This is a genomic window from Litorimonas sp. WD9-15 (assembly GCF_050271975.1).
In the GTDB taxonomy this organism is placed as follows: domain Bacteria; phylum Pseudomonadota; class Alphaproteobacteria; order Caulobacterales; family Maricaulaceae; genus Litorimonas.
The window spans coordinates 1,714,695-1,944,444 of record NZ_CP189850.1 but is presented as its reverse complement, the minus strand read 5'-3'; the positions used below and the strand labels follow the sequence as shown (position 1 = coordinate 1,944,444).

228 protein-coding genes and 1 tRNA gene (1 of these 229 running past the window's edge) are annotated in these 229,750 nt (G+C 53.6%); 71 read left to right on the top strand and 158 right to left on the bottom strand.

The features are described 5' to 3' along the window. Nucleotides 1-783 carry the 3' portion of a phenylalanine 4-monooxygenase gene (gene phhA / locus ACP9M6_RS09125; RefSeq protein ID WP_427450428.1) on the top strand. The gene continues 57 nt to the left of window position 1, outside the view, so 783 of the gene's 840 nt are visible here — the last part of the coding sequence; its start codon lies off the left edge, out of view; the stop codon is at nt 781-783. A gap of 311 nt (nt 784-1,094) precedes the next feature. Here the strand turns inward: phhA and ACP9M6_RS09120 are convergent, their stop codons facing one another. The 8 genes from ACP9M6_RS09120 to coaD all read right to left on the bottom strand — a co-directional run bounded on the left by ACP9M6_RS09120 (nt 1,095) and on the right by coaD (nt 8,054). Beyond that, a complete protein-coding gene (locus tag ACP9M6_RS09120; RefSeq protein ID WP_427450427.1) occupies nt 1,095-2,453 on the bottom strand; it encodes an OmpA family protein in 1,359 nt (452 codons plus the stop codon). A gap of 294 nt (nt 2,454-2,747) precedes the next feature. Beyond that, nucleotides 2,748-2,824: transfer RNA gene (locus ACP9M6_RS09115), tRNA-Lys, on the bottom strand. Nucleotides 2,825-2,889: 65 nt separating this feature from the next. Next, nucleotides 2,890-4,023, bottom strand: a complete 1,134-nt coding sequence (tgt, locus tag ACP9M6_RS09110; RefSeq protein ID WP_427450425.1) for a tRNA guanosine(34) transglycosylase Tgt — start codon at nt 4,021-4,023, stop codon at nt 2,890-2,892. Further along, nucleotides 4,023-5,081 carry a tRNA preQ1(34) S-adenosylmethionine ribosyltransferase-isomerase QueA gene (queA, locus tag ACP9M6_RS09105; RefSeq protein ID WP_427450423.1) on the bottom strand — a complete coding sequence of 353 codons (1,059 nt, stop codon included), beginning with the start codon at nt 5,079-5,081 and terminating at the stop codon, nt 4,023-4,025. Before queA ends, tgt begins: the two co-directional genes overlap by 1 nt. A gap of 21 nt (nt 5,082-5,102) precedes the next feature. Continuing rightward, on the bottom strand, nt 5,103-5,561 hold the full coding sequence (locus tag ACP9M6_RS09100; protein WP_427450421.1) for a peptidylprolyl isomerase: 459 nt from the start codon (nt 5,559-5,561) through the stop codon (nt 5,103-5,105). A gap of 67 nt (nt 5,562-5,628) precedes the next feature. Further along, entirely contained in the window at nt 5,629-6,522 is an 894-nt protein-coding gene (locus tag ACP9M6_RS09095) for a peptidylprolyl isomerase (RefSeq protein WP_427450420.1), read from the bottom strand. A gap of 126 nt (nt 6,523-6,648) precedes the next feature. After that, nucleotides 6,649-7,566: a peptidylprolyl isomerase gene (locus tag ACP9M6_RS09090; protein WP_427450418.1), complete on the bottom strand. Its 918-nt coding sequence runs from the start codon at nt 7,564-7,566 to the stop codon at nt 6,649-6,651. Further along, nucleotides 7,563-8,054, bottom strand: a complete 492-nt coding sequence (gene coaD, locus ACP9M6_RS09085; protein WP_427450417.1) for a pantetheine-phosphate adenylyltransferase — start codon at nt 8,052-8,054, stop codon at nt 7,563-7,565. Before coaD ends, ACP9M6_RS09090 begins: the two co-directional genes overlap by 4 nt. Before the next feature lie 119 nt (nt 8,055-8,173). On the opposite strand from coaD, the gene ACP9M6_RS09080 reads away from it, so the two are divergent. Beyond that, nucleotides 8,174-8,458, top strand: a complete 285-nt coding sequence (locus ACP9M6_RS09080) for a hypothetical protein (RefSeq protein WP_427450415.1) — start codon at nt 8,174-8,176, stop codon at nt 8,456-8,458. Nucleotides 8,459-8,487: 29 nt separating this feature from the next. On the opposite strand, the gene ACP9M6_RS09075 is transcribed toward ACP9M6_RS09080, so the two are convergent. The 4 genes from ACP9M6_RS09075 to gyrA form a co-directional block, all read right to left on the bottom strand. Next, nucleotides 8,488-9,204 carry a hypothetical protein gene (locus ACP9M6_RS09075; RefSeq protein ID WP_427450414.1) on the bottom strand — a complete coding sequence of 239 codons (717 nt, stop codon included), beginning with the start codon at nt 9,202-9,204 and terminating at the stop codon, nt 8,488-8,490. Further along, nucleotides 9,204-11,432: a penicillin acylase family protein gene (locus tag ACP9M6_RS09070; protein ID WP_427450412.1), complete on the bottom strand. Its 2,229-nt coding sequence runs from the start codon at nt 11,430-11,432 to the stop codon at nt 9,204-9,206. The genes ACP9M6_RS09075 and ACP9M6_RS09070 overlap by 1 nt, the downstream gene beginning before the upstream one ends. A 96-nt stretch (nt 11,433-11,528) precedes the next feature. Then, complete coding sequence (locus ACP9M6_RS09065; protein ID WP_427450410.1) at nt 11,529-13,343, bottom strand: YadA-like family protein; 1,815 nt, start codon at nt 13,341-13,343, stop codon at nt 11,529-11,531. 225 nt (nt 13,344-13,568) lie between these two features. Further along, nucleotides 13,569-16,331 (bottom strand): DNA gyrase subunit A, encoded by a 2,763-nt coding sequence (gyrA, locus tag ACP9M6_RS09060; RefSeq protein ID WP_427450408.1) that lies wholly within the window; start codon nt 16,329-16,331, stop codon nt 13,569-13,571. Nucleotides 16,332-16,427: 96 nt separating this feature from the next. Between gyrA and ACP9M6_RS09055 the strand changes: the two genes are divergently transcribed. After that, nucleotides 16,428-16,964, top strand: a complete 537-nt coding sequence (locus ACP9M6_RS09055; RefSeq protein ID WP_427450407.1) for a superoxide dismutase family protein — start codon at nt 16,428-16,430, stop codon at nt 16,962-16,964. 101 nt (nt 16,965-17,065) lie between these two features. On the opposite strand, the gene ACP9M6_RS09050 is transcribed toward ACP9M6_RS09055, so the two are convergent. From ACP9M6_RS09050 to ssb, 4 genes are all read right to left on the bottom strand, one after another. Then, a complete protein-coding gene (locus ACP9M6_RS09050) occupies nt 17,066-18,439 on the bottom strand; it encodes a DUF2330 domain-containing protein (protein ID WP_427450405.1) in 1,374 nt (457 codons plus the stop codon). Next, the gene (locus ACP9M6_RS09045) at nt 18,414-19,265 is read right to left on the bottom strand and encodes an RnfABCDGE type electron transport complex subunit D (RefSeq protein ID WP_427450403.1); all 852 of its coding nucleotides are present in this window, start codon (nt 19,263-19,265) and stop codon (nt 18,414-18,416) included. The genes ACP9M6_RS09050 and ACP9M6_RS09045 overlap by 26 nt, the downstream gene beginning before the upstream one ends. A 104-nt stretch (nt 19,266-19,369) precedes the next feature. Then, complete coding sequence (locus ACP9M6_RS09040; protein ID WP_427450402.1) at nt 19,370-19,732, bottom strand: DUF1428 domain-containing protein; 363 nt, start codon at nt 19,730-19,732, stop codon at nt 19,370-19,372. A gap of 59 nt (nt 19,733-19,791) precedes the next feature. Continuing rightward, nucleotides 19,792-20,337, bottom strand: coding sequence for a single-stranded DNA-binding protein (gene ssb / locus ACP9M6_RS09035; protein WP_427454775.1), 546 nt, complete (start codon nt 20,335-20,337; stop codon nt 19,792-19,794). A 154-nt stretch (nt 20,338-20,491) separates the two neighbouring features. Here ssb and uvrA point away from each other — a divergent pair, with 154 nt between their 5' ends. Then, a complete protein-coding gene (uvrA, locus tag ACP9M6_RS09030; protein WP_427450401.1) occupies nt 20,492-23,344 on the top strand; it encodes an excinuclease ABC subunit UvrA in 2,853 nt (950 codons plus the stop codon). 884 nt (nt 23,345-24,228) lie between these two features. On the opposite strand, the gene ACP9M6_RS09025 is transcribed toward uvrA, so the two are convergent. The 4 genes from ACP9M6_RS09025 to ACP9M6_RS09010 all read right to left on the bottom strand — a co-directional run bounded on the left by ACP9M6_RS09025 (nt 24,229) and on the right by ACP9M6_RS09010 (nt 28,371). Next, nucleotides 24,229-24,741: a DUF1993 domain-containing protein gene (locus tag ACP9M6_RS09025; protein ID WP_427450399.1), complete on the bottom strand. Its 513-nt coding sequence runs from the start codon at nt 24,739-24,741 to the stop codon at nt 24,229-24,231. 31 nt (nt 24,742-24,772) lie between these two features. Beyond that, entirely contained in the window at nt 24,773-26,350 is a 1,578-nt protein-coding gene (locus ACP9M6_RS09020; protein ID WP_427450398.1) for a phytoene desaturase, read from the bottom strand. After that, nucleotides 26,351-27,553 carry a lycopene beta-cyclase CrtY gene (gene crtY, locus ACP9M6_RS09015; RefSeq protein WP_427450396.1) on the bottom strand — a complete coding sequence of 401 codons (1,203 nt, stop codon included), beginning with the start codon at nt 27,551-27,553 and terminating at the stop codon, nt 26,351-26,353. Between the two features lie 368 nt (nt 27,554-27,921). Continuing rightward, nucleotides 27,922-28,371 (bottom strand): cytochrome c maturation protein CcmE, encoded by a 450-nt coding sequence (locus tag ACP9M6_RS09010; protein ID WP_427450394.1) that lies wholly within the window; start codon nt 28,369-28,371, stop codon nt 27,922-27,924. A 54-nt stretch (nt 28,372-28,425) separates the two neighbouring features. On the opposite strand from ACP9M6_RS09010, the gene ccmA reads away from it, so the two are divergent. The 5 genes from ccmA to mazG are packed head-to-tail and all read left to right on the top strand — an operon-like array spanning nt 28,426 to nt 31,319. Further along, nucleotides 28,426-29,046 carry a heme ABC exporter ATP-binding protein CcmA gene (ccmA, locus tag ACP9M6_RS09005; protein ID WP_427450392.1) on the top strand — a complete coding sequence of 207 codons (621 nt, stop codon included), beginning with the start codon at nt 28,426-28,428 and terminating at the stop codon, nt 29,044-29,046. Then, nucleotides 29,043-29,711 carry a heme exporter protein CcmB gene (locus ACP9M6_RS09000; protein ID WP_427450390.1) on the top strand — a complete coding sequence of 223 codons (669 nt, stop codon included), beginning with the start codon at nt 29,043-29,045 and terminating at the stop codon, nt 29,709-29,711. Before ccmA ends, ACP9M6_RS09000 begins: the two co-directional genes overlap by 4 nt. Beyond that, the gene (ccmC, locus tag ACP9M6_RS08995) at nt 29,712-30,467 is read left to right on the top strand and encodes a heme ABC transporter permease CcmC (protein ID WP_427450388.1); all 756 of its coding nucleotides are present in this window, start codon (nt 29,712-29,714) and stop codon (nt 30,465-30,467) included. Further along, nucleotides 30,460-30,567: a heme exporter protein CcmD gene (gene ccmD / locus ACP9M6_RS08990; RefSeq protein WP_427450386.1), complete on the top strand. Its 108-nt coding sequence runs from the start codon at nt 30,460-30,462 to the stop codon at nt 30,565-30,567. Before ccmC ends, ccmD begins: the two co-directional genes overlap by 8 nt. Next, nucleotides 30,564-31,319: a nucleoside triphosphate pyrophosphohydrolase gene (gene mazG / locus ACP9M6_RS08985; protein ID WP_427450384.1), complete on the top strand. Its 756-nt coding sequence runs from the start codon at nt 30,564-30,566 to the stop codon at nt 31,317-31,319. Before ccmD ends, mazG begins: the two co-directional genes overlap by 4 nt. On the opposite strand, the gene hflX is transcribed toward mazG, so the two are convergent. From hflX to dusB, 9 genes are all read right to left on the bottom strand, one after another. Beyond that, nucleotides 31,316-32,632: a GTPase HflX gene (gene hflX, locus ACP9M6_RS08980; protein WP_427450382.1), complete on the bottom strand. Its 1,317-nt coding sequence runs from the start codon at nt 32,630-32,632 to the stop codon at nt 31,316-31,318. The genes mazG and hflX overlap by 4 nt on opposite strands. Before the next feature lie 14 nt (nt 32,633-32,646). Further along, the gene (hfq, locus tag ACP9M6_RS08975) at nt 32,647-32,892 is read right to left on the bottom strand and encodes an RNA chaperone Hfq (protein ID WP_427450380.1); all 246 of its coding nucleotides are present in this window, start codon (nt 32,890-32,892) and stop codon (nt 32,647-32,649) included. A gap of 149 nt (nt 32,893-33,041) precedes the next feature. After that, nucleotides 33,042-34,481: a TrkH family potassium uptake protein gene (locus ACP9M6_RS08970; RefSeq protein ID WP_427450378.1), complete on the bottom strand. Its 1,440-nt coding sequence runs from the start codon at nt 34,479-34,481 to the stop codon at nt 33,042-33,044. A 13-nt stretch (nt 34,482-34,494) separates the two neighbouring features. Beyond that, nucleotides 34,495-35,868 (bottom strand): Trk system potassium transporter TrkA, encoded by a 1,374-nt coding sequence (trkA, locus tag ACP9M6_RS08965; protein WP_427450376.1) that lies wholly within the window; start codon nt 35,866-35,868, stop codon nt 34,495-34,497. Nucleotides 35,869-35,891: 23 nt separating this feature from the next. Continuing rightward, nucleotides 35,892-37,277: a sigma-54-dependent transcriptional regulator gene (locus tag ACP9M6_RS08960; protein ID WP_427450374.1), complete on the bottom strand. Its 1,386-nt coding sequence runs from the start codon at nt 37,275-37,277 to the stop codon at nt 35,892-35,894. Further along, complete coding sequence (locus ACP9M6_RS08955) at nt 37,274-39,514, bottom strand: ATP-binding protein (protein ID WP_427450373.1); 2,241 nt, start codon at nt 39,512-39,514, stop codon at nt 37,274-37,276. The genes ACP9M6_RS08960 and ACP9M6_RS08955 overlap by 4 nt, the downstream gene beginning before the upstream one ends. Before the next feature lie 101 nt (nt 39,515-39,615). Then, on the bottom strand, nt 39,616-40,929 hold the full coding sequence (locus ACP9M6_RS08950; protein ID WP_427450371.1) for a sigma 54-interacting transcriptional regulator: 1,314 nt from the start codon (nt 40,927-40,929) through the stop codon (nt 39,616-39,618). Beyond that, nucleotides 40,926-41,978: a two-component system sensor histidine kinase NtrB gene (locus ACP9M6_RS08945; RefSeq protein ID WP_427450369.1), complete on the bottom strand. Its 1,053-nt coding sequence runs from the start codon at nt 41,976-41,978 to the stop codon at nt 40,926-40,928. Before ACP9M6_RS08945 ends, ACP9M6_RS08950 begins: the two co-directional genes overlap by 4 nt. Further along, entirely contained in the window at nt 41,975-43,045 is a 1,071-nt protein-coding gene (dusB, locus tag ACP9M6_RS08940) for a tRNA dihydrouridine synthase DusB (RefSeq protein ID WP_427450367.1), read from the bottom strand. Before dusB ends, ACP9M6_RS08945 begins: the two co-directional genes overlap by 4 nt. Here dusB and ACP9M6_RS08935 point away from each other — a divergent pair. Both ACP9M6_RS08935 and ACP9M6_RS08930 read left to right on the top strand, forming a co-directional pair. Further along, complete coding sequence (locus tag ACP9M6_RS08935) at nt 43,026-44,171, top strand: bifunctional 2-C-methyl-D-erythritol 4-phosphate cytidylyltransferase/2-C-methyl-D-erythritol 2,4-cyclodiphosphate synthase (RefSeq protein ID WP_427450365.1); 1,146 nt, start codon at nt 43,026-43,028, stop codon at nt 44,169-44,171. The two genes, dusB and ACP9M6_RS08935, sit on opposite strands and share 20 nt — an antisense overlap. After that, nucleotides 44,168-44,665: a CinA family protein gene (locus ACP9M6_RS08930; protein WP_427450363.1), complete on the top strand. Its 498-nt coding sequence runs from the start codon at nt 44,168-44,170 to the stop codon at nt 44,663-44,665. Before ACP9M6_RS08935 ends, ACP9M6_RS08930 begins: the two co-directional genes overlap by 4 nt. Here ACP9M6_RS08930 and ACP9M6_RS08925 read toward each other — a convergent pair. After that, nucleotides 44,657-45,172, bottom strand: coding sequence for a type II toxin-antitoxin system RatA family toxin (locus ACP9M6_RS08925; protein ID WP_427450361.1), 516 nt, complete (start codon nt 45,170-45,172; stop codon nt 44,657-44,659). The two genes, ACP9M6_RS08930 and ACP9M6_RS08925, sit on opposite strands and share 9 nt — an antisense overlap. Next, entirely contained in the window at nt 45,172-46,137 is a 966-nt protein-coding gene (gene lipA / locus ACP9M6_RS08920) for a lipoyl synthase (protein WP_427450360.1), read from the bottom strand. The genes ACP9M6_RS08925 and lipA overlap by 1 nt, the downstream gene beginning before the upstream one ends. Between lipA and ACP9M6_RS08915 the strand changes: the two genes are divergently transcribed. From ACP9M6_RS08915 to ACP9M6_RS08905, 3 genes are all read left to right on the top strand, one after another. Further along, nucleotides 46,136-46,945, top strand: coding sequence for a LuxR C-terminal-related transcriptional regulator (locus tag ACP9M6_RS08915; RefSeq protein WP_427450358.1), 810 nt, complete (start codon nt 46,136-46,138; stop codon nt 46,943-46,945). The genes lipA and ACP9M6_RS08915 overlap by 2 nt on opposite strands. Before the next feature lie 122 nt (nt 46,946-47,067). Continuing rightward, nucleotides 47,068-48,849 carry a sensor histidine kinase gene (locus ACP9M6_RS08910; protein ID WP_427450356.1) on the top strand — a complete coding sequence of 594 codons (1,782 nt, stop codon included), beginning with the start codon at nt 47,068-47,070 and terminating at the stop codon, nt 48,847-48,849. Between the two features lie 202 nt (nt 48,850-49,051). Further along, nucleotides 49,052-50,092: an acyltransferase family protein gene (locus ACP9M6_RS08905; protein WP_427450355.1), complete on the top strand. Its 1,041-nt coding sequence runs from the start codon at nt 49,052-49,054 to the stop codon at nt 50,090-50,092. 10 nt (nt 50,093-50,102) lie between these two features. On the opposite strand, the gene lpdA is transcribed toward ACP9M6_RS08905, so the two are convergent. The 15 genes from lpdA to ACP9M6_RS08830 form a co-directional block, all read right to left on the bottom strand. Beyond that, nucleotides 50,103-51,497, bottom strand: a complete 1,395-nt coding sequence (lpdA, locus tag ACP9M6_RS08900; protein ID WP_427450353.1) for a dihydrolipoyl dehydrogenase — start codon at nt 51,495-51,497, stop codon at nt 50,103-50,105. A 70-nt stretch (nt 51,498-51,567) separates the two neighbouring features. After that, nucleotides 51,568-52,500, bottom strand: coding sequence for a hypothetical protein (locus ACP9M6_RS08895; RefSeq protein WP_427450351.1), 933 nt, complete (start codon nt 52,498-52,500; stop codon nt 51,568-51,570). A gap of 78 nt (nt 52,501-52,578) precedes the next feature. Beyond that, nucleotides 52,579-53,928, bottom strand: coding sequence for a pyruvate dehydrogenase complex dihydrolipoamide acetyltransferase (locus ACP9M6_RS08890; RefSeq protein ID WP_427450350.1), 1,350 nt, complete (start codon nt 53,926-53,928; stop codon nt 52,579-52,581). 4 nt (nt 53,929-53,932) lie between these two features. Then, nucleotides 53,933-54,496 (bottom strand): hypothetical protein, encoded by a 564-nt coding sequence (locus tag ACP9M6_RS08885; RefSeq protein ID WP_427450348.1) that lies wholly within the window; start codon nt 54,494-54,496, stop codon nt 53,933-53,935. Then, nucleotides 54,486-55,901 carry a pyruvate dehydrogenase complex E1 component subunit beta gene (locus ACP9M6_RS08880; RefSeq protein WP_427450346.1) on the bottom strand — a complete coding sequence of 472 codons (1,416 nt, stop codon included), beginning with the start codon at nt 55,899-55,901 and terminating at the stop codon, nt 54,486-54,488. Before ACP9M6_RS08880 ends, ACP9M6_RS08885 begins: the two co-directional genes overlap by 11 nt. Further along, a complete protein-coding gene (locus tag ACP9M6_RS08875; RefSeq protein WP_427450344.1) occupies nt 55,901-56,302 on the bottom strand; it encodes an MAPEG family protein in 402 nt (133 codons plus the stop codon). Before ACP9M6_RS08875 ends, ACP9M6_RS08880 begins: the two co-directional genes overlap by 1 nt. After that, nucleotides 56,302-56,790 carry a DUF3291 domain-containing protein gene (locus tag ACP9M6_RS08870; protein WP_427450341.1) on the bottom strand — a complete coding sequence of 163 codons (489 nt, stop codon included), beginning with the start codon at nt 56,788-56,790 and terminating at the stop codon, nt 56,302-56,304. The genes ACP9M6_RS08875 and ACP9M6_RS08870 overlap by 1 nt, the downstream gene beginning before the upstream one ends. A gap of 6 nt (nt 56,791-56,796) precedes the next feature. Further along, nucleotides 56,797-57,804: a pyruvate dehydrogenase (acetyl-transferring) E1 component subunit alpha gene (gene pdhA, locus ACP9M6_RS08865; protein ID WP_427450339.1), complete on the bottom strand. Its 1,008-nt coding sequence runs from the start codon at nt 57,802-57,804 to the stop codon at nt 56,797-56,799. A 68-nt stretch (nt 57,805-57,872) separates the two neighbouring features. Continuing rightward, the gene (locus ACP9M6_RS08860; protein WP_427450338.1) at nt 57,873-58,181 is read right to left on the bottom strand and encodes an FtsB family cell division protein; all 309 of its coding nucleotides are present in this window, start codon (nt 58,179-58,181) and stop codon (nt 57,873-57,875) included. A gap of 44 nt (nt 58,182-58,225) precedes the next feature. Then, nucleotides 58,226-59,512, bottom strand: coding sequence for a phosphopyruvate hydratase (gene eno, locus ACP9M6_RS08855; RefSeq protein ID WP_427450336.1), 1,287 nt, complete (start codon nt 59,510-59,512; stop codon nt 58,226-58,228). 34 nt (nt 59,513-59,546) lie between these two features. Beyond that, the gene (gene rpmF / locus ACP9M6_RS08850) at nt 59,547-59,726 is read right to left on the bottom strand and encodes a 50S ribosomal protein L32 (protein WP_427450334.1); all 180 of its coding nucleotides are present in this window, start codon (nt 59,724-59,726) and stop codon (nt 59,547-59,549) included. Nucleotides 59,727-60,551: 825 nt separating this feature from the next. Next, complete coding sequence (gene arfB / locus ACP9M6_RS08845) at nt 60,552-60,977, bottom strand: alternative ribosome rescue aminoacyl-tRNA hydrolase ArfB (protein WP_427450332.1); 426 nt, start codon at nt 60,975-60,977, stop codon at nt 60,552-60,554. A gap of 5 nt (nt 60,978-60,982) precedes the next feature. After that, entirely contained in the window at nt 60,983-63,616 is a 2,634-nt protein-coding gene (alaS, locus tag ACP9M6_RS08840) for an alanine--tRNA ligase (protein WP_427450330.1), read from the bottom strand. Between the two features lie 206 nt (nt 63,617-63,822). Then, nucleotides 63,823-64,929, bottom strand: coding sequence for a recombinase RecA (gene recA, locus ACP9M6_RS08835; protein ID WP_427450328.1), 1,107 nt, complete (start codon nt 64,927-64,929; stop codon nt 63,823-63,825). Between the two features lie 163 nt (nt 64,930-65,092). Beyond that, nucleotides 65,093-67,624 (bottom strand): ATP-binding protein, encoded by a 2,532-nt coding sequence (locus tag ACP9M6_RS08830; RefSeq protein WP_427450326.1) that lies wholly within the window; start codon nt 67,622-67,624, stop codon nt 65,093-65,095. Between the two features lie 103 nt (nt 67,625-67,727). Between ACP9M6_RS08830 and ACP9M6_RS08825 the strand changes: the two genes are divergently transcribed. The 3 genes from ACP9M6_RS08825 to ACP9M6_RS08815 are packed head-to-tail and all read left to right on the top strand — an operon-like array spanning nt 67,728 to nt 72,081. Next, the gene (locus ACP9M6_RS08825; protein WP_427450324.1) at nt 67,728-69,578 is read left to right on the top strand and encodes a DUF885 domain-containing protein; all 1,851 of its coding nucleotides are present in this window, start codon (nt 67,728-67,730) and stop codon (nt 69,576-69,578) included. 17 nt (nt 69,579-69,595) lie between these two features. Next, on the top strand, nt 69,596-70,141 hold the full coding sequence (locus tag ACP9M6_RS08820; protein ID WP_427450322.1) for a hypothetical protein: 546 nt from the start codon (nt 69,596-69,598) through the stop codon (nt 70,139-70,141). A 44-nt stretch (nt 70,142-70,185) separates the two neighbouring features. Next, a complete protein-coding gene (locus ACP9M6_RS08815) occupies nt 70,186-72,081 on the top strand; it encodes a DUF885 domain-containing protein (protein ID WP_427450320.1) in 1,896 nt (631 codons plus the stop codon). Nucleotides 72,082-72,183: 102 nt separating this feature from the next. Here the strand turns inward: ACP9M6_RS08815 and dksA are convergent, their stop codons facing one another. Together dksA and ACP9M6_RS08805 are read right to left on the bottom strand one after the other, a co-directional pair. Continuing rightward, nucleotides 72,184-72,615, bottom strand: coding sequence for an RNA polymerase-binding protein DksA (dksA, locus tag ACP9M6_RS08810; protein WP_427450318.1), 432 nt, complete (start codon nt 72,613-72,615; stop codon nt 72,184-72,186). 2 nt (nt 72,616-72,617) lie between these two features. Next, nucleotides 72,618-72,752, bottom strand: coding sequence for a hypothetical protein (locus ACP9M6_RS08805; protein WP_427450316.1), 135 nt, complete (start codon nt 72,750-72,752; stop codon nt 72,618-72,620). Between the two features lie 66 nt (nt 72,753-72,818). Between ACP9M6_RS08805 and ACP9M6_RS08800 the strand changes: the two genes are divergently transcribed. Next, the gene (locus tag ACP9M6_RS08800; protein WP_427450315.1) at nt 72,819-73,664 is read left to right on the top strand and encodes an AAA family ATPase; all 846 of its coding nucleotides are present in this window, start codon (nt 72,819-72,821) and stop codon (nt 73,662-73,664) included. A gap of 164 nt (nt 73,665-73,828) precedes the next feature. On the opposite strand, the gene ACP9M6_RS08795 is transcribed toward ACP9M6_RS08800, so the two are convergent. From ACP9M6_RS08795 to ndhC, 23 genes are all read right to left on the bottom strand, one after another. Next, nucleotides 73,829-75,127: a flavohemoglobin expression-modulating QEGLA motif protein gene (locus tag ACP9M6_RS08795; RefSeq protein WP_427450313.1), complete on the bottom strand. Its 1,299-nt coding sequence runs from the start codon at nt 75,125-75,127 to the stop codon at nt 73,829-73,831. Between the two features lie 125 nt (nt 75,128-75,252). Continuing rightward, on the bottom strand, nt 75,253-75,693 hold the full coding sequence (gene mce / locus ACP9M6_RS08790; protein ID WP_427450312.1) for a methylmalonyl-CoA epimerase: 441 nt from the start codon (nt 75,691-75,693) through the stop codon (nt 75,253-75,255). Continuing rightward, entirely contained in the window at nt 75,694-77,382 is a 1,689-nt protein-coding gene (locus ACP9M6_RS08785) for a ribonuclease J (protein WP_427450310.1), read from the bottom strand. A gap of 60 nt (nt 77,383-77,442) precedes the next feature. Beyond that, nucleotides 77,443-78,213: a type III pantothenate kinase gene (locus ACP9M6_RS08780; protein WP_427450309.1), complete on the bottom strand. Its 771-nt coding sequence runs from the start codon at nt 78,211-78,213 to the stop codon at nt 77,443-77,445. Next, nucleotides 78,213-78,953, bottom strand: a complete 741-nt coding sequence (locus ACP9M6_RS08775) for a biotin--[acetyl-CoA-carboxylase] ligase (RefSeq protein WP_427450308.1) — start codon at nt 78,951-78,953, stop codon at nt 78,213-78,215. Before ACP9M6_RS08775 ends, ACP9M6_RS08780 begins: the two co-directional genes overlap by 1 nt. A 1-nt stretch (nt 78,954) precedes the next feature. Continuing rightward, nucleotides 78,955-80,394 carry an NADH-quinone oxidoreductase subunit NuoN gene (gene nuoN, locus ACP9M6_RS08770; protein WP_427450307.1) on the bottom strand — a complete coding sequence of 480 codons (1,440 nt, stop codon included), beginning with the start codon at nt 80,392-80,394 and terminating at the stop codon, nt 78,955-78,957. Further along, nucleotides 80,394-81,929, bottom strand: a complete 1,536-nt coding sequence (locus ACP9M6_RS08765; RefSeq protein WP_427450306.1) for an NADH-quinone oxidoreductase subunit M — start codon at nt 81,927-81,929, stop codon at nt 80,394-80,396. The genes nuoN and ACP9M6_RS08765 overlap by 1 nt, the downstream gene beginning before the upstream one ends. Nucleotides 81,930-81,933: 4 nt before the next feature. Next, a complete protein-coding gene (nuoL, locus tag ACP9M6_RS08760) occupies nt 81,934-84,006 on the bottom strand; it encodes an NADH-quinone oxidoreductase subunit L (RefSeq protein ID WP_427450304.1) in 2,073 nt (690 codons plus the stop codon). A 4-nt stretch (nt 84,007-84,010) separates the two neighbouring features. Next, nucleotides 84,011-84,337 carry an NADH-quinone oxidoreductase subunit NuoK gene (gene nuoK / locus ACP9M6_RS08755; protein ID WP_427450302.1) on the bottom strand — a complete coding sequence of 109 codons (327 nt, stop codon included), beginning with the start codon at nt 84,335-84,337 and terminating at the stop codon, nt 84,011-84,013. A gap of 9 nt (nt 84,338-84,346) precedes the next feature. Further along, on the bottom strand, nt 84,347-84,949 hold the full coding sequence (locus ACP9M6_RS08750) for an NADH-quinone oxidoreductase subunit J (RefSeq protein WP_427454774.1): 603 nt from the start codon (nt 84,947-84,949) through the stop codon (nt 84,347-84,349). 31 nt (nt 84,950-84,980) lie between these two features. Then, nucleotides 84,981-85,469, bottom strand: coding sequence for an NADH-quinone oxidoreductase subunit NuoI (gene nuoI, locus ACP9M6_RS08745; RefSeq protein WP_427450300.1), 489 nt, complete (start codon nt 85,467-85,469; stop codon nt 84,981-84,983). 11 nt (nt 85,470-85,480) lie between these two features. Further along, complete coding sequence (gene nuoH / locus ACP9M6_RS08740) at nt 85,481-86,572, bottom strand: NADH-quinone oxidoreductase subunit NuoH (protein WP_427450299.1); 1,092 nt, start codon at nt 86,570-86,572, stop codon at nt 85,481-85,483. Further along, complete coding sequence (nuoG, locus tag ACP9M6_RS08735; RefSeq protein WP_427450297.1) at nt 86,569-88,653, bottom strand: NADH-quinone oxidoreductase subunit NuoG; 2,085 nt, start codon at nt 88,651-88,653, stop codon at nt 86,569-86,571. Before nuoG ends, nuoH begins: the two co-directional genes overlap by 4 nt. Before the next feature lie 43 nt (nt 88,654-88,696). After that, nucleotides 88,697-89,152 carry a TM2 domain-containing protein gene (locus ACP9M6_RS08730; RefSeq protein ID WP_427450295.1) on the bottom strand — a complete coding sequence of 152 codons (456 nt, stop codon included), beginning with the start codon at nt 89,150-89,152 and terminating at the stop codon, nt 88,697-88,699. A 5-nt stretch (nt 89,153-89,157) separates the two neighbouring features. Beyond that, nucleotides 89,158-90,465: an NADH-quinone oxidoreductase subunit NuoF gene (gene nuoF / locus ACP9M6_RS08725; RefSeq protein WP_427450293.1), complete on the bottom strand. Its 1,308-nt coding sequence runs from the start codon at nt 90,463-90,465 to the stop codon at nt 89,158-89,160. Between the two features lie 3 nt (nt 90,466-90,468). After that, nucleotides 90,469-90,696, bottom strand: a complete 228-nt coding sequence (locus tag ACP9M6_RS08720; RefSeq protein WP_427450291.1) for a hypothetical protein — start codon at nt 90,694-90,696, stop codon at nt 90,469-90,471. Beyond that, a complete protein-coding gene (gene nuoE, locus ACP9M6_RS08715) occupies nt 90,696-91,817 on the bottom strand; it encodes an NADH-quinone oxidoreductase subunit NuoE (RefSeq protein ID WP_427450289.1) in 1,122 nt (373 codons plus the stop codon). The genes ACP9M6_RS08720 and nuoE overlap by 1 nt, the downstream gene beginning before the upstream one ends. Further along, nucleotides 91,814-92,029: a hypothetical protein gene (locus ACP9M6_RS08710; protein ID WP_427450288.1), complete on the bottom strand. Its 216-nt coding sequence runs from the start codon at nt 92,027-92,029 to the stop codon at nt 91,814-91,816. Before ACP9M6_RS08710 ends, nuoE begins: the two co-directional genes overlap by 4 nt. Next, on the bottom strand, nt 92,026-93,222 hold the full coding sequence (locus tag ACP9M6_RS08705) for an NADH-quinone oxidoreductase subunit D (protein WP_427450286.1): 1,197 nt from the start codon (nt 93,220-93,222) through the stop codon (nt 92,026-92,028). The genes ACP9M6_RS08710 and ACP9M6_RS08705 overlap by 4 nt, the downstream gene beginning before the upstream one ends. Further along, nucleotides 93,209-93,814, bottom strand: coding sequence for a hypothetical protein (locus ACP9M6_RS08700; RefSeq protein ID WP_427450284.1), 606 nt, complete (start codon nt 93,812-93,814; stop codon nt 93,209-93,211). The genes ACP9M6_RS08705 and ACP9M6_RS08700 overlap by 14 nt, the downstream gene beginning before the upstream one ends. Next, nucleotides 93,814-94,422: an NADH-quinone oxidoreductase subunit C gene (locus tag ACP9M6_RS08695; RefSeq protein WP_427454773.1), complete on the bottom strand. Its 609-nt coding sequence runs from the start codon at nt 94,420-94,422 to the stop codon at nt 93,814-93,816. Before ACP9M6_RS08695 ends, ACP9M6_RS08700 begins: the two co-directional genes overlap by 1 nt. A 2-nt stretch (nt 94,423-94,424) precedes the next feature. Continuing rightward, nucleotides 94,425-95,009, bottom strand: coding sequence for a NuoB/complex I 20 kDa subunit family protein (locus ACP9M6_RS08690; protein WP_427450282.1), 585 nt, complete (start codon nt 95,007-95,009; stop codon nt 94,425-94,427). A gap of 10 nt (nt 95,010-95,019) precedes the next feature. Then, the gene (gene ndhC, locus ACP9M6_RS08685) at nt 95,020-95,385 is read right to left on the bottom strand and encodes an NADH-quinone oxidoreductase subunit A (RefSeq protein WP_427454772.1); all 366 of its coding nucleotides are present in this window, start codon (nt 95,383-95,385) and stop codon (nt 95,020-95,022) included. A 1,213-nt stretch (nt 95,386-96,598) separates the two neighbouring features. Between ndhC and ACP9M6_RS08680 the strand changes: the two genes are divergently transcribed. Further along, complete coding sequence (locus tag ACP9M6_RS08680) at nt 96,599-98,188, top strand: peptide chain release factor 3 (protein WP_427450280.1); 1,590 nt, start codon at nt 96,599-96,601, stop codon at nt 98,186-98,188. Between the two features lie 3 nt (nt 98,189-98,191). Here ACP9M6_RS08680 and ACP9M6_RS08675 read toward each other — a convergent pair whose 3' ends face one another. After that, on the bottom strand, nt 98,192-99,295 hold the full coding sequence (locus ACP9M6_RS08675; RefSeq protein ID WP_427450278.1) for a hypothetical protein: 1,104 nt from the start codon (nt 99,293-99,295) through the stop codon (nt 98,192-98,194). Between the two features lie 172 nt (nt 99,296-99,467). On the opposite strand from ACP9M6_RS08675, the gene ACP9M6_RS08670 reads away from it, so the two are divergent. Beyond that, nucleotides 99,468-99,806, top strand: coding sequence for a hypothetical protein (locus ACP9M6_RS08670; RefSeq protein ID WP_427450276.1), 339 nt, complete (start codon nt 99,468-99,470; stop codon nt 99,804-99,806). Here ACP9M6_RS08670 and ACP9M6_RS08665 read toward each other — a convergent pair. Both ACP9M6_RS08665 and tpiA read right to left on the bottom strand, forming a co-directional pair. Continuing rightward, on the bottom strand, nt 99,803-100,780 hold the full coding sequence (locus ACP9M6_RS08665; protein ID WP_427450275.1) for a hypothetical protein: 978 nt from the start codon (nt 100,778-100,780) through the stop codon (nt 99,803-99,805). The two genes, ACP9M6_RS08670 and ACP9M6_RS08665, sit on opposite strands and share 4 nt — an antisense overlap. An 87-nt stretch (nt 100,781-100,867) precedes the next feature. After that, nucleotides 100,868-101,593, bottom strand: coding sequence for a triose-phosphate isomerase (gene tpiA / locus ACP9M6_RS08660; protein WP_427450274.1), 726 nt, complete (start codon nt 101,591-101,593; stop codon nt 100,868-100,870). A gap of 135 nt (nt 101,594-101,728) precedes the next feature. Between tpiA and ACP9M6_RS08655 the strand changes: the two genes are divergently transcribed. From ACP9M6_RS08655 to lexA, 7 genes are all read left to right on the top strand, one after another. Continuing rightward, on the top strand, nt 101,729-103,657 hold the full coding sequence (locus tag ACP9M6_RS08655; RefSeq protein ID WP_427450272.1) for a SurA N-terminal domain-containing protein: 1,929 nt from the start codon (nt 101,729-101,731) through the stop codon (nt 103,655-103,657). A 7-nt stretch (nt 103,658-103,664) separates the two neighbouring features. Continuing rightward, nucleotides 103,665-105,131, top strand: coding sequence for an anthranilate synthase component I (gene trpE / locus ACP9M6_RS08650; RefSeq protein WP_427450270.1), 1,467 nt, complete (start codon nt 103,665-103,667; stop codon nt 105,129-105,131). After that, on the top strand, nt 105,131-105,706 hold the full coding sequence (locus ACP9M6_RS08645) for an anthranilate synthase component II (RefSeq protein ID WP_427450268.1): 576 nt from the start codon (nt 105,131-105,133) through the stop codon (nt 105,704-105,706). The genes trpE and ACP9M6_RS08645 overlap by 1 nt, the downstream gene beginning before the upstream one ends. Then, the gene (gene trpD / locus ACP9M6_RS08640; RefSeq protein ID WP_427450266.1) at nt 105,703-106,722 is read left to right on the top strand and encodes an anthranilate phosphoribosyltransferase; all 1,020 of its coding nucleotides are present in this window, start codon (nt 105,703-105,705) and stop codon (nt 106,720-106,722) included. Before ACP9M6_RS08645 ends, trpD begins: the two co-directional genes overlap by 4 nt. Continuing rightward, nucleotides 106,719-107,522 carry an indole-3-glycerol phosphate synthase TrpC gene (gene trpC / locus ACP9M6_RS08635; protein WP_427450264.1) on the top strand — a complete coding sequence of 268 codons (804 nt, stop codon included), beginning with the start codon at nt 106,719-106,721 and terminating at the stop codon, nt 107,520-107,522. The genes trpD and trpC overlap by 4 nt, the downstream gene beginning before the upstream one ends. 17 nt (nt 107,523-107,539) lie before the next feature. Then, nucleotides 107,540-107,740 carry a DUF6980 family protein gene (locus ACP9M6_RS08630; protein WP_427450261.1) on the top strand — a complete coding sequence of 67 codons (201 nt, stop codon included), beginning with the start codon at nt 107,540-107,542 and terminating at the stop codon, nt 107,738-107,740. Between the two features lie 96 nt (nt 107,741-107,836). Then, nucleotides 107,837-108,478: a transcriptional repressor LexA gene (lexA, locus tag ACP9M6_RS08625; RefSeq protein WP_427450259.1), complete on the top strand. Its 642-nt coding sequence runs from the start codon at nt 107,837-107,839 to the stop codon at nt 108,476-108,478. Between the two features lie 9 nt (nt 108,479-108,487). Here lexA and ACP9M6_RS08620 read toward each other — a convergent pair whose 3' ends face one another. Continuing rightward, nucleotides 108,488-110,623, bottom strand: a complete 2,136-nt coding sequence (locus tag ACP9M6_RS08620; protein WP_427450257.1) for a ComEC/Rec2 family competence protein — start codon at nt 110,621-110,623, stop codon at nt 108,488-108,490. Between the two features lie 59 nt (nt 110,624-110,682). Here ACP9M6_RS08620 and gltX point away from each other — a divergent pair, with 59 nt between their 5' ends. Both gltX and ACP9M6_RS08610 read left to right on the top strand, forming a co-directional pair. Then, nucleotides 110,683-112,095 carry a glutamate--tRNA ligase gene (gene gltX, locus ACP9M6_RS08615; RefSeq protein ID WP_427450256.1) on the top strand — a complete coding sequence of 471 codons (1,413 nt, stop codon included), beginning with the start codon at nt 110,683-110,685 and terminating at the stop codon, nt 112,093-112,095. Between the two features lie 25 nt (nt 112,096-112,120). After that, nucleotides 112,121-113,422, top strand: a complete 1,302-nt coding sequence (locus tag ACP9M6_RS08610; RefSeq protein ID WP_427450254.1) for a citrate synthase — start codon at nt 112,121-112,123, stop codon at nt 113,420-113,422. Here the strand turns inward: ACP9M6_RS08610 and lpxB are convergent. The 17 genes from lpxB to dnaE all read right to left on the bottom strand — a co-directional run bounded on the left by lpxB (nt 113,419) and on the right by dnaE (nt 133,594). After that, a complete protein-coding gene (gene lpxB, locus ACP9M6_RS08605; protein WP_427450252.1) occupies nt 113,419-114,564 on the bottom strand; it encodes a lipid-A-disaccharide synthase in 1,146 nt (381 codons plus the stop codon). The genes ACP9M6_RS08610 and lpxB overlap by 4 nt on opposite strands. After that, entirely contained in the window at nt 114,561-115,391 is an 831-nt protein-coding gene (locus ACP9M6_RS08600) for an LpxI family protein (protein ID WP_427450251.1), read from the bottom strand. The genes lpxB and ACP9M6_RS08600 overlap by 4 nt, the downstream gene beginning before the upstream one ends. Nucleotide 115,392: 1 nt before the next feature. Continuing rightward, nucleotides 115,393-116,190, bottom strand: coding sequence for an acyl-ACP--UDP-N-acetylglucosamine O-acyltransferase (gene lpxA / locus ACP9M6_RS08595; protein WP_427450250.1), 798 nt, complete (start codon nt 116,188-116,190; stop codon nt 115,393-115,395). A 9-nt stretch (nt 116,191-116,199) separates the two neighbouring features. Then, nucleotides 116,200-116,643, bottom strand: a complete 444-nt coding sequence (gene fabZ / locus ACP9M6_RS08590) for a 3-hydroxyacyl-ACP dehydratase FabZ (RefSeq protein WP_427450248.1) — start codon at nt 116,641-116,643, stop codon at nt 116,200-116,202. Continuing rightward, on the bottom strand, nt 116,640-117,629 hold the full coding sequence (gene lpxD / locus ACP9M6_RS08585; protein ID WP_427450246.1) for a UDP-3-O-(3-hydroxymyristoyl)glucosamine N-acyltransferase: 990 nt from the start codon (nt 117,627-117,629) through the stop codon (nt 116,640-116,642). The genes fabZ and lpxD overlap by 4 nt, the downstream gene beginning before the upstream one ends. A 109-nt stretch (nt 117,630-117,738) precedes the next feature. Continuing rightward, complete coding sequence (locus ACP9M6_RS08580) at nt 117,739-118,314, bottom strand: OmpH family outer membrane protein (RefSeq protein WP_427450244.1); 576 nt, start codon at nt 118,312-118,314, stop codon at nt 117,739-117,741. A 2-nt stretch (nt 118,315-118,316) separates the two neighbouring features. Beyond that, nucleotides 118,317-120,809, bottom strand: a complete 2,493-nt coding sequence (gene bamA / locus ACP9M6_RS08575) for an outer membrane protein assembly factor BamA (protein ID WP_427450242.1) — start codon at nt 120,807-120,809, stop codon at nt 118,317-118,319. 12 nt (nt 120,810-120,821) lie between these two features. Further along, nucleotides 120,822-122,021, bottom strand: coding sequence for a M50 family metallopeptidase (locus ACP9M6_RS08570; RefSeq protein WP_427450240.1), 1,200 nt, complete (start codon nt 122,019-122,021; stop codon nt 120,822-120,824). Between the two features lie 64 nt (nt 122,022-122,085). Continuing rightward, the gene (gene dxr, locus ACP9M6_RS08565; RefSeq protein WP_427450239.1) at nt 122,086-123,255 is read right to left on the bottom strand and encodes a 1-deoxy-D-xylulose-5-phosphate reductoisomerase; all 1,170 of its coding nucleotides are present in this window, start codon (nt 123,253-123,255) and stop codon (nt 122,086-122,088) included. 4 nt (nt 123,256-123,259) lie between these two features. After that, the gene (locus ACP9M6_RS08560) at nt 123,260-124,123 is read right to left on the bottom strand and encodes a phosphatidate cytidylyltransferase (protein WP_427450237.1); all 864 of its coding nucleotides are present in this window, start codon (nt 124,121-124,123) and stop codon (nt 123,260-123,262) included. Continuing rightward, nucleotides 124,123-124,821, bottom strand: a complete 699-nt coding sequence (gene uppS / locus ACP9M6_RS08555; RefSeq protein ID WP_427450236.1) for a polyprenyl diphosphate synthase — start codon at nt 124,819-124,821, stop codon at nt 124,123-124,125. Before uppS ends, ACP9M6_RS08560 begins: the two co-directional genes overlap by 1 nt. A 29-nt stretch (nt 124,822-124,850) precedes the next feature. Further along, nucleotides 124,851-125,408 (bottom strand): ribosome recycling factor, encoded by a 558-nt coding sequence (frr, locus tag ACP9M6_RS08550; RefSeq protein WP_427450234.1) that lies wholly within the window; start codon nt 125,406-125,408, stop codon nt 124,851-124,853. A 49-nt stretch (nt 125,409-125,457) separates the two neighbouring features. After that, nucleotides 125,458-126,177, bottom strand: a complete 720-nt coding sequence (gene pyrH / locus ACP9M6_RS08545; protein WP_427450232.1) for a UMP kinase — start codon at nt 126,175-126,177, stop codon at nt 125,458-125,460. Nucleotides 126,178-126,337: 160 nt separating this feature from the next. Then, nucleotides 126,338-127,258 (bottom strand): translation elongation factor Ts, encoded by a 921-nt coding sequence (gene tsf / locus ACP9M6_RS08540; protein WP_427450231.1) that lies wholly within the window; start codon nt 127,256-127,258, stop codon nt 126,338-126,340. A gap of 75 nt (nt 127,259-127,333) precedes the next feature. Beyond that, nucleotides 127,334-128,437, bottom strand: coding sequence for a 30S ribosomal protein S2 (gene rpsB / locus ACP9M6_RS08535; RefSeq protein WP_427450230.1), 1,104 nt, complete (start codon nt 128,435-128,437; stop codon nt 127,334-127,336). Nucleotides 128,438-128,622: 185 nt separating this feature from the next. Then, a complete protein-coding gene (locus ACP9M6_RS08530; protein WP_427450228.1) occupies nt 128,623-129,996 on the bottom strand; it encodes a TadE/TadG family type IV pilus assembly protein in 1,374 nt (457 codons plus the stop codon). Between the two features lie 139 nt (nt 129,997-130,135). Beyond that, nucleotides 130,136-133,594 (bottom strand): DNA polymerase III subunit alpha, encoded by a 3,459-nt coding sequence (dnaE, locus tag ACP9M6_RS08525; protein WP_427450227.1) that lies wholly within the window; start codon nt 133,592-133,594, stop codon nt 130,136-130,138. Nucleotides 133,595-133,859: 265 nt separating this feature from the next. Here dnaE and ACP9M6_RS08520 point away from each other — a divergent pair, with 265 nt between their 5' ends. Beyond that, nucleotides 133,860-135,191, top strand: a complete 1,332-nt coding sequence (locus ACP9M6_RS08520; RefSeq protein WP_427450225.1) for an APC family permease — start codon at nt 133,860-133,862, stop codon at nt 135,189-135,191. On the opposite strand, the gene ACP9M6_RS08515 is transcribed toward ACP9M6_RS08520, so the two are convergent. From ACP9M6_RS08515 to ACP9M6_RS08490, 6 genes are all read right to left on the bottom strand, one after another. Then, nucleotides 135,144-135,854 carry an ABC transporter ATP-binding protein gene (locus ACP9M6_RS08515; protein WP_427450223.1) on the bottom strand — a complete coding sequence of 237 codons (711 nt, stop codon included), beginning with the start codon at nt 135,852-135,854 and terminating at the stop codon, nt 135,144-135,146. The two genes, ACP9M6_RS08520 and ACP9M6_RS08515, sit on opposite strands and share 48 nt — an antisense overlap. Next, nucleotides 135,854-137,155, bottom strand: coding sequence for an ABC transporter permease (locus ACP9M6_RS08510; RefSeq protein WP_427450222.1), 1,302 nt, complete (start codon nt 137,153-137,155; stop codon nt 135,854-135,856). The genes ACP9M6_RS08515 and ACP9M6_RS08510 overlap by 1 nt, the downstream gene beginning before the upstream one ends. Then, nucleotides 137,156-138,478: a proline--tRNA ligase gene (gene proS / locus ACP9M6_RS08505; protein ID WP_427450221.1), complete on the bottom strand. Its 1,323-nt coding sequence runs from the start codon at nt 138,476-138,478 to the stop codon at nt 137,156-137,158. A gap of 59 nt (nt 138,479-138,537) precedes the next feature. After that, a complete protein-coding gene (locus ACP9M6_RS08500) occupies nt 138,538-138,801 on the bottom strand; it encodes a DUF1467 family protein (RefSeq protein ID WP_427450219.1) in 264 nt (87 codons plus the stop codon). An 86-nt stretch (nt 138,802-138,887) separates the two neighbouring features. After that, nucleotides 138,888-139,886: a hypothetical protein gene (locus ACP9M6_RS08495; protein WP_427450217.1), complete on the bottom strand. Its 999-nt coding sequence runs from the start codon at nt 139,884-139,886 to the stop codon at nt 138,888-138,890. Between the two features lie 484 nt (nt 139,887-140,370). Continuing rightward, nucleotides 140,371-140,589, bottom strand: coding sequence for a hypothetical protein (locus ACP9M6_RS08490; RefSeq protein ID WP_427450215.1), 219 nt, complete (start codon nt 140,587-140,589; stop codon nt 140,371-140,373). 108 nt (nt 140,590-140,697) lie between these two features. Here ACP9M6_RS08490 and ACP9M6_RS08485 point away from each other — a divergent pair, with 108 nt between their 5' ends. Continuing rightward, nucleotides 140,698-141,450 (top strand): NUDIX hydrolase, encoded by a 753-nt coding sequence (locus ACP9M6_RS08485; RefSeq protein ID WP_427450213.1) that lies wholly within the window; start codon nt 140,698-140,700, stop codon nt 141,448-141,450. Between the two features lie 88 nt (nt 141,451-141,538). Next, nucleotides 141,539-141,706: a 50S ribosomal protein L33 gene (rpmG, locus tag ACP9M6_RS08480; RefSeq protein ID WP_427450211.1), complete on the top strand. Its 168-nt coding sequence runs from the start codon at nt 141,539-141,541 to the stop codon at nt 141,704-141,706. Between the two features lie 70 nt (nt 141,707-141,776). Here rpmG and ACP9M6_RS08475 read toward each other — a convergent pair whose 3' ends face one another. Further along, nucleotides 141,777-143,138, bottom strand: a complete 1,362-nt coding sequence (locus ACP9M6_RS08475; RefSeq protein ID WP_427450209.1) for a PleD family two-component system response regulator — start codon at nt 143,136-143,138, stop codon at nt 141,777-141,779. 4 nt (nt 143,139-143,142) lie between these two features. After that, the gene (locus ACP9M6_RS08470; protein WP_427450208.1) at nt 143,143-143,514 is read right to left on the bottom strand and encodes a response regulator; all 372 of its coding nucleotides are present in this window, start codon (nt 143,512-143,514) and stop codon (nt 143,143-143,145) included. A gap of 208 nt (nt 143,515-143,722) precedes the next feature. On the opposite strand from ACP9M6_RS08470, the gene ACP9M6_RS08465 reads away from it, so the two are divergent. Further along, nucleotides 143,723-145,066, top strand: coding sequence for a DNA polymerase IV (locus ACP9M6_RS08465; RefSeq protein ID WP_427450206.1), 1,344 nt, complete (start codon nt 143,723-143,725; stop codon nt 145,064-145,066). Here ACP9M6_RS08465 and ACP9M6_RS08460 read toward each other — a convergent pair. Further along, on the bottom strand, nt 145,063-145,746 hold the full coding sequence (locus ACP9M6_RS08460; RefSeq protein WP_427450204.1) for a metal-dependent hydrolase: 684 nt from the start codon (nt 145,744-145,746) through the stop codon (nt 145,063-145,065). The genes ACP9M6_RS08465 and ACP9M6_RS08460 overlap by 4 nt on opposite strands. Nucleotides 145,747-145,754: 8 nt before the next feature. After that, nucleotides 145,755-146,246, bottom strand: a complete 492-nt coding sequence (locus ACP9M6_RS08455) for a thioredoxin family protein (protein ID WP_427450202.1) — start codon at nt 146,244-146,246, stop codon at nt 145,755-145,757. A gap of 58 nt (nt 146,247-146,304) precedes the next feature. Between ACP9M6_RS08455 and ACP9M6_RS08450 the strand changes: the two genes are divergently transcribed. After that, nucleotides 146,305-146,970, top strand: a complete 666-nt coding sequence (locus ACP9M6_RS08450) for a S1 family peptidase (RefSeq protein WP_427450201.1) — start codon at nt 146,305-146,307, stop codon at nt 146,968-146,970. On the opposite strand, the gene ACP9M6_RS08445 is transcribed toward ACP9M6_RS08450, so the two are convergent. From ACP9M6_RS08445 to ACP9M6_RS08425, 5 genes are all read right to left on the bottom strand, one after another. Continuing rightward, entirely contained in the window at nt 146,948-147,238 is a 291-nt protein-coding gene (locus ACP9M6_RS08445) for a DUF1330 domain-containing protein (RefSeq protein ID WP_427450199.1), read from the bottom strand. The genes ACP9M6_RS08450 and ACP9M6_RS08445 overlap by 23 nt on opposite strands. A gap of 8 nt (nt 147,239-147,246) precedes the next feature. Then, nucleotides 147,247-147,663, bottom strand: a complete 417-nt coding sequence (locus tag ACP9M6_RS08440) for an MAPEG family protein (RefSeq protein WP_427450197.1) — start codon at nt 147,661-147,663, stop codon at nt 147,247-147,249. Between the two features lie 96 nt (nt 147,664-147,759). Further along, nucleotides 147,760-147,969, bottom strand: a complete 210-nt coding sequence (locus tag ACP9M6_RS08435; protein WP_427454771.1) for a cold-shock protein — start codon at nt 147,967-147,969, stop codon at nt 147,760-147,762. Between the two features lie 225 nt (nt 147,970-148,194). Then, the gene (locus ACP9M6_RS08430; RefSeq protein WP_427450195.1) at nt 148,195-148,962 is read right to left on the bottom strand and encodes a hypothetical protein; all 768 of its coding nucleotides are present in this window, start codon (nt 148,960-148,962) and stop codon (nt 148,195-148,197) included. A gap of 123 nt (nt 148,963-149,085) precedes the next feature. After that, nucleotides 149,086-150,399, bottom strand: a complete 1,314-nt coding sequence (locus ACP9M6_RS08425; RefSeq protein ID WP_427450194.1) for a PA0069 family radical SAM protein — start codon at nt 150,397-150,399, stop codon at nt 149,086-149,088. 58 nt (nt 150,400-150,457) lie between these two features. On the opposite strand from ACP9M6_RS08425, the gene ACP9M6_RS08420 reads away from it, so the two are divergent. Continuing rightward, nucleotides 150,458-150,748, top strand: coding sequence for a SemiSWEET family sugar transporter (locus ACP9M6_RS08420; RefSeq protein WP_427450192.1), 291 nt, complete (start codon nt 150,458-150,460; stop codon nt 150,746-150,748). 14 nt (nt 150,749-150,762) lie between these two features. Further along, nucleotides 150,763-151,041: a SemiSWEET transporter gene (locus ACP9M6_RS08415; protein ID WP_427450190.1), complete on the top strand. Its 279-nt coding sequence runs from the start codon at nt 150,763-150,765 to the stop codon at nt 151,039-151,041. Here the strand turns inward: ACP9M6_RS08415 and ACP9M6_RS08410 are convergent. Next, the gene (locus tag ACP9M6_RS08410; protein ID WP_427450188.1) at nt 151,038-151,469 is read right to left on the bottom strand and encodes a BLUF domain-containing protein; all 432 of its coding nucleotides are present in this window, start codon (nt 151,467-151,469) and stop codon (nt 151,038-151,040) included. The two genes, ACP9M6_RS08415 and ACP9M6_RS08410, sit on opposite strands and share 4 nt — an antisense overlap. A gap of 669 nt (nt 151,470-152,138) precedes the next feature. On the opposite strand from ACP9M6_RS08410, the gene ACP9M6_RS08405 reads away from it, so the two are divergent. Then, nucleotides 152,139-152,669 carry a hypothetical protein gene (locus ACP9M6_RS08405; protein WP_427450186.1) on the top strand — a complete coding sequence of 177 codons (531 nt, stop codon included), beginning with the start codon at nt 152,139-152,141 and terminating at the stop codon, nt 152,667-152,669. On the opposite strand, the gene ACP9M6_RS08400 is transcribed toward ACP9M6_RS08405, so the two are convergent. The 7 genes from ACP9M6_RS08400 to ACP9M6_RS08370 all read right to left on the bottom strand — a co-directional run bounded on the left by ACP9M6_RS08400 (nt 152,641) and on the right by ACP9M6_RS08370 (nt 158,268). After that, on the bottom strand, nt 152,641-153,093 hold the full coding sequence (locus tag ACP9M6_RS08400) for a DUF3995 domain-containing protein (protein ID WP_427450185.1): 453 nt from the start codon (nt 153,091-153,093) through the stop codon (nt 152,641-152,643). The two genes, ACP9M6_RS08405 and ACP9M6_RS08400, sit on opposite strands and share 29 nt — an antisense overlap. Nucleotides 153,094-153,108: 15 nt before the next feature. Next, entirely contained in the window at nt 153,109-153,489 is a 381-nt protein-coding gene (locus tag ACP9M6_RS08395; protein WP_427450183.1) for a VOC family protein, read from the bottom strand. Nucleotides 153,490-153,637: 148 nt separating this feature from the next. Further along, complete coding sequence (locus ACP9M6_RS08390) at nt 153,638-154,792, bottom strand: S41 family peptidase (protein WP_427450181.1); 1,155 nt, start codon at nt 154,790-154,792, stop codon at nt 153,638-153,640. A 71-nt stretch (nt 154,793-154,863) separates the two neighbouring features. Further along, the gene (gene thiC, locus ACP9M6_RS08385) at nt 154,864-156,759 is read right to left on the bottom strand and encodes a phosphomethylpyrimidine synthase ThiC (RefSeq protein ID WP_427450178.1); all 1,896 of its coding nucleotides are present in this window, start codon (nt 156,757-156,759) and stop codon (nt 154,864-154,866) included. Continuing rightward, the gene (locus tag ACP9M6_RS08380) at nt 156,756-157,358 is read right to left on the bottom strand and encodes a hypothetical protein (RefSeq protein WP_427450176.1); all 603 of its coding nucleotides are present in this window, start codon (nt 157,356-157,358) and stop codon (nt 156,756-156,758) included. Before ACP9M6_RS08380 ends, thiC begins: the two co-directional genes overlap by 4 nt. Further along, a complete protein-coding gene (locus ACP9M6_RS08375) occupies nt 157,355-157,864 on the bottom strand; it encodes a phosphoglycerate mutase family protein (protein ID WP_427450175.1) in 510 nt (169 codons plus the stop codon). Before ACP9M6_RS08375 ends, ACP9M6_RS08380 begins: the two co-directional genes overlap by 4 nt. 191 nt (nt 157,865-158,055) lie before the next feature. Beyond that, nucleotides 158,056-158,268, bottom strand: coding sequence for a hypothetical protein (locus ACP9M6_RS08370; RefSeq protein WP_427450173.1), 213 nt, complete (start codon nt 158,266-158,268; stop codon nt 158,056-158,058). A 152-nt stretch (nt 158,269-158,420) separates the two neighbouring features. Between ACP9M6_RS08370 and ACP9M6_RS08365 the strand changes: the two genes are divergently transcribed. Further along, the gene (locus ACP9M6_RS08365) at nt 158,421-158,840 is read left to right on the top strand and encodes a BLUF domain-containing protein (RefSeq protein ID WP_427450172.1); all 420 of its coding nucleotides are present in this window, start codon (nt 158,421-158,423) and stop codon (nt 158,838-158,840) included. Here the strand turns inward: ACP9M6_RS08365 and ACP9M6_RS08360 are convergent. From ACP9M6_RS08360 to ACP9M6_RS08340, 5 genes are all read right to left on the bottom strand, one after another. Further along, nucleotides 158,797-159,936 carry an acyltransferase family protein gene (locus ACP9M6_RS08360; protein ID WP_427450170.1) on the bottom strand — a complete coding sequence of 380 codons (1,140 nt, stop codon included), beginning with the start codon at nt 159,934-159,936 and terminating at the stop codon, nt 158,797-158,799. The two genes, ACP9M6_RS08365 and ACP9M6_RS08360, sit on opposite strands and share 44 nt — an antisense overlap. Before the next feature lie 81 nt (nt 159,937-160,017). Then, on the bottom strand, nt 160,018-160,644 hold the full coding sequence (locus tag ACP9M6_RS08355; protein ID WP_427450168.1) for an RDD family protein: 627 nt from the start codon (nt 160,642-160,644) through the stop codon (nt 160,018-160,020). Nucleotides 160,645-160,722: 78 nt separating this feature from the next. After that, a complete protein-coding gene (locus ACP9M6_RS08350) occupies nt 160,723-161,511 on the bottom strand; it encodes a PhzF family phenazine biosynthesis protein (RefSeq protein WP_427450166.1) in 789 nt (262 codons plus the stop codon). Then, on the bottom strand, nt 161,508-162,365 hold the full coding sequence (locus tag ACP9M6_RS08345; protein ID WP_427450165.1) for an alpha/beta hydrolase: 858 nt from the start codon (nt 162,363-162,365) through the stop codon (nt 161,508-161,510). The genes ACP9M6_RS08350 and ACP9M6_RS08345 overlap by 4 nt, the downstream gene beginning before the upstream one ends. A 142-nt stretch (nt 162,366-162,507) precedes the next feature. Further along, nucleotides 162,508-164,610, bottom strand: coding sequence for a DUF3857 domain-containing protein (locus tag ACP9M6_RS08340; RefSeq protein ID WP_427450163.1), 2,103 nt, complete (start codon nt 164,608-164,610; stop codon nt 162,508-162,510). A 92-nt stretch (nt 164,611-164,702) separates the two neighbouring features. Between ACP9M6_RS08340 and ACP9M6_RS08335 the strand changes: the two genes are divergently transcribed. From ACP9M6_RS08335 to ACP9M6_RS08320, 4 genes are read left to right on the top strand one after another with little or no spacing between them, the layout of a single operon-like run. Then, nucleotides 164,703-165,359, top strand: a complete 657-nt coding sequence (locus ACP9M6_RS08335; RefSeq protein WP_427450161.1) for a glutathione S-transferase family protein — start codon at nt 164,703-164,705, stop codon at nt 165,357-165,359. Beyond that, entirely contained in the window at nt 165,356-166,222 is an 867-nt protein-coding gene (locus ACP9M6_RS08330; protein ID WP_427450159.1) for an aldo/keto reductase, read from the top strand. Before ACP9M6_RS08335 ends, ACP9M6_RS08330 begins: the two co-directional genes overlap by 4 nt. Next, a complete protein-coding gene (locus ACP9M6_RS08325) occupies nt 166,222-167,268 on the top strand; it encodes a Gfo/Idh/MocA family protein (protein WP_427450157.1) in 1,047 nt (348 codons plus the stop codon). Before ACP9M6_RS08330 ends, ACP9M6_RS08325 begins: the two co-directional genes overlap by 1 nt. Before the next feature lie 8 nt (nt 167,269-167,276). Next, nucleotides 167,277-168,203: a TauD/TfdA family dioxygenase gene (locus ACP9M6_RS08320; protein WP_427450155.1), complete on the top strand. Its 927-nt coding sequence runs from the start codon at nt 167,277-167,279 to the stop codon at nt 168,201-168,203. On the opposite strand, the gene ACP9M6_RS08315 is transcribed toward ACP9M6_RS08320, so the two are convergent. The 4 genes from ACP9M6_RS08315 to ACP9M6_RS08300 all read right to left on the bottom strand — a co-directional run bounded on the left by ACP9M6_RS08315 (nt 168,200) and on the right by ACP9M6_RS08300 (nt 172,099). Next, nucleotides 168,200-168,904 (bottom strand): hypothetical protein, encoded by a 705-nt coding sequence (locus ACP9M6_RS08315; protein ID WP_427450153.1) that lies wholly within the window; start codon nt 168,902-168,904, stop codon nt 168,200-168,202. The two genes, ACP9M6_RS08320 and ACP9M6_RS08315, sit on opposite strands and share 4 nt — an antisense overlap. 90 nt (nt 168,905-168,994) lie before the next feature. Next, nucleotides 168,995-169,843 carry a glutathione-dependent disulfide-bond oxidoreductase gene (gene yghU, locus ACP9M6_RS08310; RefSeq protein ID WP_427450151.1) on the bottom strand — a complete coding sequence of 283 codons (849 nt, stop codon included), beginning with the start codon at nt 169,841-169,843 and terminating at the stop codon, nt 168,995-168,997. Nucleotides 169,844-169,912: 69 nt separating this feature from the next. Next, nucleotides 169,913-170,425, bottom strand: coding sequence for a hypothetical protein (locus tag ACP9M6_RS08305; protein ID WP_427450150.1), 513 nt, complete (start codon nt 170,423-170,425; stop codon nt 169,913-169,915). Nucleotides 170,426-170,434: 9 nt separating this feature from the next. Continuing rightward, on the bottom strand, nt 170,435-172,099 hold the full coding sequence (locus ACP9M6_RS08300; protein WP_427450148.1) for a hypothetical protein: 1,665 nt from the start codon (nt 172,097-172,099) through the stop codon (nt 170,435-170,437). Between the two features lie 254 nt (nt 172,100-172,353). Between ACP9M6_RS08300 and ACP9M6_RS08295 the strand changes: the two genes are divergently transcribed. The 3 genes from ACP9M6_RS08295 to ACP9M6_RS08285 all read left to right on the top strand — a co-directional run bounded on the left by ACP9M6_RS08295 (nt 172,354) and on the right by ACP9M6_RS08285 (nt 175,863). Continuing rightward, on the top strand, nt 172,354-173,517 hold the full coding sequence (locus ACP9M6_RS08295; protein WP_427450146.1) for a phosphoserine transaminase: 1,164 nt from the start codon (nt 172,354-172,356) through the stop codon (nt 173,515-173,517). A 2-nt stretch (nt 173,518-173,519) separates the two neighbouring features. Next, nucleotides 173,520-175,094, top strand: a complete 1,575-nt coding sequence (gene serA, locus ACP9M6_RS08290; protein ID WP_427450144.1) for a phosphoglycerate dehydrogenase — start codon at nt 173,520-173,522, stop codon at nt 175,092-175,094. Between the two features lie 112 nt (nt 175,095-175,206). Further along, on the top strand, nt 175,207-175,863 hold the full coding sequence (locus ACP9M6_RS08285) for an acyloxyacyl hydrolase (RefSeq protein ID WP_427450142.1): 657 nt from the start codon (nt 175,207-175,209) through the stop codon (nt 175,861-175,863). Here ACP9M6_RS08285 and ACP9M6_RS08280 read toward each other — a convergent pair whose 3' ends face one another. Both ACP9M6_RS08280 and ACP9M6_RS08275 read right to left on the bottom strand, forming a co-directional pair. Next, a complete protein-coding gene (locus ACP9M6_RS08280) occupies nt 175,864-176,715 on the bottom strand; it encodes a beta-carotene 15,15'-dioxygenase, Brp/Blh family (RefSeq protein WP_427450140.1) in 852 nt (283 codons plus the stop codon). 99 nt (nt 176,716-176,814) lie between these two features. Then, nucleotides 176,815-177,522 carry a bacteriorhodopsin-like gene (locus ACP9M6_RS08275; protein ID WP_427454770.1) on the bottom strand — a complete coding sequence of 236 codons (708 nt, stop codon included), beginning with the start codon at nt 177,520-177,522 and terminating at the stop codon, nt 176,815-176,817. Between the two features lie 312 nt (nt 177,523-177,834). Here ACP9M6_RS08275 and ACP9M6_RS08270 point away from each other — a divergent pair, with 312 nt between their 5' ends. From ACP9M6_RS08270 to ACP9M6_RS08255, 4 genes are all read left to right on the top strand, one after another. After that, nucleotides 177,835-179,127 carry an adenylosuccinate synthase gene (locus ACP9M6_RS08270; RefSeq protein ID WP_427450138.1) on the top strand — a complete coding sequence of 431 codons (1,293 nt, stop codon included), beginning with the start codon at nt 177,835-177,837 and terminating at the stop codon, nt 179,125-179,127. A gap of 96 nt (nt 179,128-179,223) precedes the next feature. Then, complete coding sequence (locus ACP9M6_RS08265; RefSeq protein ID WP_427450136.1) at nt 179,224-179,694, top strand: hypothetical protein; 471 nt, start codon at nt 179,224-179,226, stop codon at nt 179,692-179,694. A gap of 78 nt (nt 179,695-179,772) precedes the next feature. Further along, nucleotides 179,773-180,423, top strand: coding sequence for a hypothetical protein (locus tag ACP9M6_RS08260; RefSeq protein ID WP_427450135.1), 651 nt, complete (start codon nt 179,773-179,775; stop codon nt 180,421-180,423). Between the two features lie 125 nt (nt 180,424-180,548). After that, the gene (locus tag ACP9M6_RS08255) at nt 180,549-181,472 is read left to right on the top strand and encodes a DMT family transporter (protein WP_427450133.1); all 924 of its coding nucleotides are present in this window, start codon (nt 180,549-180,551) and stop codon (nt 181,470-181,472) included. A gap of 12 nt (nt 181,473-181,484) precedes the next feature. Here the strand turns inward: ACP9M6_RS08255 and thiD are convergent, their stop codons facing one another. The 11 genes from thiD to tolQ form a co-directional block, all read right to left on the bottom strand. Beyond that, on the bottom strand, nt 181,485-182,351 hold the full coding sequence (thiD, locus tag ACP9M6_RS08250) for a bifunctional hydroxymethylpyrimidine kinase/phosphomethylpyrimidine kinase (RefSeq protein ID WP_427450131.1): 867 nt from the start codon (nt 182,349-182,351) through the stop codon (nt 181,485-181,487). Continuing rightward, nucleotides 182,348-182,950: a hypothetical protein gene (locus ACP9M6_RS08245; RefSeq protein WP_427450129.1), complete on the bottom strand. Its 603-nt coding sequence runs from the start codon at nt 182,948-182,950 to the stop codon at nt 182,348-182,350. Before ACP9M6_RS08245 ends, thiD begins: the two co-directional genes overlap by 4 nt. Continuing rightward, on the bottom strand, nt 182,943-183,758 hold the full coding sequence (folP, locus tag ACP9M6_RS08240) for a dihydropteroate synthase (protein WP_427450127.1): 816 nt from the start codon (nt 183,756-183,758) through the stop codon (nt 182,943-182,945). The genes ACP9M6_RS08245 and folP overlap by 8 nt, the downstream gene beginning before the upstream one ends. A 69-nt stretch (nt 183,759-183,827) precedes the next feature. Next, on the bottom strand, nt 183,828-185,762 hold the full coding sequence (gene ftsH / locus ACP9M6_RS08235) for an ATP-dependent zinc metalloprotease FtsH (protein WP_427450125.1): 1,935 nt from the start codon (nt 185,760-185,762) through the stop codon (nt 183,828-183,830). Nucleotides 185,763-185,879: 117 nt separating this feature from the next. Beyond that, nucleotides 185,880-187,118, bottom strand: coding sequence for a tRNA lysidine(34) synthetase TilS (gene tilS / locus ACP9M6_RS08230; RefSeq protein WP_427450123.1), 1,239 nt, complete (start codon nt 187,116-187,118; stop codon nt 185,880-185,882). A gap of 20 nt (nt 187,119-187,138) precedes the next feature. After that, complete coding sequence (gene ybgF, locus ACP9M6_RS08225; protein ID WP_427450122.1) at nt 187,139-188,074, bottom strand: tol-pal system protein YbgF; 936 nt, start codon at nt 188,072-188,074, stop codon at nt 187,139-187,141. Nucleotides 188,075-188,174: 100 nt separating this feature from the next. Next, nucleotides 188,175-188,747 (bottom strand): peptidoglycan-associated lipoprotein Pal, encoded by a 573-nt coding sequence (gene pal / locus ACP9M6_RS08220; RefSeq protein WP_427450121.1) that lies wholly within the window; start codon nt 188,745-188,747, stop codon nt 188,175-188,177. A gap of 130 nt (nt 188,748-188,877) precedes the next feature. Further along, on the bottom strand, nt 188,878-190,200 hold the full coding sequence (tolB, locus tag ACP9M6_RS08215) for a Tol-Pal system beta propeller repeat protein TolB (RefSeq protein ID WP_427450119.1): 1,323 nt from the start codon (nt 190,198-190,200) through the stop codon (nt 188,878-188,880). A gap of 11 nt (nt 190,201-190,211) precedes the next feature. Beyond that, nucleotides 190,212-191,048 carry a hypothetical protein gene (locus tag ACP9M6_RS08210; RefSeq protein ID WP_427450118.1) on the bottom strand — a complete coding sequence of 279 codons (837 nt, stop codon included), beginning with the start codon at nt 191,046-191,048 and terminating at the stop codon, nt 190,212-190,214. Continuing rightward, nucleotides 191,035-191,496: an ExbD/TolR family protein gene (locus ACP9M6_RS08205; RefSeq protein ID WP_427450116.1), complete on the bottom strand. Its 462-nt coding sequence runs from the start codon at nt 191,494-191,496 to the stop codon at nt 191,035-191,037. The genes ACP9M6_RS08210 and ACP9M6_RS08205 overlap by 14 nt, the downstream gene beginning before the upstream one ends. Before the next feature lie 2 nt (nt 191,497-191,498). Beyond that, the gene (gene tolQ / locus ACP9M6_RS08200) at nt 191,499-192,215 is read right to left on the bottom strand and encodes a protein TolQ (RefSeq protein WP_427450114.1); all 717 of its coding nucleotides are present in this window, start codon (nt 192,213-192,215) and stop codon (nt 191,499-191,501) included. 203 nt (nt 192,216-192,418) lie between these two features. Here tolQ and ACP9M6_RS08195 point away from each other — a divergent pair, with 203 nt between their 5' ends. Continuing rightward, nucleotides 192,419-192,823 carry a hypothetical protein gene (locus ACP9M6_RS08195; protein WP_427450112.1) on the top strand — a complete coding sequence of 135 codons (405 nt, stop codon included), beginning with the start codon at nt 192,419-192,421 and terminating at the stop codon, nt 192,821-192,823. Nucleotides 192,824-192,826: 3 nt separating this feature from the next. Here ACP9M6_RS08195 and ACP9M6_RS08190 read toward each other — a convergent pair whose 3' ends face one another. From ACP9M6_RS08190 to ACP9M6_RS08180, 3 genes are all read right to left on the bottom strand, one after another. Further along, on the bottom strand, nt 192,827-193,183 hold the full coding sequence (locus tag ACP9M6_RS08190; RefSeq protein ID WP_427450111.1) for a DUF3088 family protein: 357 nt from the start codon (nt 193,181-193,183) through the stop codon (nt 192,827-192,829). Beyond that, nucleotides 193,180-193,653, bottom strand: coding sequence for a hypothetical protein (locus ACP9M6_RS08185; protein ID WP_427450109.1), 474 nt, complete (start codon nt 193,651-193,653; stop codon nt 193,180-193,182). Before ACP9M6_RS08185 ends, ACP9M6_RS08190 begins: the two co-directional genes overlap by 4 nt. 62 nt (nt 193,654-193,715) lie before the next feature. After that, the gene (locus tag ACP9M6_RS08180; RefSeq protein WP_427450107.1) at nt 193,716-194,246 is read right to left on the bottom strand and encodes a hypothetical protein; all 531 of its coding nucleotides are present in this window, start codon (nt 194,244-194,246) and stop codon (nt 193,716-193,718) included. 57 nt (nt 194,247-194,303) lie between these two features. Between ACP9M6_RS08180 and ACP9M6_RS08175 the strand changes: the two genes are divergently transcribed. After that, the gene (locus ACP9M6_RS08175) at nt 194,304-194,642 is read left to right on the top strand and encodes a hypothetical protein (protein ID WP_427450105.1); all 339 of its coding nucleotides are present in this window, start codon (nt 194,304-194,306) and stop codon (nt 194,640-194,642) included. Here ACP9M6_RS08175 and ACP9M6_RS08170 read toward each other — a convergent pair. Genes ACP9M6_RS08170 through ruvA form a run of 3 tightly spaced genes read right to left on the bottom strand, consistent with a single transcriptional unit; the run spans nt 194,625 to nt 196,733 of the window. Beyond that, a complete protein-coding gene (locus tag ACP9M6_RS08170; protein ID WP_427450103.1) occupies nt 194,625-195,074 on the bottom strand; it encodes a YbgC/FadM family acyl-CoA thioesterase in 450 nt (149 codons plus the stop codon). The genes ACP9M6_RS08175 and ACP9M6_RS08170 overlap by 18 nt on opposite strands. 1 nt (nt 195,075) lies before the next feature. Beyond that, a complete protein-coding gene (gene ruvB, locus ACP9M6_RS08165) occupies nt 195,076-196,107 on the bottom strand; it encodes a Holliday junction branch migration DNA helicase RuvB (RefSeq protein WP_427450101.1) in 1,032 nt (343 codons plus the stop codon). Continuing rightward, nucleotides 196,104-196,733, bottom strand: a complete 630-nt coding sequence (ruvA, locus tag ACP9M6_RS08160) for a Holliday junction branch migration protein RuvA (protein ID WP_427454769.1) — start codon at nt 196,731-196,733, stop codon at nt 196,104-196,106. The genes ruvB and ruvA overlap by 4 nt, the downstream gene beginning before the upstream one ends. A 153-nt stretch (nt 196,734-196,886) precedes the next feature. Here ruvA and ACP9M6_RS08155 point away from each other — a divergent pair, with 153 nt between their 5' ends. Further along, entirely contained in the window at nt 196,887-197,279 is a 393-nt protein-coding gene (locus ACP9M6_RS08155) for a hypothetical protein (protein ID WP_427450100.1), read from the top strand. Nucleotides 197,280-197,289: 10 nt separating this feature from the next. Here ACP9M6_RS08155 and ACP9M6_RS08150 read toward each other — a convergent pair whose 3' ends face one another. Both ACP9M6_RS08150 and ruvC read right to left on the bottom strand, forming a co-directional pair. Then, nucleotides 197,290-198,204 carry a hypothetical protein gene (locus tag ACP9M6_RS08150; protein WP_427450098.1) on the bottom strand — a complete coding sequence of 305 codons (915 nt, stop codon included), beginning with the start codon at nt 198,202-198,204 and terminating at the stop codon, nt 197,290-197,292. A 71-nt stretch (nt 198,205-198,275) separates the two neighbouring features. Then, nucleotides 198,276-198,761, bottom strand: a complete 486-nt coding sequence (ruvC, locus tag ACP9M6_RS08145; protein WP_427450096.1) for a crossover junction endodeoxyribonuclease RuvC — start codon at nt 198,759-198,761, stop codon at nt 198,276-198,278. 103 nt (nt 198,762-198,864) lie between these two features. Here ruvC and ACP9M6_RS08140 point away from each other — a divergent pair, with 103 nt between their 5' ends. Further along, complete coding sequence (locus tag ACP9M6_RS08140) at nt 198,865-199,647, top strand: hypothetical protein (RefSeq protein WP_427450094.1); 783 nt, start codon at nt 198,865-198,867, stop codon at nt 199,645-199,647. Here the strand turns inward: ACP9M6_RS08140 and ACP9M6_RS08135 are convergent. Beyond that, on the bottom strand, nt 199,626-200,309 hold the full coding sequence (locus tag ACP9M6_RS08135; protein WP_427450092.1) for a L,D-transpeptidase family protein: 684 nt from the start codon (nt 200,307-200,309) through the stop codon (nt 199,626-199,628). The two genes, ACP9M6_RS08140 and ACP9M6_RS08135, sit on opposite strands and share 22 nt — an antisense overlap. Before the next feature lie 179 nt (nt 200,310-200,488). Between ACP9M6_RS08135 and ACP9M6_RS08130 the strand changes: the two genes are divergently transcribed. Next, nucleotides 200,489-201,136: a hypothetical protein gene (locus ACP9M6_RS08130; protein ID WP_427450091.1), complete on the top strand. Its 648-nt coding sequence runs from the start codon at nt 200,489-200,491 to the stop codon at nt 201,134-201,136. A 194-nt stretch (nt 201,137-201,330) separates the two neighbouring features. After that, nucleotides 201,331-202,827, top strand: a complete 1,497-nt coding sequence (locus ACP9M6_RS08125; protein ID WP_427450090.1) for a replicative DNA helicase — start codon at nt 201,331-201,333, stop codon at nt 202,825-202,827. A 7-nt stretch (nt 202,828-202,834) separates the two neighbouring features. Here ACP9M6_RS08125 and ACP9M6_RS08120 read toward each other — a convergent pair whose 3' ends face one another. Next, on the bottom strand, nt 202,835-203,089 hold the full coding sequence (locus ACP9M6_RS08120; RefSeq protein ID WP_427450089.1) for an accessory factor UbiK family protein: 255 nt from the start codon (nt 203,087-203,089) through the stop codon (nt 202,835-202,837). 96 nt (nt 203,090-203,185) lie between these two features. Here ACP9M6_RS08120 and lgt point away from each other — a divergent pair, with 96 nt between their 5' ends. From lgt to ACP9M6_RS08085, 7 genes are all read left to right on the top strand, one after another. Beyond that, entirely contained in the window at nt 203,186-204,073 is an 888-nt protein-coding gene (gene lgt, locus ACP9M6_RS08115) for a prolipoprotein diacylglyceryl transferase (RefSeq protein ID WP_427450087.1), read from the top strand. Beyond that, nucleotides 204,057-205,163, top strand: coding sequence for a class I SAM-dependent methyltransferase (locus tag ACP9M6_RS08110; protein ID WP_427450086.1), 1,107 nt, complete (start codon nt 204,057-204,059; stop codon nt 205,161-205,163). Before lgt ends, ACP9M6_RS08110 begins: the two co-directional genes overlap by 17 nt. Beyond that, complete coding sequence (gene pgeF / locus ACP9M6_RS08105; RefSeq protein WP_427450085.1) at nt 205,163-205,909, top strand: peptidoglycan editing factor PgeF; 747 nt, start codon at nt 205,163-205,165, stop codon at nt 205,907-205,909. Before ACP9M6_RS08110 ends, pgeF begins: the two co-directional genes overlap by 1 nt. Nucleotides 205,910-205,976: 67 nt before the next feature. Then, nucleotides 205,977-206,918: a ribose-phosphate pyrophosphokinase gene (locus ACP9M6_RS08100; protein WP_427450084.1), complete on the top strand. Its 942-nt coding sequence runs from the start codon at nt 205,977-205,979 to the stop codon at nt 206,916-206,918. Nucleotides 206,919-207,054: 136 nt separating this feature from the next. Next, complete coding sequence (locus ACP9M6_RS08095) at nt 207,055-207,699, top strand: 50S ribosomal protein L25/general stress protein Ctc (RefSeq protein WP_427450082.1); 645 nt, start codon at nt 207,055-207,057, stop codon at nt 207,697-207,699. Nucleotides 207,700-207,743: 44 nt separating this feature from the next. Continuing rightward, nucleotides 207,744-208,316, top strand: a complete 573-nt coding sequence (gene pth / locus ACP9M6_RS08090; RefSeq protein WP_427450080.1) for an aminoacyl-tRNA hydrolase — start codon at nt 207,744-207,746, stop codon at nt 208,314-208,316. Nucleotides 208,317-208,447: 131 nt separating this feature from the next. Continuing rightward, a complete protein-coding gene (locus ACP9M6_RS08085) occupies nt 208,448-211,471 on the top strand; it encodes an AsmA family protein (protein ID WP_427450078.1) in 3,024 nt (1,007 codons plus the stop codon). 13 nt (nt 211,472-211,484) lie between these two features. Here ACP9M6_RS08085 and moaC read toward each other — a convergent pair whose 3' ends face one another. The 7 genes from moaC to ACP9M6_RS08050 are packed head-to-tail and all read right to left on the bottom strand — an operon-like array spanning nt 211,485 to nt 215,692. Continuing rightward, on the bottom strand, nt 211,485-211,961 hold the full coding sequence (gene moaC / locus ACP9M6_RS08080; RefSeq protein WP_427450077.1) for a cyclic pyranopterin monophosphate synthase MoaC: 477 nt from the start codon (nt 211,959-211,961) through the stop codon (nt 211,485-211,487). Continuing rightward, entirely contained in the window at nt 211,958-212,485 is a 528-nt protein-coding gene (moaB, locus tag ACP9M6_RS08075) for a molybdenum cofactor biosynthesis protein B (RefSeq protein WP_427450076.1), read from the bottom strand. Before moaB ends, moaC begins: the two co-directional genes overlap by 4 nt. After that, entirely contained in the window at nt 212,485-212,922 is a 438-nt protein-coding gene (locus ACP9M6_RS08070) for a molybdenum cofactor biosynthesis protein MoaE (RefSeq protein ID WP_427450074.1), read from the bottom strand. Before ACP9M6_RS08070 ends, moaB begins: the two co-directional genes overlap by 1 nt. Before the next feature lie 3 nt (nt 212,923-212,925). Then, nucleotides 212,926-213,171, bottom strand: a complete 246-nt coding sequence (locus ACP9M6_RS08065; RefSeq protein ID WP_427450072.1) for a hypothetical protein — start codon at nt 213,169-213,171, stop codon at nt 212,926-212,928. A 3-nt stretch (nt 213,172-213,174) separates the two neighbouring features. Next, complete coding sequence (moaA, locus tag ACP9M6_RS08060; protein WP_427450070.1) at nt 213,175-214,206, bottom strand: GTP 3',8-cyclase MoaA; 1,032 nt, start codon at nt 214,204-214,206, stop codon at nt 213,175-213,177. After that, the gene (locus ACP9M6_RS08055; protein WP_427450068.1) at nt 214,203-214,739 is read right to left on the bottom strand and encodes a nucleotidyltransferase family protein; all 537 of its coding nucleotides are present in this window, start codon (nt 214,737-214,739) and stop codon (nt 214,203-214,205) included. The genes moaA and ACP9M6_RS08055 overlap by 4 nt, the downstream gene beginning before the upstream one ends. Before the next feature lie 38 nt (nt 214,740-214,777). Beyond that, nucleotides 214,778-215,692, bottom strand: coding sequence for an XdhC family protein (locus ACP9M6_RS08050; protein ID WP_427450066.1), 915 nt, complete (start codon nt 215,690-215,692; stop codon nt 214,778-214,780). Here ACP9M6_RS08050 and ACP9M6_RS08045 point away from each other — a divergent pair. Together ACP9M6_RS08045 and ACP9M6_RS08040 are read left to right on the top strand one after the other, a co-directional pair. Beyond that, nucleotides 215,691-216,872, top strand: coding sequence for a molybdopterin molybdotransferase MoeA (locus tag ACP9M6_RS08045; RefSeq protein WP_427450064.1), 1,182 nt, complete (start codon nt 215,691-215,693; stop codon nt 216,870-216,872). The two genes, ACP9M6_RS08050 and ACP9M6_RS08045, sit on opposite strands and share 2 nt — an antisense overlap. Continuing rightward, nucleotides 216,869-217,633, top strand: coding sequence for a sulfite exporter TauE/SafE family protein (locus ACP9M6_RS08040; protein ID WP_427454768.1), 765 nt, complete (start codon nt 216,869-216,871; stop codon nt 217,631-217,633). The genes ACP9M6_RS08045 and ACP9M6_RS08040 overlap by 4 nt, the downstream gene beginning before the upstream one ends. On the opposite strand, the gene ACP9M6_RS08035 is transcribed toward ACP9M6_RS08040, so the two are convergent. Beyond that, the gene (locus tag ACP9M6_RS08035) at nt 217,630-218,196 is read right to left on the bottom strand and encodes a sulfotransferase family 2 domain-containing protein (protein WP_427450062.1); all 567 of its coding nucleotides are present in this window, start codon (nt 218,194-218,196) and stop codon (nt 217,630-217,632) included. The two genes, ACP9M6_RS08040 and ACP9M6_RS08035, sit on opposite strands and share 4 nt — an antisense overlap. Before the next feature lie 56 nt (nt 218,197-218,252). On the opposite strand from ACP9M6_RS08035, the gene ACP9M6_RS08030 reads away from it, so the two are divergent. From ACP9M6_RS08030 to ACP9M6_RS08020, 3 genes are read left to right on the top strand one after another with little or no spacing between them, the layout of a single operon-like run. Then, on the top strand, nt 218,253-218,804 hold the full coding sequence (locus ACP9M6_RS08030; RefSeq protein WP_427450060.1) for a sulfotransferase family protein: 552 nt from the start codon (nt 218,253-218,255) through the stop codon (nt 218,802-218,804). A 48-nt stretch (nt 218,805-218,852) separates the two neighbouring features. After that, a complete protein-coding gene (locus ACP9M6_RS08025) occupies nt 218,853-219,731 on the top strand; it encodes a tetratricopeptide repeat protein (protein WP_427450058.1) in 879 nt (292 codons plus the stop codon). After that, entirely contained in the window at nt 219,715-220,812 is a 1,098-nt protein-coding gene (locus ACP9M6_RS08020; RefSeq protein WP_427450057.1) for an SEL1-like repeat protein, read from the top strand. The genes ACP9M6_RS08025 and ACP9M6_RS08020 overlap by 17 nt, the downstream gene beginning before the upstream one ends. On the opposite strand, the gene ACP9M6_RS08015 is transcribed toward ACP9M6_RS08020, so the two are convergent. Continuing rightward, a complete protein-coding gene (locus ACP9M6_RS08015) occupies nt 220,793-223,888 on the bottom strand; it encodes an FG-GAP-like repeat-containing protein (protein ID WP_427450056.1) in 3,096 nt (1,031 codons plus the stop codon). The genes ACP9M6_RS08020 and ACP9M6_RS08015 overlap by 20 nt on opposite strands. A 215-nt stretch (nt 223,889-224,103) precedes the next feature. Between ACP9M6_RS08015 and ACP9M6_RS08010 the strand changes: the two genes are divergently transcribed. From ACP9M6_RS08010 to ACP9M6_RS07995, 4 genes are all read left to right on the top strand, one after another. After that, on the top strand, nt 224,104-224,541 hold the full coding sequence (locus ACP9M6_RS08010; protein WP_427450055.1) for a hypothetical protein: 438 nt from the start codon (nt 224,104-224,106) through the stop codon (nt 224,539-224,541). A gap of 26 nt (nt 224,542-224,567) precedes the next feature. After that, nucleotides 224,568-225,812: a hypothetical protein gene (locus ACP9M6_RS08005; protein ID WP_427450053.1), complete on the top strand. Its 1,245-nt coding sequence runs from the start codon at nt 224,568-224,570 to the stop codon at nt 225,810-225,812. A 237-nt stretch (nt 225,813-226,049) separates the two neighbouring features. Further along, the gene (locus tag ACP9M6_RS08000; protein WP_427450051.1) at nt 226,050-226,490 is read left to right on the top strand and encodes a hypothetical protein; all 441 of its coding nucleotides are present in this window, start codon (nt 226,050-226,052) and stop codon (nt 226,488-226,490) included. Then, nucleotides 226,490-227,716, top strand: a complete 1,227-nt coding sequence (locus tag ACP9M6_RS07995; RefSeq protein WP_427450050.1) for a hypothetical protein — start codon at nt 226,490-226,492, stop codon at nt 227,714-227,716. Before ACP9M6_RS08000 ends, ACP9M6_RS07995 begins: the two co-directional genes overlap by 1 nt. Before the next feature lie 51 nt (nt 227,717-227,767). Here ACP9M6_RS07995 and ACP9M6_RS07990 read toward each other — a convergent pair whose 3' ends face one another. Together ACP9M6_RS07990 and ACP9M6_RS07985 are read right to left on the bottom strand one after the other, a co-directional pair. Continuing rightward, entirely contained in the window at nt 227,768-228,652 is an 885-nt protein-coding gene (locus ACP9M6_RS07990; RefSeq protein WP_427450048.1) for a hypothetical protein, read from the bottom strand. A gap of 2 nt (nt 228,653-228,654) precedes the next feature. Next, complete coding sequence (locus ACP9M6_RS07985; RefSeq protein WP_427450047.1) at nt 228,655-229,605, bottom strand: hypothetical protein; 951 nt, start codon at nt 229,603-229,605, stop codon at nt 228,655-228,657. Nucleotides 229,606-229,750: the final 145 nt, after the last annotated feature.

Genomic DNA, 229,750 nt, shown 5'->3' with positions numbered 1-229,750 from the left:
TTCACGATTGATCAATGCTGGGACGAATATACAGCAGAGGAGCATGAGGTTTGGGACATCCTCTATCATCGTCAAATCGAAATTTTGGCGGATCGCGCAGCCCCCGTCTTCTTAGATGGTCTCAAGCGTTTAGAATTGAGCCGATCGGGTATACCTGATCTCGCGCGCCTGAATAAAGCCCTCAAAGCCCTGACGGGATGGGAAGTCGTAATGGTCCCTCACCTCGTCCCGGATGAGGTGTTTTTTGACCATCTTGCCAATCGTCGCTTTCCTGCGGGTCGTTTCATTCGCAAACGTAGTCAGCTGGATTACCTGCAAGAGCCGGATGTATTTCACGATATTTTTGGACATGTCCCGATGCTCGCCTATCCCGTCTTCGCTGATTATATGCAAGCCTATGGGCAGGGTGGCCTAAGGGCCGCAAAACTAGGGCGATTGAAAAATCTTGCGAGGCTTTATTGGTACACCGTCGAATTCGGGTTGATCCAAACAGAAGCGGGATTGCGGATCTACGGTGCTGGTATCGTCTCTTCTGCGGGAGAGAGTCGCTATGCCTTGGAAGATGAAAAACCGAACCGAATAGGCTTTGATCTCGAGCGCGTTATGCGAACGAATTATGAAATTGACGATTTTCAGAAGTCATATTTCGTGATTGAATCATACGAACAACTCTTCGAAGCCACACAGCAAGATTTTGGGCCGATCTACGCTCAGCTTGGAGAAGATGAGACAGCTTACACCTCTTCCGAGGTTCTGGCAAAAGACAACCTTCTAAAGCTCTGATTTATATAAGAAATTAGGCGACTGGGCGACTGGGCGACTGGGCGACTGGGCGACTGGGCGACTGGGCGACTGGGCGACTGGGCGACTGGGCGACTGGGCGACTGGGCGACTGGGCGACTGGGCGACTGGGCGACTGGGCGACTGGGCGACTGGGCGACTGGGCGACTGGGCGACTGGGCGACTGGGCGACTGGGCGACTGGGCGACTGGGCGACTGGGCGACTGGGCGACTCTATTTTTCACAGCCCCTATGTCCATAAAAAAAAGCCCGGTTCGAAAACCGGGCTTCGTAATTTTGGTTTGGCTAAAAGCCTAGTTGGACATCATCGCATCGATGTTGCCGAGTGTCAGAAGAACTTCTGTACGACGGTTCAACTGTTCTTTGACGCCATCACCAGTATCGACGAATGGCTCAGTTTCACCCTTGCCTTCGGACATGATGCGGTTGGCGCTTACACCTTGACGGACAAGCTCTTCCATCGCATCGGATGCGCGGCGCTTGGAAAGGCCGAGGTTGTAGGCTGCAGAACCGGATGTGTCAGTGTGACCGACAACGCGGATAGCTTCCACGTTACAGAACTGACCGATATCGAGAACACGGTTGATTGTGTTCCGTGTTTCAGCGGACTGACCTTTGTCAAATTCGTAATAGATGATTTCCTGACGGAACTGCTCAGTACAAACGTTCTGAACGACTTCAACCGGGCATTCGTTCAAGTTGTAACGAAGTGAACCATCCCAACATGTGACTGTTTCTTGAATCGGACACGCACCAATTGCGGCTGTCGATCCATCCCAACAGACTTCTGTTGTTGGCTCAACGATTTCAGCAGGACATTGACCTGCATTGAAGACCATAGATCCATCCCAACACTTATAATCACGTGTAGGTGGTGGTGGTGTGATTGGAGCAACAGGAGCAGCTGCCGCGCCAAAGCGGTAACGGAAGCCTGAGAGAACTTGGTGAGCACCAACATCTTCAAAGCTGACGCCTGCACCAGCCTGTGAGGACCCGGTTAAGGAGTTTAATTGAGTGGACCCAAAATCAAGATCGGAAGCCTGCATGTAGCGATAGCTTGTATCCCAAGTCAGGTTATCCGTGATGTCGTAGCCCAAACCGGCAAGAAGCTGCCAACCAAGACCTGTATCTGTGTCGCTAACGTCACATGAGAAAGCCGAACGGTTAACAGAGCCACCGAAATCACGTGTTGAGTTACAAACGGGATTGCGGACGAGTACGGGACCATTGAGGAAATCATGAGCGGAGACGGATGCATCACCACGCACCAAGCCTAGACCTGCACCAACATATGGTTCCCATTTGCCAAAATCTGAGAAGTCATAAATAGCATTCAGCATCAAAGCGTCTGTACGAAGCTTTGCGAATGAGCTCGGCACTTGCTCAACAGCACCAAGTTCAGTGAACATCGTCGTACCGTCAAGTTCGATACGCCAGTTGTCGCCGAAGTCATAGCCAAGAGCCGCATTGAGTGCCAGATCGCCTTCTGATTCGACATCACCCATGATGCCGCCATCAAGTTCAATGTCCGTATGTTGACCAATACCGGCAGCACCTTTCAAGTACCAACCAGATCCATCCTGAGCGGCAGCGAAAGACGGAGCTGCCATCATGGCTGCTGCGGCTGCTGCAATAAGAAGCTTCTGCTTCATGGGTTTTCCTCCAATAAATGGCTGCGCCATTTTTCTAGTTTAAACTTTGTAAATCCGTATACGGATTCATGAAATTCCACGAACCCCTACACGGAGTTTCGCCAGATTGCCAAGGGTCAATAAGGCTTTGCGACCGAAAATAAAAGGTTTTTTAGGCAAAGTTGCTTTTTTGCACCACTTTTCATCGGCTTCCCGACTTAGCGAGCGGCTTGAACCGCCTCACTTCATTTAATAACTAGTCGTTCTACCCTACAAACATACGTGCCGTACAATGGTTCCAAGATAATCTGGGAATGGTACGCCCTCGCGGATTCGAACCGCGGACATCCTCATTAAAAGTGAGGCGCTCTAACCAACTGAGCTAAGGGCGCTTACCAAGTGCGGCGCTATCTAGGGGCGCGCCCTACCCTCGTCAACCCTGAAAAGAGCGACAATTTCAGCCTTTCTCAGAGGGCCAGCCTGCACGGAAGCCTCTTACGAAAGCCTCAAAGGTACCAGACGCGATTGACGCTCGAATGCGCGCCATCAGGTCTTCAAAATAAGCGATATTATGCCAAGAGAGAATCATCGCACCCAAGAGTTCCTTCGACCGAATGAGATGGTGAACATAAGCCTTCGTGTAGTCTTGTGAGGCCGGGCACGTGATAGATTCGTCAAGGAGGGACCGATCCTCGGCAAATTCTGCGCGTTTGATATTATAAGGGCCGCGATCCGTCCAGACTTGGCCATGGCGACCTGAGCGAGTCGGAATTACGCAATCAAACATATCGACCCCGCGATAGACGGCCTCCACGATATCAATCGGCTTTCCGACCCCCATAAGGTAACGCGGGCGGTCCTTCGGGAGGTGTGGTGTTGTGAAAGAGAGCGTTTCGCACATTGCCTCGTGCCCCTCACCCACGGCCAGCCCACCAATCGCGAAACCGCCATATCCCCCCGATGTCGCTTCCGCTATGGAGGCTTCGGCTGACAGTTTCCGCAAATCTGGGAAGTTTGAGCCCTGAACAATCGCAAATAACGTTTGTGTTTCGCGATCGCCAAAAGCTTCTAGTGAACGCCTCCCCCAACGCAGAGATAGTTCCATCGACTTCGCTGCTTTATCATGACTCACGGGGAAGTCCGTACATTCATCCAATTGCATAGAAATGTCGGCGCCAAGCAGGTCTGCCTGAATTTCAATACTGCGCTCAGGCGAAAGCATGTGTTTTGATCCGTCCAGATGGCTCTGGAAGGTCACGCCCTCCTCTGTCATTTTACGAAGCTTAGAGAGCGACCAAACCTGAAATCCGCCAGAATCAGTCAAAATCGGACCGTCCCATCCGCCGAATTTATGCAAACCACCTAACCGCTTTACGCGCTCTGCACCGGGGCGCAACATCAGGTGATAGGTATTGCCCAGAATTATATCCGCCCCCGCCTGTCGGACTTGATCCATATAAAGGCCTTTGACGGTTCCCGCCGTGCCGACCGGCATAAAGGCGGGCGTTCGGATATCACCGCGCGGCGTTTTTAGAACCCCGGTCCGCGCCTCTCCTTCACTCGCATGAATATCAAATGAGAACTTTGCCATTAGCCCGCTTTCCAGATCAGGGAAGAGTCGCCGTATGAATAAAAGCGATAACCCGTTTCAATCGCATGGGCATAAGCCGCCTGCATGACCTCACGCCCGGCCAGCGCACTGACTAACATAAAGAGGGTTGATTTGGGCAAATGAAAATTTGTCATCAATCCGTCGACCGTCTGGAACTGATATCCGGGCGTGATAAAAATATCAGTATCGCGGGACTGCGCTTCCAGAGTTCCACTTTGTGACGCGGACTCCAAGGCGCGAAGCGCGGTCGTTCCCACGGCGATAACACGTCGACCGTCGGCCTTCGCCGCGTTGAGTCGATCTACCGTTTCAGTATCAATCGTGAACCACTCACTGTGCATATCATGGTCGTCCGTATTGTCCGATTTGACGGGTAGAAATGTCCCCGCCCCTACATGAAGTATAAGTTTTTCGGATTGCACACCTGCAGCTTCAAGCCGTTCGAGCAATTCAGGCGTGAAGTGCAGCCCCGCCGTTGGCGCTGCAACTGAGCCCGTCTCTTTGGCATAAACGGTTTGATAATCGGCAACATCCTGCCCATCCGGCGCACGTTTGCGGGCGATATAGGGCGGCAAGGGCGGCGCACCGCACCGTTCAAACGCGGAAAGCAAAGCGTCATCCGTCGCATTAAACTGAAAACTGACATCACCGCCCTCACGCTTTTCTACGACTACGGCTTTAAGACCTTCATCAAAATGCAGAACATCACCGATACGGACGCGTTTGGCGGGACGGACAAAGGCGTCCCACACCCCGAGGCTACGGTCTTTGTGTAAATTGACGGTCACAGACACATCGCCGCCACCGCCATGTTCGCGGGCGGGACGGATCGCGGTAAAGGCGGCAGGGAAGACTTTCGTCTCATTAAAAACCAAAACATCTCCGGCACGGAGAACGTTCGGCAAATCACGTACAATCCGGTCCGTCAGATCACCAGACACGCCAATATGCAAAAGCCGCGCACTGTCGCGCGGACTTGCAGGCCGGAGAGCGATAGCGCTCTCCGGCAGGTCGAAATCAAAAAGGGAAACGTCCATGGGGACGAAAGTGCCTGTCGCTTAAGCGACAGTCATCTTCACGATTTTACCGGGCATGCGGGGCGGCTCACCTTTTGGGAGAGCGTGAACGAGTTCCATACCGCTCTCAACTTCACCCCAGACGGTGTATTGTCCGTCAAGGAAACCGGCATCGTCCAAACAGATGAAGAACTGGCTGGAGGCGGAGTTCGGATTTTGCGAGCGCGCCATTGAACAGACACCTTCAATATGCGGGTGCTTGTTAAACTCGGCTTTGATCTGCTTTTTCGCGCCGCCCATGCCGGTGCCGTTCGGACAACCGCCCTGCGCCATGAAACCGTCAATCACGCGGTGGAATGTGAGCCCGTCATAAAAGCCTTCTTTGGCAAGACGTGTGATTTGCTCGACGTGAAGCGGTGCAAGGTCGGGGCGGAGCAGGATTGTGACATCGCCAACTTCGCCTTTATTATTGTCGACCGTCATGATGAGTTTTTCAGACATGAATTTAACCTGTTTCTAGATGTAGGTGTGGAACCGAAGCTCCAAGTTTGATTATGTTGCGGTGCGCTTACAACACTCGCGTCGGAACGGAAAGCTCGCAAATGTCAGGATATGTCCCGTCGGCTTCCTTTTGCATCTCCACCCAATTTGTGAAAGCCGAGCTATCGGTTTTCAAAACTTGAACGGTTGGACGGTCCCCGCCTTCAAGATCGGCGACCACATCCACTTCGTCCATATAATCCGGCATCCATTCATTACTATCACCAACGGCGCCAACAACAGGTTTCTCCAACAGGTCACGTCCCATAACTGTCGCGCCCCAGATGGAATATTCCGTGTCGAGGTGATCGGCCTTGCCCCGCATCAGAAAAAACTGGCTATTGGCACTATTCGGATCACTCGTCCGCGCCATAGAGGTCACGCCGGGACAATGAAGGCCGAAGGCATTGACCTTATTATCCTTCGTAAACATGGCCTGCGCGGTAGGCTGGCTGGCTATTTGAAGAGACTTGTAAAAGCCCACGCCAATCTGACCAGGACCAGCTTTTTGAGTCGTGACTTTCGCAAAGGGCATGTTTGCTCCGCGACGGAAAGTGAATTCAGCCTCCAAATCCGGAAGCGTTGAATCGCCCGTCCCATCGCCATTCGTCCCGTCGCCCGTCTGGTTCATGAATCCTGCAATCACGCGGTGAAAGGGCACATTATCGTAAAACCCTGAGCGCGCGAGGGCTTTGACCTGCGCCACATGCTTCGGGGCAATTTCTGGGAACAGCTCAACGGCGATATTGCCGTATTTCGTTTGAATGAGAAGCATATTCTCCGGGTCAACCGTCCGCCATGCCGTTTCAGGAGCCGTAAAAATTGCTGCATCTGTGGATTGCGCAGTCGCGTGGTCGGACATCAAAACCGCACCCAAGAGAGCAGAGCCAATCGCAGCGGCGGATAATAATCGAGACATCATGATATGTTTTCCTTCGGTCGGACGATCAGGGACTCTCACCCGCCAGGACGAGAGTATTGGTGTCACTCACCACATAAGCGAATAGATGTGAACACACTCTGACAGATGAATAGCGGTACGGACCGTTTATAAAACCCGTGTCGGCACTGGCAGATTGCAGATATTAGGATAGGTGCCATCTTCATTTTTCTGGCTTTTTAACCAGTTGTTAAAAGCCGGACTATCCGTTTTCAGGACCTGCACGATTGGACGTTCATCTTCTTCCATATCGGCCGCAACCTCGACCTCATTCATCCGGTCCGGCACCCAATCCGGGATTTGACCGATTGTGCCGACAATGGGTTTGTCCAAATGCTCATATCCCATGACTGTATTGCCCCAGATTGTATATTGCGTGTCGAGATGTTCTGCCTGCGCGCGCATGAGGAAAAACTGGCTATTGGCACTATTCGGATCACTCGTCCGCGCCATGGATGTCACGCCTTTACAATGGAGACCGAACGCATTGACTTTATTATCTTCCGTCAGGCTCGCCTGAGCTGTGGACTGACTGGCAATGGGTAGCGCCTTGTAAAACCCGATGCCGATTTCACCCTCTCCGACCTGCTCCGCCGTGATGAGTGTAAAGGGCATATCCGCCCCGCGGCGGAAGGTGAATTCCGCATCAATATTCGGCAAATCCGAATCGCCTGTTCCGTCGCCATTGGAGCCGTCACCCGTCTGGTTCATAAACCCGTCAATGACGCGGTGAAACGGAACATTGTCATAAAATCCGGACCGCGCCAGCGCTTTGATTTGCGCCACATGGTTCGGCGCAATTTCGGGATAGAGCTCAATGGCGATATCGCCATATTTCGTATCAATAACGATCATATTTTCCGGATCAACCGTACGCCAAGCCTCGTCCGGGGCCGTAAAGCCGGTCTCAGATGTCGTCGCAATAGACGTTGGAAGGGTTGCCGGTGTTTCGGGTTTTTCCGCGTTACAGCCCGCAATGAAAAGCGTAGCTGTCAGAGCGGCAGCCGTTACAAAACGAAGTGTCATGTGAATTTATCTTTCAATCTGGCTTCAACTTCGGGTGTGACGAATTGTGAGACGTCCCCACCCAATCTTGCTATTTCTTTGACCAAACGACTGGCAATCGTTTGATATTGCGGATCGGACATCAGGAATACGGTTTCAATATCCGGGTTCAAACGATCATTCATACCGGCCATCTGAAATTCATATTCAAAATCACTCACCGCCCTTAGGCCGCGCACTATCATCGAGGCCCCACAATTTTCAACGAAATGTATCAGCAGGCCCTCAAAAGGCAGCACATCAACCTCGATACGATCCCGAAAGGGCGCGACGACATGCTCAACCATCTGAACGCGATCATCGAGACCAAAGAGCGGGTTTTTGGCGCGATTAATGGCCACCCCAATAATGAGCTTATCGCAGAGCCGTGAGGCCCGTTTCATAATATCCAGATGCCCCAGAGTCATGGGATCAAAAGTGCCGGGATAGAGCGCAATACGTTTTGTCATGGCAGGTGTTATAGAGGCTCGCACCCATGTTTCTAGAACTTGTTTGGCACATCTTTTGACTTAGTCGGGAACGTTGGGCGTGCTCCCGCATTAATTCTGTGAACATTATAGGAGAAAATATGCCCCGGACACCCAGCACAAAAATTGAAAATGCGCTCATCTCGCGTGATAATCATGAATTGGCTAAGCGACGCAAAACGCAAGTTACGCTAGGCGTCGTCGCAGGCGCTGCTATCTTGGGCGCGGTTGGATTTGCACTCGCCACGCGTTCAAACCGCGATACAGTCGTCCGCTACGTATCGAGACTGGGAGGCCTGCTCCCCGGACAAGACGCACCGTCTTCCACAATGCGGGCGCGCCTCACAGACGTCAGCGAAAACCTCCGCGATATTTTGAACCGCTAGATGTGAGAAGAGCCTCGCCTGAGGCTTTTCTACTCTTTTTCGCCAGATAGGCTCTCGATAAGCTCCCACATCTTTTCATCGTCAGAGGACTCGTCGCCCGTCGCGGCTTTGATCTCTTTCTGATGGATGAGACTGCGGTCCCGCAAAAAGTCACAGGCGGTTTCCGTATCTGCTTCACCTGAACCCGCAAACGTGTACCTAAATTTCAAATACTGACCCGGCTGAACCGTTGAGACCGTCAGGATGGAGAGCTTTCCAGTCCCGACAAAAACCGTCGCAGGGTCTTGCCCGATTTGAATATTATTGCCTTCCATATTTGCAAAACCCTTGAGCAAGGCCGCCGCATCCAAAGACGATAATCCACACGTGTCTGACAGCTCATCATCAATTTCGTAACCCGATTGTTCCATTACCCCGCCAGTATCCCGCATGGAAAATCTGAAATAATCGTCAGTTGAATAATCCGGGAAATCGCTCAGATAGACCGTGTATATACGACCATCATCACTGTTATAATTGCAAAAAGCATCGCGACCAGCAGACCCTATCAGCTCCGCCCTGGAAAGAAGAAGGCCGTCTATTTCTGCAGGACAGATGAAGCCGCGCATATTCTGTTTCATGGTTCCATCCGCAAGCTCGGAAAAGCCGGTATAGATCGTGTCTTCGATCTCGGAACCACCCCCATCTGTCGTTGCGCAGCCCGCGAATAAAACCGCAGACATCAAACTCGCTAAAACACGTTTCATCACTTTTCTCCCCTTTCACCGGGCGCGTAACGTTCAACGGCCCGTGCTTCTACATCTGCCCGATAATACGGTATCTCTTTGAACCGTCCGGCTATGTAATCCTCGACCTGATCGGTAAAATGCGGAGAGTCGGGGTCGCCGCTCTGCCCGCCCGCGAGTAAAGTCTTAGCCTTAACCTCATCACCAAATTCAACGACGGCGACAAAACTATTCCCGCGATAGCCATAGAGTTTTTTCGAGCCATTGGCTTGCCGCGCGCCATAAGCGGCCAGCGCGCCCCATCGACCGGATGCCATGCCGACGGGAAAGCTCGGCGCAGCGTCATCATGCGGTTGATCAATATCGCCGGTGAGACGTTGGAAACGGTTAATCTCGCCCCAAGGCGTGTTCCAATCACCATAGTCCGCCGTCATCTTTTCCAGCGCCGAGGCAAAAAGTGCTAATTGCTCTGCCCCCTCGGCCTCTGTCGCGATATGGGTCAGCAATTCCATCCGGCTCATACGGTCTCTCGGACGGTCAGCATTTTGCAGGATTTCCATGCCGTAAAAATGCGCCAGAGCCATCGCAACAGACTCGGCGGATGAGGTGTAATCCCATGATTTCAACACCGCAATAGGCTCTGCCAATGACGGGTCTCGGTTTGACGATTCATAGACGTCGACCAAACTCGGAATAATAATCTCAAAGGCCGGAAGGGCGGGATTATAGGCCAGTTCAATCAGGCTCTCCATCGTCATGTCTTCCGCATTTTCCAGCAGACGCACGGCGTGAATACCACGGAAATTCTCCTTATCCGGGGCCATATAGGCGGGATAATTCTCACGCTTTGGACTACCCTCGCCCGCCGCCGTGAAGGGCGTGGAATTGGCGTTTTGTATCCATCCCGTCGCAGGGTTTGTAATCGTGATCGCCTCCTCCACCGTGTGGACACCATTCCAATCCGTGCGCGAATCACTGCCGTCAACGGGACGGGAATAGTCGAATTGCGGATCGCGTTTCGGGACGAAATTGCCGTGATAATAGGCGATGGTGCCGTCGGCATCCGCATAGACTGTATTATTTGACGAGTTCGTCCGGATATCCATCATCTCGCGGAACTCGGCATGGTTCTTTGTTTTCGTCCGAATAAAGCTCTGCTGCAGCGCATTGACGGGATCCCAATTGATCTTTGTCACCGTCCAGCGGCCGTCGCTATGCGTGTGGGTGATGGGGCCATGATGGGTGTGATAAGTCGGGAAAGTCCGCTCTGAAAAATCGTCGCCATCCTTATATCGCAGGGTCACAGATCCTGTTTCGACATCACGGATTTCATCGCCGTAGAGATACTTCAATTCACCATCGCGATCTCTGTAAATTTCTTCTACAAACTCATCGATAAAATCGACATAGGTGGAGGTGTGCATCCAGCCATTATGTTCGGAAAACCCCTGATAAACAAAGAATTGACCCCAGGTGACCGCGCCGTAAGCATTCAATCCCTCCTCGCTCACAACATGGACTTCTGGACGAAAATAAAAGCTCGTATGTGGATTGATAAGGAGCATCGCATCGCCGCTGCGTGTCAAATCACCAGACAGGGCAATACCGTTTGAGCCCCCAGGTTCGCTACTATCAAATATCTCAGTTTCAGTCCCTGTTTCGGGACCATTTTGCATCAAACTACGCTCCTGAATAATCTCATCCAAAGACCTCAATCCGGGCGGCGCTCCACCATAAAACTTGCGAATGCCGTCCAGTGGAATTTGCTCAATATCTCCGCCAATCGACCCTTCGGAAAAGAACATCGGCATCCACGGCTCGAACCGCGTCAGCAGTTCCGGTGTGACATCGGGATGGTCTGCGAGATAGTCGTTCAACCCTGCCGCCCAAGCGTCGCAGAGCGCTTTCAACTCTTCCGGCGCACCTGCATAGGCGGCCTTCGCCTCATCCATCGTCATATAGAGCCGCGCGCGCAAATCAGAGAACAGCGCCTCCTCGCCTTTCACTTCCGCCAGGCGCCCCGTCGCCCAGACATAATTGCGCTCAATGCGGGGGAAATCATCCTCCGCCTGAGCATAGATCATGCCGTAAACGGCGTCAGCATCGGTTTGGCCGTAGATGTGCGGGACACCGTAATCATCGCGCAGAATTTCGACGATATATGAAGTCTCATTCGGGCTTATCGGGCTATCACAGGCGAGCAGAACAAGACTCGAAACGGAAAGGGCAATACATCTAAAAAAATTCATGAACAGACTCCTGCACTTTACATATCAAGTTAACCCCCGAATGCAAAAGCCCCGACCGATTGGCCGGGGCTTTCCAGATTATATCAGTCAGTTCGATTACCAGCTGGCATTAAAACCAGCACGTCCACCAAACTCGCTATTTTCGAAACCAGTCGTGACACCACCGTTAAACTGGACGTTGTCACTGATACGATAAGCAACAGACCCGGCGATCGCGCCTTCGCTGTCATAGATGCCAAGCCCCCCTGACACTGCAAACGTATGACCCATAGGTACATAGGCCGTGTCCAGAGCGATCGCGGCAGCAATGCCGCTTGTGTTTTTCTTGATTGCATCAGCATTCACGCCAATCGCACCTGTATTTGCCAAAATAGCGTTTGTATTCGACAAAATTGCGTCACGGTTCAGACCGATTGCGGCACTGTTCAATCCAATTGCTGCCTGGTTCTGGGAAATAAGTCCCGTATTTGCACCGAGTGCATTTGAGAGGGAGTAATCGGTTGACAGATTACCTTGGCGATCAGTTGTAACGACACCAATCTCACCGCTTTGCGATGCAGAGGATTGCTCGGAATTCAACCCGGACAAACGGTAAGTTGCGGACTCGCCGCCAATGGCAACCTGACCGTCTTCGGTCGCGACGACACCGTCACCAATGGCAATTGAACCCTCGCCGCTGGCAGAAGATTGATTACCAAGTGCGATTGAACCCGCACCGGACGCATCTGCAGCTTCACCGACAGCCAAAGAACGCACGCCGGAAGCGTTCGCAAGATGACCAAAAGCCTGCGCCCGCTCCGCCAGTGCGCGTGAACGCCAACCGACGGCTGTGGACCCTGCGTCGCGGGCACGACTTTGTCCACCAATTGAGGTCGTAGATGTACCTTCAGCAGCGGCAAGGGACCCGATAGCAACCGCATCAGTACCGTTTGCGCGGGCAAGGCTGCCTAACGAAGCTCCTCTTTCGCCAGCAGCCTCGGAATTTGCGCCAATGGACGTTGAAGCAAACCCTGAAGCATCCGAGTTATGTCCGAAAGCTGAAGACTGATTTCCGGAAGCATTGGCATTATTGCCAAATGCAGACGAAACAGCGCCAGAAGCATTAGACTCGTTACCAACTGCCGTAGAATTTGTACCTGAGGATTGCGCGGCTTCGCCGACTGCAAGTGAACGTACACCAGTCGCATTGGCCAAGTGACCAAACGCCTGTGCGCGCTCCGCACTTGCATTTGAACGCCAACCAATGGCGGACGCACCAGGACCTTCTGCGTTGGCCTCACCGCCGACGACAGTTGTAGAATTACCATTTGCAACAGCCTGTGTACCAATGGCGATAGCGTCAACACCGGATGCCGTTGACTGGTTACCCTGTGCAATTGACTCCTGTCCTTCTGCAACAGCTTCTTCGCCGACAGCTAATGAACGAACGCCTTCTGCTCTCGCAAGATGACCAAAAGCCTGTGCCCGCTCCGCCAATGCGCGTGAACGCCAACCTACGGCTGTTGTTCCGGCTCCATTGGCCCGGCTCTGGCCACCTACGGACGTTGTGGATGCCCCCTCAGCACTCGCTAATGATCCAATTGCTGTGGCATCAACGCCGTTTGCCCGGGCAATACTGCCGACAGCTGTGGCACGGCTATCCGTAGCTTCCGAGTTTGCACCGATAGACGTCGAAGCAAATCCTGACGCTTCAGAACTGTGACCGTAGGCAGAGGCCTGGTTGGACGTCGCTTCGGCATCGTTACCAACAGCCGTTGCAACAGCGGCCGGTGCCGACGAGTTGTTACCGATTGCTATTGAATCAGGTCCTGCCATCCCGACCTGCGCAAAGGCCGAATTTACAGTAAAACCTGTCACAGCAAATGTCACAGCTGATGTGAAAAGAAGTTTTTTAAATGATGATTGAGTCAAGTTTGATCTCCCAAAAGTAGTTGTTAGGGACAACAAAACCACACGCAAAATCACACACAGCCACAAATCCCAGTTTAGGGAACCACACCTATTGATAGAAAAGCAAGGAAAAACTCAATAATTTCTTTATTTAAGACGAATATCTTCAAATCTTTTAACCGGGGTTAAAAGATTTGATTGAAACTTAAATTTACTGATAGAGGCCTCAACAAACAAATCCCAAAATTAAATGTCAATTTCACTTTCGGACCTGAAATCGTCTTCACCTTCCGTCTCTTCAATCCGCTCGACAGACACGACGCGCTCCTCATCCTTGACGCGGATGACGGTGACGCCGCGCGCACTGCGAGAGACGATGGAGATGTTGCGGACGGGGCATCGGATGAGCTGACCGCCATCGGTGACGATCATGAGCTGGTTGTCTTCCTCGATGCCCATCGAACGGACGAGTTTGGCGTCGTCTGATTTTTTGCCACGGTCCAGATTTTGCGCGGTCACGCCCTGCCCGCCGCGATTCATGCAGCGATAATCATAAGACGAACTACGCTTGCCCAGACCATCATCGGCAAGGGTCAGGACGAATTGTTCATTGGCCTGCAGGAATTCGAGGCGTGCATCATCAAGCGAGGTTTGGACTTCGAGATCATCCGCCTCGTCATCTGTCTCATCCCCCAGCGCGCGGCGCGTCGCATTGGCATGTTTCATGTAGGCGCGGGCTTCATCAGTTTCGATATCAACGTGACGCAGAATGGCCATGGAGATGACTTCATCGCCATCTGCGAGTTTAATACCGCGCACGCCCGACGATGTCCGACCGACAAAGCGACGAATATCCGTCGTGCGGAAGCGAATGGATTTACCATTGGCCGTCGTCAGCATGGCATCATCATCTTCGGAACAAATACGGACATCGACAATGCCATCACCCTCATCCGGCTTCATCGCAATCTTGCCGTTACGGTTGACGCGGGTGAAATCAGACAGGCTGTTCCGCCGCACACCGCCGGAGCGGGAGGCGAAGAGGATATCCATATCCGCCCAGTCTTCCTCATTCTCGGGCAGCGCCATGATCGAATTGATCTTTTCGTCTTGGCTGAGTGGCAGCAGATTAACGAGCGCTTTACCGCGTGTATTCGGCCCACCAGGTGGGAGTTTCCAAACCTTGAGTTTATACGCCATGCCTGTCGAGGAGAAGAACAAAACCGGCGTGTGAGTTGTCGCAACGAAGACGGTTGTAACGTAATCCTCGTCCTTCATGGACATGCCGGAGCGGCCTTTACCGCCTCGGCGTTGCGCACGATAAGTGTCAAGTGGCGTCCGTTTGACATACCCAGCCGCGGTGACTGTGACGACCATATCTTCGACGGCGATGAGGTCTTCATCTTCGAAGTCGAGCCCACCCGCGACGAATTCAGAGCGACGCGGCGTTGCATATTTCTCTTTGATTTCAGAGAGTTCTTCCGAGATGATCGCCTGAACGCGGGCGCGGCTGCGCAGGATATCGAGCAGGTCGGTGATGGTCGCGGCAAGCTTCTCGGCTTCTTCTGTAATTTCGTCCATACCGAGTGCGGTAAGCTTGACGAGGCGCAGATCGAGAATGGCTTTTGCCTGTTCTTCGGTCAGTTGGATATTGCCATCATCCAGCAATTTGGAGCGTGGGTCGGCGATCAATTTGATCAGCGCCCCCATACCTTTGGCGGGCCATGTCCGCGCGAGGAGGTTTTCCCGCGCATCTTTTGGATTGGCGGAGGACCGGATGATCCGAATAATTTCGTCAATATTCGCAACAGCCGTGGCGAGGCCCACAAGGATGTGGGCGCGGTCGCGGGCTTTGGCGAGGTCGAACTTCGTCCGCCGCGCAATAACGTCCTCACGGAAGCTTAGAAACGCTTCCAGCATATCGCGGACATTCATCTGTTCCGGCTTACCACCATTCAGGGCGAGCATGTTGGAGCTGAAATTCTGCTGCATCGGTGTGTAGCGGAAGAGTTGGTTCAGCACGACTTCCGGTACGGCGTCGCGCTTGAGCTCGACGACGAGGCGCATGCCGACACGGTCAGATTCATCGCGGACACCGGAGACGCCTTCGATCTTCTTATCATTGACCAAGGCCACGATCTTTTTTTGCAGGTTCGCCTTATTGACCTGATAAGGCAATTCCGTCGCGACAATCGCGAAACGGTCCTTGCGGATTTCCTCAATCGCGGTGACCGCACGAACTGTGACAGAGCCTCGGCCCGTTAAGACGCCCTGTTTTGCACCCGACCGACCCATGATCTGACCACCCGTTGGGAAGTCAGGTCCGGGGATAATCTCCAATAATTCATCATCAGAGAGCTGGCCATTTTCCATCAGAGCCAGTGTCGCCTCAATCACCTCGCCAAGATTATGCGGCGCAATGTTTGTCGCCATACCCACAGCAATACCGCCCGCGCCATTGACGAGGATGTTCGGAAACCTTGCAGGCAAAACGACAGGTTCTTGTTCGGATGAATCGTAATTATCCTGAAAATTGACCGTATTCTTCTCAATATCCGCAAGCAGAGACGCCGCAGGGCGGTCCATCCGGACTTCTGTATATCGCATCGCGGCGGGCGGATCTCCGTCCACCGAGCCAAAGTTCCCCTGCCCATCCAGCAATGGCAGACGCATGGAGAAATCCTGCGCCATGCGGACCAGCGCGTCATAGACGGCCGTATCGCCATGCGGATGGTATTTACCTATCACATCACCCACAACCCGCGCGGATTTACGGTAGGCTTTCTCCCGCGTAAATCCGTTCTCATGCATCGAATAGAGAATGCGACGATGCACGGGTTTCAACCCGTCACGCACGTCCGGAATAGCGCGACTGACAATCACACTCATCGCGTAATCGAGATAGGAGCGTTTCATCTCCTCCTCGATCGTGATCGGCGTCACCCCGTCTTCCAGAGGCGGATTAGGGCCTCCATTTTCGTCTTCGGGGATGTCGGTTTCGTCGACCATTCAGCACTCGATTCGGCAGGGTTGAATTATTTCGTGGAACCTAGCACCTTGCCGCCACGTATTCAAACCAGACGCCCAAATTTATGGAGAGACCCCATGTCAAAATTACCAATGATTTCAATGCTCGCCACCGCTTCACTTCTGCTTGTCGCTTGCGGCGGAACTGATGCCCCTGAAGAGACGATGACAGTCGACATTATGAATACGTCAGGCGTCAAAATCGGAACATTGGAGATCGAAGACGATGGTGCGGATGGCGTAGAGTTAGATGTTCAGGTTATGGGGTTGGAGCCCGGTATCAGCGCCATGCATATCCACGAAACGGGGAAATGTGTCGCACCGGATTACACGAGCGCCGGCGGGCACTTTAACCCCGCCAATGTCGCACACGGTCAAGTCGAAGACGGGCCACATGCGGGCGATATGATGAATATCGAAATCGACCAAGACGGAACCGGGTCGTTCGAAATAGAGAATGAGAAAGTCTCCCTCCGCGGCACAAACGGTCTGCCCGCCCTGATGGACGCAGACGGCTCCGCCCTCATCATCCATGCGAAAGCCGATGATTATGAAAGCCAGCCCAGCGGTGCAGCAGGACCACGTATTGCTTGTGCGGTTATTCCTGCTGGTTGACGCAAGCATTTGATTGTCAATCTAATGCAAAGGAACCGAAGGGCTTTGCCCTTCGGTGCTATCTACAACCGGCTCAGAGGGTTAATTTGATACACTAGGAATTACTCGTCGTCCCAAATACTCTTCCACCATGTCGGTCCGCGATCTTCTTTATCATCGCGAATTTCGAATTTGGTCCCGACTCCCGCGTCCTCAATATCTTTCCAGATATCTTTCCGATCCCATCCGGTCAGATTGGCGAGGACCTTCACTTCTTCGTCTTTCCGCTTATTAACCGCGACCTTGTAGTCTTTCGCGGCCTCGCATTTCATCTCGCCCTCATAAGCGTGGCGGAGGACGTAGCGGCCTTGGAAGTTCTGACGGTTGCCGGTCGTTTTAAATTTCAGGTCCTCGGGGAAACTCTTCGCATCATAGCGCACATGTAAACGGGTCACGAAAACATCCCGCGCGAGCGATTTCCCGCCGCGACGGGGCGATTGATTGCTGGCCTGCCAGAACACGCCCAGTTCCTGTAACTCTTCAGGCGAGAGCGGGTCTGCGGCGCAGGGGTCGCACCAATTCATGTCCCACGCATATTCCATGAATACGCCGTGCCCGCCCTCACGTTTGGCGGCGGTCTTATACATGCTCTTATAGAAGTCCGGAAATTCATCTTTGATATAAACAGGAAGCTCCTGCCCCGTTGGGATTTTCTGTGTTCGGTAATTGGTTGTCTCAACTTGCCCGTCACGGGTCAGCGCATAGACGAACAAGTCTTGCTCTCCCCGCGCATTTAACGTGCCGAGACGGATAGGGAGCATGAATTTCGGCGACTCAAACGCGACGGCTATGGGACGGAGATATTCATTTCCGGTCTGGGATTGCTCCTCCAAATTTACTTTGGCGACGAAGAATTTCATATCCTGTTTGATGTAGGAGCCAAGGATACGCCCGGCCCCGTCCGGCACCTGATAGCCGTTTTCGTCAAGATAGGTCATCAGCCCATCCGATTGCTCGGCAGAGAGGAGTTGAATGTCATATTCCCCAACGGTGAATTCATCTTCAATCGTCACGCCGAGGGATTTGGCTCTACTACGCGTACCTGTGGTAACGACCACATCGTTGACGGCACCGCGTTGAAACTCCAATATCAGTCTTTGATCGCAAGGATTATCATCAAAATACTCCACCAATCTCGGCGCGGTATAGGCATCCAAATGTTTCAGGATCGCCGGATTACTAATATGAACCTGCTCCCGTTTAATCGCGGTCGGCACGGGAATGACCATCGCAAATTCGGTCAGGTCACCCTGATAATCATTGGCCATCGTTATGACCGTACGGTCGCCGTCCCGCATCAGCGCGACTTTGGACGATTGATTGAACAGGTCCGTCCCGGCCTTCGCGACATAGAAGCCACAAAAGGCCTGCGCCGATGTGGCGGTGGTCAGAACGCCGAATGCGAGGGCGCTACTCAGCAGGTGTGAGAGTTTCATGGGAAGCTCCTTTCAGGGAGAGGGTCGTTGGCCAATGATAGCGGCCAGCGGGAAGAAAACGGTCAATCAACGGCACGGTCGGCGCACAGAGAATGAGCGCGAGAATAATGCCTGCCGCGTTGAACAAGTGGAATTGAATGATAAAACCCAGCGTCGCGACCATCGCGGCAAAAAGCACACGCCCCGCCCGCGAATCCGGCGTCGTCTTCGGGTCAGAAATCATGAAAAACGCAAAGATGAGCAGCGCACCCGATTGCATTTGATGGATGGGAATCGCGAGAGGGTCGCCGAGCCAGAGCGCGCGTCCAAGGACGAGCGAGGCGTAGAAAACAAGCAAGGCAATCGACACATCCCAGCGCTTCGCCTTGCCCGTCACAACACCGCCCAGTGCGAGCAAGAGCAGCGCAAATAAAGTCGCCTGCCCCCACTGCCGCGGTGAAATCCAAGCTGCACCAAAGAGGAGCGAGACAATCACGAGTCCGAAATTGGCAGGATTGAAGATGTGCTTTCCCTGCCAGCGAATGAGGTATTTTGAGAGGACTGCAATGATACCCGCCGCGATGGAGAGCGTGATTGAGCCGGTGCGGAGCAGAAGCGTCAGAGAAAAGGCTGAGATTAACGGACTACGCGGATCAAAAGGCCGGCCAATTGCGCGATCTGCGAGCGCCTGTGTGCCCAGCGTCGCGCCGACACATCCAACGGCATGCCACCACGGCAAATGAAAAGCAAAATGCGATGCGCCGAGCAGGATGAGCGTACCCAAGACGCCAATCTGATAGTGGCGCGGGTCCGCCCAGAGGAATTTGAGAATACGTGAAGCCGTCACAGCCACCCCTTTGTGTTACAGTGTAACTATAGAAGAGGAAGATATGGCGACAATAGGGCGCAGGTAGGGTTTTGCGTTACAAATGGGTTAGATGAGAAAGAGAGCTAACCAACAATTTTTTTAAAGCCGCCCCAAATCATCCGCTTTCCATCCCACGGCATGTCCTCAGGATCCATTTGCAGTTCCGGATCCTTCATGGCCTCTTCCCAGCCTTTGTCTCGCGTTTCTTTATCCGGCCATGTACAGAAGGAAAACACGACATTTTCGTTATCTTTTCGAATAACGGCGGTATGGAATGAGTTGACTTTACCCTCGGGCAAATCATCACCCCAGCTTTCAACATATTCTAACAAGCCGTATTTTCGCATGACTCGCGCGAAGGTCTCGGCTTGCTCAATATATTCAGTCTTTTTATCATTAGGAACGGCCAGCAAAAAGCCGTCCACGTATTTACCCTGAACCGCCATATTATCCTCCTATAATGGGAGGCCTATAGCAGACTTACGCAAAAAGGGACAATTAGCGCCTAAAACGGAATTTCATCGTCCAGATCGAAGTCCTGTTTAGGACCCTCTTGCGAGGACGCACTGCGCGAACCGCCCTGATCCATATTGCCGTAACCACCACGGTCCTGGTTGTAGCCTCCGCCACCACCGCCACCGGAACGTCCACCGCCTCCGCCGCCATAGCCGACATTTCCGCCGCCACCACCTTGGCTGCCGGCGCTGTCTAGCATAGTCATATTGCTGCCCGGCCCCTGAAGGACAATTTCCGTTGTGTATTTATCATTGCCGTCGCGGTCTTGCCACTTACGCGTTTGCAGCTTGCCTTCGATATAGAGCTTGGAGCCTTTTTTAACGTAGCGCTCAACGACACCCACAAGACCTTCACCGAAAATGGCAACACGGTGCCATTCCGTTTTCTCGCGACGTTCACCACTTTGCTTATCACGCCAGTTCTCGGACGTGGCGAGACTGATATTCGCGACCTTCCCGCCATTACCGAATGTGCGGACTTCCGGATCGTTTCCGACATTCCCGACGAGGATTACCTTATTGACTGAACCTGCCATCATACCACCTATTGTATTTTTGTTCTCATTATGTTCTAGCCACTCCACCTTATCACTGCAAGAGGGCGGCTGAGTCTGACTTGTTTTGATTGTGACAGCCCCCTAAGTCCACGCCCGCGCGTAGATAACCTGTTAAGAACCGAGACCCTTCCCCATGGCCATGCTGAAAAATATCGAAGTCCGCGGCGCGCGCGAACATAATCTCAAAAGCGTCGATGTAGATTTGCCCCGCGACAAGTTGATCGTGATTACAGGCCTATCCGGGTCGGGCAAATCCTCCCTCGCTTTTGACACGATCTATGCGGAAGGCCAGCGCCGATATGTCGAGTCGCTCTCGGCCTATGCGCGGCAGTTCTTGGAGCTGCAGTCCAAGCCGGATGTCGATTCGATTGAAGGCCTCTCCCCCGCGATTTCCATTGAGCAGAAAACGACGAGTAAGAACCCGCGCTCCACCGTCGGCACAGTCACTGAAATCTATGATTATATGCGCCTGCTCTGGGCGCGGGTCGGCATTCCCTATTCGCCCGCGACAGGCCTGCCCATTGAGAGCCAGACGGTTAGTCAGATGGTCGACCGGACGATGGCGTTGCCCGAAAAAACGAAACTCTACATTCTTGCGCCCGTCGTCCGGAACCGGAAAGGCGAGTTCAAAAAAGACCTCGCTGAATATATGCGTCTCGGATTCCAGCGCGCCAAAATTAATGGCGAATTGGTCCGGATTGAAGATGCGCCGGATCTCGACAAGAAATTCAAGCATGACATTGATGTTGTCGTCGACCGTGTCGTCGTGCGCGAAGGATTGGAAACGCGCCTCGCCGATTCGATAGAACAGGCGCTTCGTCTCGCGGACGGTCTCGCCGTCGCGGAAAATGCTGATACGGGCGAGCGGATGCTGTTCTCCGAGAAATTCGCCTGTCCCGTCTCCGGCTTCACCCTCGCGGAAATCGAACCGCGCCTCTTCTCGTTCAACAACCCCAACGGCGCCTGCCCGACCTGTGACGGATTGGGTAAAGAATTGAAATTTGACGAGCAGTTGATCGTGCAGGACACATCGCGCAGCCTCGCCGGTGGCGCGATTGTACCGTGGTCGAAAACGCCGAGCAGTCTTTATATGCAAACGCTGAAAGCGCTCGCGAAACATTACAAATTCAGCGTGGACAAACCGTGGTCCAAACTCTCCGACGATGCGAAATTCGTCGTGCTCTACGGCACGGGCGGCACGTCGATTAAGTTCGAATATAAGGACGGCAAACGCAGCTATAAAACGACGAAACCCTTTGAAGGCGTCATCCCGAATCTGGACCGCCGCTACCGCGAGACAGACTCCACATGGATGCGCGAGGAGCTTTCCAAATATATGTCCGACGCGGAATGCGAGAGCTGCGGCGGCAAGCGTCTCCGCCCCGAAGCTCTATCGGTGCGCGTCGCGGATATGGATATTTCCATTCCGGGAGAACTATCGATCAAACTCGCCTATGAACGGTTTGACCGTCTGCGGACCACCCTTTCTGCAAAAGAGATGGAGATTGCAGAACGGATTTTGAAAGAGATTCTCGACCGCCTGAAATTCCTAAACGCGGTCGGTCTCGACTATCTGACTCTGGGTCGTGGGTCAGGCTCCCTTTCAGGCGGGGAAAGCCAGCGCATCCGCCTCGCCTCGCAAATTGGTTCGGGCCTGACGGGTGTTCTTTACGTTCTCGACGAACCCTCCATTGGCCTGCATCAGCGGGATAATGAACGGCTCCTACAAACGCTGCAAGAACTGCGCGATCTCGGGAATACGGTAATCGTTGTAGAGCATGATGAAGACGCGATCCTGACGGCGGATTACGTCGTCGATATGGGCCCGAAAGCCGGCGTGCATGGCGGCGAAGTCCTCGTCGCGGGGACACCTGCGAAAATCAAGAAGTCAAAGAAATCAATCACCGGACAATATCTGGTCGGCAAAAAAGAAATCGCCGTTCCTACTAAGCGCCGCAAATTCGACAAGAAAAAAGTCATCGCAGTCAAGGGCGCGCGTGGCAACAACTTGAAAGATGTCGATGTCGATTTCCCCATGGGCCTAATGACCTGCGTGACAGGTGTCTCTGGTGGCGGGAAATCCACCCTAACCATGGAGACGCTGTATAAACAGGCGGCGCGGACGCTTAACAAATCCTCAGTCCAACCCATGCCGCATGACAGTGTCGAAGGGCTCGACCAGCTCGACAAGATCATCAATATCGACCAGTCCCCGATTGGCCGGACGCCGCGCTCCAACCCCGCGACCTATACGGGGGCCTTCACGCCCATTCGCGATTGGTTTGCCGGACTGCCCGAAGCCAAAACACGCGGATATAAACCCGGTCGCTTCAGCTTCAACGTCAAGGGCGGGCGCTGCGAAGCCTGTCAAGGCGGCGGCGTGATCAAAATCGAAATGCACTTCCTGCCCGACATCTATGTCGAATGCGATGTCTGTAAGGGCGCGCGCTATAACCGCGAGACGCTTGAGATCAAATTCAAAGGCAAATCCATCGCCGACATCCTCGCCATGACGGTTGAGGAAGCGGCGGATTTCTTCAAAGCCGTCCCGCCCATTCGGGACAAGATGGTGACACTACAACGCGTCGGACTCGGTTACCTCAAAGTCGGGCAACAGGCGACGACGCTCTCCGGCGGTGAAGCACAGCGCGTCAAACTCGCCAAAGAACTCGCCAAACGCGCGACGGGGCGCACGCTCTATATTCTGGACGAGCCAACAACGGGCCTCCATTTCGAGGACGTCAATAAACTCCTCGGCGTGCTGAATGAACTTGTCGGCACAGGCAATACGATGATTATCATCGAGCATAATCTCGACGTCGTGAAAACCGCAGACTGGGTCATCGACATCGGCCCCGAAGGCGGCGATGGCGGCGGCGAAATCGTCGGCGTCGGCACACCGGAGGATATCGCCGAAATCGAGACCAGCTGGACCGGACGATTCCTCAAACCCATGTTGGAAAAACATGCCGCGCGGGCGGGGTAATCGCAAAACCTGGATAGACTGTGAATGATTTCAAGTTTGGTAGTCTCTCGAGATTTTCCGTAGCTCTCCCAATTGTCACGCCGCACCAGCCCGCAGGGCGCTGATGCGGGGCCTAACGATTACAGAGCTTTAGGTTTCGTTTACAGGCGATAGGTCCCTCATCCATTGGCGTCGGGATGACGGTGTGGTGGGTGGCGAAAAACTTAATCCCCGCTTATGCAAGATTTCAGCGTATTGTGTTCCCGGGCTCGACCCGGGACCCATGCGCATAAGTTCTCATTGGGCGTTGTATTAAAGTATTCCTACGGAACAATCGGTTATCTCCATCTTCACCGTCACAACTTGCACCAGAGTCGCATGGGTCCCGGATCAAGTCCAGGAACAGTTGACGAAAGTTTTGAGAGAATACCCCAGCACTTATAAAACCTGTGCCATATTCAATCTGTTCTTTCAGACACGGGACAGGCGGGGCCTCGCTTGCTGGTACTGAAAGATGGTGGGGTTGAGCATCCGGCTGTGAGAAGCCGGACTGTGCCGGACTTTTAGAAACGAGAGCCGACCGGCCATTCCAAGTGGGTGGACTCCGGGGTTTATTCGACCGGCCGTTTCTTCAAAAACCGCTACCGCGTGGCAGTGTAATTGGCGTCAGCCAAATACACAAAGCGTCATGAGTTTGTCGATTTACAACCGATAGGCTCAGAGATTTGGATAAGTAACGGTATCGCCGACCACTTTACCAGTCTCACGCGCTTGGCCTCTTGCGTAAAAACTTTTTTCTCTCTGGTTTCCCCATCGCGGGAGGTCACCACGCGGACGTCCCGCTTATTATTTGAACACCCCGCCGCACGCGCAGATCGTCGGTCGCACCTTTCGCTTGTCTGCCGCTAGAGGCCACCGCCGAAGTAATCTATCTTACCCAAGGGCACACCGTTATGACGGAGGAGGTTATAAACCGTTGTCACGTGGAAGTGGATATTGGGAAGAGTGAAGCCCGAAAGATAGGAAATACCCGTGAAATCCATTTCACCGCGCGGGCCCATCTTGACGGAAAATTCGCGGCTTTCCTTGCCGTCCAGATCCGCGGCTGTCACTTTCGCCATATCCGCTTTGGCTGTCTCCAGTACTTCGAAACATTCCTCGAAATTCGTTGGTGCTCCCTCATAGCTCGGCGGCTCAATTCCCGCGATGCGGAACGGCGCATTCTTAGCGAGTTCGGCGCAGGTCTGGACCTGTTTCGCCAATGGCCACATATCCGGCGCCAGCCGCGCATTCAGAAAGACCTCCGCCTCGATGCCACGCTCCGCAGCATTGGCTTCCGCCTTGCGCAGAAGATGGGCGAGATTATCCAGCAGGCGTGGCAGGGCTTGGACGGCATTGGACATTGAGAGTGTGGACATGCAGTCCTCCTATTAAGTCATTGAGCTCCGACTATGTATTGGGCGGCCAGTCTCCGGAAGCTTTAGCTTTGGATAGCACGCCTGCAAAATCGTCCTCAATCACCCCGGCTGTCGCCTTCGCCGCGCCGACAACGCCAGGAACGCCTGCGCCCGGATGTGTCCCTGCGCCGGTAATATACATATTGTCGATGACATCATCGCGGTTATGCGGACGGAACCAGGCCGATTGCGTCAGGATCGGTTCGACCGAGAAAGCACTGCCGAGATGGGAGTTCATCTCGTCGCGGAACCCGAAGGGCGTCAGCGTATGCATAACTTCCAAATGATCGTTCAATCCGGGAATTGCGTGTTCTTCCAGATAGTCGAGGATCTTCTGCGCATAGGCCGGCCCAATCTCGTCCCAATCCAGATCGGCGTGACCCAGATGCGGAACAGGCGCGAGCACGTAATAGGCGGATTTCCCTTCCGGCGACATCGTAGAATCCGTAACAGAAGGCGCGTGGAGGTAGAGCGAGAAATCATCCGAGAGCTTGCCACCCTTCCCGAAAATCTCGGCAATCAATTCCTTATAACGCTGCCCGAAGAGAATGATGTGATGTTTCAGATGTTCCGGCGTCGGGATGTCGAGCCCGAAATAGATTACGAAAAGCGACATGGAATGGCGCTTCTTGGTCAGGGCTTTGCCGTATTTCGCGCCGCGCTTATGCTTGCGCAAAAGTTGCTGATAGGTGTGCACGACATCCGCATTGCTGGCCACCAGATCTGCGTCCTGTGTCCATCCATCCGCGGTTGTTACGCCCGTCACGCGGTCGCCTTCTGTATGGATATCTGTGACCTCGGAGTTCAGACGGACGTCGCCGCCAATATCCTTGAAAAGGCTGACCAAACCTGCGACGAGTGCGCCCGTCCCGCCCTTGGCGAACCAGACACCGCCCTTGCGCTCCAATGCATGGATGAGGCCGTAAATCGCGGAAGTCGCAAACGGGTTACCGCCGACGAGGAGCGATTGGAAGGAGAGGAGCTGCCGCGTCTTCTCATCCTTCACAAATTTGGAGACTTGCGCATAAACACTCCGGTCCGCACGAAGGCGGACGAGTTGAGGGGCGGCGGCGAACATCTGGCTCATTTTCAGGAAAGCCGTCGTGCCGAGCTTCTCATAACCCTCGCGGTAAAGCTCCTGCGAATAGGCGAGAAATTTCCGGTAGCCTTCGACATCATCGGGATTGCGGGACCGGATTTGTTCTTCGAGGAAATCCTGATCATTATTGTAATCGAGGACTTCGCCGTCTTCCCATTGCAGGCGGTAGAACGGGTCTACGGGCAGCAGCTCGACATAGTCCTTCATCTCGCGGCCCGCGACCGTGAAGAGTTCTTCGAGGCAATCGGGGTCGGTGATAACGGTCGGCCCGCCATCAAATTTGAACCCACCCATTTCGTAAACATAGGCGCGGCCGCCCGGCTTATCCCGATTGTCGAGCAGCGTCGTCTGGAATCCCATGGCCTGCAAACGGATGGCGAGCGCGATGCCACCAAAACCAGCGCCCACAACGATGGCCGTGGGACGTGCGGAGGATTTGACCATTTTGGCCGGATCAACTTGGATATTCATTTACGGCGCGTCCTTCTTGCGTTCGCGCCTGATAAAGGCGGATTCGCTGAAATTATAAAGTGCTTTAGATACGGGCACGGGCGGCTTTCCGATGAGGATGCGCGCTTTGTCGCGCCACGTCAGCGTGCCGCCATAGAACCGTTCGATCAGACCTTGGTTCAGCCCGTAAAACCGCTGGAGGACGCTATAGCGTTCCGTGGGCTTTGCCGCGCGGAACAGCATGCGGTTGAGGAGGCGGAGGAAGCGTTCGGACTTATATTTCTCACGCTTCAAATTTATGCACGCAGAATAAATATGTCCCTCGGCTTGTTCGTCAGGAAAGTTTTTGAAACAGTCAAAATCCCAAGCCAACCAGTAAGCATTTTTCAACGCATCTGGAAAACTATATCCAGTTACAGCATGAAAAAAACCACCCCGTATACCAATGGCTGGCGGGTAATATGCATCTTTTTTTACCGCCAATGTTATTGGCAGAACCCCCTTCTCCCGCCTCACAACCTCATACTCATCCACACGCAAGCGATCGCGGATATAATCCTTAATCCGCGCATCCACCTCTTGGCTCTGCAAGTCGGGGCCGTCCGTGTAATATGTATCTTCAACAAGGAGTTCGGTTTCAGAATAGGGCAAGCAATAGACAAAGCGGTACCCGCCAAGTTGCTCCACTGTCGCGTCCATAATGATGGGACGTTCAACGCCATGTGGCGTCTCGGTTTTAATCACGTGACCGACAAACTTCTGATAACCGAGAAAGACATCGTTATTCGGTTCGAACCCACGCGCATCCAAAACGCAGGTCGCGGACAATTTCTCCCCATTCCCCAAAACCACGTGATCAGGAGAGAGCGTCTCCACCCGCGTGTTCAACCGAACCTGCAAGCGCCCGCTTTCAATATGCGGCTGAACACAGGCGCGGAGTGTCTCGCTATTTCCGGTACAATAGGGAATATCCAGAGTCCGTTCCCGCTTTGGGAATTTCACGTCATAGCGATCCCATTGATAAGCAATAAAAGGTTTGATCCAATCTTGCAGATCCGGCGCTACATCAGTCAGATTAAACGACCATGTGTGATCGCCCGCGATTTGGTCCGAAGCTTCGACAATCTCAATCGTCAGACCGGGGTTTACATCAAGGCAGCGCCACGCCGTCAGCAGACCGGAGAGGCCTGCGCCAACGATGATCATATCAGGCGTTTCTGTCATAGGTTGGGTTTATGCCACGCGGTGAAAAGTACAAGCCATCACTGTCAGGCAGGACTGTCCTATGAGGAGGTCAAACACTGATTTCGCAAACCAATTTATAAAATTTTTGTCCTCACCTGAAACAAATCCTATGCTTAAAGGTGCAAAATTAACTAAAAAAAACTTAGGGTTAGGATAACTTATACACGAACAATACTGTGAATCACTCCCAAACACTGTCTAGCGCTGTCATAAACAAATTGTCTGGAGCAATCCGGGCAGACGGATGGTGCGGTTGCCCCACATCGGCCAAGCTATCCGTCACTTGAATTTCAGAATTGGCTTCGGCTAATACGGATAGATAGGTCGGTTCCCCCACACGAACCGGTCTATTTATCTTCTCCGTCACGGTAGGAAATTTCAGGCTGATAATTTTCATCATGTTTCGCGAGAACTTCCACGGCTTGAAAGGTCGTCGGTGAAGTGAGCCGCCCTGAAATCACGACGCCCTGCCCTTCCCGAAAAAGATCCGGCAAGGCACCAGTGTAGGTCACATTAATGGGCATACGCATTTCGCGTTCAAAATCTTCTACCCTAAACCGCGTTGTCAGGCCCTGCGTATCGACGGTCCCCTCAGCCACCAGCCCGCCGATTTTGAAGATATCAGAACGGGGCTCAAATCCTTCAGCCACCACATCAGATGGGTTTTCAAAGAACTGCGTATTCTCATTGAGGGCCTGCAAGATCAGAAACAAACCTGCCGCCAGCATAAGACCGAGAATACCGATCCAAAGAAGGCGACGGTTACGATTGGGCGGTTTAACACGGGTATCTGACATGTGCGGAGACATAGCACGGACGGCCTCCCCCGCAAGCGCAATGGCGCAGTCCAAATGAGTGACATCATCGCGCACCACCGCTATGGACGGGACATGACCGGCACCGCCACATTAAAGCTGATTGATGTTGATATCATTCGGGGTCACCGGACCCTGATATCTGCAATGACGCTGACCTTGGACCGACCACAACTTCTCTGGGTTGAAGGGGGGAACGGGATTGGAAAAACATCCCTGCTGCGCACTTGCGCGGGATTGAGCCAGCCTGCCTCCGGACAGGTTGCGTGGGCCCTGAATGAAGAGAGCTGCAAAGCTCCCGACGCCGTCGCGTTTTTGCCTGCGGACACTTACAATAAATCCGGCCTAACTACGCTAGAATCCGCGCAATTCTGGGGCGCGGACTTGGGTACTGTGGATATGGAATCCCACGCTACAACTCGGACGGAACGGCTTTCAACCGGCCAAGCGAAACGACTCTCGATCGCCAATCTTATCGCTGCGGAAAAGCCAATTTGGATTTTGGACGAACCCCTTGCGGGTTTGGACGCCGCGGGTCGGGAGGATGTGACCGCGCTCTTATCCGAACACATCTCCAATGACGGCATAGCCATCGTCGCGTCGCATACGCCCATTCCCGTTGCAAATATCTTCACGCAAAGACTTACGCTCGGATGATCGGTGTTTCGACCATACTTAAACGTGACGTAAAGCGCGCGGCCCGCTCCGGCGGGACATGGGCTTACGGGCTGGTCTTCATGGTGATCTTCCTAACGCTTTCCGCGATTGCCTTAGACGGAGAGATGTCAACGCTGCGCCGCCTTGGCGTGCCGCTCATCTGGCTGGCCGTGACATTCGCAACCCTGATGAGCGCGGACCGCGCATTTTCAGAAGATATAAAAGACGGGACAACGGGACAGCTTTGGCTGGGCGGGTTCGGATATCTGGAACAGGCGGGCAGTGGGATCTTCGCCTTCGGCCTCATCCATCTTCTCCCACTGATTATAACGGCTCCGCTTTGGTCGCTGCTCTTTGATCTGAATTCTGAGACGGTCATCGGCCTCGTCGCCGCGCTCCTGCTGGCCTTTCCGGGCATAGCGGCCTTCACAGCGCTTGCCGGGGCTCTAACGGGTGGCCAAGGAAAAGGCGGCTTCCTCGCGATTTTCATCAGTGCGCCGCTCCTCGTGCCGATCCTGATTTTCGGCGTGGCGGCGTCGCAAGCCTATGCCATCACAGGCTGGGCTGCGGTAGAATTTCGCGCTCTCGCGGGCTTGTCTCTTCTGGCATTGGCAGTATCAGTACCCGCAACTGCCGCTGCCCTGGCGGCCAATACGGATCGTTAAATGCGCTTTATCAGCTATCTCGCCAATCCCGCCCGTTTTCTGCGGTTCTCCAAATACGCGACACCGATTGCGGGTTGGCTGGCCTTGGCCCTGATTGGCTTTGGAACTCTGGTGTCCCTCATCTTCTCTCCTCCCGCGATTGAGCACGGGCAGACCGTGCGGATGATGTATGTCCACGTTCCTGCGGCTTGGTGTTCCATGGCGGCCTATACTGCGATTGCGGTGGCCAGCCTTGTCAGTTTCGTCTGGCGGCATAATCTCGCCGATAGTGTCGCGAGGTCCCTCGCCCTGCCGGGGGCCGCGTTTACCTTCCTCGCCCTGGTCACGGGGAGCCTCTGGGGGCGTCCGGCTTGGGGGACATGGTGGCAATGGGACGGGCGGATGACCTCTGTTCTCGTGCTGCTTTTCATCTATATCGGATATATGGCGATTTGGAATATCGTCGCGGATCGTCGCCAAGCGGCCCGTCTCGCCGCAATTGTTGCCATGGTCGGATGGCTCAATATTCCGATCATCAAATTCTCGGTGAATTGGTGGAATACGCTGCACCAGCCCGCGACGATATCGGAACCTGGCGCGCCGGGATTGCCCTTTGAATTGCTGCTTCCGCTCCTCCTCATGGCGCTGGGCTATACCGCCCTTCTCGCTTGGTTTGCCTTACGGGGAACCGAAGCCGAATTGGCAGAGTTAAAATCCCAACGGGCCGCCACCAATAAACCTGCTTCCGTCAAACTGGAGACGGTGACACATGATTGATTTCGGTAAAAACACGGCCTTTATTCTGGCCTCTTACGGCATCTCTGCGTTCACGCTTGGGTTGCTCGTCATTCTAACGCTGAGAAAACCTCGCAGATGACCGATCTCGGCGCGACGCCCTATGCGCGGATCACGAAGCTGATGGACCGTCTGCGGACGGATTGCCCGTGGGATCACGAGCAGACATTCGAAACCATCGCGCCCTACACAGTGGAGGAAGCCTATGAGGTCATGGACGCGATCAATCGTCAGGATATGACCGATCTAAAATCCGAACTTGGCGATCTTCTGTTTCAGGTTCTGTTCCACTCGAAAATCGCGAGCGAAGATGGAGCCTTCGATTTCGCGGATGTCTGTGACGGTCTTGTCGAGAAGATGGTGCGGAGGCATCCGCATGTCTTCGAAGGGGCGGAGAAACCCGATTGGGATGCGATTAAAGCGGCAGAGCGGAGCGGTAAGGGCGAGCAGAAAACGCTGGACGGTATCGCGCTGTCGCTCCCCGCCTTATTACGGGCGGAAAAGTTGCAGAAACGCGCGGCGAAGAAGGGATTTGACTGGCCGGATACGGATGGTCCTTATGAAAAGTTGTCTGAGGAAATCGAGGAAGTTCGTGAAGCTGTGAAAGACGGCGATGTTGACGAGATCGAGAACGAGATTGGCGATCTACTCTTCTCCGTCGTGAATCTCGCGCGTAAACTGAAAATCGATCCGGAAGCCGCGCTGCGCCGTGCCAACGGCAAATTCACAAAGCGGTTTAACGAAGTTGAGAAGCGCGCAGAGCCAGACCTAGAATCGCTCACTCTGGATGAGATGGAAGCCCTCTGGCAGGCGGCTAAACGCGACGGGCTCTAATTGATAATAAGTTCGCGGTAGCGGGCGAGGAATTTCCCCGCATCCGACTCATTGACGCGAACCTGCATCAGGACTGTGCCGTCATCAGACGCTTCATCGCGGAGGACTTGCCCGTTCTCATGCAACCAAGCGCGGGCCGAGAAGTTGGCAGGCGTGATTTTCACATCCAGAATATGGTCGTTGCGGGTCAGTGCTTCCTCAATCCCGTTCTCCAGCGCCTCGATACCTTCACCTGTCAGGCAGGAGATTTCGAACGCATCCATCATATCGGCATGTGTGCGCGTCGCATTGGCGCGTTCTGAAAGATGTTCAGCTTCCAGCTCGTTCAACAGATCGACCTTATTCCAGACCTCGATAATCGGCTGGCCATGTTCAGGTCCGGCCTCGATCTGTTCCAGCACTTCCATGACTTCCTCGCGTCTCCGTTCCGTCAAAGGATCGGACATGTCACGCACATGAAGCAGCAAGTCGGCTTCTTTCACTTCCTCCAGCGTCGCGCGGAAGGCGGTGATAAGGGAGGTCGGCAGGTCAGAGATAAAGCCAACAGTATCAGACAGCACAGCCGTTTGCCCGCTCGGCAAAGGTAGAATACGATGGGTCGTATCCAGCGTCGCAAAGAGCATATCCTTCGCCATGACACCACCCGTCGTCAGTTTGTTGAACAGCGTCGATTTCCCCGCATTGGTATAACCAACAAGCGCGACGACACGTTCGGGTGCGCGTTGGCGGGCTTTGCGTTGCAGTCCACGCGTGCGGCGGACATCGTCCAATTTGCGCTTCAATCGCGTTATCTTGTCATTCAGGACGCGACGGTCGCTCTCAATCTGCGTTTCACCCGGACCCGCCAGACCGCCTGTGCCACCCCGCTGCCGTTCCAAATGGGTCCAGGTCCGCACGAGGCGGGAGCGTTCATAACCCAAACGCGCGAGCTCGACCTGAAGCGAACCTTCTTTCGTCGCCGCGCGGAGGCCGAAAATTTCGAGGATCAGGCCCGTCCGGTCGATGACTTTAACTTTGAGAGTGCGTTCCAAGTTCCGTTGCTGAACGGGCGTGAGTGACGAGTTGATAATGACAAGCGTCAATTCATTTGCGGCAATCTCCGCCGCCATTTCGTCAATCTGACCCGAGCCGAAGAAATTCGAACTGCGAATATCGCGGATCGGAATGATTTTCGCGACCGACGGTTCAACGCCAAGCGCTTCGGCGAGACCAATGGCCTCTTCTAAGTCATAATCCGCATCTGATGCGCGATTATCGGCAAATCGGGGATGCGCGACGAGGGCGCGGTCCTGTTTAACAGCATGTTCAACCATGCAGGGCCGTAACCCTACTCGTCGTCAGTATCAACAGGATCGTGCAACTGAACGGGACCGCCTGGCATGATCGTGGAAATTGCGTGTTTGTAAACAAGCTGGACCTGACCATCGCGGCGCAGCAGGACGCAGAAATTATCGAACCACGTCACCATACCTTGCAATTTCACTCCATTGACGAGAAAAATCGTAACGGGCGTTTTTGCTTTGCGAACAGCATTTAGAAATGTGTCCTGAAGATTTTGATTACGGTCTGGCATATCACTCCCCCTTTATTTTTATGTTTAAGCCATAACATAGGGTAAAGTGTTATGGCGTCCCACACCGCAGTTTGTGGCGCAGTCGATTTGGGGTTGCAAGCCTCAATCCATCAGATGTGACGAAAAATGTCTTAGGCTGTCGCCTTGGCCTAGCGCTTCCAAAAATTAGGCATAAAGAGCGCAACAGCGCCGAGAACTTCTATTCGGCCCATCAGCATCAGAATAATGAAGACCCCCATCTGTCCAGACGTGAATTGCTCATAGGTCAGGCCTGATTCCGGGAGTGTCAAATTCAGCAGCGGCCCGACATTGGACAGGCTCGCCGCAGAGGTGGCTATGGCATCATCCAAGGAAAGTCCGACAACGCCCATCAGGGATATCCCAATCCCAAAGGCCAATGTGTAAGCAAAGAAATACATCCAGATAGAGAGAAAGGCCGCATCCGAGATGGTCTGCGACTTGAATTTCATGGGCAGCACGCGTGAAGGATGAGACAGGCGCGACAATTCTGTGCCCAAATGACGGAAGAGCAGGAGCATGCGGATGAGCTTTACTCCTCCCGCTGTCGACAATGCAGAGCCGCCTACTAAGGCCACGGTGATCAGAATAGCCGGCGGGACCATGTCGATGCTGATCACCTGATATTGAAATCCGGTGGAACTGACAAAATAGGCGCTATCGAGGAAGAGATCGAATAGATTACCCAATCCGGAAAACAACACGCCGATGACGACGAGACTGGCCAAGATTACGAACAGCGCACGATGTTCCGCATTCAAGATCAAACGCCAAGCCTCGCGCATCTTCCGCAAGCGGAAGAAATCCCAAATAATGGCAAGATTGAGCGCGCCAAAAATACAGAGAACCGCCAGAACCGTGGCGGCGAAAGGCGGTATGTAAAGCTGGAGAGGGCCTGCTCGGGGTGTTAGCCCCCCCGTGCTGATCCCGCTCAAGGCTAAGCATAAAGCCTCAAAGGCCGGTGCCCCGCCCAAAGTCATGAGGGTGAACCCGATCAAAGCCAATAAAAGATATATCCCCGCCACCAGGCGCCCAATAGCGATGAGGCGCGTGAACAATTCCCCTTTGCGCGATGTGAAAAGAATGGACCGGTGCACCCCCGTTCCGGTTTGGTTTACCGCCGCTAATATCACGATGGCAAAGGTCGCCACACTGACCCCGCCCGCCCATTGCAGGAGAGATCTCCAAAATAAAAGGACCGGCGGGAGGGCGTCCGGCACAAGCCGTGTCGCGCCCGTCGTCGTGAAAGCGGAGACACTTTCAAAATAAGCGGAGAGAAGGTCCGGACTTGCCCCCATCACACGGAAGGGCACGCAGAGAATCGCAGGCACTAAAACCCAGAACATCGTGAGGAAAACCAGGGCTTCAGCTTTGGTTTCATGCTCTCCGGTGCCAGAAGAAAGCATAACCAGCAAAAGACCAAATACACCGATGGAGACACCCAAGGATGCCATAATTATGGCCCCGGACAGGTCTTGCGCGATGAAGCTAATGATTGCCGTGATCGTAAACAGTCCCGTGCAGAGCAGGAACGTTCGACCCAGCCAGAATAATATGCGGTCTATCGCCACCTAGCGTATACCGTTAATAGTAATCAGAACTGACACGGAACATCGTCACAATATCGGACAAGGCCCCCTTCTCAGCGAGCAGGACAACACGATTGCCCGGACGCAGAACGATGTCCGGCGTTGGGAATATAACACCTGCATCAGATATCACGGCGCCGATAGCCACGCCCTCGCCCAAGCTCAGATCTCGCAGAGCTTTGCCAGCCATGGGAGATGTGTCGAGCACTTCGCCCTCAATCACTTCCGCACCGCCATTTTCAAGGGAGTAGACTTCGAGAATACGACCACGCCTAACGTGACGTAAAATAGAAGAAATGGTCGAGGCCCGCGGATCGATGACCATATCAATGCCAAGCTCTGACTGCATATCCTGCATGGAGAGTTCGTTGATCAGACTGATCGTGTGAGAGGCCCCTAATTTCTTGGCAAGAACTGCTGACAGGATATTCACACTATCACTATCGGTCAGACAAATCACCATTTCCGCACTGGAGACGCCGGCTTCTTCCTGAATATCCGCATCCATGGCATCCCCATTAAGGATCACAGTTCGCGTCAGATTGGCGGCGGACGCTTCGGCCCGGTCTTTATTGCGTTCGATCACCCGGACACGCATCCCGGAGGTTTTTTCCAGTGATTCCGCAACATAGATACCAATATTACCGCCGCCAATAATCACAATATGGCGGGCTTTGGTTTCTCTTGAGCCCAGCACTTCCAGAAGCCGCGTCGCATGGGCAGATTGTGTGATAATGTAGGCGCGGTCTCCGATTTCCAACGGATCATCCGGTGTTGGGGCGAATATCTCCCCTTCCCGCTCAATACCCACCACGGCAGCATGAAGCCCCGTAAAGAGGTCTGGAATTTGACGGATGGGCGTCTGGATGATGGGGCAATCCGCAGAAATTTCGACGCCCAGCATTTGCACGGCCCCATCCCCAAACGGAACGACGTTAAACGCACCGGGCGTGTTTAAACGCCTTAGGATAGATTTCCCAATCTCAATCTCGGGTGAGATGATAATATCAATGGGCATATTCTCACGCGAATAAAGGTCATTCCATTCACTGCTGAGATAACCTTGCGCCCGCACACGCGCGACTTTCGTGGGCACGTCAAAGAGCGAATGCGCGACCTGACAGGCCATCATATTGACCTCATCATAATGTGTGACCGCAATAATCATATCGCAGTCCTTCACACCCGCCCTAACCAAGACATCCGGATGGCTGCCGTGACCGATCACACCCCGCACATCGAGTTGGTTCGTAATCTGACGGATGAGGTCGGGGGACGTATCAATGACGGTAACGGTATTGCGTTCTGCCGACAGACGGGCGGCCAAACCATATCCGACCCGTCCCGCTCCACAAATAATGACGCGCATGTCGTAATCCTAAAGTTGGCGGCCTAGCTGTCCCGCGTCGATGTTCCCAAGCCTAGAGATTTGAGTTTGCGATGCAAGGCCGAACGCTCCATTCCAACAAAGCTGGCTGTGCGTGAAATATTACCGCCAAATCTGTCAATTTGCGCTTGTAAATATTCCCGTTCAAAATGCTCACGCGCATCACGGAGTGGCATCGCAATAATCCGGTCATTATCTGGCGAGTTTGTTCCACTTCGGACCACAGAGACTTCTTTCGGTAGGGTTTCGAGTGTAATGGCTTGGGTCGGCTCTCCCGTTGCGAGGATTAGCAACCGCTCTACATTATTGCGTAATTGGCGGACATTTCCTGGCCAATCATGCGCTTGCAGCGCCGCCATCGCATCGTCTCCGATTTGTCTGGCCGGTAGACCCGTGGACGCCGCGAGTTGTTCGATAAAATGCTCCACCAGAGCCGGAATGTCTTCCCGACGTTCTGACAATTTCGGCGCATGAAGCGGCATAACATTGAGTCGATGGAAGAGATCTTCGCGAAACCGTCCCATTGAAACTTCATCGGTCAGATCGCGAGACGAGCTCGTGATGACGCGCACATCCACTTGTACATCATCCTGCCCCCCAATGCGGTTAAACCGTTGCTCAACGAGCAGGCGGAGCAATTTACCCTGGGTTTCGAGCGGCATATCCGCCACTTCATCGAGGTAAAGCGTCCCATTATGCGCGCGTTCCAGAAGACCCGTTTTCTGCGGTGTATCCGGACCGGACGCTTCGACTCCGAATAATTCCTCTTCTACACGTTCAGGGACCATAGAGGCGGCGTTCACCGCCTTAAATGGACCATCAGATCGATTGGACTGCCCGTGCAGCAGGCGTGCTAAAAGCTCCTTACCCGTGCCCGATGCACCCGTGATGAGAACCCGGGAATTCGTCGCGGCAACCCGCGCAATTTTCTGCCGAAGTTGCGCGATTTGCGCAGAGCTGCCAACTAATCGGTCAACATTGACAGTCTTACCCTTCAACTCCTCATTTTCCTGACGCAGCCGGGAATTTTCCAAGGCACGCGTGGCGGTGATGATCAGTTTTTCAGCTTTGAACGGTTTCACAATATAATCAAATGCCCCTTTCCGAATGGCAGAAACGGCCGTCTCGACCGTGCCGTGCCCAGAAATGACGATGATTGGAATATTTTCATAGCGGGCCTTCAAGGCCGTTAGCAATTCGATCCCGTCCATGTCCGAGCCCTTAAGCCAGACATCCAGAACAACGAGGTTGGGCTTGCGGGTCCGCACGGCTTCCAAGGCCGCTTGCGACGTTGCAGCTTCCCGCACCTGATAGCCCTCGTCCTCCAAAATACCGGAAATCATGGCCCGAATATCGGTTTCATCCTCAACAATCAGAACATCGGATGTCATAAGACCTCACTTTGGCTAGGGCTGGAAAGCACTTCTGTTTCAGTTTCTTGCGGCAGGTAAATTGTCGTCCGGGCCCCCAACTGAGACTCTGGCGTGTCGAGCATTAACTGCCCGCCATGATCTTCGACAATTCGCTTCACAATGGCGAGGCCGAGCCCCGTCCCGCTCTCACGCGTCGTGACATAAGGCTCCATCAGTCGATCCGTATCTTTGAACGGCCAACCCGGACCATTATCAACAATCTCTATGGCGACGCGTTTACCGATCGACTTCAGCGAAATCGTCACCTCTCCGCTGAAATGCGCAACAACGCCTGCATCCACTTTGCGCTGAACCGCCTCCGCCGCATTCTTCAGGACATTCGTGAGCGCTTGGGACAATAAGCGTGCATCCCCGTAGACAAGGGTCGATGTCGGCCAAGGTCCTTTGCGTCGGAAGCGAATGTCAGGAAATGATACGCCTTGCGCAAAAATCGTTTCCGCCAAAATCGTCACAATATCGGTGGGTTCCAAATCAGGAGACGGCATGCGCGCAAAGGCGGAAAATTCATCCACCATCTGCTCCAAGCTTCCGACTTGCCGGATAATGGTTTGGGTACAATTATCGAATGTCTCACGGTCCGAGGTGATCTCATTCGCATATTTGCGCGACAGACGTTCCGCCGACAGTTGAATAGGCGTGAGTGGATTTTTGATTTCATGCGCGATTCGCCTGGCGACTTCACGCCACGCTGAATGCCGCTGGGCGGAGACCAGACGCGTCATATCATCAAAGGTCAGAACCCAACCCGTATCATTGCGAACGCCCTTATAGGCGGATACGTGAAGATCGAAAATCCGGGACCCCCCGCCCATTTCCAGTGTCACCTGATCTTCTGCCGTACCCGCAATTGACTCACGCGCCTTGGCAAAAGCGGGCGCGAATTCTTCGAGCACGAGTTTAATGGGTTGCCCGATCAGGTCTTCACCTCTGTCTTCCAGCAGCTTTTTCGCGGCATCATTGGACACCGTGATCTTGCCCTGCTGCGTGAGGCCGATAACGCCCGCACTCACACCTGACAGCACGGCTTCGGAAAATTGTCGGCGCTGTTCTGAAACATCATGTTCCCGGATTAATTCATCGCGCTGACTCTCGAGCTGGGATGTCATGCGATTAAACGCCGAACCGAGGTCTGATATTTCGCCCCAATCCCCCGTGACATCCACACGCGCCGCCATATCTCCGGCCCGCACACGTTCCGCCGCATTTACGAGACCTGAGAGCGGGTCGATGATTCGATTCGCCAATGCGAGCCCTAACCAGATGGACGCCATGAGAATTAAGAGCGCGCTATCGAGGAATGTCAGGAAGAAAATCTGATTCATTCGCGCCTGATTCTCATTAAAACGCGAGATTTGCAGGCTGGCATTTTCAATGCCCTGAATCGAAGACAGAACCTGATTGTCTGAGCGCAGGACATGTCCGGCATAAAGATAAGTGTTCGGGGCCTCGGAAAGTTTGGCCAGCGCGATGAGATAATTAATATCCTCGCGCTTCTGGAACGCGATTTCGGCCATATCCAGACCCGCCAATATGTCAGGTTCAGGAATACGTAAATCCGGCGCACCCGCACCCTCTGCACGAGTCAAAACGAATCCGTCCTCGCGCAAGATATAAACAGCATCAAGGTTCCGGGTTTGGGCTTCGCGCAACAGTTCTGCGGTAAAGGTTATGCGGGAGCCAAAATCCTGATTGCGGGTAATACCCTGCCGGAGATCAGACACATCACGCCCTAAATTCTCAAATTCCTGTGCGATATATCCGTCAAGGATTTGACGGGCCTCTTCCATATTATTGCGAACACTCTCTCCAAACAGACCCGACAGGTTCTGGGTGAGCAACGATGTCGAAAACCCGCCAACCAAAATGGCCGGCGTAAGGGCGGCGAGAGAGAAAATCATTACGAACCGCCTATGCAAAAGCGGCGCGCCCTGCCGGCCGGATTTTGCAAAAACAGTCGTCCAAATACGAACCCCGAGATAGACAGCTAAAATCAAGATCAGAGCGAGATTATAACGCAAGATATCATAGGCTTGTTCAATCCGCGCCGCATCAGCGGAATAAGACAAGAGCGCCCCCAAAATCGTCAACAGAATGGAGGCAATAAAGAGCGCGCCAAAGACCGTTGACCGCACGAGGCGAGGTCCGCGTTTGGCAGCGGGAATAGGCTGTGCCGCTAAAGGTAATTGGCCTGACATATCAGTCTGATTATTCAGAACAGGTCCCGCTGCAACTGCCCCTAAGGGGCTAGACTGTTGCAACTATATCGCGGTGTTGCTAAAATTCAACACTGTTTGTCTTAAGAGATATCCAAGGATTTCAACCGCGTACGAAGCGTATTGCGGTGGATGCCCAACTTATCCGCCGCCTTGGCCCGGTTCCCGCCCGTCAGGCGAAGAGCCTCAACAATGAGAGGCCTTTCGACCCAGGCCAGCGCTGTTGTGTAGGCCGACTCGCCCTCGTCATTTTCCGCATTCAACAGACTGCGACAGGCCTCTTCTAATTGTTGTCCTAAACGGTCCCGATTAGCGTCGGCTTTTTCGACGGGCGGCAGGTCTTTGTTGAATTCCTGCAGAACCATATCCGCCGTGATCACATCATCAGAGTAAAGGACGGCCAGTCGCCGGACCAGATTCTCTAATTCCCGGACGTTCCCGGTCCATTTATGGCGGTGTAAAACATCCAGCGCATCATTATCGAACCGCCGGGATTGATTGGGAGAGGCCTGAACGAGAAAAGCTTCCGCGAGTTCATAAGTGTCCTTATCGCGGGAGGCGAGATTCGGGATTTTAATCTCCGCCACATTTATCCGAAACAAAAGGTCATCACGGAACAGGCCTTTCTCAACCAAGTCCCGCAAGTCTTTCCGTGTCGCAGAAATCACGCGGGGGCGACTATTGGGCGGTATCATTTCAGCCTCATTCATCAGGGCGAGCAACCGCTCCTGCGTTGCCATGGAGAGTTCACCAATCTCGTCAATATAGATATCGCCGCCATTGACCTTCTGAAGCGTGAGAGACGTGTTTTCAAAATCTGTTGTCCGCAGAAACGGGCGATCCGCTCGAGGCCCACCATCATGGAGCAGACGCGCCACGAGGTCTTTCCCGGATCCAACAGCGCCCTGAATAAGGACGGGCAGATTACCCGCAGCAAAACGTGACACAGCACGGAAGACGGGCTGCATCACGGCACTCCGTCCAATCATGGGAAGACGTTTATTCTCACTCCGCATACGGGTCTTTCGCGGATTGACCGATTGTCCCGCCCGCGCGACGGCATTTGTGACATCGTCCAAATCAAACGGCTTCGGCACATATTCGAACACTTTGTGCTGACCAGACTTCAGCGCCGTGTTCACCGTATTATTCGCGCTGATGATGATGACCGGAAGTTTCGGACGAGCGGCTGAGAGTTGCGGCAGGCTCTCAAATACCTCGCGTCCGCCCATCATGACATCTGTCACCACAATATCACCCTGCCCGGCCTCCGCCCATTTCAGCAACGTATCCGCATTATCCGTTGCTTTCACACTGTGGCCTGCACGGGTGAGGGCTTTCGAGAGAACCAAACGCACACTGTCATCATCATCGGCGAGGAGGATTTCATATTTCATAGTGATAACTCTTCGGTGTTAGAGTGAGGCGGCGCAGGAAGGAGCAGGGAGAAAACGGTACGGCCAGGAACAGATTGTACTTCGACTATGCCCTCATGTGCGGCGGCCACTTTGGAAACCAGCGCCAGACCAAGACCTTGTCCGTCCGTTTTTGTTGTCACGAAGGGCTGGAATATCTGGGCCAGAAGGTCCTTTTGAATTCCGGGACCATCATCGATGATTCGGATTTGCATCGGTAAATGTTTAGCGGACGGCCCCCCGCGCACACCGGATCGGAATGAGGTTTCCAAACGGATTTTACCCTTATGGCCCGTACTTTCCGCTGCGTTCTTGATCAGGTTCAAAAGGGCCTGCATCAGTGTGTCCGCGTCGCCATAAGCATGTGGGAGTGACGGGTCATATCGCTCATCAAAGACGACATTCGGGCTAGCCGATTGAATGATACGACGCGCCTGTCGTAGGATTTCGTGAATATTCACGCGCTGCCCCTCTTCCGGGTCAGCATCCCCCAGTTTCTCCATCCGGTCTGCTAGACGGCTAATTCTGTCAATTTCTGACCCGATAAGATCAATCAACGCCAAGCCCTCTACGCTGGCAACATCATCGCGCAGGAGTTGCGCCGCGCCTTTTATACCGGCGAGCGGATTTTTGAGTTCATGGGCAATCATTCTGCCCATACCCGTTACGACCTGACCGCCAATTTTCGTTTCACGTGGCTGCGGGCCAAGGAACCAGACCGATAGGCCGACGCCATCAGATGTCATATAGGCAGTCAGATGGGCCATGCGTCCGTCTCCGCCCGCTTTGATATCTTTGACCGACACATGACGGGTCGTTATGGCGGCGTGTTTATCTCGCGCTTTACCCGTAATACCCTGCGAGTCCGGGTCTGTTGCGACGATATCCCAGAGGCGTTTTCCCTCAATTTTATGAGATGACCGCCCCAGCCATTCCTGTGCAGCTTGGTTTACCCAAAGAATATGGTCGTCATCATCCAGCTTAAATAGCGGGAATGGCCAGTCTTCGACAAGCGGTACAATATTCGTCATGCCGCCACCGCATTTTGGAAGAACACCTGTGACAGCGCTTCCGCAACATCCTCCGCGTCCAACCCCTGACAGACACGTTTACGCAACGGGTCATCCTTGGACAATCCGGCATCGTCGCAGTAGGCTGCCAGATGTTTGCGGGCGAAGCGGATGGCTTTCCCTTCGGGATAAAAATCGTGGATATCGCGATAATGTGCGACGGCAATTTCTGATTTCTCTGCCAATGTGGGTTGGCTGACCGAGTCACCATCTACCGCCGCCCGGATTTCCGCAATATCCCAGGGCCGCCCGATCAGAGAGCGTCCGACCATCACACCGTCTGCGCCTGACTCCTCCATAGCTTTCACGGCATCCGCGCCGTCGAAAATATCTCCATTGACGAAGACCGGACGATCAACCGCAGTAACGACAGAGGAAACAGCCACCCAATCGGCCTCACCTTTATAAAATTGACACCGTGTACGCCCATGGACGACGAACATTTGAATCCCAATATCTTCGGCAGACTTTGCAATATCTGCCGCATTTAAACTCTCATGATCCCAGCCCAAGCGCATTTTTAGTGTCACAGGCACATCGACTGCTTCAACAACTGCCTCGATGATCTCAAGCGCCAGTTTCGGCTCCCGCATCAGGGCCGACCCTGACAGGGCCCCTGTCACTTTGCGCGCGGGACAACCCATATTGATGTCGATAATATCCGCGCCCGCCGCCTCGCACGCCTTCGCGCCCTCGCCCATCCAATGCGGATCCCGCCCAACGAGTTGAATGGCGAGCGGGTCCACATATCCCCGACCCGACGCTTTCGCGAGATTTTCCGCATCACCCGAGACAAGACGCTCACTTGCGACCATTTCAGACACGACTAAGCCCGGCTCAAATTGGTGCAGAACCTTCCGAAAGGGCAAATCCGTCACCCCCGACATGGGCGCGATCAGGACACGACTTTTCAAGACATGCTTGCCGATATGGATTGGGTTTGCCATTGCAGTCGTCGTAAGCTGTTTTTGCGAACCGCACAATAATTCACCGGAGTTGGAAAGCACGATGACACGTGACGCACTCATATTGGTCGCCGCCGGAAAAGGCATGCGCGCGGGCGGGGATATACCGAAACAATATAGGCGAATTGGATCACAACCCCTTTTAGTTCGAACACTGCAAAATGCTCTAAAAGCCCATAATTTCGGGACAATCATTGTCGTTATAAGCGCAGATGATGATTTTGCGGAAGGCTGCCTCGCGCCCTTTGGCGACGAGGTCAGAACGACCATTGGTGGGGCGACACGCACGGATTCTGTGCGGGCGGGGCTGAATGTCCTGCAAGGCGAGAGAATCGATCATGTCTATATACACGATGCCGCGCGGCCCTTCCTGACACAGACGCTTTTGCAGGACTTATCGAACGCTCTCGAAACGCATCAGGCCACGGCACCTGCCCTACCCATCGCTGATGCGCTCAAAACCTTGGAGGGAGATAGCGTGGACCGCGATGCGTTAAGACGGGTGCAAACCCCACAAGCCTTTCGTTACGCCGATATCCTATCGGCTTTTGACGCTGCGAAACCGGGCGAAAGCCATGCCGATGATATTGCGGTTGCGCGGGCCGCTGGCCTCTCCCTCTCCTTCACGTCCGGTGATCCCGATAATTTCAAGGTGACCTATCCCGAAGATTTCGCCAAAGCAGAGCGCATGGTAGATCAGACTTACACCGCAACAGGTTCCGGCTTCGACGTGCATCAATTCGATTTCGAATCCAATGATCCGCTTTGGCTATGCGGTGTTCCGATTAACTGCGGCTACACACTGAAGGGGCATTCAGATGCAGATGCGGGACTGCATGCGCTGACGGATGCCATTCTAGGCGCGCTTTGTTTTGGGGATATTGGCGATCATTTTCCGCCCTCCGATCCACAATGGAAAGGCGCGTCGAGCGATAAATTTCTTCTCTTTGCAATGGATAAAGTGAAGGAACGCAAAGGGTTGCTTCAACATGTGGATGTTACTTTGATCTGCGAACAACCGAAAATCAAACCGCATCGCGAGGCTATGCGGGAGAAGATTGCGGAGCTTTGCGGCCTTCCGCTTAGCCGTGTCAGTGTGAAAGCGACGACAACCGAAAAACTCGGCTTTACGGGTCGCGGCGAAGGCCTTGCGGCACAGGCCGTTGCAACAGTGAGGCTTGGGTCATGAGCCAGAATATGTTGAAAGAGATTTTCGGCCTTTCGGCGGAACTCGTGGAAAAAGCGACATTAAAGGGCTGGAAAATTGCGACGGCGGAAAGCTGTACAGGCGGACTCATCGGGGCGGCCATCACCGCAACATCCGGCAGTTCCGGTATGTTTAAGGGCGGCATCATCGCCTATGATAATCAAATCAAAACCAAGCTCCTCGCCGTCCCGCCCTCGACAATCGGGAAATACGGCGCGGTCAGCGAGATTGTCGCCACACGTATGGCCGCAGGCGCGGTGGAACGTTTGGACGTCGACCTCGCAGTCGCCGTCACGGGCGTAGCGGGCCCGGGTGGCGGTAGCGAAGACAAACCCGTTGGGACCGTCTGGATCGGCATTGCAACGCGGGAGGCGAGCTTTGCCGTGCTTCATCACTTCGCAGATATGAGCCGAAACAAAGTCAGAGATGCAACCTGTTTGGAAGCCCTGAAAGCGCTTCTAAAAGCTTTAGACTAGGCCTTCAGATTTCAAACCGAGGCGTTTCAACTCCGGGCCGGAGTCGTAAAGCTTCTCACCAATATGTGGCAGAGTTCTCCCTGCGCGGGTCTCAAACAAGTTCATAATATGAACCGCCGCCTTGGCGAATTTTTCGCGAAGGAGGAATTCTAAGGGCATGGCTTTCAACCGCACATCCACGACGACATCGACGACGGTAGAGCCATCTTCAATTGGATGAAATTTCCACTCATTCAATAGAGATTTAACCGCGCCGCCCTTTTCTGCCTTTTTGACGCTAATCTTCATGGTGCTTGGGTCAATCGTAACATGAGATTTAAAGGTCTCACGGATCATCTTATACGCGACTATGGCCTCGGCTTCGAACTCCGTGTCAGATAGTTTTTTCGTGATACGAAGCGCCGAAATCAGATCGATAAATTCCGGATAATTTTCAACATCCGCGACCAACGCGAATAAACCATCCGCGTCATGACGGATGCGTCTGACAATTCTCGTCGACGGCATTAGCGGCTAACGCCTAGTTTAGCATCGCGCGCGGCCCGCATTTGTGCAAAGTCACTATCCGCATGATAGGACGAACGGGTGAGCGGACTGGCTGACACCATCAAGAAGCCTTTCGCCCGCGCGATCGTCTCATAGGATTTAAACTCTTCCGGCGTGACAAAACGGTCAATTTTCGCATGTTTCCGCGTGGGCTGAAGATATTGGCCAATGGTCAGGAAATCGACGCCGGCGGACCGCATATCATCCATGACCTGCATGATCTCTTCTTTCGTTTCACCCAAACCCACCATGAGGCCGGATTTCGTGAATTGCGACGGATCGCGGTCCTTCACCTTCTCTAGCAAACGCAGCGAATGATAGTAACGCGCCCCCGGACGAATTTTCAGATAGAGACGCGGCACCGTTTCCAGATTGTGGTTAAACACATCAGGCCGCGCATCAATCACTTTATTCGGGGCGTCGCCCTTGCGCAGAAAATCAGGCGTCAAAATTTCAATTGTTGTGTCGGGCGACTTCGCACGAATAGCCTCAATCACGTCGACAAAATGCTGCGCACCGCCATCGTCGAGGTCGTCCCGGTCCACAGATGTAATCACGACATGTTTGAGTTTCATCTCAAGGACAGCTTCCGCAATCTTCTTTGGCTCATAGGCATCCACATCTTGCGGCAATCCTGTTGCCACATTGCAAAATGCGCAAGCCCGCGTACAGATTTCGCCCAGCACCATGAAGGTTGCATGAGATTTCTCCCAACACTCCCCGATATTCGGACAAGCTGCTTCCTCACAAACGGTCACGAGGCCTTTGTCTTTCACTATCTTCCGTGTCTCCGCATAGCCTTTAGACGTCGGGGCTTTTACACGAATCCATTTGGGTTTGCGCAGGACCTCTGTATCCGGGCGGTTCGCCTTTTCAGGATGTCGCGGTCTTGCTTTATTCGCGTTCAGATCAAGTATCGTAGCCATGAGCGCTAAATGGGCGGGCAAAGCGGCGGATTCAAGCAAATTCAGCTTCCCAAGCTGCGCCAAATCCGCAACTCTAACCCCCATGAACACGCCGATTGAAAAACAGAGCCCATTGTCTGAAAAGGTTCTTAATATGGAACCTAGCCGCGTACTATTGGTGGAAGATGAGCCCAGCGCCTTTGAACGCTGTGCACAGCTTGTCGAACAACACCCTCGCCTCGAACTTTTTGCAGGTGTGAATAACTATACTGAAGCCAAAGCATTGGTCGACACCAAAGCCGAACAGTTCGACCTCCTCCTGACCGACCTACAACTGGGTGACGGAGATGGAGCGGACCTTATCCGCGACTGGCGGAGCGGTGACGAGGCCAACCATAGGCGTGCGATGGTCATTTCCGTCTTTGGCGACGTCACCAGCGTTATCCGGGCTGTCGAGGCGGGCGCGGATGGATACCTCCTCAAAGGTGGATCTGACTTTGAAATGTTCAATTCAATCACAACCGTTTTAGAGGGCGGCGCACCGATTAGCGCAGCCGTGGCAGGTCATCTGTTGAAACGGGTTCGAAAAGAGACACCCAAGCCAACGCAATCGGATAAACCGAACCTCCTATCTAAGCGTGAAATTGAAGTGCTCTCCGCACTCGCCCGCGGGCGATCCTACAAGGAGGTTGCGCGCGATATGGATATCTCGCCCCATACGGTCGGGGGACATGTGAAGAGCATCTATCACAAACTGGCCGTTACCTCGCGGGGTGAGGCAGTCTATAAAGCTGTTCAAGAGGGCATGATCGATCTGAACGCAAGTTAATGGACACCCTATCGCATGGACTCTCGCATTCTCGCGAAAGCTTGTCCGGGGCAATGCGCCTTACCGTTGTGGTCCTATCTACTGTTCTCGCACTTTATCTTTCTATCCTCATAAGCGAGCGAATGATGGTCCCGGAAAACGTGGTCAAACTCGACAGTTTGGCCACGGCTGTTCCTGACGGCAGTCCACGATTGACGGTTGGGCGAGACGGATATGGAAGTTATATTGGACAACGCGGCGCGGATACAGCTTACATATCGGGTGATATCACCGATCATGTCAAAGGCCTGACGGAACCTGCGATCCTCATCCAATATTCTCGACGTACAATTGACATGAGGGTCAATGGCGAAAGATTACTGCCTTATAGTCGGCCAGCCCGTCTTAATGGTCATATTTTTCAGGAACCACATTTATACTTATTCCCAGAGGAACTTAAGCCACCTTACTTTCTGGAGATGAGGGCGCAAACGACAAAAAATCAGCCTTATGTCGGCATGCCTCTATTGTCTGAAAAACGTAACCTTCTGCGAGCTTACCGTTGGCAATATGTTATGGGTGTCTGGATGGTCACATTCTCCGCGGCGGCCTGCATGATTGGCGGTTTGATCGCGTTCCTACTCTCACTCCGTTCAAAAAGGCCTGGAGAGATGGTTGCATTCGGCTGCCTCATGCTGGGTTGGATGACGGTTTGCCTCACATATACCGGCGTTTTTACAGGCGCACTTGGGAATATAGGTAACCTTATCTATACTTTCGCTATTTTCATAGTCGCCGTTTCCGCACTCTCTTTCATTAATGAATGGACATTCAGAAAACGATGGATTCGGTATTATGCAGTCCCTTTGATGGCATTGCTCTATCTAGGCTTATTCATCGCAATGATCTTCCTGGATAGATCCGTTTTTATCGACATTATCTTGATCGCAGATGTTATTGCCGCATTTGCAATCGTAACTATGATTTGGCAAGTTTGCTCTGCTCTTCTCAGAGAATTGAAGATCAGTATGTTTAGTGCAGTTGTCTTCCTCTCAACCATTCTTGCCGTCGTTATAGATATCATCTCCTCTGTATCTTTAGATGCGACAGCAGCCATCTGGATGGGAACGCCTGTGACACTTCATTATGGGCCAATCATTTGTATTTTTCTGGGATTAACGATTTTAAGTGGTTTTCTGAGAAGTTTCGTAGAAACCCAGAGAATGCTGGCAAAATCCAACACATTCCTTGTCTCTCAACTCGCCGAGCGGGAAGCCGAAATCGCAAATGTTTACGCACAACGTGAGACCGAAATGCGTGAGGCTGCGCTCGTGGATGAACGCAAACGGATCATGCGTGATATGCATGACGGCGTCGGCGGGAAGCTGCTGTCACTCTCACTCCGTGCAAAAGGTGGGCGTTTGGCCCCCAGCGAGATGGGAAAAGAGCTTGATGACAGCCTTCAGGAACTTCGCCTCATCGTCGATTCGATGGACACAGCCGATGGCGAACTGGACCTCGCGCTCGGTGCGCTTCGCGGACGATTGGAACCTGCTCTTTATGAAGCCGGCATAGAACTGGATTGGGATGCGGGCGACCTGGGGCATCAGCCGAATTACGGACCGGAAGAGGTGCTTTCCATTTACCGGATCATTCAAGAGGCCGTGATAAATATTATTCGTCATGCCAAGGCCTCAGAAATTCATTTTAAAAGCCGGATACTGCCCAATGGCACGATTGAAATTACGATTGAAGATGATGGGATTGGACTATCACAAGACAATTTGCGGCCAGGCGCAAAGGGACTGTCCAATCTTAGAACACGCACCAAGGACCTAAATGGAAATATTGAATTTCTAGCCGCCACAGAATCGAAATCCGGGCTCCGCGTACGGTTGGAGTTACCAGGTAATATTGACGCATGAGACCAGCTCGCCTCTGCAAATTGGCGAGATTGACGCCCTAAACTGACTTTCGGCACAAATTTTGCAACGTTTTAACCTCAATCTGCCATGTGGCAGGCAAAGGAGGTTTGGTACCATTACGACGCAAACTGATAATAGACCCGAAGATCGTGAGACTCACGTTATTCGCGACGGTCACGATAACTTCTTCACACCGCTGAGATTGCTCTTTGCCTCTCTCGTTGTGATTGGTCATGCCTTTGTCATTGCCATGCGCGACCCGACCCTAGAGCCCCATATTTTCTATCATTACACGTTCAGTTATATGGCCGTGAATATGTTCTTCATTGCCTCGGGATTTCTCGTCACGAAATCGATGGTCTATCGCGGCGACACGCCCAGTTTCCTTTCTGCGCGGGCCTTGCGCATTTTCCCGGCTCTAGTCGTACACGTCATATTTGTGATGATCGTGATCGGCCCCTTGGCCACAAGTCTGCCGTTGAAAGCGTTTTTCAGCTCGCCTGACTGGTATCTCCAACCCGTCAAGGTTTTGACTTTCTACAAGACCGGCATGGTTATGCCTGGAGCCTTTGAAGGCAATGCGGAAAATTTCGGATCTGCCCCACTATGGACGCTACGATATGAGGTTCTGGCCTATATTGCGACATTGGGCGTTTTCAGCCTTGGCCTGTTGAAACGAAAATGGATGGCGCTGGCCCAATTTATTCTGCCTTCTATCGCATGGATTATATTCACGCAGTTGAACCTGTTTGAAAACCTTCCAGCGACACTTAACAACATGTGTCGTTTTGGGATTGCCTATGGGTTGGGGGCTACAATTTACGCTTATCGCGACCGCCTCACCTTCCATTGGGTGAGCCTATTTGTCCTTTTGGCATTAAGTTGGATGTTTCGCTCAACCCCGGTTGTTGAGGTTATTATGAACCTCATCTTGGCTTGGGTCGTCTTTAAACTCGCCTATATACGCGCCCCGCGCTTCGCGTTTTTGCAGAAACTTCCGGACCTCTCTTACGGCATCTACATCTATCATTGGTGCGTGTTGCAGATGCTGTTTCACTGGATGCCGGATCTGTCGGTTTTAACACTCTTCGTGCTGGGCTTTCCCCCAACTGTCGTGCTTGCAGCGCTAAGCTGGTACATCATCGAAAAACCGATGCTGAAGAGCAAAACACGCTTTGCAAATTGGCTACGCGATATCGGACTGAAACAGCGTAAACCGTCAGGCGCAATGCTTCTAGACTAAGGAAGCTTATCTAGAAGTGGATGGTGCGCCCGTAAGCGTCCAACACGGCCTCGTGCATCATCTCTGACAGCGTGGGATGCGGGAACACCGTTTCCATCAGTTCATGCTCGGTCGTTTCCAGTTTCTGCGCAATCGTGTAGCCTTGAATCAGCTCGGTCACTTCCGCACCGATCATATGCGCGCCGAGGAGTTCGCCTGTCTTTGCATCAAACACGGTCTTCACAAGACCTTCCGGCTCACCCAGCGCAATGGCTTTACCGTTCCCGACATAGGGGAAACGACCAACTTTTACGTCATAACCTGCGTCTTTCGCCTGCGCTTCTGTGTGGCCGACCGACGCAATCTGCGGATGGCAATAGGTGCAGCCCGGAATGGCATTGGCATTAAGAGGATGCGGATTTCCGCCTGCGATCTTCTCGATACAGATAATGCCTTCATGGGACGCTTTATGCGCGAGCCATGGCGGCGTCGTGACATCACCAATCGCGTAGAGCCCGGGAACGCCCGTGAAACTAAAGTCATCCACCTGAATGAAACTCCGCTCGACTTTGACGCCCAGTTTTTCAAGCCCCATATTTTCCGTATTCCCGACAATGCCAATCGCGAGAATGACGCGATCAAATTCATGCGTTTCGTCTTTTCCATTGGTCGTCAGGGTCGCCGTCACGCCTTTTGCGCCGGGTTTGACAGATTTGACTTGGGTCTTTGTCTTGATGGTCAGGCCTCGCTTCTCAAACGCCTTGCGTGCCATTTTTGAAATTTCTTCATCCTCGGCGGGCAGGATACGATCGACCATTTCGACTACCGTCGTGTCCGCACCAAACGCGGAGAAGAAGGACGCGAATTCCATACCGATCGCGCCTGAGCCGATGACCAGCAATTTGTCCGGAATGGTATCGGGCGTCATCGCTTCCCGCGCCGTCCAGATATACTTCCCATCAGGCTCTAGACCCGCTTGCGGAATGGTCCGCGCCCGCGCACCAGGGGCGAGAATGACGTGTTTCGATGTGTAGCTTTTGCCGTCGACATGAACCGTCGGCGCGGGTTTGCCCGGCGTCATCGACGCAAATCCCGGAATGACCGTGATCTTGTTCTTCTTCATCAGATGTTTGATGCCCGCAGAGAGCTGCCCAGCGATATTACGCGAACGCTTGACGATCTTTGCGAGGTCATAGCTCGGCTCTGCACTCAAACCATAATTCTCGGCATGCTGCATATTGTGGAACACTTCGGCGGAGCGCAGCAAAGCCTTTGTCGGGATACACCCCCAGTTTAAGCACACGCCGCCCAAATCGGCTTTCTCGATGATCGCAGTTTTAAACCCGAGCTGTGACGCACGGATGGCGGTCACGTAGCCCCCTGGACCAGAACCAATGACGATGACGTCGAAAGATGTTTCGGACATGAAATAACCTTGCATTAGAGACGCAAGGCTTATGACTTAAACCGGGTCGGCTTTGAACCGTTAATTCGCGCTATTCGCTATATTTGCGCATCATATTAGCGCGTTCTTGGCGTGTCGCCGTCAGGATCGTGATGATTTCAAGACGGATGGGCGCGGCCAGTTCATCAATCTCGATTTCATCCAAGACGGCAAAAGCCGCATCCGCATTCCCGCGTTTCGCCAATCCCGTCCCGATGCGAGAGCGGGCCGTGTCGCGGAGTTCCGGCGTCGAGAGCTCGCCCACAATATCGGCGGCCTGCCCCATATCCCCGCGATCAATCGCGTAGTCGATGACTTCGAGGAGTGCCTGATTGCGCATATCCGTGACTTGGAGCTTCCGGGCTTCATCCAAAACGCGATCATAATTTCCGCCTTTCGACGGGAGGCTCTGCTGCGGTGTATCAACCTTTGTTCCACGCGCGGTTTCGATTTTTTTCTCCATCACGTCAGAGGGAAGGAAACCGGAACCGGGGCCATCCTTACGGGCGGCGTCAATGATGTTCTGATCCGTGACGGGACGCTTCGCTGCCCCGTTCATCATCCGGATGATGTCCTCACGCGTGCGGGACCCCGTTGTTTTTTTCTTCTCAGGCTCGGCCTCAGTCTTAGCCTCAGATTTATATGTTTTAGCGGAAGACGGCTTAGACTTTTTCATCTCAGGCTCCGCCTCTGCTTTTGGTTCAGGTTTCTCTTCCTCGACCTTTTTCTTGTCGGACTTCAAATACTGATCTAGAAACTTCGTCTTTGGCGGGTCACTGGCCTCAACGGTTTCAATCGTAACAGTCTCGGTAGTATTGCGCGTCTCGGTGACAGTGGTCTTTCCGCCTGCGAGTTCGGACCCGTTCAGCTCGACACGGACATCCTCATCCGCTTCCGTCGCAACCGCGCCTTCCGTCCCGAAATAGACGATAGACCCCGCGAGAACGGATAGAATACCACCGGTGAGCAAAGCTTTCATCAACATACGACACTCCTTAATTAGAGTGAACTGTACCACATCTGAACGGTTTTCGCCAATTAAGCTCCCTTAAGAGGCGAGTCTCTACAACATCATAGTGATGGGCGTTTCGACATAGCGTTTGAACACGCCGAGCCATTCCGCGCCGAGCGCCCCGTCAACGACACGGTGATCGCAGGTCAGTGTCACGGACATAACCGTCGCAACCGCCAGTTCACCGTCTTTCACAACAGGTGTCGGTGCGCCTGCCCCGACGGACAGAATCATGCCGTGCGGTTCATTGATGATAGAGCCGAAGGACTTGATGCCCATCATCCCCAGATTGGAAATGCTGAACGTACCGCCCTGATATTCCTGCGGCTTGAGTTTCCTCTCCCGCGCACGTCCTGCGAGATCTTTCATCTCGGTCGAGATGGTCGACAGGCCCTTATTCTCGGCCTGACGCACAATCGGCGTTATCAAGCCGCCCTCGATTGCGACAGCCACGGCGACATCGGCGTGATTGTGATAGGCGATGCCGTCGGGCGTAAAACTCGCATTGGCCGCAGGCACGGCTTTCAGCGCGAGAGCCGCCGCGCGGATGAGCATGTCATTGACCGAGACTTTGACGCCTTCGGGCGCTTGGGCGTTCAACTGCTTGCGCATGGCCAGCAATGCGTCGATTTCGCAATCCACGATGAGCGGGAAGTCAGGGACATTATTATTTGAAGCAGAGAGACGCTTCGCGATCACTTTACGCATGCCGTCTAGCGGCTCCAGCGTGTAGGTTCCGGCTTCCACACCCAGCTTGGCCAGATAATCCGCCCCACCGGAGCGCACGGCGCCGACTTCGGTGGAATCAGAAGCGGGTACAGCCGTTTCTTTTGTCTCGGCTTTCGCGGGCGCAGCGGCCGGTGAATAGCTCTCAACATCCGCCTTCACGATACGGCCATGTGGGCCGGAACCGGAAACATCGGAAAGTTCAATCCCTGCTTCCTTGGCGAGACGTTTCGCGAGAGGGGACGCTTTGATACGCTCACTGCCTGACGCCTTGGATGCGGAGAGTTTCGACTTATCAGCAGCCGTCGTTTTTGGCGCGTCACCCTGCGGTCCGCGACCGTGGCCCTTATCCGCAACCTCTTCTGCTTTCGGCGCAGCACTTTCCTTTGCGCCGCCGCCGACTTCATAACCGTCCAGCGCACTCTCATCCTCATCCTCTTCGAGGAGGATCGCAATCGGCGCATTGACTTTCACGCCATCCGTGCCCGCCGCGACGAGCAATTTCGCAATCGTGCCCTCTTCCACGGCTTCAACTTCCATCGTCGCCTTATCGGTCTCGATTTCAGCCATGACATCGCCGGACGACACAGTGTCTCCCTCGGCGACGAGCCATTTGGACAATGTGCCCTCCTCCATAGTCGGGGACAGGGCGGGCATGAGGATTTCAATGGGCATTTTATTAGGTAGCCTCTGTTTCAAACGGTTGTGATCGGAAATTAGAAATTGCTAACATCCAATTCTTCAAAGCATTGACATCTATATTGAAGTCTTTGGCGCCTAAGATTTTTATTTTCTTCGCATATTTAATTGATGAAGGATGCTTCGTAGAAAAAATCTTTCTATATCCGAAAACATATAACGTCATCGCAATTTTCTGAAGGAACAAACGTTTTTTAGAACTGGGAATTTTGTCCAGCCAATCAGAAGAGAATACTGGTGTAAAACCTAAAGAACCTTTCATAGGGTCAATAAAGTCAGAAGTTTTTACAAAAACTTCAAAATTTGGGTTCTCATGATCCGAAAAACTATAAATGAGGAAAGTATCACCATCAATATCCCCATCCATTACATAGCCTTTTCCAGACCTTTTTATTTTCAGACTTATGCCTTCGGGTAGAAACTCAGAATCGTAACCTAAAGAAACATAACCGTTCTTTTCGAGCAATGCCGAAATTGCCTTTTCGACAATCAAATCAACTTCTTCATCAACCTCATTTGAACGCTCTTTGAATTTACTCCACATAACACGCCCGCTTCGCCGCCTCGACGACATCTTCCGTCCCCGGCAAGCTCAACGCTTCCAGGTTAGCGGCATATGGCAATGGCACATCCGCTTGGAAAACGCGTTCCGGTGGGGCGTCGAGATAATCGAAGGCTTCCTTCACAACGACGGCGGCGATTTCCGCGCCGATGCCGGATTGGCCCCAGCCCTCTTCCGCGCAAACGATGCGGTTTGTTTTCTTGACCGATTCAATCACCGTATCTGTATCGAGCGGGCGGATTGTGCGGAGGTCGATGACTTCCGCGCTAATGCCTTGCTCCGCCAGAATATCGGCAGCCTCTAAACAGCGCCCGACCATGCGGGAATGCGAGACAAGCGTGACATCTGTACCTTCGCGGCGGACCTTTGCCTTGCCAATCGGAATGATGAAGTCGTCCATATCCGGCACGTCAAAGCTCTCGCCATACATGAGCTCATGCTCCAAGAAGACAATCGGGTTCGGGTCACGAATGGCGGCTTTCAACAAGCCTTTCGCATCCGCCGCATCATAAGGCGCGACGACTTTCAGACCCGGAACATTGGCATACCAGCTGGAATAATCATGGCTGTGCTGCGCACCGACACGTGAGGCGGCGCCATTCGGGCCGCGGAAGACAATCGGACAGCGCATCTGCCCACCGGACATATAAAGCGTTTTCGCAGCGGAATTGATAATGTGATCAATAGCTTGCATGGCAAAGTTAAATGTCATGAATTCGACAATCGGCTTGAGCCCGCCCATCGCGGCCCCGACACCGATACCGGCAAAGCCATATTCCGTAATCGGCGTATCAACCACGCGGCGGCTGCCAAATTCCTGCAGAAGTTCGCGCGTGACTTTATACGCACCCTGATATTCGGCGACTTCCTCGCCCATGACGAAGACTGTCTCATCACGGCGCATTTCCTCGGCCATTGCGTCCCGTAGGGCATCGCGAACGGTGGTCTCAACCAGTTTGATATTCGTCGGAATATCGGGATCATTCGCGACTTTGGTTTTGGGCATCCCACCGGAGGAGTCGCGATTGGCGCTCGTATTTTCAGGATGGACCGCGCCGGATGTGCCCGGTTTGTCGTCACCCTTATCATCTTCGACTTTCATATCGCCGCCAACTGGTGCTGAAGACAGATCATCCGCGCTATCGCCCTCTTCAAGCAATTGCAGGATCACCGCGCCGACTTTTACATTGTCCGTGCCCGCCGCGACGACAATCTTCCCAACAGTGCCTTCGTCAATCGACTCGACTTCCATCGTCGCCTTATCGGTCTCGATTTCCGCGAGAATATCGCCGGAGGAGACTTCGTCGCCTTCTTTGACTAGCCATTTTGACAATGTGCCTTCCTCCATCGTCGGAGACAAAGCGGGCATTTTAATATCGATAGCCATTAGAATAAGAGCTCCCAAAGGATCATGAGGATACCGACAATGGCGACAAACCATGCCAGCGTGCGTACCCAAGGTACGCCAAACCAATAAGTTGGGGCGAAGACAAGACGCCCCCAGAAAAACAATGCAGCGCCGAGTGCGGTCAGTGAAGAAAAGCTATCCGTCACCGCCGCGACGAGGACGAGCGGAACAAACATACACATTGATTCCACAAAATTCGCCTGAGCGCGTTTCGTGCGTCCGTGAAAGGGCGTCAGGCCTGAACCGGGCAAATCATCACGCGGACCGACCAAATCGGAAAGGCTGGCCTTCTTCGAGAAAGTCGCCGCCGTCGCCTGCGCCAAAATCATGACGAAGAAAAGTGCGACGCACCAGACGAGATATTTGAGTTCAACGGCCATTACGCACAATCCTTTTTCGGCAATTGCGGCGTGACGGCTTGGCCGTCCACATCGAAAGGAATAGCGAAGGAAAACGCATCAGGCGTTGGACCCATTTCACGGATAAGATCCAGTTTGGCCTTGGCCTCATCAAGGTCGGGAATATGCCCGTCCTCGACCCACCAGAGCACCATATGTTCGCGCGGGATGGGGGTAAACCAGTCACGCTTGCCCTGCATGACTTTCGTATGTGCCGTTTTGTAAACGAAGTGGAACAGACTCTCTATATCTGCCCAAACGCTCATATTGACGAGAGTCATCGGGCCTTGCCCCTCCATCCGAAGTGTCAACGCGCCGTCTTCCGGCCCGTCATCTACCATACGCCAGATGAAGCCGGGTGCCCGGTCGGCCAGCGCATTAATCGCGTCAATCCGACCCGTGAAGCCGACCATTTCGGGCGCTTCGGTCGGATGACGCGCATCCGCGATATTGAGCTGGGCGAGTTGCACCTGAGCTTAAGCCTCAACCGGCAGCAGCACATCCGTCCAGAGCTCATCCGGATGCGGCTCGGGGCTCTCGAGAGAGAAATCGGCGGCGTCTTTGACGATCTCTTTGATCTCTTTGTCAATCGCCTTCAGCTCGGCCTCATCCGCCCATTTTTTCTCCATCAAGCGCGCCCGCGCCCAATCAATCGGATCGCGTTCAGATCGTGTTTTCGTCACTTCGTCACGGGAGCGGTATTTCGCAGGATCGGACATGGAATGCCCGCGATAACGGTAGGTTTTCATTTCGAGGATCATCGGCCCCTTGCCGTCCCGCGCATGTTTGATGGCTTTGGCGGCGGCGTCGCGGACTTCAAGGACGTTCATCCCGTCGACCTGAATACCTTCAATTTCGAAACTGCTGCCGCGTTTATAGAGCTCGGTTTCCGCAGAAGACCGCTCGACCGATGTGCCCATCGCATATTGGTTATTCTCGATCACGAAGACGACAGGAAGGTCCCAGAGTTTCGCCATGTTGAATGTCTCATAGACTTGCCCTTGGTTCGATGCCCCATCACCGAAGAAGGCGAGGCTGACAAAGCCATTGTCGAGATATTTATTCGCAAAGCCCAGCCCTGCACCAATTGGCACCTGCGCGCCGACAATACCGTGACCGCCATAGAATTTTTTATCCGTGCTAAACATGTGCATGGAGCCGCCCTTGCCGCGCGAATAGCCGCCCTCGCGACCCGTCAGTTCGGCCATGACGCCACGGCTTTCCATGCCGCAAGCCAACATATGTCCGTGATCGCGATAACCTGTGATCATCTGGTCGCCGTCAATCATCGCGGCGCGACAGCCTGTGACGACGGCTTCCTGCCCGATATAGAGATGGCAGAAGCCTGCAATCTGGCCCATGCCATAGAGTTGGCCCGCCTTCTCCTCGAACCGCCGAATGAGGAGCATGTCGCGGTAGAAGCCGAGCAGCTCGTCCTTATTGGTTTTGAGTTCAGCTTTTTTCTTAGCGGGTTTTTTCGCCATGTCTGGACCTTTATTTCACATCCGAAATAATAACAGAATTGTTCAGGCCTGTTGTTGTCAGACTAGCCTTACGGGTCAAGCCAAATCGTCAACTCTTTCGTGTCCGAAACGTATAAATCACGCCGCGCCGCGATCTCCAGCGCGTCCAGATCCAGACCTTCATTCCGCAACGCATCCACATCTTGCGCAAGCTGTAAATGCTGTGTCTCACGCTCTGCCAGAGTAACAGAAAGTCGCTCTGCCTCGTCCGAATAACTCATCCACGACAACAGACCTTGCGAGCCGGAAAACGCGTGAAAGGCCAGATAGGCATAGAGCGCGATGAGCCCTATGGCGGGCGCACGGCGTTTCATATCAATGTGCGGGATTCGGCGCATTTCGCCTTGTCCCGCAATCGGGTTAGCTTTGGGTTAACGAAACCCTAAACGCGGCCCTTGGGCATGACGCTCCAACCCGCATATTCCGCCATTTCGCCGAGTTGTTCTTCAATGCGAAGCAGCTGATTATATTTCGCGAGACGGTCCGAGCGTGCGAGGGAGCCTGTTTTGATCTGGCCACAATTTGTCGCCACGGCGAGGTCGGCAATCGTTGTGTCAGATGTTTCACCGGACCGATGCGACATGACGGCGGTAAAGCCGGCCCGATGCGCCATATCCACGGCGTCGAGTGTTTCCGACAATGTTCCGATCTGGTTGACCTTCACGAGGATGGAATTGGCCGCCCCCTTCTCAATCCCCGTTTTCAGGCGCTTTGGATTCGTCACAAAGAGATCATCGCCGACCAATTGGCACTTGCCGCCAATCCGATCATTCAACGCGACCCAACCGTCCCAGTCATCCTCATCCATACCATCCTCAATCGAGATGATCGGATAATTATCAACGAGATCTTCGAGATAATCGACAAATTCAGCGGAGGTCAGGGACTTGCCCTCACCTTTCAGCTCATATTTGCCGTTCTTGTAGAATTCAGTCGAGGCCACATCCATGGCGAGGAAGACATCCTTGCCCGGCGTGTAGCCAGCCGCTTCAATCGCGGACATAATGTAATCCAACGCATGTTTGGAGCCGTCGAGATTTGGGGCGAAACCGCCCTCATCCCCGACATTCGTGTTGTGACCATCGGCTTTCAACTTGCCCTTCAGCGCGTGGAAAATTTCCGCACCGCAGCGCAGCGCCTCGGAGAAGCTCTCCGCGCCAACCGGCATCACCATAAATTCCTGCACATCAATCGGGTTATCGGCGTGTTCGCCGCCATTGATGATATTCATCATCGGCACAGGTAGGACGTGGGCGTGCGTACCGCCAATATAACGATAAAGCGGAACTTGCTGCGAATCGGCGACCGCTTTGGCGAGGGCCAATGACACACCAAGCATCGCATTTGCGCCCAGACGGCCTTTATTCTCGGTCCCGTCCAACGCGATCAGGATCGCATCGATGCCGCGCTGATTTTCCGAATCGAGACCTTCGATCTCGTCCGCGATTTCTGTATTGACGTTATTGACGGCCTGGCGAACGCCTTTGCCGAGATAGCGGGATTTGTCGCCGTCGCGCAGTTCTACCGCTTCATGCGCGCCCGTGGATGCACCGGATGGGACAGCCGCACGGCCAAATCCGCCGTCGCCTAGTGTAACGTCGACTTCGAGTGTGGGATTGCCGCGACTGTCCAGGATTTCCCTGGCGAAAACTGTTTCGATCTCAACCATGGGAGGCTCCTAATAATAATGTAGTGTGAAAGACTTAGTCTTTAGGGGTCAGAACCTGACGACCTTTATACATGCCTGATTTCAGGTCGATGTGGTGCTGACGACGCAGTTCACCACTGTCTTTATCTTCGACGTAGTTGGTTGCGGTCAGGGAGTCGTGCGAACGGCGCATGCCGCGGCGCGAGTTGGAAATCTTGGACTTAGGGACAGCCATCGGGGCCTCCATTTATAAATCAAAAAAGCGACTCCCGATACAGGGGTCGCGTGCGTTGGGCGCTACCTAATGGCAGAATACGCAATGTGCAAGCCGTTTATCAGTTATGCGGATGCGCGAAAACTGCGACCGCCCATCTTGGGGCCGGCAGGGATCGAAAAAGAAGGGACTGTCCGCGTGGGGCCTCCAGCGATGGAGTACCAAGGGTAGGTCTTTCATCTTTGTTTTACGCAAAAGGCCATGCGCGTGAGGTCCGGGGAGAGGTCGGCGAAACCGTTACATCGTCCAAATCTCAGACTTCACCATTTCCAGGCGGCGAAGCCTTTGCGCTCTCGCATCGGGCTCACGCCAAATACAAGGCCACGCGGCAATGGTTTTTGATTGAACGGCCGGTCGAATAAACCCCAGAGTCTGCCCACTTGGAACAGCCGGTCGGCTCTCGTTCAAAAAGGTCCGGCTCAGTCCGACGTCTCACCGCCGGATGCTCAACCCCACCGTCCCCCAGACCAGCAGGTGAGCTCCTACCTGTCCCGTGTCTGAAAGAACGACTTAAACATATGCGCATTGCGTTAAGTGGGGATCATTCTATTTATAAATGAGGATTGGCTACCAACCCTACCGACGACTTTCCAATGTCATCCCGCACGCAACGCAGTGGAGATGCAGGACCTATCGTCAAATAAATTAAGCTAACGTTTTGTAATCGTTAGGCCCCGCATCTTCACCCTTCGGGCTTGTGCGGGGTGACAGTGGTTTGCGGTTTCAGGAATTATTATAGTCGCAAAAATGGGGATATAGTTTCACTTAAATGCGGATTGACGTCTCTCACCAATCCTTGACCCGCCCCCGCAGGCTCTTAATCTCACTTCGGCGTTTCGCCGCTTTTATCGACCGCTTCTTCGAACTCCAACTCGGCCGCGTCTTCTTGCGCGGCAGCTCCACATAAATGGCTTTCTTCAGCAATGACTTCAGACGCCTGACCGCATCCTCCAGATTGCGGTTCTGGCTGCGATGGTTTTGCGCCTTAATCACGACGACCCCGTCCTGCGTGATGCGGGAATCACGGAAATTATTGATGCGGCGACGATAGGTTTCGGGGATATGAAAACTGTTTAAATCACAGCGTAACTGTATGGCGGAATTGGTTTTATTCACCGATTGCCCACCCGGGCCGGACGACCGAATAGCAGATGTCTCAATCGCATAGGACGGCACAGAGAACCGCTTGTCGATATAAAGCGGGTCGTCCATCCGTCTTAGATAGCGGCCTTGATTGCCGCGAGAGCCGCATCCGCATTTTCAGGCTGACTGCCGCCCGCCTGCGCCATGCCGGGTTTGCCGCCGCCGCGCCCGCCAACTTCCGCCGCGCCCTTATTGACGAGATCAGAGGCGGAATGGGTGGCTTGCACATCCTTTGACACGGCAACCGCCACAGCCACTTTGCCGCCGTCGCGAGCGACGAAAGCGACAATGCCGGAGCCGAGCTGGTCCATCTGCTCGTTCAACATGGAGCGCAGATCTTTGCCGGACACGCCGTCAAGAACTCGTCCCAAGAAGCTGATTCCATTGATGTCTTCTGGGCCGGAAGCTGCACCACCGCCGCCGAGGGCGAGTTGCTTTTTCGCCTCGGACAGATCTTTTTCAAGCTGTTTGCGTTCCGCCATGAGAGCTTCAATCCGGGACGGGACATCTTCGGGTTTTGTCTTGAAAATATCGGCAGCCTGACGGGTGATTCCGGCTTGGCCTTCCAGATATTGGCGCGCCGCTTCGCCCGTGACGCCTTCGACACGGCGAATACCGGCCGCGACGGCCCCTTCATTTGTGACCTTGAACAGCGCAATATCGCCCGTGCGGTCAACATGGGTTCCGCCGCAGAGTTCGACGGAATAGGGTTTGTCGCTCTCGTCCAGTGGATCGCCTAGGGAGAGCACACGGACTTCATCACCATATTTCTCGCCAAATAGCGCAACCGCACCCGCTTCAATCGCGGCTTGCGGCTCCATGAGTTTTGTCTCGGCGGGCTTGTTCTGTTGGATGACGGCGTTCACCTCATCCTCGACCCGCCCGAGTTCTTCGCGGGTGATGGCGGAAGGATGGGAAATGTCGAAACGGATGCGTTCACCGTCGACCATCTGACCCTTTTGCGCGACATGTTCGCCCAGCACGCGGCGCAGGGCTTCGTGCAGAAGATGCGCGGCGGAATGGTTGCGTTTCGTGCGTTCGCGATTATCCGCATCAACGGCCAGATGCGCTTCGTCGCCGACCTTCACTATGCCGGATAATGTGCCGATATGAGCGTGGAGATCGCCCGCGCGTTTCTGGACGTCCGCAATCTCTATGCGTGCGCCATTTTCAAAAATAGCTACACCCTTATCGCCCGCCTGCCCGCCGGATTCGGCGTAGAACGGGGTTTCGTGTGTGAGGAAGACGACATCGCCATCCGTGGCTTCGCCGACTGCAACATCATTCTGGATGAGGGCGACGACGCCCTGCCCGCTGGAGAGATTATCATAGCCTGTAAATTCTGTCGGGCCGCCCTCTTCGCGCAAGGCTTTGAAGAGTTCTTCGCCTGCGCCGCCAGCAAATTTCCCGCCATCGGCTTTGGACTGCTCGCGTTGTTCCGTCATGGCGACGTCGAACCCGTCTGTATCGACTTCTATGCCTTTGGCGCGGAGCGCGTCCTGCGTCAGGTCGAGGGGGAAGCCGTATGTGTCGTATAATGTGAAAGCCGTGCGGCCATCGAGTTTGTCGCCTTTGGATAGGTCGGCTGTCGCCTCCTCCAACAGTGCCGTGCCGCGGCCTAATGTGCGGCGGAAGCGGATCTCTTCCTGCTCGAACACGGATTCGATATTGGCTTGGGCGCGGCCCAATTCGCCATAAGCCTTGCCCATCTCGCCCACAAGGGTCGGGACGAGACGGTGCATGAGCGGGTCTTTCGCGCCGAGAATATGGGCATGGCGCATGGCACGGCGCATGATGCGGCGCAGGACATAGCCACGCCCTTCATTGGACGGCGAGACGCCATCCGCCATGAGGAAAGAGCAACTGCGAAGATGATCGGCAATGACGCGGTGGCTGAATTTCGCCTCGCCTTCGGCTTTTACACCCGTCAGGTCCACAGACGCGCCAATGAGTGTTTTGAACAGGTCAATATCGTAATTATCGTGCTGCCCCTGCAGGATGGCTGCGATACGTTCTAGGCCCATACCCGTATCGATGGACGGTTTTGGCAGATCCACCTGTGTCCCGTCAGCCCGTCGCTCATATTGCATGAAAACGAGGTTCCAGATTTCGATGAACCGATCGCCGTCCTCATCCGGTGAGCCAGGAGGGCCGCCCGGAATTTCAGGGCCGTGGTCAAAGAAGATTTCAGAACAGGGCCCGCAGGGACCCGTATCGCCCATGGCCCAAAAATTATCAGAGGTCGCGATGCGAATGATGCGGTCATCCGGCAAACCCGCAATCTTTTTCCAGAGATCGAAAGCGACATCATCCGTGTGGTAAACTGTGACGAGGAGTTTTTCCTTCGGGAGGCCGAAATCTTCCGTGATCAATTTCCACGCATGTTCAATGGCTTCCGCTTTGAAATAATCGCCGAAGCTGAAATTGCCGAGCATCTCAAAAAATGTGTGGTGCCGCGCCGTATAACCGACATTGTCGAGATCATTATGCTTACCGCCCGCCCGCACGCACTTCTGCGAGGTCGCGGCGCGCGGAAAATCGGGGGTGAGCGCACCCGTAAACCAGTCCTTGAACTGGACCATACCCGCATTGACGAAGAGCAGAGTCGGATCATCTTTTGGCACTAGCGGAGAACTCGGCGCAACGGTATGCGCGTTATTTTCAAAGAAGCCCAAAAACTGGGACCGGATATCATTCAACGATGTCATAGGGATAAATCCATAAAGCGAGCGCTTCATATAGAAAGAGCGCCTGACAGTGCCAAGCGCTCTTTTGACTGAACTCTGTCTCAATTCTGCCAGTGTCGGGGGACGGGCAGCGGGGAAGAGACGAAACTGACCCCCGCCGGATTTCGGGAGCGGAGATCAATGGGGATGTTCAGCCGTTACTGTAAGATCCGAGGGGGCCCTGTTGACTAGGCGCCCAGACCGAGTTTGGGTTCTTCGCCATTATCCTCGACCTGTTCCTGCTTGGGCATGAGAAGCTCGTCCTCGATCAGACCTTCATTCATGCGGATGCGGCGCTCGATATCATTGGCCATGTCCGGATTGGCGAGGAGAAATTTGCGAACATTCTCGCGGCCCTGGCCAATACGCTCATCACCATAGGAGTACCAAGAGCCGGACTTCTCAACGACTTCAGCTTTCACGCCGAGGTCAATCAACTCACCCGTTTTGGAAATACCCTCACCATACATGATATCGAACTCGACCTGACGGAAAGGCGGCGCGACTTTGTTCTTCACGACTTTCACGCGGGTCTGGTTGCCAATGACTTCGTCGCGATATTTGATGGCACCGATGCGACGGATATCGAGACGGACAGAGGCGTAGAATTTCAAGGCGTTACCGCCCGTTGTTGTTTCGGGTGAGCCGTACATGACGCCGATTTTCATCCGAATCTGGTTGATGAAGATGACCATACAACCGGATTTCGAGATCGACCCTGTCAGCTTGCGCAGGGCCTGGCTCATCAGACGCGCTTGCAAACCCGGCAGGCTATCGCCCATGTCGCCCTCAAGTTCAGCGCGCGGTGTCAAGGCGGCAACGGAGTCAATGACGAGAATATCAATTGCACCGGAGCGCACGAGCGTATCGGCGATTTCCAAAGCCTGCTCGCCCGTATCAGGCTGCGCAATGAGAAGTTCGTTCACGTCCACGCCCAGCTTGGCCGCATAGACTGGATCAAGCGCATGTTCCGCATCGATAAAGGCCGCAACGCCGCCCGCTTTCTGACATTCCGCAATCGCGTGGAGAGTCAGTGTTGTTTTACCGGAAGATTCCGGCCCGTAAATTTCAACAACACGGCCTTTTGGCAAGCCGCCTATACCGAGCGCGATATCGAGACCGAGTGAACCGGTTGAGATCGCTTCAACATCCATTGTGGACTTATCGCCCAGTTTCATGACCGAATTCTTGCCAAAGGCGCGGTCAATTTGTGACAGAGCTGCGTCGAGTGCCGCGCTCTTATTCTTGTCTGACGCCTTTTCGACGACTTTGAGAGGTGTGCTATTTCTCGCCATGAGATTAACTCCAATATGCCGCCGGAGCCCTTCGACGGTTTTAAAAGTTACGGCTGCAATCGGACTGCCGTTAAATCGTATGTTTCATATTTGTTCCGCATATTCAAGCAAAAAGAACAAAAAAAGAACACATGTTCAAATGTTTGTTTTCAGAGACTTACGCTCATTCAACCACACCTATCTCGGACTTCACCTTCTCGGCCAGCTCCGCAAATGTAAACGGCTTGGGCAGGAATGTGACGTCCGGCTCCTCGGAGAGTAGCTCGGAAAACTCCTCCTCCGCATAGCCGGAGATAAAGACGATTCGCGCATCGCCCAACATTTTCCGCCCCGCTTTTAACAGTCCCGGCCCGTCGAGGCCCGGCATAACCACATCGGAAATCATCAGGTCGAACGGTGTCTCCGCCTCTTCCAAAATTTCCAAAGCCTCTTCGCCGTCTTCGGCTTCGACAACCTTATAGCCTTTCTTGCGCAGGGCCTTCGCGGCAATCCCGCGCACGGAGGCCTCATCTTCGACAAAGAGGATATTGCCCTGCCCCGCGAGGTCGGCGGGTTTGCGGGCGGGTGGCGCGGCTTTTACAACGGGCGCAGCTTCGATCGGCGCATCGCCCGCAGCAGGGAGGTAGATACGGAAGGTCGTGCCCTCGCCCATCACGGAGTCAACGGTCAGGTGCCCGCCTGTCTGCTGCACAATACCGTAAACGGTCGCTAGGCCGAGGCCTGTGCCCTTGCCCTGCTCCTTCGTCGTGAAGAACGGCTCGAAGATTTTCGCCTTCACCTCATCCGGCATACCCGTGCCCGTATCCTCGACAGAAATAACAACAAAATCATCATCAGAAAGAATCTTGAGCGTCTCGGACAAGGTCGGGTCGTCAATCTCGGACCGCGCGATTTTCGCAGACTTAATCGTAATCGTTCCGCCGCCCTGTTCCTCCATCGCGTCCCGCGCATTGACGCAGAGGTTCATCAGCACTGTGTCGATTTGTGATTTATCCGCCATGACGGGCGGGAGGCCCCGCGCATGGACCATTTTCAACTGCGCCCGTTCGCCGAGTGTCTGACGCAATGTCACGACCATGTCGGAGAGCGTATCGGTGACGTCCAAACGCTCGGACCGCCGCGTTGCCTTGCGCGAGAAGGTGAGAAGTTTTTTGACTAGCGCTGCGGCCCGCGCGCCCGTCATGTTGATATTCTGGAGCTCAGGATAGGACGGATCGCCCACGGGATGGCGCTGCAACAACTCATCCGTATTCAACCGGATCGCTGTCAGGAGATTGTTGAAATCATGGGCCACGCCCGCCGCCAATTGACCGATAGCCTGCATCTTCTGGCTCTGGACCAGCTGGTCTTCCAGCATTTTCCGCGCACTGACATTGACCAGATAGGCAAAGCCCTCCTCCGGGTTTTGATTGTCATGCACAATGTAAACAGAAACAGGCAGGCTGCCGCCACCCGCGACTTTCAGCGTGGCGTCATAGGGAATATCCGGAATAGTCTGCGACATGTTGCGGGAGAGGAAACGCGGGCTAGCCTCATCCTCAATAAACATATCGCCGAATATCTTTCCGGACGCGTCTTCGGTGCCCGACATTTTCGCAAAGGCCGGATTGGCGGATGCGACGACCGTTTTGCCAATAACGCCGCCTTCGAGTTTCAGGACAGCAACAGGCGCAGCGCTATAACGCTCGCCGTTAAATTCGGTATTGGTTGATACGCCCTCACCTGTATCAGGTCGGGCCAATGTAGAATGACCGTAAAGGGCAACACTCGCAACGACATCACCGGAATTCAATGTGTGCCAATTCGCGACCATGACAGTTGGCGTCACAACGCCCTTACGCGTGATCAGGCGCGTATCCGCACGCACGGTTCGTCCGGGTTCTGCGGGACTGCCGAGCAATATATCAGGACTTTCGATAAAACTGGAAAGTGTCTCAATCGCTTCCGTTGCATCACCACCTAACCAGCGTTGCAAAACATCATTTGTCGCCAAAATCTGACCGGATTTATCGACGGTGAATAACCCAACGGGCGCTTCGGACAAGACGTCCCGCCCCACATTCCCCGTCACAGGGGCCGTATTGATTTGCCAGAGGAAGTTGGAATTTTCCAAACGACTGACCTGCAATATATAACGCCGCAATTCAGTCTCCGGCGTGATGAGATCAATCCGCTCTTCGGCAAAATTCAATCCACGGCTTAAGTGATGGAGACGAAAAATCGCTGCGGCGGCTTCATTCCCAGCGCGGGTAAAGAGCCGGTCAACAATCGGCGGCGCATCATCCAAAGGCTCCGCGCCCAAATGTTTCGCCAAATCCAGATAAGCCCGATTGGCATGTATGGCTTTTCCGTTCGAGACGACGAGACTGGGCACGGAACTATTGAAGAAGGCGGCGGAATAGATCGTATCGCGCGTTGTCGCACGACGGTCGCGCAATCCGCGATTTTTCGCAAGCGTGATAAATGTGACCATGGCCAGCAGCGCAACAATGGCGACACCCGCCAATATGATAAATCCATCCGTATCTAATTCATCCCGGCCCGCCCAGACAAAGATCAGCGCCCCGAGGAGGACGGCCAGCGCGACAAAGGCCCCCAACCAGAGCGGCAGAGCGGATTTCGTCGCTGTATATTCGGGCGCGACGGCCCGTAGCGGCGCCACGGCAGGATTATCATTGCGAATCATCTCGGTCATGGCTTCACCTTAGGCATGATTTCACGGTTTGCCCCGTCCAAATTATGGCGTAGCCTCTCCGGGTAGTAATAAAACGACAAAAGACAGAACGGATACGATTCCAATGAAGAAATTCATGATTGGCGCAGCGACGCTTTTGGCCTTCACATCCCCCCTCGCCTTGACCGCCTGTATTCCAGGCGGCAGCTCAGACGTCCCGCAACGGGCGGAACTAATTGAGGCCGAAAGCCAACGTCTAAACGATTGGTTCACCGCACGATATGAAGAACAACTCGCTCGCTCACCGATGTCTCAAACCTATCTTGGCTTAAAAGACAATCACGATAAGCTAGACGACATCTCTCAAACCGCCATTGATGAGGAAGCTGCCCTGACCCAAAACTGGGTCGACGAAATGCGGCGCGAATTTGATATTGACCGTCTGGATGAACAGACACGTTTGTCCTACCGCCTCTTCGAAGCACAGGCTGAAAGCGATCTGGCAACCCACGCTGTCTCGCAGAATGACTACGTCTTCACACACATGTTCGGGCCGCATTCCGGTATTCCGAGCTTCCTCATTAATTATCAATCGGTTGACTCTGTCGAAGACGCCCGCGCCTATATTTCGCGGTTGAAAGCTGTGCAGCCCTATCTGGGTCAAGCGCAGGAACGTGCGGAAGCGCAATACGCGGCGGGCGTGTCCATGCCGAAATTTGTGTACGGCAATGTCGCCAGTGCGTCGAAAAATGTGATCACGGGCGCACCGTTTAGCGAAGGCGAAGACAGCCCGCTCTGGGCCGATGTGAAGGGCAAGTTTGCAGAGCTCGACATTCCGCAGGCCGAAAAGGACACTTTGCTGGACGAGGCCGAAGCCGCCCTGCTCGGTTCCGTACAACCCGCCTATCTCTCGCTCATCAATATGTTCGAAACACAGGGCGCGGAGGCGAGCACGGATGACGGCGCGTGGAAACTGCCCAATGCGGATGAATACTATTCGGCGCGGCTGAAATTCTACACGACAACAGATTTGACGGCGGATGAAATCCACGAGATTGGCCTGTCCGAAGTCGCCCGCATTCAGGGCGAAATGCAGGAGATCATGGACCGCGTCGGATTTGAGGGTAGTCTGCGCGATTTCTTTGATTTCTTGCGCGAGGATGAGCAATTCACTTTCCCGGAGACAGATGACGGCCGCGAAGCCTATATGGCGGAAGCGACGGATATAATTGACGATATGCGAGAGCGTTTGGACACCTTGTTCATTACAAAACCCAAAGCCGATATGGTCGTCAAACGGGTCGAACCTTTCCGCGAGGACACGGCGTTCGGAGCCTTCTATAACCGGCCTGCCCCCGATGGGTCTCGTCCCGGCACATATTACATCAATCTAAAAAGCATGAAGGATCAGCCGAAGTTCCTCATGCAGGCGCTAGCCTATCATGAAGGTATTCCGGGCCATCACATGCAGATTGCGATTGCGCAGGAATTGGAAGGCTTACCCAAATTTCGAACATTGGGCGGCCATACGCCCTTCATAGAAGGCTGGGCACTCTATTCTGAGGCCATCCCGAAAGAGCTCGGCCTTTATACCGACCCCTATAAGGAATTCGGGCAGCTCGGCATGGAGATTTTCCGCGCCGCACGTTTGGTTGTCGATACGGGTATCCATTCCAAAAAATGGGACCGCGAAAAGGCGGTTCAATATTATCTCGACAATATCCCGAACCCCGAGGGCGATGTCCGCGCAGAAATCGACCGCTATATCGTTTGGCCGGGTCAGGCGACGGCCTATATGATCGGCAAATTGAAGATCGTTGAATTACGAGAACGGGCGGAGACAGAGCTAGGCGACGCGTTTGACATCCGCGAATTTCACGATGTCGTGCTCGCCAATGGTTCCGTCCCGCTGGACGTGCTGGAAGAATTGGTCGAAGACTATATCACCACAACAAAGATCGGCTCGACGAATTAGGCGAAGTTAGGGGCATCATGCGCGAGACTGAATGGGGAAATGAACGCTGGTGTCCCGCCTGTGGGAATCCTACAATTGGCGGGTTCTGTCAGAATTGCCATAACGCGAATATGAAGGACGCCGAGCGGAAAGCGGCTGAACGGCGTCAGGAGGCACAAGCCCGCAAAGCGCGCGAACAACAAGCCAAAGAGGCCAAACGTCGGGCCGCAGAAGAAAAAGAAGTCGCCCGCCTGCGGAAGAAGGAAGTTAAGAAAAATGAAGCGGCGGCTGCCAAAGCTGCCGCCGCAGGAAAAACCTCCAAACCTGCAAAACCCAATGACCCTTCAACTTTCAAATTCGCCTCGCTCATCTTTGCTCTCGCAGCCACCTGGTTTCTCGTCGTTCATGCCCTGCCGACTGTTGGCCTTCTACAAGATCAAAGCGAGCTTTTAGTCGCGGGCGGGATCTTCGTCGCCTCACTGCTCATCGGACAGATGTCACCGACCGTCCGGAAACTCACATGGTTTGGCGTCGCTGGTATTGTCGCCTATTTCGCTTACAAAGCCTATTCTGGAACACCTTGAAATCCATCCTGATAACAATTGCTCTACTTCGAAAGCCTCCACTTATGAATATCCTTCCAACGAAAAGACTGCTTCTCGCGACATCCTTCACGGCCATTCTGGCGCTAACCGCCTGTCAGCCCGCGACGGACGCACCGACGCCGAAATCACAACAGATGGAGACCGTTCAGACGGCTTCTACGGATGAAGATGAGAACGCGAAATTGGATGCATGGTTCGAGGCCCGCTTCATAGAAGGCATTCGCGCCTATCCAGAATTTATGACATCATTAGGTATGGATGAACGGCAGGATGAATGGAACGACCCGTCCCGAGCGTTCGATCTGGAACAACTCGACAAAGCCCGCGCCAACCTCGCGGAGATGAAAGAGATGTTCGATTTTGACGATCTGGATGCCTCGCATCAGCTCTCTTACCGACTGTTCGAAAAAGATATTGAAGACGATATCATTGGCAAAAAATGGTGGGATCACGGATATGTCTATACGCAAATGCGCGGTGTCCACAGTGCGGCTCCGACCTTCCTGATGAACCAACATAAGATCAACGATATCGAAGACGCGCAGAACTATGTCGCACGGTTGGAAAAGCTCGGGGCCTATCTCGACGCCCATACGCAAATGGCAAAGGACCGATTTGAGAACGGCGTTTTCCCGCCGCGTTTTGTTTATGACTTTGTCATTGAAAGCTCAAAAAACGTCATGTCCGGCGCGCCAATGGACGGCGAAGAAGCTGAGATGAACCTGCTGCTCAACGATTTCAAAAACAAAGCTGACAAGGTTGAGATGGACGATGAAGCCCGCGCCGCCCTTTATGAACGCGCGATTACGGCCGTGCAAAACGGTGTTGTCCCTGCCTATCAACGGATTGTCACAGAGATGGAACGCCAGAAACCCCTCGCCTCGACCGATGACGGCGCGTGGAAGCTTCCCGATGGTGATGCATATTACGCCTGGCGCCTCAAGGAAATGACGACCATCGATATGAGTGCCGAAGAGATCCACGATCTCGGTCTGGCAGAAGTCGACCGCATCCATGCTGAGATGCGCGAGATCATGAAAACGGTCGAATATGACGGGACATTGCAGGAGTTTTTCGAATTCACCCGCACGGACAAACAATTCTTCAAACCCGAAGGCAAACGCGGTCAGGCGGCTTACCTGCGCGAGGCGACGGAATTTATTGACAATATGAAAGTCCGCTTGCCGGAAGTCTTCAACCGCTTGCCCAAAGCCGAACTGGACGTGCGCGCGGTCGAGCCTTTCCGCGAAAAAGCTGCCGGTAAGGCCTTCTATAACCGCCCCGCGCCTGATGGGTCGCGTCCCGGCATCTATTACGCCAATCTCTACCGGATGGACGCCATGCCCGTCTATCAAATGGAAGCCCTCGCCTATCACGAGGGTGTGCCGGGCCATCATATGCAGATCGCGATTGCGCAGGAATTAGAAGGTATTCCGTCCTTCAGGAAATATGGTCGCTATACCGCCTATTCAGAAGGCTGGGGGCTTTATTCCGAATATCTGCCGAAAGAGATGGGCCTTTATGAAGACCCCTATTCCGATTTTGGCCGTCTCGCGATGGAGCTTTGGCGTGCCGCACGACTCGTCGTGGATACGGGATTGCACGACAAGAAATGGACGCGCGAGGAAGCCATTGAATATTTGATGGTCAACACGCCCAACCCAGAGAGCGACGCGGTCAAAGCGATTGAGCGTTATATCGTCATGCCCGGACAGGCGACCGCCTATAAAATCGGGATGAACAAGATTCTAGACCTGCGAGAAAACGCCAAGGAAGAACTCGGCGATGATTTCGACATCCGCGATTTCCACGATGCCATTCTGGCGACAGGTGCCGTGCCTCTGGACATCATGGAAGAACAGGTCGAGGCCTATATTGAGGACATGAAAAGCGGCACGTATGAGCCGGATCGGTTGTAAGGTGAAACGTCCGCAATCGACCCATTGGGTCGATTGCAGTGTAGCACCGAACCGCTATGCGGTTCGGTTCTTTGTCATTTGGTTGACAATCAAATGCCTGCGTCAACCCGCCTTCAAACGCTCGCCGCGCTCGTGCATTTCCTGCGCTTCGATAGAGAGTTTCGCGATGGGACGCGCGTCCAAACGCTTCAACCGAATCGGATCGCCTGTCTCCTGACAATAGCCATAAGTCCCGTCCTCAAGTCGCTTGAGCGCTTTATCGATTTGGTTCGTCAGTTTCCGCAGACGATCTTTCGTCCGCAATTCCATACGACGGTCGGCATTGGCCGTGGCCGTGTCGGACGGATCAGGATGCGAAACACTCTCGCCCTGTAAATATGCGACCACATTCCGCGTTTCGGCCGCAATCTCGTCTTTCCAAGTCAGAAGCTTCTGGCGGAAATATTCCTGTTGCTTTGGATTCATGAACTTTTCGTCTTCAGACGGCACATAGCCCTTCGGAAGTTTCACAATTTTTTTGGTCGATTTCGTCATAGTCAGTCCCCGGCTATATCCCCGACGCCCATATATTTACGGTGCGTCCGTTTCGAATTTCGTCGCGTGATACCGCCAAGTTTTGAGTCCATCAAGCGCGTTTGGCAGAGCGTCACGAAAATTTCATATGCCGTCATGCAGCAACGGTCCCTTGCGCTCCCGCCCTCATATTCTACAACCTGAAAAACGATTTGGAGACACACATGGCGAAGTTCGAAGGCACCGACAATTACGTCGCGACAAAAGACCTGAAAATGGCGGTGAATGCCGCAATTACGCTGGAACGCCCGCTACTCATCAAGGGTGAGCCGGGAACGGGAAAAACCGTCCTCGCCCATGAAATCTCCAAGGGTCTCGGCGCACCGCTAATCGAATGGAATGTCAAATCCACGACCAAAGCGCAGCAGGGTCTCTATGAATATGACGCCGTCGCCCGCCTGCGCGATTCGCAACTCGGCGATGACCGCGTCCACGACATCAAAAACTACATCAATAAGGGCAAGGTCTGGGAAGCGTTTGAGAGCGATGTGCGCCCCATCCTCCTGATTGATGAAATCGACAAGGCCGATATCGAATTCCCGAATGACCTCTTGCACGAACTCGATAAGATGAGCTTCTCCGTCTATGAGACCGGTGAAACGATCACGGCGAAGCAGCGCCCGATCATCATTATTACCTCAAATAATGAGAAGGACCTGCCCGACGCGTTTCTGCGCCGCTGTTTCTTCCACTACATCCAATTTCCGGATGAGGAAACGATGGCCGATATCGTCAATGTCCATTTCCCCGATTTGAAGCAACGTATGCTGTCCGCCGCGCTGAAACGGTTCTTCGAAGTCCGCGCGATGCCGGGTCTGAAGAAGAAGCCGAGCACATCAGAATTGCTGGATTGGCTGAAGCTGTTACTCGTCGAAGACATCGATCCGGAAACGATTAAGGAAGCCGACCCGAAGAAGATGATCCCGCCATTGCACGGGGCTCTGTTGAAGAACGAGCAGGACGTGCATTTGTTCGAACGATTGGCGTTTTTGACACGGCGGGAGAGTTGAAGACAACATTTGATTGCCAATCAAATGTCGAAGAACCGAAGGGCATAGCTCTTCGGCGCTACACTGCAAACGACCCACAGGGTCGATTGCGTACGTTACGCGTCCCCTCACCCCACAGTCGCTACGCGGCGTTGTCCTCCCCCAAGGAGAGGAATTGAACCAGACTAGGTCTCAGGATCACCATCCGCAAAGGCCCAAACATCCGGCACCTCATCCAGTTCCTTTTCATAGTAAGCCTGAAAACCCGGCATTTTCACCTGATTGAGGAAGGCTGAATAAGCCATATAGCTGACGAGGAAGCGGAGGTCTTTCGCCCAAGGCGGCATGAATTTTGGTGGATCAATTCGACCCATGCTCGCGAGTTGGGAAAGTGCGGGGATATCTTCGACATCCAGCTTGCCGACAAACAACACACGGATGAGATCGGCCCGTCTGATTTTCACGACAGACCGGATGAAATTGTGAACGCGCAACAACCCGTTGAGATAAACCATGTCCTTCGTAAATGGCGCGCCGCCCGTCATCACGCCGCCACGGAAAATCCGCCGCGTATTTTCATAGGCCTGTTCACGGCTATAACCCCGCCCGACAAACCAATCGAAAACCTCTTTAAAATCCGCGCCATCAATTGTCATTTGAATGGCCATGACGCGTCCTGACAGACGGCGGAAGCGGCGCGGGTCCATATTGCCCGTAATGATTTCGGCGAACACGGCGAGCCCTTCCTGTATCTCCGTCGTGCCGGGGTGACCGCGACCAAGGATGGGAAAGTTCTCCTGCAGCTTCCCGTTCATCCCCGTGGCAGAGTGGATCAGGGCTTCATGATGGAGGAGTTGATCGACATCATTATGCGTAAATTCGGCATCCGACCGCACGCGAATGCGCGTTGAGGAGGCGGCGGCTTTGGCTGTAACTTTGTCAGAGACGAGGACATTGGGTGCATCTTTGCCGAAATGGTGTTCGAGTTTTTCCTCTAACGCTTCGGCAAATTCTTCTGCATCCAACTCGCCCTCATATCCCTGCACGACAAGCTGATCAAAATCAATCCCGGCGAGGGTCGCGTCCATATGTTCGGCGAGGTCCAGAACGCGGGTTTGCTTGTCGAGCATGATGCGGGTCGGGCGACCGTAGAGTTCGGCAGAGTGGTGGAAGAATTCTTTTGTGCCACGCGTTTCAATTAAACTCGCTGTAGTATCGAGGGTTGTACAAAGGCGGTTGAGCCATTCCATAACGACGTGATCGCCGTCTATGAATGTTTTGGCATGAGCAATAGCCTCTCGCGCATTGGATGTGTCGACCGTCGGATAGTCCGGCGCGGGCATAACCCCGCGCGTCAGGAACGGCTCACGCATGGCGTTATCCCAATTCAGGGAGGACAAAACGCGCAAATCGCCCGCTGCATCGTCAAGGGCGGCAGCGGCGGTTTTGGCGGCTTCGAATTGTTTTTCTGAAAGGGCTGTCATGGGGTGAAGGTCGCAGGGTGTGGGGTGGGTGTAAAGCACGTAACGCCCGCAATCGATTAAATATCGATTGCAGTGAAGTGCCGAAAGGCGAACGGCTTTCGGTTTCCTATCACGCGATGACTGACTTAGTGCCCGGCCACTTCCATCAACTCGATCAACACACCACCCGCATCGCCAGGATGCAAAAACACGACCAATGTCCCATGTGCGCCAATCCGTGGCTCGCCCAGAACCCGCATCCCGCGCGATTCCATCACCGTCTTGGCGTGGTGAATATCCGCCACTTCGAAACAGATATGATGCTGCCCGCCCTTGGGATTGCGCTCCAGAAATTTCAGAATGGGCGAGGTTTCACCGTAAGGTTCAATCAACTCCACCTGTCCCGTGGGTAGATCAACAAAAGCATAAGTTACGCCCTGCGGCGCGAGGACTTTCGGCTCTGTAATCTTCGTCGCGCCTAACACGTCACGATAAAACGTAATCGCTTTCGCCATATCCGGCACGGCGACACCAACATGGTTCATCGCGCCGAGTTTAAAATCCGTCTGATCGTAACAGGCCGACATTTATTTAACCTTATGCGCGACGATTTCGACGATGGCGCGTTTGCCCGTCCGGTCACGGATTTGACGTTTGACCTTGGACGCGACCTTTGTCTCAATCACATCCTCATCGCGTTTTGCGCGCGGGCTCAGCGCGTCAAATGCGTCTTCCGCCGCATCCGCAACGAGGTCGAGCAGTTCGTCCATCAACGCGCCTTTCTTGCCCTCGGGAAATCCGCTAATGCGGGGTTCCGGTCCGGCGACGAGCTTACCGCGACTATCGACGACGAGACTGACCGAGACATGGCCCGCATAGGCCATTTTACGGCGTAGGCGGAGGCCTTCATCGGCAGAAGACACGATGTCTTTCCCATCCTGATGCAGACGACCGGAGGCGACAATGTCGATGACTTCGGGACCGTTGGGGGCCATCTTTATCATCTCGCCATTTCGCGGCGGGTAGCTGCGTTTCACGCCAAATGTCTTGGCGAGTTTTGCATGTTCCAGAAGGTGACGGCGTTCGCCGTGAACGGGAATCGCAATTTCGGGACGGACCCAGCTATACATAGCGGCGAGTTCATCGCGGCAAGGATGACCGGAGACATGGATATCCCGCATCTTTTCCGTAATGATTTCCACACCGTCATCGGCGAGCGCATTTTGCAGCGCAAATATACCGACATCATTGCCGGGGATGATTTTGGAGCTGAAAATGACGACATCACCTGCGTGGAACTTCACACTGCGATGTTCTCCATTGGCAATGCGGGAGAGCGCGGCGCGGGGTTCGCCTTGAGAGCCCGTACAGAGATATAGCACATGCGCCGATGGCATGGACGTCGCTTCGTCCTCGGAAATTAACTGACCTACTTCCGACAACATCCCAACGGATTTCGCCGCTGCCGTCATCCGTTTCATGGACCGCCCGATTAAGCAGACCGAGCGATTATTCGCCTTGGCCGCCATCATGACAGATTCCAGCCGCGCAACATTGGACGCGAAGGACGCTACGGCCACGCCGCGACCGTCATATTCACCAATCAATTTCGTAATCTCTTCACGCACACCCTCTTCCGATCCGGCTTCACCGGGGGAGAAGACATTGGTGGAATCACAGATCATGGCGAGCACGCCTTCATCGCCGAGCTTGCGCAGGGCGGCTTCATCGACGGGGTCACCAATTTGCGGGTTCTGGTCGATCTTCCAATCGCCCGTATGCAACACTGTGCCGAGCGCTGTGCGAATGGCAACGGCATTAGGTTCGGGAATGGAGTGGGTTAGTGTGATGAGATTAAGCTGGAAAGGCCCCAACTCAATCGTACCACCGAGCTGCACGAGATTGAGCGGCACCTCATCCAACAATCCAACTTCGGACAGGCGGTCTTTGACCAGATACATCGTAAACGGAGTCGCCCAGACGGGACAGCGGATGCGGTCCCACAAACGCGCAAGTGCGCCCATGTGATCTTCATGTGCGTGGGTTAGGATAATGCCAAGGATGTTGTGGCGATTCTGCTCGATAAAATCGATATCCGGCATAATGATATCGACACCGGGCGTGTCCGCGCCGCCAAATGTCACGCCAATATCAATGATGATCCATTTGCGGTCATGTTCAGGGCCAAAGCCGAACATATTGAGATTCATACCGATTTCCCCGGATCCACCGAGGGGGAGGAAGACAAATTCGTCTTCGGAAGTTTTCTTATTCATTTTTCTTACTTTATTTTTCGAACCGAGAGGCCGTGTCGCGTCGTGTCCGGATGAAAGCGCCTAACGGTTTAAGCGCCACACCTCATATAGTCCATCTATCGTCAGTTGCGAGTCATAGTGCTGGATTGTCTCACTTGCGCCCGCGAAGAGCGAGGCCACACCGCCCGTGCCGATGACGGTGAAATTGCGTTTATCTTCTTTCTGGATTTGGCGGACGAGGCCGTCAATGAGCCCGATATAACCCCAAAACACGCCGGACTGCATGGCGGCGACCGTGTTCTTACCAATGACAGAGTCGGGCTTTTTAATCTCAATACGTGGCAATTGCGCGGCCGCCTCGTGCAGAGCGCGCATGGAGAGGTTGATACCCGGCGCGATGATCCCGCCTTCGAAATGACGGTCGCCGGACACAACATCAAAGGTCGTGGCTGTCCCGCTATCGATGATGATGAGCGGGCCGTCATAGCGTTGTACGGCGCCGAGTGTCGTGACGAGCCTATCCGCGCCGACTTGTTCAGGATTATCAACCCGCACGCCAATCCCGACATCCACACCCTCTTCCCCGATAATGATCGGGTCGATCTCCAAATGGCGACGGGCGAGATTGCGCAGGTTGAAAATGGATTGCGGCACGACGGAAGAGATCACACAGGCCGAGACATCCGAGAAATTCAGCTTCACCATATCGAGCAACTGGTGGAACCAAACGGCATATTCATCCGCCGTTCGCGCAGCATCCGTTGCAATCCGCCATTCGAACAACCATTCGGACTTCAAATCGTGAATGGCGAAGAGTGTGTTAGTATTGCCGGTATCAATTGCCAGTAACATCAGCTTCCAGTCCCAAAATAAACATCGCCCGCATGTACGTCGCGGACCGTGCCATCTGCAAGAGCGATGCGCAATGCACCACTCTCTAACAAATCCGTGGCTTGACCCATGAATTCTTCTTCCGGCAGTCGAACTGTTACGGGACCGGGAATGCCCCCTGCCCGTGCGAGCCAATCCGCGCGAGTGGCAGAGAAACCATAGGCTTTATGCTTGCGGAAGGCCGCGTCGAATTTTGCGGCGAGAATGGCGAGGAACCCGTCCGCACCCGTAAATTCCGGTTCGTCCGTGTTGAGGGCTTCGGGCGCAAGATGTTCCAATAGATGCGTCGGTTGAACATTACCTTCCGGCGGATGACTGACGAGATTCACGCCTATGCCGATAATCACTCGACCTTGCTGCGCTTCCAGCAAAAGCCCCGCAATCTTGCGCCCGTCCATCAGGACATCATTCGGCCATTTCAGTTTGGGTTGAGTTGTGAGTGTATAGGCCGAGAGCGCATCTGCCACGGCTATTGCGGCGACAAAACTTAGTTTCGCGGCGTCTTGTGGCGAGTCGTCATAGGCGTAACAGGCGGAGCCGTAGAAATTACCTTTGGGTGATACCCAGTCCCGCCCGCGACGACCACGTCCTGCGGTCTGGACATCCGCCCTCACCCAGAATGGCGGTGTCTCGCCGGATTGCGCCAGTTTGGCGGCCTCGACATTGGTACTGCCGAGGCTGTCATATTGGATAAACTTCAAACTACTGCGCGAAGAGTGCCTGTGCCGCGCTTTCGGCAAAGCCGAGCATGCCGCCCGCAATCCCCGGAATGATGAGCAGCGGGAAGATTAGCAGGACCGAGACAATCGTGATGACGCGGACCGTACGCGGTGCACGGACAAACTCACGGGTCGGCTCATCGAACCACATGACCTTGACGAGGCGGAGATAATAGAACGCACCGATGACGGAGGCGACGAGTGCGACGATGGCGAGCCATGCCAATCCTGCTTCGAATGCTGGAAGAAACGCATAAAGCTTACCAAAGAACCCGAGCAGCGGCGGAATACCGATGAGGGAGAACATCAGGATTGTAAAACTGATTGCCATACCTGGGTTAGTCTTGGACAGACCAGACAGATCGGAAATCTGTTCCACCATGCCATTACGCAGACGCATTTGCAGGATGGTCGCAAACACACCGATGACCGTGATGACATAGATTGTCATGAAGACGAGCATACCCTGCACGCCCGCGACAGAGGCCGCGGCGAGCGGCACGAGGGCGTAACCCATATTAGCAATAGAGGAATAAGCCATCAGACGTTTGATGTTCGTCTGAACAATCGCACCCAATGCCCCGACGACCATTGAGAGGACGGCGAGAACCACGATGACCTGCTGCCACTGTCCAATAATATCGCCGAAGGGCACGGTGATAAGGCGCGCAATAATCGCCATGGCCGCGAGTTTTGGCGCAGCGGCGAAGAAGCCCGTCACGGGAGTCGGAGAGCCCTCGTAAACATCCGGCGTCCACATATGGAACGGCGCAGCCGAAATCTTGAACGCGAGACCGCAGAGCAGGAAGACCATACCCGCGATGACACCTGTCGTCGGGCCGGACACGGCGATGGAGGCGCGGATGGTTTCGAAATCGAGTGACCCCGTGAAACCGTAGACGAGCGACGCGCCATAGAGCAGCAGACCGGAAGACAGCGCACCGAGGACGAAATATTTAAGCCCAGCTTCAGATGCACGCAAGGAGTCACGATTAAACGCCGCCATGATGTAGAGGGCGAGGGATTGCATCTCGATCCCGATATACATCGCCAGCAGGTTATTCGCCGAGGCCATGATCGACATGCCGAGCACGGCGTAGAGTGTCAGGACGGAAAATTCGTAACGGTCCAGCCTCTCCGATTGGAAATAATGCTGGGTCAGGAGCAGTGCCCCTGCTGCAGATAAGCCAATGACGCATTTCAGGAAATCACTGAAATCATTATTCAGCAGGAGCCCTGAGAAAGACGTGCCCGCAGGACGGTCAAGTAGGAAGCCCATAAAGGCGAAAACAACCAGAACGCCGACGGAAATATAGCGCACCAATACGGAGCGATCATTCGTCTTGGAGAGGCCAAAGCCGAGCAAAAGCGAGGCGGAGACAGCCAGAAAGAGTTCCGGCAGAAATGTAGACAGGGCCTGCATTAGTTCACTCCTGCTGCGATTTGCGCAGTGTTGAAGTCAGCAATCAATTTCTCGACCGACGCCGCTGTCACATCTGTGATGAGTGACGGATAGACACCGAGGAGGATGGTGAAAAACGCCAAGGTGCCGAGAATGAAGACTTCGGTTTTCGTCACATCCAAAATATCGTTCAGCTTCTCGTTCACAACCTCGCCGAAGACAACAGCACGATAGAGATAGAGCGCATAGACGGCCGACAGGATCATGCCGAGCGCGGCCCCGAAGGCGATCCATGGGCTGACCTGATATGCGCCGACCATCGTTAGGATTTCGCCGACAAAGCCAGACGTCCCGGGCAAGCCGACATTCGCCATGGTAAACAGCAGGAAGAACGCCGCATAGACGGGCATCTTGCTGACAAGGCCGCCATAGAAGGAAATCTCACGCGTGTGCATCCGGTCATAAATGACGCCGACACAAAAGAAGAGCGCACCTGAGATAATACCATGGCTCAACATCTGGAAGATTCCGCCCTGAATGCCTTGTAGGTTGAAGGTGAAGATACCCATGGTCACAAAACCCATATGCGCCACGGAGGAATAAGCGATCAGCTTCTTCATATCATTCTGACGATAGGCGACGAGCGATGTGTAGATGATGGCGATGACGGACATCCAGAAGATGATGGGCGCAAGGTTTAACGACGCCTCCGGGAAAAGCGGAATGGAGAAGCGGAGGAAACCGTAACCGCCGAGCTTCAACAGGATACCCGCGAGGATAACGGAACCCGCTGTCGGCGCTTCGACGTGAGCGTCAGGGAGCCATGTATGGACCGGCCACATTGGCATCTTCACTGCGAATGACGCGAAGAAGGCCAGCCAGAGCCAAGTCTGCACGCCCGCCGGAATGGAAAGCTCTTCGATTAGGACGCGCATATCCGTTGTCGGTGCGCCCAATTGCTGTCCACTATAGAAATAGATCCAGAGGATCGCGGCCAGCATGAGGACCGAGCCTAGCAACGTGTAGAGGAAGAATTTATAGGAGGCATAAACGCGGTTCTTCCCGCCCCAGACACCAATAATAATAAACATCGGGATGAGGACGGCCTCGAAGAAGAGATAGAACAGGATGAGGTCGAGCGAGACAAATACGCCGATCATCAGTGTTTCCAGGACGAGGAATGCAATCATATATTCCAGCATCCGTTTCTTCACGGACGTCATAGACGCCAAGATACAGAAGGGCGTGAGGAAAGTTGTCAACAGGACGAAGAGGACGGAAATGCCGTCCACGCCGACGCGATATTCGATACCGCCGCCGAGCCACGGTGTGTCTTCCATAAATTGAAAACCCGCCTGCGCGCTATCAAAGTCGAGCACCATGACGAGGGACAGGATGAAAACAGCAACCGAAATCACGAGCGCCGCGCGTGGCGCGTTTTTCTCTAATTGCTCACGGCCCTCATCTTTGCCGAGCCACGCAAAAAGCGCGAGCAAGAGTGCACCCGCCAGCGGGATAAATGTAATCAGACTCAGAACGGGGAGATCTTCTAACACGGCCCTACCCTCCCGTCGTGCCGCGGAACGCGACAAGAATTAACAGCGCAACGCCCAAGAGCATGACGAAGGCATAGTGATAGAGATATCCGGTCTGGAGTTTCGAAATCCGCTTCGCCGCACCGGAGGCAAAACTCGCCACGCCGTTCGGACCAAATCCGTCAATGATGCGCACATCACCGACTTTCCAGAACAGGTCGCCCAGCTTGCGGGTCCCGCGCACGACTGTCGCGTCATAAAGCTCGTCAATATACCATTTATTGAGCAGGAAATTATAAAGCGGTGACCCGCCCGTTTCCGCGACATGGTCAATTTTCGCCTGAACGCTGCCGCGCACATACATGAACCACGCGATGATGAAGCCCGAGATAGAGGCGAGAAGAGGCAGGAGCAGCACCCAGTACGGATAACCATGCACCGGACGGAAAAGCAGCCAGTCTATAAAGCCCTTGGATTCATAGGCGGGATAATCACCCTCTGCCGCAGCCAATAAAGTATTCGAAATTGCCGCATGGGTTTCGCCGGACTTCCCGGGAAGTGACCCGTGCCAGAACCCGCCATAATCCTTTATGAAATATTTGTAGAACACCGCACCCGCTGTGACCGCGCCAATAGAGAGTAGGACAAGCGGCAGACGCATATTCCACGGGCTCTCATGCGCCTCGTCGAAATATTTTTGCTTCCCGCGATGTTCCCCGTGGAACGTCATAATGATCAGACGCCAGCTATAGAAGCTGGTCATAAGGGCCGCCGTGATCCCGATCCAGAAGGCGAAGATCGCCGCATTGGAGCCGCCGCGCGCATCATAGGCGGCTTCGATAATCGCGTCTTTAGAGAAGAACCCTGCAAAACCAAAAGTATAGCTGCCCGGAATACCGATACCCGTGATGGCGAGTGTGCCAATAATCATCGCGCCGTAAGTCCACGGCACTTTCTTCCAGATCCCGCCCATTTTGCGCATATCCTGCTGATGATGCAGCGCGTGGATCACAGAACCCGCGCAGAGGAAGAGCAGCGCTTTGAAGAACGCATGGGTGAAGAGATGGAACATCGCCGCATTATAGGCGCCAACACCCGCCGCAAAGAACATATAGCCGAGCTGCGAACAGGTTGAGTAGGCGATGACGCGTTTGATGTCGTTCTGGACAAGCGCGACGGACGCGGCGAAGAGCGCCGTGAATGCGCCGATAGCTGTAATGAAACCGGAGGTATTCGGGGCCAGTTCGTAAATCGGATAAGCGCGGCAGACGAGGAAGACGCCTGCTGTCACCATAGTTGCCGCATGGATCAGCGCGGAGACAGGTGTCGGGCCCTCCATCGCGTCAGGCAGCCAGACGTGCAGAACAAACTGCGCGGATTTCCCCATCGCGCCGATGAAGAGCAGGAAAGCAATCAATTCAATCGCATTAAACTCCATTCCAAGGAAGGGAAGAATTGTATCCACACCGCCTTCAAGCGCGGCGAAAACTGTATCAAATTTGACGGAGCCGAACATGAGGAAGATGGTCATGATGCCAAGCGCCAGACCGACATCACCCACGCGGTTCGTCACAAAGGCCTTAATCGCCGCCGCATTAGCGGACGGTTTCTTATAGTAATATCCGATAAGGAGATAACTCGCGAGGCCCACGCCTTCCCAGCCAAAAAAGAGCTGGATAAAGTTATCCGATGTGACGAGCATCAACATCGCGAAGGTAAAGAGCGAGAGATAGGAGAAGAAACGCGGCTGATAAGGGTCTTCCTCCATATAGCCCCAGCTATAGAGATGCACGAGGGCAGAAACGGAGTTCACGACGACGAGCATAACCGCTGTCAGCGTATCAATTTTGAGCGCCCAATTCGCTTCCATGGACCCGACACTCATCCAGCGGAGAACATTGACTGTCTCGTCCGGCGCGTCGCCAAAACCAATGTTCAGGAAAACGACCCATGATAGGATGGCGGACATAAAGAGAAGTCCTGTCGTGATGACCTTGGACGCTGTCGCATTCAGGATACCCGAGCCGAAGCGTGTTCCGGCCAGTCCAGCTATGATGGCCCCGATGAGCGGCGCAAAAACGATCGTTAAATAGATCACTAGATTACCCCTTCATCAGGTCGATATTTTCGACCGCGATGTTGCCGCGATTGCGGAAGTAAACGACAAGAATGGCAAGACCGACAGCGGCCTCAGCCGCCGCGACTGTCAGAATGAAGAGCGCAAAGATCTGACCCGCAATCGGGTCTGCGCCGGCGACGGGTTCCATATGAGTAGAGAAGGCAACGAAATTGATATTCACGGCCAACAGGATGAGTTCAACACACATGAGGATAATGATGACGTTCTTCCGGTTAACGAAAATCCCGAAAACGCCGATGGTGAACAGGATCGCCGCGACGATCAGGTAATGGTGCAATCCGATTAACATAGCGGTCCCCTACCCCAACCCTTGTCCGGGTTCGATATCGACGAGCTCGACACCGTCTTCCCGCGTGCGGGCCATTTGGTCCATCGCGTTCTGAATTTTGACACCCGACCTTGCACGTAATGTCAGCACAATCGCCCCAATCAGCGCCACGAGAAGGATCAAACCCGCCGCCTCGAACGCGCCCGCATATTGTGTGTAAAGCACATTGCCAATCGCTTCGAGATTGGTGACTTCGCTATCCGTGACCACAACGGTTTTGGACTCACCCGCAAAATAGGCCGCGCCAACCAGTATCATTTCTGCCAACAAAATAACGGCAACTATCATGCCGACGGGCAGATAGCTGAGAAAGCCCTGTTTCAGCTCCACAAAATCCACGTCCAACATCATCACGACGAAGAGGAAGAGCACGGCGACCGCACCGACATAGACCATAACGAGCAAGAGCGCGAGAAACTCGGCCCCCATTAGGATAAACAAGCCTGCTGCCGAGAAGAATGTCAGGATGAGGAACATCACCGAATGTACGGGATTGCGGGCCGCCACGACCATGAAGCCGGCGGCGATAGCGGTGAACGCTAAGACGTAAAATGCAATTGCAATGAGCACGATTCGAGATCCTGATGCGAAGTTGTCGCAGCCCTTAACGGTAGGGCGCGTCCAAGGCTAGATTTTTTGCGATTTCGGTTTCCCAACGATCCCCGTTCGCGAGGAGTTTGTCCTTGTCATAATAGAGTTCTTCGCGGGTTTCCGTGGCGAACTCGTAATTCGGACCTTCGACAATTGCGTCGACGGGACAGGCTTCCTGACACAAGCCGCAATAGATACATTTGACCATGTCGATATCATAGCGGGTCGTGCGGCGGGAGCCGTCGGGACGCGGTTCGGCCTCGATAATAATGGCTTGTGCGGGGCAGATCGCTTCGCAGAGTTTACAGGCGATGCAGCGCTCTTCGCCGGAAGGATAGCGACGCAGGGCGTGCTCACCGCGAAAACGCGGGCTGATCGGGCCTTTTTCGAACGGGTAGTTGATCGTGACTTTCGGGCGGAAAAAATATTTCATCGCGAGCATGAAGGCCGAGACGAATTCCAGCAGGAACGCGCCGCGAATGACTTGTTTGATACGGGACATAATTTAACTCCCTAAACCGCTTTATCGCCGAGAAAGACGACAAATGTGGAGACAATCACGACCGCCGCCAGTGCCGTCGGCAGGAAGACTTTCCAGCCCAGACGCATGAGCTGGTCATAACGGTAACGTGGTACAATCGCTTTCACCATGGCGAACATGAAGAACAGGAACGCGGTCTTCGCGAAGAACCAGAGGAATGGCGGTACGAATTGAAAACCAACATCAGCAGGCGCATGCCATCCGCCGAGGAAGAGCAGCGTCATCATCGCCGAGAGGAGCATAATATTCACATATTCCGCGAAGAAGAACATCAGGAACGGTGTTGAGGAATACTCAACCTGATACCCCGCGACGAGTTCAGATTCCGCTTCCGGAAGATCGAAGGGCGGGCGGTTTGTCTCGGCGAGGGCGGAGATGAAGAACAACACACCCATGTAAAACATGACCGGTGCGATCAGCAGGTTCCACAACCCATATTCGCCGACAGGATTCAGACGGAACATATTCCAGTTCCAAATGCCCGCGCCCTGCGCATCAACAATTGTCGTTAAGTTCATGGAACCACTGAGGAAAATTACGGTCAGGATGATAAAGCCGATGGAGACTTCATAGGACACCATCTGCGCCGCAGAGCGGAGCGCGCCCATAAACGGATATTTTGAATTAGATGCCCAACCGCCAATGATAATGCCGTAAACGCCAAGTGAACTCAGCGCGAGGACGTAGAGAACACCGACATTGATGTCGGAAATCACCCAACCCGGCGCGACGGGAATCACGGCCCAGGCCGCGAATGCCATAACGAGGCCGAGAATCGGCGCGAGGATGAATAGAAACTTGTCCGACCCCGCCGGAATGACGATTTCTTTGAAGAAGAATTTCAAAGCATCCGCCATGGTCTGCAAGAGCCCAAAGGCCCCCACGACATTCGGCCCACGGCGCATCTGCACCGCCGCCCAGATCTTCCGGTCGGCCAGCACAAGCGCGGCCACGAGCAACGCAAGGGACAGCACGAAGAGCAATACCTGCCCTGTCTTCAGAAGGGTCCAGAACAGCCAGTTCGTCTCCGACGCAGGCGTCACGGCTTGCATAATGGGGATCATTCCGCAGCCTCTTTCACAGTCGCGTTTTTCTCTTCAATGACGGCGGAACATTCGGCCATCACATTTGATGCGCGCGCAATGGCATTCGTCATGTAAAAGTCAACGATTGGGTTCACCAAAGGCTCGGATGAGAGACCGCCTTTCGCGCCCAAAGTGGTTGTATCAAACGCTTCAGATTCAGGTGCGGTATCCAGCGACATAAAGGTCGGATGGTCCGCGAACAGTTTCGCACGAAGCGCTTCCAGATTGTCGTAAGGCAAGACGCGACCGACTTGCGCGGATAAGGCCCGCAGGATCGCCCAGTCTTCTTTCGCGTCACCCTTGGGTGGCACAGCGCGGTTAGCCATTTGAACGCGGCCTTCCATATTCACATAGAGACCGGATTTTTCAGTATAGGCCGCACCGGGCAGGATAACATCCGCAACATGTGCGCCATTATCGCCGTGGTGACCCTGATAGATCACGAAGGCATCTTTGATTTTGGATGTGTCGAGTTCGTCGGCCCCCATGAGGTAAACGGTCTCAATCGCGCCCTGTTGCGCAGCGTCGAGAATGGCGTCCGTCGACAAACCGCCCTCACCCGGGACGAAACCCATGTCCAAGCCACCAACGCGGGAGGCCGCACCGTGCAGGATATTAACAGTCGCGCCGGATTTCGCGAGTTGGCCGACAGCTTCGAGCAGCGACAATCCAGCCTCGCCTTTCAACGCCCCTGCGCCGACAATAATGACGGGGTTTTTCGCAGACTTGAAAGTCTTGGCAAATCCGGAACGGGCTTTCGCAAATTTCGCGACATCCGCAGCGGAGGTTCCGACATGCTCATAGCTGTAAGTCAGGTCGACGGCTTCGCCGATCATGCCGATTTCGAGGTTACCCTCAATCCAGGTCTTGCGGATACGTGTATTGACGAGCGGCGCCTCGTGGCGCGGGTTCGTTCCGACCAACAGGATTGCATCAGCCTCTTCAAGACCGGCGATTGTCGTATTGAAAAGATAGCTCTGACGCGGGCCCTCTCCAATCAAAGAACCATCCTGACGACAATCGATGTTCTTCACACCGAGCGAGTCCATCAGGTCTTTCAACGCCTTCATCGATTCCGCATCGCAGAGGTCACCCGCAATCGCAGCCATCAGTGACGGGTCACCTTTCAGCTTTTCTGCCACAACGCCGAGCGCTTCGTCCCAATTTGCAGGACGCAGCTTGCCGTTTTCGCGGATGAATGGGCGATCAAGACGCTGACGTGCAAGGCCGTCCCAGACGAAACGGGTTTTATCGGAAATCCATTCCTCATTCACATCATCATTATTGATGGGCAGAATCCGCAATACCGCATCGCGGCGGCTATCGACACGGATATTGGAGCCAACGGCGTCCATCACGTCGATCGACTCAACCTTGTCCAATTCCCAAGGCCGCGCGTTGAACGCGTAAGGTTTGGACGTCAGCGCCCCAACGGGACAGAGGTCGATCACATTGCCGGACATCTCGGAGGTTAGGCTTTCTTCCAGATAGGTCGTGATTTCGGCATTTTCGCCGCGATTGACGAGGCCGATTTCCTGCACACCCGCCACTTCGGTAATGAAGCGGACACAGCGCGTACACTGGATACAGCGCGTCATGATCGTATTGACGAGCGGACCCATATGTTTGTCATCGACCGCGCGTTTATTTTCCTCGAAACGGGATGTATCGCGACCATAGCCCATGGCCTGATCCTGCAAATCACACTCACCGCCCTGGTCACAAATCGGGCAATCGAGCGGGTGATTGATGAGAAGGAATTCCATGACCCCTTCCCGCGCTTTTTTCACAGTCTCGGAGTTTGTGCGGATATTGGCTGGCGTGCCGTCACGGTTCGGACGCAAATCTTTGACCTGCAACGCGCAAGACGCTTGTGGCTTTGGCGCACCGACCCATTCGACGAGGCACATGCGACAGTTACCAGCGACAGACAGACGCTCGTGATAACAGAAACGCGGAATTTCCGCGCCGCCATATTCCTCACAGGCCTGCATCAGCGTGTATTCCGCTGGTACCTCGTGCTCGACACCGTCGATATTTAACTTGCGTAGGTCGGTCATTCTGTATCCGTGAAGAGTCTATAATCCAGCGAGAGCGAGATGTTTAGAACCAAGCCTTATTGCCGTGAACATATTCGTCTTGGAATTGCTGCTCGTCTTTGACGAGATAGATAATAAATTCGATGAAGGCGATTATGCAGATGATAAAGCCCGGCAGTATGAGGAGCCATCCAATTGTTCCGCAAAGAAGCATCGTGATCCCGGCCCCGGTTTTGCCCAGATAGAATTTATGAATACCAAAACCGCCAAGGAAGAACGCCAGAAGCGCAGCAACAATTTTGTCTTTACGACCCGCAACCGCATGGGATGCGCCCGCCATAGGATAAACACCGATCGCGACGTTATCTTCCAACGGATCAAAATCTACGACCATGCCCGCGCGGGGCGGACCAGACTTAGACTTATATTCGCCGCCCGTGAATTTGTAACGTTGACCATCAGCGGCGGAAATCACACCGATATGTCGATCAAAATCGTAATCCAGTATCTTGCCGTTCATCGCCCCTACTCCGCTGCTTGTACAAAGATGGGCTTATCCGCCCGGTAATTATCGATGCGCTCTTCGATCTCGTGACGGAAGTGACGGATGAGACCCTGAATGGGCCAAGCCGCAGCATCGCCGAGGGCGCAGATTGTGTGGCCCTCGACCTGTTTGGAAACGTCGAGCAACATGTCGATTTCAGACGTCTTGGCATTACCGACAACCATCCGTTCCATAACGCGCCACATCCAGCCTGTACCTTCACGGCATGGCGTACACTGACCACAGCTCTCATGTTTATAGAAGTAGGACAGCCGCGCGATGGCTTTCACGACATCAGTGGATTGATCCATGACGATGACAGCCGCCGTGCCGAGGCCCGATTGGTTTTCGCGCAATGCGTCAAAATCCATGAGGACTGTATCGCAAATTTCTTTCGGCAGAAGCGGAACAGATGACCCGCCCGGAATGACGCATTTGAGATTATCCCACCCCCCACGAACACCGCCCGCATGGGTTTCCAGCAATGTCTTCATGGGAATGGACATCGCCTCTTCGACATTACACGGCGTGTTAACGTGCCCGGAGATGGAGAACACTTTCGTGCCTTTATTATTGTCACGGCCAAATTGCGTCCACCAGTCAACGCCGCGGCGCAGGATGGTCGGCACAACGGCAATAGACTCAACATTGTTCACAGTTGTCGGACACCCATAGAGCCCTGCATTGGCCGGGAATGGTGGCTTCAGGCGCGGTTGTCCCTTTTTACCTTCGAGAGATTCCAGCAGAGCCGTTTCTTCACCGCAAATATAAGCGCCGGCCCCATGGGCCATGTAGATGTCAAAATCCCAACCGGTGCCGCAGGCATTCTTGCCCACCAGGCCTGCCGCATAAGCTTCGTCAATCGCGGCCTGAATGCGGTTACGTTCCAAAATATATTCACCGCGTAGATAGATGTAACAGGCATGCGCTTGCATTGCGAAAGACGCGACGAGGCAACCCTCGATCAACAGATGCGGATCATGACGCATGATGTCCCGGTCTTTACAAGACCCTGGCTCTGACTCATCGGCATTGACGACGAGGTAATGCGGGCGAATGCCGACTTCTTTCGGCATGAAAGACCATTTCAGACCCGTCGGGAAACCCGCGCCGCCACGACCGCGCAGGCCGGAGCTTTTGACCTGATCAATGATCCAATCCTTACCTTGCGCCAAAATCGCCGAGGTGCCGAGCCACGCACCACGATCCCGTGCGGCGTCCAATCCGTGGTCATTCAGACCATAAAGGTTTTGGAAGATCCGGTCTTTATCTTGGAGGAGTTCAGCCATAATCTAGTTCAAACCTCTCAATTTATTGCCACGGGACTTAAAGTACGAAAACATGGCGACAATGCCGATTGCGATCACACATTTGATAATCGTACCAATCATGCCGAACCCGTCAAAAACACCACTCACGTGCAAAATCAGCAAAATGAACGCCCCCAACCCAGCCGAAACATAAGCCAGTTTATCGAACGAATCTGATGTCATCGCGCGGCCATTTTCTCGTAAAGCCATTATGAACTCGCCTTCTTAGAGGCAGCTTTCGCAAGCGCCTTGGCTTGCTTGACCCATTCATCCCGCTTGATACGACCCGGAAAACGCGACAGCGCATCGGCTTCGACCAGTTTCACATCGGCGACTTTCCAAGCCCCGATCTGGCGATAATAATAAATACCCTTGGCGTTCAGATCGCTTTCAAATTTTGGGCCTATGCCTTTGATTTTCTTGAGATCATCAGGTGTGCCGTCCGTAGGGCCATCTTTGTAAATGACTTGCGGTTTCTTGCCGACCGGCTTGCTCGAGCGTTTTGGAAGACCTTTATTCGGCGCCTCGTCTACGAGACCCGCCGTCATATCCTTGCCCATATTATCAGGACGCTTTTTAGGGTCGCGGCTGGCTTTTTTAGTCGGGTCGACCCAGCCACCGCGTGTCGCGCGGCGCTCTTTCGGGTCCCACTCATAGTAATTAATCGCGGCCTTCTGGTCCGCATTTGGCAGCTTTTTCATCTTGCCGCGCGCATTGGACAAGTTCTTTGTCGTCAGGGCAATCGCGCCACCTTCCGGCTCTGACGTGTGACGATCATTTTGCGGCCCTCTTTTGGGCGTACGGCCCGCAACGAGATCATCGAGCAGCGCGTCAAAGCTTTCTGCCGTCAAATCTTCGTAATAGTGGTCCCCATCCGCATTTGAAATCTGTACCATCGGCGCATTGGCACAAGCGCCGAGACATTCGACCTCTAGCCAGCTCAACTTTCCATCGCTCGAGACCGTATTTTGCGGCCCGACACGGCGTGCCATGACAGCTTTCAAATCATCGGCCCCGCGCAACCAACACGGAGTCGTCCCGCAAAGCTGCACGAAATGCTCACCCACGGGCGAGAGATTATACATCGTGTAGAATGTTGCGACTTCATAGACGCGGATATAGGCCATGCCGAGCTTATCCGCGACAGCGCGCATCGCGACTTCCGGCAACCAACCGCCCGCATCCTTCTGCGCAATCCAGAGCGCGGGAATCAGCGCGGAGCGTTGACGATCCGCCGGATATTTCGCAATCCACATATCGATTTCGGCCTCTGCCGCAGCGGAAAAGCTATAAGCTTCCGGCTGCACCAGCGCCATACGTTGCGCACTCATGACGGTTTCCTTGTAAGCTCACGAACTTCGTATTCCTCATAATAGGCTGCAGAACCGTACTCGACATTGACCGAGTCAGTTGAAGCTAACACAACGCGCTCACCCTTCTGCAAAAGGATAAAATGCATGCCTTTATTCGCGTAAGCCGTCTTGATCTCAAATCCATCCTGCAAGACGTGACTTAAATCGGTATGAACCTCTGCCCCGATCATCGGTCAATCTCCCCGAACACGATATCGAGCGAGCCGAGGATGGCCGAGACATCCGCGAGCATGTGCCCGCGATTGAGATAATCCATCGCCGCGAGATGCGGGAAGCCCGGCGCGCGGAGTTTGCAGCGGTAAGGCTTATTTGATCCATCCGAGACAAGATAAACCCCGAACTCACCCTTGGGCGCTTCGACACAGGCATAGACTTCACCCGCCGGGACGTGAACGCCCTCCGTATAGAGTTTGAAGTGATGGATCAGCGCTTCCATAGACTGCTTCATCTCGGTGCGGCGCGGTGGGACAAATTTATTGTCCTGCGTCATGACCGGACCCTCAGGCATCATTTCGATACACTGTTTCATGATCTTCACCGACTCGTACATTTCCTCAACGCGGCAGAGATAGCGGTCATAACAATCCCCGTTCTTGCCGAGCGGGATTTTGAAATCGAGCTCAGAGTAAACTTCATAAGGCTGGTTCCGCCGCAAATCCCACGCGAGTCCGGAGCCACGGATCAGGACGCCGGAGAACCCGCGCTCATGGCAATCCGCTTCGGTCACAACACCAATATCGACATTGCGCTGTTTGAAAATCCGGTTCTCGGTCAGCAGCGTTTCAATGTCCTGCAGCTTTTCAGGGAATTGCTCACACCACGCGTAAATATCTTCGAGCAGCTTTGGCGGCAGGTCCTGATGGACCCCGCCCGGACGGAAATAATTGGCGTGCATCCGCGCACCACAGGCGCGTTCATAGAACACCATTAGCTTTTCACGCTCTTCAAAACCCCAGACAGGCGGCGTCAATGCGCCGACATCCATGGCCTGCGTCGTGATATTGAGCATATGCGAGAGAATACGGCCAATCTCGGAATAGAGCACACGGATGAACGACGCGCGGCGCGGTACACCCATGCCCGTCAGCTTTTCAATCGCGAGGCAGAAGGCATGCTCCTGATTCATCGGCGAGACATAATCCAGACGGTCGAGATAGGGCAGCGCTTGGAGATAGGTCTTATGCTCCATCAGCTTTTCCGTGCCGCGATGCAGCAGGCCGATATGCGGGTCGACGCGCTCGACGACCTCACCTTCCAGCTCCAGCACAAGACGCAAAACGCCATGCGCCGCAGGATGTTGCGGGCCGAAATTAATCGTGAAGTTGCGGTCGTCGCCCTGGAGGATGGCTTCAGTAGTCGCCATTTGAAGCAAACTCCTTCTCGGCTGCCGCCTGTACGGCAAGATTAATTTTTTCGCACTTTTTGAACTCCTTCATAACGTCAGGAGCCACATCTTCAGTATATGCAAATGGGTCGTAGCCATAAGGATTTAATCCAAGGGCTTCGATTGTAGAATTTACAAACTCTTCGTCATTCAGAAGAGCCTTTCCCCCTTCATCGACTCTAGCAGAATACACACCTGCCCAAACATCATTATAAAAATCAAATTTATCTGACGCCTCAGAAAACGCCTCAAAGTCATCATCGAGCCCTGGAAGAGCATAACTTAAGACTGATCCTACAGTGAGATACTCCGATAAAAATGCGCACTCCGCAGCAAAATCATCGGACACGACCTTACGAAACCCTTCAGAAACAAGACATGCCTCAAAACGCTTCACGTCCTCATATTCAATATCAGACTTGGCCTTGAGATCTATCATACACTGCCTGAGAGCAATGGAGTCGTAATCCTCAGCAAAAGCGTCATCGCCGCAACCCGAAACCTGCATAGATATAATGGAAGCAATAATGAGCAAAACACTTCTCGAATAAGACCTATTTACTAAACGCATCACTCCGCCGCCTCACTCTTCTCATCGCCTGGCAACACATAATCGCCGCCTTCCCATGAACTCATGAAATCGAAACTGCGATATTCTTGCGGCAAATTCACAGGCTCATAAACGACGGCCTTGCGGCCCTCGTCATAACGCACTTCGACAAAGCCACTTAGCGGGAAGTCTTTGCGCAGCGGGAAACCCTCAAACCCGTAATCCGTCAGAATACGGCGCAGGTCCGGATGATTTTCAAACGCGATACCGTACATGTCAAAGGCCTCACGCTCATACCAATCGGCGTTGGGGAAGAGCGGGACGCAGCTCTGCACAGCTGTGTCTTCATCCGTCGTGATTTTGATCCGGATGCGCGTATTATGGCTCATGGAAAGCATGTGATAGACGACGTCGAAACGGCGCGCGCGGGACGGATAATCCACACCCGCAATATCGATCAACTGCGTGAAGCGGCAGATCGGATCGTCGCGGAGGAAGGCCAACACGGTCAGGATTTCCGCGCGGCGGGCTTCCAATGTCAGTTCACCGAATGCCACCGACGCGCTGTTAATCGCATCGCCGAGCTGGCTCTCAATATGATCTTTTAGGTCTGCGAAATTATCAGCCATCATTAACGCTCAATATTGCCTTCGCGGCGGATTTTCTTCTGCAACTGCAATATCCCGTAAACCAGCGCTTCCGCCGTCGGAGGACAGCCCGGCACATAGACATCAACCGGAACAATCCGGTCACAGCCGCGCACAACGGCGTAGGAATAATGATAATAGCCACCGCCATTCGCACAGGACCCCATGGAGATCACATAGCGCGGATTCGGCATCTGGTCGTAAACCTTTCGAAGCGCAGGCGCCATTTTATTGGTCAACGTCCCCGCGACGATCATCACGTCGGATTGGCGGGGGGAGGCCCGCGGCGCAAAGCCGAACCGCTCGACATCATAACGCGGCATGGAGGCCTGCATCATTTCAACCGCGCAACAGGCCAGACCAAATGTCATCCACATGAGGGACCCCGTCCGCGCCCATGTGATGAGGTCATCAGACGCCGCGGTGATAAAGCCCTTATCGGCGAGCTGATCGCTCAACCCGTTAAACGCACCGTCATGCAATTTTGGATCATAGGCCGGTGTGCCAATATCGCGGGCCGCAGAACCGGCGGCAGCGAGTGGACGACCGTCTGGATTTACAAGAACCATGAGCTAACTCCTATTCCCAATCCAATGCGCCGACTTTCCACGCATATGCGAGGCCTGCGGCCAGCTCTGCGAGGAAAATCATGACAACCAGCCAGCCCTGCCACGTGATCGTGTCGAGGGTGACGGCATAAGGAAAGAGAAACGCAACTTCGATATCGAAGATAATGAACAGAATGGCCACGAGATAGAACCGCACATCAAATTTCATGCGTGAGTCGTCAAAGGCGGCAAAGCCACATTCGTAAGTCGAGACCTTCTCGCTATCCGGGTCCTTCGGCGCAATCACCGCCGGAACCAGCAGGAAGAGCAAGGACAGCACAAGTGCGATGCCAAACAGGATGACAACGGGAAGGTATTCCAACAGGAAATCGTTCATGGAACTCACGCGCAAAAATGGGCCAGATAGGCGGCGAGACTCAGCCACCTGCAATCGTGCCGGAACCTATTGAGGCGAAAGGGTGATTGCAACGACGAATCTAACGGTTTTGTGAGGGTTTTACACTGCGACGATTTTGCGAAAAACTGGTCTTGCGAGTGAGTTGCAAGTGGGTGGGTTAGGGAGCGAAAAAACACGTTTCAATCGAAATTATTTTGAGATTTCAAAACGCCAACCCATCTGTCACCCCGCACCAGCCCGCAAGGCGCAGATGTGGGGCCCAACGATTTCAGGGCTTAAGCTTGAGTTTACAGGCGATAGGTCCCGCATCTCCACTGCGTTGAGTGCGGGATGACATTGAGTATTCAGTCTCTCTTTTCTCATTCCGGAACATATTTTTTGGAAACAAACAACATGTTCCTGGATCCATTCGTTGAAGGCTTGGTTGGCTGACGCAAATTTATCTCAATCCCTCAATATAAACAAATGGATCCCGGTCTTCACGGGGATGACAAGAGTGTGAGTTCAGTGGCTTAGCTGAACATTGGGTTAGCCAATCCCACATTTAGAAAGGAATGATCACCGCTTATCAAACCTATGTCATATTCATCTCGTTCTTTCAGACACGGGACAGGCGAGGCCTCGCTTGCTGGTACTGGAGGACGGTGGGGTTGAGCATCCGGTTGTGAGGAGCCGGACTATGCCGGACCTTTTATGGCGAGTGTTCCGACACTGTCCGTTATTTACCGGAAGGCGGTAAATAACGGACAACTGTGACCACGCAGGACCGTTATATAAAAAACCACCGCCGCAGGGTCATGCCCGCGTAAAACAAAGTTTTTTATTCGGTACTCCGTCGTGGATACTGACCCTGCGGGCTGTCCCGCTACTTATTTGAGTGCCCCGCTGACCCCAAGATGGGCAGTCGCAGCATACGCTTGGCTAAAGACTTTTCACCATAAGCCTCATGTTGTCATCGTCCGACTTGATCGATCGATCCATGCGCATTGACCGTCGTAAGTTGACGGAATTTCAAGTCAAAATAGCCACCCGAATGCGAATGGATCCCCGTAGAGCCGGAGGATGCCAAAGAATAGAAAAAGAAGGGAGGCATATTTCGACTGCGCGTTCAATTGTAATTTCCAGTTCGCTAAGATTTCACTGCCCACCTTCGCCCTTGCCTACGCCACCCCTTCCCCTTATCTGCGCCGCTATGTCCAAAGCTCTCCAACTCGAACCGAAACGCCGTCGCGTCTTTGCCATTATTTCGCATCCTGATGCGGGTAAGACGACTCTGACGGAAAATATGCTCCTCTCGGCCGGAGCGATCCATGCTGCCGGACAGGTCGCCGCACGAGGTGAAGCACGCCGGACGCAATCGGACTGGATGAAAATTGAGCAGGAACGCGGGATTTCGGTTTCGTCCTCCGTGATGACGTTCGAACATAAAGACCTGATTTTCAATCTGCTCGATACGCCTGGCCATGAGGATTTCTCGGAGGATACTTACCGCACCCTTACCGCCGCCGATTGCGCGGTCATGGTCCTCGATGTCGCCAAAGGTATTGAGCCGCAGACACTGAAACTGTTCGAGGTCTGCCGCCTCCGCGATATTCCGATCATTACCTTCGTGAACAAGCTCGACCGCGAAGGCCGCGACACATTCGATATTATTACGGAGATTCAGGACAAGCTCGCCCTCGACGTTGTGCCGATGCAATGGCCAGCTGCTTCCGGTCGTCGGTTTAAAGGCGTTGTCGATCTGCGCACAAATGACTTCCTGCATTTCGTCAAACCCGATGAGGGTGGCGAACATGTCATGACAAAAGTCGACGGCAATTCAATCGGCGCGATGTTCGACAATGACGACCTATTGACCGAGTTCATGGAGGAGCAGGAACTCGCGCGTGAATATCCCGATTTTAATGAGCAGTCCTTCCGCGAAGGCCACATGACGCCCGTTTATTTTGGCTCGGCGCTACGCAAATTCGGTGTCTTGCAACTCATCGACGCCCTCGCCGAACTCTGCCCCGAACCGCAGGAAGAACCCGCGAAAAAGGCTGGGCAGCAAGTCATGATCCAACCCGACGGCAAAGAAGTCGCAGGATTTGTGTTCAAGGTGCAGGCCAATATGGACCTGAATCATCGTGACCGCGTGGCCTTCCTGCGCATGTGTTCGGGTGAATTCAAGCGCGGGATGAAACTCAAGACGGCGGAGAATAAAACGGTGTCCGTGCACAATCCGATTCTGTTCTTCGCACAGGATCGCGAATTGGCGGAAAATGCTTATGCAGGTGATGTAATCGGCATACCGAACCATGGGGCTTTACGGGTTGGAGACAGCCTCTCGGAATCAGGCAAAGTCGTCTTCGCCGGCATTCCGAATTTCGCGCCGGAAATCCTGCGACGCGCGCAATTGAAAGACCCGCTCAAGGCAAAACATCTGCGTAAAGCGTTGGAATCACTTGCGGAAGAAGGCGTGACACAACTCTTCAAACCAAATTTTGGCTCAGACATGATTGTCGGCGCGGTCGGATCGCTGCAGATTGACGTGATGCGGGAACGGATCAAGACGGAATATGGTCTCGACGTGACCTTCGAATCCCCGCCCTATCAAACGGCCAGATGGTTAGCGGCGGATGACCCCGCGACCATCAAAGCCTTTGTCGATAAAAACGTGATGACGACGGGAACCGACGTCGATGAGGCGCCCGTCTTCCTCGCCAAATCCTCATGGGATGTCGGTTACGCGCAGGAGAAGAACCCGGACATCCGATTCCTCACGACCAAGGAAAGAGCTTAGGCCCTACTTCGTCTCTGCCGTGTAACCACCGAGCCCATCTGCCGTGACCGTGCAATTCGAATCGCCCGCGCAAGTCGCAGTGGACATATTGAAACTCGTCATCGTGTTGAGCGTGCCCATATTCGCCATCATCGTCCCGCGGAACAGGGCCAGCATCAGGTTTGTATACTGGGTCTTAAAAATTTCGCCTTCCTGCGCGGGACTAAGCGGTCGGACAGAGGCAATAATTTCAGGCGTAAATTCTGCGGGTTTCCTGACCCCTGTATTGGCCAAAACGACAGCTAATCCGCCCCAGCTATTCCATTCCTCTTGGGGGGCTTCGAACACGGAGAACGTGACATATTTTCCCGTTTTATCCACTTGGGACATCACAAAGAAGCGGACAACTTCACCCTTCCGCCGCGCTGCGCCAAAGGCAAACGCATTCTGCGTGCCTAATATCTCTCGCGTCACGGCAAGTGAGTCAGCCTTCGGGTATTTCGCACGGGTCAAACCCGCCTCTTTCAGAGCGCGGTCAATCAGCTTTTTATCCGAAAGCTTTCCTGACGCTTTGTAATTGCCCGTTGTTTCACGTGGAGAAAGCGGGTCTTTCGGCGTCGCCATTTTGACATCACCGTTCACGGTCCAATTACCGATTTTTTGACTATACTTACCGGATTTCACAATTTCAGGCGCAGGGTATTTGAGGCCTTTAAATGGATTGGACGTGTTGGATTTGATTGAAACAGGCGCAGCGGATTTGGGCTTTACAACAGCAACTTTCGCCGCCGGTGCGCTTGGTTTTGCGGGCGCAGCGGACGACCCTGACAAAATATCGGATTTCGCAGATGTCATATCCAGCTGACCGACCTCCGCCAAAACAACCCGCAGCTCGCGTGCATCGCCCTGCCCAACCATCGCCGCGAGAACGTCCCGTGTCCCGCGCTCCGTCTCGCCCTCACCAGAGAGGAACAGCGTCCCCTTCTCCGTGGATTTAGACAGATCGAACACATCAATCCACATTGTCGAGAGACCAAACAAGATTGCCTCTTCGGGATTGCCCGCACTTTCGGCGTCGAGATCGCAACTGCAATCCGCCTCAATCTGCGCCACGGTGGAGACCCTCATCTCCTGCGCAAAAGCCTCCGTTGAGGATAACAGAGCAAGCGTGAAAGGGACGAACAATTTATGCATATTGAAAGCTTAACATGAAAATTGACGAAATCATGGCAATTTTTCCAGAGCGGCACGCGGCTTGAAATGTGGAGATCACAGTCGACCTTCACCGAAAGCGCGTCCCATGCTGATACACTTCCTACCCGCCATCATCATGTTTGCGATCACGGTTGGATTTGTCGCCTTACTCTTCGTGCCCGCAACGGTATATAAACAGAAAAACGAGCTGATAAATTTTTATTGGGCCGGAATTTGGGTATTTCTGGGTCTAATCGCCGCCTTCTCAGGCGGATCAGAAACACTCTTCTTACTCTCTTATGACAGCCGGTTAGTGGCCGAAGGCTTACTCGGCGCCATTATTCTCTGCTTCGTCATTTTCGTCATCTTCGGTTGGTTCCGCCTGTCCTTCACCGCGATCGCGGCGGGCGTAAAGCACTTTTTTGCAAAAACCAAACGCGCCTAACGTCCACCGGCCAGAGCGGGCATAGGTTGCGTCGTGACCGGGGTCGTCGGCGCAGGCGTTGCGCTCGGCGCAGCTTTCACATCATCATTTAATCGACCAAAAAGACTTTTCTGGGCCTGTTCAGGGGCCAGCGCGATGGGATTAACGTCCCGTGCAGGCGCGGCAGTTTGCGGCGCGATGACGGAGCGACGCGGCATATTTGCCGGCGCTTGAATGGGTTGACCAATCGGCGGACGCGACTGTGTTACGGACTGCGGGCGCGCCGCGGATTGCGGCTGATATTGCGGTGGTGCGACACGACGCGGGCCGGTGGCACGACGCGGCTGGGCAACAGCGCGGGATTGTTGATAGGGCTGTGGCTGATATTGCCGCTGCGGTTGGGGCACCGATTGCGGGAACGCGCGGGGGACACCGTCTAAAATAGGCCTGAAGGCAGGACGGGGCTGCGCGGGCTGACGAGATTGAACGGGCTGCGATGCGGCCGGCTGGCGATAACGGTTTTGTTGCTCGGTCAAGCTCATATTCTCAAGACGACGTGTCGAAGCCTGCTGAGCTGTAGGGCGTTGCGGAACAGCCTCTCTTACTACACGACGGGTTGGCGTCGGCTGGCCAACTTTCACAGTGTTCGAACGGGATTGCACCTGCGTTCCGACCCGAACTGTATTTGTACCGCCCGTCATCATGCGGGAAGACTGTAGCGTACTCGCAAAACCCTCACCGGAAATCGAAATTTGCGACGCAATTGGTGTTGAAGCACTGGAGAGAAATTCGCAGACGCCGGACACGCGCGGATTGGGTTTCACATAATTCCACGCTCTACATTGCGCATCGCCGGAACAATGGCTCTCGCAAACATCCGCGCCGCCTGCAACAGAACTACTATACGGCGTGCCTGGGCGATATGTGCCCAAATCCGCCGCGAATACGGGTGTGGAGAGCAGGGCTGAAACAGCGAATAGAGACAGGATGCGCATATTATCCTCACAGGTGGGGTCGAATCGTTAGACCGACCTTGCCCGCAAGGCGTTAGCGCTTGGTTAACCCTATTTTTCGGAAATCAATTAAACGGCAAGCCGAGCAATTTCGGACAGACTTTTCATCTCAAGCCCGGCCCCGCCAATCAGCGCGCCATTGACGTTCTCAATCGCGAGGATGTCCTTCGCATTCGTCGGCTTCACGGAACCCCCATAGAGAATCCGGACCCCGTCCCCGACTTGCGCACGAATGGCGTCATGTATTTCAGCGATATCTTTGAGCGTCGGGACTTTGCCTGTACCAATGGCCCAGACGGGTTCATAAGCTATGACATAGTCCGCCAGTGTGGGGAGTGAGCCCTTAATTTGCGTTTTAACGACTTTCAACGCATCGCCCTTATCCCGCTGGGCTTCCGTCTCGCCAACACAAATGATGGGAATTAAGCCTGCTCGTTTTGCAGCGCTCGCTTTGGCTTTGACGGATTTATTGGTGTCACCGGCAGCGCGGCACTCACTGTGACCGACAATGACATAGTCAGCGCCCGCGCTCATCAGCATTTCCGCAGAGAGGCAACCCGTATGCGCGCCGCTGGCTGCCTTATGACAATCTTGGGCACCCAAATACATACCGGCTTGGCGGGTGGTATCACTAAGTCTCTGAAGATAAAGCGCTGGCGGACAGATGAGAACATCCAAAGATTTCCTCTGGCCCTGCGGGAAAAGCGCATCAAATTCCAACGGCTTATCCACCCAATCTGGTGAGCCGTTCATTTTCCAATTTGCCGCAATGAGAGGACGCAAAGCCTTAGCCATATGATCTCAATCTTTCAATATTTCGTCTTAGATGTGTCGTAAACCTATCGACATTGCAAGCGCAGCAAGGTCTTGTAAGGCAGTGGGGGCACAGCTATGTGTCAACTTTCGAAATCCCCTGCTTCGCGAGGCAAAATGGCCCAGTCCATCGGTGCAAAAATCAGATCCGGCTTTGTCGGCATTCTAGTCGGACTTTTAGTTCTGGCCTTCGCCGTTTGGGGCGTGAATGATATTTTCGTGCCGGGCGTCCGAAATGCCGTTGTCAGTGTCGGCGATGAGAGCGTCTCAACCCGCGATTTCCAGCGTGATCTACAGTCCCGATTGCGGGAAATCGCCGTGCAGCGTGGCGAAGGACTAACGAATGAACAAGCCTATCAACAGGGTATTCACCGCGAACTGATCGGACAATATCAACTCCGACTCGCGATTGAAAAAGATGCAGATGATCTTGGTATTGGTGTGAACCGTCAGGATGCGAAACAATATATCGAATCTTTCCCCGCCTTTAAATCGAGTGTCACCGGTGAATTCGATCGCGACAAATTGGTTCAAGCGATTGGCGGATTGAATAACGGATATTCGATTAAGGCCTTTGAGGAGGACACATTACGCGACCTCCGCCGTGAGCAAACAACAGAAGCTATTGTGGGCGGAATTCAAGCGCCATCGGGTTTTGCAACGCGCTATTTTGATTATGTCTCCGAACAGCGCAAAGCGACGATCCTGACATTGAATAAGGGTGCCGTTCCCGCGCCGGACGCACCGGATGATGAAACATTGCAGGCCTATATTGATGGCAATGCCGTGCGCTACACCGCACCGGAATACCGCAAAGTCACGATGATCCGTCTGGAACCTCAATATTTCCTCCCTGACCTTGAAGTCACCGAAGATGAAGTCCGGGCCGAATTTGATCGGCGCGTGGCACGGGGTGACCTTGGGACACAAGCGACACGAGACGTCATCATTCTGGCGGCGTCTGATGAAACCACCGCGCAGCAAGCCGCAGACCGCCTGATGGCGGGTGAAGCGCCTGAACTCGTCGCGGGTGCACTGGGTCTCGTGGCCCCGGATAGTTATGATGACATCGAGAAAGACACGCTGATTGACTCCGCCACGGATGAAATCGCTTTCAACCTGGAAGAAGGCCAAGCGGCGGCTGGATTAAACAGTCTCGGCGGTTGGGAAGCTATTTATGTCCCGGAAGTCACGCCCGGCACGTCCCCCGTCTTTGCATCTCTGGAACGTGAAATTCGTCAGGAAATCGGCCTGGATAAGGCGAAAGAGAAAATCTTTGACCTCCAGGATTTGATTGATCCCATGACATTTGAAAACCGAACATTGGAAGAAATCGCCGAAGAATTAGACCTCCCCATGGAAAGCTATGATTTCATAGATCGTTCCGGTTCGACTCAGGACGGTCTGCGTCTGGCAGGCAGTACAAATATTCCGGGTATTGCGGCAGATGACACGTTACTGCGGGAAATCTTCACGGCTGATATTGGGCTGGACAGTCAGATTTTCGAGACCGTCCATGAGGGCGCAGTCCTGTTCCGCGTGGTCGATATTATCGACAGTCAGGTCCGCCCACTGGAAGATGTTCGCGACAGTGTCATCGCCGCTTGGACTTCCGAACAAATTCAAGACGCTTTGAATGAGCACGGGATCGCCCTCGCCGGAGAAATTGGTGAAGGCCGGACGCTGGAGGACTTGAGCGAGGAACTCGGGACCGCCGCAACACTCGAGGAACGCGGCATTTCCCGCGCCAATCCGCCCCGCGACATTGATGGTCAAATCGTCGTCGACCTTTTAACAGGAGCGCCGGGCGAAATCAGCCGCGGTGCGGGTGTACAGCCAGAGACTTACACAATTGCGCGTTTGGACACGATTACCCCTAATAGCGACGGCCTTGCGGGAGAAATCCTCGACGTCGTTCAGCGCAATATCTCTTCAGAGATTAGCTTGGATATACAAAATGCCTATCGCCTCGCGATTTTGAAAGAGCATGAGTTGCGCGAATATCCGGATCAAGTGACAACTGTTATGGGTATCGAGGGTCAATAATTCGGCCGTGACGTTACAATTTTCACCTGCACCTGATCAGTTAGACGCCTCCTCCGCGCAGCTTATTTTCGCGCGGGTTATCAATGATATTGACACACCTGTGTCTGCCTTTTTGAAGGCTGCGCAAGGTAAGCCATACGCGTTTCTGTTTGAAAGTGTGACGGGAGGCGAACAGCGCGGACGTTATAGTTTCTTCGGATTCGACCCCGATATCATCTGGCGGAGTGAAGGCGATGCCAGCGAGATTTCGCGCGACGGCGGCGAGTATACGCCCTGTGACGGCAAACCTCTCGACGCCCTCCGCGCCTTGCAAGCGGAAGTTAGCTTCGACCTTCCTGAAGATATTCCACCCATGGCGGCGGGTCTCTTCGGCTATCTGGGTTATGACATGGTGCGGCAAGTGGAGACGCTCTCCACCGCAAAACATGACCCTATCGGGACACCGGATGCGATCATGGTGCGCCCGCGTATCGTCTGTATCTTCGATCAAGTCGCGCAGGAAATCATTATTGGTTCACCTCTTGATGCAGGCGATGATTACGGCGCAGCCTGTGCGCGGATTGAGCGCGTTGCGGCGGACCTCGCCTTGCCTGTTTCCGCCAATACGGGACGCGATGTCACCATTCCAAAACTTGAGCCCGTTCTCGGAACAGACGGTCCAACATTTGGCCAGCGTGTTGCGAAAGCCAAAGATTACATTCTCGCGGGGGACATCTTCCAAGTCGTGATCGGACAGCGCCTCTCCGCGCCACTGCCAGCGACGCCCTTTGCGCTCTATCGCAGTCTCCGCCGGATGAACCCCTCGCCCTTTCTCTATTTCCTCGACTTCGACGACCATCAAATCATCGGCTCAAGTCCGGAAATTCTTGTGCGTCTGCGTGACGGTGTCGTCACAGTTCGCCCTATCGCAGGAACACGTCCACGTGGGAAAAACACGGCGCAGGATTTGGCGCTGGAACAGGACCTGCTGAATGATCCAAAAGAATGTGCGGAACATCTCATGCTGCTCGACTTGGGTCGAAACGATGTCGGCCGCGTCGCGAAATCCGGAACGGTTCGCGTCACGGAACGGTTCACTGTCGAACGCTATAGCCATGTCATGCATATCGTCTCGAACGTGGAAGGCGAAATCCGTGAAGGACTCGACACGCTCGACGCGCTCTTCGCAGGTTTCCCCGCAGGCACGGTTAGCGGCGCACCCAAAGTCCGCGCGATGGAAATTATTGATGAGTTGGAAGATGAAAAGCGCGGCATTTATGCGGGTGCGGTTGGATATATTTCCGTCAATGGCGACATGGACACAGCTATCGCTCTGCGTACGGCGATTGTGAAAGATGGAACGCTCCACGTTCGCGCGGGCGCCGGCATCGTCATGGACTCCGTGCCGCAGATGGAATTCGAAGAAACCCTGCATAAGAGCGCGGCCCTCTTTCGCGCAGCGGAACAATCCGTTCGGTTCGGAGGGAATAGCTAATGCTCCTCGTCATCGATAATTATGACAGTTTCACCTATAACCTCGTGCATTACGCGCAGGAGCTCGGCGCTGAAACACATGTGGTTCGCAATGACGATATCGGGGTCGGCCAAGCGCTTTCCATGGGCGCGAAAGCTGTGCTGCTCTCCCCCGGGCCAAAAACGCCGACGGAAGCGGGCATCTGCCTAGACCTTATCAAACAGGCACCCGAAGACCTCCCCATACTCGGGATCTGCCTCGGCCAGCAATCCATCGGCCAAGCCTTTGGCGGGAAAGTCATTCGCGCCAAAGAAATCATGCACGGCAAAGTCTCACCCATGCACCATGACGGCACGGGATTATTCGAAGATTTAGAAAGCCCGTTCAACGCAACGCGCTATCACTCGCTCTCTGTCGAACGAGAAACATTGCCCCCGGAACTCCTCGTCAATGCCTGGACGGAAGACGGCGAGATCATGGGCCTTCGTCACGCGACGCGCCCGATTCACGGGTTACAATTTCACCCCGAATCCATCGCGTCCGAGAACGGGCATAAGCTGATCGGACGGTTCCTCGACATTGCGGGGATGCGGTGAGCCTCAATACGGACATCTTCAAAACACTCGGCGCGGGCGACCGACCATCACCGGAAGCATTGCGTGCGGCCCTGACCTCAATCCTGAACGGCGAATCGCAATCGGAACAAGTCAGCGCCCTCCTTCTCGGTCTCGAAATGATTGGCTTGTCCGCACAGGAACTCCGTGTTGGCACAGAAGTCATGCGCGAGAACATGGTCCCTGTAGAGCTAGATTTCGACGTTATTGACATTGTCGGCACGGGTGGGACGGGATTGCATACGCTCTCCATCTCGACTGCAACCGCTCTCGTCTGCGCAGGCGCTGGGGCAAAGGTCGCGAAACATGGTAATCGTGCCGCGAGCAGCCTGACGGGAACCGCCGATACATTTGCAAAGCTCGGCGTGGACCTCGGCATGAGTCCCGCCACAGCGAAACTCTGTATTGAGGATGCAGGCATCGGCTTTCTTTTCGCGCCGAACCATCATCCCGCCATGCGACATACCGGACCTGCCCGCAAAGCACTGGGCATCCGGACATTGTTCAACATGCTCGGCCCGATGAGCAATCCGGCGCGCGCGTCGCATATTCTGCTCGGTGTCTGCGATGATGGGTGGAGACGCCCCATGGCGGAGGCGCTGGCGGAGCTCGGCACCAAACGCGCTTGGGTCGTTCACGGCGAAGACGGGCTGGACGAAATCACGACGACGGGAAAGACATTCGTCTCCGAAGTCCGCGCGGGAGCCGTGCGCGATTTTGAAATTGACCCGCGCGAATTTGGCATTCCGATTTCAGATATGGCGGAGTTGAAAGGCGGCGATCCCGATGTGAATGCGGCAGCGTTACAAGGCCTATTGGACGGCGAAAAATCTGCCTATCGGGACATCGTCATCCTGAACGCCGGTGTCGCCCTGATGATTGCGGGTGTCGCGGAAAATGTCGGTCTCGGCATTGTCAAAGCGACGCAATCCATCGATTCAGGGTTTGCCAAATTGGCGTTAAAGCGACTGACGGAACTCTCGGGGGTGAAATTATGACCTCGGCCCTGATGGACGCGCCGGATGTGTTAAAACGCATCGCCACCTATAAAGCCGATGAGGTCACGGCGTTGAAATCGCAGACCACGATAGAAGTGCTGCGCGAAACGGCAGCCGCTCTGCCCCATCCCCGCAAATTCGAAGATGCGATCAAAGCGGCGTCGGGTCCTGCACTCATCTGTGAAGTCAAAAAGGCGAGCCCGTCCAAAGGCATCATCCGCGAAGATTTCGATCCGGTGGACATCGCAAAAGCTTACGAAGCGGGTGGCGCGACTTGCCTCTCCGTGCTCACCGATGGCCCGGGATTCCAGGGCAGCAATGAAATTTTCGCGCAAGTCCGCGCAGCGACACATCTCCCCCTGCTCCGCAAGGACTTCATGCTCGATCCCATCCAAATCGCGGAAAGCGCCGCGATGGGGGCAGATTGTATTCTTGTCATTCTGGCGATGATTGGTGACGAGACGGCGAAAGCTCTGATGAAGGAGGCCGAAACGCTTGGGTTGGACGCCTTGGTTGAGACGCATGACGAAGCCGAGTTGAAACGTGCAATAGGATTGGGCGCGACTCTTATCGGGGTGAACAACCGCGACCTCCGAACATTCGATACAACGCTCGACACATTTGACTGCCTCTCGGGCTTAGCGCCAAAGGACTGCACACTGATCGCGGAGTCAGGCATTTTCACAAAAGACGACATCACCCGCCTCGCCGATAGCGGCGCGCAAGGCTATTTGATTGGCGAGAGTTTGATGCGGCAGGAGGATGTCGCAAAAGCCACGAATAAACTTATTATGAAATGACTGAGTATTGCTGTGACATGATGAAAGCTGATCTTGAACGGACATGTCCCGATCATCCTGACAGACATGATTGCTCAGACATGGTCATATTTCATCATAAAGATGATGATAACAATGATGAGTGGGGCATCTACATCAAGGATGGTGGACAATCTATTTACAGAATATATTTCTGCCCTTGGTGCGGCATTCAACTAGCAACGCAGGATGATGACTGATTTGCCTCACTTTTGATGTGACTTGACAATCAGCAGAACATCCGTAGAACAAAAGGCGATGTTGCTGATTTGTTCGGCCAAAATACGGAGACCGCTATGCTGACCCAGAAGCAGAGAGACCTGCTCATTCTCATTGATAAACGGATTAAGGCCGTGGGTGTACCGCCCTCCTATGATGAAATGAAGGATCAACTCGGTCTGGCGTCGAAATCCGGTATTCACCGGTTGATCTCAGCATTGGAAGAACGTGGCTTTATCCGCCGCCTGCCGAATAAGGCGCGGGCGATTGAAGTTTTGAAACTGCCGGAAGGTTATGATGAGGATAATGCGCTGACACCTGTTGCGGCCAATGACACATACGAAATTCCGTTTGTTGGCAAAATCGCGGCGGGGCTGCCCATTGCTGCCATTGAGGATAGCCACAACCTGATGGCTGTCCCACCCTCCATGATGGGCAATGGCGACCACTACGCGCTCGAAGTTGAAGGTGAGTCAATGATTGAAGCGGGCATTATGGACGGCGATATTGTTGTCATCCGCAAGGCCAATACAGCCCGCAATAATGAAATTGTAGTGGCCCTCGTCGATCAGGACGAAGCGACTCTCAAGCGCATTTACAAAACGGGTAATGAGATCGAGTTGATTGCGGAGAATAAAGAGTTTCCGACAAAGACCTACGGTCCGGACCGTGTCGAGGTTCAGGGTGTGCTCGTAGGGCTCGTCCGCAGCTACCAGTAAGTCAGATATTTATGGATTATGCCAAAGCCGCCGCTGTCCTTCGGGGCGGCGCGCGGCTTTTGTCGTTAGAGTGTCTTTCAGATAGACGTCCAGCGCACCCGTCTCCCATAATGTTGTTTCGTCAATCAGAACTGAATCGCAGTTTCGACGCGCCACGGGTCCGGCCCGCCTGACCGAGAGGATGACGAGATCAGAGGTTTCGCATTCTGCCGGCACTTCGGACGGGCTCTGTAAAATTGAGATTTGCCAAGCTCCAATCCTCGCGCGGCATGCCAGCGCATCGCATTGCGCGAGACTGTCCTTGAATGGCAACCAATCGACGTCGTTCAATCCCGCACGCTGCGCGAATTGATCGCGGCCATATCTATCGGGGCGGCGTGAATCGACGAGGAGGATAGGATCACCCTCACCCGTATCCGGCATCTGCCAGAACGCGACTTTGCCGTCTTCGGAAATACGGAGGTCAGGGACGTCCGCGCTGTTCCAGCCCGCGAAACTCATGAGCATCATTAACAGGCCCGCTAATTTCATCCACCGCCTAGCAATGCAGATGATCGCAAACCCCAATCCGTAAACCGGTAGAACCCAATCGGGCGGCGCGGGGATGTAAGCCATAGCCCCCGGCCAGCCCGCAACCCAATCTGCTGCCGCGAGGATAGGCTCCATCGCCTGCCCCATCAGCCAGAGCGGCACGCGTTCCAAACCCAGTGGAATTGCGAGCAGTGAGATAACAGCCAGCGGCATCACGGCCAGCGAAAAAAGCGGCATTGCCAGAAGGTTACCTATAAAGCCATATTTGGCGAAACGGTTGAAATGGAACAGTGCAAACCCACCCGTCGCAAATCCGGCGACGAGGCTGGTGACACTCAGGGAGGTGAAGAAGTTCACGCCTCTACGAAATCGCGTCGGTTGAACATAGACGGGCCGGATGGATTGCCAATATTGGTAGGTCAGGACGAGTGCGGCGACGGCCGCGAATGACATCTGGAACCCGACGGAAATCAGGCTCTCGGGGTGAAGCGTGAGCGTGAGGAGTGCCGCCACGCAAACGGAGCGCATGGAGACCGCCCGCCTGTCCAGTATGACGGCAAGAAACACAATCACCGCCATGACCCAGGCGCGTTGGGTCGCGACCGATGCACCGGACAGAACGAGATAGGCCGTCGCCGCGATTATTCCGATGACGGCTGCGGGCTTGCGCACATCATATCGGCGCGAGAGCGGCAGGATACAGGCGAGCAGCAGCGTCATAACGGTAAACGTCCCGCCCGCCAGCAAGCCCATATGCAATCCCGAAATTGCGAGAATATGCGCCAGACCTGCGACGCGCAGGTTCTCCGTCTGCTCCTCGGGGATATAGCGTCGGACACCGGTCATCAGAGCTGCTTGAAGTCCTGCTGTTTCAGCCGGAGCCACTGCCATAACCCGGTCTGCAAGCCCAAACCGCCACCGAACAATCGCTCGTCTGGTCGAATCGACAAGGCCAAGCTCCGCATCGCCCTGTTGCCGCGGCGCGCCATATCCAAATCCGTAACCCCCAATGCCCTTGAAATAGGCCGCCTGCGCCGGATCATATCCCCCTGGCACGACAGGTCCGGGCGGAGCCTTCATAGCGGCCAGCCAATTGATTGTATCGCCTGCAAGGATGGGCGGATCGGGCGCTTTGGTGACGCGGATGCGTACCCGCTTAGGCGTTTCGGCGTTGGATAATCGTTCGATGTCCAGAACCTCGATCACATAGCGCTCGCTTCGCCCCGATTTCTCGATCGCGCTGACCCAGCCCTCGACGCGGTAAGTATATTCCTGAACGGGGAGACGCGGCGTTTCGGCGGCAGCACTGTGCCAGAGGCTCCGCCCAAAACCGAGTGCGATCAGGAGCGCAATCCAGACCAGCCCCTGCCCCACAAAATCCTTGCGCGACGATACGATCCACAAAACGGCAAAGCCCAGAATAGCTTGCCCCACCAAGATGACGCCAGGTTCTTGCGGCAGCGCGAAATAGGCGCCGATCCCGACTGCAAATGCGATCACGCCCGTGTTAAAATCCGGCTCGACCTGCAGACGGGCAGCCCACCGCGCAAACTGCCTTTCCGCAGGTCCGTCATGCGGCCAATCCCGCGCAAAATCGCTATTATCCCCGAACATCCCGTGCCATAGAGCGACGAAATTCAGGAACAATGCAAGCGAGAAAGTCTTATATCTGTATGAGCCACCCCGTCGTCACACGTTTTGCCCCCTCGCCCACCGGATATTTACATATTGGCGGGGCCAGAACAGCCTTGTTCAATTACTATTTTGCCAAGAAAATGGGTGGGACATTTCGCCTGCGCGTGGAAGATACTGACAAAGCCCGCAGTACGGAGGATGCGACCCGCGCGATTCTCGACGGGATGGCATGGCTCGGCGTCAAACATGATGGCGATGTCGTCTATCAAAGCCGCAATGCTGACGACCACGTCGCCGCCGCCGAGACGATGCTGGCAAATGGCACGGCCTATCGCTGTTATGCGACTGATGAAGAGGTCGACGCTCTCAAAGCCGAAGCCCGCGAAAACAACCGCGCCTTCCGTAGCCCCTATCGCGACAGCACGGACGAAAAAGACGCCCCCTTCGCCGTTCGCTTCCGTGTGCCTGAAGGACAGACCGTTATTCAGGATCATGTGCAGGGCGAAGTCAAATGGGACAATTCTACCTTTGACGACCTCGTCCTCCTGCGTGCGGACAGAACGCCGACTTATATGCTGGCGGTTGTTGTGGATGATCACAATATGGGCGTGACCCATGTCATTCGCGGCGACGATCACCTCATCAATGCCGGACGCCAGACACAGCTCTATCAAGCTTTGGGTTGGAACGTCCCACAATGGGCACATGTGCCTCTTATTCATGGGCCGGACGGAAAGAAACTCTCGAAACGTCACGGCGCACTCGGGGTCGAAGCTTATGAGGATTTGGGCTACCTGCCTTCCGGTCTTCGTAATTATCTGATGAAGCTGGGCTGGTCCCATGGGGATGTAGAAATTTTCCTGACGGATGAAGCCCTTACCGAAGCGTTCTCGCTTGATGGGATTACAAGTTCTCCCGCGCGGCTTGATTTCGACAAAATGGACTTTATCAACGCGCAGCATATGGCGGAGATGTCAGATAATAATCTGATGACACTGGCCCTGCCCTTCCTCGAAAATGTTAATATTGGCCCGCTGGACGCGACGGTTTCCGCCCGTATTCTCGCCGCCATGCCGACACTGAAACCTCGCGCAAAAACGCTGCCGGAACTGGCCGACCAAGCGCATTACCTGATGGACATTCGCCCCCTCGAAATTACGGGGAAAACGGCCAAACCGCTCAAGCGTGACGGCGCGATTGAGATTGTCGAGGCTTTGACTCAAGGCTTCAAATCCCGCAAAGACGCGCCATGGACGGCAGACGCCCTACAGGCCCTGCTCACAGACTTTGCGACTGAACGCGAACTTGGCTTTGGCCGTATCGGACAACCCATCCGCGCGGCCCTGACCGGCGGCTCACCCTCGCCCGATCTATCCGTCGTTTTGGCCCTGTTGGGACAGGACGAGACAATCGGGCGTCTGGAAGATGCCATTTCGCAATTCAAATCGTAAGAATAATAAAAAGGTAAAGAGAGATATGGAAAACAAGATCACGCAGACCGGCACGGCCACGATGACAATCGACGGAAAGAGCTATGACCTCCCGATCATGAAGGGCAGCATGGGCGCGCCTGGCATTGATGTTCGCACACTCTATAAACAGACGGGCCATTTCACATTTGATCCGGGTTTTACCTCGACCTGTTCCACAGAAAGCCAGATCACCTTTATCGATGGCGGCGAAGGGCAATTGCTTTATCGCGGTTACGACATTGAGCAATTGGCGGAACAATCCACCTCGCTGGAAGTCGCCTATCTCCTCATCAATGGTGAGCTGCCGACGAAATCGGAATTCGAAACCTTCGAAAACACGATTACCAATCACACCATGTTGCACGACAAAGTCGAGAGCTTCTTCCAAGGCTATCGCCGCGACAGCCATCCGATGTCCATGCTCTGCGGAACAGTCGGCGCACTCTCCGGTTTCTACCATGATGACCAGCACACGACCGAAGATGAGGCCCGGAACGTCGCGATCCACCGCATCATTGCGAAAATTCCGACACTCGCGGCGCGTTGCTACAAATATCGCGTTGGTCAGCCACATGTCTATCCACAGAATGACCTGTCCTATGCGGGTAACTTCCTGCGCATGTGTTTCGCCGTTCCGGCCGAGCCCTATGAGGTGAACCCGATTATCGAACGCGCTATGGATAAGATTTTCATCCTGCATATGGATCACGAGCAGAATGCATCGACATCAACTGTGCGTCTCGCCGGCTCATCCGGTGCGAACCCATATGCCTGTATCGCGGCGGGTACGGCCTGTCTCTGGGGTCCGTCCCATGGCGGTGCGAATGAAGCGGCGTTGAATATGCTGAAGGAAATCGGCACTGTTGACCGCATTCCGGAATATATCGCCCGTGCGAAAGACAAGAATGACCCCTTCCGCCTGATGGGCTTCGGTCACCGCGTTTATAAGGCGACTGACCCGCGTGCGAAAGTTATGCGCCGCACGACCCATGAAGTCCTCGGCGAGTTGGGTATTACCAACCCCGTCCTCGAAGTCGCCATGGAACTTGAGAAGATTGCGACAAGCGAAGAATATTTCGTCAAACGCGGTCTCTATCCGAATGTCGATTTCTACTCCGGTATCGTCCTCTCCGCCCTCGGTTTCCCAACCGATATGTTCACCGTCCTCTTCGCCCTCGCACGGACAACGGGTTGGATTTCGCAGTGGAATGAGATGTTGGAAGACCCAACACAGCGTATCGGACGCCCGCGTCAGCTTTATTCCGGTGCGACAACCCGCGACTTCGTCCCGATGGACAAGCGCTAGTCGAGAATTTGAAGAATGGCTTGCGCGGCTCTCGCGCTGGCCGTTTCATCCGGCTGACCCGCCATTAATCGGGTCTGTTCCAATAACGCGTCGCGTGCAGCGGCGCGTTTTTTTGTGTCTGATAAGTATGGGATGAGCGCATCTGCCAAGGCCTCGCCCGTGACCTCATTCTGCAAAAACTCCGGCATCAGCTTTTCATTCGCGGCGATGTTCACAATTGAAATATGGTTGGGCTGGAAAATCCGGCTGACAATTGCATGGGTCACGGGCGACATCCGATAGGCCACGACAGTAGGTACACCCGCACAGGCCAATTGCGTTGTCACGGTTCCTGAACAGGCCAGCGCCGCCATTGAACAGGACATCGCATCCAGCTTCGCCGATTCAGGGAGAAGGATCATATCATTCATGCGCAGGTCTTTGGCCGCCTGCGCTCCGACTTCTTTCGCGACAGATTCGGAGACGGGACAGAGAATGGCAAGGTCCGGCAGACGCTGCCGTAAAATCTGCACTGCGTCTGTAAATGCAGGCGATAACCGGACGACTTCGCCGACGCGGCTGCCGAGGAAAACGGACAATATTGGACGGTCGCTAAGATTATATTGCTGTCGCAATTTATTCGGATCACCCGCACCATAATCCGTATCGAAAACAGCATTGCCGACATAATGCGTGTCTAAGCCGTGGGGCGTGAACCAATCCGGCTCAAAGCTATGTATCGCCAGAAGTCCGTCAACGTGATCGGCTAAAACCTTCGCCCGCTTGGGTCGAGTCGCCCAAACCTGCGGCGCGACATATTTGATGATCTTCCCATTATATCCTGCTTTTCGCAATCGCTTGGCCAGGCGGATCATGAAGCCATAACTGTCAATAAGAATGACGGCATCCGGCTGCGCCTCGAGAATGCGCGCCGTACTTTGTTTTAGCCCTTCCAAGATGACCGGAATTTTTGTCAGAACTTCTGTAAACCCTATAATGGCAAGACCTTCTGTTGGCATCTGACTTGGTATGCCAATCGCCTGCATTTTTGGACCACCTATACCGGCGAGTGAGAGCCTTGGTAACTCAGCTCTGAGCGCTTGCGCCAATTCCGCGCCGAGATGATCAGCAGAGGGTTCAACGGCAATGAGGTAAATTCTCATGTTTTCGGCGGTAGGCCCGCAATGAAAAGGCCAGCTTCATCCGCGAGACGTGTGGTTTCCTCGCGTTCCATCACAAAGGCACCCCCGGCCTCTGCAACAATACCTGCCAGGCCGGCTTCCGCCGCGTGGCGTACCGTTGCAGGCCCTAGTGTGGGCAGGTCGACGCGGATATCCTGCGTCGGCTTCACGAGTTTTGCCAAAACACCAATACGCGCGTCAGCTGTACCACGTAATTCGAGGGGTAAATTCAAGAGCCTCGTCAACATGGCATCTGTGCCCTCCTGCGCTTCGACCGCAAGTACCACGCCCCGCGCGACGACTGCGCCCTGACCGATATCCATAGCACCAATGGCAGCCGCCGTTTCGCAAGCTTTCAACGCATCGGACAGATGCGCCTCTGTCAGGGCAATTGAGCCGATCACGCCTTCGGTTAGCATGAGGTCGGCACAGACTTCTTGCGGGGAAATAATCCCGAAGCCCTCATCTTCGAATAGCGACAAGACCTGACGCATGAGTTCATCATCACCGCGCCCCGCGGCTTGGATGACTTTGGGAAGATGACGGATCGCTTTGAAGTCGGGTTTTAACCGTTTGAAATCGGGGCGCTTTACGATTCCTGCAAAACAAACATGTGTGCATTTGGCTTTCTTAAGCCGCCGGACCATTTTTCCAAATTGTCCTAGGCTTAACCGATCCGCTTTCGGAAATTTTCCCTCTGCCACGAAGGGATCAAGCGCGATGATAAGACCTAACTCACCGGACTCCTCTGCCGCGGCCGCGACATGGTCCGGCAAGGCCCCACCGCCCGCAATCAAACCGATCCGCAAGTTAGCGTCCGTTCTGTGGCATGGAGAGCGACCGGTTGCCCTGCTCGCGGATAAACTCGACAATTTCATTCACGAGCTCATGATCAGCATAGAGTTTCGCCGCATCCGCGAGGCGTTCCGCAAAGGTGCCTTCCTGAGCGAATAAAAGGCGATACGCCGCGCGAAGTTCGCGGATCGACTCACGTGAAAATCCACGGCGTTTTAAGCCCACAACATTGAGTCCCGCCAAATGGGCTGCATTCCCGAGAACAAAACCATATGGAATAACGTCACCAATCACGGTCGCCATACCGCCGACAAACGCATGCGCCCCAATGCGTGTATGTTGATGAATAGCGCAGAGCCCACCCAAGACGGCATGGTCACCAATTGTGACATTCCCGCCAATTTGTGCGCCGTTCGACACGACGACGTGGTTTCCCATCTGACCCTCATGCGCGAGATGCGTGCCCACCATGAAATAACAATCATGGCCAATACGCGTAATCGGCTTGCCAATATCTGTGCCCGGATGAATATTCACGTTCTCACGAAAGATAGATCGCGCCCCGATCTCAATCCCGACAGGGCCACCCTTATGTTTTAAATCCTGCGGCGGATAACCCATGGAAACAAAGGGATATAGGATACAATCCTCTGCAATTTTGGTGTTCCCCGTCAGATTAACTTGCCCGACAAGATTAACACGGTCGCCTAAAACGACATCCGGTCCCACCACACAATAGGGCCCAATCGTGACACCGTCCCCCAGTTGCGCCTTCGAATCAACAAGGGCTGTTTCATGTATCGTAACGCTCATGGCAGAGCCTTACATCGGCATTTGCGTCGCCGCAAACTTCACGTCGACCGCGCGAGCCCCATTTACGTCAATATGGCCTTGGAATTTATAATATCCGCGACGGTGGCGTAGGATTTCAGCGTGAATATGCATAACTTCGCCGGGTTTGACGGAACGGCGGAACTTGGCCTCTTCAACACCGGTGAACGCAATGAAATGATCTGACTTCAAGCCGCCTTGCAAACACACAATTAACGCACCCGCTTGGGCGGCGGCCTCAATCATTAAAACGCCCGGCATGATGGGAAGGTCGGGGAAATGACCTTTGAAAATATCCCAATCAGTATCGACCAGAGTCTCGGCAGAAATTGATGTTTCATCTGCGACTAAGATGCGATCAATGAATAGCATCGGATCCCGATGCGGCAGGAAAGTTTGAACGCCATCGCGCTCTATCGGAAAGACATATGTCATTTTTTCGAGAGCTTCTTCAGCGTTGCCACATTCCGCATATGTTCACGGATCGGCATGGCGGGCACACCGGACCACATTTCTCCATCAGGAATATCGCTCATCGCGCCACCAAAAGCGGCAAGGATAGATCCCTCACCAATATTCACATGATCGGCCGTCGCCGCACGACCGCCAAAGAGCGCTTTCTTGCCGATGCGACAACTGCCGGATACGCCGGTATGTCCGGCCAACATGGCCCCTTCATCGATAAACACATTATGTCCAACTTGAACCAAGTTGTCGATTTTCACGTGGTCCATTAGAACCGTGTCGCCCAATTGTCCCCGATCAACGCAACTATTGGACCCGATATGAACGTCGTTATGGATCACGACTCGACCCAGATGGGGAATGTTAAATAGCCCGTGTTCATCCTCGGCAATGCCAAAACCGGATCCGCCAATTACAGTACTGGATTTGACGGAACACCGATCGCCCATGATTGTAAAAGCGATATGTGTCAGCGGGCCAATCTGACAGTCCTCGCCGATAATCACACCCTCATCAATGACGGCATGCGGCCCGATTTTTGTATTTGCCCCGACTGAAACGCCTGCACCAATAATCGCGGATGGATGAATTTGGGATGTTTCGTGAATAGCTTGAGGACCCGAATTCTCAGTACCCTCTGTCGCCAATGTCTGCGTTAGCCGTGCAAATCGTCCGCGCGGATTATCCGTGACCAGGGCGATCATGCCCTTTTCAATGACGAGTGGCGCGAGGCGCTCAGTCGTAAAACAAGCGGTTGCTTTCGCCGTTTCCAGCTGCGCCCTACGCCGTTTATCCGAGAAAAATGTGATCTCGCCAGATTGGCTCTCAAACAGGCTGGCGGGGGCGAGAATAATCTCGTCACCTGCTCCGTCGACGGGCAAATCAACCCGACAGATGGTGGCAATGTCTCTCAAAGACTGGGGTTTTGCGAGCGTATAAAACCGTGTGTCGATCATAAGAACGCCCTAGCAGTAAAAAGGCCGGAATAGAACACTCATCCTATCCGGCCTGAAACATATGATTACAATTTATGACCATGAAGGCGACCGCCTTCATAGCAAAACTTTAGCCTTTGCGCGGTAGACGCTCGCGGGTAACCGGAACTGTTGTCATTTGGCTATTTAGGCGGGAAATTACCGTATCTGTCACATCGACAGGCCCCCCATAAATGACGAGTGATTTTTCCAGCACGACATCGGCATTCCGTTCCTGCGCAATTTGATCAATGATTAGCTTGATGCGCTGAGAGACTTGGCCAATCGCCTTTTGCTCTGTAATTTTGAGCTCATTAGCCGTGTAATATTCTTCGACTTGCAGCTTTTGCTGATCTGTTTGAAGCGCTTTGGCTTGTGCCTGTAAGGCCGCATCTGAGCGAACTTCCTGCATGGATGTCTTGGTTTTCAACTGCTCCTGCAATGATTTCGCTTTTGACTCCAATGGAGAGCGTTTGGCTTTCATCTCTGAACTTGCAGACGTGTAGATTGTCTCTAGCTGGCGCGCGACATGCTGGCCGACGAGAGAATCTTGGATAACTTTATTTGTGTCGACCACAAGAATTGTAGACTGGGCAAAAGCTGCACCAGATAGTGTGAGAGCCAAGACGAAGCCTGTAGCAACACGAAGGATATTACGAATAAACATGATTAAAACCTTGTTCGAGTTGTGAACTGGAAGGATTGACGATCGTCATACGGTTGCTTGACGATCGGCTGGGTAAAGTCGAACCGGATTGGTCCAAAAGGGCTTTCCCAGAATATACTGGCACCGACGGTGACACGCGGGTCGAGACCATCTTCAGTACGCTGACACACGACGCCCACATCTGTGACGCCCTCGCACGATTCACCGATGCGGGTTTCATCAGGAGCCGAGACGATCAGGTTAAAGACTTCCCGGTCGTCCAGAAGTCCGACTGTACCAGCTTCCAGAAACACACTACCAAGAAGCGCATCAATACCAACTGGAAAACTCACCTCGGCATTTGCGAGCCCAAAGAGATTGCCACCCAGCGCATCTAAACGTCCGTCTTGTACACCGCCGATAAGCGTGTCGCCTGTATCGGCATTAAATTGAAGGAGACGCGGACCAACACCCGCATTGTCAAAGCCACGGAATTCAAAGTTACCTTTGAAATAACGGTCATTAATCGACACATCATCACCGCCCCAGCCCCGGATATATCCACCGGCCAAAGTTGCGGATGCAATCACGCCCTTTGTGATCCCTTTGTAGTAGTTACCGCGAATATCGGTACGGAGATATTGAACGTCACCACCGACACCCGCAAAATCTTGGCTCAAGCGAACATCAAATCCACCGGTTGGCGTAATAGGGTCATTACGACGATCCCAACTGAATGAATAACCAAAAATAGAAGATAGTCGTCCTCCGAGTTGATCACAAAGCGTGAGCAAGCGACGGTTTGTTGCATTCACAGATCCAGTTGATGCATTTTCGAGAAGACCCGGACACTCATTCTCCTGTGGGAACTCAATATCTTCACGACGAAGCGTGTAACGCCCATTAAACGAGGTAAATTCGGTTAGTGGGAAGGCAAAACTGACCTGTCCACCCTGACGGGATTGACGGAAACCCGCCTCGTCCAAGAAATCGATGGTTACGTCGAAGAGATTGAAGCTGGCCGCAAGGTTTCGGCCCAAAAAGCGCGGTTCCGTAAACCGTAGGTCAATTTCACGACGGTTTGACGAGGCCCTGATGACAAAACGCACCAATTGGCCGCGACCACGAAGGTTACGTTGGGTAATGGATAGATCGACGAGAAACGCATCAGCCGAAGAGAAACCAGCAGAGAATGAAAGCTCGCCCGTGGGCTGCTCCTTCACTGCGACTTCGACAATCGCGCGATCCGGAGAAGAGCCTTGTGTTTCAGTAATTTCAACGTCTTCGAAGAAACGCAGCGCACGGACACGGTTGCGCGAACGATCCAACAAAATTCGGTTAAAAGCATCGCCTTCGACCAATTCCATTTCACGCCGGATGATCGAATCGAGCGTTGTCGTGTTCCCCACAATATCGATCCGCTCGATATAGACGCGTGGCCCTTCCACGACGTTGAAAATCATATCGACGGTTTTCGTGTCTCGATTTCGCGTGATGCGGGGTTGAATGTCAACAAAAGCATAACCGCCAATACCGGCCGCGAAATTCAGACTGTCAATCGCATCTTCAACACGGGAAGCGTTGTAGATTTGACCCTTCCGAAACGGGACAAGATTTTCGAGGAAATTCTTATTGAGCGTATCCAGCTCGGTCTCGACCGAGATGTCGCCCCAAACATATTCATCGCCCTCGTCGACAGTGAAGGTAATGTAGAAATCTTCTTGATCCGGGGTCAATTCAGCCACGGCAGACACGACGCGGAAATCGGCAAAGCCCCTATTCGTGTAAAATGTCCGCAGCTGCTCTTGGTCAAACTGCAAACGCCCCGGGTCATAATTGTCATTCGAGCTGAAAAACTTGTACCAAACCGACTCAGCAGTCGCGATTTCCTTACGCAACCGACGATCCGGGAATTCTGCGTTCCCAATGATGTTGATGCGCTTGACGCCGGTGACGGGGCCTTCGGTGATTTCAAAAATCAAATCGACCCGATTTTGTGGTTGCTGTACAACTTTTGGCGAAACGGTCGCTGCAAAACGACCAGATTGACGATAGAGCTCAATTATGCGGGTGACGTCTTCTTGAATACTCGCACGCGTGAAAATCGACCGCGGTTCAGCTTCGATTTCGTCCGTGATCTTATCTGTCTTGAGTGACTTATTCCCCTCAAGGATCACTCGGTTAATAATCGGATTCTCAATAACGGAAACGAGAACATTACCATCGCGCGGATCAATGGAGACATCCGCAAACAAACCCGTCGCATAAAGGGTTTTAACAGAGGTATCGATACGAGATTCTGAATACGGATCACCAGGCGCGATCAGAAGATAAGAAGCAACGGTGTTGGCTTCGACACGCTGGTTACCCTGCACCTGGATGGATCGTATGACCGTCGGGGCAACCTGTGGCGCGACCGCTTCCGGCGCCTCTTGTGCAACCGCCTGAACCGTCAAAGCAAAAGAGCTAAGCAGAATAGCCCAAATGAGAACTAAATATCTAAGAGAGAAATTCATAATCCGTCCAGCTTAGGAGAAATCGATGCTTCGGAGATATCCGATATCATTAATTGTCAGCACCACGAAAAGCGTTAGCAATACAGCAAACCCAATTCGGAACCCAAACTCCTGTTTCTTTTGACTCAATGGCCGTCCGGCGACCGCTTCATAGCCGTAATAGACCAGATGTCCACCATCCAGCACGGGCAATGGCATTAAATTCGCGACACCTAACGCAATTGAAATCAACGCCATAAGGTTGAGCATATTATAGGCATAAGCCTTGGCCTTGGCCGAAACGGGCGCGTCTACATTGACCGTATCAACAGCGACCTTGCCCGTCACAGTCGCAATTTTAACGACGCTTCCCAGTTGTTTCCCGTCTTCTTTGCCGGTGAAAATCCGTTTTATATAATCTAGCGTAGCGCGAAGATTGCTAAAAAGCTCTGAGACGCCGTATTTGACGGAGGCGAAAAACCCTAAGTCTTTAAAGCCACCACTGGACCCCTCACCCGTGCCAATGCCGATTCTGCCGACTTCGCTCAGGCCGCCAATCCCATCGCGAACCTCGGTCCGCTTTGGCGTAACCGTCACGTCGCGTGTCCGACCGTCATTTTCGAGGCTTATAACAATCGGCGTATCACTGCGCAGGCTGATATAGCCAATGACATCATTTAAATTTGTAATCGGACGTCCATCGATTTCTAAGATCTTGTCGCCCGTTTCTATGCCCGCAGCTTGCGCCGGCATACCGTCTTGGACGTCCCCTACCACCCACGTGAAGGACGGCGCGCCAAATGTTGCGCCCATCCCTGCGAATAAAAGAATGGCGAGCAGGAAGTTCGCCATAGGCCCCGCCAGAACGACGAGCGACCGCTGCCAAACAGGACGAAAATGGAAGATATCATCAATCGCAGGCCCCGAAGGATTATCATCATAGGCCGCGCGGAGTTCGGCCAATTTCTCCGCATCTGGATTACTGGCCGCGCCTGCATCCCCTGCAAATTTCACATACCCGCCAAGTGGAATCCGCGAAATCGCCCAGTCCACGCCCGCTCTGGATTTCCAGCGGATGAGTGGCTTTCCAAAACCGATGGAAAAGCGCTCAACAGCAATACCGAAAAAACGCGCGACCGAGTAATGACCAAGCTCATGAAAGAAAACGAGAAATGACAGCAGAACGAGGAAGCTGAAAATCGCAATTAACGTTAAAACGACTCCCGTCATCATGCTGTCCCTGACTTATTGTGTGAGTGAATCTCTACCGTATCGGGATGCCGCAATCCGGGCGTGCTTACAAGTTTACAATCTGCTCATCTACAGTCGCGCGCGCCGCCCGGTCGAGGGCCATGACCGCTTCCACATGCGCGGGCGCGCAGGCGAAATCAGAACCTTTGGCGTGAGCGTCCAAAGCCGCTTCGACCACGCGGGCTATGCCAAGGAAGGGCAATTTGCCGTCTAAAAAAGCCGCGACAGCCTGTTCATTCGCCGCATTCAGGACACAGGGGGCCTGCCCACCGGCTTCTAACGCTTCCCTTGCGAGGCGGAGGGCCGGAAATTTCTCCATATCCGGCTCAAAAAACGTCAACCCGGAAATCTTTGCAAAATCGAGACGCTCAACGGGCGCAGCGATCCGCTTTGGCCAACCCATCGCATAGGCAATCGGTGTACGCATGTCCGGACTTCCCATCTGGGACAGAACGGACCCGTCAAGATATTCGACCATGGAATGAATGATCGACTGCGGATGCACAATGACGTCGATTTCTGAAGAGGGTCTGTCAAATAACCAACTCGCTTCAATCAGTTCCAGCCCCTTATTCATAAGCGTCGCAGAATCGATGCTTATCTTGGCTCCCATGGACCAGACGGGGTGGTTCAGCGCGTCTTCACGGGTCACGGATTGCAAGCGTTCCATACACGCCTCCCGAAACGGCCCCCCCGATGCGGTCAGGATGAGGCGTCTGACGCCTTTTGGATCATCTTCGAGCACTTGGAAAATCGCGTTATGTTCAGAGTCGACAGGCAGGAGTGTCGCGCCTGACGCCTTAACGGCTTTCATAAATGTTTCACCCGCGCAGACGAGGCATTCCTTGTTGGCCAGTCCGACATGATTCCCCTGCCCGACGGCGGCGAGTGTGGGTTCCAATCCAGCAGATCCGATAATCGCGGCCATGGTAAAGTCGGCATGACGTTTGGCAGCTTCGATAAGAGCCTCAGAGCCGAACCCTAATTCTACGTCCATATCTGAGAGGCGAGACGTGAGCTCAGCCGCTTTCGCCTCATCAGCTAAGGCGATGAATTCTGGATGAAATTCTTCCGCCTGCTCTGCGATAATATCGACACTGCTATTGGCTGTCAGCGCGACAATTTTATAAGCCCCCGCTTCGGCGCGTCGTACAATATCTAACGTATTCTTACCAATTGAGCCCGTAGAGCCCAGCACGCTAATCCGTTTTGTCATACTATCAGGCCCAGATATTCGGGAAGAGTGCGAGCATAATCGCCGCGCCCAGAACGGCGGCCATGAGACTGTCGAGGCGATCCAGCAATCCACCATGGCCGGGCATCAGCGTCCCTGTATCTTTCACACCCAGCTTTCGCTTAATCGCGGATTCAAACAAATCACCGAGAACAGAGAGTATCGCAACAGGCAGTGCCAGAATGGCACCATTCATCCAACCAATACCAACACTCCAGCCCACAAGAGCGCCGAGAATGACGGCAAAAATCTGTCCGGACACAAAACCGGACCACGTCTTGTTCGGTGAGATTGAAGGCGCGAGCTTTGGGCCGCCTATAAGCGAGCCCCCAAAATAAGCCCCAACATCAGCAGCGACAACGCAAACCACAATAAAGAGAAGGCGCTGGAATCCATCCGTCGAAAAACCAACGGCATTCCCACGCATCGCAATGATCAACAAACAGGGTATGACAATATAGGCCGCGCCCAAGGCGGCCCACCCGATCCGCGGCCCTTTTCGCGGGCTTGGACGAATAGCCTGTAAGCCAACAACGGAAAAAATTGTAAGTCCCACGGCAATGACGGCCAGGCCATATTGCATTTGCACAACATAGATAACCGCTGCGATTAACCCTAAAATTGGGGCAATATAGGCTGTCAAACGTGGCGCCGGATGGCTCATCCTGACCCATTCAAACAGCATGCGCGACCCAAACAGCGCGACGAGCGCTGCCCATATCCAACCGCCAAAGTAAAACGGAGCTAAACAGACAAGTAATAATGCGACGGCAGACCCGAACCGGACACCTAGGTTTTTCCACCTCCGCTTTGGCAAGCCGGACAGGTCGGGCATAATACCGTCTGACATTACGCGACTTCCGGCGTGTTCAGATTACCAAACCGACGGTCACGATTGTGAAATTCGGAGATAGCCGACTGAAGATCGGAGACTTCAAAATCCGGCCAGAGCACATCTGTAAAAATAAACTCGGCATAAGCCGCCTGCCAGAGGAGGAAGTTGCTAATCCGCTTCTCACCCGATGTTCGGATCACGAGGTCCACATCGGGTAGACCTGCGGTATCGAGGAAGGGTGCGAAGTCAGCCTCAGCCATATCCGACAAATCACGCCCGGCCGCAACGGCCCGCGCGGAGGCTCTCAAGATTTCATCCCGTCCACCATAATTAAACGCAATGTTCAAATTAAAGGCCGTATTATTTTTCGTCGTCTCTTCCACACGTTGGATGAGCGCGAGTAGGTCCGGCTTCAAACCTTTGCGCGACCCTAGTATCCGGACACGCACATTTCGCCCATGAAGCGTTTCCAGATCACTTTCCACATATTCGCGGAGTAAATTAAATAGAGCCGCAATTTCAGCCTTGGGCCGCGTCCAGTTTTCAGTCGAAAAACTGTAAAGCGTCAGACATTTAACGCCAATCTCTGAAGCACCCTCAACGACACGCCGTACAGTTTTAACGCCTTGCGTATGGCCAAACACACGAGGCCGATGACGGGCCCTCGCCCAGCGGCCATTTCCGTCCATGATGATGGCAATATGCGCCGGCATGGTTTGATATGTCGGCGTTACTCCCACCGTTAGACCTGCATAATCTCTGCAGACTTCGCGTCGAGCGCTTTTTCGATCTCTGAGATGACAGCATCTGTTGCCTTTTGGACATCGCCCTCATGGGCTTTGCGCTCATCTTCGCTCATGCCGTCTTTTTCGGACTTTTTGAGAGCATCCATCGCATCGCGGCGAACATTCCGCACGGCAACTTTGGCATTCTCTGCATAGCCACTTGCGACTTTCGTGAGATCGCGGCGACGTTCTTCTGTCAGGGGCGGCATGGGAATGCGCAAAGTCTGGCCGTCCATGACCGGATTAATGCCCAGATTGGATTGGCGCAGGGCTTTCTCAACACCCGCAACCATCGTCTTATCCCAGACATTCACGACTAACATCCGCGCTTCCGGCACGGTGATATTCGCGACCTGATTGAGCGGCATTTCCGATCCGTAAGCCGGGACCGTAATTTTATCGAGCAGAGAGGCGCTCGCCCGACCTGTGCGTAATCCGCCAAATTCGCTGCGCAGCGCTGTCACGGCGCCGTCCATGCGTTTGCGGTAATCCGCAAGGTTAAAATCATCAGCCATACGGCTCTCCTTAAGTCTTCATCACGTCTAATGCCGCCAAATGGCGAAATCAGGACCCGATTATGGTGCAAACGCCTTTTCCGGCCATAACACGGTCAAAACCGCCCTGATCCGCCAGCGAGAACACTATAATTGGGATTTTATTCTCGCGCATCAAGGTCACAGCCGACGCATCCATCACGCGGAGGTCGTCCGACAGGACCTTATGATAGGATAACTTGTCATAGCGCTTGGCATTCGGGTTGGATTTCGGGTCACTATCATAGACGCCGTCAACCTGCGTCCCCTTGAGTAGCGCATCGCATTCCATTTCCGCCGCACGGAGCGCCGCCGCCGTATCTGTTGTGAAATAGGGGTTCCCCGTACCGGCTGCGAAAATCACAACACGGCCCTTTTCCATATGGCGGGCGGCCTTGCGTCGGATATAAGGTTCGCAAACAGTTTGCATCGGAATGGCGGACTGGACACGCGTATCGACGCCGAGTTCTTCGAGCGCGGATTGCATGGCGAGCGCATTCATGACGGTCGCCAACATGCCCATATAATCGGCGGTCGAGCGTTCAATACCCGACGCCGCAGCAGACAGCCCACGGAAGATGTTCCCCGCCCCGATCACAAGTGCAATTTCGAGGCCCTTATCATGCGCGGCCTTAATCTCACCCGCGAAACGTTTCACTGTATCGGTGTCAATCCCGTAGGCTTGCGAGCCCATCAGGGCCTCACCGGAAATTTTCAGCAGGACGCGTTTATATTGGTAATCAGCCGACATGATATTCCCGCAATTCAAGGAGCGCGATGTGCGACTCCATTTCGGAACTGAATATAGGCATGAGAAGCGCGAGGGCTAGGATTGTTTTTCGTAGACCTCATAAGAAAAAAGCCGCGCCCCTTTCGGAACGCGGCCTCTAAACTCTGAAATCGAAGAGGGCTTAGGAGCCGGCAACCGCGGCTGCGACTTCTGCGGCGAAGTCTTCTTCTTTTTTCTCAATGCCGTCGCCGACTTCCATGCGGACATAGCCCGTCATTTTGATGTCTGCGCCGAGGGATTTTGCTTCATTGGCGATGATTGTTTCAACATTGTGATCCGGGTCCATGACGAACATCTGTGTCATCAGGACAGACTCTTTGAAGAACTTGACCATGCGGCCTTCGACCATTTTGTCGACAATCGCTTCCGGCTTACCGGATTCAATCGCTTCGTCTTTCAAAGCTTTACGCTCTTTTGCGACGAGGTCTTGGTCCAGATCGTCAGTTGTCAGTGCGAGCGGCGATGTTGCAGCAATGTGCATGGCGATTTTCTTGGCCAATGCACCGAGTGCGGCTTGGTCACCAGTGGATTCCAGTGCAACCAACACACCGATCTTACCCATTCCTGGTGCAACCGAGTTATGGATATAACCACTGACAACACCAGCAGACACGGACAGTTTCGCCATACGACGCAAGGACATGTTCTCGCCGATTTTGGCGACGAGCGATGTCAGGTAATCCGTGACAGTCTTACCTTCAACATGCGCTTCACGCAGCTCTTCAGTGTTGCTCACACCGAGAGCAGCCGTTGCGACTTTGGCAACTGCGGCTTGGAAGCCATCGTTACGGGCAACAAAGTCAGTCTCGGAGTTTACTTCTACGAGCACGCCTGATGTGGCATCTGTTTCAAATGCGACAAGACCTTCTGCCGCAACGCGACCGGCTTTCTTGTCCGCCTTCGCGATACCTTTCATACGCAACCAGTCGATTGCCTTTTCGATGTCGCCGTCATTTTCGCTGAGGGCTTTTTTGCAGTCCATCATGCCGGCAGACGTTGCGTCGCGCAGCTCTTTCACGAGTTTAGCTGTGATAGCAGCCATATCGGTCTCCTATTCGGATTAGATTTATTTTGATTCCGCGCTCAGATAGGTACCAGAGCGCGGGAATGTAAGAGCTTAGGCTTTAGCAGCCGCCGCTTGATCGGATTTCGCGCGAGGTGGCTTGCCGGAGACGATTTCTTTCGCCTGAACAACCCACTCACCGGCCGCAAATTTACCCGAAAGGTCAGCCGCAGCTTCAATCTCGGCGATCTTCTCGTCAGAAAGTTCCGCCATGACTTGCAGTGATGTCACACCAGCCGCTTCGAGAGCCGCTTTATATTTCGGGCCGATGCCGTCGATAAGCGCGATATCGGACAATGTCGGCGCAACAGCCGCTTCTTGTGCAGCCGATGCAGGCGCAGCCGTTGTTGGTTCTGCCGCTGGTGAAGGCGCATCAGGTGCGATTTCCGCCATTGGTGTTTGCAACATAACTTCTTCAATGTGCTCAGCAGCGCCGAGGTCTTGGCCGATTGCAGCCTGTGCTTCTGTCATACCGTCGAGAACGGCGTCAGCCATCAATTCACAATAAAGCTGAATCGCGCGGGCCGCATCATCATTACCCGGAATAGGCATGTCAGCGGAAGCCGGATCACAATTTGTGTCGAGGATCGCGACGACAGGGATACCCAAACGACGGGCTTCTTTAATCGCAATGCCTTCCTTGTTTGTGTCGATAACAAACATCAGGTCAGGCTTGCCGCCCATATCCTTGATACCGCCGAGCGCTTTTTCAAGCTTCTGCATTTCACGGTCAAGCTTCAGGTTCTCCTTCTTTGTGAGACCTGTATCAGCATCGGCACCTTGGTCACCCAAGAGCGCTTCCAGTTCTTTCAAACGGGCGATGGATTTTGTGACCGTCTGCCAGTTTGTGAGCATGCCGCCCAACCAACGATGATTGACGTAATATTGCGCACACCGCTTGGCCGCATTTGCGACGGGATCCGACGCGGCGCGTTTTGTACCGACGAACAGAACGCGTCCGCCTTTGGCAGCAACGTCACGTGTTTCTTTGAGGGCTTGGTGCAGCAGTGGAACTGTCTGGGACAGATCCATAATGTGAATGCCGGACCGGGCGCCAAAGATGTAGGACGCCATTTTTGGGTTCCAGCGATGTGTCTGGTGACCAAAGTGAACGCCGGCTTCGAGTAGCTGACGCATAGAAAATTCAGGAAGAGCCATGGGATATCTCCGTACTTCCGGTTAACCTAAGCCTGCGGGGTGACGATTATTAAATCGACCGGAATTGATGAGAGCCTATATGGCAAACACCAGACCGCAGACGCGAATTGAGAGCGCGACATAGCGGGGTTGGTGCGGAATGCAAGCGGTTTGTGCGGTTTGCAACGGGTTTCAATCACGCCTCTCTATCTTACAAGACGAACACTCTCATCCGATCTTGGTTCGATGGGATTGATGTTGGCTGAAACGTGATCAACATCCACATGAACGCTGGCCCCGTCACCAATGCTGATCTGATACCCGATAAAAGATGTGGCGGGCGCTTGATTTTCAAGCAAGCTCCCGCCGCGGAAATGGATTTTCTGCCCCGGGAGGTAAACCACGCCCGTCACAGACATACTGGATCCCCGACTAACAATCGATTCCGTTAGAAGGCCGTCAAGTTCACGGCCTGACCGCGCCGCCTCATGATAACCGTATCCGAATTGGAAATATTTTGGATCGCCATAGGTCGCGTAAGGATAAAATTCAGAGCTCCCCTTATAAGTTACGTCTTGAAAAAATGCCAAGTTCGCAAATTTACCTTTAACAGGCGCTCTTAACGATACTCGTGAGCCCTCATTTACGATTAGACGTGCACGATCACCTTGAAGAACAAAGGTGACATCATTGGCCGTAATGCGACTACCATTATCAAAAATCAGCGGACCGTCCTGTATGATATATGTCCCGGGTTCAAAATCGACTTTCTTGTTAAAGAAAACGAGACCGCCACAATATGTACCGGGCGAAAGCTTAACGCCTCCCGCCTCTGATTGCCAAGACGTCAAACTTGCATTGACAATATCGCTGTCCATACACGCCCCTGATGTGGGAGGCATTATATCAATAAAGGGGTCTTCTACAGACCTACATTCAGTATTTACAAATGGCTCAAATTTGCCCTGTGCGCCACCCGTGACACAAAAATCCTTTGAGCGGGCCTCTCCCCCGTGATCAATGATAGCCGCTTTTTGATGGCTCGAATTCACTTGCACCGAACAATTTGGGGATGTGAGTCTCGCGCCGCCGGTCACCTCAAAACTACGCTCACCGTCAGGATCAAGTGCGAGCATACAAATGACATCACCCTCCGTCACCTCAGCAGAGGATGAGTCCTTTACGCGGGAGGTCTCTTTACCAACAAGGTGCATAAAACTTGTTTTCAAATCAGCCGTCGCTTCGAGTGTGACACGCTCGGCCGTGGATTCCATGACTTGAAAGTCTATCTTATCGGCTTGAGACCCGATATTTTCTTGAAAATAGGTTCTGGCGGCCTCAGCCCGCGCTTGGTCCGTCAACGTCTGGTTGGCAATAGAAGCAAGAGCGGCATTATCTAATGCACTCGACAAGCGCGCTTCCAAAGCGCTGTTTCTTTGGCTGTCGACAGCAACTGAGACCGTTACCAAGACCGGAATAGCCAGTAGCGCCAAGAATACCGCAACCTGACCGCTTTCTGATGACCGAAAGCCGTCCAGCGGTACAATTATTTTATTATTCGCAGACATGCGTAACCTCATATTTTGCACCCACAAGTGAGCGTTCAAATAAATGTGAAACATGACTCAGTACTTCGGCACTATGGTTAACAAATTTGTTTCACATACCGCTGTTAAAACGTAGGTTAATCAAATATGACGAGAAATGCTCGTTCCGGCTTTACGCGGCGATCTCTACTATTGTCTCTACCGCACTATTTGCCTTGATCGCCTTCCGGATGGCCGGATCAATCCCCCACTTGCCCTCTAATCGCCAAGCCGCCTCCCGCATCTCTCCAATCGGAGCGATAATTTCGATATAGCCGCTCATCTGGTAAGGCGAGTTTTGCAGGCCTTCTAATGTCCGTTGAAGCTCATCAAGCGTCTCGATACTCGCCTGACGCAGACGGATTTTTAGGCCTGCTGGTGCGACGGGCGCAGCTTCCCCTGCCCCGCCTTCAACGCCATCCAGCATTTGCACGCCATCACAAAACAGACGCGTCTCGCCGTCATTGCGTTCAGCCTTGACCTGCATACGGATGATATTGCCGGCGGAGAGAATATCGCGATGCGGTGTCAGGATGTTCTCGCTGACAAGGACTTCATAATCACCCGTTGGGTCGGACAATTCGACAAAGGCAAAACGCTTGCCGCGTTTGGAGACGCGTTCCTGTTTCTTCCGCACGACACCGGCAACCGTGTAATTTCCCACGCCCGCATCTTCCAACCGCTCGGCCAGCATGAGCCCGGTCAGTTTATCCATATGCTCGTCCAGCGGATGACCGCCGAGATAGAACCCGACCGCGCCGAGCTCGTGCCCTAATTGGTCCATTTGCGACCAAGGTTCTGCATAAGTCAGGTCGGGATCTTTTATCTCAACCGTCGCATCACCGAACAGGCTGACCTGCGCGCTCTCCCGCTCCTGCGCGGCGAGGGTTCCCATACTCTGGATAAGTCCCGCATTAGCGAGGACCATGGCGCGGTTCGGCTCAATACAATCAAAAGCACCGGATCGAGCGAGATTTTCAATCGCGCGTTTATTCACCTGCCGCATGTCGACCCGCCGCGCAAAGTCATAGAGCGAGGTAAAGGGGCCGCCCTCCTCCCGCACGGCGACGAGATGTTTCATGGCTTCCAAGCCCACATTTTTTAACGCGCCAAGGGCGTAGAGAACATCGCCGCCTTCAACATCAAAGTCGGCCTGACTGCCATTGATACAGGGTGGTCGCACGGTGACATCCATCCGCTTGGCTTCCTGATAGAACTGGACCAGCTTTTCGACATTGGCGAGGTCGAGCGACATGATCGCGGCGAGGAATTCCGTGGTATGCAAGGCCTTCAGATAGGCCGTGCGGAAGGTAATCATCGCATAGGCGGCAGCGTGGGATTTATTGAACCCGTAGCCCGCAAATTCATTGACGAGATCAAAAATACCCGACGCTTGGTCTTTATCGACGCCGCGTTCGACAGCCCCATCAATAAATTTACCCTTTTGACGGTTCATTTCCGCCTGGTCCTTCTTCCCCATGGCCCGACGTAGCAAATCCGCGTCTGCCAAGGTAAAGCCGGACAGAACCCGGGCGATTTCCATCACCTGTTCCTGATAGATGATAATGCCGTAGGTCTCTTTCAGCGTGTCTTCGAGTTTGGGATGCGGATAGGTAATTTCCTGCCGCCCCCATTTGCGTTCGACATAATCGGGAATGTTCCGCATCGGCCCCGGCCGGTAGAGCGAAATCAGCGCGGTCAGTTCCTCAAGGCTGGCGGGCGCGAGCTTGCGCAACACATCCCGCATGCCCGAACTTTCCAACTGGAACACGCCCGCAGACAGGCCTTCTGCTAGCGGTTTGTAAGCGGCGGGGACGGTCGTCTTGAGATGGTCGACATCGACCTCAATCCCCTGCTTCTTCAGATAGCCCACACAGCGTTGGATCACGGTCAGCGTCTTAAGGCCCAAGAAGTCGAACTTCACGAGGCCCGCTTTTTCCGCCCATTTCATCGTGAATTGCGTCGCGGGAATATCTGCGCGCGGGTCCTGATAAAGCGGGACGATCTGCGTCAGCGGACGATCACCGATGACAACACCCGCCGCATGGGTTGAGGCATTGCGGTAGAGCCCTTCCAGCTTCAGCGCCGTGTCGAGCAATCGCTTCACGGCAGGTTCCGAATCCCGCGCGGCTTTAAGCGCGGGCTCCATGCTGATGGCCTGTTTCAGGGAAACCGGATTGGCCGGATTGGACGGGACGAGCTTCGCGAGACGGTCCACCTGCCCCAGTGGCATTTGCATGACGCGGCCCACATCCCGCACCACGGCGCGGGCTTGTAACGTTCCGAAGGTGATAATCATCGCGACCTGCCCGTCGCCATATTTGCGGCGGACATAGTCGATGACTTCGCCGCGTCTTTCCTGACAGAAGTCGATATCGAAATCGGGCATGGACACCCGTTCGGGGTTCAGGAATCGCTCGAAGAGAAGGCCGTATCTCAACGGATCCAGATCGGTAATGGTCAACGCCCAGGCCACGACAGAGCCCGCACCGGAGCCCCGCCCCGGTCCGACCGGAATATCGTGATCTTTCGCCCATTGGATAAAATCCGCAACGATCAGGAAATAACCCGGAAAACCCATCTTCTTGATAATATTGAGCTCAAATTCCAAACGCTCAAAATAAGCCTCACGCGGCTCGGCGAGTTCAACTTCGCTCAGGCGCTTTTCCAAACCTTTCTTGGCTTGGCTATCCAGAATATCATCCTCGGAATAGGACCCGTCACCAAAACTCGGCAGGATGGGCGCGTGTTTTGGCACGCGATACGCACAGCGCTGCGCAATTTGTAACGTGTTTTCAATCGCTTCCGGGAGATCGTTAAACAGGTTGACCATCTCTTCCGAAGATTTGAAATAGTGATGCAGGGAGAGTTTCCGACGGTCTTTCTCCAGCACATAGGTACTTTCCGACATGGCCAGCAAGACATCATGTGCCTTGTGCATATCGGGGTCGAGGAAATAGGGCTCATTCGTCGCGACGAGCGGGAGATTGTGCTTATAAGCTAACTCTAACAAGCCCGCTTCCGTGGCCGCACTTTCCTCAGGCGTATGACGCTGAATTTCGACATAGAGCCGATCCGGGAAAAGCGACATCAGACGCACCAGCCAGCTTTCTGCCTCGGCGGTCCGTCCATCTTTGATGAGTTTATTCAGGACACCGTCCTGCCCGCCGGTCAGGGCGATCACGCCCTCCGTATTGCCGTCCATACGGGAGGGTTTCAGATGCGGATAATCCGTCGATTCAATTTCGAGATAGCAAGCCGAGGACAGGTCCATGAGATTGCCATAGCCGGCCTCATCCTGCGCCAGTAAAACCAGCGTGCCATCGGGGTCTTTGTGGATTTGTCCGGGTTGGCGCGGGCCTTCCAGATCCATGGTCACCGTGACACCAATAATCGGCTGGACGCCCTCGCCCGCAACGGTTTCGCAAAACTCCAGCGCACCGCAGAGATTATTCGTATCCGTAATGGCCAGCGCGGGTTGGCGATAGCGCACACAACGCTCCGCCGTTTCACGGATTTTCAGCGCCCCTTCCAACATGGAATAGGGCGATCGCATACGTAGGTGGACAAAATCACGGGCTATGCGGCTCATGCGGACTCCCATCGGGGATTCGCGCTAGCCGCCAATCACCATCATCCACATTGTGACGACGGCAACGAAGCCTGCCAAGACGAGCGCGGAAGAAATGTCGTGGATGATTTGGCGTGTCATGAGTCTGTCCTGTTTCGTTTGTTCTATTTATGTTCTCACTTAATGAGAACAAAACGTCAACATGCTGTGAATAGACAGCCTGTGGATATTAAGATTCAGCCCACCAAACGTTGCCCTTAAAGGACGCTGACCTCATACCCACTCTATGACTCGCACCACTTTCACGCCGCGCACGGCTATGGCCATCATCATTGCAAACATGGTTGGCGTGGGCGTCTTCACGGCGCTTGGCTATCAACTTGCCGACATTGACAGCCTGTTTGCGATCATCATGCTCTGGGTGATTGGCGGACTAGCAGCCCTCTGCGGCGCACTCTCATATGCCGAACTCGGCGCGTCCCTGCCGCGATCCGGCGGGGAATATACCTTTCTGGGCGAGGCTTATCATCCCGCGGCCGGGTTTATCTCCGGCTGGGTCAGCGCGACGATTGGATTCGCCGCGCCGACCGCCGTCGTCGCGATTGCGTTTGCGGATTATACGGGCGCGATCTTGCCGGGCGGCGTGTCGCCCCTGATGCAGAAAATCATCGCCGTCGCGCTTGTCGTCATTCTTGCCGCCCTCCATGCGCGCTCACGCCATGTTTCGGGGGCGACGCAGACGATATTTACAGCCGTGAAAATCGCGCTCATCACCGCTTTTATTCTCGCGGCCTTCCTTCTGACCGCAGAGCCTCAGATCCTGGACCTCGCGCCAAAAGCGTCAGACCCCGCCGTCATGATGAGCATCCCCTACGGTATCGCGCTGATCTATGTCTCCTACGCCTATACGGGATGGAACGCGGCGACCTATGTATCGGGCGAGATGAGCAACCCGCAAAAGGACCTGCCGCGCGTCCTGTTCCTCGGCACTGCGCTCGTGACCGTGCTCTACGTCCTCCTCAATCTCGCCTTTCTCTACGCAGCCCCTGTCGAGGCGATGCAGGGCAAGGTCGAGATTGGATATATCGCGGCGGAAGGCATTTTCGGAGAGACGGGCGGGCGGCTGGTCGGCGGGATGTTGGCGTTGCTCCTCATCTCCACGGTGAGCGCCATGACCCTCGCTGGACCTCGCGCTTTGCAAGCGATTGGGGAAGATTACCACGCCATGCGCTGGCTGTCGAAAAGCACAGTAGAGGGTGTGCCCTGGCTGGCGATTTGTTTTCAGGCAGGGATTGCGATTTTCTTCATCCTGAGTTCGACCTTTGACGAGATCCTCGTCTTTGCGGGGTCGATGCTGGCCTTTAACAGCCTGCTGGCCATTGTCGGCCTGTTCGTATTGCGGTGGCGTCAACCGGATCTGCCGCGTCCTTACAAGACGTGGGGTTATCCGATTGTTCCGTTGATCTACCTGACGATTACGGCGGTCACCTTGGTCTTTGTGATACTGGACCGCCCGAAAGCCGCGCTAGGGGGATTGGCCCTTATCGCCGTCGGATTTCTCTTTTGGTTCTTAACCCGAAATCTGGGGCATAACAGGCGGAACCCACGGCACGACTAGGCCGTCCTGTACCGTTAGGACGCGGTCAAAGAACGGGACGAGGTTCATATTATGCGTCGCGATCAGGGCGGCGACACCCTCTTGACGGGTCAGGTCGAACAGGCTGCGGAACACACGGTCCGATGTCGCGGGGTCGAGGTTCCCTGTCGGTTCATCCCCCAGCAGCATTTGCGGACGATTGGCGAGCGCGCGGGCAATGGCCACGCGTTGCTGCTCCCCGCCGGACATCTCGCTCGGGCGATGGGTCAGGCGTCCGCCAAGGCCCATCCCCGTTAGCAGTCGCGCCGCTTCCGCTTCGGCCTTTTTCGCGGCCACGCCGGAGATCATTTGCGGGATGGCGACATTTTCCAGCGCGGTGAATTCCTTCTGCAGGTGATGGAATTGATAGACGACGCCGACACTCTCACGCCGGATCCTCGTGCGCTGATCATCGGGCAGTTTCAGGCATTCGCGGCCATTGATATAGACCTCGCCCGCATTCGGTTTTTCGAGCAATCCCGCTGCATGGAGCAGAGTCGACTTCCCTGAGCCAGAAGGCCCGACAAGGCCGACCATTTCGCCGGGATAAATATCAATATCCGCCCCCGCCATAACGGTCAGGGTTCCCCCACCCGACGGGTAGGAGCGGTGCAGATTGCGAACGGACAGAATAGGACGCGCCATTATTCGTACCTCAACGCATCAACGGGATCGATGCGGCTGGCTGAGAGCGCAGGCACAAAGGTCGCCGCCGCAGAAATCATGAAGCCCCAGAACGCAACGCCGAACACTTCGGCCCAAACGATTTTCACGGGAATACCGCCAGAGAGTTGATAGACATCTTCGGGGAATAGCGGCTGTCCTGTAATCGCTTCGATCAACGCCTGAATACCGCCAATATTCACACAGAAAAGGATGCCGATTATCAATCCGCCCAGTGTTCCGAGTATCCCGATCATTGCACCCGACATCAGGAAGATGCGCAGAATGCCGCCCTGCGTCACGCCAATTGTTCGCAGGATAGCGATATCCTTGGATTTGTTCTTCACCAGCATAATCATCGACGCCAGCACGGGGAACGCGGCGATGATCACGACAATCATGAAGATAAACCGCATCGCAATCTGTTCGGTCCGCAGCGCCGTCGCCGTCGATGCATTGCGCGCACGCCAGTTGGAGACAAATCCGGGCGCCTGTATCGCCTCGTAAACCGCGTCTTCAAGTTGGTCGACTTGGTCGGGGGCTTCCAACCTCAACTGTATTTGTCCCGTCAGTTTTCCGCCCTCAAACAGGGCCGTCGCCTGATCGAAATCCATGTAGATATAGGAGAGATCCGTCGTAATAATCCCGACGGAGAAAATTGCGCCTACCGTATAATTCTTACGAATGGGCTGTGGTCCCGTGACTGTCGTACGGGTGCGCGGTGAGTAGACGGTGATCTTATCCCCGACACTCAATCCCAAATTACGCGCCACACCGGAGCCAATCGCGATTTGATGGCTTGAACCAGCACCTTCCCCAAAAAATTCCAAAGAGCCCTGCGTCAGATTGCTGGAGATAATCTCAAACCCACGCAAGCGGTCGGGGCGCACGCCAATCACTTGCCCCAGCGAGAACTGTCCATTGGCCTGAACACCTGTGAAATCCTGCGTGAATTGAAAGGCCTCATTCACCCCATCAATCGCGGCGAGACGCTTCTCAAGCGCCGCCATGTCCTCCGCCGTGACATTCGGATCGGCGAGGTCGACATACATATGTCCCTCACTCCCAATCGTCAGGCGGATGACCTCGTCGCGGAAACCGTTCATGATCGACATGATGATTATCATCGCGGCAATGGCGAGCAGGATGCAGAAGAAGGAGATCGCGGCAATCAGGCCGACGCCGCCTTGGCTTTTTTTGGCACGCAAATACCGCGTCGCGATACGGCGCTCAATCAGACCGAACGCGCGGTTACGTCCCGTATTTCCGATCGGCGCTGACACTTACGCGAAAGCTTTCGTGACAAAGGCGACGGCCTCTTCCGGCGACATATTCTGCTTTTCGCCCGTCGCGCGGTCTTTCACTTCCACGGAACCGTCTTTCAGGCCACGCGGGCCGACGGCGATTTGGAAGGGCAGTCCAATCAGATCCATCCGCGAGAATTTCACGCCGATGGAACCTTTCTCGTCATCCAGAAGTGGATCAACACCCGCTTCTACCAGCTTGTTATATATGGTTTCTGAAACCGCATCTGACTCCTCATGACCGGGTTTGAGGTTCAGGACCCCTGCCCCGAATGGCGCAACGGATTTCGGCCAGATAATCCCATTCTCGTCATGGGAGGCTTCTATAATCCCGCCAACTAAGCGCGACACGCCTATGCCGTAACTACCCATCATGACGGTCTGCGGTTTGCCATTTGAGTCCATGACTTCGGCCTTCATCGGCGCGGAATATTTATCACCGAAATAGAAGATATGACCGACCTCAATGCCCCGCGCGGAGAGCTGCTTCTCCGACGGAATTTTTGCAAATTCGTCAGCATCATGCATCTCTTCCGTCGCGGCATAGAGCGAGGTGCGTTCCTCAAAAATGTGGCTCAAATCCCCCTCAAAATCGACATCGCCCGGAGGGGCCATTTCCACCAGATCCCGGTGACAGAAAACTTCGCTCTCTCCGCTCTCGGCGAGGATGACAAATTCATGTGACAGGTCGCCGCCAATCGGACCCGTATCGGCTTTCATCGGTACGGCCTTGATTCCGAGACGCGCGAATGTGTTCAGATAGGCCGTGAACATCTTGTTGTATGACCGCACCGCATCTTCCTTGGTCAGGTCGAAACTATAGGTATCCTTCATCAGGAATTCCCGTCCGCGCATGACGCCGAAACGCGGACGGCGCTCGTCGCGGAATTTCCACTGAATGTGATAGAGCATTTTCGGCAGATCTTTATAGGAGCGCACGAAGGACCGGAACACATCTGTTATCATGTCCTCATTGGTCGGGCCGTAGAGCATCTCGCGCTCGTGCCTGTCTGTAATGCGCAGCATTTCCGGACCATAGGCGTCATAGCGTCCCGTCTCGCGCCAGAGATCCGCGCTCTGAATCGTCGGCATCAGCATTTCGACCGCGCCGGCCTTATTCTGTTCCTCACGCACGATCTGCTCGATCTTCTTGAGAACCTTAAATCCGAGCGGCAACCACGTGTAGATACCCGCAGAATTCTGGCGGATCATCCCCGCCCGCAACATATAGCGATGCGAAGCGACCGTCGCGTCAGACGGCGTCTCCTTTAGGAGCGGTAAGAAGTAACGGGACAGGCGCATGAACGGTCTCTTTTTGCGTTGAAATTCCGCTTAACCGCACCCGTCCAATGCGACAAGACCTAACGGTTAATATAGTTCCCAAAGGCGTCCCAGGACACCCAGCCCGACAGGATGAGCGCACAGGTCAACACCCAGAGGATGGACGCAATAATCGTCGTCTGTTTGAACTTCTTCTTAATGTCCAATGTATGCGGTGCGCCGGGTTCTGACCCCTCGACAATATCATTCTCTTCCGCCTGCCCGCGAATTCCGATGGGCAGGATGATAAAGAGCGTGAGCCACCAAATGATGAGCCAGACGACGAGTGCGGAGAACCAATTCATGGACGCTATTTAGGCAATCAGGCGCAGAAGTCTAAGCCCCATTTACCGTGACGCGGTGAAATGAAGCAGGCCTAGCAATTTCGACCCTACCAATTTCTCCAGTGCGTCAGCTTCGCAATGTAACCCCAAATCGACCAAATCGCGCCCATATAGAGAAGCGTCAGGAATGTGGAAACGGCCATTAAGAGGACCGCTGGAATCATAAATCCTGCGGAACTTACTGTATCCCACAGGGGCGACAGGTCCGGCATAGTCTCAGACTCCCAATCGATGACCATTAGAAAATCGACGACTCCACTGGAATGAATCAGGATACCGAAGGCTAGCAAAGTAAAAATGGCCAAGGCAAAATATCCAACCAATCCCACAATCACGACGGCTCCCAATGTCGGAAGGGCATAGGGCTTCATCATATTCCAAGCCGAAAAGGGGCTAAAACTTTCGTCCCGCACCGATATGGCCGCCGCCGGTATAAAGCGAATGGCAACATAAGCCATTCCAGCCAAGAGACCGAGAAATGCGATAAAGAATATGAGCCCGCCTATCACTGCGACCACACCGGAGCTGGAAATCGCACTGCCGAGACCGAAAATAATGCCCAACAGGATCGCCATGGCAAAATAGACTCCCATGAATATCGCATAGAGGATCATACTAACGACGATCTTTGTGCCCAGAACACGCCATTCGTCATAGCCGAACCGCAAGGGAAACATACCACGGTCCTCACCGCGAATAATATTGCGGTAAAGTGCTGTCTCAACAGAAATATAAACGCCGACCTGCACAATATAGATCAGCATGAATAAGCCAAAACTCGCAAAGAATGGCCCGATGACAGCCCAGACTTCGGCCGGATCAGGCTCCCCGCCAGCACTCGCCGCATCCAGCTCAATGATGTTCTGGAACATAGAAATATAGGCTTTCGCAATCGGAATGCCTAAAAGTAAAAACGCGATCAGCAAAATGAACGTGCCCCACCCCAAGACGCGGAGCAGATAACCCTTCCCGCCGGGCAGGTTAAACACCTGACCCATCGCGGCTTTCATTTCGAATGGCGGCGTGTGTGTGGTCTCTACAGTCATGTTCGGGTCTCCTGCGGTCACGTTAGTCGTAGGGAGGTGCCGGGTCGAGGGAAATGCCAATCCCCGTTTATGGGGAAGTTAATCCGCGCTTTTGCCGCTTTGATAACAGTCAAAACCATACGCCCCTGTCACCCCGCACCAGCCTAAAAGGTGCAGATACGGGGCCTAACGTTTTCTGAGTCTTAGCTTGGGTTTGCTTGCGATAGGTCCCGCATCAAGTGCGAGATGACATTGAGTTTTGCGGCGCTGAGTGGTGGCCAATCCTCGTTTATAAAGAGAATGATCCCCACTTATAAAAGCTGTGTCATATTTATTCTCGTTCTTTCAGACACGGGACAGGCGAGGCCTCGCTTGCTGGTACTGAAAGACGGTGGGGTTGAGCATCCGGTTGTGAGAAGCCGGACTGCGCCGGACCTTTAGAAACGAGAGCCGACCGGTGGTTCCAAGTGGGCCAACTCCGGGGTTTATTCGACCGGCCGTTTCTTCAAAAACCGCTGCCGCGTGGCCGTGTTTGTGGTGTAAGCCGCATGCACATTGCGGAATTAATGCGGGTGTAAAACGCATTGATAGAAGGATTGAAGCGTAACGGTATCGCCGACACTTCGCACAGGTTCTTCAACCGCACGGCCTTTTGCGTAAAAACTTTTTTCTCTCTGGTTTCCCCATCGCGGGAGGTCACCACGCGGACTGTCCCATTCATCATGGACCTTCGCCTATCCCGCCGACCCCATGATGGGCGGTCGCAGCTTTCCCCTACCCGCAACACATTTACCGCATTGAACCCGCACAAATGAAAGTACATCATCTCTTCATGACTGATCCCATTAAAGATTCCGGCCCCGTTCTCGTCGGGAAGATGAAAATTACAGATGGTGAGCGGGCCAAGCGTAAAGAATTAACGCGCGCGCCGAAGCCAAAACTGGCCTCGACCCTCGTCCTGACCTGTGGCACGGGGAAACATCAGAAAATCCTTATGGGGCAACGGTCCAAGCGGCATGATTTCATGCCGAGCGTTTATGTCTTCCCTGGCGGACGCGTGGACCGCGCGGACAGCTACGCGCCCTATGCGGGGGAGCTTTCCACGCGCACGGCGCGCATTCTCGAATCAGCCTACTCTCCGCGACGCGCGCGTGCCGTTGTTCTGGCGAGTGTCCGCGAAACGTGGGAAGAAACGGGCCTCATGTTGGGCGCCGAGGCCCGCATGACGCGCAACCTCAATAATGAGAGCTATGATGCCTTTCGTGAGGCGGGTTATCTGCCGGACCTCTCCGGCATTGAGGTCTTTGGCCGTGCCGTCACGCCGCCCCACCGGCATAAGCGGTTCGATGCGTGGTTCTTTGTCAAACATATGGGCGATATCGCACCGCCCGCGATTACGGATAGTCATGAACTGCTCAATGTCGGTTGGTTTACGTTTGATGAGATCGAAAAGCTGGAGACGCAACGCGCCACGGATATGATGTTGCGCGTCCTGAAAGGCTATCTGAAAGCCAATAGCCCGCCTGAGACCATCTTCTATTCCCGTGCGGTCCGCGGAGAGTTTAAAATGTTGCAGTTTCCGTAAAGGCTATTGCGAGTCTATCGGTTGACAGCCCCGCCCACAGCGCCTATCCGCGCGCAACTGTTTTACCTGTAAATGAGGACTACCCGTCATGGCGAAGCCCACCACTATCAAAATCCGCCTGAACTCAACAGCAGGCACTGGTTACTTCTACGTCACCAAAAAGAATTCCCGTACAATGACCGAAAAAATGGTCAAGAAAAAGTACGACCCCGTCGTGCGCAAGCACGTCGACTTCAAAGAAGGCAAGATCAAGTAACGATCTACTCGATTTGAGTTTGGGTGATTATCCCACGTAAAAAGCCGTCCCTCCCGGGGCGGCTTTTTCATTAGGCCGCTTGACGAACTGCCGCTGGCAAAGCTTTGTTCCGGCCGGATTGCTTCGCTTTATAGAGCGCATCATCTGCCCGTTTGAAGACGTCGCGCAAGCTCTCTCCAGGCTCCGCTTCCGCAACACCGACAGATGTTGTAACTTGTAGGGCTTCGCCATCCACGAAGATGGGTGTGCCCGCGATCAGCGCCCTCACCCGATCCGCGGCGACTAAGGCTTCACCAAGCTTCGTTTCCGGCATCGCGATCATAAATTCCTCGCCGCCATACCGTGCAACAACATCTACGGCGCGCATATTCGTGACGAGCCGTGCTGCTGTTTCCTTTAAAATCTGATCTCCCATGTCATGACCGAGGATATCGTTGACCCGTTTGAAATGGTCGATGTCGAACACCATGACGGAAAACGCTGTGTCGCGGGTTTCCAGCGCATCGAAAAGCGGTTCCACAGCACGATCGAAATAGCGACGATTACCCAAACCTGTCAGCGGGTCAGCCACAACCATTTCGAGATTCTCGTTGAAGTTCTCGCGCAGGGAATCAGCGTAGAATTTCCGGCGCAGCAGAGTCTGCACCCGCGCATTCAATTCCTGCACCTCAATCGGACGCATGATCGTATCATTTATGCCGATATCATAGGCGCGGACGAAACGTGTTTCATCTTCGGGATCACCGATGACGAGGATCGGGACATCTCGGCTTTCCTCGTTGAATTTCAGGGAGGCGCAGACGCGCAAACCATCGAAGCTGTCGGCCACCAAACTCACGATGACTGCATCTACACCTGTCTTTGCGAGACGGAGCGCTTTCACCGGATCACTCTCAATGACGATTTGATGTTTCTCCCGCAAGGGCGTGGAAATTTTCTCGGCATTGCGCTTATGGTCATCGACCAGAAGGATACGCCCGCGTTGTTTCTCAATTGTCTCCAGCAAGCTACGTGAATTGGAGAGCGTATGGCCCGTATGGCTCAGGAGTTGGTCCGTCACCATTTTCAGGCGCAGCAGTGAACGCACACGCGCCATCATATTGAAATCGTCAATCGGCTTTGTGATGAAATCATCCGCACCGGCTTCCAGCCCGCGAATCCGGTCCTTTGTCTCTTCGAGTGCCGTCACCATCACAATAGGGACGTGCCACGTATCAGGATTATTCTTGATGCGGCGGCAGGCTTCGAACCCGTTCATGCCAGGCATCATCGCATCCATCAGAATGAGATCGAGCCGCTCGGACTGCGCAACTTCCAAGGCTTCATAACCGCTGCGCGCGGTCAGGACGTCATAATACTCCGCCTGCAATTTGACCTGCAGCAGATGAATATTCGGGGCGAGATCGTCTACGACGAGAATTCTTGCGGACACGACCTTATGCCGCTTCGGCGAATTTCCGCACTTTGGCGAGGAAGGACGACACAGTGATCGGCTTGGCGATGTAATCTTCGCAGCCCCCGTCACGGATGCGTTTCTCGTCACCCTTCATGGCAAAAGCCGTGACAGCAATCACCGGAATATCGGCCAGTGCCTTATCGTCCTTGATCCATTTGGTGACTTCGAGTCCGGAGACTTCGGGAAGCTGGATATCCATGAGGATGAGATCAGGCTTGAAACTCCGCGCAATGGAAATCGCTTTCAGCCCCTCACGGGTCTGACGTGTTTCATATCCATGCGCGTCGAGCAGATCGGTGAACAGTTTCATGTTCAACTCGTTATCTTCGACAATGAGGACTTTCTTCGGCATTTTTCTAAGCATATCCCGTTTCACCAACTTGACGGTCACATCGTTCAGCCCGTGTGACCTGTTCTTGTTCTGATAACCGGACCCTGACAGAATATCCTTAAATCGGAGTGTACCTGCCGGTTACCTGTGGTTAACCACGAATCTTATCCGCAGGCCTTTCCACAGAAAGAACATTGAGTGAACATTGTAAAGATTCTATAAAGAGGCCATGCCCACCCCTGTCACAGATATATCCAGATTATGTCGCGATTGCGGTGCGGCTTTGCTTGCTGCTGAAACCTGCGCGAGCTGCGGCGGGTCGCGCTTTCTGGCACATCCTGAATTGGGACGGCTCTCCATCGCGCATGTGGATTGCGATGCATTTTATTGCTCGGTCGAAAAGCGGGATGATCCGTCGATTCGCGACAAGCCTGTGGTTGTCGGCGGCGGAAAACGCGGCGTCGTCTCGGCGGCTTGCTATCACGCGCGGATATATGGTGTGCGCTCCGCAATGCCGATGTTCCAAGCGCTCAAGCTCTGCCCTGACCTGACCGTCGTCAAAGGCAGTATGGATAAATACGCCTATGAAGGCGGGCGCATTCGGGAGATGATGCGGGCCCTGACGCCGCTCGTCGAACCGCTCTCGATTGACGAGGCGTTTCTGGATCTGACGGGCACGGAAAGATTGCATGGCCGCACACCCGCCCAGAGCCTGATCAAACTCCAGAATGATGTGTTGCGAGAGATCGGTGTGACGGTTTCCATCGGCCTGTCCTACAATAAGTTCCTCGCCAAGACGGCGTCAGACCTCGACAAGCCGCATGGCTTTGCCGTGCTGGGGGAGGAGGATGCGCAGGCGTTTCTCGCCAAGCAATCGGTTGGGTTCATCTATGGCATTGGTCCCGCTTTCGCAGCGAAGCTGGAAAAAGCGGGATTGAAGACGATTGCCGATGTGCGGCGGAAAACGGATCGGCAGATGGCGGAACGGTTTGGCGATCACGGGCTGCGTCTCGCAAGGCTGTCGCGCGGAGAGGACTACCGCAAAGTCAATCCGACGAGTGACCGGAAATCCGTCTCGGCAGAAACAACATTCAACACAGATATTTCTGATCTGGAAAAGCTGAAGGACAAGCTCTGGCAGGTCTGTCTAAAAACGGCAGATCGGAGCAAAGCGAAAAATTTAGCTGGGCGGACCGTGACGCTGAAACTGAAATCCTCGTCGTTCAAATCCATCACGCGGCGGCGGACGTTCCAGCATCCGCTCCAACTCGCGGATGCCATCTTTGCGGCCCTTGAACCACTGCTGGAAGCCGAGGCGGACGGATATAAAAAATACCGTCTGATCGGCGCGGGGATTTCGGGCCTGACGGAACCGCTGGGCGATGTAGCCGATATGCTGGACGAAAAAGCCGCCAAGCGCGGCGCGGCGGAACGTGCCAGTGACATTGCCCGCGCGAAATTCGGAACGGACGCTGTGAAGACCGGACGCGGTCTGCGCTTGCAGAAAGACCGTGAGGAAGCGCGCGGCAGTCTCGCGGAAAGCCTGCCGAGCAAGCCTCGCGTCGATGATTAGAGCTTCGGCGTCCGCCCGCGTTCAATCCAAGCCACGGCAGTACAAAGTATCGTGTATGTGGTCAGCATGAGCACACCCAAGGTCACGCCTTGCGGGCCAGTCTTCGGGTCAAACGTACCCGCCTGGACCTCAAATCCCGGAATGAGAACAAATATAATCTGGAGCAGAACCATAAAGGCGAAGAGCAGTCCCAATCCGACTTCAGTCTTCCGTGATCCAGTGGTCGCGCGCATCCAGAAAATAAACGCTGCCGTGAGGAGGCCAATTTCCATCGCAAAGGCGATGAGCGGCGCATTCCATAAACTAAAGCCAAGTTCAGTCGAACTCCCGGGCCATAATGGCAAATCAGGACGATGCACAATCAAGTCCAGTACCCAATGCGAGAAGACGAGCCCAAAGATAACCCAAAATCCCTTCGCCCCTGATTTCTGGCGATAGAGTTTGAACAAAACGCCGCCCAATGCAGCCCACCCAAGTGACGTCAGAAAACTGTGCGAGTAAGGAATGGTAAAAAGCGGCGCGCCCTCGACCATCCGTGTTTCGCCCTCGAGGCCCAGAATAACGAGGATCGCAAAGACCACATCGATGAACTGTACAGCCAGAAACCCAACCCATAGCGGAACGAGCGGTGTGCCCTTGCCGCGCTGCGTGTCCCAGACCGCAGGACCGTAATGCCCCATAAACATCGCTAGAAAAGCGCCACAGTTTCGAGTTCCAGAATGATATCATCTTTGGATCGGCTGGCACTATTGCGCCAATCGACAGCTGTGACCTTATTTAGAACCGTACCGTCATAATCGACCATAATCATGGTCGGTGTGCCAACAATTTTTTCAATGCCAAACCGTTGTGCGATATCGATATTCCGATTTTTCTGTCCAACATCGACATAGGTCACGACGAAATTCCGGTCTAGCAAGCCCATAATATCTTCGTCCTGCGTGAACCATCCGGCCAGTGCGCGGCTGTCATGGCACCAGTTTGCGCCCATCACAACGAGCGTAATTTTGCTTTCGTCTATGCCCTGCGCTAGCGCCGCATCGACGTCAGCGGAGGCGTCACGGGTCTCATCAAAGAGTCGGGCTTCCGGGTGTTCTGCGGCAGACGCAATCGTCGTCGCGGCGAAGGATGTGCAGCCAACAGCGAGGACGGCAATGAGGAGTAGGGATAGGAGTTTCATAGCGACAAGCTAACCCGATTTTAGTTGCGCGCAAGGGCAATGCGCGGTCTAAATCCCCATGTCATTCTTTCGCTTCTTCCGTCGACCTCAGAAAACCGAGCCAATCACGCGTCCCAAAATCGTACCGGTTCCGACACCTCCGGTTTTAGAGGAGAGAATACGGCCTGAATTGCGACAGCCATCTTCCGATGCAGGATTGGATATCCGTCGCTATTTTCACAATCAGCAGCATTTCCAATGCTACACGTCTTGGTTCGGGCATTGGGGCGGCTGGATCAGTGCGGGACATTGCCTGACCGAGGCGCAAGACCACCTGCCGGATTTCGCATCGGGTCAGTTCATTAAATGGCCCGATGGGCTGGATGCGGCGCTAGTAGATTGCAACCTACCTGAAATTCGCCCCACAGACCCTGTGATTGGACAAAACGTTATCATGAAGGGCTTTCCGGCAGGCAGCCGCACGATGGAGAGCCGGACAGGCCGCGTCTACCACCAACGGATGCCAGGCCAATATATTGCGCATATTTTCGAGCCGGATGAACCCGTCGTCACAGGCATGAGCGGCGGTCCCGTTCTGGACGCCAAGACAGGTCAACCCATCGGCATCATCATCACGCGGAATAGTCCAGCAGACCTCAATAATGATCGCGACCCCGATGAGAGTGCGGATTTCGTTGCGCTCTCATCCGTATGGGATGCCGTTAAGGCTGCGGGAACTTCCTGAATGTGGCGGTCCTCATAACTGCACCCGCATCGCGGTGCTTTGCGGCGGCCTGATAATCCGGTAGCGCGAAGAAGTGCTTGAGATGATCCATGTCGCGAAATTCCAGTAATACGGCTTTGTCACCTGGCATATCCGAGAACCGGCCAGCCTCATCATTACCAAGGACTTTCACACCTTCGCGCATGAAAATCGGCGTCGAGAGCTCAACATAGCGATTATACTCAGCCTTATCAGTATATTCGGCAGACGCAAAAACGAAGATAGACATAACGTCTCCTAGATGATGACCAATACGACCATGGCAAAGAACACGAGGGTCGAGAGAGAAAAGAGCGAGAAGCGGAGCATGACCTTACCCGCGCTGACCTGCACAAAACTATGCAGGACGCGTAACGCGACATAGGCCCAAGCGGCATAATGCAGATGATAGGAAATCTGCCCCGCAAATGTGGCATAGAACATCAGAGCATAGAAAATCGTCGGCTGCTCAAGGAGGTGATTATAGTTATGAGCGGAGGCCTGCACCGAGAGCGGCAGATCTTGTTTCCAAGACCCATCCGGTGATTTCGCGGTCTCAGGTGCAATTTTGGCTTTCTGCATCGCCGGTATCCGACGGGCATACATCAGCACCCAAATGAGCAACGTCCAGATAATGAGCGCCAGAACCGGTGCGAGAAAAGCTTTATCGGTCATATCAATCTCCCCAAATTTCGGCTTAGCTTAGCCCAATAAAAAAAGGCCTGCACGGTAAAACCGTGCAGGCCCGTCAAACAGTAAAAGGCGTTAGCCTTATGCCATGTTGATATTTTCAACGGCTGTTTTGCCGGTGCGCTGATTAACAGCTGTATCAAACATAACTTTATCGCCTTCGTTCAGGCCTTGAAGACCGGACTTTTGAAGCGCTGTGATATGAACAAACACGTCACCACTTCCGTCTTCGGGCTGAACAAAGCCGAAGCCTTTTGTTGTATTGAAGAATTTGACCGTACCGGCCTGCATTGCGTCGGACATGTAATTTTCCTTTCACGTCATATTGTGCGCGACCAACTGGGCCACGCGGTAGTCGAAAAAGGGAAATCAAATCTCACTCAGTTCGGTGCGGACGAAGCCTCACCTAGGCTGGCCGGGTCGTCAGGCCTATTCTCGATATTGGCCATATGGGCGTGATGCCATCGAAACACAAGACAAGTTTATGTGACAGTCACAGCCACGCCCATCCTGAGCCTAAAACTTCACCCGTGTTCCAACCGTGAGTGTCAATCCATCCGGATCATCATCCAGGTCTGCATTAAATCCATCATTTCCATTGGCAATAAAACGGCGCTCTGCGTCAATACCGTATGTTTTGAAGTAGCGACCCTCAACGAAGACATCGAATTTCTCAGTCGCATTCAGCGTTACACCTGCAGCTGAAACCGTTGCAAAGCCTGTATCCTGCCCTTGAGCGGCAAAAGTTGGCGCAGTTGCGACGCCGTTATTCGGGAAATACTGAATGTCGGAGTCAACCACGCCCAAGCCGATACCGCCGCCAATATAAGGCACAACGCGCTGATTATCTTTCCAACGAATGTCATTGTAAGAGTTGATGAGATAGAAAGTCTGAGATTGCTGACCAGAGAAGGTCTGATTTCCACCATTGAAGTTCCCGCCATCAACGTCCGACTCGAAATGGCTTATTTCCAGTTCTAAACGAGGTTGGAAGACATTCAGAAATTTAAACGGTAAGCGCCCGCCGACTGCTGCACCGTAATAAACATCTGAATCAAGATTAGCGCCAACATCGGCATTTGCACCCGCTGCACCGGGTACGCCCGCCGCAGGCTGCTGCGTACCCTCAAAATCGGCATCAAACGGAAAAGCTCCCCCAACAAAGCCGGACACATAGACGCCCGATCCATCAGCGGGTGTTTTATCGAAAATACCGGCCTGTGCGCCGGACGCGAAACTAAGAAGGGCTGCCGTGAAAATGGCAGTTTTGAAGGTGGAACGCATGATGTCTCTCTCTAATTAATGACGTTGAATGCGAGCGTGCGGTTAGGCCCATCCGATCAGAAAAACATGTCACGTCCTTTCAACTGGCCGTGAAAGAGATGTGAAAGCAATGTGAGGTGCAATTTAGAACAACTCACCCTGGCCGCTCACATGGCTTGGCACGCGGAAAAGACTGCGGTTCAATGGTTGACGGTCTTCTCGCGGGATGATGTCGTATTTCCGTTGTGCCATGCGATAGCGTTGCGTGATGAGTTGCGCGAATGGCGTACGCGGTTCGGCAACCCTCACCCAAGATGGGTCATAGTCACGACCGTTATTCATGACATGGATATGATGCAAAATGCGGCGTGCGCGGTTGGGTGCGTAAGTCTCCAGCCACTCTTTGAAAATCGGCGCGACTTCCTGCGGCAGGCGGAGGATTGTGAAAGCCGAGAACGTCGCCCCGTTATCCGCCGCCCGCGCCATGATGCCTTCCAGCTCGCTATCGTTCAGACCCGGGATCATAGGGCCGAGCATGATACCCGTCTGAATTCCGGCCTCTGACAGCTGGCGGATGGCGTCAAAACGCTTATCCGGCGTCGAAGTCCGGGGCTCCATCGCGCGGGCGAGGTGTCGATCCTGCGTTGTGATAGACATCATGACCCGCGTGATATTCTTTGCGCCCATCGGCGTCAGGAGATCGAGATCGCGCAGGACCAGCGCATTTTTCGTTAGGATGGAGACCGGATGATTGAAATCATGCAGGACCTGCACAATCCCGCGCATGATGCGCTGTTCCCGTTCGACGGGCTGGTAGGCGTCGGTATTCGTCCCGATCTGGATCGGGATGACCTTATATCTTGGGCGCGATAATTCCGCCGTCAGCAGTTCCGCCGCGCCAGGCTTGGCAAAGAGATTCGTCTCGAAATCCAACCCCGGCGAGAGGCCGTGATAGGCGTGGGTGGGCCGCGCAAAACAATAAGAGCAACCATGTTCGCAGCCGCGATAAGGATTGATCGACCGCGTCATAGCGACGTAGGGCGAGCGGATTTTATTGATGATCGTCTTTGGGAATTCCGGCGTGACCGTTGTGCGGCGGCGTGTCCGGTCCTCCTCCGGCAAGGCGTCCCAATCCTCATCCGTTTGCTCGCGACTTTCCGGCTCATACCGGCCCGAAGCGTTCCAGCGCGTGCCCCGCCCCTTTTCTCGCAGAGCGATATCACGGGATTGCGGTTTGAATGACAGAATATGCGGTTGGGCCATGGCGGGACTCCGAAAAGAGAGATATGATCCGCAAAGGCCCAAGAGGATCAATTGAGACAGATATAGGATTTTATTCCTTGTTCGCAAAGCCGGATTTCGACGCGGCTGTGGGTAAGTCGTTTTGAGTTGCACCGATTGCCAGCAAATCGGATGACCCCCTGTGCGCACGACAAAATCATCGTCCCATTTTTGCATAGCTTGGCTTCCCGAAGCTGTGTTCTCGAACCCGCGCGGCATCCTTACCTTCCGACACATGACACATATTGAACTCTTCGGCTTTGCCGCCGCGATCCTGACATCGCTCTCCTTCTTCCCCCAGGCCCTGCTCATCCTGCGCACGGGTGAGACGGCGGGAATCAGCCTCGTCATGTATTCCATGCTAACGACGGGGAAGGTCTGCTGGTTGACCTATGGCCTTCTCGTCACGAGTTGGCCACTGATCTGCGCCAATGTCGTGACGCTCTCCCTCGCCTCTCTCATTCTGACGATGACGGCGCGGGGTAGATTGTCTAAGCGGTCCCAAACCCACCCGGCGACAGCCTGACGAGGACCCGCATCATGGATCACATCACATTGCTCGGCTATGTCGCCGCCATTTTGACATCCCTGTCCTTCATTCCACAGGCTTGGCTCGTCATTCGTACGGGTCGCACGGACGGAATCAGCTTGCTGATGTATGCCGCCTTTACACTCGGTGTCGCGTGCTGGCTCATCTACGGCCTGTTCATTCAGGCCTTTCCAGTCGTCGCGGCCAATGCTGTCACCCTGACGCTGGCCGTCATCATCTTCACGGTCACGGCGCGAGAGCGCTGGGCGTCCCGCAACGCAATTCGCTAGCCCGCAATCAGCATATCATCATCCAGATAGGCCTCGGCCATAATCCGCAATCGCGGTGAAGGATTATCCGGCAGGGCCAGATGCACTGTGCCAGGCGACAGTTTCCGCACCTTCTCCCCAAATTCAAATCCGATGCCGAGGTTTAGCCAGACGGAGTAATCCTCAAATTCGCGCGCCTCGACCGGACGGTCCACATGAAGAAGGATGGTCTGGACAAGCGGGTCGGATTTCACCGCCTGAAAATATTTATAGACGATATCCGTCGGCCCCTCCGTAATGGCCAACGCCTGTTGCCGATTGGCAAAGACGCGACCCGTAATCTGCAACTGCTCACAAATCGAGACGCTCTGGCTCGAAACCTGATAGGCCATTTTCGGCGTCATCTCGTCCGCACAGGTCGAGGTATAGATATATTGAGAAATTGACACACCGCTACTTTAACGCCGCCCTGTTTCAAAGATGTGGGGAAATAGGGTTACTCAAATATTAATCCGGCTTTCGATAAATTGCGAGCCTTCAGAACAAGCGCCATCCCCCGCTGCCCCGGTTGAAATTTTGATTTCAACGTGGGTGACAGCCAAAGATATAAAAGCGGGACGTCCGCGTGGTGACCTCCGTGATGGAGACCAAAGATAGAAATGTTTTACACGAAGGCCAAGCGCATGAGGTCTGAGGAGAGGTCGGCGATACCGTTACATCTTCCAAATCTCAGCTTTGTCGGTCTTTAAGCGACAAAGCCCTGCACTCTGCATATTTAGCTCACGCCAAATACGCCGCCACACGGCGGTGCGTCTCCAACGGCGGCCTTACTTGACTGCGGGTGTCTAAACCCGTCAGGCGCTCGCGGCTGGGCTCCTCCACATCCGCGTTACCGAATGCTTCTAAGCACACCGTCCTTCGATACCAGAAAGCCAACGATCTCTTGCCTGTCCCATGTCCGAAAGAACGAGTTTGAATATAGGGGCAAACGGAAAACCGGGGATCATTCTCTTGGAATGGGGTCTAATACCCTGATTTCACTTATGTCTCAGTCCGCTATATATGCGGATTAAGTTGAGCGGCCTTAAACCGCCCCGAAAAGACAGAGTGTAAAAGACATGAAACGATATAGCCTTAGCCTGACTCTCGCGGTTTTACTGCTTTCGGCCTGTTCAAAACAGCCATCAGCGGCAGATAAACCTCGCGTGGCTGCTCCCGATTATGCGACCGCCGCGCTTGATCTCTCCACGCCCGAAAACACGGCCTATTCCATGATGGTCGCCATGTATCGCGGCGATACGGATATGGTGGATGCGGTCTTCGCGGAGGGTGGAACCCTTCTCCGCTTACGCCCCGAAGGCACAATCGCCAGAGACGGCCTGCCCCGCTGGCGCGACTGGGTCGGCACGTTAGAGGTCGGCTACGCCCATGAAGAGCTATTTGAGATGAAGGTCGAGCGTTTCGGAAAACTCGCCACCGTCTGGGCTCCTTTTGTGATTGACGTGGACGGCAAACGCGTCGGATGCGGCGTCAATCAATTCACAATGACCAAGATGGATGACGGGTGGCGCATTGTGTCAGGCATGGACGTCCAAGCACCGAAGGACAGCTGCGGGACGTTTAAAGCGAATTATAAAAACGAGACCTGATAAGCAGCGTCACGACCGATGCGCCCAGCGCAAGGCAAAGGGGTGAGTAATAAAGGCGGTTGAGCGTAAGAAACGGCTCTTCCGGGGTGATACCCGCCCAAAATGGCGTGAAGCCGATAATACCGCGCGCCAGCAAAACCAAGGCAAACCCTGCTCCCAAAATTTGGAATATCCAGATGGGGATGGACGCCAAACGCACGGCTCCGCCAAGGCTCAAGACAATCACCGCCCCAATCAACAAAGCCACAGTAACGAAACTACAGGCCCAGAAATTCGGCATTTGCGTAATGCCCTTCGCTCCGACCACAGCCCGCGCGAGGCTGGCTTCGTCTTTGGCGGGCCAATAAACGTTAATCCCCCAAAGCAAATGGAACAGCGCGATGAGAAGCAGAATAGCCGCCGTGATTTGGGAGAGGAGCGTCACAGATTATCGCCGAGCCTAACTCGCGCCCATGCAAAAGGCGTTGAGCTTATGCCCGTCCAAATCCCGGAAATAGGCCGCATAAAACCCGCCGCCGCGTAGTCCCGGTTCACCTTCGCAGGTTCCGCCCAGCGAGAGCGCCAGATCGTAAATCCGTTTCACATGGGTTTGGTCATTGGCCAGTAACGCCACCATACTGCCATTCCCGACGGACATGGGATTGCCGTCATGCGGATGAATAATGGACAGCCCGGCCTTATCCCCCGGTTTGCCCCACGCGATAAACCCATCCTCCTCCGACCCCATCATGCGGGGCGTGTCCATTTCAGCGGCGATGGCGTCGTAGAAGGCCGCTCCGCGTGCGATGTCTGAAGTTCCCAGGGTTATGTATCCGATCATGGTTTGGGCTCCTGTCTGGGTCGGGAGAGCATGACTAAAAACCTGTAATTTAGCAAGGTGCGAGAATTTGGGATTAAAATTGGATTCTAACCAGAGCGAAGCGAGACCGAGTTCAATGCCTTTCCCACTCTTGTGTCCTGCAATAATATTATCTCGATACGTTGCCTGATAAAGCGATTTGTGAGGCCTTCATCAATACTTGATCATCAAAACCGGAACTCGCAACATCCGGCACAACCCCAATTCCGTCAATACCGACACCATTTGCGACAAACATCTTTTCGGAAGTAATCTTCAATGCTCCGTAGCGCCCGCCATCTATCGGAATCACTGTTTGTACAACTCCTTTCCCTGCGGTTTGTTCACCCACAATAATCGCTCGATTTCGCGCTTGCATCGACAATGTAAAGAGCTCAGCGCCTGATCCAGTGAACTCATTTACTACAATAATGATAGGCCGCTCCTGCATTACATCGCCTTTTTCCGCAGTGTATTTTTTAATGTTTTTGATACCTCGACCTTGAGTATAGAAAATCTCACCCCCGTCCAAAAATAAGTCTGCCATATCAGAGCATGAGACTAGGAGGCCTCCACCATTTCCTCTTAGATCAATAATAAGGCTCTCTAAAGGACCATCTGGAGACGCGTTTAGAATTTTTAATAAAGGACTAACATCCTCAACAGTTGAACTGTTAAAACTTCTAATTTGAACAACTACGACGTTATCTTTGCGATGGAAAGTTACATTTTTTTCTGTATTTATTTCGCGAGTGAATTTTATTGTTCGTCCAACACCGCCCCGTTCAAAACGCACCGAAACTTCACTTCCGGGTTCACCCCTTAAGCTTTGTGCTATTCCCAAACCCTTTAACCTCGAAACAATCTTCTCATTAATCGCAAGAATTTGATCACCGGGAAGAATGTTATTTCGAGCAGCCGGTGAATTTGTCCTTACTCTGGAAACAAAATACTTTTCATCGGCAACCATTATGCTCAAACCAATGTCAGCATCGTCACTAGAACTATTTAATCTCAAAGCTCGAAAACGATCCTTTTCAATATACTCACTTCGGGGGTCGAGCCTTGCAACAGCGTCATGTATTAACGTAGGCAAATCTTTTTCAGATGTACTGACTTCATCAAAGTAATCATCATTAATCCAATCAGTTTCACCAATATAGTTCTTAGAAATTTGCCCTAAAACTGTCCCAAAAATTTCATATTTTTCAAGGCGTGGATCATCCTCAGCTATAGTGGCGCAGGCAGACAAAACAAACAGGCAAAAAAACACTAAAGTCCGCATGTTGAAACTCCTTGATGTTTTCTGATCGAACGACAAGCGATTTCGAACTATAAAATTAAATTGAAAAAAAATCAGTCAATCGGCTCGCGTTGCGTGCCGTCCTCGCTGAGATAAATCTCCCCGCCAAGTTCCTTAAACTTCTCGGACATCTCATCCATGCCAGCTTGAGCCTCATCCGGATAAAGCGCGGCGCGTTCATTATCGCTCAACCCTGCCGCATATTCCCGCACTTCCCGCGTAATCTCCATGGAGCAGAACTTTGGGCCGCACATGGAGCAGAAATGCGCGGTTTTATGTGCGTCTTTGGGGAGGGTTTGGTCGTGGTAATCTCTCGCCGTTTCGGGGTCGAGGGCGAGGTTGAATTGATCTTCCCAGCGGAATTCGAACCTTGCCCGGGAGAGGGCATCGTCGCGAATTTGCGCGGCCGGATGGCCTTTGGCGAGGTCGGCGGCGTGGGCGGCGAGTTTATAGGTGATCACGCCGACTTTGACATCGTCGCGATCCGGCAGGCCGAGATGTTCTTTCGGCGTGACGTAGCAGAGCATGGAGGTCCCGAACCAGCCGATCATCGCCGCGCCAATGCCCGACGTGATATGGTCATAACCCGGCGCGATATCCGTTGTCAGCGGCCCGAGCGTGTAGAACGGGGCTTCGCCGCATTCGCGGAGTTGCTTCTCCATATTGACCTTGATCTTGTGCATCGGGACGTGGCCCGGGCCTTCGATCATAACTTGGCAGCCCTTTTTCCACGCGATTTGCGTCAGCTCACCGAGTGTTTCCAGTTCCGCAAATTGCGCGCGGTCATTGGCGTCTGCAACCGCGCCCGGGCGGAGGCCGTCCCCGAGGCTGAACGTCACGTCATAGGCGCGCATGATGTCGCAAATCTCACTGAATTTTGTATAGAGGAAGCTCTCCTCGTGACGGGCCAGCATCCATTTCGCCATGATCGAGCCACCGCGCGAAACGATGCCGCAAACGCGGTTCGCCGTTAGATGGATATAGGCGAGGCGCACGCCCGCATGGATGGTGAAATAATCCACGCCCTGCTCGCATTGTTCGATCAGCGTATCGCGGTAGATTTCCCAGGTCAGGTCTTCGGCGACACCGTTGACCTTTTCCAGCGCCTGATAAATCGGCACCGTCCCGATGGGCACGGGCGAATTGCGGATGATCCATTCGCGCGTGTTATGGATGTTGCGGCCCGTGGACAGGTCCATGACGTTGTCCGCACCCCAACGCGTCGCCCAGACCATCTTCTCGACCTCTTCCTCGACAGAGCTTGCCACGGCGGAGTTGCCGATATTGGCATTGATTTTCACGAGGAAATTGCGACCAATGATTTGCGGCTCCAACTCCGGATGGTTGATATTGGACGGGATGACGGCGCGGCCGCGGGCGATCTCGCTGCGGACGAATTCCGGCGTGACAAAGGCGGGGATCTCCGCGCCAAAGCTCTCGCCCGCATCGACACGGGCTTGGGCCTCGTCGAGTTGTGCCTGCCGCCCGAGATTTTCGCGCTCGGCGACATAGATCATCTCTTTCGTGATGATTCCCGCTTTGGCGAATTCATATTGTGTGACGGGGGCGTCACCGACGCCGCGCAGGGGTTGGTTTTTGACCGGAAACTCACGGGCGAGGAAGCGGCCCGTCGCGCCGCCATTATCTTCGGGCTTAACATCGCGGCCCTCGTAAAATTCCACGCCGCCGCGTTCCAGCACCCAGTCTGTGCGGGGCCGCGCGAGGCCCTTCTCCACATCAATCGTGACACTCTCATCCGAATATGGACCGGACGTGTCATAGACGGGCACGGGCGGCTCATTTGCCGTCGGGTGCAGCGCGATAGAACGGTGCGGAACGGACAGCGTCGGGTCGGCTTTCGGATGCGTATAGATCTTGGTCGAGGCCGGCAGCGCACCGGTCGTGACTTCGGGCGTTTGGAACTCGGATTGGTTGACGGGCTTGTTCATAGGTTTTCTTCTTCTTTTTTAAGCGTAATTAAAAGCGCTTCGACATGTTTAGGATTTTCGATTCCGGAAAAGGCTCGCATTTGAAGTAAATTCATGCCTCTGAAAAAAAATGATCGAGATTCGGATGTTACAAATTCAATAGTCCCGAAATCAGACTTCCCAGACCGCTCAATTCGATTTATCTGCCCATGAAAGATGCTAGAAACGCGGCACATGATAAATTTTGAAATCAAGATACTTCTTTGATTTGTAACTGCGTAGACCTGACCCGTTCTAATTTTTACTACGGCAAGAACAAAAGCCAACATTCCAAATCCAAAAATAGGGAAAATAGATAAAAAGAGTAAGTACTCTTTCAAACCTACAGTTTTTGGCACATCGTTCACGGTTATTTTAAATGTCTCCGAACCCGAAAAAAAAGTTGGTAAAGTTATAAGCGCAACCATGAAAAGCCAAAAGACTAAAAACCCAACAATTCCTTTTTCTAAAATGGTCATTGCCATTTTCCGGCTCTTGTCCGCCCACAGCAAACGTTCGCCACTATGAAGCTCGGCTTCTACCAAGGACATAACATCTGCATTAATCATCACAGCGGTCATTCCCCAAACCGTATCAACTCACTCGTGACCTCACCGTCAGCATCGACACTCACGCGGTAAAGCCGGTCATATTCCGTGGCCTCAACAATCGGCGCTCCGCCATCTCCGCCGAGTAATTCCGTCAGTTGTGGCGTCGTGTTGCTGTGGCCGACGACGAGATGTGTGCCGCCTTCGGCCTGGAGTTGCGCGGCGAGTGTTGGGAGGTCGCGCGGGTCGTAGAGTTCGACATCCAGCCCCAACCGCTTCGCCAGCGGCGCTGCGGTATCGCGGGTGCGGACATAATCGCTGGAATGTATGCGGTCGATGCCCGCATCGGTCAGTTTTTCGGCCAACAGCTCCGCCCTCGCCTTTCCAGCCTCGGTCAGGCCGGGGTCGGTCTGTTCCGTCGTCTTCTCCGCATGGCGGACCAAATAGACTTCCAGCGCGGGATCAGCGGCAATATCGGAGCACGCAGCCAGCACGGCGACACAGAGCAACGCAAATAAACGTATCAGTAGCTTTAACATGGCGCGTCAATCCTCTTATCTGGAGGATGCCCGCACAAGACCCTCTTGTGGAAAGACACCGTCCTTACGTCCGTCGCCTGTTAGAGCTTCCGGCATCAAGTTCAAAGGGTACGTCTCGGCCCGACTCAAATCTGGTCAGGCGCCCCTCGGTCAATCATGTTCGTGACAGAAGTTCCGCGGATGCGCAAGGTTCAGCTGCGCTTATCGCAATGCCGCAACCAGAGAAAAAGCGCGCCCATGGCTGCGAAACCCAAGGTAAAACCCGGCGCAAGGGCCAAGAGTTCAATCCGTAACTCAGTGGTCAATTGAAGAAGGCTCATGGCTATGATCAAACATGTCAGACCGATGACAGCAGAATAGAGGACGAGAAAGAGGGCCGCCAGAAATGAGTTTTGTCCGTTCACACCTTTGATTGGAGCACACAAACCGGTGTCGCAACCCCGAAAACAATCATTTATCGCAATCGAATTCGGTGTTCGTAACCGAACATTCACATCTAGTTGCTAGACGAGTTCTCCGGTGTGGGACCGACCTATAATTTTGAAAGATCTCATACGTGATTTTCCAACTGATCTATACTTGCGCACTCCAAAGCACTGTCTCCTGTCAGGATTTGGCAGAGATCGCTAAAAAATCTGCCGTCGCAAACGAAGCCCGTAACATTACAGGCATGCTGCTCTGTAAAGACGGTTCAGTCCTGCAAGTTCTTGAAGGTCAAAAGGAAGACGTGGAAGTTCTGTATGACAAAATCCAAAAGGATAATCGCGTGACCAATCTCATTGTCCTCCTTCAACGCATGGCGGAAAAACGGGAATTTCCGGAATGGTCAATGGGATATCGCAACGCCAGTGACGGGGGAGAGGCCTTTGACCTTTCGGCCATATCCATGCCCGAGGCTTTGCCCACTGAACCCAGCGAAGAATTAAGAACTATCAGCCGGACATTTGCACGGGTGAACGGGATTTCCGCCGCCTGAACCACCGAATTAACGGGCGTTCGACAAGGGTGTGTAAGACACCCGACGCGATCAAGCTGAACGCGATTGCGGCAAGGCTGAAAATAATAATCGCGAGACCGCCGCCTCCGAGCATGTTACTCAACCCAAGCTCTTCCAAGCCCCGCTTCATCGCGATCAACACGATATAATGAATGAGATAAAGTGCGTAAGACCAATCGCCTAACTGGATCAGCCATTTCGGGACGGAAACGCCTCCTGACAAAGCCAGTACCGTACTGCCCCAGACTAAGAAAATCATGGCAGGACCATATATAACCGTCCGGATGAGATGATGATCTTCTGCGGCAAAGCGGATGTTAAAAACCATAGCCAATGTGAGCCAAGCCAAACCGACCAAGAAGATCGCACGTCCCATGTGTTGGGAAACGGGCGGACGGTTCAGCAGCATCCAAGCAACAATAGCGCCGCCTATGAATTCCAAGTTTAGGGGACTGGTGATCAGTTTACGAACCGCTTGCTCCGCCTCAATAGCGCCTGAGAAAGCGTAATGAATCATTGTTGCAAACGCCCAAAGAAGAAGCGCCGGGATTAAATATTTCTTGGGCAACACTAAAATCACAGTGAAGACCAAATAGAACCACATTTCGTGGATGAGGGTCCAACCCAATCCCAAAAGGGGCGGATTTTCTTGGGGAAACAGGGCGAAAGATTTCAACGCATAGGCCCAAGCCTCTCCGGGTCCGGACACCCGGTCGGGCGCGGCAGGCATATTGTAAGCCAGCATGAAATAAACCAGCATAATACCGGCACATATCCACCAGAGCGGATAAATGCGGGTCACACGACGCCAGAGAAAATCCGCTGAGGACCTGATGGACGGTGCAATATCACGCGTCGTCCACACCATAATGAAGCCGGAAACAACAAAGAACAAGTCAACGCCTGCCCAGCCCTGATCCCAGGGACCTGCCGGAAAGCCGGACTGTCCAGTGAAAATGCCGTCCCGGATGAACAGCGCGAGGTGGTAGAATAAAACGGACAGTGCCGCGACACCGCGCAGGGCTTGAATATTGTCCAATCGCCGCGGCAATTGAGGTGACGTTTCAATACTCATGTCACCCTCCGATCTGTCGTAACATGAGGAGGGTCTTAGCGTTACGCGCAGCGCAATACTATATGTGGCGCGGTGAAAGCCTTACTCGAAATAATAACCCGCATCTTCGCCCGCATCAGAACGACGATAGACACGCGTTCCCGCCATCAAGTCATGCAGGGCCTGCTTATGCTTTGTGTGATGGGTTATGATATAGGGAATATAGAATGGCACGATGCCGGATAAAATTTTGCCGAGGCCCCGCAGAGCCGCTTTGCCCAGCCCCAATGGCTCACCATAATTATCTGTGACAATCAGGCCCGTCGCTTTTTTCCCAACAGTTCCCTGCCAAGACGAGCTTTCCAGGATGATGCCGTAACCAACCCATAAGAGGATCAACATCAGCGTTAGGAGACCGCCTTGCTCAACACGTGGCGTTTGCCCTGACATCATTTCATGCGCGAACATCAAAACAAATGTCAGAATGACAAGGATCGTGAAATCAATTATCGCCGAGATATATCGCATCCAAACAGCCGGGCGCACGCGAGCTACATTCACAGTCATGTCACCACGCGAACTCGTAGACGGTGCCGTCTGTGTCGTAATATTTTGTGGATTATACCCTGCATAGCCTGAGCTTGCGCCATGACTATAGGCCGAGGCCGTCGCAGTCGTCATATTCCGATTTGCAGGCGCCAATCCAGATTGACGTTTTCCAAATGACATGACTAAGCTCCCTCAACTAGGGTCAAGAGTAATCGTTTAAGATTTAAAAACAGTGGCAAGAGAGGGTTAATCAACCTCTTAAATTAAAATCGTGCCCCGAAGATAGGTCACAGCAGGCCCTGCAATTTCGACGCGGTCGGCTTTAACACTGACCTTTAAATCACCCCCACGGGGGCTGGCTTGGCGGGCGAGCATTTTGCGCTTGCCCAAAATATTCCCCCAATACGGGCCCAGTGCTGCGTGTGCCGACCCCGTAACGGCGTCCTCATCAATGCCTTCTGCAGGCACAAAGAAACGGGAGGTGAAATCATAATCACCCTGCCCTGCGGCGGTCAGGCCCACACCGTGATTTGAAAGCGGCAGGATAGCGGAAAAATCAGGTTTGAAGTTGACGATATCGGCGACTGTCTCTGCCACCACATATAAGTTTGGTCCCGCCTCAAATGCCGCCGAGAGCGGCATGGGGAATGCCTGACGCATGGCAACCGATAGCTCCACCTCTTTGGCTTCGGCAATCGGGGCTTCCAACACATAATCCGGATCGTCCACCCTAACCCTGAGCCGCCCAATTTTCGCGTGGAACACAAACGGGTCGGAGAGATTCAATGCTTCTTTCAACACATGCGCGGTCGCAATTGTCGCGTGGCCGCAAAAGTCGATTTCCACGCTTGGGGTGAACCAACGCAGGTCGTATTCTCCGTCTTCGCGCAGGACGCAAAAGGCTGTTTCAGCTAGATTGTTTTCAGCGCCAATCGACTGCATTACCGAATCATCTAGGAATCTATCTAAGACAATAACGGCAGCAGGGTTGCCTTCGAACACTTGCGTGGCGAAAGCGTCAACCTGATAAAGTGAGAGTTCCGTCACTTACAATGATTGCGGTCAGAGGATGGCAGGCTATCAATAAATTTTACGATGTCCGATTTCAAATTTGTATCACCATCAAAATGGCGAGAGAGGACTTTGACGACATCTGTATGGCTTTGGCCCGGATAGACTTCGACGACGGCCTCACCGCCTCTTGCTATGACTTTTTCTGCGAGCGCCTGCGAATTTTTGGGATAGACGGTCGTATCAGACTCGCCGTGGCCCAGAAAAAGTGGTGGCGTCGGGCTCGTCACATTATTTAGCGCAGCGTCCTCACCTGTAAAACGGTCCGGGAAAATCTCTATCAGGCGTTCGCTTTCTAGCGGAACAATTCCGGTTGGCGCAGCTAAAGCGACAACGCCCGCGACAGTCTCGCATAGCTTTACTTCGGCATTCCTCAAATACTCATCCCGCAGGGCCAACATGAGGACGTTATACGCCCCCGCAGAGTGACCCATCAGAACGATTTTCCGGTCCGGAAACGTCTTCGCAGTCTCGGCGACAGCACGCGCATTATCATTCAGGAAGTTCGGAAATTTCGCCTCGGGGTAAAGCGTGTAATTCGGAACAACGATATCATACCCAGATTTGGTGAAACCCTCCGCGAGGAACTTATAAATGTCCTTCGATCCGCTATCCCAAGACCCGCCATGCACGAACATGAGGACAGGTGCATCCGCCTTTGGTTCATCCGCGCGGTAAATGTCCATAACATCACGTTCGCCCGTGCCAAAGGACACATTCTTTGTCCGATCAAAGGTCGAAGCCGGCGTAATTCCATTGAGGATAGCCACAGGTGCACAGGCGGCCAGCGCAAAGGCAGATGCCAGGACTAGGGATAATTTCGTTTTCATCAGTCTCTTTCCAGAGGTTTGTTTTGCTTCTGCCTAACTACGCCCCAATCTAAAAGGACGTTTCACCAAAACACATATTTTCTGATCTTAGAGAACGTGTGAGTCAGGATCATACGCAGGTCAAATGACAGGGCTGTAATTATTAACTGTCCACCTGCGGTTTGCGGAAGATCAGGCGTAGCATAAAAGCCAAAATTGCCAATAAAAGGATTGAAATAGCGCCTTTAAGAGATTGCGGGATTTCCCAGTCACCACTGATTGATGCATTATCAGCGTTGGGGTTCAAACTTGTATAAACCGTCATACCCATCCGGTCGCGGGCCTTATTGATCGCGGCCATATCTGTTTTGACATCGGCGAGATTGATGTGATCTTTTTTGGTGCGGTAACTATAGGTTTCTCGGTAAATCGTATTCCCGTCTTTATTCCACTCATTCAGTTCAAGATAGGAAAAGGCCTCTCCCTCAAACTCATATTTATCATCATCAAAATCATAGTCATCATTGGCAAGATATTCGACCGTATGACGAGTTCTTACGGGATATTCGAGGGCGAAATCAGTGACCCGGTCTGCCCCGTTAAATTTAGGAAAATCGGCTCTAAGCTCATAGGGTGATGCGCGAAATGTCTTCCGGTTCTCTTCCGCATTTTCGGTCCAGGCTTCGGGAATTTTGAAACCTGTTTTCAGGGTCGCAATCGCCTTTTCCTCATCCGTGATCAACTGCATCTCCTCGGCCACTTCAATGGTCGGGTAAATATCGCGGTAATAATCAAGCAGCGCCTTCTCAACTGCAGCCATACCGTCACCATTGACCCAATCCACGGTACTATCGGCCTGTTCGCCAACATATTTCAGAACATTTGTGAAGGTGATGGTGTCAGGATCAGAAATCAGATCAAAACTATCGGTAAAATCTTTCGTCCACTCCGGCAGACTGTCCGGCAGGTCAATCACCGCTGAATTATCCTCACGCAGGAGAAGTCCTCTTCCGTATGCATCCTGCGCATAATGGTCGATATCGCCCAATTGTGGTGAGCGTGTTGGGTCCATGACATAGAATTGATCCGCAATATTTGCCAAAACCACAACGTGATCAAACGCGGCATGATTGGGAAGCGCATCAAAAACACCCCCCAATTCATCTGTAGACACAAGCATAGGGTCTGCAGAAACCCCAAGTTCCTGAAGGAGTGAGAGGAGTAAAAGCGTGACGTCCTTACAGTCTCCAAATTTTCTGTCTAACACCAGATCAGGCGCACGCGGTTTGTAACCGCTCTGCCCCATCTCTAACCCCAAATATCGAATATTGCGTTGGACATAATCCAGCGCCGCACGGGCTTGTGCGCCCGCATCCGCTGTCTCGGCCCGAATATCGGCGGCAATTCTTTTGATCTCATCCGATTGACTGCGGATGTAATAGGGCGCAAAAACATTGCCGACATCAGACCAGTTATCATAGCTGGAGATTTCTTGAATGGGATAACTATAGCTCCACTTGGGAACATCGTCATCTGCAACAAAAGCAGGCACATCATCGCGAATATAGCTGACAATCGTGACGCCATTATCTTGCCGGGTGATCCGTGGCTCAACCGCGCCTAGATGCAATTTCGTATAGACAGGCAGCCCATCCTCCACCCGTAATATTGAATGAATACGTTGTTCGGGTGACGCATATTCTTGGATTTGACTTTGAAAAAACCCCTCCCCCAAGCCCGGGTTTTTACCTGACACCGTGTAAGAATAATCCAACTTATCCCCGGCCCGAAGATCGGTTAAACTCAAACTCAATGTCAGACGACCATTATAAATGAGTTTATCTCTATCCGTCTCAGTCCGAAAAATTTCGAAATCATCAAAATCAAGACGATCACTCACGATACCATCGCGCACAACGTGGATATGGTGGAAAATTATGGATTGATAGCCCGGATCGAAACCGATTGAAATGGTCCCATTATCCTCAACCGCCCCCGTCGTCAGCAGGTCCATAATAAAGTGACGATACCTCTCCTGCTCCGTCTTTCCAACGCGCTTCTGAAAGCTCGTCAGGCGGTAAGCAATTTTCAAACGGGAGGCCGCCTCGAATTCACCGGGTGGACTGTCTTGAAGTTCCACCCAATCTGGCGGCGGCGCAATTTTGGCATGATCCGTTACGGACTGCGCTTGGCCTATGTTTGCAGATAATATGCAAAGTAAAAATAACGCCAAATAGATGACGCCGCGTTTCAGTCCCTGTCCCATAAACAGGGTTTAAACGGATAGACGAAGACGACAAGCTTGGAACCTGTAAAAATAAGGGTGTATTTCTAGCTATCTCGGGTTAGCTGTACCACATGTCCGAAATCAAAAACCTGACCCTTCATCATTATCCCCTTTCCCGTTCCGCGCGGGTGAAATGGCTCTTGCATGAAATGCGGGGCGAAGATTTCGAGGTTCATCGCGTAGCCCTGCGGCAGGGGGGGCAATATACGCCGGAATATCTGGCGAAGAACCCGAACCACGCCGTGCCTGTCCTCGAAGTGACCTATGCCGATGGATCAGAACAGGTCATTTTCGAATCCATGGCAATCCTGACTTGGCTGGCAGATTTGGACGACAGATTTGCGCCGAAACCAAGCGATCTGAAAGCCCGTGCAGACTATCTGCAAATCTTGGCACTGGGCGGATCGTGGATGGACCAGATGCTTTGGAATATCCGCCTGCATGAAAACATCCTACCCAAAGCCGCCCGTAATGCGGCCTTCGCGCAATTCAATCGGGATAAAATCGAGAATGAAATCACGCCGCAACTCGTCGCACGTCTTTCTGAGAATGCGTTTATTTGCGGCGAGACATTTACCGCCGCAGATTGCCTGACGGGGCAGAATTTGAATTGGGCGCGGGCTTATGGTCTCTGCGCCAATCCCGTCTTGAAAGACTATATGAAACGCATGAAATCGCGCCCCGCCTTCCAACTGGCATTCGCTGACGCAAAGGATTTTGAAGGATGAAGCTGGGACAGACGGATATCACCATTGGCAAGATTGCCTTCGGCTGTTGGCGTTTTGCCGAACATGATGTGAAGACCGCGGACGGCCTCATCAGGGCGGCGCTGGATAATGGCATGACCCTCATCGACACGGCTGATATTTACGGCTTTGGTGAACCGCGCGGCTTTGGCGGAGCGGAAGAATTGCTGGGCGAAGTCTTGTCGGCGTCACCAAAACTACGAGGGCAAATGGTCCTCACGACGAAGGGCGGTATTGACGCCGTTCGACCCTATGACAGTTCCTATCGCTATATCATGGACGCGATGGACGCGTCGCTGACGCGTTTGAAAACGGATTTTGTCGACCTCTACCAAATCCATCGTCCCGACCTGTCCACACCCTTTGCGGAAACTGCGCGGGCCTTGAACGAAATCGTCGCCTCGGGCAAGGCGCGGTCCATCGGGGTGTCCAACTTTACCGTCGCCCAGACCCGCGCCCTCCAAGCCCATCTGGAAACGCCCATCGCGACATTGCAGCCCGAATTTTCGGCCCTGCAACAGGACCCGATCACGGACGGGACATTGGATTACGCAATGGAAACGGGCGCGACTGTGCTGGGCTGGTCCCCGCTTGGGGGCGGAAAAATTCCGACCGAAGAGGGCCCCGTCCAAACGGCACTCGATAAAATCGCCACCGCCTACGGCGTCTCGCGCAGCGTCACCGCCCTCGCCTTTACCCGTGCACATGGCGCAAATGTCGTTCCCATTATCGGCACGCAAAAAGTCGAACGCATCGCGGAGTCCGCCTATGCCGCGCAGATCAATCTAATGGGCCGCGAATTTTACGATGTGATTGAGGCCTATCGCGGCGAAGGCATGCCCTGATGACAACTTACGCCATTATCGGCGCCGGCATGATGGGACGGGAACATATCGCCAATCTGGCGCTCGTGCCCTGTGCGGAACTCATCGCCCTCGCAGATCCAGATGCAGGCTCCCGCAAATGGTCGGGTCATGACGCCGGAGAAGACGTTCAAGTCTTTGAGGATTACATGACAATGATGCGCGAGGTTCAGCCCGACGCCGTCATCATCGCCGCGCCGAACTTCCGCCACTTTGAGATCATCAATGACATCGCGGAATTCGGGGCCGCCCTTCTAATTGAAAAACCACTGGCGACGACGGTTGAGGATGCGCAACAGCTCGCCGCTCTCGCAGACACCTACCCCAACCTGTTCTGGGTGGGCCTCGAATATCGTTATATGCCGCCTATCACGGCTTTTATTGAGCAAGTTCATTCAGGTCTCACAGGACCGGTAAAAATGCTGACCTTTCGCGAACATCGTTTTCCGTTCTTGCCAAAGGTCGGGAATTGGAACCGATTTTCGGAAAATACGGGCGGAACATTGATTGAGAAATGTTGTCACTTTTTCGACCTTATGCGTGTGATTTTACAGAGTGACCCGATCCGCGTTTATGCGAGTGGCGGGATGGATGTGAACCATCTGGACGAGCGCTATGAGGGACGGAGACCAGATATTCTCGACAATGCCTATGTTATGCTGGATTTTGAAAACGGGGCGCGGGCAGTCCTCGAACTCTGCATGTTTGCAAACTTAACCCATCAGGAAGAACGGTTACATGTCGTTGGACCGGAAGGACGACTGTCTGTCTCCATTCCGGAAGCCATATTGGAGTGGTCTCCTCTTCGCGGTGAAGGGTATTCGCGTGAAATTGAAACGCCCGCAGAAGCCCTCTCTGCAGGCGATCATCACGGCGCGACCTATTTCCAATTACTGGATTTCCACCGCGCTTTGACTGAAAAAGGCAAAGCAACGGTCACGGCAGAAGACGGACTCTGGTCGGTCAAAATCGGCGGCGCCGCGCATCAATCAATTGAAACGGGATTGCCCGTCCATATAGGCGAATGAGATTGGATATGACGCAAACTTATAACGGGATCGACTTTCCCCGTATCATTCATGGCAAGGGTGATCTTTCAAAATGGATTGCGACGCATAAGGCAGAGGTAGACACTAGACTCGCCGAGACCGGAACCGTTCTCTTTCGCGGCTTTAATATCACCTCCCCTGAAGATTTTCATGACGCTGTGGAAGGTTACGGCGAACTTGGTTTCACCTATGCGGACAGCCTGTCCAATGCCGTTCGGGTGAACCTGACATCCCGCGTTTTCACCGCCAATGAAGCCCCAGCGGATGTGTCCATCTATCTCCATCACGAAATGGCTCAGACGCCTTATTATCCCGGCAAGCTGTTCTTTTCCTGCATGATTGCGCCGGAAACGGGCGGCGCCACACCAATTTGTCGCTCTGATATTGTATTTGAGCAGCTCACAAAAGCCGAGCCAGACCTCGTCGCCGCGCTACGCTTACAGGGTGTGCGCTATAGCAACACGATGCCGGCGACAGATGATCCAAATTCCGGACAGGGCCGCTCTTGGCGCTCGACGCTTAGCCGGGATACGAAAGCCGCCGCCGAAGCACGATTGGATGAATTGGGATATAACTATGTCTGGAATGCGGATGAAACACTCCGCGTCACGAGTCCGGCTCTGCCCGCCATTCGCGAATTACCGGACGGGTCAGAGAGTTTCTTCAATCAATTAATTGCGGCATTTCGCGGGTGGAAAGACAGTCGAAATGACCCGTCAAAATCCGTGACGCTGGGCAATGGTGATCCATTGGATATTCGCGCGCTTCAAACCGCGATCCGTATCGCCGATGAGGTCAGCTATGACCTAAACTGGCAAGCGGGCGATGTCGCCCTGCTGGATAATTACCGCGTCATGCACGGTCGCCGTCCCTTTACGGGGAAACGGCGGGTTCTAGCCGCGCTGGTAGCTTAAAAACGGCGGGTCAGACCAACTGTGACGACTGGATAATAGCGGTAATCCTCGGCGTCATCTTCAATGGCACTCACCTCTGCATCCAATTCAGCACGAAGGCGTGGATCACTTGAAAGCGTACCATTCGCTGAGACGAGTTCTGCTTTCGGGGCGCCTGTAAACATAATGCCTGCACGCGCATTAAAGGACCAATTTGTGGAGCTTGAGATAAAGCTGTCATACCCAATACCGGCATAGGGCGCGAAGTTGCGAAGCTCTGCCTGTCCGTTCAAAGTGCCGACCTCTTCGGGTGTGAATAAAGTGTCGCCAATTTCAACATTGGTTGTCGGCGTTGCATCCAAGTTCAGTGTCTTGTCACCGATATAAGCCCCACCGGAAACGATGAAACCGTTATGAAAGGGCGCAATATCAACAAATCCCGCAACTGTGTTCGCTTTGAAATCGCCATCATAATCAATGTCATCGAATTCTTCGTCCATGGAGAAATCGAGATAGTTATAGCTGCCGCGTAACATAACGGTCTCGGACGGTGCATATTTGGCCTCGACCGTTGCGCCCGTTGTGCCGACACCCAGCCCAACCCCGAATTTGCCGGGATTATTATAGGCCGGTGCTTGATAGGATTGATAACCCTGATGGGATGAACAGGCTGTAATAGCAGCGGCACAAACGCTCAGCACGATAAGTTTTTTAAACGTCATGAAAAAGCCCTACCCAAGTTAATTGAGAAGGGCCTTATTCAATAAGGTTTAACGCGCAATTGACCCGCAAGTTTAACGAGAGGTTAGCCTCTAAAGCAGGCCATCAAAATCGGACGCATCATGGCGCTCTTTCAGGCCTTTATTGTCCCAATAGCGATTGACGAGCTGTCCCCGCCGAAAGGCAGGACGTGCCGCGAGTTGTTTGGTCCAGCGCTGTAAATGCTTATAACTCTGAACCTGCAAAAACTCGCCGCCCTCATAGAGGAGCCCGCGCGCCATCGCGCCGTACCATGGGTAAATCGCCATATCTGCGATCGTCAACTCATCGCCGGCGATAAACTCTGACTGCGCCAAACGTTGGTCCAGCACGTCCAGTTGACGTTTCGTCTCCATTGAAAAACGGTCGATGCAATATTGGATTTTCATCGGGGCATAGGCGTAGAAATGGCCGAATCCGCCACCGAGATAAGGGGCGGAGCCGACTTGCCAGAACAGCCAGGACAGACACTCTGTGCGCGCCTGCCCGTCCTCCGGCAGGAACATACCGAATTTTTCGGCGAGGTGCATGAGAATAGAACCGGATTCGAAAATACGGCGCGGTTCATCGCCGGAGCGGTCCATCATGGCAGGAATTTTTGAATTCGGGTTCACGTCCACAAAGCCCGATCCGAACTGGTCGCCCTCGCCGATATTTATCAGCCAAGCGTCATATTCCGCGTCCTCCACGCCAGCGGCCAAAAGTTCTTCCAGCATGATCGTGACTTTGACGCCATTAGGCGTGCCGAGGGAGTAAAGTTGGAACGGGTGCTTCCCAACAGGCAGCTCTTTCTCATGCGTTTTTCCCGCCGTTGGGCGGTTAATATTTGCAAATTTCCCGCCCGATGACGTGTTTTCCCAGACCTTTGGCGGGGTCCAGTCGGATAATGTTTGGTCGCTCATCTCTCTCTCCATAATTTGAGAGAGGATTAGAGGAATGGAAGCCGCAGGGGAAGTGACGGGTTTGTGAACCTAGCGGATGGCTTCTTCCGCTTCCATGACGCGTACGCCGTTCACGACTTCGCCTGTGGACTTCACCGCACGGTTACGCATAGCCGGGGTGACATCGCCAATTTCCAGTTTCACGCTAAATGCACGGGGCTGGCCGTCCGCTTCAACGAAAACATTGAGGAAATAGATGCCGTCCTCTGCAGCGGACACATCAATGTCCCAAACGTGCTCACGACCCGCGCCCATATCGAATGATTTACGGTCCATCCCGCCAAAGAGGGATAATCCTTTGGATGTTGTTAAGGAGATGGACAGAGCGTTCTCCGGATAGGACTCGGCAAACTTCAATTTAACAGTTTGATATTGGCCCGCCACCATCGATTTTGGAACTTCGCTGGAGAACTCAACCGCCGCGCCAGGTTTTGGCGTATACGCCTTTTCCACCTTGTTTTCAGGCTGCTGCGTCGATGGCGCGGCGCAAGCCATCAAAATTGAGGCACCAAGGACAAAAAGGCCTGTTTTATAAATCGACATGTTCAACCTCTATTGAATTGTGAAATTGTGGCAAACGCCACCAACGGAACCGCGATCATCGTAAGCGTCAATAACGTAAGTTCCGGGTTGAAGCGAGGCAGATGCCGTTTCGCGGCCAAGCGTGGCGGAAAAACCGGTGAGAACAGGCTGGCCCTCAAGGAAGACGATGAAATCAGGGTCCGTTCTTCCACCGGATGGGGTCACGCGCATCTCAAAGTTAAAAGTGCCGGCTGTTGCGACGTCGAATTTCAGAAAACGGCGATTACCCAATTTATTAAATTCGCCAAATCTGTCGGTCGTGCAGACCTGTGACGGGGTACCATCCGTGGCGACCTCCAAATAAACGGGAAGCGCATCGTCAAAGCCGTCATCATTTGTTTCACCTTCTCCGAATATACCTACCCCATTAATGCCACGACGTCGCGCGAGTTCCGTAACCGCATCGGCATCGACACCCGCTTGCTGTTTATAGGCATCAAGATAGGAAAAAATCGTCGTGAAGGCTTCCGTATTCGTATAATCGGCCTCCCTGAAAGTTCGGTAAAACGGCTCCAATCCAAATGTAACATTGTCAGAAGATTCATTATTCACATCAAATAAATCATATAACATTTGATAGACTGTCAGTTCAGAATACCAGCCAATAAACGACCTGAAAACAGGCGTGCCATTTTCGGTAAAACTATCCGCCTCCGCATTGATTTCAAAGCCGCCCGATTGCCGTGACCCGAAACTGTCGCGATATGTAGGATCATCTTCAATAATAATCGCAGCCAAAGCATTTCCAAACCCTTCGCCAAAAGCCACGCGCGGGTCCAATCGATCTGCGCTGGAATGAGGGCCACCGATAGAGTCAGCACGACTTAAACGGTTTTCGAAATAATGGCCAAATTCATGTGTCACGACATGGCGGTCAAATTCATCCGTATCTGTATTTTCCGCGCCGAGAATGACAACGGTCGGCAGACCACCGATTATAGAATAGAACGATGTTGTGACCTCTCCGTCCGAAATACTCCCCGCGATGGGCCGATTATTCTCGCTCCAGAAAACCTGAAGTGGCGGAAAATCGACATCGGCATCAACATCTTTAAACTGCTCCATGACCTCAAACATCGTATCCAGGATCGCGAATGGTCCGGCAGCGCGCGCGCCTGTGTAGGATGTCCCGCCCCATCCTGAGCCAGCATTCAGATCTCTGATCTGGTTAGAGCGCGGCATCGCAGAAAGACTGCCATCCAAGGCATAAAGCGAATTTCCGGATGTGTTATCGAGAACTCGTAAGTCAATTTCGCTTTGTCCCAAGCGCTCAATTTCGGCTTTCACGCGGACACGAACATCCTGTCCGGAGTCCAGTGTAAAACTATATGAACCGTCATCACCGGAAACAGTTTCTTGCAGGATAGAGCCCGCATTGTTCAGAAGCTCAACCGTTGCCGCCCGGATTGGTTGCTGGAATGTACCGTCAAAATTTAATCCATTTGTTGTTTGGTTCAGTGGAACGCGGTCATAACTGACTGTCCCGGACAGGGTTACGGAAACGGGGGGTTGTGGAGGCGTTGTGGTGACGGGCCTTGGTGTTTCTGTTGAGCTACCGCCCCCACCGCTACAGGCGGATATGATGACAGCACAACTTGCTGTCGCCAGAACATGAACCGGGGAAAAGAATTTCATCTATACTTGTCCTTCAAACTGTCCCCTCATCTCTTTGTTTGACAATCCACCATTTGGGAAGAGCTGAACTGCCGTAATCCTTCATTTTCATAATCATATTTTAGTGAGCCTGAACGGAGAATGAGGCGGAAATGCGTTTATCGTGCCTACCGACTTGACGACTCGCCCTCTTCGCGACTATGCGCCGCGTGGGCCCCGCCTCCCCACTGAGGCGAAACTCTAGCGGTGTATAAAAACGCACCACAGGAGACATTGTGACTAATCTACCCAAACCGGACATCCGTCCGGCCGATCCCCGTTTTTCTGCGGGACCAACACGTAAGCGCCCCGGCTGGTCGCTGGATGCGCTATCTGATGCCGCACTCGGACGCTCTCACCGTTCAGCTCTTGGTAAAGCCAAGCTCAAAGAGGTCATCGACCTCACCCGTGAAGTTCTACAAGTTCCAGATGATTACCGGATTGGTATCGTCCCCGCCTCGGATACGGGCGCGGTTGAAATGGCGATGTGGTCCATGCTCGGTGAACGCGGTGTCGATGTCGCGGCTTGGGAGAATTTTGGACAGGCTTGGGTGACCGATGCGGATAAGCAACTCCCCCTCAAGGACCTCCGCCTTCTGACAGCGGATTACGGGCAACTCCCGGAACTTCATAAATATACGGGCGACCGCGACCTCGTCTTTACGGCCAATGGTACAACATCCGGTGTGAAAGTCGTCGATTACAGTTTCATCCCCGATGACCGCGAAGGGGTCACAATTTGTGATGCGACCTCCGCCGTCTTCGCGCAGAATTTGCCGTGGGAAAAGCTCGACGTCGTGACTTACTCTTGGCAGAAAGTCATGGGCGGGGAAGCCGCACATGGTATGCTCATCCTGTCGCCTCACGCTGTCGAACGACTGGAAAGCTATAACCCGCCTTGGCCCCTGCCGAAGATTTTCCGCCTGACAAAGGGCGGCAAATTAATTGAAGGCATTTTTCAGGGCGCGACAATTAACACACCGTCCCTGCTCTGTGCCGAAGACCACCTCGATGGTCTGAAATGGGCGAAAGCCAATGGCGGGTTGCAAGGCATGCATGAACGCGCCGATGCCAATGCGCAGGTGATTTGGGATTGGATCGAAAAACGCGACTGGATTGCAAATCTTGCGGAGAATGAAGCTGAACGCTCGAACACGGGCGTCTGCCTGAAAATCGTCGACCCGCGCGTGACATCATTGCCCAAAGACGAACAGGCCGCTTTCGCCAAATCCATCGTGACGCTTCTAGGCGAAGAAAATGTCGCGCTCGATTTCGGCGCATATCGCACCGCGCCTCCGGGTTTTCGCCTTTGGGTGTCCGGCCTGACACCGATTGAAGATGTGCACGCTGTCCTGCCTTGGTTGGACTGGGCGTTTGAAACAAAAGCTGCGGAGTTATAATCATGCCTAAAGTTCTCATTTCCGATAAAATGTCGCCTGCTGCGACACAGGTTTTCAAAAACCGCGGCGTCGATGTTGATGTCATCACGGGTCTGTCCAAGGAAGAAATTCTGGAGATCATCCATGAGTATGACGGCCTTGCCGTTCGCTCCTCCACACGACCTGACGCAGAGATTATCGCCGCTGCCACGAACCTGAAAGTCATTGGCCGTGCCGGTATCGGTGTCGACAATATCGACATCAAAGCCGCCACAGACCGTGGTGTGGTCGTCATGAATACGCCGTTCGGAAACGCCATCACGACAGCTGAACATGCGATTGCCATGCTCTTCTCTGCCGCCCGCCAGATCCCTGCTGCGTCCGCTCGCACACAAAACGGCGAATGGCCGAAATCTGATTTTAAAGGCGTGGAGTTGTTTAATAAGACGCTCGGCATTGTCGGGTGCGGGAATATCGGCGCACTGGTTGCGGAACGCGCGCTTGGCTTAAAGATGAAAGTTATAGCTTTCGACCCTTACCTCACCGAGGAACGCGCCGTGAAATTGGGTGTCGAAAAAGTCGAATTGGACGCCCTGTTCCAACGCGCGGATGCGATTACGCTTCACACACCGCTCGTCGAGAGCACGAAGGGCATTGTCTCCCGCGAACGCCTCGGCATGACCAAAAAAGGCATCATCATTGTCAATTGCGCCCGCGGCGGATTGGTCGATGAGGAAGCGTTGAAAGACGCGCTGGAAGCCGGACATGTCCGCGCCGCTGCGCTCGACGTCTTTGCGGTTGAACCCGCGAAGCAGCACCCCCTCTTTGGCACGCCAAACTTCATCGCAACACCGCATCTCGGTGCCTCCACGCTGGAAGCGCAGGAAAATGTCGCCGTGCAGGTTGCCGAACAAATGGCGGATTATCTCCTGACGGGTGCCGTATCCAACGCGCTGAATACGCCGTCAATTTCGGCGGAAGAAGCCCCGCGTCTCAAGCCATTCGTTGATCTGGCGGATAAGCTCGGCACGATGACCGGGCAACTCCTCCATTCCCCAGTGAAATCAGTTGAGTTTACTTACAAAGGCGCGGTTACAGAATTGAATACCAACCCGATGACGGCTGCGGCCCTCGCCGGACTTCTCAAAGCCGCCATGCCGGAAGTCAATATGGTCTCCGCCCCCGGCCTCGCGAAAGAACGCGGAATCGAGATCAAAGAGAGCTATGTCGAGGAAGCCGAACGCGCCGAGTCCCTCATCCGCGTAACCGTTGAGACGACGGAACGTAAATATGCTGTTGTCGGTACAATCTATCGCGGCGAGCCGCGCATTGTGCGTCTCTTCGGCGTGCCGATGGATGCCGCTTTCTCTGAGCATATGATCTATGTCCGGAATGAGGACAAACCCGGTTTCATCGGTGAATTGGGTCGCGTGCTGGGTGACAATAAAGTCAACATCGCGACCTTCTCTCTGGGACGCATGAAGAAAGGCAAGGAAGCCGTTTGCCTTGTGAGTGTTGACGGCGCAGTCTCAGATAAAGTTGCTGACGAAATCGCGAACATTGATCAGGTCAAAATCGTGGATGTCGTTTCGATTTAGCAATCTCTTATTCCAACCGGTCATCACCTGACCTAGTCGGGTGATGACAATTTTGCGCTTGATGATTATGCAAACAGACTTATCACGGGAGCATAATTTTTAGGGTGCTATCATGAAGTCTATTTTATTCGCCGCCACGCTCGGTCTCTCCACGCTGTTCGCAAGCACAGCTTTTGCACAAGTCTCAGAAGTCCGTTTGGGCATTAATATACATGATATCGACTGGACGGGTTTTGGTTCGGGCGCAGACAAAGAACGCTCAGTTGCACTGAACGGCGAAATCATTTTCGAAGAGCCTGAGTTTCTGAAATGGGCGCTCTCCCCCCAACCCTATATTGGTGGGTCTCTCAATCTTGAGGGTGAAACCTCACATGGCGGCGCGGGCCTCCTCTGGCGTCAGACCTTTGCGGAAAAGTTCTACTTTGATTTCAGCTTTGGCCTCGCCGCACATGACGGTACGATTGAAGCCATGCCGTCCGATCTCGTGCAACGCGTAGCCGATGATCCGAGCATTGCGCCCGGCCTATCCGCCGCTGAAGTCGCGCAATTTCAAGTCGATATTGCAGAGTTCCAGAACCGTCAAAACACCGAAATCGACTTTGGTAGCCGCATCCTGTTCCGCCAGCAAATTTCGCTCGGTTATCGCTGGAATGACGATTGGTCGGCGCATATTTTCGCCGAACATCTGTCTAATGGTAAAATTCTTGTTCAGAACCGCCCGAATGAGGGTGTCGACACGGTCGGCTTCCGACTGGCCCGTCACTTCTAGTTAAGCGCGATCAAGTTCCAGCAGTTTCTCCACAGGAAGCATGTGAGGAATGATGAAGGCGACGCCCAAGCCTGCCGCCAGATAAATCGGTACATATCCGGCTTGCACGGCCCAGATGATAATGCCTGCCCCAATCAGGGCGGGAATTGAAGCGGGTGCGTAAAGTTTCGAAATTGATTTGAGGTCCAGATAACCTTGATGCCGGGACAGGCCTTCCAACGTTTTGCGCATTTCGCACAAGCTGTGAAAGCAGAAGAAGTAGAGCGCAACGGCTGTCACGGGCGGCAGAAAAATAAAAATCGTCAGTAATGCTATCACACGAAACAGGTCGACAGATTGCCGCCGCAACAATCGAATAGCCGTTTCGCCTAAAACGATAAGAGCACAGATAATCGAAAAGTAACGACCTGTCTCCACAGCCAGCGCAACGCTCAGGTCGGACCGGGTGAGGAATGAAAATATCTCCAATGTCTCTACTGGGTAATTTAGAAAAGACCCGAGTGTAACCCAAGCCCCAAGCGAGAGAATATGCGGTTCAGACAGACCAAAATGAATTGCGGATAATGTCAGGAAGACAACCAAGGTTCCAACGGGCGAAATCAGCCAACTGGAATAGACCAGAATACCAAAAACAATATATAAGGCGGTATAGGCCAAGGTTGGCATCATAACACGACGTTGATGGGGGAGGCGTTCAACCGCGCCGTGCGGGACACCCAAGATAAAAAAGAAGATCGCGAGCCAGAAGGCTGCGACTGGCGAAACGGATTGAACCGCATAAAACCCCAGAGCGCATAGACATGTAAAAGCAATCCAAACGGACCGCTTGGAAAGTGATGCGGGCCAAGACATAGGTTTCTGATAAGTTGTTACCGATTGAAAAGCGATGTCTTTCCCTTTCAAAAAAGGCGACCCCATATTGGGGTCGCCTTATCATGCCAAGTCGTAGAATTACTTCATTGACGTTGGTTCAGCATGGTTCTCTGATGTGGCTGCTGCCCAGATCACAACACCGAATGCGATTTTGTTCACAAAATCTGCGAGGTTGTAGACCAGGTTCAGAATGGCATCATTTGCACCCGGCTCACCGATATAACCAACGATGTAACCAATTGGGTAAATCGCCCAGCCGACAGTCACGATCCAACGCAGCGCATTAAACGCTTTCTTGGATGCGACGGTACCAAACTCATTGCTGAGCTTGCTGGCTTCACCCGCAAAGATTTCATAAATGATGTATAACCACGCGAGCGTACCCACGATAAACATCGGCCATAATAGCGAACCTTGATAGACTTCACCCAGATAACCCGTGATCAACATTACCAATGATGCAATCAACAGTTTCCAGAACAAGCTCGTCCGGACGAGTGTGATTGCAGATAGAATCAAGAAGAACTCAACAATCTGCAATGGCACTGTCAACAGCCAGTCAACATAACGGAAGACCGTTGGGCTTTCGCCCGTCATTGCCCAGACGCCGCGCATGTAGAAATAATGCAGGGCTGCAATACCCGTTACCATTGCTGCGACGGTTAGGGATGTTTTCCACTTCCCAACCGCACGGTCACGTTCGACCCAGAAAAAGAACGTCGCAGCCAGCATAGCGGCTGAGATGATCCAAAAAGAGACTCCGACAAGATCTGTCGGGTCCAACATACCTGTTTTTTCCATATTTCCCTCCAAAGGTGGATTCCCAACAATATAGTTGGTTATGAAAACGTTACGGATTGGAAAGGCGGTTTGGTTTGTGATTTTGTTAACCTGCGTCAATTCGGAACAATTTGGATTAAGTCCAGAATTGGCACCATACCTGCGAAGAAACTGATTTTCGGCAACAAATAAGTTTTCGGGGTATAAATCGCGCCTGCATCTGGAAACCTGCCCTCGGTTCAGTTATGCGCTAAACGAAGTCATCCTAACGCGGCGAGCTTCACAGCTCTGTCGCGTTTTTTCGTTTTAAGGTTCATCATGGCAAATGTCGTCGTTGTCGGTTCCCAGTGGGGAGACGAAGGTAAAGGTAAGATTGTCGATTGGTTATCCAGCCGCGCTGACGTTGTCGCCCGGTTCCAAGGAGGACATAATGCGGGTCATACTCTGGTGGTGGACGGCACGACCTATAAACTCTCTCTACTCCCTTCTGGTATAGTACGCGGCGGCAAACTCTCCGTCATTGGCAATGGCGTGGTCCTCGACCCATGGGCGTTCCTCGATGAAGTCAAACGGATCAAGGCCCAGGGCGTGACGATTAATGCCGAGAGTTTGCAAATCTCAGAGTCCGCCGCCCTGATCTTACCTATCCATTCCGAGTTGGACGGTATTCGCGAGAACCGCGTGGACGGCGTCAAAATCGGCACAACAAAGCGCGGCATTGGTCCGGCCTATGAAGACAAAGTCGCCCGCCGCGCCATTCGCGTTTGCGACCTCGCCGATGCGGAACATCTTCAGGCACGGATTGAAAACTTGCTCCATCATCATAATGCCCTGCGTCGGGGTCTGGGCCAACCGGAGAGCGATGCAACGGAATTGACGCAGAAGCTACTCGATATTGCCCCGCAAATCCTTCCTTACATGGCCCCCGTTTGGCATACGTTGGAAGAAGCAAAAAAAGCCGAAAAGCGAATTCTGTTTGAAGGCGCACAAGGCGCAATGCTCGATATCGATCACGGCACTTACCCATTTGTGACAAGTTCTAATACGATCGCCGGACAGGCAGCCGCGGGAACCGGCATGGGTCCCGGTTCGCTCAACTATGTTTTGGGCATCACAAAAGCCTACACAACCCGTGTCGGTGAAGGTCCCTTCCCCACGGAACTCTTTGACGATGTCGGGCAGCGGCTAGGTGAACGCGGCCATGAATTCGGGACTGTTACAGGACGTCAGCGTCGCTGCGGCTGGTTTGATGCTGTCATGGTCAAACAAGCGATCATCACGGGCGGCATTACGGGCATCGCCCTCACAAAACTGGACGTGTTAGACGGATCTCCTGAATTGAAAATCTGCGTCGGATATCGCTTAGACGGTAAAATCATCAAACGGCTCCCCGCCGGGGCGGCAAACCAAGCCGCTGTCGAGCCCATCTATGAGACAATGCCGGGTTGGCAGGGCAGCACACGCGGTGCCCGCAGCTGGGCCGACCTTCCGGCTGAGGCTGTGAAATATGTTCGCCATATCGAAGAACTCATCGGCTGCCCCGTCAGCATGGTCAGCACATCCCCCGAACGCGAAGACGTCATCCTGATGCGGGATCCGTTCAAGGCTTGATTCAAGTTTCATTAAGCGTGATTGCAAATTTCAAAATGCGATTTACGTTTAAATAGAAACTCTCAGTCTATTTCCAATCCAAAGTTGGAGGGTGAGATGGACTTAAAAGAAGCGGGTATCTGCGGCGTCGTCGTTATTGGTGGCGCGATTTACGGGATCAGTGAATATGGTCTGTCAGACGTTTTAACCGACGACCTGAAATCCGTATATGATGTCCCTATGACGGAACGTCATGCCTATATGACATCCGTTGTCGACCAATTCACAGAATTTTATTCCGGCGCGATTTATGGCACGGACACCTATGATTTTGTCGGCCAGTTGGAATATGAAATCGAACCTGCCCGCGCGACATTTGTTGAAGTCGTCGAGTCAGACATCAAAATCCCTCTGGAGGAAGTCAAAAATATTCGGGAATATAATACGGCAGACTGGATGTGTGACCACGAAGATTCGCGTCTTTTTACCGATAAAGGCTGGACCTATGTAACGGAGCTTAGGAATAAGGGTGGTCTATTGATGGTGACTGTGACCTGTTCGCCGCCCCCTAATTTGCTACGCAGCTAGCTCTCTGTCTCTTTGGGCGTTTATAAATCCATATAAGCTTTGACCCAGCGATAAAGACTCTCGAACGTCTTCTAGAATATGAATGACACTCACCCGACATCAACCTCTCCCATCTGGCGTCTCTCTGAATGGATCGGCATTGCGCTCTATGGCTTGCTCGTGTTCCAGTATTTTACGCTTTGGAAGGATCCGGGACCGCAGGACGGCGCGCGGATTGCGACCCTGACCACTTTGGTGATTTTTGAATTTGTGCTCGCCCATTCAGCCATTTTCATGGCCGCTTTTCCGCGCAAGATTGCGCTATTTGTTTTCGTGCCCTTTTACGGGCTCTTCGCCTGGGCGATGAATGCCTCGGTGCCTGGTAACACAATCGCGCTGCTTTATGCTGGTGTTGTCCTCATACGGATGCGGTTTATTTTTTCCGACCCGTCTGAGAGTGCAAAAATGCGCGCCCTTGGAATGTCCCTGATTTCTATGGCCTTATTCATGGTTTGTATCATCGCATTTTCAGCCAATGCGGAACGATTACCGAACTGGGGCCTGACAGACGCTTATCTAACGGCTATTAATTTTCGCGACATCACGGGCACCTCCGGAGACTTCGTCGACAATCCACATGCGGCGATGGCGATGGGCGCGACCTATTTCACCCTCATGGCTTTGGCAGAGATCTGGGTCTATGGATTGTTGCGGAAGCGAAAGACCCAAGGCCTATCGGCTAACGCCTAATTGGCCCTAACTCCTTTAAGATTTGAGTATGATGTGAACGCAGCTTTCGCATCACGACCTGTATAAACCTGAAGGCGCGTCACAAAATAGATTGCAAGATCGTGTCACCGCCTTAGGTGTCGCGCATGAGCGAACAACACGACATCGCACCTAGCCAAAATAATACGTTGCGGACCGGGATAGAGACACCTGTTCTCCTCACGGCTGCCTTATTTCTGGTATTGGTCTGGGGCAGCGCCTTCACATTGATCGGCGTGGCAGTCAGGACAATCTCTCCGGAATGGCTCGTCGCCTATCGCATGACATTTGGCGCAGGGTTGGTGCTCGCCTATTGTCTGATGAAGGGATACCGCCTCCCCCCGATAAAAGACGGACGCTGGGCTTGGTATCTCTCCATGGGTCTGACGGGTGCGAGTTTGCCTTTCGTCCTCATTGCGGTCGGGCAGAAAACTGTCGATAGCGGTTTGACCGCTATTTTGGTCGGTACAATGCCGCTTATGACGGTTGTTTTGGCGCATATTTTTACCGACGAAAAACTCAATTTTTGGAAGTCTCTGGGTTTTGTGCTGGGCTTTTTCGGGATCATTATCCTGTTTTTACCAACAGAAATTTCGCTGGATCTCGTCTCAGATTGGAAGGCCCAACTTTTGATTTTGGGGGCGGCCTTTTGCTATGCCAGCACGACCATTATTGCGGCGCGCGCACCTGAGACACCTTCCGCCGTCGGCGCCGCCATGATGTTACTGGCCGGGGCTGCGATGTCTATGATTTGGGCGATTGGAACGGCGGGGCCAGCTCCCATTCCGGACCTCACCGTTATCATCTGCATCTTGGTTTTGGGGATTGGCTCGACAGGTATTGCGACGGTCACCTATCTCTGGCTCATCGATGAAGTCGGGCCGAGCGTGATTGCAAAGATTAATTACCTCGTGCCGATCTGCTCCGTTATACTGGGTGTGACATTTCTCTCAGAGCCTCTGGACTGGCGCATTTTCGTCTCACTCGCCGTGATTATACTCGGTCTGATGATTGCGAGGAAAGGTCGTTAAAAGACCGCAGATTTAAGTCGTAAGCCCTTTTAACGCAGCGAAGGGGTTTTTGCCCGCAGGCGTTTCAGCCTCCTCTTCCTCCATCAGCGCCAAACCGTGATTGAGCGGACCATGCCCTTTGGTGGATCCAAAACCGGGCGCAGAGCGAATGGCCTCAAAGACAAATTCCCGCGCCCTCATGACGGCTTCGTCGAGATCGAGGCCCAGCGCCATATTTGCGGCGACCGCGCTGGCTAATGTGCAGCCAGTCCCATGTGTGTGGCGCGTATGCAGACGCGGGCCGGACATGATATTCGCGCCCTCTTCACTGACGAGGACATCAACGACGGACTTACCGGACAAATGCCCACCCTTCATCAGCGCCGCATAAACGCCCTTCTCTAGCAGCACATCGCCAGCTTTCGTCAGGTCGTCCACGTCTTCAATGTTGAGACCTGTCAGGAGTTCCGCCTCGGGAACATTCGGTGTCACGAGGTCAGCAAGCGGCAATAGCTTGTCGCGCAAAACCACCAACGCATCCTCATCCAACAGCGCATCACCCGAAGTCGCAACCGCGACAGGATCGAGAATGACGAATGCATCTAACTCATCCACGGCTTCTGCCACCACCTCAATGATCTCTTTCGTCCCCAACATGCCGATCTTCACGACATCGGCACCAATATCAGAGAGGCAAGATTCGATTTGTTGTTTCACGAGGGTCGCCGGCATCATCTCTACCGCTTGCACACCGACCGTATTCTGCGCCGTGACGGCCGTAATCGCGGTCATGGTATAAGCGCCGAAAGCGGCGCAGGTCTTGATATCCGCCTGAATACCCGCCCCGCCGGAAGAGTCGGAACCCGCAATGATGAGAACGCGGCCTTGGGAGTCAGTCATTTTATAAATCCAAAATCGTAAGAAAGAGAAAGAACCAACATAGGAGAAACTATCGCAAATAAGAAAAACAAAATACCTATTGCTGATATCACTCTTGCTAAAATGAGATAGATGTTTCCATGTTTGTCATCGGAATTAGCTTCTACAATCTTTTCATTAATCGAGGCTTTTACAGCAGGCATCAATTCTAACAATTGCTGGTAAGTACTACTCTGAATTTTGTTGGAGTTAGCAACCAACTTGTCTCTATAATTGTGGAACTGACGAACGGCATTACCTCGCACCGTATACTCATTTGCATAAGCCATACTTGTAGCTACGTAAAACCCTCCAGCTATGAACATTGACATCAAACTGATTATAAACAACCATCCAGAGGGGAGTATTATTTCTAAAACTCGATTTGAAGGATTGCTCAATATTGCTGCGCCAATCGCAAGAGCACCTGCGCCAGCTCCGTAGAATGGCGCTATGGTTAATTTGCGCTCATAAAACACTCTTTCAGAACACCAATAATCTATTTCACTTTCATATATTGGCACATAACGATTCGTATCTTTGAAATCTTCATCCATTAACTCTTCATGAAAGTTATACACTAGCCATCGCCTTCCAAACCCGCACGGCCTGCACAGTCTCCGCCACATCATGCACCCTTAACATATCCGCGCCCCTCTGCGCGGACCAGAGGGCGGCGGCGAGACTTCCGCCTAAGCGGTCATCCGCGTTAGAACCGTCAATGCGACCGATAAAGCTCTTGCGGCTCGCGCCCATCAGGATGGGGAAACTCAATGCTTTAATGTCGTCCAAACGTTTGAAAATCGCGAGATTATCCTCCAGCCGTTTACCGAACCCGATACCCGGGTCGAGTATGATGTTCTCCCGCTCAACACCTGCCGCGATGACCGCTTCGACCCGCTCTGATAGCCACGCTTTAATTTCCGCCACAGGGTCCGCATATTCCGGATTATCCTGCATCGTTTCGGGCGAACCCTGCGCGTGCATCAGAATGACGGGACAGCCCAATTCAGCCGCGAGCGCAGGTGAGCGCGGGTCAAATCCGAGCGCCGAGACATCATTCCAGATATCTGCTCCGGAGAGGATTGCAGCTTCGGCCACATCGGGCTTTCGCGTATCAATCGAAATCAGCGGGTCCGAGTCGAAATCACGCGTGGCCTCACGAATAGCGCGAATGACCGGGATGGTACGTTTAATCTCTTCCTCGATAGAGACTTCCGTCGCGCCGGGACGCGTGCTCTCCCCGCCAATATCGAGAATATCGGCACCTTCTTCTAACAGACGCAAGGCCTGCCTCGTGGCACGTTCCAGCGTGTCATGCCGACCGCCATCGGAAAAACTGTCCGGCGTGACATTGAGGACACCCATGATTTTGGGACGTTTGAACATGTGCAGACTTTAAAGGCTGGAACCATGAGGATAAAGAAAAACCCCGACTTCAAAAAGTCGGGGCCTATTTTATTCGTCAATATCCTTGGCGGTGGACGTCCCACCGATGGGTTTGGGTTTTGGCTTGCGCGTTGTCGGCACAGCCGCGACGGCAGGTTTTCCGCCACCTGAACCATCATTGCGCTTGGGCGGCGTTCCGTCTTCAAGCAGCGTCTTGATCTCCTCGCCTGAGAGCGTTTCAAACTCGAGGAGAGCTTCGGCGAGCGCAACCCAATCCTTCTTTTTCTTCTTCAGGATTTCGAGGGCTTTCTCATGCGCCTCAGTAATAAAGCGTTTGATTTCATCCTCAATGAGGCGCGCCGTATCCGGTGAAATCGCAGAGCCACGCCCAATACCGGGCACGAAGGAGCCATTATCCTGTTGCTTATAGGCAATCGGACCGATTTTATCCGACAGGCCCCATTCCGTGACCATGGCCGTCGCGATACGCGTGACCTGCTCAATATCGGAACTCGCACCAGAGGTGACGCGGTCATAGCCGAAGTGGAGTTCTTCCGCCGCACGACCCCCCATGGCCATCGCCATACGCGCAATCATTTCCTGACGGGATTGCGAAATCTGATCGCGCTCCGGCAGATATTGGACCATGCCCAGGGCACGCCCGCGCGGGATAATCGTTGCCTTGTGGATCGGCAAACTACCTTCCATATTCAGGCCGACAATCGCGTGACCCGCTTCGTGATAGGCTGTATTCTCGCGTTCCTCATCCGTCATGGAGAGTGTCCGACGCTCTGCACCCATCAGAACCTTGTCCCGGGCATCATCAAATTCACGTTGCGTGATTTTGAGCTTATTGCGGCGCGCGGACAGAAGCGCTGCCTCATTGACGAGGTTCATCAAGTCAGCACCGGAAAACCCGGGCGTACCACGCGCAATATATTTCGTTTCAACATCTGCCGCGATGGGCTTGCCCTTCATGTGGACTTCGAGAATTTTCTCGCGGCCCTGAATATCGGGATACGGGACTTCGATCTGACGGTCAAAACGACCCGGACGCAGGAGCGCTTTATCGAGCACGTCAGGACGGTTCGTTGCGGCAATAATAATAATGCCTTCATCCCCCTCAAATCCGTCCATTTCGACAAGAAGCTGGTTTAGGGTCTGCTCGCGCTCTTCGTGGCCACCTGATGTCCCGACACCCCGATGACGACCGACGGCATCGATCTCGTCAATAAAGATGATACACGGCGCTTGTTTCCGTGCATCGGCGAACATTTCCCGCACGCGGGACGCACCCACACCAACAAACATTTCGACAAAGTCGGAACCGGAGATGGTGAAGAATGGGACACCCGCCTCTCCTGCGACGGCGCGCGCGAGAAGTGTCTTACCGGTACCCGGAGGTCCCACGAGCAAGGCACCTGTCGGGATACGGGCACCCAAACGCGTAAACCGTGTGGGGTCTTGCAGAAATTCCACAACTTCTTGAAGATCTTCTTTCGCGGCTTCGACACCGGCCACATCGTCAAATGTTTTCTTCTGCGTGTTTTCGGTCAGCAATTTCGCTTTAGACTTACCGAAGTTCATCGCCCCGCCACGACCGCCACCCTGCATGTTCCGGAAGAAGAGCAGAAAAAGCGCACCAATGATGAGGAGCGGCAGGAGGCCCATGAGGAGCGAGCCAAACATGCTCTGCTGTTTGCGCTCTTCGAACTTATAAGGAATATCCGTGCCTTCGAAGATTTCGTCAGCGTTGAGATTTATCGCACCAATATTGGTTTTGTATTTTTCACCGCCCGTCAGTGTTCCGGTGATCACGCCGCCCTCTGTGTCGATCAGCGCGGATTCGACTTGGCCGGATTCCACACGTTCTTGTAATTGGGAATAGGTCAGTTCATCACTCGGCCCGCCCTGAACATCGGAACTGGCCGCTGTTATCATAGCGAGGAGCAGAGCAATCACGATGCCCCAGACAATGAAATTACGGGTATTTACATTTTTCATTCTGATCGGACCTTTAGGTTCGGGTTATACCAGTCACTTTTACGTCTTTAACATATGGGAGGCCACACGCCAAAAGAAAGCGCCTCAGCTGTCGTAAATTTGATAAGCAAGGTTAACTTATACAGTTTGGGGCGGAAATAAGCTCTGCAAGCGCCGCGCCGCAGTGGCGCGAGAAATAAGTTTATCGGTGCTACATGCGCCCAATCCTAAAGCTTCAGACCCCATTGTAAAAAGTGGTAGACTGGGTCTGACCTGTTCCGGGCAACCTAAAAACTTATCTTTTTCAATTGATTGTCGGATATTGTAACCGTTACCGAATGCGGGTTCGATCCATACGCCTTTGGATTTCATCTGAATGATAAATCGTCCATCCCAAATGGCGGTTTCGTGTTGCGACACGTATCTTTCCCCTAATGCGGAATGTGTGTCCCTGCCCGAGACTGCGACCTTATCGCGCGTGAATAGAAATCCGTTAGGGCGTTTTACGACCCAAGCCCCCGCCAGAGTCGCCGCCTGAAAATCGCGATGGGTGAGTCGCTTGGCAAGATTGACGCGTCTCGCCCGGTCAATCGGGCCGCCTGTCCCTGCCACGCTTCTCAGAATATGGAGTAAGACTTCCGGCTCCGGAACAGCATTTATTTCGACATAGTTCTGGTCACTTATGACGGCATGTTGAGATAACCAAGCCGCATGTCGGGCGCGTTCTTCCAACAATCGCCGCCGTTCATGTTTTTGCGTCTGCAGGAGGTCCTTTCGAAGATCATTATCCGCGGAAAGCGCCTGCCGCACTTTGATACGCGTGAAATCTGAATTTTCATTGGACGGGTCGTCGACGAAATCGAGCCTCTGTTCTCGATTGTAATCTCGAATATCTGCGCGGGACACACTCAACCATGGCCGGTGTAGCGTGACATCCGCAAGTGCGGGCCAGAGCGCGCCATAAGACCGGTCAGGCATGCCCGCCAATCCCCGCCATCCCGTCTGACGGTCCAGCCTCATCAGAAGCGTTTCCGCTTGGTCATCGGCCGTATGGGCCGTGATCAGATTTTCCAATCCCGCCGCGCGGCACATTTCTCCGAGAGCTTTGTAGCGATACGCCCTCGCCTTGACCTGAATACCCGTTTTCGGACCGTCATTTTGCCAACGGTCAATCTGCACCTCATAGCCGAGTGAGCGGGCAAAAAGGGCGGTCTCCGCTGCTTCTTCCGCGCTCCCGTCACGAAGCGCGTGATCAATGATAAAAGCATGGGTGACTTTCGGATGATTGCGAAACGCATAAATCATCGCCGTTGAGTCTCCACCGCCCGAGAAGGCAATGGCGGCAGGGCCGGAGAGTTTAGGCGCAGGAATCGTCACGTCATCGCCCTATTGAAGGGCTAGCAACTCGCGCGGGCCGCCTCGACTCTCGCTTTTTCCTTCACCGCCTCACTCGCGCGGGGATATTGCGACGGGAAACTGGCCAGCGTAGCGCAGGCATCGGCAGGTTTGCCGAGCTGACGCAGGGCTCCTGCCAAACGGACCATTGCGTCCGGCGCTTTTTCGCCGCGCGGGTCGCGTTTCATACTTGTGATATACGCATCCGCCGCGTCCGCAAATCCGCCGCGCACATAATAGCTCTCGCCCAGCCAATATTGCATTTCACCAACATCCGCCGCGTCGGGATTAAACTGGAGATATTGGCTGAGAGCGATCTGCGCCCCGCCAAAATCACCTTCTGTGAGAAGGCGCTTACCTTTTTGACCAAGCTCCGCAACATCATTTGGAACATCGGATGTCAGAGATCTGTCTTTTAAGGACGGCTGGGCAAGAATTGGAGGCTGCCCAAGGGTCGGGGCCTGTCCTATCACGAGAGGCTGTTCGCTAAATTCCGGTGCCCCGCCTAAGGGGTCGAGCGGTGTCGTCGGGCCGAGTTGTACGGGGCCCGTGCGACGTTGAATGGGACGCGTTTGTTCCTGTGCAATTAGATCAACCGCATCCAGATGGACCTTCATCCGGCCGGCCATATCTTGGATAATTTGCAATTCTGTGCGCAATTGCGAGACTTCGCCTTTCAGGCCATCCCGCTCAAATGTAACGCGCTCTAATTCACCGCGCAGCGCCCGTTGGGCCCCTTCCAGCGCGTCAATCCGTGCCATTAGGCGTTCCGCTGCCGGATCGCCCGTCAACATACGCGATTCCAGTCGCGTCAAACGTTCGGCGAGCGCAGCGTTCTGCGCCGCAAGTTCTTTCTTCGATTGCGCCTGCGCAGGTGTCGCAAATGACAAGCTCAAAAGCATCAATGTCGCGAATGCGGTTTTCAGGATGGCGGACATGTTTGTCTCCGTCTCAATAGGTTACGCCGCCAGCATAGCTGACGGCGTTGAATTTTGGCACTTAATTCGCAGTCAGGGTCATAAACACCCGGTTAATGGATTATCCAATCCCACCGAGACGAAGATTGGTATGACCGTTCCGGTTTCTGGACCACCCGGCTTCATTAGCACGCGGGTCGATCGGACGTTCTTTTCCGTAGGAAATCGTACGCAGACGATTTGGCGCGACGCCCTGACTGACGAGAAACGCTTTAACACTATCCGCCCGGCGCGCGCCAAGGGCGAGGTTATATTCCCGCGTACCGCGCTCATCCGCATGGCCTTCGATTGTGGCGATCGCATCTTGATAGATATTCAACCAATTGGCCTGACGGCGTAAAACATCCTGCGCTTCGGGGGATAAATTAAACTGATCATACCCAAAGAATACGCGCGGCTCACCACCCGATTGAAAGGCGAAATCATCCTCTGACCCCGGAATGGGGAGGTTTGGATCCACGAACGGTTCTACCACGGGCGGCAGTGGTTGCGCTTCCGGAATGGGCTCCGGCTCGATGATTTGCGGCTGAACTTCTACAACCGGTTCCGGCTCCGGCATGAGTTCGGGCTCTGGTTGTGTGGCACAGGCGGACAGAACTAAAAGGGCTGCGCCTGCCATTAGATATTTTTTCATTAGTCTCTCCTCAATCTCTCGAATATTTAAACGCAGGCTTTGGGGCGCAATCAAGGCAAAAAATGGTCAAATCCCGTCAACGGGCTAACAATTTGGAAAGATTGCGTCTTTTTTCGCTAAAATCACAAATCTAAGGCAGAAGTGGTGACCACGCCGGATCAGACGCCATACCCGGTGTTTCCACCTTACGAAGGTTCTGTCCCGTCAAATCAACCGACCAAATTTCCGTTGTGCCGGCGCGGTCCTGTTTCGCGCGGGAGAATATGATGACGCGACCATTCGGGCTCCAGGTCGGGCTTTCATCCAGATAGCTATTCGTCAGAATACGCTCATTCTTGCCGTCCACATCCATGACGCCAATGCCGAACTTCCCGCCACCGGAGCGCACAAAGGCGATCTTATCTCCGCGCGGTGACCAAACGGGCGCGCTGTAGCGGCCCTTCCCGAAACTGATCCGTTTCACATTTTTACCGTCCGCATCCATGACATAGAGCTGAGGACTATTCCCACGATCAGAGTTAAACACGACCTTACGGCCATCAGGTGAGAAGCTGCCGGATACATCAATGGCCGGGTCCGTTGTCAGCCGTTGGGTCGAACGTGATTTCAGGTCCATCACATAAATATCGGAATTACCGCGACGTTCCATCGACATGATGAGACGGTCCCCATTCGGTGAAAATTGCGGCGCAAAGGTCATACCCGGGAAATCACCCAGAAGTTCACGGCGACCGGTCTCAATATCGAGCAGATAGACCTGCGGGCGGTCATTCTCGTAGCTCATATAAGTGATGGTCTGCGAACTCGGCGAGAAACGCGGTGTCAGAACGAGGTCAGACCCCCCGAGCAGGTAGATCGGATTTTCACCGTCCTGATCCATAATGGCGAGGCGTTTTTGCTTGTTAATCTTCGGCCCGCGTTCGTCGATAAAGACGATCCGCGTATCGAAATATCCGGTCTCTCCGGTCAATGCCTCATAGATCGCATCCGACGCCTTATGCGCCGTCCGTCGCCAGTTTTCAGGCGTTGTCGCGAACCTCACACCTTTTAACTGCTCCCCTGCAAAAATATCCCAAAGGCGGAACTCAACGAGGATGCGGCTTGGACTCTCCTGACGAATTCGACCTGACACAAGGGCGTCCGCTTTGATCACGCGCCAGTCGGCAAAGGCGGGTTTATAGTCAATATTCGTCTGTGTTTCGAGAAAACTGGCCGGATCGAGCGAGCGGAAAAGACCGGAGCGTTCGAGGTCCGCACGGATAACTTCCGCGATCTTCTTCCCGAAATCCCGCTCCGCAGAACTATCCGCAATAAAGTCCGGAACCGCAATTGGTGTCGGATCGAGATTGCCTTTTGTAATATCAATTTCGAGTTGGGCCGAAGCCGTGCTGCCCAAAAATAGGGCGAGGCAGAACCCGACCAGAAACAGAAAAATTCGCTTGAGAGTTGTCATAAGGCCAGTCTTTACAATTCCGGGCGTAAGTTCAAGACGAGTTCGCGCCAAACACCGTAACGTTCATCCGGCAGGAAATCATAGGGCGCACATTTATGGACAGCGGCAATGGCTTCCCGCTCTGCCTGTAGCCAGAACGGGTTGCCGGGCGAGAGTTTACGTGAGGCCGCTTGGTCGATGAGTTCTACATTTTCGACATGCCCGCCAAGAATGAAATTCACCTTCAAGCGCACGCGCAAATTCTCCGCATCCGTTGCGGCCGCCGGCATGCGCCAACATTTTTGCATGGCCGAGACAAGTAAGTCCGTTTCCGTTCCCGTCATGCCGCTCCCCTCACCTGTAGCGGCGCGGGCTGCGTCGTCATAACGAATATTATTTGTTTCGGATTGTGTCGCGATCTGTTGATTTTTCTCCGGTGCGGTATCCCTCGCCTGATCGACCAAACCTGAAATCGCGTCTAAATCAAAGACGGGAGTCTCGGGCTGTTTGGGTGTATCCAGTTGTTCGTCAATCGGCTCATCCGCATTTTTTGGTGTGGGAAGGATAGCTTCGGCGATCTTTTCCGCCGTCACTTCATCTGCAGAAACTTTCACCTCCGGCGCCTCTTCTTCCGCATTTTGCATCGGCGTCTGCGTGGTCATGATGTCCGGCTGTTCTGCAATTGGCTCCGGTTTTGGGCGTTTTACAGCTGCAGAGACGTTCGTGACCTCATCCACGGTCAGGATGGACACGGGAATAATATTCCCTGGCTCAAGCGGCTTAGCGCCAGCGGAGAAATAGGTGAACCCACCGAAGACTGCGACATGAAGCGCGAGGGATATGGGAAGGCCGAGTTTAATTCCCGCCACCCGATGCATTTACAGGGTCCGTCACGAGTCCAAGGTTCGAGAAGCCCGCCGCATTGACCCGCGCCATGACTTTCATGACAGACTCATAATCTGCTTGCCCCGCCCCGCGCAGGTATATGCGTTCGTCATATCCATTATTGCTAATCGCAATGAGGCGTGCAGCAATATCGTCCAGTGCGATTTCTGTTTCTTGGATGAAAATCGTGCCCGCCTGATCGACAGAAATCGTGATCGGCTCGCTTTGGGACGGCAGAGATTTCGCATCCGTTTTCGGTAGTTCAATCGGCACACCAACAGAGAGCAAGGGCGCGGCGACCATAAATACGATGAGCAGAACCAGCATGACATCGACCAGCGGCGTCACGTTTATCTCTGAATCAACGCGCGTGCGTCGATTGCGGCGACGTCCGCCATTTCGTCCGACACCTCTGCTGGCTGACATACCCATAACTACCCGCCCTTATTGAGTTTGCGGGAGAGAATAGCGGAGAGTTCATCCGCATAGCCTTCAAGACGACCACCATATTTGTCGATGTCAGAGCTATATTTGTCATAAAAAATCTTGGCCGGGATCGCCGCGATCAAGCCGAGAGCCGTCGCAAAGAGCGCTTCGGCAATGCCGGGCGCGACAACAGCGAGATTCGTATTTTGGGTCGCCGCAATCGCACGGAAGGCATTCATAATGCCCCAGACCGTCCCGAAAAGACCGATAAAGACAGAAATCGACGCAATCGTCGCAAGCACAATCATGCCGCGCTCTGCCTTGGCCAGTTCCCGATTAATGACGAGGTTCATCACGGCGTCAATCCGGCCATGGGTGGCTTCCGGGCGGGCCGTGCCAGAACTCCGACTCTCATTATACTCGCGCATGGCGGCGGCGAAAACACGGGCCATCGGGTCACGCGTATCACTGCCCAGCGCCGTTGAGAGTTCGTCCAATGTCCGACCGGACCAAAATGTATCTTCGAAATCCGTCGCGCGTTTTTTGAGCATATAGAACATGAAGCCCTTATCTATCGCGACCACCCAAGACCAGATTGATGCGAGCGCGAGGCCGATCATCACAGATTTTACAACCCAATCCGCCATGAGGAAGAGAGAGAGAAACGTAAAATCCCCGCTATGTGCGGGCGGCAGTGTTGAACTCTGATAAATGAGGTCGATCATGTTTAGTCCTGAAAATGTTCTAGGACGGGCGATAAACGCACAAATCCCACGGGGCCAGTTAAGCGTTTGTAAGTCTTATTGAGCAAACGTTAACCTTATCCTTAAACCTGACGGGCTCTTAATGCGGAAAACGACTTAATCTTGTCGTAATTTGGGCCAGATCGGATATTAGGCGACAAACATACGAATTTTTGGAGGCGTTTATGCGCATCACTGCAATCCTTACTCTCACAGCACTCACTGTGGGGGCCACAGTCTCAGGCTGCGCCGTGGTTCCTGAACCTCAAGAGGTCGAGATCGAAGAAGTCGTCATCGCGCCGCCCGTACCCGTCTGTTATGAAGTCGCTGAACTGCAAAAAGTCGAAGTTCCGGCAGAAACCAAAACGGTTTTCGGCGTAAGCGTGATTGAGAACCCGCCTTATGAGCCCATCACGCAACGGACAGAGCAGAAGATTATCGTCAAACAGGCCGAAGTCTTTTACGTCACGGTCAATCCGCAGACGGGCAATCAAACGGAAGTCACAAATTTCTGCGACTCCAATATTCAAACAGGACGTGTAGGCCCAGCAGAGGGCGAATTGGCCGGACCACCGGTTCCAGTTGAGTAGAGCCTAAATCGGGCCTGTTCCACGTGGAACGGCAGTCCCGTAACGTTGCGACCAATAGCGCCCGATATCCCGGGCATTATTGATGAACCGCTCGCCGCGCATCGTCATGATCCCGCAATACTCAAATTCAGGACTGCCCGCACTCAAAACGAGTGTCGGGCAGTTTTGGTTCTTATCGCCAAGGAGTTTGACCAAGTCTTCTCGCGGCTTTGCAATCGGCTGATAAATCATCTCAACCGACTCTTTGATAGCTGGGTAATAGGCGAGCACGCCCCAAATTTCCGCACATTCAGGGCAGTATTCGCGGCGGTCATTGTCGGCGAAACCGGGCGGGAGGAGATAGAGTATGTCCCGTGTCATTTTTTAAATGCGCAAGCAGTACTTGGGTGATTTTCGCCTTTTCGGGTTTCCATGCATACAGCTATAAGATTTTCACTATTTGGATCGCTATCCATCCACTCGTCTCGCCAAAATGTCTTAGCACAATCCGTTGAGGAACAGTCATCAGACTTCAAATCCAGCCTTTGGGTCACACGCTGTCCATACTGAGCCACTAAACCGACATGATTGCTATACTGGCAGATAGCAAAATTGCCATTTTGCCCCTCCAGATATTTCGTTTGTCCAAACAGGTGCGTAAATGGATGTTGACTTTGTACACGCGTCCCACCTTCAGAAGGTTCACTGAAGGCAGGCAAAGCTTGCGCACCCCCGGCCGCGTAATACGCTTTGAAGATAGTAGCCTGCATACATTCAAACGAATCATCCTCAGCAGATGCAACTCCAGACCCCAAGAATGTAATCAGCATGACGAATAGTATTTTTCTCATATCATTTGCGTCGCATAGCATCTGAGTGTTTGCAAGTTATGGAGCCGCAAACAATTAGAGTATCAGAAATACTCCGCTAAAACCGCATCCAATCGTCGCCGCACCAGCGCCGTTAATTTCTGCAATCCGTAATGATCAAGCACTGCACGGTAAATATCCTCACGTCCGGCAAATTCATCGGCGCTGCGAATCTCTAGGACCAAAGCGGCCAGCTCACTCATAGGAATTTCGGCAAATCCCCGCGGGCCGAGGTCACGCAGAATGACAGGCGGTTGATCCGGCAGGCGGAGGATCCAGCCAACACTATCCTCTGCGCCTTTGGCCTCGGGGTCAGGTTCGCGCTCGACAATAATCTGGCCCGCCTTCTCCGCTAGCAGAACCGCGCGTTCAAATTTACGGCGCACGGGCGCGGCGATTTTCATCAATCCGCTGGCCTTGGCGTAAGTTTGGAACAGCGCCAGCGCCTGCATCGGGGCTTGGTATTGCAAGATTTCTGACAGGCCGTGCAGAAACTGCGCCTGCGTTGCGGCCCGCGGGTCGGCGGTCTTGCGGATGGGCCAGAGGGCGTAGGGAATGTGATCTGGTGTTTTCATATCGACGCGAAAGTAAATCTCTGCAAGTTATCGTAAGAATCAATGGTAAGGGCACATATGACATTACGCGATATAAGCGTTTGGGGCTTTTTCAAACTCATTCTCGTCATTGAATATCTTATCGCGATCATCACCGCGCCTTTCTTGCTTCTTGCAGCATTCTTTATCGCTGATGGAAAGCCTAATGTGACGATTGACAAAGATATAGAAATGAAGGCGCTTGGGATCACATACGATTTCGGCGAGTTAAATCTGATACCGGCTTTGATCATTGCTTTTTTTTGGTATTTCATCATGTTATTGATTAAATCACGGCTCTTAGTCTTCATTTGTAAGTTCACGCCAATTGGGAAGATTGACGTTGGAAAGTATAAATATTCAGTAGTCGGAGAGTAGATAAGGCCCCAGCCGCTCCACCATCGCCTTCGGCGCGCGTTTTGGGCGGCCTTCGGGTGTAATGCTAGCGGCTTCGGACACTGCCGTCACCAACAGTTCATCCCCGCGATAGCAGGCCTGACTGACCCATAACCTTGCGCCCTTGATCCGGTCATAAGTTGTTTGCACGACGAGGTGGTCATCCACGCGGGCGGGTTTTTTGTAGTCCAGTTCGATCTTGCGAATGGCGAAGGCGAGCGGATCCTCGCCGTCCCAGAGTTTGGCGTGCTCAAACCCGACAAGGCGGAAGAAACTGCTCCGCGCGCGTTCGAAAAACCGGAGGTAATTGGCGTAATAAACGATGCCGGAAAAATCCGTATCCTCATAGAAAATGCGTAAGGGATAGTGATGCACGCGGCCTTCGAACCAGCCAATATTGGGTTGCTCGACCATCTTACTTTCCCTCAAACAAATCCGGCGCGGGCGGTGTCGCCGGTGGGTTCAGGCCCAGATGCGCATAGGCGCGGGGTGTTGCCATCCTGCCCCGCGGCGTGCGCTGCAGAAAACCCTGCTGAATAAGGTAAGGCTCGATCACATCTTCCAGCGCGTCCCGTGCTTCTGACAGGGCCGCCGCGAGCGTATCGGCCCCGGTTGGCCCGCCGCCAAACATTTCGCACAACGCGTGCAGATAGCGCATATCCTGCTTATCCAAACCGATATGATCGACGCCGAGCCTTTTAAGTGCTGCATCTGCAGCCACGGCATCAACGACCTCATTTCCGGCATGTTCCGAGAGGTCCCGCACCCGGCGCAGCAACCGCCCGGCCACACGCGGCGTCCCCCGCGCCCGTCCCGCAATTTCCCGTGCCCCGTCCGGCGTCATGGCCAGGCCGAGTTTTCCCGCCGCCCGCGTGACGATGGAAGTCAAGTCGTCAACATCGTAAAATTCGAGCCGCACGGGAATGCCGAAACGATCCCGCAGCGGCGTGGCGAGCAACCCTGCCCGCGTGGTCGCACCGATCAGCGTAAAGGGCGCAATGTCGATTTTAATGGACCGGGCGGCGGGACCATCGCCGATGATCAGGTCCAATTCAAAATCCTCCATCGCGGGATAGAGGACCTCTTCCACGACCGGATTGAGGCGGTGAATTTCATCAATAAACAGCACGTCATTGGGTTCGAGATTGGTCAGAAGCGCCGCCAGGTCACCCGCCTTTGAAATGATCGGGCCGGAGGTGGAGCGGAAATTGACGCCAAGTTCCCGCGCGACGATCTGTGACAAGGTTGTCTTACCGAGACCCGGCGGGCCGGAGAGGAGCAGATGGTCCAACGGTTCACCCCGCCGCCGCGCGGCCTCGACATAGACTTTCAGGTTGGCAATCGCCGAAGCCTGCCCAACGAAATCGGAGAAAGAGAGCGGGCGCAGGGCACGATCATGCGAATCGCCAATTGACGGCTCCGCAGAAACAAGGCGCTCCTCGCTCATGCGCTGAGTTCTTTCAACGCGACCTTAATCAGATCATCCAATTTGGGGTCTTCCGCGAATGTACCGTAAGCTTTTGCGACGGCGCGTAAGGCCTCGCTCTGACCAATCCCCAGATTTTCCAACGCACTGATCGCGTCATTGCGCAGGACCATGTCGGACATACCCTCCGCACGGGTCGCCTCTCCCGCTGCCGCAGTCACAGGTGGCGTAAAAGCAGGTTGAAAGCCGCGTCCGGAAGGTGGCGCTTTGCCTGAAAGCTCTGTCGCGATCCGTGTGGCGAGTTTCGGGCCGACGCCGCTGGCGCGGGCAAAGGCTGTTTTATCCTCCAGCGCCGCGGCACTCATGATTTCGCCGGGGCTCATAATATCAAGAATGGCCAGTGCCGCTTTCGGACCTACACCCTGCACGGATTGCAGGCGGACGAACCAGGCGCGGTCTTCCTCGGTAAAGAACCCGAACAGGGTTATGGATTGCTCGCGGACATGGGTTTCGACGTGGAGGCGACAGGCCACACCCTCCTCCAAGCGCGAAAGCGTCTTGCTGGAACAGGAGAGAAGATAACCGACCCCGCCGCAATCCACGATGGCTTCGCCCGTCCCCGCCATCAGGCAGATACCACTGACCATGCCGATCACAGTTTTAGGCCCAAATACGAATCGAAGTCATGTCTCATGGGACAGGTCTAAGGCGCGGGTCCACTAAAGGCAAAGTCACCTCGAAAAATTATACGGTTTTTAAACGTTTTCGGTCATGTTGAAAACGAATCAGGAGACAGTCTTATGGCGCAATCATCTTTGGTGACGAAATTGGCTTATCTGAGCGGCGTTGCCGTTCTGGTGTCCGCCTGTGCGCAAGGCCCTCACGCAAATACAAGATACGGCTCTGCACCGGAAGTTGTTACCGTTTGTTGTGCGCCTACTCCGCCGCCTCCGCCTTGCGGGATATACGCGCCGTGTCAGCCGCAAGTCATGCTGCCGCCCGCTCCGCCGCCAGTCGTAGAGTATGTACCCGAACCGGAGCCTATTCCGGAACCGCCCATCTATGTGCCGCCGGCACCTGAACCGGCTCCACCTGTCTATGTGGAGCCAACACCTGAACCGCCCGTTTATGTACCGCCGCAAAGCTGGCCAGAGCCGACAACACCGCCTCCCGTCTGGGTCCCGCGGAAGTAACCTGAAACAATCATAGAGGCGCGCGCCCGTCTGCATTTGCAGGAGGTGATGCGACCGCTTGGCCCATGAAAATGAGACCATCATAATCTTCGGCGTTAAACCTGACATCAGTTTTTGGATAGGTTTTCAGCTCATCTTTCATTAGCACACGGAAAACGTTTTCGACTGCGACGGGATGGTCTGACCTGATCGTGTTCTGATATGGGTTGACCCCACAAATAATCGGTTGCCCGATGCAATTCCAACCCGTCCCTTCGGTCGCAACCATATCGAATGTGAGTGTCCGCGCGCGTGGTAGATGGGCCGCCATGAGCGTATAATCCAAATCCCCATAGGTCCAACGTCCCATACTGGCGTGCAGATTTCCGACAAGCACGATCGTTTTATCATGGTCTTGCGAAGCGACGATAATATTTTCCGCCATGCCCTTCTCAAAAGCAGCCGATCCCTCTGAAGGCGTTTCGAAAGTCTGAGAGGCTAAATTAACATCCCTGAAAGCCGTGACGAACAGAGGCTGCGCTTCACTTTTCCATTGCCTTGCCGTTTTTATTAACGACAAGACCGCTTCACTAGAGCGACCATCCGTGAAGCCGGTTGTCCACATTGGAGCCCTCAACATTTCTGTTTCGGCCTCATAACTTCCATCAGATTCTATAAAACCAGCTAGGCGGTTGTCCTCATCGTAGATTTCCAAGGCCAGATTCGTTTTCAAGCCTTTCGCCAAACTGTGACATGTCAAAGCCGAGACAAATTCCGGCGGAGCGGTCATACCGTGCAGTTCCCCTATAACGATTATATCGGGGCCACTCGGAGACAAAAGAGCCTCCATCCCAATAATATCGGCGCAGTTCAGATCAGCTTCAGCATTAGAAGAGCTGCAGGCCATCAGTGCCAGATAAACCGGAAATATTGCTAAAAGTCTCATGCCTGCTCCACAAATGATTCGTAACATTATCACATATCATTTTTATCCAGACAATTTATTTCCATTAGAGCCTAATACCGTGAATTCATATGGTTCGCGTGGGTAATGGCGATGGCGAGCGCGTCGGCCGCGTCGCCCGCTTTCACATTTGCACCGGGCAGGAGCATATTCATCATATGCGCGACCTGCGCCTTATCCGCCGCGCCCGTGCCCACGACGGATTTTTTGACGAGGCGTGCCGCATATTCCCCGACATTCAAACCCTGCGTTGTGGCGGCGAGGATGCAGGCCGATCGCGCCTGACCCAGCTTCAGGGCGCTCATCGCATTGTCTTTCATAAAGGCATCCTCCACCCCAGCCTCGACGGGCGAGAACTCCGTGATAATCTCGGTCAGCGCCATAAACAGAAATGTCAGCCGCGATGGTAGCGGCTCTTTCTTTGGCGGGCGGATGACGCCATGCGCGACATGGGCCACCTTATTGCCCGTCTTATCAATGACGCCCCAGCCGCAAGCGACGATGGAAGGGTCTATCCCGATGATGCGTTTGGTCGTCATAGGCTGCGCCTAACCCCGTTTACCCAAAATTGCCACGGCTGTGTCGTAATCTAACCGTAATGTGGCGCGAGCCCGACGCTATTATGACAATCGGGAGACCAAGATGAAACTTCGCCACACACTAACCGCATTTACCGCCGCGCTCAGCCTGAGCGCTTGCGCGACCGTCCCGCAATATACTTCGGGGGCGGATTATCTCAGTCGGCATAATGATCAGGACGTGATTGTGTCGTCCAGCGGCACGGATGCAAGCATTCGCGAGATCGCCGCGGTAGAACCCGACTTGCGATTTCCCGCCCGAATCGGTCTGGCGCGGATTGAGCGGGGGCAGTTGGTGAGCGTCCCTGCGGATGAAGCCGTACATTGGTCAGAGGCCGCGTCCACACTCGGTGCGGAATTTGGACAATTCGTTCCGGTTAGCCCCCTCATCGCGGATATGGTCGATCCCGCCAATTATCGCGAACCGCGAAATGTCGTCGATCATATTCGCAAGGGCTCGGCCCGACAGCATCTGGATTATGTCATCGCCTATGAGGTGACCGACATGGCTGACACGGCAAGCAATGAACTAGGCTTTGCTGATTGGTCGATCCTTGGATTGTTTGTTCTGCCCTCGCGCGATTTGAAAGCCGAGAGCTCCGCCAGCGCGATCCTGCTCGATGTCCGCAATGGCTACCCTTATCTGACGGGTAGCACCTTCGCGGATAAAAAGGGCATCAGCACATTTATGGGTCAAGGCGGCCGTGAGAAAAAATTGAAAGACAAGGCCCGCTCAATCGCCGTGCAGCAAATCGCGGCAGAATTTGCGGAAGGTTTACAGGATTTAAAACGGGTCGCGGACGGTGTGAAGCTGGCTGAGGCGCGTCAATCCCCGGCGGAAAACTGATAAGTCTTATTCGATACCGTAACATTGGGCGGAACACGTTCCCGCTCAAACCAATCCCAGCCCGTTTTCAAGTTCATCCAGAAAGCGTGGTTGGGATTTCCTGTTTGCGTCGCGAGAATTTCATCCGTCATCTCAAACGGAAATATGTGGACACGGACGAAGGGCTGGCCGCCATCATATGCCTTTTCCATCAAAGCCCAAATTTCCTCGATCCCCGCAACCGTCATGGCGTAACAGCCAATCGACACGCAATCGCCATGGACCATCAGAAAACTCCCCGTGCGGTTATGGGCGCGGTCATATGCATTGGGAAAGCCTAGATTGAAGGAGAGATGATAGCTGGAATTCGGGTTCATCGCGCCGGGTTTGACGAAATAAAACCCTTCAGGAGATTGCCCGTCACCTTCTTTTAATTTTGGGCCGAGGTTGCCAGACCACGTACAAATTTCGAAAGTCCGGTCAAGTTGGAAAACGCCGTCCGACCCGCGCCGCCAAGCTTCGAGATAACCTTTAGAGCGGTCGGACGTCGTTTTAACGATGCGTAGAAAGAGTTCGGAGGTCAGATTATTCGGAGAGGCATGGGTTACTGTCTCTGAGGCCGTCACAGATTGCCCGCATGCAGATAAGATCACGGCGACGATTAATAACAGAATGCGTTTCACATCCCCTTATTATCACAAGCTCCGCCACAATAATCGTTAATTTGCCTTAAACGACCACATCCCGCCGCATTCTGCGCACATTACGAAAACATTGCCGCGAAATCATCACATCTCAGGCAAAGCCTCGCCCTATGTGACCGCCAAAAGGGTTTCATCAACAGACCTTGGAGGGCTACACAATGACGAAACTTCTCAAAACCGCCGCGATCGCCGCACTTATCACGGGCTTTGCCAATACGGCTTTCGCCCTCACCCCGCATGACGGGTCGGCCGAGGCGCGTCAGATGGAAATGCAGCATGTTGGGTCTGCGGAAGAGCGTCAGGAGGTCTCCCTTCGTCAGGACAAACTGACCCGCGATGACCGCATTGCGGTGGCACGGTTAGACGGTGGGCGCTTCATCGCGACGCCACATGACGAGGAAGTCGATTGGACCTATCTGAACAAACGGGTCGACCTCGACATCGAAATCCTCAGCGCCGGGGCGCATTTTAAATATCTCCCCGAAATCGACTTTCAGGGCGCGCGGGATACGGACAATAAGATTGACGAAATCCGCCTCGCAGCCGCAAATGAAGGCTATTCCCACGTCATTCTCTACGGTCTCGATGCGGATGCATATTGGGCAAGCTTTGGCGGAAAAGCCCTATCTGAGACAGGTCTAACCTTTCATGAGAATTGTGGCAGTTGGGACAGCGCCGCCGCGAAAGCGCTCCTCGTCAACACGCATACGGGCGAAGTCCTCGGCGCGGCAAAAGCCGATGATGTGACTTACAATATCGGTCAACTCGCCGACGATATGGAGCGTGTGCTCACAACCCTAACATAGATCCGCCGGGCTAGCGCTGCGGCCTCTCCCCAAAAGAGGCGCGGCGTGGCGGGGGCAAGACAGGCGCGGGGCCCTCTCCACCCGCGCCTGTTTTCATAACTTATCCCCAGACTTATACTTACTCACATTAGGACTATAGTCCTAACACACAACATGCTATGACAATCCCGAAAGACTCAGACTAAGAGCATGTCATGGTATTTATCGCAGATAACGACACGGCGCCCGAAGCGCTCGACTCCACCCCACAAAGCCAAGAGGCCGAGGCCGCCCTGCTAGGCGTGCTGCTCTACGATAACGAAGCCTATCACAAGATTTCGCAGATCGTGCAGGCCAAGCATTTCTATAACCCCGTCCATGTCCGCATTTTCGACTCGATCGCGCGCCTGATTGAGACGGGCAAGCTTGCCGATGCGATCGTTCTCAAGAACCGTTTCTCTCAGGACGAGACGTTGGTCGATATTGGCGGTGTCGAATATCTCGCGTTACTCCTCGATAATGCGCCGCCCTCCGTCACGGCTCCTGAATATGCAAAACTCGTTTTCGATCTTGCCATGCGCCGCGAACTCATCCGCCTAGCCGACGATATCAAAGCCACCGCAACCAATCCGGATAGTGAAACGGACGCGCAGGCCCAGATTATTACGGCGGAAGGCCAACTCTATAATCTCGCCGAACTCGGCGGGACGCAGCAGGGTTTTGTCGATTTCGAGACCGCCCTCGTCGCCTCGATAGAGATGATGTCTGCAGCCTTTACGCGGGACGGTAATCTCTCCGGCATTTCCACGGGGCTAATCGATTTGGACCGACAGCTCGGTGGGTTGCATAAATCGGACCTCATCATCCTCGCGGGTCGTCCCTCCATGGGGAAAACCTCCCTCGCCACCAATATCGCCTTTCACGTCGCGAAACATTTCAAGAAAGAGAAAGACGAGAACGGCATTGAGAAAACGGTGGATGGCGGTGTTGTCGGGTTCTTCTCGCTGGAGATGAGTTCGGAACAGCTCGCCACACGTCTGCTCGCCGAACAATCTCGCGTGTCCTCTCACCATATACGTCGGGGCGACATCACGGCGGCGCAATATGAACATATTCGCGACGCGGCGGATGAGATCATCCGCATCCCGCTGCATATTGACGATACGGGCGGCCTCTCCATCGGGGCGCTCTCCGCACGGGCAAGGCGATTGAAACGCCAGCGCGGGCTCGATTGTATTGTGGTTGACTATCTTCAACTTCTGACAGGCGGCGCGGGCATGAGTTCCAGCACGAACCGCGTGCAGGAAGTCTCGATGATTACGCAGGGTCTGAAAGCTCTCGCCAAGGAGCTCGATGTCCCTGTCCTCGCCCTCGCACAGCTTTCGCGGCAGGTCGAACAGCGCGACGACAAGCGCCCACAACTCTCTGACCTACGCGAGTCCGGCTCTATCGAGCAGGACGCCGATGTCGTGATGTTCGTCTTCCGCGAAGAATATTACCTCTCCCGCACAGAACCGTCAGAGGACGACGTCGCCGCGCATGAAGAATGGCAGGCCAAGATGAGCAAACTGCACGGTAAAGCGGAAGTTATCATCGGCAAACAACGTCACGGTCCGATTGGAACAGTCGCGCTATCGTTTGAGCCGAGCCTGACGAAATTCGGAAATTGGGTCGAAGAAGACTATACAGGCGGCGGTGGCGGCGCGTTTTAGTTAAACTCTACTTCTTCTTCGCCGCCGCCTTCCGCGCAGGCTTTTTCGCCGCCTTCAAAGCCTCAATTTCGGCCAGCGCCGCGTCCAGTCTCGCCTTCAGCACGTCGAATTCCTCACGGCTGACCAAGTCCATATCTTGGACGAATTTCTCGGCCTGAGAGCGGCCCATAGCCTTTACTTCGTCGCCGACACCTTTGATGGCACCCACAGCATTGGTCATCAGGTTGGAGAGGTCATCGAGGGGTTTGTTTTTGCCTTGCATGATGTCTGTCGTCTTTCGCTTTGAATGTCGTTCCCTTTCGATGTAGGGACGCGGAGACTTCAATTCCAGTTGCCAAAAGAACATTTAGGGTTCTCAATGCTCATCTCTCTTATCACGGCTATCGATTTTCCGGGCTGGTTGTCCGAAAATGTGTTCACGATTGGCGGTTTTTCGCTGAAATGGTACGGGCTCGGTTATGTGGTCGGCCTGTTTGGCGCTTACCTTTACGCCGTTCGCATGACGAAGCGTCGCGATATCTGGATCGCGGGCGGCGCGACTCGCAAACCCGAAATCGTCCCGACGGAAAACATGCTGTCCGATCTCATGTTTTACTGCCTGATCGGGATTATTCTCGGCGGACGGCTAGGATATGTCGCTCTCTATTCGCCCGAAACATTTCTAACCCCGCTCGACGTGCTCAAAGTCTGGGAAGGTGGCATGAGTTTTCACGGCGGCTTCTTGGGCGTTGTTGCGGCCTGCGCTTTTGCGAGTTGGAAATTCAAGATCGACAAGTTCCGCATTGGCGACATGGCCTCTATCGGTGCGCCCATCGGATTGGGCCTCGTGCGCCTTGCCAATTTTGTCAATCAAGAGCTTTGGGGCCGCCCGACGGACCTGCCTTGGGCGATGCGGTTCCCGAAAGACCCCGATATGCTGCCCCGCCATCCCAGCCAGTTATATGAAGCCTTTCTGGAGGGTCTCGTGCTGTTTCTCATCCTTCGGTTCATGATGACGCGCTACAAGGCCCTGACAAAACCGGGCCTGATTTTTGGAGCTTTAATGTTCTTTTACGGCCTATTCCGCTTCTCCGTCGAATTCGTGCGCGAACCCGACGCCATTCCACAATTTGGCCTTCTAACGCGCGGCATGGCCTATAGCCTGCCCATGGTCCTCGCGGGCGCAGTGCTCATGCTCTGGGCGAACCGCCGCGCAGCTGTTTCACCGAAAAGACTCCCTGAAAAATCCGATGCCGAACCCGCTTGAGGAAAAGCTGAAAAACCGCATTCGCGAAGCCGGTCCGATGAGCGTGGCGGAATATATGTCCGTTTGTCTTCTGGATCCTGTTTACGGGTACTATCCCACGCGTGACCCGCTGGGCGCGGATGGCGATTTTATCACAGCGCCGGAAATTTCACAGATGTTCGGTGAGGTCCTTGGCCTCTGGTGCGTTCAGAGCTGGATCGATTTAGGCCGCCCCGACACATTGCATTTGGTCGAACTTGGCCCCGGGCGTGGGATCATGATGAGCGATATGCTTCGTGCCGCCGCCTTGGACCCCGCGTTTAAATCTGCCGTACAAGTCTGGCTGATAGAGGCGTCTGCCGCCTTGGAAGCCGTGCAAGGTCGAAGTCTGGCCAATACAAATGTGCCTGTGAATTGGGCCGCACGGTTAGAGGATGTGCCAGCGGGACCCGCGCTCATCATTGGGAATGAGTTTCTCGACTGCCTCCCTATCCAGCAACTGATCTGCAGCGATCCATTCGCCGGCAAGGATGGCTGGGTCGAGCGACGTGTAGGATTAGACGACGAAGACCGCCTCTGCTTCATCCGAATAGATGTTCCTGCGCCGACAATCCTGACGGACCGCCTGCCGGAAGGCGCGGCTGACGCCCGCAAAGACGATCTCTTGGAGACCTGCCCCGCCGTCGCGCAAATTGTCGACACGCTAACTCAAAGATTCAAAGACCACCCCGGACGTGCGCTGTTCATTGATTACGGACCGGACGAAACGGAATTTGGCGACACGCTGCAAGCCCTGAAACGGCATGAGAAAGTCGGCGTGTTCTCTGACCCGGGCAATACGGACCTGACCGCACGCGTTGATTTCGCGGCGCTGGGTGAAGCCGCTAAAGCCGCCGGATTAGAAACGACAGAAGCCATTCCGCAACGCGAATTCCTTTCGAAACTCGGCATTGAAATGCGCGCCGTCTCCCTGACGAAATCAAAGCCCGACGCGAAAGCCGTGATCGTTCGACAACTCCACCGCCTGATGGCGGATGATGAAATGGGCGAGTTGTTCAAGGCCATCTGCCTCTCCTCTCCCGACCTGCCGACACCTTTGGGACTACGCTAGTGACTCCTCCTTTTCTGACATCAGATGCGCTAACCGTTCCGCACGGATTTTTCGGTCGTAAAGGCGGCGTGTCGACAGGCACATATGAGAGCCTGAATGCTGGACTCCGCTCTGACGATGAACGCGAAAATGTGGAGGAAAACCGCAAACGTATCCGCGAGGCCCTGAACGCCGATTATATGGTTAGCCTCCATCAGGTGCATTCTGACCGTGTCGTCATCGCGACGGATGAGCCGGTCGGAGACATGGAAGCCGACGGTCTAGTGACCACTGTTCCGCGCCTTGCCATCACCGCGATGGGGGCTGATTGCGGGATGGTCCTGCTGTCTGATCCAAAAGCAGGCGTTGTCGGTGCGTGTCATGCGGGCTGGCGCGGAGCCTTGGGCGGGATTGTGGAAGCAACTGTCGCCACGATGTGCGAACTCGGCGCATCCCCTGCGGACATATCCGCGACGCTCGGTCCCTGTATCGGACCGGAAAAATACGAGGTCGGTGAAGAGTTTCGGTCTGAGTTTTTAGCAATGGACGAAGAATACGCGCGTTTCTTCCACACGCCGACAGACGCCAAGCCCCATTTCGACCTCCCGGCGTTCATCCTGTCACGATTGAACGTCATGGGCGTGCGCGGAAATTGGATTGGCGGCTGTACTTATGCACAGCCTGAGACCTATTTCTCTTACCGCCGCAACACACATCAAGGAATTGAGGGCTATGGCCGGAACTTATCCGCTATAATGCTGGCCTAGTGCATGGACTCTGACCTGTCCGCTCTGTAACGAACCTCAACACAGCGCGAAATTCGGGAACAGCGTCATGAAACTCATCAGCGGCACCGCCAATAACCCTTTGGCGAAAGGCATTGCCGATGTCCTCGACATCCCCCTGACCAGTGTCGACATTGAACGGTTCCGCGATCAGGAAATCTTCGCGCGTATCAATGAAAATGTTCGCGGCGAAGATATCTTCCTCGTGCAGCCCACCTCGGCCCCCGCCAATGACCATTTGATGGAATTACTCATTCTCATCGACGCGCTGATGCGGGCGTCGGCGCAGCGGATTACGGCGGTTGTCCCCTATTTCGGCTATGCCCGTCAGGACCGGAAGACGGGCGGACGGACGCCGATTTCTGCGAAACTCGTGGCGAACCTAATCGCCAAGGCGGGCGCAGACCGCGTTCTGACCGTTGACCTTCATGCCGGACAGATTCAGGGCTTCTTTGACATTCCGACAGACAATCTCTTCGGTCAGCCTGTTTTTGTTGATGATATTAAGGACCGCTTCACCCGCAAGGAACGCGATGAACTGCTCTTCGTCTCCCCCGATACGGGCGGTGTCGTACGGACGCGGTCTATCGCGAAAATGTTCAATGCCGATATCGCCATTGTCGATAAGCGACGTCCAAAAGCGGGCGAGAGCGAGGTCATGAATATTATCGGTGATGTCGCGGGCCGGACCTGCATTCTCTATGATGACATTATCGATTCGGGTGGGACACTGTGTAACGCGGCGAAAGCCCTGAAAGATCACGGCGCGAACTCTGTCTCTGCCTATATCACCCATGGCGTGCTGTCAGACCCGGCCGTTGAGCGCATTACGAAGTCAGAACTCCGTGAAGTCGTCATCACAGACACGATTTCCCAGCCTAAAGCGGTCAAGGATTGCGATAAGATCCGTGAATGTTCGACCGCGCGCCTCCTGGGCGAAGCCATCCGCCGTATTGCGAATGATGAAAGCGTCTCCAAACTGTTTGGTTAGCTGCAAATACCCTTGCACCTACCGCGCCTTTTCCTTATAGGGCGCAGCAACTATAGATTCAGCCCGTCCAAGGCCGCTTCAAAATATTTGAAGCGGTTCATTTTTTGGGGTCAGGGCAAACCGCAGGATTAGTCAAATGAGTGTTGTTCTCGACGTTGTTGTCCGTGATGAAACCGGAACCGGAAATGCCCGTGAAGCCCGCCGTAATGGTATGGTCCCAGGCGTGATTTATGGCGGCGACAAAGCCCCTGTCGCTGTTGGTGTGAAATATAACGAAGTTCTGAAAGCCATCAATTCCGGCCAGTTCCTCGCCAACATGATTGAGCTGACACATGACGGCAAACCCCAGAAAGTTCTGACAAAAGACGTTCAGTTCCACCCTGTCACAGACGCGCCGATGCATCTCGACTTTTACCGCGTGACGGAAAAAACAATCATCGACGTTGACGTCACGGCTGTTTTCGTCGGCGAAGAAGACTCACCGGGCATGAAGCGCGGCGGTGCCTTGAACGTTGTGCGCTACAATATCGAAGTCAAATGTCCTGCGGGTCAAATCCCGGACAGCATCGAAATCGATGTCTCCGGTCTCGACATTGGTGATGCAATCCATCTTTCTGACGTCAAACTGCCGGCCAATGTTAAGCCAGGCATCACAGACCGTGACGTGACGATCGCAACTGTCGTTGCGTCCCGCACATCCAAAACTGAGGATGAAGAGGGCGAAGACGGCGAAGTTGAAGCGGGTGACGTTCCTGCGACGGCACAAACCGAAGAAGGTTAGTCCTGTTCGATTGGCTCTTTTCTCGCAAAGATAGAGAGCCCGTTATGGAAATCTGGTGCGGTCTCGGCAACCCCGGGACCAAATATCTTGGAAATCGACATAATATCGGTTTTATGGCGCTCGACGCCATAGCCGACGATCATGGCTTCTCCCCCTGGAAGAGCCAGTTCAAAGGTCTCGTCAGTACAGGCGTGTTCAACGGGCGCAAAGTCCTCCTCCTAAAACCCTCAACATTTATGAATGAGAGTGGCCAAGCCGTGCAAGCGGCCCTGTCTTTCTACAAACTCGGCCTGACGGATCTGACAGTCTTTCACGACGAGCTGGATTTGGCGCTGGGCAAGATCCGCAATAAATTCGGCGGCGGTCTGGCCGGCCATAACGGGTTGCGCAGCATTAATAAACTCTGCGGCGGTCCGGATTTTCACCGCCTCCGTCTTGGTATAGATCACCCCGGACATAAAGACCGCGTGGCGAGTTATGTCCTCTCCGATTTCGCAAAGTCCGAAATTGATACGCGCGACGACATGCTGAACGGTATGAGCCGCTATGCCGACCTATTGGCCAAAGGCGAACGTGACCTCTTCCAAACCCGCGTTTCAGAATATATTGCCCGCTAATTCAGCGATATGAAACAAAACACGGCGCTTCGCGTTTCTTTGTTTAGCCTACAGCTTTGTAATCTCCCCGCACCCTGTTGCACGGGCGTTCATGTGATAGGCTCTATTACAGTCCAAAAGGTGGGTCTCAGATGAAAAAACTTCTTATTGGTACAGGTTCCGTCCTCGTTCTCGGCATTGTCGGTCTCATCGCCCTGCCCTCTCTCATCCCGTCCTCGGTCTATAAAGAGCGGATTGAGCAGCAACTCGAAAAAGAACTCGCGCGGGACGTGACAGTTTCCGGTGACATCAAACTGAGCGTCTTTCCCGTCATTAAAGCCAATGCCGGACGCGTCGAAATCGCGAATCCGGACGGATTCGCGACTGAAAATTTCGCCGCCATGGACGGAATGAGCGCACGCATCAAATTGTTGCCCTTGTTTTCGAAACGTGTCGAAATCGCGTCTTTCACCTTGAAAAACCCGCAGATCAATTTGGAGAAAAATGCCTTAGGTGACGTGAATTGGGCGTTTGGTGCGCCAGACGCGGATGCCACGCAGGAACCTGACGCCGGACCTTTTAAACGCGATGGGCGCTATAACGACCTCGATCCTTCCATCGGCAAATTCACGCTGGAAAACGGCGCGATCAATTATACGGATGCAACACAGGATGTGAGCCACGACCTGCGCGATGTGAACGTGGCCTTTTCCGTGCCGAGTCTTTCCGACCGTATCGCGATTGAAGGCGATCTCATTTATAATGATATGCCTGCGGAAGTGGACCTGTCCCTCGATAGCCCCCGCGCTTTCCTAAATGGCGAGGCAGCCCCGGTCACATTCGCCATGACGACAGATTTCGCGACCGTCGATACCAAGGGACGATTCTTACCCGGCGAAGATATCAGCTTCACGCTTGATGCAACAGGTGACGTCTCCGACATGGCAAAACTCATCAGCCTCGCGCCGGAACCCGTTCCTTATGCGGAGCTCGTCTCAACCGCCAAATTTGGCGGAACTTATAGTTATGACGGCCAGACGCTCTCCGCCAAAGGCGCAGATATCAGCGCCAAAGGCCCAAGCTTTGAAGCCGACTTCAAAGGCGACGCGACCCTCTCAGAGACGCCTATTCTCAACGGAAATCTGAACCTGAATGCGACCGATGTCAAAACACTCGCCGCCGCGTTGGAGCAAGACATCCAAGGACTAGAGCTCATCAAAACCGCCACAGTCACGGCCAATTTTACCGCACAGGGCCAAGGTTTTTCGGCCGATAATATCAAAGCCAATCTGCGCGGCGACAACCTAACGGCAGACTATGCGGGATCGGCTCTCGTCGAAGACGGCGTCCCAACAGCAACAGGTAATTTTACAGTCGACATCCCGTCTGTCGCGACCGCCAATCAGGTCGCGGGTTTGAATATTGAAGCTGCGAACGCCGTCGGAAGCCTGAAAGCGTCCGGCGCCGTCAGTTTCATCAATGACGTTCTCTCCCTCTCGAACTTGGATGCTGAAACATCGGGCGACGTCATCAATGGTACCTATAAAGGCTCTGCCACGCTCGGCGAAACACCCGCCTATAAGGGTCAATTCACGGGCAATTTGGCGTCCCTCACGCAATTCTCGACCCTGTCCGGGATAGAGGTGCCTTATGCGGATGCGATCGGCGCGATCAACGTAACGGGCGCGGTCTCCGGTGAAGGTCAAGCTTTATCACTGACAGATATTGAGGCCGCTCTGACAGACGGTCAAATCAATGGGCGTTACACAGGAACAGCCGGATTGAATGAAGGCCTTACGCTGGACGGAAACTTGGAAGCCGCCATTCCATCCTTACGCGCGCTCGCCGCGACGACAGGGAATAACAGTCTGCCGCCCAGTACAGAGGTCGGCGATATTTACGAGAATTTCGCAGTGTCCGGAAAAGTGACAGGCACACCTGCGGCGATAAATTTCAATTCCGCCAATCTCACTTTTGACGACATTAAAGGCACAGGCGATTTCAATATCGACCTGGCCAAGTCAAAGCCCTTTGTGACAGGCGTTTTGAATATGCAAGGTTTGGACCTGCGTCCTTACATGGCGGCCATGTCCGCGCAAAACCCGACGGGTGAAATCCAGCCTTGGAGCACTGAACCCATCAACGCTGATGCCTTAAATACACTCAATGGCGATTTTAGATTCAATACACCCAATATCATCACGGACCGTTTATCACTTGATCAATCTACGATCTCGGCCAAATTGAACGAGGGTGTGTTGATTGCAGATATGCCGGACCTCATTCTCTATGGCGGCAAGGGGCGTTTGGACGCCACCTTCGATGCATCAGCCGCGGTGCCAAGCTTCACGGTCGATATGAATTTGGACACGTTAAACACAAACAAATTCCTAAGTGCCGTGGCAGGATTTACGAAAGCCTCAGGCGAAAGCGGAACGCAATTTTCTCTCTCAGGACGCGGAAACAGCCAAGCCGCCATAATGAAATCCTTGTCCGGTAATGGAGACTTCAAACTCATTGACGGAGAACTGTCAGGGGTAGATCTGAGCGAGCTTCTGACAGGGTTGGATCAAGCCTTTACCTCGCGGTCTCTGCCGGGCGGAATTGGGGAGAGTTATGTTACGAAATTCCAAGACATTATCGGTCAGGTCAAAATCGAAAATGGCGTGGCCTCTATTGATCAATTTGCCCTCAACGGTTTCGGAGTCTTGGCCGAAGGCGCAGGTCAAATTGATCTTGGCAATCAAAGCGTCGATTTCAGCCTCCGCCCGCGCCTCACGGGTGAAAGTGCGAGCAATCTGGCGGCGTTCGGTATCCCCATTCAAGTCAAAGGCAATTTCGGCGAAGCTTCCGTCGGGTTAGACACTGACCTGCTCGGAAAAATCGTTGCGGATCGTGCCAAAGCAAAAGCCGCAGATGCCTTGAAAGACCGCGTTGGAGGACCGTTGGGAGGTGTTCTAGGGGGTGTCTTAGGCGGAGAAACCACATCGGAAGGGTCGACCGAAGATACGGCGAAGACTATTCTTGGTGGGTTATTGGGGTCTCAGAAAAAAGAGGCTGAGCCCACAGAATCTGAGCCTTCTGAAACGCAACCGGAAGGGGTTGAGAAAAAGGAAGAGCCGAAACTGGAAGACGCGATTTTGGACTTATTCGGGAAGAAGAAAAAGAAAGAGTGAAGTCGGCTTTACTCTAAAGCACGGCCCAATCTCCGCTCTTCCCACCTTGCTTTTCCAACACCCGTATACCGCCGATTTCCATCGTCTTATCCGCCGCTTTCAACATGTCGTATATCGTCAGGCAGGCGACGGAGACCGCCGTCAGGGCTTCCATCTCAACACCGGTCTTTCCATCTGTAGACACCTCGCCGCTCACACGCAGCCCGGGTAAATCAGTCTCCAACGCAATCCGCACTTTCACCTTTGACAAGGGTAGAGGATGGCAGAGCGGGATGAGATCAGACGTTCGCTTGGCCCCCATAATTCCGGCCAGTTCGGAAATCGTCTCAACATTCCCTTTTGGGTTCGCACCGGATCGGACGAGTTCAAAAGTCTCGGACGTCATGCGAACAAAGCCTTCCGCGACTGCATGGCGGGATGTTACCGCTTTCCCGGAAATATCGACCATGGCCGCGCGGCCCTGTTCATCCAAATGTGTGAGCTTTGTCATTCTGAAAGCCTTGGAAGAAGATCAACGAGACTGCAAGGGCGGTAGCGACTGTCCAAAAGACCGGAAATAATATGATCCCAGCCGTCTTTCACCGCCCCTGTCGAGCCGGGTAAGCAGAAGACAAACGTCTCATCAATCAAACCCGCACAGGCGCGGGATTGTAGTGTCGAGAGGCCTACAGATTTGAAACTAAGCTGATGAAATAAGACAGGAAAACCATCAATGACTTTATCAAATAATGGCGTCACAGCCTCCACAGTGACGTCGCGCCCCGTCAGCCCCGTCCCACCCGTCGTGATGATCGCATGCATGTCAGGATCAATTGACCAGGCACGAATAGACGTTGAAATGGCATCCACATCATCTTTTACAATACCCCGTGCTGCGAGCACATGTCCTGCGCTCTCCACGCGGGCGGCTAGCGTATCGCCGCTACGATCATCCTCACGCGTCCGCGTGTCAGAGATCGTCAGAACCGCGATATTGAGCGGACGAAAGATGAGGTCTTCATCAATCCCGGGCATTAGGACCACCGCGCGAGATCTGCGGCATCCTGCGCCCGCGGTTCAATCCACTGCTTCTTACCGGCCTTCATTTCTGATTTCCAAAAGGGCGCATCGGATTTCAGGCGATCCATGAGGTAGTCGCAAGCCTCAAAGGCCGCCCGACGATGGGCGCTAGCGGTCGCGACAAAGACGATGGGTTCGCCCGGCTTCATTCGTCCGACACGATGGATAATATGCACCGCCGTCACGTCCCAACGTGATTTAGCAGCTTCGACAAAACTCTTAATATGACGCTCGGTAAAACCGGGATAGTGAGAAAGAGTCAGGTTTTCCGTCGCCCCATCATCACGGACAACCCCCGTAAAACTTGTAAGCGCACCGACGCACGCATTCGCTTTACGAAAAGCCGCTAATTCCGCCTCGGGATCAAATGCAGTCTCAGTAATTCGGATCATGCGTCATCCGCCTGACAATGCCGACATATAGGCGATTTCGTCGCTATTTCCGACGGCCATCTCATTCATCGAGACAAGCATATTCACGGAGATTCGCGTATCCGGCAGCGCTGCGATTTGGCCAAATCCTTCGATTTTCTCTGACAGGAATGCCGTCAGTGACGCTTTGTCCGTCACGTTTTCCGGCAGGTCGATTTCTAGCCTGTCGCGCAAGTCAGAAAACCGTCCAAAGAAGAGAATAACCGCCATCGCCTAACCGCCCGTCATCGACATATGCCGCGCCACAGCCGGGGCTTGGCCGGGCGCATCGATGTGAAAATCATGGGCTTCGGGCTTACGCCCTATGGCTTCATCCAGCGCGGCGTTTAGATCACCACCACCGCGAATAACGGCACGCAGATCGGCATCCTCAGTCTGTCCCAAACAGAGGAACAGCTTCCCCGTGCACGTCAGCCGCACCCGATTACACGCGCCGCAGAATTTATGCGAGAGCGGCGTGATAAACCCAAGCCGTCCACCCGTTTCCGCAACACGCCAATACTCCGCAGGACCGCCCGTGCGGTGATCGTCACGGGTCAATGTCCAGTCGCGTTCCAAATTCGCGTGGACTTCCGTGAGAGGCAGATATTGGTCAAAGCGATCTGCCTCAATCTCGCCCATTGGCATGGCCTCAATCAAGGTGACATCAATATCTCGCTTATGCGCCCATGCGATCAGGGTCGGAATTTCCTTCGCATTATCCTGCCGCAACGCAACGCAGTTCAGCTTGATTTTAAGACCTTCCGATTGCGCGGCCGCAATACCTTCCAATACACGCGCCACACGACCGCCGCGAGTCAGTCTTGCGAATGTCTCGGGGTCCAGCGTGTCCAGAGACACATTAATCCGCCGCACGCCAATCTTCGCGAGTTGCGCCGCATGTTTCGTCAGTTGCGTTCCATTTGTGGTCAGGGTCAAATCATCCAACCCTTGCCCCAAATGGCGGGAAATGCGGGTCATGATCTCCGTCACATTCCGACGCACGAGAGGTTCCCCGCCCGTTATCCGGATTTTGCGGACACCCCGCGCGATAAAGGCGCTCGCGACGTGATCCAATTCTTCCGCATCCAACAGGTCGGATTTCGGCAGGAATGTCATTTTCTCGGACATACAATAGGTGCAACGCAGATCACACCGATCCGTCACAGATAAACGCAAATAAGAAATCGTCCGCCCATAGGGATCAACCAGCGGCGCGCCCGTCGGCGCAATATTCGGCGCTTGCAGCAGCGTCGTCGCGGTCATGTGGAACGGCTTTTCATAATGGCCGCCACCCTAATCAAATCCTGCGGCATGTCCACGTCCTGCGCGGAGTCTGCATCCAACGGAAATGTCGCAGGGTTGAGTTGGTCAAAAATCGCGCGTGCGCCGGAAGATGAATCTTGCGCGAGGATTTGTTCTAAAGCGGACCCATCAAAAATCGCAGGTGGAAGGCGGCGCCCGTCGCAAAGGCTGACCAGAGCGGTTTCATTCTCTGACGCTTCGATCATGGCCTCAAGATAGGTAGCGCCGATCAAGGGCATATCCCCAAGGACGACCATCACACGAGACCACCCCGCATCGAGGCAAGCTCTGACACCTAATCGAAGAGCGTGCCCCTGTCCCGCTTCGGGGTTTTTATTTATGACCGTTCTTGTACCAAAAGCAGATAAGGTTTGGGAGACAATGAAGACCTCTCTAAAACCGACGGACCGAACTGTTTCCAGCATATGGGACAGAAGCGGTCGCCCGCATAAATCCGCTTGCAATTTATCCACTGCTCCAAAGCGCTCCGACATCCCACTCGCCAATATCAGGCAAACCATATTGACTGCGCTCACAACATGCCCTCTGACTGTGCAACTTGCAGAACTTCCGCCAGGATGGACACGGCCAGCAGGTTTGCATCCCGCATAGCGGGGAGCAGTCCGATGGGCCCTCTGATGGCCTCTATCAATTCACCAGAGACGCCCAACGCGGCCAGTCGGTCGCAACGCAACGCATGGGTTCGCACACTACCCATCGCACCGACAAAGAAGGCAGTGCCTTCGACCGCCTGTTTCAAAATCTCTGGCTCCCAATCGTGATCATGGAACAACAAGATGACGGCTGTTCTCGCGTCATCGTCAATCTCGGGCACATTGGAAGGATCGACTAATGGCATGTAATCGCCGTCAAATTCATCAGGCGATTGAATAACGACGTCTAAACCGGATATCGTCGCAAGCCGATAAAGAGACATCAGCGCGTCGCCCCGACCGGCTATACGAAAACGAATTTTTGGCTTTAAAACTGTCTGAAAATTGTCGTTCAAAATGAATGTAAAAGACTCGCGTCGGTTCAACGCTGAAACCGCATGCGATATTAAATCCTGATCCGGATTCGACCAAATATGGACTTCAATTCGTCCGCCACATGGCAACACAATATCGCGAAACGGCGACCCTTCGCCATAGACGAAACGGCCCGCATCACCGCGCCGCGCGCGCATGATGATATCCGCATCCACACAGCCATTGGAGATATAGCCTGCGACCCTCCCCGCGCTTACCGCCATCATCGCACCAGCAGAGCGCATGGCCCCGCCCGTCACAGAAGTCACGATGACAAGGCTGGCATCTGGCTGATCTTCGCAGAAACGCAAGACATCATGGGGATGATCGAATGTTGTGTTCACAGAGGTCAGTTTATCGACACGGGGTCGCAAGGCAATCCTTTCCGCCAGCCTATCGGACGGGTAAGACAACATCATGATTTCAGTTGAACAGGCTTTGAGTATTTTACGAAAACACGCGCCGCAGCGTGGTTCCGAGAATGTCAATTTGGGTGAAGCGTATCATCGTATCCTGGCTTTAGACATCGTCGCACAACAAGATATGCCCCGCTTTCCAGCCTCAAATATGGACGGCTATGCCATTCGAGACGGCGGCAAAGGAGAGGTTCTCAGTGTCATTGGCGAGTCAGCGGCAGGGCATGGTTTCACTGGAAGATTGGAAACCGGACAAGCGGTTCGCATCTTCACAGGAGCGGTCATACCGGAAGGCGCAGACCGGGTTGTTCTGCAGGAAAATGTTACGCCAACCGGTGAGAGCATCCGCCTCAAACGGGCCGTAAAACCGGGGACACATATTCGCACGGTTGGATCAGATTTTCGCAGCGGAGAAATATTGCTGGCGGCCGGGCGCTGTCTTTCCGCAGGCGATCTCGCCCTAGCAGCGGCGTCCGGCTGTGAACATTTAAGCGTCAGAACAAACCCCCGTATCGCAATTTTGGAAACCGGGGACGAGTTGCAACGCCCTGGTGAAAATTTAAAAAATGGAGGTGTTACAGCGGCGAACGGTTTTGCCTTGGCGGCACAATTAGAAGCTTGGGGCGCGCAAATAGAGCTGCAACAGATCAAACCAGACCGCAAAACTGATATTGATAGTTTCATTGAAGACACAAAGACTTGCGACATCATCGTGACAATCGGCGGAGCCTCCGTTGGAGATTTCGATATATCAGGTCAGACATTTCTGGAAGCTGGTTTCGAGATGAAATTTGAGAGCGTGGCCGTAAAACCCGGAAAGCCGTGCTGGTTCGCAACACGCGGCAAGCAAGTCGTGCTCGGCCTGCCAGGAAATCCGGCTTCTGCTTTTGTTTGCGCGCATTTATTTCTGAAACCGCTTTTGGGTTTGGAGAATAAATACATTGCCGTCTCGCTCTGCGAAAAAGTTGAGGAAAACGGACCGCGTGAAACCTATTTGCGGGCGCTGTTAAGTGTAAAAGATGCACAGATCTTCGCGACACCGCTCATTCATCAGGAGAGCTACCGCCTCCGTCCGCAATCCGACGCAGACGCCCTTATCAAGGTTCCACCAATGGGCGGGCCCTATAAAGCAGGCGATACAATAGACGTCTTGCCCATATCGGATGGACCTGCATTTTGGTGAAGATTGGCCTTCTCGCGCTCGCCTTTGGACTGACGGCCCTGCTCTATGCAAGTGTGGGGTTTGGTGGCGGGTCTACCTATACGGCACTCTTAATAGCGACAGGAACGGATTACCGCCTCGTCCCTCTCATCGCACTCGCCTGCAATATCGTAGTCGTATCTGGAAACTCTCTGCGATACGGACGGGCGGGGCTGATCCCGTGGCGCAAGCTCGCCCCCCTCATTGCATTGTCTATTCCGGCGGCGTGGTTCGGTGGACGGCTAAATCTCTCAGAAGCCGTGTTCATCGGATTGCTCTGGGTGGCCCTCACAATTGCGGGCTGGCGACTTCTTGTTGCAAAACCAGATCAAGCCCCAGAATATATGCAGGAAACACCTCTCTGGATGGGAGCGGCTCTAGGCGCAGCCATTGGGTTTTATTCCGGCCTTGTGGGGATTGGCGGCGGCATCTTTCTTGCGCCCCTATTACACGTGTTAAAATGGGGCCGGACAAAAGTCATCGCCGCAAGTTGCAGCGTTTTCATCCTCGTCAATTCCGTCGCGGGATTGGCAGGACAGTGGACGAAGCTGGCCGATACAGAACGACTATCAGACGCCCTCGTCTTCTGGCCGTTGCTGCCAGCCGTGATGATTGGCGGATGGATTGGTAATTATGTCGGTGTCTTCAGACTTTCACCCATTGTCGTCAAAAAGCTGACCGGAGGATTGATTTTGATAGTTGCGGTAAGATTAGCATGGCGCTGGTTCAGCCTTGTAACTTAATCGAATGTATAGCCAAAGACTTCAATATCTGTGGCGAACGCTCTCGCAATAATCGCTTGGGTCTGAGCGTCATAATAAGGCCTGTAATCACGTTGCCGGCCAGACGGTTTTAGATGCGGTATGTCGGAAACTGATATGTCTAAAATTTCAGAAAGCCGCCCTATATCCTTGTGCAGCGTTTCAAACCGTCCGATAAAGTCTACATCGGGATGAACGGGCTTTTCCGAATTGCTCTGCAACCAATCGGTCTGCTGGCGGAACATTTTTGGCTTGTCGTAATAGGGCGGTTCGCGACGGTCAAAACAGGCCTTTACCCACTCTTTGAACGGAATGGGAGCGTCGCCCAAGCCCGTCTGGTTTGTCTTTATCCGCCAATGATAATGCGACACGACACGGTCCCAAGGGTTGCGGACGAAAGAGAAAATAAAGGCTTCATCAAAGCCGTCTTCCCCTAGCTCGGCGACCAAATCAGACGCATCCACATGGCGGAATTTTAGCCCCAGCGCCTTCCCGACTGTCGTGCCGCCCGTCTTATTAATATGAATTTGGTGAATCGCCCGCACGTCTACGCCTCTCATCTGCGGCTTGACTGCCGCGCTATCAGCACTATCCACAGCCCATGCAAAAACGCCAGAAAGTTTTCGGGATTGGGTTTCATAAGACTGGGACGAAGTCCCTACGCAAGGCCCTCGAAATTCTCGGCTATTCCGTTTGCGGGCCCGTCGGGGCGCGTAATCATGATATTGCGAGAGACGCAATCGAGATTGCACTGGACCATGCGGCGCGATTTGATGCCGTGCAGGACAACCCGTTCCCGCCGCTTTTCCGAGAATTGGACGCCGCCTTCCCCGGCAGTAAATTCATCCTCACAACGGAAGACCCGGACATCTGGACCGCCCGCGCCGTTCGTTATTTTGGCGAACAGACGACACCTATGCGCGAGTGGATCTACGGAGAAGGCTCACCCGTGGGGTATGAGGACATTTATCGCACACGGTTTGAAAGACACACCGCTGATGTTCTCAAACATTTCGCCAATCGTCCGGAAGACCTTCTCGTCTGGGCATTGACGACCGAGCCCGGATGGTCGCCGCTTTGCAAATTTCTCGACCTCGATATCCCTGCCAAAATTCCCTTCCCGCATGAAAACCGAGGGCAATCGCAAGCCTGATAAACGATACCTATAGACAGCCGCCATAGGTCGACCTAGATAGTCATTATGAGGCGCACATCATATATCATTACCGCAGCACTGGCCGTTACACTGGCTGCCTGTTCTGCTGAAACTGAGACGAAGGCACCTGAGCAACCGTTCTCAACGGCTGTCGCCGCTTATGCAGACGGTAATTACGGAACAGCACTCCCCCTCATTGAGCCGCACGCGAAGTCAGGCAATGTCACGGCACAGATGATGTTGGCGGAACTTTATCTCACAGGCAAAGCGGGCATTGTCGATGAAACCGAAGGCGTCAATTGGCTTGGCAAAGCCGCAGAACAGGGCGATGTAAAAGCCCTCTCCATGATGGGCACGCGCTACCTGAACGGGCAAGGCGTTGAGACTGATGAGGATAAGGCGGTCGAGTACCTGCTGGCCGCCGCAAAAGATGGCAATGCTCGTGCCAATATTCAGATGGGGTTCCTCTATGAATATGGGAAAGCCGTTGAGCAGGATTATGATGCGGCAGGACGATTTTATTATCGTGCGGCCTTGATGGGGGATGAGGAAGGCGTATCGCGACTTGCTAAACTCTCCGAGACTGATGCGGTCGGCCCGTCAGCCTATTTAGGTTTACTCTACCGCGACGGAAAGATTGTTGAGCAAAATTCAAGCAAGGCCTTCGCCCTCGTCCTGAAAGATGCAGAAGCCGGACATCCTTATTCCCAACATGTGATTAGTGAAGCTTATGGCGTTGGCCAGGGGACGGAACGCGACATTGAGACGGCCTATATGTGGGCGAACCTTGCCGCAGCGCAATCTTTCCCGGAAGCCGCCAAAAGACGCGATGTCTGGGCGCAAATCATGACGCCGGAACAGATTGAGACCGCGCAAACCATGTCCCGCGAATGGCAGGCAAATTTCGATGCGACATCTGACTAAATTCTGGCTCACGCTCTTGGCAGGTGCATGTCTGGCCTTACCACATACAGGCTTCGCCCAGACCGAGCTTTCTCTCAAAGACATAACGCTCCTCGCAGAGAACGGAAACGCAAGCGCGCAAGTCTCACTGGGGACGGCCTATCAGACAGGGCAAGGTGTTGCGCAGGATTACGCTGAAGCCGTCAAATGGTATTCGGAAGCTGCCAAGACCGGATCTATCGAGGCCATATTTTCACTCGCAGGACTAACCGCAGAAGGTCTGGGAACGGAACGCGATTATGAAACGGCCTTCGCTCTTTTCAATCAGGCCAGCGCCGCTGGACATGGACCCGCCACATTGGTCGTGGGGACAATGATTGAGAAAGGGTTGGGTACCGAGATTCCACCTGAAGCGGCTGCAACCTATTACAAAACCGCCGCGGAGGCAGGCATCCCAGAGGGCGCCACCAATCTCGGCGTTCTCTATCAAACGGGAGAGATTCTCCCGCAGGATTTTGCGAAAGCGCTGCAATGGTATGAATATGGGGCGAAACTAGGCGATGTCCGGGCCGTGAATAATCTAGGTGTTATGATCCTGCGCGGTGAAGGTGTTGAGAAAAACCCGAGCAAAGCAGCAGAGCTTTTTACACTGGCGGTCGAACAGGGTTCAACTGAGGCCATGGGAAACCTCGCCTCACTTTATGGCAGTGCTATGGGTGTGCCTTTGGATGAGGCCAAAGCGGATGAATTGTATCGCCGTGCCGCGGAGCAGACGCGGAACACACGAACCTCCGCCGGACTTCCCGATGCGCAAGATATTCTCAAGATTATCTCGACAGAAGGCTTCACAAAACGCGCCCTGCAGAACGCGGCGGAAGCCGGAGACACACGCGCACAATATGTACTGGGTCACCTTCACATGAATGGCTGGGGCACGCCGCAGGATTATGTCAGCGCTTATGCGTGGCTAAACCTTGCGACTGCGACGTCCGGTGAAACATCTGTGCGGGATCGCCTGACAGAACGGATGACAACGTCACAAATCAATGCTGGGCAAGAGATGTCGCGGGATCTCGCCGCCACTATTGCGGACGGCGGGTGATCGTATAGCGGTTGCCGGAGGAGAGCGGTCCGTTCATGACGGATTGTCCGCCATTGGCCCAATTCACTGTGACACGCTCGACGACCTCATGCTCACCTAAACCAAAATGGGCAATCGCGGCATCAAATGACATGAAGCCACCGCCGAGTTGTAGCTCCCTCACCTGCTGTTTGCCCTCGCCGTAAGTAATGGTGATGCGATTTCCGATACCGTAGCTGTTCCCGATTGCGTCATCAAATTCAAAGGCGATTGAATTGCCGACTTGCGTATTATTTAAATAGACTTGTAGAGGACCGTTTACGGGCACAGTGACGATATCCAGATCCCCGTCATTATCCAAATCGGCTTGAGTCGCAGCCGCCGTCATCAGGTAATCTTCCACGCCTGTTTCAATCGCTTTTTCCGCGAACGTTCCATCGCCCTGATTTTCGAAATAGAGATTGGCGGGCGTCGCTTCTGTCGGGACCCACGTGCCGTTGACGATGAGCATGTCCGGCCATTCATCATTATTATAATCGCCGACTTTCGTGTCCCAACTCCAGCCGCCAACCTCCAATCCGGTTGCGATAGCGGTGTCTGTGTAAGTCCCGTCAGTTTCGCGGGAGAGCAGGACGTTGCGGGCGTCTATCTGCATGATTTCTTTCATGACATCTTCCGTGGTGATGTCTTGGACGGGTTTGAAGTGGATATCGCAAAAAGCACGTGCTTCGGGTTGATCGCGGGCAATGAGACGGCACATGCCCGCGTCCCGCGCTTGAATGGCGAGGTCTTTCACGAGCATGGCTTGGCACTCCTCGCGGTCAGGTGAAGCCAGCTCTTGGCATTTTCCGGCATAGGTTGGATCGAAACTATTGCCGGATTTATACCAGCGTTTGACGGTCATATTGCGTGTGCAAATTTCGCGATCCGCCTCCCGCGAAATACCGTCACAGTAATTGCGGATGGGGGACATATTCAGCCGTTCCTGAATGCCCGACGCACGCCCTGCGATTTGCGCGAAATAGAGTTCCGGCATCAGGTCGTTGTTCAAATCATCCGATTTAATCGCCATGGTCGTGTTCGTTGTATGCGGGAAGATGTTATCGGCGCGGGTCGTCTTACGCAGAGACCCATCGCCCTGCCCTTTATAAATAAAATCCGGTAGCTCAAAGTCATTCCCAACGAGTAAGTCTTGGTACCCGTCACGATCAATATCGGAGAAGAGAATTGTGAGGGTCTCGCCAGGCAATCCGTCGAGTTCCATAAATTGTGAACCGCTTAATTTGCCTTCATCATTGAGAATAATCCGGTTACGGGACTCCTCCCCCGGGATACGACGATACCACCCCGCCGCCCAATTGCCTGCCGCGAGGTCCAAGTCTCCGTCACGGTCAATATCACCAAAACTGGCAGAGAGTGTTAAGGGCGTATCCGATCTGTTTATCACGGGGCGAAGCGCGCCAAAATCCAGCGCCCCCTCAACATTTGGAATGACGTAATTGCCCGCCATATATGTCGTCAGGAATAGGTCGAGCCACCCATCATTATCGAGATCGACAAGAGCGGCGTTGAACACATCCAAGCTCTCCAAATTTTTGGGCAGTTGACTGGAATTTGAAAATTGTCCCGTTCCGTCATTCTCGTAAATCCGAAATCCCACCTCGGTAGAGGCGATGACAATATCCAGATCACCATCCCGGTCTATATCGCCGGACGTAATGCCGCGTCCCTCCCAGAAAGGTGGCCACATATCCTTGAAGGAAAACTCAATTGGCTGGTCCAAACCGATAGTGTGGGCTTCCTGCTTGGTGAACAGCGTATCGCCCGCAGGTGATTTCGGCGCAAAAGGCTTTGCAGACACTGTGACAGTCGCTGATACGTCTTCAGTGCTTGTGGTAGTCGGAAGAGACGCAGAGCTTGACCTTAATTCGGTCTTTGCCGGGTTTGGCGTCTCTGACACCTCCCCTTTTAAAAGCATATCCAATGCCGACTTTGTTTTATAGTCATGCCAGTTTTGCGCCGCCAGTCCCGCACCGACGCCAATAAACCAAACCAAAATGGACATATAAACGGCGGCACGAATAGAGATGGTCGTCGAAACAATGATCCCAGAATAGATTGAGAAAATACCCAACGTGAAGAGCAGTGCCATAACGTAACCCGGCGGGACACCAGCCGCCAGAAGCGCGGCGCAAATGACGACGTCAAAGGCTATCGGTACTGGCAGGAACAGCCCTAACAGTGCGACAAGCATGAGGCCCATAATGCCAAAGCCAAAGCCTGAAAAACTCTCTATCGGAACGAGCGTCGCGGCGACTGCACCCAGAAACCCGGCCAAGAACATCAGCGGTACCGTAAGGCGGAAAATATACCAAAAATCGGACGCGATGTTTTTGATCCATCCGACAAACGCAACGCCTAACGCCTCCCGGGGTTGGGCGGCCATATCCGGCGACCACTCGCAACTCCGCTGTTGATCTTCGGCGAGTTGCAACTGCTCTATGGGCAATAATTTGCAAAGTAGTGGAATGAGCAGGAGAATAACGGCAATGCAGAGCACGACTTTCCCAATCGCCATATAGGCGGGCAGCAGCGCGAAGAGCATACTTAACACCACGATATTCAATGTCGGCGACGCCACCATTGTCGAGAGCGTCGTTTCCGCCCGCACCCCGCCATCATACATGCCCTTTGCGATAGGCGCGGCACAGTTCACGCAGACGCCCAAAGGTGTCCCCATCAAAAGACCTAAGGCACTATTGGCAAAGCTGTTCCGGAAACTCAGTCGTGCAATATAGCGGAACATCGTCAGAAAAACCGTCCCGAGCATCACGCCAAAAATCATGCCTTTGCGGTTTGTTTCCAACCAGTTCAGCGTTGTCAGGCTGATTTTCTTCCAAACGGGAAAACCTTCTTCGATCTTAAAAGTCGCCTCAAAGCTCATCGGATCTTCAAGATGGATAGCCCCGCCCATGAGCGCTTTATCGCCGAGTGAGGGATATCGGGACGAGGTCCAGAAGAGATAGAGAATAACGCAAAGCAAGAGCGCGCTTAGAAGAAACCGTGTCTGATAACGTTTCAGAATGAATGACGACATACTTTGCCCCTAGTATTCTTCCAGTCTGGCAAGCCCCTGCAAAAAGCGCAAGTCTCCTTGTGGAATCCCGTCCACTTTGCCGTGAATTTTACTTTTCTGGAGAATTAATATAGTTAATGAAAGTTGAATGATTTTTGGGCGGAAATCATGACGAGCGTTTTCCCCAATTCTTTGACGCAATGAAGCTTTTTAATAAGCTCGTTTTTGGGGCCAGTATGACATTACGAAAATTATCACTTTTGGCAGTGGGGGCGAGTCTTTGGCTCTTTGCCAATCCAGCCTTGGCAGGAGAAGCCGTCGTCTCGGGCGGGACACTTACCGTGAAAACGGAGGTCCCAAATGCATTTAACTACACACTGACTGTCGTTGGACCTCACGGCTTTTACGCAGATGCGAAATCTGTCAAAACCGTACCCATCGTCCGCCTCGTCGGAGAAAAAGGGATCGAAGACGGCATCTATAGATGGCAATTATCAGGGTCCACACAGGAAAAAATGCGGAATCCAAAGCCCGACTTTTTCAATGGACGAGAGGAGAAACGGCCCGATTTTATAAACCGTAACTTCGATGAATCAGGCTTATTCCGCGTCATAGACGGCGTGGCGCAAATGCCCAAAAATGATGAGGAAAAAGATTCAGGAGGCGGCAAATGACTTATTCAAAACTTGTAAGAGTCTCAATGGCCGCGATAATTCTGGCGGCTCCCGTTTCACTTCCACAACTTGCAGTAGCCGATCAGGTCATTAATGACGATTTGATCGTCGATGGTAGCACATGCATTGGTACTGACTGCGTAAATGGCGAAAGCTTCAGTTTCGATACACTCCGCTTAAAAGAGAACAATACGCGAATTAACTTCACTGATACGAGCTCAACGGCCAGCTTCCCAAGAACCGATTGGACTTTGGTGGCTAATAGCAGCGCCAATGGCGGCGGATCATATTTTGCGATACAAGATGACGATAGAGATAGAATGCCGTTCCTTGTCGAAGCCAACGCGCCCCAAAATGCGCTCAGAATTGATGATGGTGGACGATTAGGCCTTGGAACGGCGACTCCCACTACTGAGATTCACTCTGTTGATGGCGACACGCCTACTCTGCGTTTAGAACAGAACGGATCTTCCGGGTTCGCACCGCAAATTTGGGATCTTGCGGGTAATGAGACAAATTTCTTCATCCGGGATGCTTCGAACGGGTCAAGACTGCCGTTGAGAATTCAACCCGGCGCAGACACGAATGCGCTCTTTATCAACGATGACAGTCGGATCGGAATGGGCTCTGCGAATCCTGATGCCTCTCTTCACATCCGGGATTTCGGATCTAATGTCGGCATCAGAATTGAACACGCCGCAGTCGCGGAATGGGATATACTTGTTGGAGAAACTGACGGAGAATTCGATATTGATGATATCAGCACAACTGGTGCCGATTTCAGGTTCAAGACGGCAGACGCGCTTGAGAACAATCCGTGGGAGTTCGTACATCGTGTTGATAACGGCCTGGGCATTAATATTGCCACGACGCCCGGCGGCGAGTTTATTCTCAGCGATACGGGCGACCTACGCGTAACTGGCACGATTACATCAGGTGGTCCAACCTGCGCCGCAGGATGTGACGCAGTCTTTGATGCGGACTACGCCCTTCCGACGATGGAGGAACAAGCCGAGTCCATGTTCGCCGCGCGCCACCTCCCGACTGTTGGCCCGACAAGTCCGGATCAGCCGATTAACCTGACGGAGCATATGGGGAATGTCCTGAATGAGCTTGAGAAAGCGCATATCTTTATCGCGCAGCTCAATGAACGAAATAAGGCGCTAGAGGTCGAATTGGTTGAAAGCAAACAAGCGCTTCAAGCCGAACTCATTGCGAGTAACGCGGCACTTGAAGCCCGGTTGGAGCAACTTGAAGCCTCAATGAAATAAGTCGCTTCAGCCATAGGAACTCAAAAAAAAATCTTAAGCCCGAAGCGTCATCGCATCGGGCTTTTTCTTTGAAGGGTTTAATTTATCTCAGTACATGCTGAGATTGAATAATTGCCGGCGGCTTTACTTTTCCGAATTTTTATATATGAAAAAATTGGTTTCGGGGCGAAATTAGACGAGCGCTACCCCTAAACTCATTTCAAAACGGCTTTCTCAAGCTCGTTTAAGGGGCACAATATGACATCTAAAAAACTTCCATTACTCGCTATGGGGGCCGGTTTGTGCCTTCTGGCCAGTCCCGCCTCTGCAGGTGACGCTATCGTCTCCGCAGGCACACTCTCTGTTCAGCCAAGTTCTTCCGGCATATCGAATATGACACTTTCCGTGTCCGGTCCCGACGGCTTTTCCGCACAGAAACAGTCCAGTTTCGGGGCGCCCTCTGTTACGCTTAGCGAATATACGAGCATGGCTGACGGCACTTACACATGGCAACTGACAGGAGCGACGACAGAGCGTATCCGTAATCCGCAATTCGGCTTTAATAATGGCCGCGACACGGCGGAACCTGAATTCATAAATCGCACTGTGACCGAGACCGGATCCTTCCGCGTCATAGGCGGCGTCGTTCAAATACCGGACGGAACAGTCGAAGATGATTCTGATGGGGGTGCGAACTAATGACTTATACTAAACATATTAGAGTTTCTCTCGCAGCTCTCTTACTCGCTGCGCCCGCCATGACTGGTATCTCGGCCGTCGCGGATATCGTGCAAGCTGATGATGTTATCATCCAATCTAGCCTTTGCGTCGGAAATGACTGTGTAAATGGCGAGAGTTTCGGCTTCGACACCATTCGTTTGAAAGAAAATAATCTTCGTATTAAATTTGATGATACGAGCGCGACTGCAAGCTTTGCAGCGAATGACTGGGAAATCACGGTCAATGATAGCGATAATGGCGGTGCCAACTATTTTGCGGTTACAGATGTGACAGGTGGGCGAGTGCCTTTCCGCGTTGATGCTGGTGCGCCGACGAACTCCCTCTATGTTGATAGCGCAGGTGATGTTGGGTTTGGTACAGCTACGCCCGTTGTAAAAGCTCACGCCGTAAGCGGAAACTCACCGACTCTAAGGTTAGAGCAGGATGGGTCATCTGGTTTCACGCCTCAAACGTTTGATATAGCAGCAAATGAAGCAAATTTCTTCATTCGGGATGTAACAAATGGATCCCAATTACCCTTCAGAATTTTTCCTGGTGCTGATACGAACGCATTAACGGTCAGCGCCAACAATCGGGTCGGTATGGGCATTCAAACCGCTGAGGCGGCTCTACATGTTAGAGCTTTCTCGGCTGATAAAGCCGCCCTCCTTCTGGATGGCGGCTCTGCTTCGACACCCACGAATTCCCAGTGGGAATTTTCAGTTAGAAATGCTGATGGCGAGTTGGCTATGAATGATGCATCAACAGGGGGTGGTGATTTCATCTTCAAAACAGCAGATACAGGCGCCAATACCCCTTGGGAGTTCATCCACCGCGCCGATAATGGTTTGGGTATCAATACGGGCTCGTCTGTCGGCGGCGATTTCATTCTCGACACATCCGGTAACCTTCGCATTCTAGGCACAATTACATCAGGCGGACCGACATGTGCCGCAGGGTGTGACGCCGTATTTGATGCTGATTATGATCTGCCGACGATGGAAGAACAGGCCACAGCGATGTTCGCAAAACGTCACCTACCAACCGTTGGGCCAACAAGCCGTGATGAGCCGATCAACCTGACGGAGCATATGGGGAATGTCCTGAATGAGCTTGAGAAAGCGCATATCTTTATCGCGCAGCTCAATGAGCGGAACAAGGAATTGGAAGCGCGACTTAGTCAGATTGAGCAATCAATCGACTAAAGCGCAAACTTGCTACAAATTTTTGACCCGGAGCTTAACGGCTTCGGGTTTTTATTTGCCGCAGAGTGTGTCGAGAAACCTCGTGACCGCTGGACGGAAACCTTCTTCGAATTCATCTATATTGAATGAAATATTTAACAATCTGTTCTGATTGATAGGCACCTCACCAGCCTTAGACAAGTTCGTCAAAATCGTATGATTAGAGGAAAGATGATTCTGAAGCGAAAGCTTCCACCAATTTCGAATGGACATATCATCTGTGACACTATTCACATGCCTTAGAACTTCTATCGCCCAGTCCGGTAGAGACTGATTAGATTGCGGCAGTATTACAGCCATTGACATTGAGACACCCATTTTAGACAGACAAGCCTGAAACCAGTCAATATCTTCATATTTAAATCTATGGACTTGGGACGCGCCAAAAGCGCACTTTAGATCATGGGCAAATGTGTCATTTTCGAGGAAACGTCGAACGCGCGGGTGTTTGGCCATTTCATCCACCGTCATGGACGTTCCCCAAAGCGGACTGCCGCCATTATTGGGGTTAAGAACGCATTGTTTATGATAAGAACGGACCCAGGATTCAGCGTCTCTCGTGACAAGAATAATTTGAACATCCCAACCCTGCGTCACCTCTCGAAACTTCGAGAGGGCATCCCCATCAAAGTCATCGAAATGATTGCTCAAACCCTCATTCGACAAAAGGACGGCATCGCCCTTTGACGCGCCCAAAATCTTACCTAATCTTTTAAAGTTTCGATTATTCCTCAACCAACTCACAATGAAATTATGTTTGTCCCCACCTGATCCAAATAATGCGGGATATAAAACACCTTGCTCCGCCAAATCATCGGTATTTGACCTCATCCAAGACTGAAAAGCCGTCGTGGCTGTTTTAGGAAGACCGACATGCAGCCAAAGTGTCGGTTTCACCCTCATAGTGACGCCGCATAGCGGGCACTGATCTCAATATATTCCGGCAGGTCATCATATTTTTCCAAAATCTGATTGGCCCGATGAATGTAGGCATCCACGCCCTCATGCCCCGTTTCAATTAAATGGCCCGATGGCAAAAGCTTATTGTGATAATGAACAATTTGAATATCTTCGATATCGAGACCATCATAAAATCGCGGTTTAAAATGAGTCGGAAAATTATAGCGCAATGATAGCGGTTTAAATGGCATGTTTGTTTTCAGCATAGAGAACAAAAAACCGATCTGATCCGAATGATGCAGCCATTGTCCTAAAATCTGTTCTTGCGTTAAACACGTCGTCGAAATTGAGTTCCAGAGTGGCGCAACTGACTCTAAACTCGGCATAGGGAACATATAAAGCCCTCCGTTACAGTTTAAGGCGTGCGTCCTATTTTCCGGCCTAAAGGTTGGAATGCCGTCATAGCTAATTGGCGACAGACTAAAAATTTCCGCCAATTGAGACAATAGCTCTACGGGTGGGTTTGGATGATCAACAATTTTGGCTTGAACAAAATCATCGTCCCAGCACTCGACCGGGGAACCAAAGAAAAACAGGTCAACATCCGTCATAATGGCTCCAGGGCCACCTGAATTTATAATAGGGGGATGACTTTGCAGCTTATTACAATATCTCGCAGGCCCCTCCCCAAAAGGCGTAACTTCACAGAGTTTGGCTCCAAATCGTTGGGCGGCACTTTGTAAAACCGCTGGGGTTGGCCCGACATGGTGAACAACAACTTCACAGTCGTTAAAAACGCCAGCCTCTCTCGCAGAAATCAACCATATCCAAGCCTGCATCAGGAATTTAGGATTTCTGTCTACGACACAGGATAAAATGGGCTTAAAGTGAAGGTTTGTAACAGCTTGGGCATCGGATAAGCTCATGCTTTTCGACAAACCGTCACTCATATCTTTGCCCCTATTTGACGGTTTTTAACCGACCGTGTTATTTGATACCACCGGGCGCAATCGACGCAAAGTCCAAAATCAGAAAGCACGAATTAAGGCAATTTCGTCCCATTCGCTCTCTCTTGTCGGAATAAAGGCAGGATTG

Excerpts from the sequence above, each read along its gene's own strand:
- ACP9M6_RS09120 (WP_427450427.1), bottom strand. The coding sequence starts at position 2,453 with ATGAAGCAGAAGCTTCTTATTGCAGCAGCCGCAGCAGCCATGATGGCA.
- tgt (WP_427450425.1), bottom strand. The coding sequence starts at position 4,023 with ATGGCAAAGTTCTCATTTGATATTCATGCGAGTGAAGGAGAGGCGCGG.
- queA (WP_427450423.1), bottom strand. The coding sequence starts at position 5,081 with ATGGACGTTTCCCTTTTTGATTTCGACCTGCCGGAGAGCGCTATCGCT.
- ACP9M6_RS09100 (WP_427450421.1), bottom strand. The coding sequence starts at position 5,561 with ATGTCTGAAAAACTCATCATGACGGTCGACAATAATAAAGGCGAAGTT.
- ACP9M6_RS09095 (WP_427450420.1), bottom strand. The coding sequence starts at position 6,522 with ATGATGTCTCGATTATTATCCGCCGCTGCGATTGGCTCTGCTCTCTTG.
- ACP9M6_RS09090 (WP_427450418.1), bottom strand. The coding sequence starts at position 7,566 with ATGACACTTCGTTTTGTAACGGCTGCCGCTCTGACAGCTACGCTTTTC.
- coaD (WP_427450417.1), bottom strand. The coding sequence starts at position 8,054 with ATGACAAAACGTATTGCGCTCTATCCCGGCACTTTTGATCCCATGACT.
- ACP9M6_RS09080 (WP_427450415.1), top strand. The coding sequence starts at position 8,174 with ATGCCCCGGACACCCAGCACAAAAATTGAAAATGCGCTCATCTCGCGT.
- ACP9M6_RS09075 (WP_427450414.1), bottom strand. The coding sequence starts at position 9,204 with ATGAAACGTGTTTTAGCGAGTTTGATGTCTGCGGTTTTATTCGCGGGC.
- ACP9M6_RS09070 (WP_427450412.1), bottom strand. The coding sequence starts at position 11,432 with ATGAATTTTTTTAGATGTATTGCCCTTTCCGTTTCGAGTCTTGTTCTG.
- gyrA (WP_427450408.1), bottom strand. The coding sequence starts at position 16,331 with ATGGTCGACGAAACCGACATCCCCGAAGACGAAAATGGAGGCCCTAAT.
- ACP9M6_RS09055 (WP_427450407.1), top strand. The coding sequence starts at position 16,428 with ATGTCAAAATTACCAATGATTTCAATGCTCGCCACCGCTTCACTTCTG.
- ACP9M6_RS09050 (WP_427450405.1), bottom strand. The coding sequence starts at position 18,439 with ATGAAACTCTCACACCTGCTGAGTAGCGCCCTCGCATTCGGCGTTCTG.
- ACP9M6_RS09040 (WP_427450402.1), bottom strand. The coding sequence starts at position 19,732 with ATGGCGGTTCAGGGTAAATACGTGGACGGCTTTTTGCTGGCCGTTCCT.
- ssb (WP_427454775.1), bottom strand. The coding sequence starts at position 20,337 with ATGGCAGGTTCAGTCAATAAGGTAATCCTCGTCGGGAATGTCGGAAAC.
- uvrA (WP_427450401.1), top strand. The coding sequence starts at position 20,492 with ATGGCCATGCTGAAAAATATCGAAGTCCGCGGCGCGCGCGAACATAAT.
- ACP9M6_RS09025 (WP_427450399.1), bottom strand. The coding sequence starts at position 24,741 with ATGTCCACACTCTCAATGTCCAATGCCGTCCAAGCCCTGCCACGCCTG.
- ACP9M6_RS09020 (WP_427450398.1), bottom strand. The coding sequence starts at position 26,350 with ATGAATATCCAAGTTGATCCGGCCAAAATGGTCAAATCCTCCGCACGT.
- crtY (WP_427450396.1), bottom strand. The coding sequence starts at position 27,553 with ATGACAGAAACGCCTGATATGATCATCGTTGGCGCAGGCCTCTCCGGT.
- ACP9M6_RS09010 (WP_427450394.1), bottom strand. The coding sequence starts at position 28,371 with ATGTCAGATACCCGTGTTAAACCGCCCAATCGTAACCGTCGCCTTCTT.
- ccmA (WP_427450392.1), top strand. The coding sequence starts at position 28,426 with ATGAGTGACATCATCGCGCACCACCGCTATGGACGGGACATGACCGGC.
- ACP9M6_RS09000 (WP_427450390.1), top strand. The coding sequence starts at position 29,043 with ATGATCGGTGTTTCGACCATACTTAAACGTGACGTAAAGCGCGCGGCC.
- ccmC (WP_427450388.1), top strand. The coding sequence starts at position 29,712 with ATGCGCTTTATCAGCTATCTCGCCAATCCCGCCCGTTTTCTGCGGTTC.
- ccmD (WP_427450386.1), top strand. The coding sequence starts at position 30,460 with ATGATTGATTTCGGTAAAAACACGGCCTTTATTCTGGCCTCTTACGGC.
- mazG (WP_427450384.1), top strand. The coding sequence starts at position 30,564 with ATGACCGATCTCGGCGCGACGCCCTATGCGCGGATCACGAAGCTGATG.
- hflX (WP_427450382.1), bottom strand. The coding sequence starts at position 32,632 with ATGGTTGAACATGCTGTTAAACAGGACCGCGCCCTCGTCGCGCATCCC.
- hfq (WP_427450380.1), bottom strand. The coding sequence starts at position 32,892 with ATGCCAGACCGTAATCAAAATCTTCAGGACACATTTCTAAATGCTGTT.
- trkA (WP_427450376.1), bottom strand. The coding sequence starts at position 35,868 with ATGCGCGTCATTATTTGTGGAGCGGGACGGGTCGGATATGGTTTGGCC.
- ACP9M6_RS08960 (WP_427450374.1), bottom strand. The coding sequence starts at position 37,277 with ATGACATCCGATGTTCTGATTGTTGAGGATGAAACCGATATTCGGGCC.
- ACP9M6_RS08955 (WP_427450373.1), bottom strand. The coding sequence starts at position 39,514 with ATGTCAGGCCAATTACCTTTAGCGGCACAGCCTATTCCCGCTGCCAAA.
- ACP9M6_RS08950 (WP_427450371.1), bottom strand. The coding sequence starts at position 40,929 with ATGAAATATGAAATCCTCCTCGCCGATGATGATGACAGTGTGCGTTTG.
- ACP9M6_RS08945 (WP_427450369.1), bottom strand. The coding sequence starts at position 41,978 with ATGACGAATATTGTACCGCTTGTCGAAGACTGGCCATTCCCGCTATTT.
- ACP9M6_RS08935 (WP_427450365.1), top strand. The coding sequence starts at position 43,026 with ATGACACGTGACGCACTCATATTGGTCGCCGCCGGAAAAGGCATGCGC.
- dusB (WP_427450367.1), bottom strand. The coding sequence starts at position 43,045 with ATGAGTGCGTCACGTGTCATCGTGCTTTCCAACTCCGGTGAATTATTG.
- ACP9M6_RS08930 (WP_427450363.1), top strand. The coding sequence starts at position 44,168 with ATGAGCCAGAATATGTTGAAAGAGATTTTCGGCCTTTCGGCGGAACTC.
- ACP9M6_RS08925 (WP_427450361.1), bottom strand. The coding sequence starts at position 45,172 with ATGCCGTCGACGAGAATTGTCAGACGCATCCGTCATGACGCGGATGGT.
- ACP9M6_RS08915 (WP_427450358.1), top strand. The coding sequence starts at position 46,136 with ATGAGCGCTAAATGGGCGGGCAAAGCGGCGGATTCAAGCAAATTCAGC.
- lipA (WP_427450360.1), bottom strand. The coding sequence starts at position 46,137 with ATGGCTACGATACTTGATCTGAACGCGAATAAAGCAAGACCGCGACAT.
- ACP9M6_RS08910 (WP_427450356.1), top strand. The coding sequence starts at position 47,068 with ATGATGGTCCCGGAAAACGTGGTCAAACTCGACAGTTTGGCCACGGCT.
- lpdA (WP_427450353.1), bottom strand. The coding sequence starts at position 51,497 with ATGTCCGAAACATCTTTCGACGTCATCGTCATTGGTTCTGGTCCAGGG.
- ACP9M6_RS08895 (WP_427450351.1), bottom strand. The coding sequence starts at position 52,500 with ATGTTGATGAAAGCTTTGCTCACCGGTGGTATTCTATCCGTTCTCGCG.
- ACP9M6_RS08890 (WP_427450350.1), bottom strand. The coding sequence starts at position 53,928 with ATGCCCATTGAAATCCTCATGCCCGCCCTGTCCCCGACTATGGAGGAG.
- ACP9M6_RS08885 (WP_427450348.1), bottom strand. The coding sequence starts at position 54,496 with ATGTGGAGTAAATTCAAAGAGCGTTCAAATGAGGTTGATGAAGAAGTT.
- ACP9M6_RS08880 (WP_427450346.1), bottom strand. The coding sequence starts at position 55,901 with ATGGCTATCGATATTAAAATGCCCGCTTTGTCTCCGACGATGGAGGAA.
- ACP9M6_RS08875 (WP_427450344.1), bottom strand. The coding sequence starts at position 56,302 with ATGGCCGTTGAACTCAAATATCTCGTCTGGTGCGTCGCACTTTTCTTC.
- pdhA (WP_427450339.1), bottom strand. The coding sequence starts at position 57,804 with ATGGCGAAAAAACCCGCTAAGAAAAAAGCTGAACTCAAAACCAATAAG.
- ACP9M6_RS08860 (WP_427450338.1), bottom strand. The coding sequence starts at position 58,181 with ATGCGCCGAATCCCGCACATTGATATGAAACGCCGTGCGCCCGCCATA.
- eno (WP_427450336.1), bottom strand. The coding sequence starts at position 59,512 with ATGGTTGAGATCGAAACAGTTTTCGCCAGGGAAATCCTGGACAGTCGC.
- rpmF (WP_427450334.1), bottom strand. The coding sequence starts at position 59,726 with ATGGCTGTCCCTAAGTCCAAGATTTCCAACTCGCGCCGCGGCATGCGC.
- arfB (WP_427450332.1), bottom strand. The coding sequence starts at position 60,977 with ATGGACGACCCGCTTTATATCGACAAGCGGTTCTCTGTGCCGTCCTAT.
- alaS (WP_427450330.1), bottom strand. The coding sequence starts at position 63,616 with ATGACATCGTTGAATGATATCCGGTCCCAGTTTTTGGGCTTCTTTGAA.
- recA (WP_427450328.1), bottom strand. The coding sequence starts at position 64,929 with ATGGCGAGAAATAGCACACCTCTCAAAGTCGTCGAAAAGGCGTCAGAC.
- ACP9M6_RS08830 (WP_427450326.1), bottom strand. The coding sequence starts at position 67,624 with ATGACCGAGATGATTCGCAATGATAATCCTGCCGTGGCGCCGCTACGG.
- ACP9M6_RS08825 (WP_427450324.1), top strand. The coding sequence starts at position 67,728 with ATGAAGAAATTCATGATTGGCGCAGCGACGCTTTTGGCCTTCACATCC.
- ACP9M6_RS08820 (WP_427450322.1), top strand. The coding sequence starts at position 69,596 with ATGCGCGAGACTGAATGGGGAAATGAACGCTGGTGTCCCGCCTGTGGG.
- ACP9M6_RS08815 (WP_427450320.1), top strand. The coding sequence starts at position 70,186 with ATGAATATCCTTCCAACGAAAAGACTGCTTCTCGCGACATCCTTCACG.
- dksA (WP_427450318.1), bottom strand. The coding sequence starts at position 72,615 with ATGACGAAATCGACCAAAAAAATTGTGAAACTTCCGAAGGGCTATGTG.
- ACP9M6_RS08805 (WP_427450316.1), bottom strand. The coding sequence starts at position 72,752 with ATGACGGCATATGAAATTTTCGTGACGCTCTGCCAAACGCGCTTGATG.
- ACP9M6_RS08800 (WP_427450315.1), top strand. The coding sequence starts at position 72,819 with ATGGCGAAGTTCGAAGGCACCGACAATTACGTCGCGACAAAAGACCTG.
- ACP9M6_RS08795 (WP_427450313.1), bottom strand. The coding sequence starts at position 75,127 with ATGACAGCCCTTTCAGAAAAACAATTCGAAGCCGCCAAAACCGCCGCT.
- mce (WP_427450312.1), bottom strand. The coding sequence starts at position 75,693 with ATGTCGGCCTGTTACGATCAGACGGATTTTAAACTCGGCGCGATGAAC.
- ACP9M6_RS08785 (WP_427450310.1), bottom strand. The coding sequence starts at position 77,382 with ATGAATAAGAAAACTTCCGAAGACGAATTTGTCTTCCTCCCCCTCGGT.
- ACP9M6_RS08780 (WP_427450309.1), bottom strand. The coding sequence starts at position 78,213 with ATGTTACTGGCAATTGATACCGGCAATACTAACACACTCTTCGCCATT.
- nuoN (WP_427450307.1), bottom strand. The coding sequence starts at position 80,394 with ATGCAGGCCCTGTCTACATTTCTGCCGGAACTCTTTCTGGCTGTCTCC.
- nuoK (WP_427450302.1), bottom strand. The coding sequence starts at position 84,337 with ATGTTAATCGGATTGCACCATTACCTGATCGTCGCGGCGATCCTGTTC.
- nuoI (WP_427450300.1), bottom strand. The coding sequence starts at position 85,469 with ATGTCCCGTATCAAACAAGTCATTCGCGGCGCGTTCCTGCTGGAATTC.
- nuoH (WP_427450299.1), bottom strand. The coding sequence starts at position 86,572 with ATGATCCCCATTATGCAAGCCGTGACGCCTGCGTCGGAGACGAACTGG.
- nuoG (WP_427450297.1), bottom strand. The coding sequence starts at position 88,653 with ATGACCGACCTACGCAAGTTAAATATCGACGGTGTCGAGCACGAGGTA.
- ACP9M6_RS08730 (WP_427450295.1), bottom strand. The coding sequence starts at position 89,152 with ATGAACGGCAAGATACTGGATTACGATTTTGATCGACATATCGGTGTG.
- nuoF (WP_427450293.1), bottom strand. The coding sequence starts at position 90,465 with ATGGCTGAACTCCTCCAAGATAAAGACCGGATCTTCCAAAACCTTTAT.
- ACP9M6_RS08720 (WP_427450291.1), bottom strand. The coding sequence starts at position 90,696 with ATGGCTTTACGAGAAAATGGCCGCGCGATGACATCAGATTCGTTCGAT.
- nuoE (WP_427450289.1), bottom strand. The coding sequence starts at position 91,817 with ATGAGTGCGCAACGTATGGCGCTGGTGCAGCCGGAAGCTTATAGCTTT.
- ACP9M6_RS08710 (WP_427450288.1), bottom strand. The coding sequence starts at position 92,029 with ATGATCGGGGCAGAGGTTCATACCGATTTAAGTCACGTCTTGCAGGAT.
- ACP9M6_RS08705 (WP_427450286.1), bottom strand. The coding sequence starts at position 93,222 with ATGGCGACTACTGAAGCCATCCTCCAGGGCGACGACCGCAACTTCACG.
- ACP9M6_RS08700 (WP_427450284.1), bottom strand. The coding sequence starts at position 93,814 with ATGCGTTTAGTAAATAGGTCTTATTCGAGAAGTGTTTTGCTCATTATT.
- ACP9M6_RS08695 (WP_427454773.1), bottom strand. The coding sequence starts at position 94,422 with ATGGCTGATAATTTCGCAGACCTAAAAGATCATATTGAGAGCCAGCTC.
- ACP9M6_RS08690 (WP_427450282.1), bottom strand. The coding sequence starts at position 95,009 with ATGGTTCTTGTAAATCCAGACGGTCGTCCACTCGCTGCCGCCGGTTCT.
- ndhC (WP_427454772.1), bottom strand. The coding sequence starts at position 95,385 with ATGAACGATTTCCTGTTGGAATACCTTCCCGTTGTCATCCTGTTTGGC.
- ACP9M6_RS08680 (WP_427450280.1), top strand. The coding sequence starts at position 96,599 with ATGTCCAAAGCTCTCCAACTCGAACCGAAACGCCGTCGCGTCTTTGCC.
- ACP9M6_RS08675 (WP_427450278.1), bottom strand. The coding sequence starts at position 99,295 with ATGAGGGTCTCCACCGTGGCGCAGATTGAGGCGGATTGCAGTTGCGAT.
- ACP9M6_RS08670 (WP_427450276.1), top strand. The coding sequence starts at position 99,468 with ATGCTGATACACTTCCTACCCGCCATCATCATGTTTGCGATCACGGTT.
- ACP9M6_RS08665 (WP_427450275.1), bottom strand. The coding sequence starts at position 100,780 with ATGCGCATCCTGTCTCTATTCGCTGTTTCAGCCCTGCTCTCCACACCC.
- tpiA (WP_427450274.1), bottom strand. The coding sequence starts at position 101,593 with ATGGCTAAGGCTTTGCGTCCTCTCATTGCGGCAAATTGGAAAATGAAC.
- ACP9M6_RS08655 (WP_427450272.1), top strand. The coding sequence starts at position 101,729 with ATGGCCCAGTCCATCGGTGCAAAAATCAGATCCGGCTTTGTCGGCATT.
- ACP9M6_RS08645 (WP_427450268.1), top strand. The coding sequence starts at position 105,131 with ATGCTCCTCGTCATCGATAATTATGACAGTTTCACCTATAACCTCGTG.
- trpC (WP_427450264.1), top strand. The coding sequence starts at position 106,719 with ATGACCTCGGCCCTGATGGACGCGCCGGATGTGTTAAAACGCATCGCC.
- ACP9M6_RS08630 (WP_427450261.1), top strand. The coding sequence starts at position 107,540 with ATGATGAAAGCTGATCTTGAACGGACATGTCCCGATCATCCTGACAGA.
- lexA (WP_427450259.1), top strand. The coding sequence starts at position 107,837 with ATGCTGACCCAGAAGCAGAGAGACCTGCTCATTCTCATTGATAAACGG.
- ACP9M6_RS08620 (WP_427450257.1), bottom strand. The coding sequence starts at position 110,623 with ATGTTCGGGGATAATAGCGATTTTGCGCGGGATTGGCCGCATGACGGA.
- gltX (WP_427450256.1), top strand. The coding sequence starts at position 110,683 with ATGAGCCACCCCGTCGTCACACGTTTTGCCCCCTCGCCCACCGGATAT.
- ACP9M6_RS08610 (WP_427450254.1), top strand. The coding sequence starts at position 112,121 with ATGGAAAACAAGATCACGCAGACCGGCACGGCCACGATGACAATCGAC.
- lpxB (WP_427450252.1), bottom strand. The coding sequence starts at position 114,564 with ATGAGAATTTACCTCATTGCCGTTGAACCCTCTGCTGATCATCTCGGC.
- lpxA (WP_427450250.1), bottom strand. The coding sequence starts at position 116,190 with ATGAGCGTTACGATACATGAAACAGCCCTTGTTGATTCGAAGGCGCAA.
- fabZ (WP_427450248.1), bottom strand. The coding sequence starts at position 116,643 with ATGACATATGTCTTTCCGATAGAGCGCGATGGCGTTCAAACTTTCCTG.
- lpxD (WP_427450246.1), bottom strand. The coding sequence starts at position 117,629 with ATGATCGACACACGGTTTTATACGCTCGCAAAACCCCAGTCTTTGAGA.
- ACP9M6_RS08580 (WP_427450244.1), bottom strand. The coding sequence starts at position 118,314 with ATGTTTATTCGTAATATCCTTCGTGTTGCTACAGGCTTCGTCTTGGCT.
- bamA (WP_427450242.1), bottom strand. The coding sequence starts at position 120,809 with ATGAATTTCTCTCTTAGATATTTAGTTCTCATTTGGGCTATTCTGCTT.
- ACP9M6_RS08570 (WP_427450240.1), bottom strand. The coding sequence starts at position 122,021 with ATGATGACGGGAGTCGTTTTAACGTTAATTGCGATTTTCAGCTTCCTC.
- dxr (WP_427450239.1), bottom strand. The coding sequence starts at position 123,255 with ATGACAAAACGGATTAGCGTGCTGGGCTCTACGGGCTCAATTGGTAAG.
- ACP9M6_RS08560 (WP_427450237.1), bottom strand. The coding sequence starts at position 124,123 with ATGTCAGACGGTATTATGCCCGACCTGTCCGGCTTGCCAAAGCGGAGG.
- uppS (WP_427450236.1), bottom strand. The coding sequence starts at position 124,821 with ATGCCGGCGCATATTGCCATCATCATGGACGGAAATGGCCGCTGGGCG.
- frr (WP_427450234.1), bottom strand. The coding sequence starts at position 125,408 with ATGGCTGATGATTTTAACCTTGCGGATTACCGCAAACGCATGGACGGC.
- pyrH (WP_427450232.1), bottom strand. The coding sequence starts at position 126,177 with ATGTCGGCTGATTACCAATATAAACGCGTCCTGCTGAAAATTTCCGGT.
- tsf (WP_427450231.1), bottom strand. The coding sequence starts at position 127,258 with ATGGCTGCTATCACAGCTAAACTCGTGAAAGAGCTGCGCGACGCAACG.
- rpsB (WP_427450230.1), bottom strand. The coding sequence starts at position 128,437 with ATGGCTCTTCCTGAATTTTCTATGCGTCAGCTACTCGAAGCCGGCGTT.
- ACP9M6_RS08530 (WP_427450228.1), bottom strand. The coding sequence starts at position 129,996 with ATGAGGTTACGCATGTCTGCGAATAATAAAATAATTGTACCGCTGGAC.
- dnaE (WP_427450227.1), bottom strand. The coding sequence starts at position 133,594 with ATGAGCCGCATAGCCCGTGATTTTGTCCACCTACGTATGCGATCGCCC.
- ACP9M6_RS08520 (WP_427450225.1), top strand. The coding sequence starts at position 133,860 with ATGACTCGCACCACTTTCACGCCGCGCACGGCTATGGCCATCATCATT.
- ACP9M6_RS08515 (WP_427450223.1), bottom strand. The coding sequence starts at position 135,854 with ATGGCGCGTCCTATTCTGTCCGTTCGCAATCTGCACCGCTCCTACCCG.
- proS (WP_427450221.1), bottom strand. The coding sequence starts at position 138,478 with ATGCGCCTGTCCCGTTACTTCTTACCGCTCCTAAAGGAGACGCCGTCT.
- ACP9M6_RS08500 (WP_427450219.1), bottom strand. The coding sequence starts at position 138,801 with ATGAATTGGTTCTCCGCACTCGTCGTCTGGCTCATCATTTGGTGGCTC.
- ACP9M6_RS08495 (WP_427450217.1), bottom strand. The coding sequence starts at position 139,886 with ATGACTGTAGAGACCACACACACGCCGCCATTCGAAATGAAAGCCGCG.
- ACP9M6_RS08490 (WP_427450215.1), bottom strand. The coding sequence starts at position 140,589 with ATGATGAATGGGACAGTCCGCGTGGTGACCTCCCGCGATGGGGAAACC.
- ACP9M6_RS08485 (WP_427450213.1), top strand. The coding sequence starts at position 140,698 with ATGACTGATCCCATTAAAGATTCCGGCCCCGTTCTCGTCGGGAAGATG.
- rpmG (WP_427450211.1), top strand. The coding sequence starts at position 141,539 with ATGGCGAAGCCCACCACTATCAAAATCCGCCTGAACTCAACAGCAGGC.
- ACP9M6_RS08470 (WP_427450208.1), bottom strand. The coding sequence starts at position 143,514 with ATGCCGAAGAAAGTCCTCATTGTCGAAGATAACGAGTTGAACATGAAA.
- ACP9M6_RS08465 (WP_427450206.1), top strand. The coding sequence starts at position 143,723 with ATGCCCACCCCTGTCACAGATATATCCAGATTATGTCGCGATTGCGGT.
- ACP9M6_RS08460 (WP_427450204.1), bottom strand. The coding sequence starts at position 145,746 with ATGGGGCATTACGGTCCTGCGGTCTGGGACACGCAGCGCGGCAAGGGC.
- ACP9M6_RS08455 (WP_427450202.1), bottom strand. The coding sequence starts at position 146,246 with ATGAAACTCCTATCCCTACTCCTCATTGCCGTCCTCGCTGTTGGCTGC.
- ACP9M6_RS08450 (WP_427450201.1), top strand. The coding sequence starts at position 146,305 with ATGTCATTCTTTCGCTTCTTCCGTCGACCTCAGAAAACCGAGCCAATC.
- ACP9M6_RS08445 (WP_427450199.1), bottom strand. The coding sequence starts at position 147,238 with ATGTCTATCTTCGTTTTTGCGTCTGCCGAATATACTGATAAGGCTGAG.
- ACP9M6_RS08440 (WP_427450197.1), bottom strand. The coding sequence starts at position 147,663 with ATGACCGATAAAGCTTTTCTCGCACCGGTTCTGGCGCTCATTATCTGG.
- ACP9M6_RS08435 (WP_427454771.1), bottom strand. The coding sequence starts at position 147,969 with ATGCAGGCCGGTACGGTCAAATTCTTCAATACAACAAAAGGCTTCGGC.
- ACP9M6_RS08430 (WP_427450195.1), bottom strand. The coding sequence starts at position 148,962 with ATGCGTTCCACCTTCAAAACTGCCATTTTCACGGCAGCCCTTCTTAGT.
- ACP9M6_RS08425 (WP_427450194.1), bottom strand. The coding sequence starts at position 150,399 with ATGCAAAAATGGGACGATGATTTTGTCGTGCGCACAGGGGGTCATCCG.
- ACP9M6_RS08420 (WP_427450192.1), top strand. The coding sequence starts at position 150,458 with ATGACACATATTGAACTCTTCGGCTTTGCCGCCGCGATCCTGACATCG.
- ACP9M6_RS08415 (WP_427450190.1), top strand. The coding sequence starts at position 150,763 with ATGGATCACATCACATTGCTCGGCTATGTCGCCGCCATTTTGACATCC.
- ACP9M6_RS08405 (WP_427450186.1), top strand. The coding sequence starts at position 152,139 with ATGAAACGATATAGCCTTAGCCTGACTCTCGCGGTTTTACTGCTTTCG.
- ACP9M6_RS08395 (WP_427450183.1), bottom strand. The coding sequence starts at position 153,489 with ATGATCGGATACATAACCCTGGGAACTTCAGACATCGCACGCGGAGCG.
- ACP9M6_RS08390 (WP_427450181.1), bottom strand. The coding sequence starts at position 154,792 with ATGCGGACTTTAGTGTTTTTTTGCCTGTTTGTTTTGTCTGCCTGCGCC.
- thiC (WP_427450178.1), bottom strand. The coding sequence starts at position 156,759 with ATGAACAAGCCCGTCAACCAATCCGAGTTCCAAACGCCCGAAGTCACG.
- ACP9M6_RS08380 (WP_427450176.1), bottom strand. The coding sequence starts at position 157,358 with ATGACCGCTGTGATGATTAATGCAGATGTTATGTCCTTGGTAGAAGCC.
- ACP9M6_RS08375 (WP_427450175.1), bottom strand. The coding sequence starts at position 157,864 with ATGTTAAAGCTACTGATACGTTTATTTGCGTTGCTCTGTGTCGCCGTG.
- ACP9M6_RS08360 (WP_427450170.1), bottom strand. The coding sequence starts at position 159,936 with ATGAGTATTGAAACGTCACCTCAATTGCCGCGGCGATTGGACAATATT.
- ACP9M6_RS08355 (WP_427450168.1), bottom strand. The coding sequence starts at position 160,644 with ATGTCATTTGGAAAACGTCAATCTGGATTGGCGCCTGCAAATCGGAAT.
- ACP9M6_RS08345 (WP_427450165.1), bottom strand. The coding sequence starts at position 162,365 with ATGAAAACGAAATTATCCCTAGTCCTGGCATCTGCCTTTGCGCTGGCC.
- ACP9M6_RS08340 (WP_427450163.1), bottom strand. The coding sequence starts at position 164,610 with ATGGGACAGGGACTGAAACGCGGCGTCATCTATTTGGCGTTATTTTTA.
- ACP9M6_RS08335 (WP_427450161.1), top strand. The coding sequence starts at position 164,703 with ATGTCCGAAATCAAAAACCTGACCCTTCATCATTATCCCCTTTCCCGT.
- ACP9M6_RS08330 (WP_427450159.1), top strand. The coding sequence starts at position 165,356 with ATGAAGCTGGGACAGACGGATATCACCATTGGCAAGATTGCCTTCGGC.
- ACP9M6_RS08325 (WP_427450157.1), top strand. The coding sequence starts at position 166,222 with ATGACAACTTACGCCATTATCGGCGCCGGCATGATGGGACGGGAACAT.
- ACP9M6_RS08320 (WP_427450155.1), top strand. The coding sequence starts at position 167,277 with ATGACGCAAACTTATAACGGGATCGACTTTCCCCGTATCATTCATGGC.
- ACP9M6_RS08315 (WP_427450153.1), bottom strand. The coding sequence starts at position 168,904 with ATGACGTTTAAAAAACTTATCGTGCTGAGCGTTTGTGCCGCTGCTATT.
- yghU (WP_427450151.1), bottom strand. The coding sequence starts at position 169,843 with ATGAGCGACCAAACATTATCCGACTGGACCCCGCCAAAGGTCTGGGAA.
- ACP9M6_RS08305 (WP_427450150.1), bottom strand. The coding sequence starts at position 170,425 with ATGTCGATTTATAAAACAGGCCTTTTTGTCCTTGGTGCCTCAATTTTG.
- ACP9M6_RS08300 (WP_427450148.1), bottom strand. The coding sequence starts at position 172,099 with ATGAAATTCTTTTCCCCGGTTCATGTTCTGGCGACAGCAAGTTGTGCT.
- serA (WP_427450144.1), top strand. The coding sequence starts at position 173,520 with ATGCCTAAAGTTCTCATTTCCGATAAAATGTCGCCTGCTGCGACACAG.
- ACP9M6_RS08285 (WP_427450142.1), top strand. The coding sequence starts at position 175,207 with ATGAAGTCTATTTTATTCGCCGCCACGCTCGGTCTCTCCACGCTGTTC.
- ACP9M6_RS08280 (WP_427450140.1), bottom strand. The coding sequence starts at position 176,715 with ATGTCTTGGCCCGCATCACTTTCCAAGCGGTCCGTTTGGATTGCTTTT.
- ACP9M6_RS08275 (WP_427454770.1), bottom strand. The coding sequence starts at position 177,522 with ATGTTGGACCCGACAGATCTTGTCGGAGTCTCTTTTTGGATCATCTCA.
- ACP9M6_RS08270 (WP_427450138.1), top strand. The coding sequence starts at position 177,835 with ATGGCAAATGTCGTCGTTGTCGGTTCCCAGTGGGGAGACGAAGGTAAA.
- ACP9M6_RS08265 (WP_427450136.1), top strand. The coding sequence starts at position 179,224 with ATGGACTTAAAAGAAGCGGGTATCTGCGGCGTCGTCGTTATTGGTGGC.
- ACP9M6_RS08260 (WP_427450135.1), top strand. The coding sequence starts at position 179,773 with ATGAATGACACTCACCCGACATCAACCTCTCCCATCTGGCGTCTCTCT.
- ACP9M6_RS08255 (WP_427450133.1), top strand. The coding sequence starts at position 180,549 with ATGAGCGAACAACACGACATCGCACCTAGCCAAAATAATACGTTGCGG.
- thiD (WP_427450131.1), bottom strand. The coding sequence starts at position 182,351 with ATGACTGACTCCCAAGGCCGCGTTCTCATCATTGCGGGTTCCGACTCT.
- folP (WP_427450127.1), bottom strand. The coding sequence starts at position 183,758 with ATGTTCAAACGTCCCAAAATCATGGGTGTCCTCAATGTCACGCCGGAC.
- ftsH (WP_427450125.1), bottom strand. The coding sequence starts at position 185,762 with ATGAAAAATGTAAATACCCGTAATTTCATTGTCTGGGGCATCGTGATT.
- ybgF (WP_427450122.1), bottom strand. The coding sequence starts at position 188,074 with ATGTCCGCCATCCTGAAAACCGCATTCGCGACATTGATGCTTTTGAGC.
- pal (WP_427450121.1), bottom strand. The coding sequence starts at position 188,747 with ATGAAAAAATATCTAATGGCAGGCGCAGCCCTTTTAGTTCTGTCCGCC.
- tolB (WP_427450119.1), bottom strand. The coding sequence starts at position 190,200 with ATGACAACTCTCAAGCGAATTTTTCTGTTTCTGGTCGGGTTCTGCCTC.
- ACP9M6_RS08205 (WP_427450116.1), bottom strand. The coding sequence starts at position 191,496 with ATGGGTATGTCAGCCAGCAGAGGTGTCGGACGAAATGGCGGACGTCGC.
- tolQ (WP_427450114.1), bottom strand. The coding sequence starts at position 192,215 with ATGATCGACCTCATTTATCAGAGTTCAACACTGCCGCCCGCACATAGC.
- ACP9M6_RS08195 (WP_427450112.1), top strand. The coding sequence starts at position 192,419 with ATGCGCATCACTGCAATCCTTACTCTCACAGCACTCACTGTGGGGGCC.
- ACP9M6_RS08190 (WP_427450111.1), bottom strand. The coding sequence starts at position 193,183 with ATGACACGGGACATACTCTATCTCCTCCCGCCCGGTTTCGCCGACAAT.
- ACP9M6_RS08185 (WP_427450109.1), bottom strand. The coding sequence starts at position 193,653 with ATGAGAAAAATACTATTCGTCATGCTGATTACATTCTTGGGGTCTGGA.
- ACP9M6_RS08180 (WP_427450107.1), bottom strand. The coding sequence starts at position 194,246 with ATGAAAACACCAGATCACATTCCCTACGCCCTCTGGCCCATCCGCAAG.
- ACP9M6_RS08175 (WP_427450105.1), top strand. The coding sequence starts at position 194,304 with ATGACATTACGCGATATAAGCGTTTGGGGCTTTTTCAAACTCATTCTC.
- ACP9M6_RS08170 (WP_427450103.1), bottom strand. The coding sequence starts at position 195,074 with ATGGTCGAGCAACCCAATATTGGCTGGTTCGAAGGCCGCGTGCATCAC.
- ruvB (WP_427450101.1), bottom strand. The coding sequence starts at position 196,107 with ATGAGCGAGGAGCGCCTTGTTTCTGCGGAGCCGTCAATTGGCGATTCG.
- ruvA (WP_427454769.1), bottom strand. The coding sequence starts at position 196,733 with ATGGTCAGTGGTATCTGCCTGATGGCGGGGACGGGCGAAGCCATCGTG.
- ACP9M6_RS08155 (WP_427450100.1), top strand. The coding sequence starts at position 196,887 with ATGGCGCAATCATCTTTGGTGACGAAATTGGCTTATCTGAGCGGCGTT.
- ACP9M6_RS08150 (WP_427450098.1), bottom strand. The coding sequence starts at position 198,204 with ATGAGACTTTTAGCAATATTTCCGGTTTATCTGGCACTGATGGCCTGC.
- ruvC (WP_427450096.1), bottom strand. The coding sequence starts at position 198,761 with ATGACGACCAAACGCATCATCGGGATAGACCCTTCCATCGTCGCTTGC.
- ACP9M6_RS08140 (WP_427450094.1), top strand. The coding sequence starts at position 198,865 with ATGAAACTTCGCCACACACTAACCGCATTTACCGCCGCGCTCAGCCTG.
- ACP9M6_RS08130 (WP_427450091.1), top strand. The coding sequence starts at position 200,489 with ATGACGAAACTTCTCAAAACCGCCGCGATCGCCGCACTTATCACGGGC.
- ACP9M6_RS08125 (WP_427450090.1), top strand. The coding sequence starts at position 201,331 with ATGGTATTTATCGCAGATAACGACACGGCGCCCGAAGCGCTCGACTCC.
- ACP9M6_RS08120 (WP_427450089.1), bottom strand. The coding sequence starts at position 203,089 with ATGCAAGGCAAAAACAAACCCCTCGATGACCTCTCCAACCTGATGACC.
- lgt (WP_427450087.1), top strand. The coding sequence starts at position 203,186 with ATGCTCATCTCTCTTATCACGGCTATCGATTTTCCGGGCTGGTTGTCC.
- ACP9M6_RS08110 (WP_427450086.1), top strand. The coding sequence starts at position 204,057 with ATGCCGAACCCGCTTGAGGAAAAGCTGAAAAACCGCATTCGCGAAGCC.
- ACP9M6_RS08100 (WP_427450084.1), top strand. The coding sequence starts at position 205,977 with ATGAAACTCATCAGCGGCACCGCCAATAACCCTTTGGCGAAAGGCATT.
- ACP9M6_RS08095 (WP_427450082.1), top strand. The coding sequence starts at position 207,055 with ATGAGTGTTGTTCTCGACGTTGTTGTCCGTGATGAAACCGGAACCGGA.
- pth (WP_427450080.1), top strand. The coding sequence starts at position 207,744 with ATGGAAATCTGGTGCGGTCTCGGCAACCCCGGGACCAAATATCTTGGA.
- ACP9M6_RS08085 (WP_427450078.1), top strand. The coding sequence starts at position 208,448 with ATGAAAAAACTTCTTATTGGTACAGGTTCCGTCCTCGTTCTCGGCATT.
- moaC (WP_427450077.1), bottom strand. The coding sequence starts at position 211,961 with ATGACAAAGCTCACACATTTGGATGAACAGGGCCGCGCGGCCATGGTC.
- moaB (WP_427450076.1), bottom strand. The coding sequence starts at position 212,485 with ATGCCCGGGATTGATGAAGACCTCATCTTTCGTCCGCTCAATATCGCG.
- ACP9M6_RS08070 (WP_427450074.1), bottom strand. The coding sequence starts at position 212,922 with ATGATCCGAATTACTGAGACTGCATTTGATCCCGAGGCGGAATTAGCG.
- ACP9M6_RS08065 (WP_427450072.1), bottom strand. The coding sequence starts at position 213,171 with ATGGCGGTTATTCTCTTCTTTGGACGGTTTTCTGACTTGCGCGACAGG.
- moaA (WP_427450070.1), bottom strand. The coding sequence starts at position 214,206 with ATGACCGCGACGACGCTGCTGCAAGCGCCGAATATTGCGCCGACGGGC.
- ACP9M6_RS08055 (WP_427450068.1), bottom strand. The coding sequence starts at position 214,739 with ATGTCGGAGCGCTTTGGAGCAGTGGATAAATTGCAAGCGGATTTATGC.
- ACP9M6_RS08045 (WP_427450064.1), top strand. The coding sequence starts at position 215,691 with ATGATTTCAGTTGAACAGGCTTTGAGTATTTTACGAAAACACGCGCCG.
- ACP9M6_RS08050 (WP_427450066.1), bottom strand. The coding sequence starts at position 215,692 with ATGATGTTGTCTTACCCGTCCGATAGGCTGGCGGAAAGGATTGCCTTG.
- ACP9M6_RS08030 (WP_427450060.1), top strand. The coding sequence starts at position 218,253 with ATGCAAAAACGCCAGAAAGTTTTCGGGATTGGGTTTCATAAGACTGGG.
- ACP9M6_RS08025 (WP_427450058.1), top strand. The coding sequence starts at position 218,853 with ATGAGGCGCACATCATATATCATTACCGCAGCACTGGCCGTTACACTG.
- ACP9M6_RS08020 (WP_427450057.1), top strand. The coding sequence starts at position 219,715 with ATGCGACATCTGACTAAATTCTGGCTCACGCTCTTGGCAGGTGCATGT.
- ACP9M6_RS08015 (WP_427450056.1), bottom strand. The coding sequence starts at position 223,888 with ATGTCGTCATTCATTCTGAAACGTTATCAGACACGGTTTCTTCTAAGC.
- ACP9M6_RS08010 (WP_427450055.1), top strand. The coding sequence starts at position 224,104 with ATGACATTACGAAAATTATCACTTTTGGCAGTGGGGGCGAGTCTTTGG.
- ACP9M6_RS08005 (WP_427450053.1), top strand. The coding sequence starts at position 224,568 with ATGGCCGCGATAATTCTGGCGGCTCCCGTTTCACTTCCACAACTTGCA.
- ACP9M6_RS08000 (WP_427450051.1), top strand. The coding sequence starts at position 226,050 with ATGACATCTAAAAAACTTCCATTACTCGCTATGGGGGCCGGTTTGTGC.
- ACP9M6_RS07995 (WP_427450050.1), top strand. The coding sequence starts at position 226,490 with ATGACTTATACTAAACATATTAGAGTTTCTCTCGCAGCTCTCTTACTC.
- ACP9M6_RS07985 (WP_427450047.1), bottom strand. The coding sequence starts at position 229,605 with ATGAGTGACGGTTTGTCGAAAAGCATGAGCTTATCCGATGCCCAAGCT.